General features: G+C 67.0%; 195 protein-coding genes, 8 tRNA genes and 1 pseudogene. 126 read left to right on the top strand and 78 right to left on the bottom strand.

What is annotated here, in order from left to right:
* From ACF8ME_RS01020 to ACF8ME_RS00995, 6 genes are all read left to right on the top strand, one after another.
* On the top strand, positions 1-1,754 hold a 1,754-nt coding region (locus tag ACF8ME_RS01020; protein ID WP_392414936.1), incomplete at its 5' end, for a hypothetical protein.
* Positions 1,751-1,981, top strand: coding sequence for a hypothetical protein (locus ACF8ME_RS01015; RefSeq protein WP_046238496.1), 231 nt, complete (start codon positions 1,751-1,753; stop codon positions 1,979-1,981). The genes ACF8ME_RS01020 and ACF8ME_RS01015, both read left to right, overlap by 4 nt.
* A 78-nt stretch (positions 1,982-2,059) precedes the next feature.
* Entirely contained in the window at positions 2,060-3,055 is a 996-nt protein-coding gene (locus ACF8ME_RS01010; protein ID WP_052947231.1) for a hypothetical protein, read from the top strand.
* Positions 3,056-3,057: 2 nt separating this feature from the next.
* Entirely contained in the window at positions 3,058-3,576 is a 519-nt protein-coding gene (locus ACF8ME_RS01005) for a hypothetical protein (protein ID WP_046238495.1), read from the top strand.
* A 137-nt stretch (positions 3,577-3,713) separates the two neighbouring features.
* Positions 3,714-4,508 (top strand): DNA adenine methylase, encoded by a 795-nt coding sequence (locus tag ACF8ME_RS01000; RefSeq protein WP_046238494.1) that lies wholly within the window; start codon positions 3,714-3,716, stop codon positions 4,506-4,508.
* 153 nt (positions 4,509-4,661) lie between these two features.
* Entirely contained in the window at positions 4,662-5,174 is a 513-nt protein-coding gene (locus ACF8ME_RS00995) for a hypothetical protein (RefSeq protein ID WP_128422632.1), read from the top strand.
* A gap of 23 nt (positions 5,175-5,197) precedes the next feature.
* On the opposite strand, the gene ACF8ME_RS00990 is transcribed toward ACF8ME_RS00995, so the two are convergent.
* From ACF8ME_RS00990 to ACF8ME_RS00980, 3 genes are read right to left on the bottom strand one after another with little or no spacing between them, the layout of a single operon-like run.
* Complete coding sequence (locus ACF8ME_RS00990; protein WP_046238492.1) at positions 5,198-5,407, bottom strand: hypothetical protein; 210 nt, start codon at positions 5,405-5,407, stop codon at positions 5,198-5,200.
* Complete coding sequence (locus ACF8ME_RS00985; protein WP_128422631.1) at positions 5,400-5,594, bottom strand: hypothetical protein; 195 nt, start codon at positions 5,592-5,594, stop codon at positions 5,400-5,402. Before ACF8ME_RS00985 ends, ACF8ME_RS00990 begins: the two co-directional genes overlap by 8 nt.
* Complete coding sequence (locus ACF8ME_RS00980; RefSeq protein WP_235434626.1) at positions 5,587-5,823, bottom strand: hypothetical protein; 237 nt, start codon at positions 5,821-5,823, stop codon at positions 5,587-5,589. Before ACF8ME_RS00980 ends, ACF8ME_RS00985 begins: the two co-directional genes overlap by 8 nt.
* A gap of 142 nt (positions 5,824-5,965) precedes the next feature.
* Here ACF8ME_RS00980 and ACF8ME_RS00975 point away from each other — a divergent pair, with 142 nt between their 5' ends.
* The 7 genes from ACF8ME_RS00975 to ACF8ME_RS00945 all read left to right on the top strand — a co-directional run bounded on the left by ACF8ME_RS00975 (position 5,966) and on the right by ACF8ME_RS00945 (position 9,967).
* Positions 5,966-6,691 carry an SOS response-associated peptidase family protein gene (locus tag ACF8ME_RS00975; RefSeq protein ID WP_335582861.1) on the top strand — a complete coding sequence of 242 codons (726 nt, stop codon included), beginning with the start codon at positions 5,966-5,968 and terminating at the stop codon, positions 6,689-6,691.
* A 3-nt stretch (positions 6,692-6,694) separates the two neighbouring features.
* A tRNA-Ser gene (locus ACF8ME_RS00970) sits at positions 6,695-6,805 on the top strand.
* 383 nt (positions 6,806-7,188) lie between these two features.
* On the top strand, positions 7,189-7,953 hold the full coding sequence (locus ACF8ME_RS00965) for a M48 family metalloprotease (RefSeq protein ID WP_392414933.1): 765 nt from the start codon (positions 7,189-7,191) through the stop codon (positions 7,951-7,953).
* Positions 7,954-8,102: 149 nt separating this feature from the next.
* A tRNA-Gly gene (locus ACF8ME_RS00960) sits at positions 8,103-8,178 on the top strand.
* Positions 8,179-8,276: 98 nt separating this feature from the next.
* Positions 8,277-8,367: transfer RNA gene (locus tag ACF8ME_RS00955), tRNA-Leu, on the top strand.
* 329 nt (positions 8,368-8,696) lie between these two features.
* Positions 8,697-9,323, top strand: a complete 627-nt coding sequence (locus tag ACF8ME_RS00950) for a DUF6806 family protein (protein ID WP_013803265.1) — start codon at positions 8,697-8,699, stop codon at positions 9,321-9,323.
* A gap of 32 nt (positions 9,324-9,355) precedes the next feature.
* Positions 9,356-9,967 (top strand): M48 family metallopeptidase, encoded by a 612-nt coding sequence (locus tag ACF8ME_RS00945; RefSeq protein ID WP_016445160.1) that lies wholly within the window; start codon positions 9,356-9,358, stop codon positions 9,965-9,967.
* A gap of 1 nt (position 9,968) precedes the next feature.
* Here the strand turns inward: ACF8ME_RS00945 and murI are convergent, their stop codons facing one another.
* From murI to ACF8ME_RS00925, 4 genes are all read right to left on the bottom strand, one after another.
* The gene (murI, locus tag ACF8ME_RS00940) at positions 9,969-10,859 is read right to left on the bottom strand and encodes a glutamate racemase (RefSeq protein ID WP_160855539.1); all 891 of its coding nucleotides are present in this window, start codon (positions 10,857-10,859) and stop codon (positions 9,969-9,971) included.
* 58 nt (positions 10,860-10,917) lie between these two features.
* Positions 10,918-11,505, bottom strand: a complete 588-nt coding sequence (locus tag ACF8ME_RS00935; RefSeq protein WP_392414931.1) for a GNAT family N-acetyltransferase — start codon at positions 11,503-11,505, stop codon at positions 10,918-10,920.
* Positions 11,502-12,134, bottom strand: a complete 633-nt coding sequence (locus tag ACF8ME_RS00930; RefSeq protein WP_017407256.1) for a class I SAM-dependent methyltransferase — start codon at positions 12,132-12,134, stop codon at positions 11,502-11,504. The genes ACF8ME_RS00935 and ACF8ME_RS00930 overlap by 4 nt, the downstream gene beginning before the upstream one ends.
* Positions 12,135-12,234: 100 nt before the next feature.
* Entirely contained in the window at positions 12,235-13,788 is a 1,554-nt protein-coding gene (locus ACF8ME_RS00925) for a fumarate hydratase (RefSeq protein WP_013803260.1), read from the bottom strand.
* Between the two features lie 313 nt (positions 13,789-14,101).
* Here ACF8ME_RS00925 and fumC point away from each other — a divergent pair, with 313 nt between their 5' ends.
* Positions 14,102-15,493 carry a class II fumarate hydratase gene (gene fumC, locus ACF8ME_RS00920; RefSeq protein WP_016445164.1) on the top strand — a complete coding sequence of 464 codons (1,392 nt, stop codon included), beginning with the start codon at positions 14,102-14,104 and terminating at the stop codon, positions 15,491-15,493.
* Positions 15,494-15,558: 65 nt separating this feature from the next.
* Here the strand turns inward: fumC and ACF8ME_RS00915 are convergent, their stop codons facing one another.
* The 4 genes from ACF8ME_RS00915 to ACF8ME_RS00900 all read right to left on the bottom strand — a co-directional run bounded on the left by ACF8ME_RS00915 (position 15,559) and on the right by ACF8ME_RS00900 (position 19,208).
* On the bottom strand, positions 15,559-16,458 hold the full coding sequence (locus ACF8ME_RS00915) for an alpha/beta hydrolase (RefSeq protein WP_392414929.1): 900 nt from the start codon (positions 16,456-16,458) through the stop codon (positions 15,559-15,561).
* Between the two features lie 162 nt (positions 16,459-16,620).
* Positions 16,621-17,847 carry a multidrug effflux MFS transporter gene (locus tag ACF8ME_RS00910; protein WP_392414928.1) on the bottom strand — a complete coding sequence of 409 codons (1,227 nt, stop codon included), beginning with the start codon at positions 17,845-17,847 and terminating at the stop codon, positions 16,621-16,623.
* 1 nt (position 17,848) lies between these two features.
* A complete protein-coding gene (locus tag ACF8ME_RS00905) occupies positions 17,849-18,358 on the bottom strand; it encodes a MarR family winged helix-turn-helix transcriptional regulator (RefSeq protein ID WP_392414926.1) in 510 nt (169 codons plus the stop codon).
* Positions 18,359-18,521: 163 nt separating this feature from the next.
* Complete coding sequence (locus ACF8ME_RS00900) at positions 18,522-19,208, bottom strand: DUF3334 family protein (protein ID WP_012204543.1); 687 nt, start codon at positions 19,206-19,208, stop codon at positions 18,522-18,524.
* 139 nt (positions 19,209-19,347) lie between these two features.
* Between ACF8ME_RS00900 and ACF8ME_RS00895 the strand changes: the two genes are divergently transcribed.
* Together ACF8ME_RS00895 and ACF8ME_RS00890 are read left to right on the top strand one after the other, a co-directional pair.
* Positions 19,348-19,986: a ParB-like protein gene (locus tag ACF8ME_RS00895; RefSeq protein ID WP_065347984.1), complete on the top strand. Its 639-nt coding sequence runs from the start codon at positions 19,348-19,350 to the stop codon at positions 19,984-19,986.
* Positions 19,987-20,009: 23 nt separating this feature from the next.
* The gene (locus ACF8ME_RS00890) at positions 20,010-21,611 is read left to right on the top strand and encodes a SulP family inorganic anion transporter (RefSeq protein ID WP_392414925.1); all 1,602 of its coding nucleotides are present in this window, start codon (positions 20,010-20,012) and stop codon (positions 21,609-21,611) included.
* 21 nt (positions 21,612-21,632) lie between these two features.
* Here ACF8ME_RS00890 and ACF8ME_RS00885 read toward each other — a convergent pair whose 3' ends face one another.
* Positions 21,633-22,619, bottom strand: a complete 987-nt coding sequence (locus ACF8ME_RS00885; protein WP_071954943.1) for a LacI family DNA-binding transcriptional regulator — start codon at positions 22,617-22,619, stop codon at positions 21,633-21,635.
* A 135-nt stretch (positions 22,620-22,754) separates the two neighbouring features.
* On the opposite strand from ACF8ME_RS00885, the gene ptsP reads away from it, so the two are divergent.
* The 3 genes from ptsP to ACF8ME_RS00870 are packed head-to-tail and all read left to right on the top strand — an operon-like array spanning position 22,755 to position 28,058.
* Positions 22,755-25,298: a phosphoenolpyruvate--protein phosphotransferase gene (ptsP, locus tag ACF8ME_RS00880; protein ID WP_392414923.1), complete on the top strand. Its 2,544-nt coding sequence runs from the start codon at positions 22,755-22,757 to the stop codon at positions 25,296-25,298.
* The gene (locus ACF8ME_RS00875; protein ID WP_392414921.1) at positions 25,295-26,260 is read left to right on the top strand and encodes a 1-phosphofructokinase family hexose kinase; all 966 of its coding nucleotides are present in this window, start codon (positions 25,295-25,297) and stop codon (positions 26,258-26,260) included. The genes ptsP and ACF8ME_RS00875 overlap by 4 nt, the downstream gene beginning before the upstream one ends.
* Before the next feature lie 31 nt (positions 26,261-26,291).
* Positions 26,292-28,058 (top strand): PTS fructose transporter subunit IIC, encoded by a 1,767-nt coding sequence (locus ACF8ME_RS00870; protein WP_392414920.1) that lies wholly within the window; start codon positions 26,292-26,294, stop codon positions 28,056-28,058.
* Between the two features lie 43 nt (positions 28,059-28,101).
* Here the strand turns inward: ACF8ME_RS00870 and proX are convergent, their stop codons facing one another.
* The 4 genes from proX to ACF8ME_RS00850 form a co-directional block, all read right to left on the bottom strand.
* Entirely contained in the window at positions 28,102-29,148 is a 1,047-nt protein-coding gene (gene proX, locus ACF8ME_RS00865; RefSeq protein WP_392414918.1) for a glycine betaine/L-proline ABC transporter substrate-binding protein ProX, read from the bottom strand.
* A gap of 110 nt (positions 29,149-29,258) precedes the next feature.
* A complete protein-coding gene (gene proW / locus ACF8ME_RS00860; RefSeq protein WP_392414917.1) occupies positions 29,259-30,461 on the bottom strand; it encodes a glycine betaine/L-proline ABC transporter permease ProW in 1,203 nt (400 codons plus the stop codon).
* Complete coding sequence (gene proV / locus ACF8ME_RS00855) at positions 30,458-31,792, bottom strand: glycine betaine/L-proline ABC transporter ATP-binding protein ProV (protein ID WP_016453088.1); 1,335 nt, start codon at positions 31,790-31,792, stop codon at positions 30,458-30,460. Before proV ends, proW begins: the two co-directional genes overlap by 4 nt.
* A gap of 696 nt (positions 31,793-32,488) precedes the next feature.
* Positions 32,489-33,097, bottom strand: coding sequence for a TIGR00645 family protein (locus ACF8ME_RS00850; protein ID WP_016445176.1), 609 nt, complete (start codon positions 33,095-33,097; stop codon positions 32,489-32,491).
* Positions 33,098-33,328: 231 nt separating this feature from the next.
* Between ACF8ME_RS00850 and acs the strand changes: the two genes are divergently transcribed.
* Both acs and ACF8ME_RS00840 read left to right on the top strand, forming a co-directional pair.
* Positions 33,329-35,329 carry an acetate--CoA ligase gene (gene acs, locus ACF8ME_RS00845; RefSeq protein WP_047327117.1) on the top strand — a complete coding sequence of 667 codons (2,001 nt, stop codon included), beginning with the start codon at positions 33,329-33,331 and terminating at the stop codon, positions 35,327-35,329.
* Positions 35,330-35,504: 175 nt separating this feature from the next.
* On the top strand, positions 35,505-35,987 hold the full coding sequence (locus tag ACF8ME_RS00840; protein ID WP_016445178.1) for a hypothetical protein: 483 nt from the start codon (positions 35,505-35,507) through the stop codon (positions 35,985-35,987).
* Between the two features lie 106 nt (positions 35,988-36,093).
* Here ACF8ME_RS00840 and ACF8ME_RS00835 read toward each other — a convergent pair whose 3' ends face one another.
* Positions 36,094-36,399, bottom strand: coding sequence for a c-type cytochrome (locus ACF8ME_RS00835; RefSeq protein ID WP_016445179.1), 306 nt, complete (start codon positions 36,397-36,399; stop codon positions 36,094-36,096).
* A 107-nt stretch (positions 36,400-36,506) separates the two neighbouring features.
* On the opposite strand from ACF8ME_RS00835, the gene ACF8ME_RS00830 reads away from it, so the two are divergent.
* On the top strand, positions 36,507-36,749 hold the full coding sequence (locus tag ACF8ME_RS00830; RefSeq protein ID WP_016445180.1) for a TIGR04438 family Trp-rich protein: 243 nt from the start codon (positions 36,507-36,509) through the stop codon (positions 36,747-36,749).
* Between the two features lie 189 nt (positions 36,750-36,938).
* Positions 36,939-38,798, top strand: coding sequence for a dihydroxy-acid dehydratase (gene ilvD, locus ACF8ME_RS00825; protein WP_016445181.1), 1,860 nt, complete (start codon positions 36,939-36,941; stop codon positions 38,796-38,798).
* Positions 38,799-39,136: 338 nt separating this feature from the next.
* On the opposite strand, the gene bfr is transcribed toward ilvD, so the two are convergent.
* A complete protein-coding gene (bfr, locus tag ACF8ME_RS00820) occupies positions 39,137-39,613 on the bottom strand; it encodes a bacterioferritin (RefSeq protein WP_016445182.1) in 477 nt (158 codons plus the stop codon).
* A 265-nt stretch (positions 39,614-39,878) separates the two neighbouring features.
* Between bfr and ACF8ME_RS00815 the strand changes: the two genes are divergently transcribed.
* From ACF8ME_RS00815 to ACF8ME_RS00775, 9 genes are all read left to right on the top strand, one after another.
* On the top strand, positions 39,879-40,721 hold the full coding sequence (locus ACF8ME_RS00815) for a p-hydroxycinnamoyl CoA hydratase/lyase (RefSeq protein WP_016445183.1): 843 nt from the start codon (positions 39,879-39,881) through the stop codon (positions 40,719-40,721).
* Positions 40,722-40,885: 164 nt separating this feature from the next.
* Complete coding sequence (locus tag ACF8ME_RS00810; protein WP_392414915.1) at positions 40,886-43,057, top strand: acetate--CoA ligase family protein; 2,172 nt, start codon at positions 40,886-40,888, stop codon at positions 43,055-43,057.
* 106 nt (positions 43,058-43,163) lie between these two features.
* Positions 43,164-44,534: an MFS transporter gene (locus ACF8ME_RS00805; RefSeq protein ID WP_016453086.1), complete on the top strand. Its 1,371-nt coding sequence runs from the start codon at positions 43,164-43,166 to the stop codon at positions 44,532-44,534.
* The gene (locus ACF8ME_RS00800) at positions 44,531-46,321 is read left to right on the top strand and encodes an acyl-CoA dehydrogenase (protein WP_392414913.1); all 1,791 of its coding nucleotides are present in this window, start codon (positions 44,531-44,533) and stop codon (positions 46,319-46,321) included. The genes ACF8ME_RS00805 and ACF8ME_RS00800 overlap by 4 nt, the downstream gene beginning before the upstream one ends.
* A gap of 109 nt (positions 46,322-46,430) precedes the next feature.
* Complete coding sequence (locus tag ACF8ME_RS00795) at positions 46,431-46,895, top strand: MarR family winged helix-turn-helix transcriptional regulator (RefSeq protein ID WP_016445187.1); 465 nt, start codon at positions 46,431-46,433, stop codon at positions 46,893-46,895.
* 61 nt (positions 46,896-46,956) lie between these two features.
* Positions 46,957-47,802, top strand: a complete 846-nt coding sequence (lgt, locus tag ACF8ME_RS00790; RefSeq protein ID WP_223275185.1) for a prolipoprotein diacylglyceryl transferase — start codon at positions 46,957-46,959, stop codon at positions 47,800-47,802.
* A gap of 209 nt (positions 47,803-48,011) precedes the next feature.
* Positions 48,012-49,457: a malonyl-CoA decarboxylase gene (locus ACF8ME_RS00785; RefSeq protein ID WP_016445189.1), complete on the top strand. Its 1,446-nt coding sequence runs from the start codon at positions 48,012-48,014 to the stop codon at positions 49,455-49,457.
* Between the two features lie 96 nt (positions 49,458-49,553).
* Positions 49,554-50,552, top strand: a complete 999-nt coding sequence (locus ACF8ME_RS00780) for a tripartite tricarboxylate transporter substrate binding protein (RefSeq protein ID WP_026062480.1) — start codon at positions 49,554-49,556, stop codon at positions 50,550-50,552.
* 116 nt (positions 50,553-50,668) lie between these two features.
* Positions 50,669-51,823, top strand: a complete 1,155-nt coding sequence (locus ACF8ME_RS00775) for an esterase-like activity of phytase family protein (RefSeq protein WP_043789635.1) — start codon at positions 50,669-50,671, stop codon at positions 51,821-51,823.
* Between the two features lie 12 nt (positions 51,824-51,835).
* Here the strand turns inward: ACF8ME_RS00775 and ACF8ME_RS00770 are convergent, their stop codons facing one another.
* On the bottom strand, positions 51,836-52,552 hold the full coding sequence (locus ACF8ME_RS00770) for a GntR family transcriptional regulator (protein ID WP_209802920.1): 717 nt from the start codon (positions 52,550-52,552) through the stop codon (positions 51,836-51,838).
* A gap of 39 nt (positions 52,553-52,591) precedes the next feature.
* Here ACF8ME_RS00770 and ACF8ME_RS00765 point away from each other — a divergent pair, with 39 nt between their 5' ends.
* From ACF8ME_RS00765 to ACF8ME_RS00750, 4 genes are all read left to right on the top strand, one after another.
* Complete coding sequence (locus tag ACF8ME_RS00765) at positions 52,592-53,341, top strand: enoyl-CoA hydratase/isomerase family protein (protein ID WP_017405751.1); 750 nt, start codon at positions 52,592-52,594, stop codon at positions 53,339-53,341.
* Between the two features lie 182 nt (positions 53,342-53,523).
* A complete protein-coding gene (locus ACF8ME_RS00760; protein WP_016453082.1) occupies positions 53,524-54,492 on the top strand; it encodes a tripartite tricarboxylate transporter substrate binding protein in 969 nt (322 codons plus the stop codon).
* Positions 54,493-54,655: 163 nt separating this feature from the next.
* Positions 54,656-55,843: a CaiB/BaiF CoA-transferase family protein gene (locus tag ACF8ME_RS00755; RefSeq protein ID WP_047327122.1), complete on the top strand. Its 1,188-nt coding sequence runs from the start codon at positions 54,656-54,658 to the stop codon at positions 55,841-55,843.
* 43 nt (positions 55,844-55,886) lie between these two features.
* Positions 55,887-57,440: a malonyl-CoA synthase gene (locus ACF8ME_RS00750; protein ID WP_034363058.1), complete on the top strand. Its 1,554-nt coding sequence runs from the start codon at positions 55,887-55,889 to the stop codon at positions 57,438-57,440.
* 108 nt (positions 57,441-57,548) lie between these two features.
* On the opposite strand, the gene ACF8ME_RS00745 is transcribed toward ACF8ME_RS00750, so the two are convergent.
* On the bottom strand, positions 57,549-57,992 hold the full coding sequence (locus ACF8ME_RS00745; protein WP_016445196.1) for a universal stress protein: 444 nt from the start codon (positions 57,990-57,992) through the stop codon (positions 57,549-57,551).
* A gap of 116 nt (positions 57,993-58,108) precedes the next feature.
* On the opposite strand from ACF8ME_RS00745, the gene ACF8ME_RS00740 reads away from it, so the two are divergent.
* From ACF8ME_RS00740 to ACF8ME_RS00700, 9 genes are all read left to right on the top strand, one after another.
* Positions 58,109-60,544 (top strand): cation-translocating P-type ATPase, encoded by a 2,436-nt coding sequence (locus ACF8ME_RS00740; RefSeq protein WP_047327124.1) that lies wholly within the window; start codon positions 58,109-58,111, stop codon positions 60,542-60,544.
* Positions 60,545-60,546: 2 nt separating this feature from the next.
* Positions 60,547-60,684 (top strand): cbb3-type cytochrome oxidase assembly protein CcoS, encoded by a 138-nt coding sequence (ccoS, locus tag ACF8ME_RS00735; RefSeq protein WP_013803228.1) that lies wholly within the window; start codon positions 60,547-60,549, stop codon positions 60,682-60,684.
* 63 nt (positions 60,685-60,747) lie between these two features.
* The gene (gene ccoN, locus ACF8ME_RS00730; RefSeq protein ID WP_016445198.1) at positions 60,748-62,184 is read left to right on the top strand and encodes a cytochrome-c oxidase, cbb3-type subunit I; all 1,437 of its coding nucleotides are present in this window, start codon (positions 60,748-60,750) and stop codon (positions 62,182-62,184) included.
* 19 nt (positions 62,185-62,203) lie between these two features.
* On the top strand, positions 62,204-62,836 hold the full coding sequence (gene ccoO / locus ACF8ME_RS00725; RefSeq protein WP_016445199.1) for a cytochrome-c oxidase, cbb3-type subunit II: 633 nt from the start codon (positions 62,204-62,206) through the stop codon (positions 62,834-62,836).
* A gap of 11 nt (positions 62,837-62,847) precedes the next feature.
* On the top strand, positions 62,848-62,985 hold the full coding sequence (locus tag ACF8ME_RS00720; protein WP_016445200.1) for a cbb3-type cytochrome c oxidase subunit 3: 138 nt from the start codon (positions 62,848-62,850) through the stop codon (positions 62,983-62,985).
* Between the two features lie 27 nt (positions 62,986-63,012).
* Positions 63,013-63,930: a cytochrome-c oxidase, cbb3-type subunit III gene (ccoP, locus tag ACF8ME_RS00715; protein WP_016445201.1), complete on the top strand. Its 918-nt coding sequence runs from the start codon at positions 63,013-63,015 to the stop codon at positions 63,928-63,930.
* Positions 63,931-64,007: 77 nt separating this feature from the next.
* Positions 64,008-65,462 (top strand): cytochrome c oxidase accessory protein CcoG, encoded by a 1,455-nt coding sequence (ccoG, locus tag ACF8ME_RS00710; RefSeq protein ID WP_046239793.1) that lies wholly within the window; start codon positions 64,008-64,010, stop codon positions 65,460-65,462.
* Positions 65,463-65,519: 57 nt separating this feature from the next.
* Positions 65,520-65,834: a FixH family protein gene (locus tag ACF8ME_RS00705; protein WP_016445203.1), complete on the top strand. Its 315-nt coding sequence runs from the start codon at positions 65,520-65,522 to the stop codon at positions 65,832-65,834.
* Positions 65,835-66,016: 182 nt separating this feature from the next.
* Complete coding sequence (locus ACF8ME_RS00700; protein ID WP_016445204.1) at positions 66,017-66,304, top strand: hypothetical protein; 288 nt, start codon at positions 66,017-66,019, stop codon at positions 66,302-66,304.
* 81 nt (positions 66,305-66,385) lie between these two features.
* Here ACF8ME_RS00700 and fnr read toward each other — a convergent pair whose 3' ends face one another.
* The gene (gene fnr / locus ACF8ME_RS00695; protein WP_016445205.1) at positions 66,386-67,105 is read right to left on the bottom strand and encodes a fumarate/nitrate reduction transcriptional regulator Fnr; all 720 of its coding nucleotides are present in this window, start codon (positions 67,103-67,105) and stop codon (positions 66,386-66,388) included.
* Between the two features lie 161 nt (positions 67,106-67,266).
* On the opposite strand from fnr, the gene hemN reads away from it, so the two are divergent.
* The 4 genes from hemN to ACF8ME_RS00675 all read left to right on the top strand — a co-directional run bounded on the left by hemN (position 67,267) and on the right by ACF8ME_RS00675 (position 73,281).
* On the top strand, positions 67,267-68,649 hold the full coding sequence (gene hemN / locus ACF8ME_RS00690; protein WP_026062632.1) for an oxygen-independent coproporphyrinogen III oxidase: 1,383 nt from the start codon (positions 67,267-67,269) through the stop codon (positions 68,647-68,649).
* A gap of 5 nt (positions 68,650-68,654) precedes the next feature.
* Positions 68,655-69,380, top strand: a complete 726-nt coding sequence (locus tag ACF8ME_RS00685; protein WP_392414910.1) for a sulfite exporter TauE/SafE family protein — start codon at positions 68,655-68,657, stop codon at positions 69,378-69,380.
* 173 nt (positions 69,381-69,553) lie between these two features.
* Entirely contained in the window at positions 69,554-70,798 is a 1,245-nt protein-coding gene (locus ACF8ME_RS00680) for an HD-GYP domain-containing protein (protein ID WP_016445208.1), read from the top strand.
* The gene (locus ACF8ME_RS00675) at positions 70,795-73,281 is read left to right on the top strand and encodes a bifunctional diguanylate cyclase/phosphodiesterase (RefSeq protein ID WP_034363067.1); all 2,487 of its coding nucleotides are present in this window, start codon (positions 70,795-70,797) and stop codon (positions 73,279-73,281) included. Before ACF8ME_RS00680 ends, ACF8ME_RS00675 begins: the two co-directional genes overlap by 4 nt.
* Here the strand turns inward: ACF8ME_RS00675 and ACF8ME_RS00670 are convergent.
* From ACF8ME_RS00670 to ACF8ME_RS00660, 3 genes are all read right to left on the bottom strand, one after another.
* Entirely contained in the window at positions 73,245-74,063 is an 819-nt protein-coding gene (locus ACF8ME_RS00670; RefSeq protein WP_016445210.1) for a sulfite exporter TauE/SafE family protein, read from the bottom strand. The two genes, ACF8ME_RS00675 and ACF8ME_RS00670, sit on opposite strands and share 37 nt — an antisense overlap.
* Positions 74,064-74,454: 391 nt before the next feature.
* Positions 74,455-74,856 carry a cell division protein ZapA gene (locus tag ACF8ME_RS00665; RefSeq protein ID WP_016445211.1) on the bottom strand — a complete coding sequence of 134 codons (402 nt, stop codon included), beginning with the start codon at positions 74,854-74,856 and terminating at the stop codon, positions 74,455-74,457.
* Positions 74,857-74,888: 32 nt separating this feature from the next.
* Positions 74,889-75,098: a hypothetical protein gene (locus ACF8ME_RS00660; RefSeq protein ID WP_012204637.1), complete on the bottom strand. Its 210-nt coding sequence runs from the start codon at positions 75,096-75,098 to the stop codon at positions 74,889-74,891.
* A 255-nt stretch (positions 75,099-75,353) separates the two neighbouring features.
* Between ACF8ME_RS00660 and ACF8ME_RS00655 the strand changes: the two genes are divergently transcribed.
* The 17 genes from ACF8ME_RS00655 to ACF8ME_RS00575 all read left to right on the top strand — a co-directional run bounded on the left by ACF8ME_RS00655 (position 75,354) and on the right by ACF8ME_RS00575 (position 89,562).
* Positions 75,354-76,751 carry a cobyrinate a,c-diamide synthase gene (locus ACF8ME_RS00655; protein WP_392414908.1) on the top strand — a complete coding sequence of 466 codons (1,398 nt, stop codon included), beginning with the start codon at positions 75,354-75,356 and terminating at the stop codon, positions 76,749-76,751.
* Positions 76,751-77,344 carry a bifunctional adenosylcobinamide kinase/adenosylcobinamide-phosphate guanylyltransferase gene (locus ACF8ME_RS00650; RefSeq protein WP_017407402.1) on the top strand — a complete coding sequence of 198 codons (594 nt, stop codon included), beginning with the start codon at positions 76,751-76,753 and terminating at the stop codon, positions 77,342-77,344. Before ACF8ME_RS00655 ends, ACF8ME_RS00650 begins: the two co-directional genes overlap by 1 nt.
* The gene (locus tag ACF8ME_RS00645) at positions 77,341-78,231 is read left to right on the top strand and encodes an ABC transporter substrate-binding protein (protein ID WP_392414906.1); all 891 of its coding nucleotides are present in this window, start codon (positions 77,341-77,343) and stop codon (positions 78,229-78,231) included. The genes ACF8ME_RS00650 and ACF8ME_RS00645 overlap by 4 nt, the downstream gene beginning before the upstream one ends.
* A 41-nt stretch (positions 78,232-78,272) precedes the next feature.
* The gene (locus ACF8ME_RS00640) at positions 78,273-79,256 is read left to right on the top strand and encodes an iron ABC transporter permease (RefSeq protein WP_016453071.1); all 984 of its coding nucleotides are present in this window, start codon (positions 78,273-78,275) and stop codon (positions 79,254-79,256) included.
* On the top strand, positions 79,253-80,056 hold the full coding sequence (locus ACF8ME_RS00635; protein ID WP_392414904.1) for an ABC transporter ATP-binding protein: 804 nt from the start codon (positions 79,253-79,255) through the stop codon (positions 80,054-80,056). The genes ACF8ME_RS00640 and ACF8ME_RS00635 overlap by 4 nt, the downstream gene beginning before the upstream one ends.
* Positions 80,057-80,072: 16 nt before the next feature.
* The gene (locus ACF8ME_RS00630; protein WP_392414902.1) at positions 80,073-80,873 is read left to right on the top strand and encodes an aminoglycoside phosphotransferase family protein; all 801 of its coding nucleotides are present in this window, start codon (positions 80,073-80,075) and stop codon (positions 80,871-80,873) included.
* Between the two features lie 84 nt (positions 80,874-80,957).
* Entirely contained in the window at positions 80,958-81,749 is a 792-nt protein-coding gene (locus tag ACF8ME_RS00625; RefSeq protein WP_016445218.1) for a phytanoyl-CoA dioxygenase family protein, read from the top strand.
* Between the two features lie 225 nt (positions 81,750-81,974).
* Positions 81,975-82,220 (top strand): DUF6364 family protein, encoded by a 246-nt coding sequence (locus ACF8ME_RS00620; protein ID WP_016453068.1) that lies wholly within the window; start codon positions 81,975-81,977, stop codon positions 82,218-82,220.
* Entirely contained in the window at positions 82,217-82,654 is a 438-nt protein-coding gene (locus tag ACF8ME_RS00615) for a TA system VapC family ribonuclease toxin (protein ID WP_133072894.1), read from the top strand. The genes ACF8ME_RS00620 and ACF8ME_RS00615 overlap by 4 nt, the downstream gene beginning before the upstream one ends.
* A gap of 29 nt (positions 82,655-82,683) precedes the next feature.
* Positions 82,684-83,340, top strand: coding sequence for an aspartate/glutamate racemase family protein (locus tag ACF8ME_RS00610; RefSeq protein WP_013803211.1), 657 nt, complete (start codon positions 82,684-82,686; stop codon positions 83,338-83,340).
* A gap of 63 nt (positions 83,341-83,403) precedes the next feature.
* Entirely contained in the window at positions 83,404-83,973 is a 570-nt protein-coding gene (gene cobO / locus ACF8ME_RS00605) for a cob(I)yrinic acid a,c-diamide adenosyltransferase (protein ID WP_013803210.1), read from the top strand.
* A 39-nt stretch (positions 83,974-84,012) separates the two neighbouring features.
* A complete protein-coding gene (gene bluB, locus ACF8ME_RS00600) occupies positions 84,013-84,720 on the top strand; it encodes a 5,6-dimethylbenzimidazole synthase (protein ID WP_392414900.1) in 708 nt (235 codons plus the stop codon).
* Positions 84,717-85,799: an adenosylcobinamide-phosphate synthase CbiB gene (cbiB, locus tag ACF8ME_RS00595; protein ID WP_392414898.1), complete on the top strand. Its 1,083-nt coding sequence runs from the start codon at positions 84,717-84,719 to the stop codon at positions 85,797-85,799. Before bluB ends, cbiB begins: the two co-directional genes overlap by 4 nt.
* Positions 85,796-86,839 (top strand): aminotransferase class I/II-fold pyridoxal phosphate-dependent enzyme, encoded by a 1,044-nt coding sequence (locus tag ACF8ME_RS00590; RefSeq protein WP_392414896.1) that lies wholly within the window; start codon positions 85,796-85,798, stop codon positions 86,837-86,839. Before cbiB ends, ACF8ME_RS00590 begins: the two co-directional genes overlap by 4 nt.
* Positions 86,826-88,331 carry a cobyric acid synthase gene (locus ACF8ME_RS00585; protein ID WP_392414894.1) on the top strand — a complete coding sequence of 502 codons (1,506 nt, stop codon included), beginning with the start codon at positions 86,826-86,828 and terminating at the stop codon, positions 88,329-88,331. Before ACF8ME_RS00590 ends, ACF8ME_RS00585 begins: the two co-directional genes overlap by 14 nt.
* Before the next feature lie 142 nt (positions 88,332-88,473).
* On the top strand, positions 88,474-88,905 hold the full coding sequence (locus ACF8ME_RS00580; RefSeq protein ID WP_016445226.1) for a hypothetical protein: 432 nt from the start codon (positions 88,474-88,476) through the stop codon (positions 88,903-88,905).
* 285 nt (positions 88,906-89,190) lie between these two features.
* Positions 89,191-89,562 (top strand): oxidoreductase, encoded by a 372-nt coding sequence (locus ACF8ME_RS00575; RefSeq protein WP_392414892.1) that lies wholly within the window; start codon positions 89,191-89,193, stop codon positions 89,560-89,562.
* Positions 89,563-89,580: 18 nt separating this feature from the next.
* Here the strand turns inward: ACF8ME_RS00575 and ACF8ME_RS00570 are convergent, their stop codons facing one another.
* The 7 genes and pseudogenes from ACF8ME_RS00570 to ACF8ME_RS00540 all read right to left on the bottom strand — a co-directional run bounded on the left by ACF8ME_RS00570 (position 89,581) and on the right by ACF8ME_RS00540 (position 97,216).
* A complete protein-coding gene (locus ACF8ME_RS00570) occupies positions 89,581-91,458 on the bottom strand; it encodes a TRAP transporter large permease subunit (protein ID WP_017406561.1) in 1,878 nt (625 codons plus the stop codon).
* Positions 91,455-92,471, bottom strand: coding sequence for a TRAP transporter substrate-binding protein (locus ACF8ME_RS00565; protein WP_392414890.1), 1,017 nt, complete (start codon positions 92,469-92,471; stop codon positions 91,455-91,457). Before ACF8ME_RS00565 ends, ACF8ME_RS00570 begins: the two co-directional genes overlap by 4 nt.
* Positions 92,472-92,532: 61 nt before the next feature.
* Positions 92,533-94,207: pseudogene (locus ACF8ME_RS00560) on the bottom strand (acyl-CoA synthetase).
* Complete coding sequence (locus tag ACF8ME_RS00555) at positions 94,204-95,370, bottom strand: acetyl-CoA acetyltransferase (RefSeq protein ID WP_392414888.1); 1,167 nt, start codon at positions 95,368-95,370, stop codon at positions 94,204-94,206. Before ACF8ME_RS00555 ends, ACF8ME_RS00560 begins: the two are co-directional and overlap by 4 nt.
* 28 nt (positions 95,371-95,398) lie before the next feature.
* Positions 95,399-96,244: an SDR family NAD(P)-dependent oxidoreductase gene (locus ACF8ME_RS00550; protein WP_016453057.1), complete on the bottom strand. Its 846-nt coding sequence runs from the start codon at positions 96,242-96,244 to the stop codon at positions 95,399-95,401.
* Positions 96,241-96,669 (bottom strand): PPC domain-containing DNA-binding protein, encoded by a 429-nt coding sequence (locus tag ACF8ME_RS00545; RefSeq protein WP_017406556.1) that lies wholly within the window; start codon positions 96,667-96,669, stop codon positions 96,241-96,243. Before ACF8ME_RS00545 ends, ACF8ME_RS00550 begins: the two co-directional genes overlap by 4 nt.
* Positions 96,662-97,216 carry a PCC domain-containing protein gene (locus tag ACF8ME_RS00540; protein ID WP_392414886.1) on the bottom strand — a complete coding sequence of 185 codons (555 nt, stop codon included), beginning with the start codon at positions 97,214-97,216 and terminating at the stop codon, positions 96,662-96,664. Before ACF8ME_RS00540 ends, ACF8ME_RS00545 begins: the two co-directional genes overlap by 8 nt.
* Positions 97,217-97,359: 143 nt before the next feature.
* On the opposite strand from ACF8ME_RS00540, the gene ACF8ME_RS00535 reads away from it, so the two are divergent.
* Positions 97,360-98,271, top strand: a complete 912-nt coding sequence (locus tag ACF8ME_RS00535) for a LysR family transcriptional regulator (protein WP_047327144.1) — start codon at positions 97,360-97,362, stop codon at positions 98,269-98,271.
* Here the strand turns inward: ACF8ME_RS00535 and otnI are convergent.
* The 7 genes from otnI to ACF8ME_RS00500 all read right to left on the bottom strand — a co-directional run bounded on the left by otnI (position 98,231) and on the right by ACF8ME_RS00500 (position 105,286).
* Positions 98,231-99,028 (bottom strand): 2-oxo-tetronate isomerase, encoded by a 798-nt coding sequence (gene otnI, locus ACF8ME_RS00530; protein WP_392414884.1) that lies wholly within the window; start codon positions 99,026-99,028, stop codon positions 98,231-98,233. The genes ACF8ME_RS00535 and otnI overlap by 41 nt on opposite strands.
* 35 nt (positions 99,029-99,063) lie before the next feature.
* Positions 99,064-100,347 carry a 3-oxo-tetronate kinase gene (otnK, locus tag ACF8ME_RS00525; RefSeq protein WP_392414882.1) on the bottom strand — a complete coding sequence of 428 codons (1,284 nt, stop codon included), beginning with the start codon at positions 100,345-100,347 and terminating at the stop codon, positions 99,064-99,066.
* Positions 100,344-101,264 (bottom strand): L-threonate dehydrogenase, encoded by a 921-nt coding sequence (ltnD, locus tag ACF8ME_RS00520; RefSeq protein ID WP_392414880.1) that lies wholly within the window; start codon positions 101,262-101,264, stop codon positions 100,344-100,346. Before ltnD ends, otnK begins: the two co-directional genes overlap by 4 nt.
* Positions 101,261-102,244 carry a D-erythronate dehydrogenase gene (gene denD, locus ACF8ME_RS00515; protein ID WP_392414878.1) on the bottom strand — a complete coding sequence of 328 codons (984 nt, stop codon included), beginning with the start codon at positions 102,242-102,244 and terminating at the stop codon, positions 101,261-101,263. The genes ltnD and denD overlap by 4 nt, the downstream gene beginning before the upstream one ends.
* Positions 102,245-102,287: 43 nt before the next feature.
* The gene (locus ACF8ME_RS00510) at positions 102,288-103,619 is read right to left on the bottom strand and encodes an MFS transporter (RefSeq protein WP_272206313.1); all 1,332 of its coding nucleotides are present in this window, start codon (positions 103,617-103,619) and stop codon (positions 102,288-102,290) included.
* Positions 103,620-103,733: 114 nt separating this feature from the next.
* Entirely contained in the window at positions 103,734-104,372 is a 639-nt protein-coding gene (locus ACF8ME_RS00505) for an aldolase (RefSeq protein WP_016445233.1), read from the bottom strand.
* Between the two features lie 146 nt (positions 104,373-104,518).
* Positions 104,519-105,286 (bottom strand): FadR/GntR family transcriptional regulator, encoded by a 768-nt coding sequence (locus ACF8ME_RS00500; protein WP_016445234.1) that lies wholly within the window; start codon positions 105,284-105,286, stop codon positions 104,519-104,521.
* Positions 105,287-105,558: 272 nt separating this feature from the next.
* Between ACF8ME_RS00500 and cobT the strand changes: the two genes are divergently transcribed.
* A complete protein-coding gene (cobT, locus tag ACF8ME_RS00495; protein WP_392414942.1) occupies positions 105,559-106,641 on the top strand; it encodes a nicotinate-nucleotide--dimethylbenzimidazole phosphoribosyltransferase in 1,083 nt (360 codons plus the stop codon).
* A 20-nt stretch (positions 106,642-106,661) separates the two neighbouring features.
* Here cobT and ACF8ME_RS00490 read toward each other — a convergent pair whose 3' ends face one another.
* Positions 106,662-108,125 carry a PLP-dependent aminotransferase family protein gene (locus ACF8ME_RS00490; RefSeq protein ID WP_392414876.1) on the bottom strand — a complete coding sequence of 488 codons (1,464 nt, stop codon included), beginning with the start codon at positions 108,123-108,125 and terminating at the stop codon, positions 106,662-106,664.
* A gap of 105 nt (positions 108,126-108,230) precedes the next feature.
* Between ACF8ME_RS00490 and ACF8ME_RS00485 the strand changes: the two genes are divergently transcribed.
* Entirely contained in the window at positions 108,231-108,977 is a 747-nt protein-coding gene (locus ACF8ME_RS00485; RefSeq protein ID WP_046239419.1) for a GNAT family N-acetyltransferase, read from the top strand.
* Here ACF8ME_RS00485 and ACF8ME_RS00480 read toward each other — a convergent pair.
* Entirely contained in the window at positions 108,953-109,858 is a 906-nt protein-coding gene (locus ACF8ME_RS00480) for a LysR family transcriptional regulator (protein WP_197065189.1), read from the bottom strand. The two genes, ACF8ME_RS00485 and ACF8ME_RS00480, sit on opposite strands and share 25 nt — an antisense overlap.
* A gap of 143 nt (positions 109,859-110,001) precedes the next feature.
* On the opposite strand from ACF8ME_RS00480, the gene ACF8ME_RS00475 reads away from it, so the two are divergent.
* The gene (locus ACF8ME_RS00475) at positions 110,002-111,009 is read left to right on the top strand and encodes a tripartite tricarboxylate transporter substrate binding protein (protein ID WP_046988005.1); all 1,008 of its coding nucleotides are present in this window, start codon (positions 110,002-110,004) and stop codon (positions 111,007-111,009) included.
* A gap of 12 nt (positions 111,010-111,021) precedes the next feature.
* On the opposite strand, the gene ACF8ME_RS00470 is transcribed toward ACF8ME_RS00475, so the two are convergent.
* Complete coding sequence (locus ACF8ME_RS00470; protein WP_392414940.1) at positions 111,022-111,792, bottom strand: LuxR C-terminal-related transcriptional regulator; 771 nt, start codon at positions 111,790-111,792, stop codon at positions 111,022-111,024.
* A gap of 189 nt (positions 111,793-111,981) precedes the next feature.
* On the opposite strand from ACF8ME_RS00470, the gene ACF8ME_RS00465 reads away from it, so the two are divergent.
* Together ACF8ME_RS00465 and ACF8ME_RS00460 are read left to right on the top strand one after the other, a co-directional pair.
* A complete protein-coding gene (locus ACF8ME_RS00465) occupies positions 111,982-112,470 on the top strand; it encodes a DUF3237 domain-containing protein (RefSeq protein ID WP_043819387.1) in 489 nt (162 codons plus the stop codon).
* 46 nt (positions 112,471-112,516) lie between these two features.
* Entirely contained in the window at positions 112,517-113,524 is a 1,008-nt protein-coding gene (locus ACF8ME_RS00460; RefSeq protein WP_392414873.1) for a Bug family tripartite tricarboxylate transporter substrate binding protein, read from the top strand.
* Between the two features lie 3 nt (positions 113,525-113,527).
* On the opposite strand, the gene nth is transcribed toward ACF8ME_RS00460, so the two are convergent.
* The gene (gene nth / locus ACF8ME_RS00455) at positions 113,528-114,181 is read right to left on the bottom strand and encodes an endonuclease III (protein ID WP_016445245.1); all 654 of its coding nucleotides are present in this window, start codon (positions 114,179-114,181) and stop codon (positions 113,528-113,530) included.
* A 210-nt stretch (positions 114,182-114,391) separates the two neighbouring features.
* Here nth and ACF8ME_RS00450 point away from each other — a divergent pair, with 210 nt between their 5' ends.
* Positions 114,392-115,462, top strand: coding sequence for a YhcG family protein (locus ACF8ME_RS00450; protein ID WP_074922995.1), 1,071 nt, complete (start codon positions 114,392-114,394; stop codon positions 115,460-115,462).
* Between the two features lie 62 nt (positions 115,463-115,524).
* On the opposite strand, the gene ACF8ME_RS00445 is transcribed toward ACF8ME_RS00450, so the two are convergent.
* Complete coding sequence (locus ACF8ME_RS00445; protein WP_016445247.1) at positions 115,525-116,433, bottom strand: LysR family transcriptional regulator; 909 nt, start codon at positions 116,431-116,433, stop codon at positions 115,525-115,527.
* Positions 116,434-116,549: 116 nt separating this feature from the next.
* On the opposite strand from ACF8ME_RS00445, the gene ACF8ME_RS00440 reads away from it, so the two are divergent.
* The 4 genes from ACF8ME_RS00440 (at position 116,550) to ACF8ME_RS00425 (ending at position 120,727) form a co-directional block, all read left to right on the top strand.
* A complete protein-coding gene (locus ACF8ME_RS00440) occupies positions 116,550-118,037 on the top strand; it encodes an amidase (protein ID WP_392414872.1) in 1,488 nt (495 codons plus the stop codon).
* A gap of 73 nt (positions 118,038-118,110) precedes the next feature.
* Positions 118,111-119,097 carry a Bug family tripartite tricarboxylate transporter substrate binding protein gene (locus ACF8ME_RS00435; RefSeq protein WP_392414870.1) on the top strand — a complete coding sequence of 329 codons (987 nt, stop codon included), beginning with the start codon at positions 118,111-118,113 and terminating at the stop codon, positions 119,095-119,097.
* Positions 119,098-119,276: 179 nt separating this feature from the next.
* Positions 119,277-120,473 (top strand): PLP-dependent aminotransferase family protein, encoded by a 1,197-nt coding sequence (locus tag ACF8ME_RS00430; protein WP_016445250.1) that lies wholly within the window; start codon positions 119,277-119,279, stop codon positions 120,471-120,473.
* Entirely contained in the window at positions 120,470-120,727 is a 258-nt protein-coding gene (locus tag ACF8ME_RS00425) for a SlyX family protein (RefSeq protein ID WP_034363106.1), read from the top strand. The genes ACF8ME_RS00430 and ACF8ME_RS00425 overlap by 4 nt, the downstream gene beginning before the upstream one ends.
* A gap of 52 nt (positions 120,728-120,779) precedes the next feature.
* On the opposite strand, the gene ACF8ME_RS00420 is transcribed toward ACF8ME_RS00425, so the two are convergent.
* The 3 genes from ACF8ME_RS00420 to ACF8ME_RS00410 all read right to left on the bottom strand — a co-directional run bounded on the left by ACF8ME_RS00420 (position 120,780) and on the right by ACF8ME_RS00410 (position 123,575).
* A complete protein-coding gene (locus ACF8ME_RS00420) occupies positions 120,780-120,914 on the bottom strand; it encodes a DUF3149 domain-containing protein (protein ID WP_016445252.1) in 135 nt (44 codons plus the stop codon).
* A 208-nt stretch (positions 120,915-121,122) separates the two neighbouring features.
* A complete protein-coding gene (locus ACF8ME_RS00415; protein WP_016453036.1) occupies positions 121,123-122,550 on the bottom strand; it encodes a M20 family metallopeptidase in 1,428 nt (475 codons plus the stop codon).
* Positions 122,547-123,575 (bottom strand): tripartite tricarboxylate transporter substrate binding protein BugE, encoded by a 1,029-nt coding sequence (locus ACF8ME_RS00410; RefSeq protein ID WP_017404435.1) that lies wholly within the window; start codon positions 123,573-123,575, stop codon positions 122,547-122,549. Before ACF8ME_RS00410 ends, ACF8ME_RS00415 begins: the two co-directional genes overlap by 4 nt.
* A gap of 189 nt (positions 123,576-123,764) precedes the next feature.
* On the opposite strand from ACF8ME_RS00410, the gene ACF8ME_RS00405 reads away from it, so the two are divergent.
* Complete coding sequence (locus tag ACF8ME_RS00405; RefSeq protein ID WP_070081001.1) at positions 123,765-124,754, top strand: LysR family transcriptional regulator; 990 nt, start codon at positions 123,765-123,767, stop codon at positions 124,752-124,754.
* A 109-nt stretch (positions 124,755-124,863) separates the two neighbouring features.
* Entirely contained in the window at positions 124,864-125,403 is a 540-nt protein-coding gene (locus ACF8ME_RS00400) for a DUF2721 domain-containing protein (protein WP_074923001.1), read from the top strand.
* A gap of 30 nt (positions 125,404-125,433) precedes the next feature.
* Here the strand turns inward: ACF8ME_RS00400 and ACF8ME_RS00395 are convergent, their stop codons facing one another.
* The 7 genes from ACF8ME_RS00395 to ACF8ME_RS00365 all read right to left on the bottom strand — a co-directional run bounded on the left by ACF8ME_RS00395 (position 125,434) and on the right by ACF8ME_RS00365 (position 133,576).
* Positions 125,434-125,883, bottom strand: coding sequence for a type IV pilin protein (locus ACF8ME_RS00395; RefSeq protein ID WP_279627039.1), 450 nt, complete (start codon positions 125,881-125,883; stop codon positions 125,434-125,436).
* Positions 125,884-125,885: 2 nt separating this feature from the next.
* Positions 125,886-129,206, bottom strand: coding sequence for a PilC/PilY family type IV pilus protein (locus tag ACF8ME_RS00390; protein ID WP_392414869.1), 3,321 nt, complete (start codon positions 129,204-129,206; stop codon positions 125,886-125,888).
* Positions 129,207-129,216: 10 nt separating this feature from the next.
* The gene (locus ACF8ME_RS00385) at positions 129,217-129,774 is read right to left on the bottom strand and encodes a PilX N-terminal domain-containing pilus assembly protein (RefSeq protein WP_209669756.1); all 558 of its coding nucleotides are present in this window, start codon (positions 129,772-129,774) and stop codon (positions 129,217-129,219) included.
* A 2-nt stretch (positions 129,775-129,776) separates the two neighbouring features.
* Positions 129,777-130,871 carry a PilW family protein gene (locus tag ACF8ME_RS00380; protein ID WP_392414868.1) on the bottom strand — a complete coding sequence of 365 codons (1,095 nt, stop codon included), beginning with the start codon at positions 130,869-130,871 and terminating at the stop codon, positions 129,777-129,779.
* A complete protein-coding gene (gene pilV, locus ACF8ME_RS00375) occupies positions 130,868-131,356 on the bottom strand; it encodes a type IV pilus modification protein PilV (RefSeq protein WP_051940613.1) in 489 nt (162 codons plus the stop codon). Before pilV (ACF8ME_RS00375) ends, ACF8ME_RS00380 begins: the two co-directional genes overlap by 4 nt.
* A gap of 19 nt (positions 131,357-131,375) precedes the next feature.
* On the bottom strand, positions 131,376-132,218 hold the full coding sequence (locus ACF8ME_RS00370) for a GspH/FimT family pseudopilin (RefSeq protein WP_392414866.1): 843 nt from the start codon (positions 132,216-132,218) through the stop codon (positions 131,376-131,378).
* Positions 132,219-132,670: 452 nt separating this feature from the next.
* The gene (locus ACF8ME_RS00365; protein WP_017404434.1) at positions 132,671-133,576 is read right to left on the bottom strand and encodes an HTH-type transcriptional regulator ArgP; all 906 of its coding nucleotides are present in this window, start codon (positions 133,574-133,576) and stop codon (positions 132,671-132,673) included.
* Between the two features lie 71 nt (positions 133,577-133,647).
* On the opposite strand from ACF8ME_RS00365, the gene ACF8ME_RS00360 reads away from it, so the two are divergent.
* Positions 133,648-134,298: a LysE/ArgO family amino acid transporter gene (locus ACF8ME_RS00360; RefSeq protein ID WP_016445258.1), complete on the top strand. Its 651-nt coding sequence runs from the start codon at positions 133,648-133,650 to the stop codon at positions 134,296-134,298.
* A gap of 40 nt (positions 134,299-134,338) precedes the next feature.
* Here ACF8ME_RS00360 and ACF8ME_RS00355 read toward each other — a convergent pair whose 3' ends face one another.
* Together ACF8ME_RS00355 and ACF8ME_RS00350 are read right to left on the bottom strand one after the other, a co-directional pair.
* Positions 134,339-134,653, bottom strand: coding sequence for a hypothetical protein (locus ACF8ME_RS00355; protein WP_070080506.1), 315 nt, complete (start codon positions 134,651-134,653; stop codon positions 134,339-134,341).
* Positions 134,654-134,709: 56 nt separating this feature from the next.
* Complete coding sequence (locus ACF8ME_RS00350; RefSeq protein WP_016445260.1) at positions 134,710-135,198, bottom strand: Lrp/AsnC family transcriptional regulator; 489 nt, start codon at positions 135,196-135,198, stop codon at positions 134,710-134,712.
* A gap of 97 nt (positions 135,199-135,295) precedes the next feature.
* On the opposite strand from ACF8ME_RS00350, the gene ACF8ME_RS00345 reads away from it, so the two are divergent.
* Positions 135,296-136,198 carry an EamA family transporter gene (locus ACF8ME_RS00345; protein WP_016445261.1) on the top strand — a complete coding sequence of 301 codons (903 nt, stop codon included), beginning with the start codon at positions 135,296-135,298 and terminating at the stop codon, positions 136,196-136,198.
* Between the two features lie 92 nt (positions 136,199-136,290).
* On the opposite strand, the gene ACF8ME_RS00340 is transcribed toward ACF8ME_RS00345, so the two are convergent.
* Positions 136,291-137,076 (bottom strand): MetQ/NlpA family ABC transporter substrate-binding protein, encoded by a 786-nt coding sequence (locus ACF8ME_RS00340; RefSeq protein WP_017404430.1) that lies wholly within the window; start codon positions 137,074-137,076, stop codon positions 136,291-136,293.
* A 198-nt stretch (positions 137,077-137,274) separates the two neighbouring features.
* Here ACF8ME_RS00340 and ACF8ME_RS00335 point away from each other — a divergent pair, with 198 nt between their 5' ends.
* The gene (locus tag ACF8ME_RS00335) at positions 137,275-137,493 is read left to right on the top strand and encodes a DUF3820 family protein (protein WP_017404429.1); all 219 of its coding nucleotides are present in this window, start codon (positions 137,275-137,277) and stop codon (positions 137,491-137,493) included.
* A 40-nt stretch (positions 137,494-137,533) separates the two neighbouring features.
* Here the strand turns inward: ACF8ME_RS00335 and ACF8ME_RS00330 are convergent, their stop codons facing one another.
* Positions 137,534-138,874: a PLP-dependent aminotransferase family protein gene (locus ACF8ME_RS00330; RefSeq protein WP_016453031.1), complete on the bottom strand. Its 1,341-nt coding sequence runs from the start codon at positions 138,872-138,874 to the stop codon at positions 137,534-137,536.
* Positions 138,875-138,976: 102 nt separating this feature from the next.
* Here ACF8ME_RS00330 and ACF8ME_RS00325 point away from each other — a divergent pair, with 102 nt between their 5' ends.
* A complete protein-coding gene (locus ACF8ME_RS00325; protein ID WP_016453030.1) occupies positions 138,977-139,462 on the top strand; it encodes a PaaI family thioesterase in 486 nt (161 codons plus the stop codon).
* Between the two features lie 64 nt (positions 139,463-139,526).
* Here ACF8ME_RS00325 and ACF8ME_RS00320 read toward each other — a convergent pair whose 3' ends face one another.
* The 3 genes from ACF8ME_RS00320 to ACF8ME_RS00310 form a co-directional block, all read right to left on the bottom strand.
* On the bottom strand, positions 139,527-140,057 hold the full coding sequence (locus ACF8ME_RS00320; RefSeq protein WP_016453029.1) for a hypothetical protein: 531 nt from the start codon (positions 140,055-140,057) through the stop codon (positions 139,527-139,529).
* A gap of 254 nt (positions 140,058-140,311) precedes the next feature.
* Positions 140,312-140,572: a hypothetical protein gene (locus ACF8ME_RS00315; RefSeq protein ID WP_128422609.1), complete on the bottom strand. Its 261-nt coding sequence runs from the start codon at positions 140,570-140,572 to the stop codon at positions 140,312-140,314.
* Positions 140,573-140,905: 333 nt separating this feature from the next.
* Positions 140,906-141,052 carry a hypothetical protein gene (locus tag ACF8ME_RS00310; protein ID WP_392414863.1) on the bottom strand — a complete coding sequence of 49 codons (147 nt, stop codon included), beginning with the start codon at positions 141,050-141,052 and terminating at the stop codon, positions 140,906-140,908.
* Between the two features lie 129 nt (positions 141,053-141,181).
* On the opposite strand from ACF8ME_RS00310, the gene ACF8ME_RS00305 reads away from it, so the two are divergent.
* The 11 genes from ACF8ME_RS00305 (at position 141,182) to ACF8ME_RS00255 (ending at position 148,841) form a co-directional block, all read left to right on the top strand.
* A complete protein-coding gene (locus ACF8ME_RS00305) occupies positions 141,182-141,382 on the top strand; it encodes a hypothetical protein (RefSeq protein ID WP_046238323.1) in 201 nt (66 codons plus the stop codon).
* 319 nt (positions 141,383-141,701) lie between these two features.
* A complete protein-coding gene (locus ACF8ME_RS00300) occupies positions 141,702-142,910 on the top strand; it encodes a phage/plasmid replication protein, II/X family (RefSeq protein ID WP_236884664.1) in 1,209 nt (402 codons plus the stop codon).
* A gap of 10 nt (positions 142,911-142,920) precedes the next feature.
* Positions 142,921-143,304, top strand: coding sequence for a hypothetical protein (locus tag ACF8ME_RS00295; protein WP_046238324.1), 384 nt, complete (start codon positions 142,921-142,923; stop codon positions 143,302-143,304).
* A 2-nt stretch (positions 143,305-143,306) separates the two neighbouring features.
* Complete coding sequence (locus ACF8ME_RS00290) at positions 143,307-143,516, top strand: hypothetical protein (RefSeq protein ID WP_046238325.1); 210 nt, start codon at positions 143,307-143,309, stop codon at positions 143,514-143,516.
* A complete protein-coding gene (locus tag ACF8ME_RS00285; RefSeq protein WP_156815049.1) occupies positions 143,513-143,653 on the top strand; it encodes a hypothetical protein in 141 nt (46 codons plus the stop codon). Before ACF8ME_RS00290 ends, ACF8ME_RS00285 begins: the two co-directional genes overlap by 4 nt.
* On the top strand, positions 143,653-143,868 hold the full coding sequence (locus ACF8ME_RS00280; RefSeq protein ID WP_013803167.1) for a hypothetical protein: 216 nt from the start codon (positions 143,653-143,655) through the stop codon (positions 143,866-143,868). Before ACF8ME_RS00285 ends, ACF8ME_RS00280 begins: the two co-directional genes overlap by 1 nt.
* Positions 143,869-143,941: 73 nt before the next feature.
* Positions 143,942-144,175 carry a hypothetical protein gene (locus ACF8ME_RS00275; RefSeq protein ID WP_046238326.1) on the top strand — a complete coding sequence of 78 codons (234 nt, stop codon included), beginning with the start codon at positions 143,942-143,944 and terminating at the stop codon, positions 144,173-144,175.
* A 109-nt stretch (positions 144,176-144,284) separates the two neighbouring features.
* On the top strand, positions 144,285-145,688 hold the full coding sequence (locus ACF8ME_RS00270) for a hypothetical protein (RefSeq protein ID WP_392414862.1): 1,404 nt from the start codon (positions 144,285-144,287) through the stop codon (positions 145,686-145,688).
* 1 nt (position 145,689) lies between these two features.
* Positions 145,690-146,079 (top strand): DUF2523 family protein, encoded by a 390-nt coding sequence (locus ACF8ME_RS00265; RefSeq protein WP_392414860.1) that lies wholly within the window; start codon positions 145,690-145,692, stop codon positions 146,077-146,079.
* On the top strand, positions 146,076-147,440 hold the full coding sequence (locus ACF8ME_RS00260) for a zonular occludens toxin domain-containing protein (RefSeq protein ID WP_392414858.1): 1,365 nt from the start codon (positions 146,076-146,078) through the stop codon (positions 147,438-147,440). The genes ACF8ME_RS00265 and ACF8ME_RS00260 overlap by 4 nt, the downstream gene beginning before the upstream one ends.
* A 741-nt stretch (positions 147,441-148,181) precedes the next feature.
* Positions 148,182-148,841 carry a recombinase family protein gene (locus ACF8ME_RS00255; protein WP_236884663.1) on the top strand — a complete coding sequence of 220 codons (660 nt, stop codon included), beginning with the start codon at positions 148,182-148,184 and terminating at the stop codon, positions 148,839-148,841.
* Between the two features lie 108 nt (positions 148,842-148,949).
* On the opposite strand, the gene serB is transcribed toward ACF8ME_RS00255, so the two are convergent.
* From serB to mfd, 3 genes are all read right to left on the bottom strand, one after another.
* Positions 148,950-149,663: a phosphoserine phosphatase SerB gene (gene serB / locus ACF8ME_RS00250; RefSeq protein ID WP_016445267.1), complete on the bottom strand. Its 714-nt coding sequence runs from the start codon at positions 149,661-149,663 to the stop codon at positions 148,950-148,952.
* Positions 149,664-149,798: 135 nt separating this feature from the next.
* Positions 149,799-150,464 (bottom strand): hypothetical protein, encoded by a 666-nt coding sequence (locus ACF8ME_RS00245; RefSeq protein ID WP_392414856.1) that lies wholly within the window; start codon positions 150,462-150,464, stop codon positions 149,799-149,801.
* Between the two features lie 16 nt (positions 150,465-150,480).
* Entirely contained in the window at positions 150,481-153,975 is a 3,495-nt protein-coding gene (mfd, locus tag ACF8ME_RS00240) for a transcription-repair coupling factor (RefSeq protein WP_392414854.1), read from the bottom strand.
* 161 nt (positions 153,976-154,136) lie between these two features.
* Here mfd and ispD point away from each other — a divergent pair, with 161 nt between their 5' ends.
* Both ispD and ispF read left to right on the top strand, forming a co-directional pair.
* Positions 154,137-154,967, top strand: a complete 831-nt coding sequence (gene ispD / locus ACF8ME_RS00235; protein ID WP_046238331.1) for a 2-C-methyl-D-erythritol 4-phosphate cytidylyltransferase — start codon at positions 154,137-154,139, stop codon at positions 154,965-154,967.
* A gap of 16 nt (positions 154,968-154,983) precedes the next feature.
* Positions 154,984-155,463: a 2-C-methyl-D-erythritol 2,4-cyclodiphosphate synthase gene (gene ispF / locus ACF8ME_RS00230; RefSeq protein ID WP_013803157.1), complete on the top strand. Its 480-nt coding sequence runs from the start codon at positions 154,984-154,986 to the stop codon at positions 155,461-155,463.
* Positions 155,464-155,564: 101 nt separating this feature from the next.
* Here ispF and ACF8ME_RS00225 read toward each other — a convergent pair whose 3' ends face one another.
* A complete protein-coding gene (locus ACF8ME_RS00225) occupies positions 155,565-157,067 on the bottom strand; it encodes an ATP-binding protein (RefSeq protein ID WP_012204699.1) in 1,503 nt (500 codons plus the stop codon).
* A gap of 242 nt (positions 157,068-157,309) precedes the next feature.
* Positions 157,310-158,047 (bottom strand): two-component system response regulator OmpR, encoded by a 738-nt coding sequence (gene ompR, locus ACF8ME_RS00220; protein WP_017404718.1) that lies wholly within the window; start codon positions 158,045-158,047, stop codon positions 157,310-157,312.
* A gap of 305 nt (positions 158,048-158,352) precedes the next feature.
* Here ompR and ACF8ME_RS00215 point away from each other — a divergent pair, with 305 nt between their 5' ends.
* Complete coding sequence (locus tag ACF8ME_RS00215) at positions 158,353-159,099, top strand: SIMPL domain-containing protein (protein WP_034363125.1); 747 nt, start codon at positions 158,353-158,355, stop codon at positions 159,097-159,099.
* 72 nt (positions 159,100-159,171) lie between these two features.
* On the opposite strand, the gene ACF8ME_RS00210 is transcribed toward ACF8ME_RS00215, so the two are convergent.
* Entirely contained in the window at positions 159,172-159,966 is a 795-nt protein-coding gene (locus tag ACF8ME_RS00210; protein WP_016445272.1) for a 3-hydroxybutyrate dehydrogenase, read from the bottom strand.
* A gap of 69 nt (positions 159,967-160,035) precedes the next feature.
* On the opposite strand from ACF8ME_RS00210, the gene ACF8ME_RS00205 reads away from it, so the two are divergent.
* The 3 genes from ACF8ME_RS00205 to ACF8ME_RS00195 all read left to right on the top strand — a co-directional run bounded on the left by ACF8ME_RS00205 (position 160,036) and on the right by ACF8ME_RS00195 (position 163,433).
* Positions 160,036-161,043 (top strand): alpha/beta fold hydrolase, encoded by a 1,008-nt coding sequence (locus ACF8ME_RS00205; RefSeq protein ID WP_392414938.1) that lies wholly within the window; start codon positions 160,036-160,038, stop codon positions 161,041-161,043.
* A complete protein-coding gene (locus tag ACF8ME_RS00200; protein ID WP_016445274.1) occupies positions 161,040-163,289 on the top strand; it encodes a bifunctional (p)ppGpp synthetase/guanosine-3',5'-bis(diphosphate) 3'-pyrophosphohydrolase in 2,250 nt (749 codons plus the stop codon). The genes ACF8ME_RS00205 and ACF8ME_RS00200 overlap by 4 nt, the downstream gene beginning before the upstream one ends.
* A 67-nt stretch (positions 163,290-163,356) precedes the next feature.
* Positions 163,357-163,433, top strand: a tRNA-Val gene (locus ACF8ME_RS00195).
* Between the two features lie 146 nt (positions 163,434-163,579).
* On the opposite strand, the gene speG is transcribed toward ACF8ME_RS00195, so the two are convergent.
* Entirely contained in the window at positions 163,580-164,110 is a 531-nt protein-coding gene (gene speG / locus ACF8ME_RS00190; RefSeq protein ID WP_016445275.1) for a spermidine N1-acetyltransferase, read from the bottom strand.
* A gap of 4 nt (positions 164,111-164,114) precedes the next feature.
* The gene (locus tag ACF8ME_RS00185; protein ID WP_016445276.1) at positions 164,115-164,795 is read right to left on the bottom strand and encodes a TetR/AcrR family transcriptional regulator; all 681 of its coding nucleotides are present in this window, start codon (positions 164,793-164,795) and stop codon (positions 164,115-164,117) included.
* A 324-nt stretch (positions 164,796-165,119) separates the two neighbouring features.
* On the opposite strand from ACF8ME_RS00185, the gene ACF8ME_RS00180 reads away from it, so the two are divergent.
* From ACF8ME_RS00180 to adhP, 9 genes are all read left to right on the top strand, one after another.
* A complete protein-coding gene (locus ACF8ME_RS00180; protein WP_392414851.1) occupies positions 165,120-166,487 on the top strand; it encodes an NAD(P)-dependent oxidoreductase in 1,368 nt (455 codons plus the stop codon).
* A gap of 34 nt (positions 166,488-166,521) precedes the next feature.
* The gene (gene preA / locus ACF8ME_RS00175) at positions 166,522-167,841 is read left to right on the top strand and encodes an NAD-dependent dihydropyrimidine dehydrogenase subunit PreA (RefSeq protein WP_013803150.1); all 1,320 of its coding nucleotides are present in this window, start codon (positions 166,522-166,524) and stop codon (positions 167,839-167,841) included.
* Between the two features lie 132 nt (positions 167,842-167,973).
* Positions 167,974-169,467: an NCS1 family nucleobase:cation symporter-1 gene (locus tag ACF8ME_RS00170; RefSeq protein WP_279492824.1), complete on the top strand. Its 1,494-nt coding sequence runs from the start codon at positions 167,974-167,976 to the stop codon at positions 169,465-169,467.
* 30 nt (positions 169,468-169,497) lie between these two features.
* Positions 169,498-170,958, top strand: coding sequence for a dihydropyrimidinase (hydA, locus tag ACF8ME_RS00165; protein ID WP_126312383.1), 1,461 nt, complete (start codon positions 169,498-169,500; stop codon positions 170,956-170,958).
* Positions 170,959-170,982: 24 nt separating this feature from the next.
* Positions 170,983-172,251: a Zn-dependent hydrolase gene (locus ACF8ME_RS00160; protein ID WP_392414848.1), complete on the top strand. Its 1,269-nt coding sequence runs from the start codon at positions 170,983-170,985 to the stop codon at positions 172,249-172,251.
* Positions 172,252-172,321: 70 nt separating this feature from the next.
* Positions 172,322-172,398, top strand: a tRNA-Val gene (locus tag ACF8ME_RS00155).
* A 245-nt stretch (positions 172,399-172,643) separates the two neighbouring features.
* Complete coding sequence (gene phaR / locus ACF8ME_RS00150) at positions 172,644-173,183, top strand: polyhydroxyalkanoate synthesis repressor PhaR (protein WP_016445296.1); 540 nt, start codon at positions 172,644-172,646, stop codon at positions 173,181-173,183.
* Positions 173,184-173,275: 92 nt separating this feature from the next.
* Positions 173,276-174,664, top strand: a complete 1,389-nt coding sequence (gene rimO / locus ACF8ME_RS00145) for a 30S ribosomal protein S12 methylthiotransferase RimO (RefSeq protein WP_047468807.1) — start codon at positions 173,276-173,278, stop codon at positions 174,662-174,664.
* 151 nt (positions 174,665-174,815) lie between these two features.
* A complete protein-coding gene (adhP, locus tag ACF8ME_RS00140) occupies positions 174,816-175,844 on the top strand; it encodes an alcohol dehydrogenase AdhP (RefSeq protein ID WP_244386361.1) in 1,029 nt (342 codons plus the stop codon).
* A 63-nt stretch (positions 175,845-175,907) separates the two neighbouring features.
* Here the strand turns inward: adhP and ACF8ME_RS00135 are convergent, their stop codons facing one another.
* The 5 genes from ACF8ME_RS00135 to ACF8ME_RS00115 form a co-directional block, all read right to left on the bottom strand.
* The gene (locus ACF8ME_RS00135; RefSeq protein ID WP_392414844.1) at positions 175,908-177,329 is read right to left on the bottom strand and encodes an MATE family efflux transporter; all 1,422 of its coding nucleotides are present in this window, start codon (positions 177,327-177,329) and stop codon (positions 175,908-175,910) included.
* A 47-nt stretch (positions 177,330-177,376) separates the two neighbouring features.
* Positions 177,377-177,976, bottom strand: a complete 600-nt coding sequence (locus tag ACF8ME_RS00130) for a DUF2239 family protein (protein WP_047327162.1) — start codon at positions 177,974-177,976, stop codon at positions 177,377-177,379.
* A gap of 153 nt (positions 177,977-178,129) precedes the next feature.
* Positions 178,130-178,684, bottom strand: a complete 555-nt coding sequence (gene efp / locus ACF8ME_RS00125) for an elongation factor P (RefSeq protein ID WP_016445346.1) — start codon at positions 178,682-178,684, stop codon at positions 178,130-178,132.
* Between the two features lie 163 nt (positions 178,685-178,847).
* Positions 178,848-179,981: an elongation factor P maturation arginine rhamnosyltransferase EarP gene (gene earP, locus ACF8ME_RS00120; protein ID WP_392414842.1), complete on the bottom strand. Its 1,134-nt coding sequence runs from the start codon at positions 179,979-179,981 to the stop codon at positions 178,848-178,850.
* Positions 179,982-179,986: 5 nt separating this feature from the next.
* Positions 179,987-180,871: a LysR family transcriptional regulator gene (locus tag ACF8ME_RS00115; RefSeq protein WP_017406152.1), complete on the bottom strand. Its 885-nt coding sequence runs from the start codon at positions 180,869-180,871 to the stop codon at positions 179,987-179,989.
* A 168-nt stretch (positions 180,872-181,039) separates the two neighbouring features.
* On the opposite strand from ACF8ME_RS00115, the gene ACF8ME_RS00110 reads away from it, so the two are divergent.
* The 16 genes from ACF8ME_RS00110 to ACF8ME_RS00035 all read left to right on the top strand — a co-directional run bounded on the left by ACF8ME_RS00110 (position 181,040) and on the right by ACF8ME_RS00035 (position 198,149).
* Complete coding sequence (locus tag ACF8ME_RS00110; protein WP_392414840.1) at positions 181,040-182,257, top strand: CaiB/BaiF CoA transferase family protein; 1,218 nt, start codon at positions 181,040-181,042, stop codon at positions 182,255-182,257.
* Positions 182,254-183,246, top strand: a complete 993-nt coding sequence (locus ACF8ME_RS00105; RefSeq protein WP_046237911.1) for a hydroxymethylglutaryl-CoA lyase — start codon at positions 182,254-182,256, stop codon at positions 183,244-183,246. The genes ACF8ME_RS00110 and ACF8ME_RS00105 overlap by 4 nt, the downstream gene beginning before the upstream one ends.
* Before the next feature lie 51 nt (positions 183,247-183,297).
* The gene (locus ACF8ME_RS00100) at positions 183,298-184,284 is read left to right on the top strand and encodes a tripartite tricarboxylate transporter substrate binding protein (protein ID WP_016445351.1); all 987 of its coding nucleotides are present in this window, start codon (positions 183,298-183,300) and stop codon (positions 184,282-184,284) included.
* 58 nt (positions 184,285-184,342) lie between these two features.
* Positions 184,343-186,295, top strand: coding sequence for an excinuclease ABC subunit UvrC (gene uvrC, locus ACF8ME_RS00095; RefSeq protein WP_392414839.1), 1,953 nt, complete (start codon positions 184,343-184,345; stop codon positions 186,293-186,295).
* Positions 186,296-186,372: 77 nt separating this feature from the next.
* Positions 186,373-186,942: a CDP-diacylglycerol--glycerol-3-phosphate 3-phosphatidyltransferase gene (gene pgsA / locus ACF8ME_RS00090; protein ID WP_026062576.1), complete on the top strand. Its 570-nt coding sequence runs from the start codon at positions 186,373-186,375 to the stop codon at positions 186,940-186,942.
* A gap of 452 nt (positions 186,943-187,394) precedes the next feature.
* Positions 187,395-187,667: an HU family DNA-binding protein gene (locus ACF8ME_RS00085; RefSeq protein ID WP_012204727.1), complete on the top strand. Its 273-nt coding sequence runs from the start codon at positions 187,395-187,397 to the stop codon at positions 187,665-187,667.
* Between the two features lie 14 nt (positions 187,668-187,681).
* Positions 187,682-187,757: transfer RNA gene (locus tag ACF8ME_RS00080), tRNA-Val, on the top strand.
* Between the two features lie 57 nt (positions 187,758-187,814).
* Entirely contained in the window at positions 187,815-189,710 is a 1,896-nt protein-coding gene (locus tag ACF8ME_RS00075; RefSeq protein WP_016445403.1) for a SurA N-terminal domain-containing protein, read from the top strand.
* Between the two features lie 74 nt (positions 189,711-189,784).
* Positions 189,785-189,860, top strand: a tRNA-His gene (locus ACF8ME_RS00070).
* Between the two features lie 269 nt (positions 189,861-190,129).
* Positions 190,130-190,205: transfer RNA gene (locus ACF8ME_RS00065), tRNA-His, on the top strand.
* Positions 190,206-190,659: 454 nt separating this feature from the next.
* Complete coding sequence (locus tag ACF8ME_RS00060; RefSeq protein ID WP_392414836.1) at positions 190,660-191,172, top strand: GspH/FimT family pseudopilin; 513 nt, start codon at positions 190,660-190,662, stop codon at positions 191,170-191,172.
* A gap of 23 nt (positions 191,173-191,195) precedes the next feature.
* Positions 191,196-191,717, top strand: a complete 522-nt coding sequence (gene pilV / locus ACF8ME_RS00055; protein WP_392414834.1) for a type IV pilus modification protein PilV — start codon at positions 191,196-191,198, stop codon at positions 191,715-191,717.
* 28 nt (positions 191,718-191,745) lie between these two features.
* On the top strand, positions 191,746-192,540 hold the full coding sequence (locus ACF8ME_RS00050) for a prepilin-type N-terminal cleavage/methylation domain-containing protein (protein WP_209669929.1): 795 nt from the start codon (positions 191,746-191,748) through the stop codon (positions 192,538-192,540).
* Positions 192,537-193,130, top strand: a complete 594-nt coding sequence (locus ACF8ME_RS00045) for a PilX N-terminal domain-containing pilus assembly protein (RefSeq protein ID WP_392414832.1) — start codon at positions 192,537-192,539, stop codon at positions 193,128-193,130. Before ACF8ME_RS00050 ends, ACF8ME_RS00045 begins: the two co-directional genes overlap by 4 nt.
* Positions 193,131-193,176: 46 nt before the next feature.
* Positions 193,177-197,655, top strand: coding sequence for a pilus assembly protein (locus tag ACF8ME_RS00040; protein ID WP_392414830.1), 4,479 nt, complete (start codon positions 193,177-193,179; stop codon positions 197,653-197,655).
* A gap of 80 nt (positions 197,656-197,735) precedes the next feature.
* On the top strand, positions 197,736-198,149 hold the full coding sequence (locus tag ACF8ME_RS00035; RefSeq protein WP_174538912.1) for a type IV pilin protein: 414 nt from the start codon (positions 197,736-197,738) through the stop codon (positions 198,147-198,149).
* A gap of 20 nt (positions 198,150-198,169) precedes the next feature.
* On the opposite strand, the gene ACF8ME_RS00030 is transcribed toward ACF8ME_RS00035, so the two are convergent.
* The 4 genes from ACF8ME_RS00030 to ACF8ME_RS00015 form a co-directional block, all read right to left on the bottom strand.
* The gene (locus ACF8ME_RS00030) at positions 198,170-198,508 is read right to left on the bottom strand and encodes a hypothetical protein (protein WP_392414829.1); all 339 of its coding nucleotides are present in this window, start codon (positions 198,506-198,508) and stop codon (positions 198,170-198,172) included.
* 486 nt (positions 198,509-198,994) lie between these two features.
* Complete coding sequence (locus ACF8ME_RS00025) at positions 198,995-199,684, bottom strand: hydrolase (protein ID WP_016445410.1); 690 nt, start codon at positions 199,682-199,684, stop codon at positions 198,995-198,997.
* Between the two features lie 10 nt (positions 199,685-199,694).
* Positions 199,695-200,321: an isochorismate family cysteine hydrolase YcaC gene (ycaC, locus tag ACF8ME_RS00020; RefSeq protein ID WP_016445411.1), complete on the bottom strand. Its 627-nt coding sequence runs from the start codon at positions 200,319-200,321 to the stop codon at positions 199,695-199,697.
* Between the two features lie 139 nt (positions 200,322-200,460).
* Positions 200,461-201,324 (bottom strand): pirin family protein, encoded by an 864-nt coding sequence (locus ACF8ME_RS00015; protein WP_392414827.1) that lies wholly within the window; start codon positions 201,322-201,324, stop codon positions 200,461-200,463.
* Between the two features lie 131 nt (positions 201,325-201,455).
* On the opposite strand from ACF8ME_RS00015, the gene ACF8ME_RS00010 reads away from it, so the two are divergent.
* The gene (locus ACF8ME_RS00010; protein WP_392414826.1) at positions 201,456-202,358 is read left to right on the top strand and encodes a LysR family transcriptional regulator; all 903 of its coding nucleotides are present in this window, start codon (positions 201,456-201,458) and stop codon (positions 202,356-202,358) included.
* Positions 202,359-202,443: 85 nt separating this feature from the next.
* On the opposite strand, the gene ACF8ME_RS00005 is transcribed toward ACF8ME_RS00010, so the two are convergent.
* A partial coding sequence (locus ACF8ME_RS00005) for a copper chaperone PCu(A)C (RefSeq protein ID WP_392414824.1) occupies positions 202,444-202,742 on the bottom strand: 299 nt, incomplete at its 5' end.

The raw sequence follows: 202,742 nt of genomic DNA, 5'->3' as shown, positions 1-202,742 counted from the left end.
GTGGTGTGGCCGTCGTGCGCACGCTGGTGCCCGCTACAGCGCAGGGCCGAATCACGGGTCTGCGCGGCACAGTGCCCTTCGGCATAGACATCAACGTGGCCCGGCCCACCGTGGGGCAGGTGCCCGGCGCCTGGCAGGAGGCGACAGCGGCGCGGGCTGTCCTGCGCAGTACCTATGAGCATGCCGCACCCGTGCTGGCCGCCGTGCAGGAGCGTGGCGAGGCCGGCGTGCCCATCTCGACCCTGCTGTGGCAGACCTGGCAGCAGGCCCAGCGCGTGGTGCACGCCACGCAGGCGGCCTGGCAGGACGGCCAGCGTGTGGCCCGCACGCTTCGTCAGGCCTACGAAGAGGCCACGCGCACGCGCGCTGCATCCCGCCAGGCCTGGCAGGAGGCCGAGCGCGTCAGCATGGTGTCGCAGCAGCAGTTCGAGGAGGCACTGCGGCGCCGGCATGCAGTCACCCAGGCCTTCAGCACGGGCGTGCTCCTGGGTGCTGCTGTCCGCACGGACATGCAGGACGGCAGGGCGGTGCGTATCGCGGTGCTGGGTCGGTACGAGGAGGCATGGCACCCGCGCCCAGGTGTCACGCCGCCCGGCCCGAAGCCGCCGATAGAGCCGCCGTGCTATGTGCCTGTCGTCGGTGGGTCGGTGGACCTGGTGTTTGTGGAGCCCTGGACCAGCAGCACGCAGCTGGTCTTTGTGTGCTGCAAGGTCGGCCCGCACCCCGAACCGCCGCGCTACGTCATTCCATTGTTGAGGGTTTACATGACAGTCCATACCATCGATGCAGTCCTGCTGCCGAGCCTTGAGCGTGTGCCGCTGCAGAGCCTCAGTATCACGACCAACGACGACGACTACGGCTGGACCATGTCCGCCTCGGGCAAGCTGTCGCTGCTGGATCAGCTCGCGCCTCGGCAGGGTGTGCCCCAGCAGATCCGCGTCACGGTCGACGGCATCCAGTGGGTGTTTGCGGTGGACCCCCCGGCACGCACGCGCAAGTTCCCGGAACATGCGGTGCAGGTCACGGGGCGCAGCGTCACTTCGCTGCTGGCTGCGCCTTACTTCGCGTCTACCGATTGGGCCAACACCATGCCGCGCACCGCGCAACAGCTGGTCCTTGAGGCGCTGGACCTGACTGGCGTAACTCTCGACTGGCAGCTCGACGACTGGCTGGTGCCGGCCAATATCTGGAGCCACGGCGGCACGCCCTTATCAGTCGCGCAGCGCATCGCCGAGGCCGCCGGCGGCGTGGTGCGCAGCCATCGCTTTGAGCCTCAGCTGCAGATCGCGCCCCGCTTCCCGCACATGCCGTGGGCCTGGAGCGATGCCGTGGCGGACGTCCGCATGCCTGCCCAGATCATCACCAGCGACAGCCTGCAGGCAACCCGCGTTGCGCGCTACAACGCCGTGTATGTGGCCGGCACTGGTCAGGGCCTGCCTCTGGGCCACGTCGTGCGTACTGGCACTGCCGGCGACCGCCTGGCGCCCCAGGTCACCGATGCCCTGATCACCGACACCGTCGCGGCTCGGTTGCGCGGTCAGTCGGTGCTGGCCGCATCGGTCATCACGCACCAGCAGCCCATCACCGTGCCGCTGCTGACGGGTGGCACGAACCCCGGCCTCATCCTGCCGGGCTATCTGATCGAAGTTCAGGAGCCTGCCGAGACATGGCGCGGACTGGTGCGCGGCATCACGGTCTCGGTCGACGCGCCCACCGTACGCCAGACCTTGGACGTGGAAAGGTCCATCGCATGACCATCAACCTCTTCCGCCGCCTGCAGAACCTGCAGCCCGAGGCCCCGGTCCTCTATGCCACCGTGGTGGTGCGCCTGGGCGCCACGGCCCGCGTGGAATTCCCGGGTGGTGGCACGTCCATCGTCAACAACCCCCTCGAGATCGAGGCAGGCACGGCGGTGTTCGTGCGCGGCGGCGCCGTGACGGGGCCGGCCCCGGACCTCGTCTACACCCGGATCGACGTCTAGATCCGTATCCGCTTTTCAGCGCCCGCCGCGTGGCAACACCGGCGGGCTTTTTTGTGTCCCGAAGAAATGGAGTCCCCTGTGAATCCCCTCAAGCGTTGGCGGTGGTGGGCCGTGCTGGCCTTGCCCCTGGCTGTGATCGTCATCAACTCCCTCGGTCCCAACGGCTGGCGCGAGCCTGTCGTGCGACTGCTGTGGCTGTCGTGGACCGCTGTGGCCGTGGCCGTGGCGCTGAGTGCGTCCAAGGCCATGGCCGACTATGCCCACGGCCGCGATGCATGGATCAAGGCCCTTGAGCATCCCATCGGTGCCGGGCTGGCCTTTCTTGCGCTGTGCGTGCTGCGTGGCGCCATGGTCGTGGCCATCGTCTGGGCATCGATGACGCAGTTTGCCCAGGCAGGCGAACTGCAGGCGCGCCAGCCCGCCGGCCTGGCCAGGGCCGAGGCCATGGCGCCGATGATCGTCGACGAGATCAACGCCCATTGGCCCAAGATCCCCCGCCGCAGCTACCTGGGCGCACTGTTCGAGCAGGAGTCCTGCCGATCGCTCACGCACTCCATGTGCTGGTCCTCGACCGCGCGCCTCAAGACCTCGCGGGAAGAGGGTGGCGGCCTGGCCCAGCTCACGCGCGCATGGACCAAGAGCGGCGCCCTGCGCTTTGACAGCCTGGATGAAGTGCGGCGCATGGCCCCATCCGCCCTCGAGGATCTGGATTGGCAGTCGGTCTACGAGCGGCCCGAGCTGAGCGTGCGCGCGGCGATCATCAAGCTGCGCGGCTGCGATGCACGCCTGCAGGCGCTGTCGCCAGATCTCGATGCACTGGTGCGCGTGGCCTTCTGCGACGCAGCCTACAACGGCGGCTGGAGCCACCTCCAGCAGGACCGCCAGCTGTGCACGTTGCGGGCAGGCTGCGACGCCGACCAGTGGTTCGGCCACGTCGAGCTGCACAGCGTCAAGAGCCGCGAGAAGTGGCAGGGCTATGGCCAAAGCGCCTATGACATCAACCGGGAGCACGTGCGCAACACCGTGCCGCTGCTGTCTAGGCGACTGAAGTACTTGCCGTGGCTGGGGGTGTAGCCATGCTCGAAGCCATCAAGTCCAAGGCCTGGCAGGCCGGCGCACTGGTGCTGGCCGCACTGCTGGCCCTGCAGACCTGGCGCCTGCACGGCGAGCAGCTCGCCCACCAGCGCCTGATCGCGGCCCAGGCCCAGCAAGTGGCCGGGCAGGCTGTCGCAGGCCTGGCCCTGGAGCGAAAGCTCTCCATGTCCGAATCCACCCACGCAACAAAAACCCAAGAGGCATCCGATGCATTCACCCAGGCTCGCCCTGCGCGCGACGCTGTTGTGCGCGCTGATCTTGACCGTGTTGAGCGGCTGCGCCTCGCCGCCGAACGCAGCGCAGCCACTGCCCGGGCGCAAGCCCAGGCCAACGCCGCTGCCGGCCGCGATCTTGCAGATCGATACGGCGCCCTCGCTCAGCACGTTGCAAGCGGGGCAGCAGTGGTTGCAGGACTCCGAGCGGATCTTGCACGTCGAGACGATGAGGTAGTGCTGTTGCGCACCCAGATCGACGTCGACCGGGGCCTGCTGGCCCCCTGAAAAAAAGAACGAGGCGACCGGGTCGGTGCTGTAACACCGACCAAGCCGCCGAACCCACAGAACGCGCCTGTGAGCCCAGCCGAGGCCCCGTCCACCTGTACAGGCGGGGGCAATATATCAAAACTCTGGAGCCCACCATGGCAAACCCCATCGTTCCCTGGCTTGGCGGCAAGCGCCGTCTGGCCGATTTCATCGTGCCCCGGTTCCCGGCACACAAGTGCTACGTCGAGGTCTTCGCGGGCGGCGCGGCCCTGTACTTCCTGCGCCCGCCGGCCGAGGTCGAGGTCGTTAACGACATCAACGGCGAGCTTGTCAACCTGTACCGGGTCGTGCAGCGGCACCTCGAGGAGTTCGTGCGCCAGTTCAAGTGGGCGCTGTCATCGCGCGAGGTCTTCAAGTGGCTGCAGATCACGCGGCCGGAAACCCTGACCGATATCGAGCGCGCTGCCCGCTTTTACTACCTCCAGCACCAGGCCTTCGGGGGCAAGGTTTCGGGCCAGACCTGGGGCACGGCCACCACCGCTCCGGCGCCCACAGTCAACCTGCTGCGCCTCGAGGAAGACCTGAGCGCTGCCCACATGCGGCTGCATGGCGCCTACATCGAGCGCCTTGATTGGCAAGACTGCATGAAGCGCTACGACCGGCCGCACACGCTGTTTTACTTGGACCCTCCATATTGGGAAACCGAGGGGTACGGCGTGCCTTTCCCCTGGGCGGAATACGAGGCGATGGCCGACCGCATGCGCAACCTGCAGGGCAAGGCAGTGCTGAGCATCAACGATCACCCAGCGATCCGCGAGTGCTTCGCCGGCCTGCACGTCGAGGTCGTGCCGATCACCTACATCGTGGCTGGCGGCGGTAGTGGCGTGCAGCGCACCGAGCTGGTCTACAGCAGCTGGGATCGCTCTGCGGAGCCCGTGGGGCTGTTCTAAATTGGGTGGGAGAGCTGGCGCGCATTGCTGAGGGTGCAAGGGGCAGGGGCGCCTGCGAGCGTGCCTACGTTGTCGGTCGTGCGATGATGGAGGCCGCGCAGTAGGGGAATAGGGTAGAGCGGACAACGCCATGATTGCGAGGGAGACGAATCATTGACACTCAATTCAAAGTTTGGGCCAGTGGAGACGGCCGGACAGTTATGGGAGCGTCAAGAGGCGATGCAGGCGGAAGCTGCGTCGCTGCTCGGGCAGATGCTGTTCGCGTTCTCGTACATTGACGTGTGTTTGGGGCTATGCCTTGCGTGGGTTGATGCTGGGGTGAAACTTGAAGCCTTGTCAAAGTCTGTCGAAGCTCAAAGTGTGCACCTGAAGCTGCAAACACTTTCGAGGCATGTGGTAGAAAAGCTCCCCCCTCATTCAGATGGCCGCATGGCTTATGAGCGCTGGATCAGCCGTGTGGATTTTGCTCGGACGAAGCGAAATCAGATGGTGCATGGGCGATGGGGCATCGAAGCGCGCGATTGCAAGGTTGTCAATGTCGTTGGTCTGCCCTCAGGGACGCAGCAATGTGTTGAATACACTCTTGAGGAACTTGACGCGTTCAATGAAGAGCTGCGCTCATTAGGGCGGGAGCTAGCAAGGCTGAGAAAAAACTGGCCTTTGTAGAGTGCGTGGCTGCAGTCGCGCCTTCAGTCCTCTGGACAGCGCTCCACAGCCCAGTCCAGCGCGGCCTCGGTCGTGTCGTGCGGGCCGTCAAAGGCCATGATGCCGCGCTCATTGTCCCAGAGTGCACCGTCCCAGAGTCGGGCCGCAGGGAAGGGCAGGCGGCCATAGTCCACGACCACGGCATACCAGCCCGGCTCAGTAGGGTGGCCACCCCAGATTAGGCTGTCAGCCATGGCGGGCGGGCAGCACCTGCACCGGGCCGAGTCCGCTGTACACCAGGTCGTCGCCGGGTCCGCGCACCTCGAACCATCCAGGCTGGGCCTCCACGATTTTGTATGCGTCAGGAGGCGCTGGCAGCGGCTCAATCTCAGGCACGCCGAACCATTCGGGCATGCGGAGCAGGGTCATCAACTCAGGCATCGATATCTCCTGTGGGTTGCCCATCGGGCACGATCCACCAGGCTTGGCGGATGTGCTGCCAGCTATGGTTGTAGTCTTGGCCATTGAGTCGTATGCCACCGCCCTTGATGAGCTGCAGATCGCAATGGTCAAGGGGCGGTATCAACTCATTGAGCATGTGGGCATCGGGTGCGGGGAGGAGGTGGGCGCGACAGTGCGGCGTCCCAATCACAGGGATCTTGGAATACATGGTCAGCCATCCGCGCATGCCAGTGGCTCGGGCTTGCTCGGGGGTGAGGCGGGCGCCGTTGAGGTAGAGGCTATATACAGTGCACCACATGACTGTATGAATATACAGTTAAATTAAGGTTGTTGGAAGTTAGCATGTACTCCTGACCATCCCAGATGGTCATCAGGAGGTCATCATCTGCAACCGATACAACACTCCTCGGGAGACCGAGATCGAGCGTGCTTTTCGTGTCGGCCGCCAGGCGCCAAACAGGTGGTGGAAGCCGCACGTTACGCCGCTGGCCCTGGGTCCGTACGTCAAGCCCGGCGGCGAGTTGGAGGTGGGGCAGTGGGGCATGATCCCGCGCAGCTCTCCCACGCGCAGGCCGACTACCCGCGACGGGACGCCCATGAGCACGAACAACGCGCGGCGCGAGACGTTGGCCAAGTCCTGGACGTTTGCGCCGGCATGGCGCGCCGGTCAGCGGTGCCTCATCCCCGTGACGTCGTGGGTGGAGCCGTATTGGGGGCTCGGCTCACGCAATGTCTGGTGGTCGTTCCGGCGCGCCGACGGCCAAATGGCCGCCCTGGCCGGCCTGTACAGCGAGTGGACGGACCCCGAGACAGGCGAGGTCGTGCCGAACTACACGATGATCACGCAGCCGGCTGATGGCCACCCAGTTCTCTCGATGATGCACCGGCCAGGCAAAGAAAAGCGTGGGGTCGTGGTGCTGGAGCCAAGTGACTGGGATGCCTGGTTGCATGGGACACCAGACCAAGCCGACGCGCTAATCCAGTTGCCTCCTCCAGGTGTCTTGTCTTCTGCTGCAGAGAAGCCCGAGGAGGAGGATCTGTTGCCTTCGGACCAGCTGGCTCTGCTGAGGCGATGACTAGACGCGGTTGTTTCCTAATTTTGGGAGGTTGTCTTGTAAGTTGTTGATATAAAATGATGAAAATGGATTGCAAATCCGGTTAGACCAGTTCGACTCTGGTTCGCGCCTCCAAAAATTCATTGCGAAAACAGTTCAAAAGGCCCTTCGGGGCCTTTTTCTTTTTCTGCGTCAGGATCATGGCTTGTCCTTGCTGTCTGGTTCGAGCCGGCCCCGTGCCCGGTCAAGCTCCATCTCTCCCTCTCTCTAAAGTTTCGGCACTCTGCGAGTGGTTCAGGGCTTGTTCTTCTGTGACATGAAGAGAATTCCATTCTGTAATTCATTGCCAGTTCGGTGAATTATTTTGTTTCCAATTGTTCTGCCTGGATCCTCGCCGCGAGCGTGCTTATTGGAAGTTGATTGGAAAATTGCAAAAAAGTGCAAATGGCTTGCCATTGGCGGTGGATTCAATTGGCCGGTCGTGGATATGATGCGCGCTTCATTCATCGGGAGGGATTATGAAGATCAAGCTATTGACGGCGATTGTTGCCAGCGGCGTGGTGCTGGCGGGTTGTAAAACCATGGAGTCCGCTGATGTGGGCGGGCTGCTGGATTCAGGCTCCACGGCCATGAAGGCCATGACGCTCACGGATGACGATGTGGTCACGCTGTCCAACGACTCCTGCGCGGCCATGGATGCGCAGAACAAAGTGGCCGATGCCAAGAGCAAGTACACGGTGCGGCTGAACAAGGTCATTGCCAGCATGCCGCAGGCCGTCAATGGGAAAAAAGCCGTCTACAAGGTCTATATGACGCAGGACGTGAATGCCTGGGCCATGGCCAATGGCTGCATTCGCGTCTACAGCGGCCTGATGGATCTGATGAACGACGATGAATTGCGTGGCGTGATTGGCCATGAGATCGGGCATGTGGCGTTGGGCCATAGCAAGAAGCGCATGCAAACGGCCTATGCGGCATCGGCTGCGCGCTCGATTGCAGCCAATAGCGGCAATTCGGCGCTGGCCTCGCTGTCGCGCTCGCAGGCCGGAGATCTGGGTGAGAAGTTCATCAATGCCCAGTTCTCGCAGTCGCAGGAGTCGGCGGCCGATGACTACTCCTTCGATCTGCTCACGGAAAAGAAGATGAGCCGCCAGGGGCTGGTCACATCGTTCCAGAAGCTGGCCAAGCTCAGCGCTGGCAGCGGCGGCAGCTCCATCCTGAGCTCCCATCCGCCGTCCGAACAGCGGGCCAAGCGCATGCAGGATCGCATCGATGGCAAGTAGGCGTCGACGGTGAAGCAGCCTGCCGCCGCAAGGTGCAAGGCGGGCTGCGATCTGCCTTGGTGCAGATTTTTTCCGGGCTTCTTCCGAAGCACCAAAAATCTGCGCTAGAATTCAAGTCTGCTCTGTGAAGCGCGCAGCTTTATAGATACGCGGGAATAGCTCAGTTGGTAGAGCGCAACCTTGCCAAGGTTGAGGTCGACGGTTCGAACCCGTTTTCCCGCTCCAATTCAGAAAAAAGGGAAGCGGTAACGCTTCCCTTTTTCGTTGGTGCTGCAGTTGCAGGCGTGAGCAGTTCGCGCTGACCTGTGACGCTGCGGTGCAGGGCCCCGATGGTGAAATTGGTAGACACTGCGGACTTAAAATCCGCCGCTTCCGAACAGGGGCGTGCCGGTTCGATCCCGGCTCGGGGCACCACAACCCAATACGTACTAGGCATTGTTGCTATCTATACGGTAGCGGATTGAAGCAGCTAAGGCGCCTGCTGTTCCGCAAATTCAGGCGTCGTGCCGCAACGTGCATCGACGGGCCTGCCCGCTTGCTGCGCTGCACGGTGTCCATGCGTTGCCAAGACCTTGCCCGTTGGCATAACGTGCGAGAATCCATTCATCAGGCCCCGGGCTGCTTGCCTGGATGGCGCGGCTCGGGCAGACAGTGATGGCGATGCCTGCATGCGTTCCGTTGACGTTGATCGTGGCACATGGTGCGGCGTGACAGGTGTGGCCAAACTCATCCCAGACGAGAACATGTCGAATTACAACGCTCCATTTGAAATCCACGTGCACGGCCAAGTGCTGCTGCGCCCCGACACGACCTACGAGCAGTTGCAGGAAGCGCTGGGCCCGCTGTGGAAGTATGCGGGTGCCCGCTCCCTGGCCGATGGCGCTGGCAGCGTCTATGAGGAAGAGCCAGGCATCCAGTTCGATACCAAGGAGCGCCTGCTCCAGGTGTGCTGGACCGTGCGTGGTGACGAGGATTTCCGCCAGTCGCTGGACGACATGTGCATGGGCATCAACGAGCTGGCCGAGCAGGGCGCGGCCATCGAGGTGACCTTCTACGACACCGAGTTCGACGAGGAAGAGGAGTCCGAAGAGGCCGAGTCGCGCGACGACTTCGTCATGCTCTTCGTGGGCCCGACGCCCGCGGCCATCATGCAGGTGCAGCGCGATCTGCTGGTGCAGGACGTGGTCAACCTGATGGAGCGCCATTTCGACGGCTCCGAGCTGGGTGGCGTGGTGCAGGAGATCGACAAGCTGTTCTCCCAGCGCTTCGACGCCCTGGTCAGCTCGCTGGAGATCGGCAAGCCGCCGCGCGGCATGGGTGGATCGGGTTCGGGCCACGGCGGCAACCGCCGCCCCCGCCACCTGCATTGAGCGCAAGGCGCTGCCCCGCGCAGCGTACAGCCATGGCGGCACAGGCCAGCACGCCGAAGTATTCCGGAGCAGTCACCGAGACCGTGCGCCGCCAGCGCGAGCAGCGGCGCGAGGTGGCCGGTGGCGCGCTGCCGCTTCCCTACCTGTCCGCCTACCCGGCCGCGCTGCAGTCACAGGTGCGTGGCTGGCTGGCCGATGACAAGGCCGAGGCCTGGCTGCTGCGCAAGCATCCCGAGGCCCATGCCGTGCGCACGGACAAGAGCCTCTATGACTACGTGGATGCCCTCAAGGGCCGGCACCTGCGCAATGCCGGCACGCTGAACAAAGTGGCCTACGACGGCCGCATCCATGTGGTCCACAACGCCCTGGGCCTGCACACGCGCCGCGCCGTGGTGCAGGGAAGTCGCCTCAATGCACGGCATGAGATCCGCATCGGTGCACTGTTCAAGCAAGCGCCCGAGGCTTTTTTGCGCATGATCGTCGTCCACGAGCTGGCCCACCTGCGCGAGCCCGATCACGACAAGGCCTTCTACCAGCTGTGCACCCACATGGAGCCCGAATACCACCAGTTGGAGTTCGAGTTGCGGCTGTACCTGAGCTGGATGGACCACTCGGGCCGGCGCCTGTGGCAGGCGCAGCCGTGATTCAAGCGGCCGTGGGGATGGCGCTGGATTCGCCGACCTGAACGGACGAGCAGCATTGCGCGGGCAGATCCAGCCAGCGCGATGCCGCAGCCTGCAGGGCCTGCAGCGATCCCGTGGTCATCAACCGGACCTGGCCCTCCGCCGCGGGCAAGGGTCCTGTTTCGCTGGCCAGGGTGCCCAGGCGGTCCAGCACGCGCCGCGTCTGGCGGGCTACCGGGGCACCTGTGTCGATGAACTGGATGTCCGGCCCCAGCAGCGTGCGCAACTGCTCGCGGGCGAATATGTAGTGGGTGCAGCCCAGCACCAGGGAATCCATCTCACCCGTCTTCTGTCCGAAGCTGCCCAGGGCATTCACATACCTGGCGCACAGGCGCGCGACCTCGGTGGCCATGGGGTCGGCGGGAACGGGCTGCTCCGTGCTTTCCTCGATGGCCTTGGCCAGTCCGTCGCAGGGCTGGACATGGAATTGCACGCGCTGGCCATGGTCGGCCACCAACCGGGCAAAGCGCGCACTGCTCACCGTGCCGCGCGTGGCCATCACGCCCACGTGGCCGGTCTGGCTCGATAGCGAAGCGGGCTTGATGGCGGGCTCCACACCGATCAGGGGCAGTTCGGGCATTTCAGCGCGCAGCATGTCCACGGCAGCGGCCGTGGCCGTATTGCAGGCGATCACCAGTACCTTGATCTGGTGCTGCTCGCACAGGTGGCGCGCAATGGTGCGCGTGCGCTGCTGCACGAAGGCGTCGCCGCGTGCATCGCCATACGGAGCATAGCCGCTGTCGGCCAGGTAGATGAAGCGCTCATGCGGCAGCTCATGGCGCAGCGCCTGCAGCACGCTGAGGCCGCCGATGCCGCTGTCGAAGACGCCGATGGGAGAGGCCGGGGAGGTCATGTGGAGATGCGGATAAAGGCTTTTGGAGGCGGCGCCCAGTATGCCCGCTCGGGCGCGTTCATGCTGCGGCCATGGCTTGCCGCTGCAGCCATTGGGCATGTGTCAGGCGATACAGGCAATGCCTGCGCAGCGCATGGCCTGCCGGCACCTCCGGATGGTCGAAGTCATGGGCGTCGCGCTCCATGCCCAGGCGCTGCATCACGGCCTGCGAACGCATGTTGGACAGCGCGGTGAACGAGACGATGGACTCCAGATGCAACGCGCCGAAGCCGTGCTCCAGCGCCGCCCGCGCGCCTTCGCTGGCCAGGCCCTGGCCCCAGAAAGGCCGGGCGAGCCGCCAGCCGATTTCCACGCAGGGCGAGAACGGCAAAGACGCGGCGGGAGTGTGCAGCCCGATGAAGCCCATGAACTCGCCACTGGCAAGGTGCTCTGCCGCCCAGAAGCCCCAGCCGCGTTCCTCGATCAGTGCCTGGATCCTGTCTGCCATGGCATCGCTTTGTTCACTGCTGAGCAGTGCCGGAAAGTGCTCCATGACCTGTGGGTCGGCATTCAGCGCGGCAAAGGGCTGCCGGTCGCCGGCCTGCCACTGGCGCAGTATCAGGCGCGGTGTCCGCAGGGTCGCTACAGGAGAATGTGTGGTGGTCATGGTTGGAGAGGGCGCTGCAGCACCAACAGATAGGCGGCCGCATGGCCGTGGAAGGAGTGGGGGATGAAGCCTGCCTTGCCTGCCAGCTTTTCCACGCTGGTGCGGCGCTGGAAATGCGGGTCGAAGACCAGCTCGGCCACGGCCAGCAGGCCGCCGGGGCGCAGGCTCTGGAACACGTCGGCCAGCGCGGCCTGGCGGTCCGGGATCTCTCCCAGCACGGCGGCCATCACGGCGCGGTCGTGCTGCTCGGCTGCCAGTTGTCCCTGGCCCAGCGCCGCCGCCTGGGTGCGCACATTCTCCAGCCCCTGCGCGCGCGCCTTGGCCGCCACCTGTTCGAGCATGGCCGGCTGCAGGTCCACGGCCAGCACCTGTCCCTGCGCACCGACGGCACGTGCCAACGGCAGGGTGACGCGGCCCGGGCCGCAGCCCGCATCCAGCACCTTCATGCCCGGCTGGATCTGCAGTTGCCCGACGATGAAGGCGGCCTTGTTGCTGGCCGCGAAGGGGTTGTCAAGCTCGACCATCCAGCGCAGCCAGGACGGGCAGGGCAGGACATGGCGGCGGGAGGACAGGCGCCACGCCAGGCTGGTCACGGCCAGCAGGGCGATGAGGACGAGCGCGATGGTCATGTTGAATGGGCAGTGTTGCAGGCAGCGGGCAGTCTGTCACAAATGCCCGCGCCAATGAAAAGACCGCCCGAAGGCGGCCTCTTTGCGCTTGGTGCCGGCGTCAGGCCGATGCAATCTCAATGGTCTTGAACTCGCCGGATGCGATGCGCTTTTGCCATTCGGCAGGGCCGGTGATGTGGGCGCTTGTGCCGCCGGCATCCACGGCCACGGTCACGGGCATGTCCACCACGTCGAATTCGTAGATGGCTTCCATGCCCAGGTCCTCGAAGCCCACGACCTTGGCGTTCTTGATGGCCTTGGACACCAGGTAGGCGGCGCCGCCCACGGCCATCAGGTAGGCCGACTTGTGGTTCTTGATGGACTCGATGGCCACCGGGCCGCGCTCGGCCTTGCCGATCATGGCGATCAGGCCGGTCTGCTCCAGCATCATGTCGGTGAACTTGTCCATGCGGGTGGCCGTGGTCGGGCCTGCGGGGCCCACGGCTTCGTCCTTGACCGGGTCCACCGGGCCGACGTAGTAGATCACGCGGTTGGTGAAGTCCACGGGCAGCTTCTCGCCCTTGGCCAGCATGTCCTGGATGCGCTTGTGGGCGGCATCGCGGCCCGTGAGCATCTTGCCGTTGAGCAGCAGTGTGTCGCCGGGCTTCCAGCTGGCCACTTCTTCCTTGGTCAGGGCGTTGAGGTCCACGCGGCGCGACTTGTTGTAGTCTGGCTCCCAGTCGATCTTGGGCCACAGGTCCAGCGAGGGGGCGTCCATGTAGACCGCGCCGGAGCCGTCCATCACGAAGTGCGCGTGGCGCGTGGCCGCGCAGTTGGGGATCATGGCCACGGGCTTGGAGGCCGCATGCGTGGGGTACATCTTGATCTTGATGTCCAGCACGGTGGCCAGGCCGCCCAGGCCTTGCGCGCCAATGCCCAGGGCGTTGACCTTCTCGTACAGCTCCAGGCGCAGTTCCTCGACCTGGTCGAGCTTCTCGCCGCGCGCGGCCTTGGCCTGCAGCTCGTACATGTCCAGGTCTTCCATCAGGCTTTCCTTGGCCAGCAGCACGGCCTTCTCGGCGGTGCCGCCGATGCCGATGCCCAGCATGCCCGGCGGGCACCAGCCCGCGCCCATGGTCGGAACGGTCTTGAGAACCCAGTCCACCAGGTTGTCGCTGGGGTTCATCATGATCATCTTGGACTTGTTCTCCGAGCCGCCGCCCTTGGCCGCCACGGTCACGTCCAGCTTGTCGCCGGGCACGATCTGCACGTTGATGACGGCAGGCGTGTTGTCCTTGGTGTTCTTGCGCGCGAACAGCGGATCGGCCACGACGGAGGCGCGCAGCGTGTTGTCGGGGTGGTTGTAGCCGCGGCGCACGCCTTCGTTGATGGCGTCTTCCAGGCCGCCCGTGAAGCCTTCCCAGCGCACGTCCATGCCCACCTTCAGGAACACGTTGACGATGCCGGTGTCCTGGCAGATCGGGCGGTGGCCGGTGGCCGACATCTTGGAGTTGGTCAGGATCTGGGCCATCGCGTCCTTGGCCGCCGGGCTCTGCTCGCGCTCGTAGGCGCGGGCCAGGTGGGCGATGTAGTCGGCGGGGTGGTAGTAGCTGATGTACTGCAGGGCGCCTGCGATCGAATCGATCAGGTCCTGCTGGCGGATCGTGGTGGTCATCGGTGGGGTGTCTTTTTGATCGGGGGAACAGGGGAGGGGAATCCCGGGGGCGATTATCGGCGCTGCAGGGGGAAAAGTGCACGCAATGGGCGCAGTCTTGTACAAGAGTCGAGGGGTTTGCCTGGACAAGCCCGCCTCGGCGACACCTCAGTGGGGGACGGATGCGAGAGGTTCCCATTTGCGGAGTTACCATGAGCGGGTTTTTGCCATTGCGGCCCTGCCAGCCAGATATCCCCGAGCCACGTCCTGCGCGGCCCGCCGACCTGCCTCCAGCCAACTGCGCCGCGTTGTTTTCACCAAGGAGTCCACACCAATGACCGCGACCCGCCAGGAAAAAGACACTTTCGGACCCATAGCCGTCCCCGCAGACAAGCTTTGGGGCGCGCAGACGCAGCGTTCGCTGCAGAACTTCGACATCAGCGGCGAGCAGCAGCCGCGCGAGATCATCCACGCGCTGGCCCAGGTCAAGAAGGCCTCGGCCACCGTCAACCACAAGCTGGGCCTGCTGGACGAGAAGAAGACCCGGGCCATCCTGGCCGCCGCCGACGAGGTGATCGCCGGCAAGCACCCGGACGAGTTCCCGCTGGTGGTCTGGCAGACCGGCTCGGGCACGCAGACCAACATGAACGTCAACGAGGTGCTGGCCAACCGCGCCAGCGAAATCCTCGGTGGCGAGCGAGGCGAGTCGCGCCTGGTCCACCCCAATGACGACGTGAACAAGAGCCAGTCGAGCAACGACGTGTTCCCGACCGCCATGCACGTGGCTGCCGTCACGGCCATCGAGCAAAAGCTGCTGCCCGCCATTGCCCTGCTGCGCAATACGCTGCAGGCCAAGAGCGAGGCCTATGCCGACATCGTCAAGATCGGCCGCACCCATCTGCAGGACGCCACGCCGCTGACGCTGGGCCAGGAAATCTCGGGCTGGGTGGCCCAGCTGGCCCATGGCGAAAAGCATGTGCGCGCCGCGCTGCCGCACCTGTACGAGCTGGCGCTGGGCGGCACGGCCGTGGGCACGGGCCTGAATGCGCCCAAGGGCTATGCCGAGGGCGTGGCGGCCGAGCTGTCCCAGCTCACCGGCTACCCGTTCGTGACGGCGCCCAGCAAGTTCGAGGCCCTGGCCTCGTGCGACGGCCTGGTCCACGCCCACGGCGCGCTCAAGACGCTGGCCGCCAGCATGATGAAGATCGCCAACGACGTGCGCTGGCTGGCCTCCGGCCCGCGCAGCGGCCTGGGCGAGATCTCCATCCCCGAGAACGAGCCCGGCTCGTCCATCATGCCCGGCAAGGTCAACCCCACGCAGAGCGAGGCGGTGACCATGCTGGCGGCCCAGGTCTTCGGCAACGACGTGGCCATCAACTTCGGCGGTGCCTCGGGCAACTTCGAGCTGAACGTGTTCCGCCCCATGGTTTCGCACAACTTCCTGCAGAGCGTGCGCCTGCTGGCCGATGGCATGAAGAGCTTCAACGACCACTGCGCCGTGGGCATCGAGCCCAACCGCGAGCGCATCACCGAGCTGGTGCAGCGCTCGCTGATGCTGGTGACGGCGCTGAACCCGCACATCGGCTACGACAAGGCGGCCTACATCGCCAAGAAGGCGCACAAGGAAGGCTCCAGCCTGCGCGAAGCGGCCGTGGCCTCCGGCCACCTGACCGGCGAGCAGTTCGACGCCTGGGTGATCCCTGCCAAGATGGTCGGCAACCTGTAGGACCTGCTGATGCCATCAAAAAGGGGAGCCGGCCGGCTCCCCCTTTTTTTGCTTCATGGCCTGGCTCAGTTGTCCGCCTGCGGGCGGCGCACGGTGCGGAACACGTACTTGAGCGCGTCGCCGATGGTGCTTTCCCAGACCGGCCATTCATGCTTGCCGTTGACGATGCGCAGCTCGGCAGGCTGCTTGTTCCTGCGCAACTGGGCGTAGAGCTGGGCGGCGTCGGACTCGATCATGAATTCATCGTCGTCGCCCGAATTGATGTACATGGGCACGCTGATCTTGCGGGCGAGAAAGCTGTCCCACAGCGCGGGGTAGTTGTAGCTCTTCCAGACCGTGGTGCTGTACTGGCCGCCGGTATTGGGTTCGGCAAAGACCTTGACCGAGCGTGCCGAGGAATCGGCGGGCGGCTCGGGGTTGTAGATGGCGGGGCTCAGCAGGGCGGCGGCCTGGAATTTCTCCGGGTACTTGAGCACGTAGCGCAGCGCGCCGTAGCCGCCCATGGACAGGCCGCCGATGACGCGGCCATCGCGGCTGGTGAGGGTGCGGTACTTCTTCTCGACATGGGGGACGAGGTCCTGGAAGAAGGCCGTCTCCATGGGCTCCTTGAGGTCCACGTACCAGGTCGTTCCCGCGTCGGGCATGACGATGATGGCGGGCGGGATCTCGCCGTTCTGGATCAGCTGGTCCACCGTGCGCAGCAGGTTGCCCTTGACGGGCCAGTCGTTGCGCTGGCCGTCGTTGCCGTGCAGCAGGTACATGACGGGGTAGCGCAGCCTGGACTGGGCGTCGTAGCCCGTGGGCAGGTAGACGTTGTAGGTCCAGCTGCGCTGCAGCGTGGCGCTCTTGAACTCGGCGGCCTCGATGGAGCCGGCCTGGGCGGCTGTGCCGGCCAGCAGCGCGGCGGCTGCCAGCGTGCCGGTGGCGGCCTGGCGCAGAACGATGGAAAAGGAAAGTTGGCGCATGGTTTTTTGTCTCCTGTGGGCCGTGGCGGCTGGCCACGGCTGCGCCAATGTAATCGAGGGCCTGTGCGCCTCGGGCCCGCATGCGGGCGGAGCGTCGCCTGGGGGACTGTGGCCCTCAGCCGGGGCGGCCCTCGCCGGGGCGGCCCTCAGCCGGGGCGGCCCTCAGCCGGGCGCCCGCTGCGCGTGGCGCAGCGCGCTGCGAAAGCCCAGTTGCCCCAGCACGCAGGCCACCACCAGGGCCAGCGCCGCCGACAGCGCCGGGTTGCTGCCCAGGCTGGCGCCCAGCGTGCACAGGCCGCCCACGGCCATCTGGGTGCTGCCGTAGACCCCGGCGGCCGAGCCCGTGAGGCGCGGATGCACGCTCAGCGCGCTGGCCAGCGCCGCAGGGCTGGTCAGGCCCGAACCCAGCGCGAACAGCACCATGAGCCCCACCACGATGGCCGGCGTGAGCTGGTTGAGCAGGGCCAGCAACAGCAGCATGGCCGCGCTGGCCAGGCTCAGCAGATTGCCGTTGAGCATCAGCCGCTCCAGGGGCCAGTGGCGTATCAACTGGCGGGCCAGCGCATTGCCCACGGCCATGCCGCCCATGAGCAGGCCCAGGTAGATGGCCACCTCATGCTTGGTGGAATGCAGCTGCTCGATGAAGACGAAGGGCGCTGCCGCCAGGAATGCATAGATGGACGTGGTGGCGCAGCCGCCGCCCACGGCAAAGCCCACGAAGGCCGGCGAGCGCAGCAGGCTGCGGTAGTCGTCGCGGATGGTGCCCAGGTGCAGGCGGCCCGTGGGCTGGCCGGTTTCGGGCAGCAGCTTCCAGATGGCGAAGGCCGTCACGCCGCCGACCACGGCCAGCGTGCCGAAGATGGCACGCCAGCCCAGGGCGTCGTCGATGGCCGAGCCGATGGCCGGCGCGATGCCGGGGCCGATCATCATCATCAGGTTGAGCAGCGCCAGGCTGCCCACGGCGTTCTCGGGCGTGCTTGAATCGCGCGCAATGGCGCGGCCCAGGGCCAGGCCCGCGCAGCCGCCCAGCGCCTGGAGCAGCCGCGCGCCGATCAGCCAGGGGGCGGACGGGGCAAGAAAGGCCGCCAGGCTGGCCAGCGCGTAGAGGATGAGCCCGGCCAGCAGCATGGGGCGGCGCCCCAGGCTGTCCGACAGCGGGCCATAGATCAGCTGGCCCACGCCCAGGCCCAGGATGTAGACCGTGATGGTCAGCTGCATCTGGCTGGCGCCGGCCTGGAGCTGGCGTGCCGCATCGGGCAGGGCGGGCAGGAACATGTGCATGGCCAGCGTGCCGACGATGGTCACGATCACCAGCAGCCACAGCGGCGCCTTGCGGCTGGCCGCTGCATGGTCCTGGGCGGGTGGCAGCGAAGAGTGCTCTGCCACCATCTCAGGCAGCCTGCTCGTCGGGCAGGTCCGTGTCGCAGGCGGGCTCGGCGGCCATGGCCTCCAGCAGGCGCTGCAGCGTGGCGTAGGCCGCACCCAGTTCCTCGGGCGGCACGGCGCCCAGCACCTGGGCACGCGCCTGCTGCAGCAGGCCCTGCACGGCTTCTACCTGGGCATGGCCGGCTGGCGTGAGCTGGATTTTCCTGACGCGGCGGTCGCTGTCGTCCACGCGCTCTATCCAGCCCTGGGCGGCCAGGCCGTCCACCAGCCGCACGACGGAGGAGCTGTCCAGCGCCAGGGAGTGGGCCAGATCCTTCTGGCGCATGGCCTCGGGCGAGCGCGCCAGGTGCATCAGCGGCATCCACAGTGCCTGGGTCAATCCCATGGGTGCCAGCAGCCGGTCCAGCGTGCGGCGCCACTGCTTGTTCACCTGCCCCAGCGTGAACATGAAATGCCTTTGCACGGCGGCGGGGTCGGCCTGCGTGGGCGGGAAGGGGGCGAAAGGGGACGACATCGGGTGATATTCAAATAGTTGGCATCCCAATTATCTGTATATCAACGATGTCGTTTGCGGGGCTGCCCTGATACATCCGCATGCATCAGGGTCTTGCCCGCGGTGCCGGGGCCGTATGCGGGGCTGTGTGGCGGGGCTGTGTGCCGGAGCCGTGTCCCGGCAGTTACATGCCCAGCGACTTGAGCAGTTCGTCGGTGTCGGTGCTGGCGGCCGGCGCGGGCGCTGCGGCCGGGGCGCTGGCGGCGGTCTGGGCCATGAGCGCATCGGGATCGGGGCGCTCCTGGGGCTCGAAGTCCACGACCTTGATGAACTCGGTGCGGTCCATGGCCAGTTCGAGATAGAAGATGTTGTTGTTGCCCGTGTAGAAGGTCACGCGGCGCGCCTCGGGGGAGTCGAGGTTGGCGTCCACGCTGAGGTTGACCTGCTTGTTCAGGCGGATCATCTTGGGCTGGCTCTGGGTGATGTAGGTCTGAAGCTCGCGCTGGACCTTGCTGGTGAAGTCGCCCACCACCTGGTTCATCAGCTCGCCCATGACGTTGCTGACATCGTCCGAGGTATAGGAGGTGGCCAGGTCGTCCTCGCCCATGCCCATGCTCAGCATGTAGCTGCGGTACAGCTCCATGGCGGCAGCGGCCGAGAAGTTGATGATCACCAGGCCCGAGAAGCCGCCGTCCACCAGGACAAAGCAGCCGATGTCGGGCTTGAGGCTGGTCTTGGTGATGCGTTGCACCATGCCCGAATACTGGATCTGGCACTGCGTGGCCACCTGGAGCACGCGCGAGACGGAGTTGCAGAGGCTGATCAGCACGTCTTCCGTGCCATGGACGATGGGATGTTGGGGCTGGTTCATGAGGTCAACGGGACAAAATTGTGAGCGATTATGGGTGCAAGTCCGTTGTTGCGACCATTTGTAACTCCGAAGGCGTATTCTGGATGTCGGACCGGGCAGCCCGCCGGGTCCGCACCTTTGATGCAACGGAGGTTGGACGATGAGAGCACAGCAGCATCTGACCCGGGTTCCGCTGGACGCACTGCGTCCCACGCAGATGACGATAGGCGCGGCCGAAGTGCAGACCAAGCGCGCCCAGTGGAGCCGCCTCAGGCGCAAGGAGCGCGAAGGCCTTCTGGCCTCACACTGGTTTCCGGCCGTGCTGGGGCCGCGTGGCCTGCACTACATCGTTGACCACCACCACCTGGGGCTGGCGCTGACGCAGGAGTCCGTGGAGCAGGTCTGGGTCATGCAGTTGGCCGATTTCAGCGAGGCCGATCCGCTGATGTTCTGGCGCCTGATGGAGTTCCACCAATGGGCCCATCCATATGACGAGCGCGGCCGCCGATGCGACTGGGCCAAGATGCCCGAGCAGCTGGACCGCCTGCGCGACGACCCCTACCGCAGCCTGGCCGGCGCCGTGCGCAAGGCCGGTGGCTATGCCAAGGACACGGCGCCTTTCGTCGAATTCCTCTGGGCCGATTTTTTCCGCACGCGCTTTGCACCCAAGGATCTGCGCAGTGGCAAGAGCGATGTCGCCTTGCCCGATCAGGCCCTGCATGAGGCCCTGGGCCTGGCGCACGGCGCCGAGGCGCGCTATCTGCCGGGCTGGTCCGGCGTCGTTGCCCCGCAATCCTGATGCGTGCGCCTGGCCTGCCTGCCTTGGCTGATTGGGGCGCCGGCCTGTCCATCGCCGGCCTGCTGCTGCCCGAGGCCGTGGCCTATTCCGGCATCGCCGGCCTGCCGCCGCAGGCCGGGGTGATTGCGCTGTTCGCCGGGCTGCTGGCCTATGGCCTGCTGGGGACCAGCCGCTTCGCCATCGTCTCGGCCACATCCTCCTCTGCCGCCGTGCTGCTGGCGGCCACGGCGTCCATGGCCGGCACCTCGCCGCAGCAGCGCATGCTGCTGGGCGTGGGCATCGTGCTGCTGACGGGCCTGTTCTTCGTGGTGGCGGGGCTGGCGCGGCTGGGCGCGGTCTCCAATTTCATTGCCAAACCCGTGCTGCGCGGTTTTGCACTGGGGCTGGCGCTGACCATCGTGGTCAAGCAGATCCCGCATGCCGTCGCCTTCCAGCCCGTGCATGGCGATCTGCCGCGCTTTGTCTGGGAGCTGCTGGCCGGCTGGCGGCACTGGAATGGAGCGGGCCTGGCCATGGCCGTTGCGGCGTTGCTGCTGATGCGTGCGCTGGCCCGCTGGCGTGCCCTGCCTGCGGCCTTGCTGGTGCTTGCGGCCGGCATTGCGCTGGATGCGGGCGGTTGGTGCGCACGCTGGGGCATTGCTGCCGTGGGGCCGATACGGCTGGATTTCTCCAACCCCGGCATTCCCTCGCTGTCGCGCGCCGAATGGCTGCGCCTGGGCGAGCTGGCCTTTGCGATGGCGCTCATCCTCTATGCCGAGTCCTATGGCTCCATCCGTACTTTTGCGCTGCGCCACGGCGACCGCGTCGATGCCAACCGCGACCTGATGGCGCTGGGCGCGGCCAACCTGCTGTCGGGCGTGTTCCATGGCATGCCCGTGGGCGCGGGCTACTCCGCCACCTCGGCCAACGAGGTGGCGGGCGCGCAAAGCCGCGCTGCAGGCCTGGTGGCCTGCGCCGTGGTGGGCCTGGCCGTCTGGCTGCTGCTGCCCTGGATAGAGCGTACGCCCGAGCCGCTGCTGGCCGCCATCGTCATCCATGCCGTGGGCCATACGCTGAACCCTGCCGCGCTGCGCCCTTACTTCGCCTGGCGGCGGGATCGCTTGATCGTGGTGCTGGCCTTCTTTGCCGTGCTGGCGCTGGGCGTGCTCGACGGGTTGCTGCTGGCCATTGCGGCCAGCCTGCTCATGCTGCTGCAAACGCTGTCGCGCTCGCATGTGAGCTGGCTGGGCAGGCTGGGGGACACGCATGACTTTGTCGATGCCGCACGCCACCCCGACGCGGTGGTGCCGGCCGGCCTGCTGATCGCGCGGCCCGAGGCGCCGCTGTTCTTCGGCAATGCCGACCCGGTGTTTGCGGCCATCCGGGAGCGGCTGCAATCCCTGCCTTCGCCCCGCGGCGTGGTGCTGAGCCTGGAAGATTCGGCCGATCTCGATGCCACCAGTGTCGAGGCGCTGTGCGACTTCGCGGCCCAGTTGCGGCAACTGGGCGTGCCGCTGGCCCTGGCCCGCGTCAAGGACCCCGTGCGCGACCTGCTGGCGCGCGTGGGCAATCCGGCCTTGCCGCGCGCCAGCTATGCGGGCTGGAGCGTGGACGACGCCGTGCGCCAGTTGCAGATCCCTGCGTGATCCCCGCCCCGGCGCAGCGCCTCAGCCCGCCGCCTGGGTGGACTCGCGCACGATGCAGCGCCCCTGCATGATCACCTTGCGCAGCGGCAGGTCGGGCGTGTGCAGCCGCTCCATGAGCAGGCCGAATGCGGCGCGGCCCATGGCCTCCACCGGCTGCTCGATCACGGTGATGGCGGGGGCCACCAGTTCTGTCCAGCGCTCGTTGTCGAAACCGGCAAGCGCCACATCGCCCGGGATGCGCAGGCCTGCGGCGCGTATCGCGCGCAGGCAGCCTTCCAGCAGCAGGCTGTTGCTGGCCACGAAGGCATCGGGCCGCTGCGGCTGGCGCAGCCATTGCGCGACCTCGGCCTCGGCGGCATCGCTGGTCGGGGGCAACTGGCGCAAGTCGGGCGCCAGGCCCGCATCGCGCATGGCGGCCAGATAGCCGTCGCAGCGCTCGCGCGCCGTGCTGCTGGTGCTGCCGAAGACGCCTGCAATGCGGCGGCGGCCCTGGTCCACCAGATGCCTGACCAGGGTGGCGCAGGCCTGGGCGTTGTCCAGCACCACGCTGTCATGGAAGGCCGGGGCGCCCGCCCGGTCCACCAGGACAACGGGAAACTCCAGCTGCATGCGCTCGAGCTTGTGCAGGCTGGCCTGGGTGGGCGCAAAGATCAGTCCCGCGATGCGCTCTTCCTGCATGAGCTGCAGGTACATGGCTTCGCGCTGCGGGTCTTCGTCGGTATTGCACAACAGCACGCGCCGGCCCTGGCGATAGGCCTCGGCCTCGACCGCGCGGATCAGGGCCGTGAAAAACGGGTTGCGTATGTCGGCCACCAGCACGCCCATGGGCCCTGCGTCGCGCGCGCGCAGCCGGCGCGCCATCAGATTGGGCCGGTAGCCCGTGGCCTGCACGGCGGCCGCGACCCGCGCCCGGACTTCTTCGCTGACCGAGCCGCCCGCCAGCGCGCGCGATACCGTTGATTTGGAAACCCCGGCCGCACGGGCCACATCGTTGATGCTGATGCTCAATGCAATCGTTCCCGTTGGTTGTGGTGTGCCGCAGAGGATAACTCCAAAGAAATGCCGGGGTATGGCCGGATTGTGGCCAGGTTATGTTGCAGTGCAGATTGACTGATGGTTGGGAACGTTCCCACAATCCGCGCCATGATCAATGCCCATTCATCCCTCCCGGCGGTTGCACCCACCGCTCCTGCGGGCCTGCAGATCGCCGTGCGGCTGGACGCCCGGGTGCGCGACAAGGCCGACGCCATCGCCCAGGCGGCCCGGCTGCTCCGGGACAGCGGCTGCGTGGCCCCTGGCTATGCCGCCGGCATGCAGGCGCGCGAGGCCCAGGCCGAAACCTTTCTGGGCCACGGCGTGGCCATTCCCCACGGCCGCGCCGAAGACCGGGCCCTGGTGCTGCGCGACGCGGTGGCCGTGCTCCAGGTGCGCGAGGGCCTGGATTGGAATGCCGGCCAGAACGTGCATCTGGTGGTGGCGGTGGCGGCACGCTCCGATGCCCACATCACCTTGCTGCGCCGCCTGGCCGGCCTGCTGCAGACACCCCGGCTGCAGGCGCTGTTCACCACCGGCGATGCGCAGCAGGTCATCGATGCACTCCAGGGGCAGGCGGACCCGGCACCGCCTGCCGCCGGCCCGGCGGCAGTGGACCTGGCCGAGGCGTGCGAATGGACCATTGCCTATCCCAACGGCCTGCATGCGCGGCCTGCCACGCGCTGGGCGGAGGCGGCGCGCGGCTTTGCCTCGCGCATGCAGGTGCGCCATGGCGGCGAGGTGGCCGATGCGCGGCAGATGGCCAGCCTGCTGCAGCTGGGACTGCGCGAAGGCGACAAGGTCACCGTCTCGGCAGAGGGGCCCGACGCCAGTGCTGCGGTCCAGCGCCTGTGCGCCGTGGCCCAGGCCCTGGTGGCCCAGGAACGTGCCGATGCCGACGCCGCTGCGCGCAAGGCGGCCGAATCGCCCGCCACGGGCTGGCTGCCGCCGCTGGCGCGGCCTGCCTTTGTGGGCCTGGGCGCCAGCCCGGGGCTGGCCGTGGCCCGCATCCACCAGTGGCGTGTGGAGGCCGCCGAGATCCCCGACCTGCCCGAGCCGCTCAGCGTGGGCGGTGCGCGGCTGCATGCGGCGCTGGCCGAGACACAGGGCCAGCTGCGCGCCCTGCATGACGACACCCGCCGCCGCCTGGGCGACGGCGATGCGGCCATCTTCAGCGCGCAGGCCGAGTGGCTGGGCGACACCGGACTCCTCACGCGCGCCTGCCAGTTCATGGTCCAGGGCCACGGCGTGGCCTGGGCCTGGGACCAGGCCGTGGAGGAGGGCGCTGCCCGTCTCCAGGCGCTGGACAACCCCGCGCTGGCCGCGCGTGCCGCCGACCTGCGCGACGTGGGCCGGCGCGTGCTCGTGCAACTGCAGCCCTCGCTGGCAGCTGTGGGGCCGGATGGCCTGCCGGAAGGCGGCTGCATCCTGGTCGCGGCCGATCTTTCTCCCTCGGAAACCGCCCAGCTGGACACGGCGCGCGTGGCCGCGCTGGTCACGGCGCAGGGCAGCCCCACCTCGCACACGGCCATACTCGCGCGCACGCTGGGGCTGCCGGCCGCCGTGGCGGCAGGCGGCGGCGTGCTGGGCATGGCCGATGGGGCCCTGGCCATCGTCGATGGCGCCAATGGCCGCATCTACCTTGATCCCTCGGAGCAGGACCTGGCTTCGGCGCGTGCCCACATGGCCGAGCAGCGGGCGTTGCAGGAACGCGTGTCCGCGCAGCGCAGCCTGCCGGCCATCACCACCGATGGCGTGCGCATCGAAGTCTGCGCCAACGTCAACCTGCCCGAGCAGGTGCCGCTGGCCCTGTCCCAGGGCGCCGAGGGCGTGGGCCTGATGCGCACGGAATTCCTGTTCCTGGAGCGCGGCAGCACGCCCGGCGAGGACGAGCAGTACGAAACCTACCGCGCCATGGCGCAGGCGCTGGAGGGGCGGCCGCTGATCGTTCGCGCGCTGGACATCGGCGGCGACAAGCAGGTCGCCCACCTGGAGCTGCCGCGCGAGGACAACCCCTTCCTGGGCGTGCGCGGCGCGCGGCTGCTGCTGCGCCGCCCCGACCTGCTGGAGCCCCAGATGCGCGCCCTGTACCGGGCGGCCCGCGATGGCGCAAGGCTGTCCGTGATGTTTCCCATGGTCACCAGCGTGCAGGAACTGCTGGCGCTGCGCGCGGCCTGCGAGCGGCTGCGCGCCGAACTGGACGCCCCGGTCCTGCCGCTGGGCATCATGATCGAGGTGCCCGCCGCCGCCGTGCAGGCCGACGCACTGGCCCGCCATGCCGATTTCTTCTCCATAGGCACCAACGACCTGACCCAGTACGTGCTGGCCATGGACCGCCAGAACCCGCAACTGGCGGCCGAGGCCGACAGCCTGCATCCGGCCGTGCTGCGGATGGTGCGCGCCACCGTGCAGGGCGCTGCCACCTGCGCGCGCCCCGTGGGCGTCTGTGGCGGACTGGCCGGCGACCCGTTCGGCGCGCTGCTGCTGGCCGGGCTGGGGGTGGGCGAGCTGTCGATGACGCCCAACGACATCGCCGGTGTCAAGGCCGGCCTGCGCGCGGCCAGCCTGCGGCAGCTGCAGGCGCTCGCAGGCAGGGCGCTGGACTGCGAGGATGCCGCGCAGGTGCGGGCACTGGCCAAGGAGGTGACGGCATGAACGCCCCGCAAGCCATCACCGTGACCCTGAACCCGGCCATAGACCAGCTTGTGACCCTGGATGTGCTGCTGCCCGGCCAGGTGCAGCGCGCGCTGGGCAGCGTGCAGGCGCCGGGCGGCAAGGGCATCAATGTTGCCGCCGCCTTGGCGGGCCTGGGCGTTTCCACGGCCGCGCTGGGCGTGCTGGGCAGCGACAACGCCGGCATGTTCGAGGCCTTGTTCGCCCAGCGCGGCATTGCCGACGCCTGCCTGCGCGTGCCGGGCCAGACGCGCACCAACATCAAGCTGGTGGCCGACGGCGGACGCCAGACCACGGACATCAACCTGCCGGGCCTGGTGTTGGCCGAGGTGCATCTGGACGCCGTCATGTCCACGCTGGCCCGGTATCTGCGGCCCGGCCTGGCCGTGGTGCTGTCGGGCAGCCTCCCGACCGGCCTGCCTGCGGACAGCTGGGCCCGGCTCCAGGCCCAGGCCGTGGCCGCCGGTGCCGACGTGCTGCTGGACACCAGCGAGGCCCCCCTGGCCGCCGCCCTGGCGACGGCCCCCCATGCGGCCATGCCCTGGGCCATCAAGCCCAACCGGGAGGAGTTGCAGTCCGCCACAGGCCAGCGCCTGGACGGCCGCGACGCGCTGCTGACCGCCGCGCGCCGCCTGCTGGACAGGGGGCTGGGACTGGCCGTCGTGTCCATGGGCGAGGAGGGCGCGCTGTTCGCCACCACGCAAGGCGCGGTGATCGCGCGGCCGCCGCAGCGGGCACGCGGCAGCTCCGTGGGCGCGGGCGATGCCATGGTCGCGGGCATGGTGGCCGCGCGGCTGCGCGGACTGGATCTGGCGGACACCGCACGCCTGTCCACGGCCAGCGCGCTGGCCTGGCTGCAGGCCGCGCCCGCGCGCGAAGTCGATGCCAACCGCGTCCAGGCCCTGGCTGCCAGCGTGCTGCTGGAGCCATGCCAGTGGCCGTGATCCCCCATTCTTCAGGACTTCAGGAGCTCTCATGAACCGTCTTTTTGTGGTGATCGCAGCCGCCGGGCACGACGCCGAAGCGCTGCTGGCCGCCGAAGCCCTGCGCCATGCGGCCGGACAGCGTCCCTTGGCTGTGGAAGTGCGCGCCAGCGGCGGCGTGATCGGGCCGCATGCGGCCGATGCGGCCGCACAGGCCGGGCAATTGCTGATCGTGGCGGATGCCGGCACCCATGACGATGCAGATACCGCCGCCGATGCCTCCCGCTTCGTGCACGCCGCCGTCGAGCGCTGCAGCCTGCGCGAGGCGCTCGACGATCCGGCCGGCGTGCTTGCACGCTGCGCTGCCGCCAGTCCCGCAGAAGAGCGCATGGGCGAGAACATGGGCAAGCGCACGGGCAAGCGCACGGGCAAGCGGATCGTGGCCGTCACCTCCTGCCCCACGGGCATCGCCCATACCTTCATGGCGGCCGAGGGGCTGCAGCGCGGCGCGGCTGCGCTGGGCCACGCCATCCGCGTGGAGACACAAGGCTCGGTGGGCGCGCTTGATGCGCTGACGCCGCAGGAGATTGCCGAGGCCGACCTGGTCATCATCGCCGCCGACCGGGAGGTGGATCTCTCGCGCTTCGCGGGCAAGCCGCTGCTGCGCAGCGGCACCAAGCCGGCCATACGCGACGGCTCGGGGCTGATCGCCAAGGCGCTGGCCGAAGCCACCGTGCATGGTGCCGCCGTGGGCGCTGCTGCTGCAGGCAGCGCCGCGCCCACGCCGGCCCGGACCCAGGGCGGTGCCTATCGCCACCTGATGACCGGCGTGTCCTTCATGCTGCCCTTCGTCACGGCCGGCGGCATTCTGATCGCCATGGCCTTTGCGCTGGGCGGCATCTATGTCCATGACGATGCCCACCAGGGCACGCTGGGATGGACGCTGTTCCAGATCGGCGCCAAGGGCGGCTTTGCGCTGATGGTGCCGGCGCTGGCCGGCTATATCGCCTATTCCATTGCCGACCGGCCCGGCATTGCGCCGGGCATGATCGGCGGGATGATCGCGTCCAGCATGGGGGCGGGATTCATCGGCGGCATTGCGGCCGGCTTCATTGCAGGCTACGGCGTGGCCTTCATGGCGGCGCACATCCGGCTGCCGCAGGCGCTCAAGGGCCTGCTGCCCATGCTCATCCTGCCCGTGCTGGGCAGCCTGTTCACGGGGCTGCTGATGTTCTATCTGGTCGGTGCGCCCGTGGCCGAGCTGCTGCAGTGGCTGAGCGCCTGGCTGCGCGGCATGCAGGGCGCCAGTGCCTTGCTGCTGGGCCTGTTGCTGGGCGCGATGATGGCCTTTGACATGGGCGGGCCGGTGAACAAGGCCGCCTATGCGTTTTCCACGGGAATGATCGCCAGCCAGGTCTACACGCCCATGGCTGCGGCCATGATTGCCGGCATGACGCCGCCGCTGGGGCTGGCCCTGGCCACGCGCCTGTTTGCCGACCGCTTCACGCGCGAGGAGCGCGGCAGCGCCGCCTCGGCCGGCGTGCTGGGCCTGGCCTTTGTCACCGAGGGGGCCATTCCCTATGCGGCGCGCGATCCGCTGCGTACGATTCCGGCCCTGGTACTGGGCTCGGCCGTGGCCGGTGCCGTGTCCATGCTGGCGGGGGTGGAGCTGAAGGTGCCGCATGGCGGCATCTTCGTCGCGCCCATTCCCAATGCCGTGACCCACGTGGCCATGTATGCGGTGGCGCTGGTGGCGGGCGTGGTGGTCACGGCCATCGCCCTGCGCATGTTCAAAAGGCCCGCCGAAGCGGGCCTTTGAAGCAGGAAGCCGGGGGAACGCCTGTAGCGCCCTCCCGCAGCGTTCAGCGGGCTGCGGCGCGGGCCTGTTCCAGCCAGCCGTCGAAGGTCTTCTGGTGGGCCTTGATCCAGCCGTCCACATGGCGGGTGATGTCCGAAGGCTTGCTCTGGCCCTGGCTCATCATGTGGTTCTGTGCGCTGATGTCACCCACGGGGACCTGCATCAGCTCGAACAACTTGGCGGCATCGGGATGCTTGTCGGTGAAGGCCTTGTTGGCGATGATCTGCTGCTTGTTCACCACGAAGCCGTAGTTCTTGCCGTTGGGCAGCTTGGTGTCCAGCTTGGCCTGCTCGCCGGGCAGCGAGGAGAACGGCACCTCCAGCCACACCACGTCCTTGCCGGGCTTGAGCACGTTGCTCACCCAGTAGGGCGTCCAGGTGTAGTAGAGGATAGGCTTGCCGGCCTTGTAGCGCGAGATGGTGTCGGCGATCAGCGCCGAGTAGGTGCCCTGCTTGTGGGTCACGGTGTCGCGCAGCTTGTAGGCCGTCAGGTGGTGCTCGATCACGGCCTCGCAGCCCCAGCCCGGCGTGCAGCCGGTGAGGTCGGCCTTGCCGTCACCGTCCGAGTCGAACAGCTTGGCGATCTTGGGGTCCTTGAGCTGGCCGAGGTTGGTGATCTTGTATTGGTCGGCCGTCTTCTTGTCCATCAGGTAGCCCTGGGCGGCGTTGTCCGAGTACACGCCCTTGCGGAACAGCTTGGCGTCGCCGCCCGCGTTCTTGTAGTAGTCGGCGTGCAGCGGGTTCCAATGCGTGGCCAGGAAAGTGGCATCGCCATTGGCAATCGCCACGTGGGCCGTGGGGTACTCGACTTCCTGGAAGGGCTGCACGTCGTAGCCCAGCTTCTCCAGGGCCTTCATGACGATGAGGGTCTGGAAGCTCTCTTCGGCGATGGAGCTCTTCAGTGGCAACACCTTCACGCCCTTTCCGGGCTGTTCGTCGGCCGACCATGCGCTGGCGCTGGCCAGCGCAATGCCTGTGGCGATGGCGCCGGCGCGCAGCCAGTGGCGCAGTGCGTTGGCCTGCAGTCGGTTGGGGTTCAGGGCTTGGATCATCCTCGGGTTCCTCCGTTGTGTGATGAAAGGGGAGCGGGCGGCCAGCGGGGCTGGCCGTTTTTCGGGAAGGCGGCGCGGCAGAAGGCCCGTCCGCGCCGCAGGCAAGGCGTTCAGCTGGTGCTGCCGCGATGAACCGGCTTGCTGCCGGCGCCCAGCAGGCGGGCAATGCAGCCGGCGGGGCCGCTGTGCCACCAGCGCGCGCCGCCACGGGTGGTCTGTCCCATGGCCTGGGTGATACGGTCCAGCACGATGGCCAGCAGCACGATGCCCAGGCCGCCCACGGTGGCCAGGCCCATGTCCAGGCGGCCGATGCCGCGCAGCACCATCTGGCCCAGGCCGCCCACGGCGATCATGGAGGCGATCACCACCATCGACAGCGACAGCATCAGCGCCTGGTTCACGCCGGCCATGATGGACGGCATGGCCAGCGGCAGCTGCACCTTCCACAGCAGCTGCCAGGGCGAGGCGCCGTACGCGCGGCTGGCCTCGATCAGGTCGGGGCGCACCTGGCGGATACCCAGGTTGGTCAGGCGGATCAGCGGCGGCAGCGCGAAGATGATGGTCACGATCACGCCGGGCACGTTGCCGATGCCGAACAGCATCACCACGGGCACCAGGTAGACGAAGGCCGGCGTGGTCTGCATGGCGTCGAGCAGCGGCCGCGTCCAGCGCTGGGCACGGTCGCTGGAGGCCAGCAGGATGCCCACGGGCAGCCCGATGACCATGCAGAACACCAGCGAGGTCAGCACCAGCGACAGCGTCACCATGGCCTCGGGCCAGATGCCCAGCATGGCGACCACCACCAGCGAAACGGCGGCGCCAATGGCCATGGCGCGGCCCGCGAACTGCCAGGCCACCAGGGTCAGGACCAGTGTCAGCAGCGGCCAGGGCAGGGCCAGCATGGCGTCGGTGATGCCCGACAGCGTGCCGTCGATGGGCGTGCGCACGGCCTGGAAGAAGGGGCGGAAATGGTGGACCACCCATTCCAGGCCGCTGTTGATCCAGCCCTGCACGGGCAGGCCGTCGGTGGTCAATTGGTGCCAGAGGCTGGCATGGGCGTCGTCGGGAACGCCCGAGCCGGCCGAGGCGCCCAGCCAGTCACCGCCTGCGGCATCACCGCCGCTGGCGGCGCCCCAGGGATCGGCCGAGGCATCGGGCGCCTGCGTGGAGGCGGCTGCCCAGGGATCGGCGCTTGCGGGGGCCGCGGCATCGGCGGCAGCAGGGGCTGCGTTTGCATTGGCGCCTGCTTCGGCCCAGGGATCGGTGGCGGCAGCGGCGGTGTTCGGGTTCAGGTTGTTGTTGGCATCGCTCATGCGGCATCTCCTTGTCGTTGTTCGATCGGCTCCACGGTCGGCGCGACGGTGGGGGCGACGGTTGGGGCGTTGGAGGCCGGGAAATGCGGGTTGAGCGTGACGGGCGGCACGATCTCCTGCGGCGGCGGCACGGGCGGCGTGTCGCGGTCCAGGAAGCGCAGCATGGTGGTGCGGCTGACCACGCCCATGAACTGGCCGTCGTCGCTGGTCACCGGCAGCGCGCAGGGCGCAGCGGCCACGGGGCCGAACAGCTCGGCCACCGGCGTGCCTGCGGACAGCGGCTCCACGTTGGGCAGGAAGGCGTGGCTCAGGCCCAGCATGCCGGGGCGGCCATGCAGTGCGTCGCGCAGCGACTGCGAGGACACCACGCCCAGGAAGCGGCGGCGCGCGTTGACCACATAGGCGTAGTCGCGGTCGGAGTCTTCCAGCAGGCGCTGGGCGGCACGGCAGCCGCGGTCGCTGTGCTCGGACACCACGGTCAGGGCCTGGCGCGCAATGTCCCCAGCCTTGAAGACCGAGGCCGCGTCCACGCCACGCACGAAGCTGCGCACATAGTCGTCGGCGGGGCTGCGCAGGATCTCGTCGGGCGTGCCGACCTGGATCACCTGGCCGTCCTTCATGATGGCGATGCGGTCGCCGATGCGCATGGCCTCGTCCAGGTCATGCGAGATGAAGACGATGGTGCGGCGCTGGATCTGCTGCAGGCGCAGCAGCTCGGACTGCATCTCCGTGCGGATGATGGGGTCCAGGGCCGAGAAGGCCTCGTCCATCAGCAGGATGGACGGATCGGACGCCAGCGCCCGGGCCAGGCCCACGCGCTGCTGCATGCCGCCCGACAGCTCGTCGGGATAGCTGGCGCCCCAGGCGCCCAGGCCCACCTGCTCCAGCGCGGCCTGGGCCTGCTTCTGGCGCTCGGCCTTGTCGGCGCCGGCCAGCTCCAGGCCGAAGGCCGTGTTGTCCAGCACCGTCATGTGCGGCATCAGCGCAAAGGACTGGAACACCATGGAGATGTCCTTGCGGCGCAGCGCGCGCAGATCGCGCTCGCTCAGGGCATTGATGTCCTGGCCATCGACCACGATGCGCCCGGCCGTGGGCTCGATCAGGCGGTTGAGCATGCGCACCAGGGTGGACTTGCCCGAGCCCGACAGGCCCATGACGACGAAGATCTCGCCGGCCTCGATGGTGAAGTCGGCGTCGAACACGCCGATGGACTGGCCCGTGCGCTCCAGGATCTCCTGTTTGCTCAGGCCTTGTTGGACGAGCTCGAGTGCGGTCCTGGGGTCGTCCCCGAAAACCTTGAACACATGATCGATGATGATCTGCTTGGCCACTGTGGCGTTCTCCTTTTGGGTGAGATGGAACACAGTCCAGCGTCCTCGACGGGCGAAGACGCTGGCGCGCAAGCCAAAAATGAAGCCCTGATGCCGTTCGCTGCAGGGGACGGCCGTCCCCCGTTGCTGGAATTCAAACAGGTGCGAAAGCACCCGAGACGGCTCGGATGGCACGCGAAGCGGTGCGCAAGAGCCAGAGGTCGAGAGCAGCCGGCGGCAAGCGCGCGCGGTGTCTCAGGCGGGCATCGTGGCTGAAGATCAGCCAGCGCGATGCCCCACAACATCAGGACCGAGTTTCGGCCCGGTTGACGGGGCTGTGCCGGGAGCACAACGATCCGCCGGAGGGATCGGCAGGCCGTGAAGACGGTGCCGATGACCTGCTTGGCAGGTTGTAAAGAAGCCGAAATTATATAAAACAGGTTTTACTGCGTCAAAACGCATGAGCCGGAAAAGGCCTGTTTCGGGCTGTCTCAAGCCCTTGAGGGCTGCAATCCGGTCAGTATTTGCTCACTTAATGAGAGCATAGAGATCATGATTCACAAGGCATATGCTGTCATCGATGAATAAAATCGGTCAAGCGTCAGCTTGAGGAAAGCTTCAGGCCCGATCTGCGGCAAAAAGCGTGCCTGCGCCCGCCCATGAAAAAAGCCCCGCAGCGGCTGGCGCTGCGGGGCTTCGGTGTGGGATGCCGCCGGCTCAGTGGTTGCCGGCCGTGCTGTTGATCAGCTTGTCGGTGTAGGCGATGGCCAGGGCGCTGGCCAGGAAGGTGACGTGGATGATGGTCTGCCACATCAGCACTTTCACGTCGTAGCTGCCTGCGTTGATGAAGGTCTTGAGCAGGTGGATGGAGCTGATGCCGATGATGGACAGGGCCAGCTTCACCTTGAGGATGGAGGCGTTCACATGGCCCAGCCACTCGGGCTGGTCCGGGTGGCTGTCCAGGCCCAGGCGGCTGACGAAGGTTTCGTAGCCGCCCACGATGACCATGATCAGCAGGTTGGAGATCATCACCACGTCGATCAGCGCCAGCACCACCAGCATGATGATGGTTTCGTTGAGCGCGCCGATGGGCGCATCGTGCTTGTAGCCGATGCTGGTGATCAGCGCCTGCAGCGCTTCCTGGTTGCCGAAGGCGGCCTCGATCAGGTGCCACAGCTCCAGCAGGAAGTGCCAGACATAGACGCCCTGGGCGGCGATCAGGCCCAGGTACAGCGGCAGCTGCAGCCAGCGGCTGGCGAAGATCAGGGAGGGCAGGGGACGCAGGGGGGAGCCGGGGGCTCGGTTGGAGTTTTGCTGGCGGGCCATGGTGGTCGGTCGCGCTTGTCTTGCGTGGGGGCGTGGATGGGAGGGGACAATGGCCGTGGAAAACGGGCGCGCGATTTTAGCGGCGAAACAGGCCATTGCCGGTGACAGCCAGGAACTGCGGGGAATCCCCAGGTAGACGCGCCCAAGGGTGTTTCAGTCAGTGGCATGTAAGACCGGCCCCCGACAGTCACACCACAATTTTTATTTGGCCAGCCCAGGAGACAAGCAAGCATGAGCACCGCAACAGCATCCCCCATTGAATCGGTACTGGTGGAGAACCGGGTCTTCCCGCCGCCGGCAGACTTTGCCGCCAAGGCCCGTATCTCCGGCATGGAGCAGTACAAGGCGCTGTGCGCCGAGGCAGAGAACGACTACCAGGGCTTCTGGGCCCGCCTGGCGCGCGAGAACGTGGTCTGGTCCAAGCCCTTCACCCAGGTGCTGGACGACAGCAATCCCCCCTTCTTCCGCTGGTTCGCCGACGGCGAACTCAACGCCAGCGCTAATTGCCTGGACAAGCACATGGGCACGGACGTCGAGCACAAGACGGCCATCATCTTCGAGGCCGATGGCGGCGAGGTCACCAAGGTCAGCTACCGCGAGCTGCTGGAGCGCGTCTCGCAGTTCGCCAACGCGCTCAAGGCCCAGGGCGTGCAAAAGGGTGACCGTGTCCTGATCTACATGCCCATGACCATCGAGGGCGTGGTGGCCATGCAGGCCTGCGCGCGCATCGGCGCCACGCACAGCGTGGTGTTCGGCGGCTTCTCGGCCAAGGCGGTGCAGGAACGCATCGTCGACGTGGGCGCCGTGGCCGTGATCACCGCCAACTACCAGATGCGCGGCGGCAAGGAACTGCCGCTCAAGGCCATCGTGGACGACGCGCTGGCGCTGGGCGGCTGCGAGGCCGTGCGCCATGTCTTCGTCTACGAGCGCACGGCCACGGCCTGTGCCATGACGGCGGGCCGCGACAAGACCTTCGGCGAGATCCTGGCCGGCCAGAGCACGGAGTGCGCGCCCGTGGCCGTGGATTCCGAGCACCCGCTGTTCATCCTCTACACCAGCGGCTCCACCGGCAAGCCCAAGGGCGTGCAGCACTGCACGGGCGGCTACGTGCTGTGGGCCAAGCAGACCATGGAGTGGACCTTCGACCTCAAGCCCAGCGACGTGTTCTGGTGCACGGCCGACATCGGCTGGATCACGGGCCACACCTACGTGGCCTACGGCCCGCTGGCCGCTGGCGCCACGCAGATCGTGTTCGAGGGCGTGCCCACCTTCCCCAATGCGGGCCGCTTCTGGCAGATGATCGAGCGCCACGGCTGCACCATCTTCTACACGGCTCCCACGGCCATCCGCTCGCTGATCAAGGCCGCCGACAGCGATGCCGCCGTGCATCCGAAGAACTGGAACCTGTCCAGCCTGCGCCTGCTGGGCAGCGTGGGCGAGCCCATCAATCCCGAGGCCTGGATGTGGTACCACAAGCATGTGGGCGGCGAGCGCTGCCCCATCGTGGACACCTTCTGGCAGACCGAAAACGGGGGCCACGTGATCGCCCCCATGCCGGGTGCCACGCCGCTGGTGCCGGGTTCGTGCACGCTGCCGCTGCCGGGCATCATGGCCGCCATCGTCGACGAGACCGGCCACGAACTGCCCAACGGCGCAGGCGGCCTGCTGGTGGTCACCAAGCCCTGGCCCAGCATGATCCGCACCATCTGGGGCGACCCCGAGCGCTTCAAGAAGAGCTATTTCCCGGCCGAACTCGGCGGGCAGACCTATCTGGCAGGCGACGGCGCCGTGCGCAGCGAGGACCGGGGCTACTTCCGCATCACCGGCCGCATCGACGACGTGCTCAATGTCTCGGGCCACCGCATGGGCACGATGGAGATCGAATCGGCCTTGGTCGCCAAGACGGATCTGGTGGCCGAGGCCGCCGTCGTGGGCCGCCCCGACGACCTGACCGGCGAGGCCATCTGCGCCTTCGTGGTACTGAAGCGGGCACGCCCCACGGGCGAGGAAGCCAAGCAGATCGCCAAGGAGCTGCGCGACTGGGTGGCCAAGGAAATCGGCCCCATCGCCAAGCCCAAGGACATCCGCTTTGGCGACAACCTGCCCAAGACGCGCAGCGGCAAGATCATGCGCCGCCTGCTGCGCTCGATTGCCAAGGGCGAGGCCATCACCCAGGACACGAGCACGCTGGAGAACCCGGCCATCCTCGACCAGCTGGCCGAGACGAACTGAGGTCCGACACGACCGCCATGAAGAACCGGAGCCCTGGCTCCGGTTTTTTCTTGGCCGGACTGCGGGCGGCGCCCTGTCTTGCAGTCCTATTTTGTGTGGGCCGACAGCTCAGGCATGATGGTTGCGGTACAACCGAAGCTGTTGCTTTCACCACTGCCGAGGGAGGCCTTTCACCATGAATCTGAGAACCCTGTCGTTGCTGATCACCGTGGCCCTGATTGCGTTGCTGGCGGCATTCAACTGGAACACGCTGGCCGCGCCATCCGTCGTGTCGCTGGGCGTCACCGATGTCCAGGCGCCGCTGGGCGTGCTGATGCTGGCGCTGACCTGCCTGCTGGGCGTGTTCTTCGTCGCCTATGTGCTGTGGCTACAGGGCTCGGTGCTGATGGAGGCGCGCCGACACGCCAAGGAAATGCAGGCCCAGCGCGACCTGGCCGACAAGGCCGAGGCCTCGCGCTTCACCGAGCTGCGCACCGTGCTGGAAGACCTGCATGCGCGTGACAAGGAGGTGCTGATGGCGCGGCTGGATGCGCTGGAGGCCCATCTGGTGCAGCGCGCCCAGGAGTCGGACAACAGCACGGCCGCCTATGTGGGGCAGCTGGAGCAGCAGGTACGCCTGCACCAGCAGCCCGGCACGGGCGCTGCGGACTACAGGTAAGGGGGCCGGGCCCGGATTCACCGGCGGACCATGAAAAAACCGCGCGACTTGCGTTGCGCGGTTTTTTTGCGGGCCCTGAGGCGGGGCCCCGAAGGAAAGGCGGAGCCTACTTCAGCGACATCACCCAGGCGGCCAGCTTCTTGGCATCGGCTTCGTTGACCTGGGGGTTGGCGGGCATGGGAACCGGGCCCCAGACGCCGCTGCCGCCCTTCATGATCTTGCCTGCCAGCTTGTCCACGGCGTCCTTCTGGCCGGCGTACTTGGCGGCCACATCCTTGTAGGAGGGGCCCACCAGCTTCTTGTCCACTGCGTGGCATGCCATGCAGTTCTTGGAGGTGGCAAGTGCCTGATCGGCCATGGCGGGGGCCACGGCGGCGACGGTCAGGGCAAATGCGATCAATGTCTGCTTCATCATGAGTTCCTGGGGTGTTGTCGGGAATAATTATGCGAACCATTGTAGTGGGCGCGCATGCGTGATGCGTTACCTCGTGTGAAGCGCTTTGTGGCGAAGGAGAAGTGATGTATCTGTTGGGAATTGCGGTCCTGCTCACCCTGCTCAAGCTGGCCGATATCGAACCTGTCGCCACCTGGTCGTGGTACGTCATCCTGGGCGCCTATGGCTTGACGGCGGCCTGGTGGGCCTGGGCGGACATGTCGGGCTACACCAAGCGGCGCGCGGCCGACAAGATCGAGCAGCGGCGCCTGAAGCGCATCGAAAAGAACAAGGAAGCCATGGGCACGGGCACGCGTTCGCGCCGCTGATCGGATCTGAATTGCGCAGCAGGCTTCGCCGCAGGCGATGCCTGGGGTCTGCAAAGGGGCGGTCCACGCCGGCCGGGGCATTCCTGCGCCCCAGCGGTGCGGCGGGTGCTGCGCCATAATCTTCGCCCAGACCCTGGCCTTCCCCACAGGACCAGGGACGGACCGAGACGACAGACAACTGGATTGCCCATGCCCGCATACCGTTCCAAGACTTCCACCGGCGGCCGCAACATGGCTGGTGCGCGCGCCCTGTGGCGTGCCACCGGCATGAAGGATGGCGACTTCGACAAGCCCATCATCGCCATCGCCAATTCCTTCACGCAGTTCGTGCCCGGCCACGTCCACCTCAAGGACCTGGGCCAGCTGGTGGCGCGCGAGATCGAGGCCGCAGGCGGCGTGGCCAAGGAATTCAACACCATCGCCGTGGACGACGGCATTGCCATGGGCCACGACGGCATGCTGTATTCGCTGCCCAGCCGCGACATCATCGCGGACTCGGTGGAGTACATGGTCAACGCCCACTGCGCCGACGCGCTGGTGTGCATCTCCAACTGCGACAAGATCACCCCCGGCATGCTGATGGCCGCCATGCGGCTGAACATTCCCGTGATCTTCGTCTCGGGCGGCCCCATGGAAGCGGGCAAGACCAAGCTGGCCAATCCCACCACGCACACGCTGGAGTTCAAGAAGCTGGACCTGGTCGATGCCATGGTGATCGCGGCCGACTCCAACTACACCGACGAGCAGGTCGCCCAGGTCGAGCGCTCGGCCTGCCCCACCTGCGGTTCGTGCTCGGGCATGTTCACCGCCAACTCCATGAACTGCCTGACCGAGGCCCTGGGCCTGTCCCTGCCCGGCAACGGCACGGTGCTGGCCACGCATGCCGACCGCGAGGAACTGTTCAAGCGCGCCGGCCGCCGCATCGTCGAGCTGGCCCGCGAGTACTACGAGCAGGAAGACGCATCCGTGCTGCCGCGCTCGGTGGGCTTCAAGGCCTTCGAGAACGCGATGACGCTGGACATCGCCATGGGCGGCTCCACCAACACCATCCTGCACCTGCTGGCCATTGCCCGTGAAGCCGAGATCGACTTCACCATGGCCGACATCGATCGCCTCTCGCGCCAGGTGCCCCAGCTGTGCAAGGTCGCGCCCAACACGCAGAAGTACCACATCGAGGATGTGCACCGCGCCGGCGGCATCTTCGCCATCCTGGGCGAGCTGGCTCGCGCCGGAAAGCTGCACACCGACGTGCCCACCGTGCACGCCAAGACCCTGGGCGAAGGCCTGGCGCAGTGGGACATCACCACCACCCAGGACGAAGCCGTGCGGCACTTCTACCTGGCAGGACCGGCCGGCATCCCCACCCAGGTGGCCTTCAGCCAGAACACGCGCTGGCCCAGCCTGGACCTGGACCGTGCCGAAGGCTGCATCCGGTCCTACGAGCACGCCTTCTCCAAGGAGGGCGGCCTGGCCGTGCTGACGGGCAACATCGCCCTGGACGGCTGCGTGGTCAAGTCGGCCGGCGTGGACGAAAGCATCCATGTGTTCGAGGGCACGGCCCACGTGACCGAGTCGCAGGACGAGGCCGTGCAGAACATCCTGGACGACAAGGTCAAGGCCGGTGACATCGTCATCGTGCGCTACGAAGGCCCCAAGGGCGGCCCCGGCATGCAGGAAATGCTGTACCCGACCAGCTACATCAAGTCCAAGGGCCTGGGCAAGGCCTGCGCGCTGCTGACGGACGGGCGCTTCTCGGGCGGCACCTCGGGCCTGTCCATCGGCCACTGCTCTCCCGAAGCTGCCGCTGGCGGCGCCATCGGTCTGGTGAAGAACGGCGACCGCATCCGCATCGACATTCCCAACCGCAGCATCAACGTGCTGGTCTCCGACGAGGAACTGGCCCGCCGCCGCGCCGAGCAGGATGCCAAGGGCTGGAAGCCCGCCCAGCCGCGCCCGCGCAAGGTCTCGGCCGCGCTCAAGGCCTATGCCAAGCTGGTGATGTCGGCCGACAAGGGCGCCGTGCGCGACCTGTCGCTGCTGGACGACTGACACCGGGCTGCACCGCCGCCCGGCGGTGCGCACCCGATGGAAATGAAAAGGGATGGAAAGCCTTGCGGCTTTCCATCCCTTTTTCTTTTCTCTTCTCTCAGGCCCTCGAGGGCTCTTGTTTCATCGTGGGGCGACCGGCTTGCCGTTTCATCGTGGCTGCCGGTTCGGGCTTTCATCGTGGAGCAAACAGCCCACTCTCATTTATGGGAAGTGCCTGAAAAACTGGCGCGGCCAAAACAAGGGACAGCGAGCAAGGGCCGCCCCGCCGCGAGGCTGTCGTCCCCCTCCCGCGAAGCGAGAGAGGGGGAAGGCGCGAAGCGCCTCAGGGGGAGCTTCATTCAGGCCGGCTCGCCCATCTTGCTTTGCAGGTAGTTGGGCAGGCCGATCTTCTCGATCAGGCCCAGTTGCTTCTCCAGCCAGTAGGCGTGGTCTTCCTCGGTGTCGCGCAGCTGGGCCAGCAGCAGGTCGCGGCTGTTGTAGTCGCCGTGGCGCTCGCACAGGGCCATGGCCGAGCGCAGGCTGTCACGCACGCGGTATTCGGTGGCCAGGTCCTTGCGCAGCATCTCTTCGACGGTCTCGCCGGGCGTGAACTCGTGCGGGCGCATGTCGGGGCGGCCGCCCAGGAACAGGATGCGGCGCAGGATGGCGTCGGCGTGCTGGGTTTCCTCTTCCATCTCATGGCCGATGCGCTCGAACAGGCGCAGCAGGCCCTGGTCCTCGTACTGGCGCGAGTGGATGAAGTACTGGTCGCGTGCGGAAAGTTCGCCGCGCAGCAGCTCTATGAGGCATTCGATGACTTCTGGCTGGCCTTGCATGTTCTTCTTCTCCTGACTGTGTTGAACACCGCAAGTATCGCGTGAACCCCCGGATCGGCCAAAACGCCTGCCGCAATTCCCCGCAGGCCGCGCATTGCATGCATGCGCGACGCAGAAGCATTCGCATCGCCGCCGGTCTGGGTGGTGACGGGGCCTAGGGTAAACGCTGTATTGCTATGTCGAATAATAGTTATTTATCATAACGATTATGGATCCGAAGCATCGGTGTCCAACCCCCCATTTCCCTTTTGCACAAGGAAGCGCAATGAGCACCGAACGTACCGAAGAACAGACCGTGTCCTGCACCGTCGAAGGCCGCGTGGCCTGGGTGAAATTCAACCGCCCCGAAAAGCGCAACGCCATGAGCCCCCAGCTCAACCGCCAGATGATGCGCGTGCTCGACGACCTGGAGTTCCGTGACGACGTGGGCGTGGTCGTTCTGGCCGGTGAGGGCACGGCCTGGACTGCCGGCATGGACCTGAAGGAATACTTCCGCGAGACCGAGGCCACGGGCCTGGCCGGCACCCGCAAGGCCCAGCGCGAGAGCTATGGCTGGTGGCGCCGCCTGCGCTGGTTCCAGAAGCCGACCATCGCCATGGTCAACGGCTGGTGCTTCGGCGGCGGCTACGGCCCGCTGTTCGCCTGCGACCTGGCCTTTGCCTCGGATGACGCCAAGTTCGGCCTGTCCGAAATCAACTGGGGCATCCTGCCCGGCGGCGGCGCCTCCAAGGTGGCGGTGGAGCTGCTGTCCTTTCGCCGCGCCATGTACCACGCCATGCTCGGCGAGAACATCGACGGCCGCACGGCGGCCGAGTGGGGCCTGGTCAACGAATCCCTGCCGGCCGACCGCCTGCAGGCCCGCGTCACCGAAGTGGCCGAGGCCCTGCTGCAGAAGAACCCCATCGCCCTGAAGGCCACCAAGGACGCCATCCGCCGCGTGCGCGACATGAGCTACGACAACGCCGAGGACTATCTGGTGCGTGCCCAGGAAGCCGCCAACAGCTTCGACAACGAAGGCCGCAAGGAAGGCATGCGCCAGTTCCTGGACGACAAGACCTACAAGCCAGGTCTCGGAACCTACGACTTGAGCAAGCAAGTCACCCCCTGAGGCGCTTCGCGCCTTCCCCCTCTCTAACTCGCTTCGCGAGGGAGGGGGACGACACCCTCAGTGCGGGGCGGCGCGGCCGGCTTAGGCCCTTCCTCGGTGTCCCTCGCTTGGGCAGCGTCCACCACGCGCGGTAGGCCTCCCAGCTTTAATCATTGGAGACAAGAATGACAACGACAGAGATGGCGGCCGCCGTGCGGCCCGACATCGGCAGGCTGCTGAGGCCGCGTTCCATCGCCATCGTCGGCGCCTCGGCCACGCCGGGTGCGCTGGGCGCATCGGTGCTGGGCAATCTGGAGCGCAACGGCTTCGCTGGCGACATCCACCTGATCAATCCCAAGCGCAGCGAGATCGCCGGCCGGGCCTGCCTGGCTTCGGTGGACCAGCTGCCCGAGGGCGTTGACGTGGCCGTGCTGGCCATCCCCCAGCCCTTTGTGCTGGACACGGTGCGCGCGCTGGCGGCGCGGCGCGTGGGCGCGGTGGTGATTTTCTCGGCCGGCTTTGCCGAGGCAGGCGAGCGCGGCATGGCCGAGCAGCGCGAGATCGCACGCATCGCCGCCGAGGCCGGCATGGTGGTGGAGGGCCCCAACTGCCTGGGCTGCATCAACTACCTGCAGCGCGTGCCGCTGACCTTTGTCGAGGTGAATATCGACGCGCAGCAGGTCGATGCCGCGCGGCCCGCCATTGGCGTGGTCTCGCAAAGCGGCGCCATGATGACCGTGCTGTGCACCACGCTGGCCAGCCGCGCGCTGCCGCTGTCGCACGCCATCTCCACGGGCAACGAGGCCGCCAGCCATGCCGAGGACTATGTGGACTTCCTGCTGGAGCAGCCTTCCACGCGCGTGGTCGCCATGATCGTCGAGCAGTTCCGCCAGCCCGGGCGCATTCTGGCCGCCGTGGCCCGTGCGCGCAGCCTGGGCAAGTCGGTGGTGCTGCTGCATCCGGGCAAGAGCAGCGCGGCGCGCGCCTCGGCCGCCACGCACACCGGCGCCATGGCCGGCGACTATGCGCTGATGCGCACCAAGCTGGAACGCGCAGGCGCTGTGTTTGCCGAGACGCTGGAGGAGCTGGGCGACATTGCCGAGATCGCCATCCGCTGCCCGGTGCTGCCATTGGCTGGTGCAGCCGGTGCAGCAGCTGCAGCGGGAGTTGCCGTGCTGGGCGAGTCCGGCGCCTTCAAGGCGCTGACGCTGGACTGGGCCGAGGAGCTGGGCCTGGCACTGCCCGCCATCGGCGACGACGACTCGCCCGCGCTGCGGGCTGCGCTGCCCGAGTTCGTGGGCGTGAGCAACCCGCTGGACCTCACGGCCCAGGGCCTGGTCGAGCCGGACCTGTATTTCCGCACGCTGGATGCGCTGTTTGGCGATGCGCGCTTTTCCACCATCATCGTCGGCCTGATCCAGGGCGACCCGGTGACCTGCGGCATCAAGATGCCGCCCGTGCTGCGCGCCGTGCGCGAGCTGCGGCCGGCCAAGCCCGTCATCGTGGCGGGCCTGGACGAGGGCGCGGCCGTGCCTGCCGAGTTCATCGCCGAGATGCGTGCGCTGGGCGTGCCGTATTTCCCCAGCACCGAGCGTGCCCTGCGCGCCGTGCAGCGCCTGACCGCCTTCAGCCAGCGCAGTTTCGAGCGCACCGATGCCCAGCCCGTCGCGCTGGCCCTGCCCGCAGGCCGCACGGTGGTGCCCGAGTACGAATCCAAGGCCGTGCTGGCCCAGGCCGGCGTGCCGTTTGCGAAGGGCCGCCTGGCCACCTCGGCCGAGCAGGCCGTGGCGATTGCGGCGGAGATCGGCTGGCCCGTGGCGCTCAAGGCGCAGTCGGCCGACCTCAGCCACAAGAGCGATGCAGGCGGCGTGATCCTGAACATTGCCGATGCGCAGGCCATGGGCGAGGCCTGGAGCCGGCTGCATGCGAATGTGGCCGCCTATGACAGCGCCATTGCGCTGGACGGCGTGCTGATCGAGGCCATGGGCCAACGTGGCCTGGAGATGATCATCGGCGCGCGCAACGATCCGCAGTGGGGCCCGGTGATCCTGGCCGGCCTGGGCGGCGTGACGGCCGAGATCATGCGCGATGCGCGCCTGCTGGACGCCGACCTGTCCACCGGCGAGGTGCTGCGCGAGCTGGACCGGCTGCAGGGCGCGCCGCTGCTGCACGGCTACCGTGGCGCCCCGGCGCTGGACCGCCAGGCGCTGGCCGAACTCATCGTGCGCCTGGGCCAGGTGCTGCGCGGCACGCCGGCCATCCGCGAGATCGACCTCAACCCGGTCATCGTGCTGCCCGAAGGGCAGGGCGTGGTCGCGCTCGATGCGCTGATGCTGGTGGAGCACAGCGCGGGCTGATGCCCGCGCAAGGGCTGGCGCGGCGCGCCGGCCCTTTTCATGCGCAGCCCTGTCTCGCTTTCCCGCTTTCTTTTTTCCGCTTTCCCTTCCTCCACAGGAGGTCTCCATGAGCCTGCCTTACCCGCCGGGCCGCGTGTCCACGCCCGCGCCGGCCGAGTCGAACGGACTCGGCTATGCCTACTACGTCACCATCATCCTGCTGCTGGCCTACACCCTGTCCTTCGTGGACCGGCAGATCCTGGGCCTGCTGGTGCAGCCCATCAAGAAGGATCTGCAGCTGTCGGACTGGGTGTTCAGCATCGTCCACGGCTTTGCCTTCGCCATCTTCTACACCTTCGTCGGCATCTTCCTGGGGCGCCTGGCCGACCGCTGGAACCGCCGCAACCTCATCGTCATCGGCATGGCGATCTGGGTGGTGGCCACGGCGGCCGGTGGCTATGTCACGGGCTTTGTCTCGCTGTTCGTGGCGCGCATGTTCGTGGGCGTGGGTGAGGCGGCACTGTCGCCGGCGGCCTATTCCATGCTGGCCGACTACTTCCCGCCCGAGCGCCGCGCACGCGCCATGAGCATCTACACCTCGGGCGTGTACATCGGCTCGGCCACGGCCTTCATCGTGGGCGGCCTGGTCATCCAGGCCACCAGCCAGGCCGGCGAGGTGGTGTTCCCGCTGCTGGGCAGCTTCAAGCCCTGGCAGGCGGCCTTCATCTTCGTGGCCCTGCCCGGCATTCCGCTGGTGGCGCTGATGTACACCGTGCGCGAGCCGGTGCGCCGTGGCCTGCAGGCCCGGGCCGCGTCCGCCAAAGTGGCCGCGCCCGCGGGACCGGCGCCCGACCTGTCCCATGTGTTGCGCAACAAGCGCGCCTTCCTTCCGCTGCTGCTGGCGCCGGGCATCACGGCCATGATCACCTTCGGCGTCACGGCCTGGCTGCCGGCCACCTTCATCCGCCAGTGGGGCTGGACGCCCGGCGAGATCGGCCCGGCCTACGGCGTCATCATCCTGACCTTCGGCATTGGCGGCATGCTGCTCAGCGGCTTCCTGGCCGACTACCTCACGGCGCGCGGCAAGCAGGTGGGGTCGATCGTCATCTCGCTGGTGGCCACCGGCGTGCTCGTCATCACCGGCCTGGTGCTGGCCTTTGCGCCCACGCCCACGGTGGCCCTGGTGGCCGTGGCGGCCACCACCTTCTTCCTGGGCATGCCGGTGGCGCTGGCGCCGCCGATCCTGCAGGCGGTCACGCCCAACCAGCTGCGCGGCCAGGTGACTTCCATCTACCTGCTGCTGATCAACCTGATCGGGCTGGGCCTCGGTCCCTTCCTCGTGGCCTTTTTCACGGACTTCGTCTTCCATGACGAAAAGCTCGTGGGCCTGTCGCTGGGCCTGGTGTCCGCACTGGCCGCGCTGCTGTCCGTGCTGTGCCTGGCCAGCGCCATCGGTCCCTACCGCCGCCTGGTCGCGGCCACGGAGGGCCGGGCATGAGCGCGCAGGCATCACATTGCTCCCACTACCAGCCGCCGCTGCAGGACATCCGCTTCGTCCAGCAGCACTGGCTGGGCGCCGAGGGCGACTGGCGCCGCATGCCGGCCCACGAAGCCCTGGACCAGGAGACGGCCGACATGGTGGTCGAGGCGGCCGGGCGCTTTTGCGCCGACGTGCTGGCCCCGCTCAACGGCCCGGCCGACCTGCAGGGCTGCCGCTTGCAAGAGGGCAGGGTGCGCACGCCCGACGGCTTTCCCGCCGCCTATGCAGCCTTCGTGGAGGCAGGCTGGCCCGCACTGGCCTGCGCCCCCGACGCTGGCGGCCAGGGCCTGCCCCAGCTGCTGGACGCCGCGCTGCACGAAATGCTGGCCTCGGCCAACCATGGCTGGACCATGTATCCGGGCATCCTGCACGGCGCCTATGCCTGCCTGCACGCGCATGGCGACGAGCACCTGCGCGCCACCTACCTGCCCCACATCGTCAGCGGCCGCTGGCTGGCCACCATGTGCCTGACCGAGCCCCAGGCCGGCTCCGACCTGGGCCTGCTGCGCAGCCAGGCCAGGCCCCGGAGCGATGGCAGCTACAGCCTGGACGGCAGCAAGATCTTCATCTCGGGCGGCGACCAGGACATGAGCGAGAACATCGTCCACCTGGTGCTGGCGCGCCTGCCCGATGCGCCTGAGGGAACGCGCGGCCTGTCGCTGTTCCTGGCGCCGCGCGGCATTCCCCGGGACGACGGCAGCTTTCTGCCCAACGCCATCTACTGCGACGGCATCGAAAAGAAGATGGGCATCAAGGGCAGCGCCACCTGCGCCATGCGCTTCGAGGGCGCGCAGGCCTGGCTGGTGGGCCAGCCCCACCAGGGCCTGGCTGCCATGTTCGTGATGATGAACTCGGCCCGCCTGCACGTGGGCCTGCAGGGCCTGGGCCATGCCGAGATGGCCTGGCAGCTGGCGCGCGCCTATGCGGCCGAGCGACGCCAGATGCGCGCCCAGCCCCGGCCTGCCGATGCGCAGGGCCCCGCCGACCCCATCGCCCTGCAGCCGGCCGTGCAGCGCATGCTGGCCGACCTGCGCGTCTGGACCGAAGGCATGCGCGCCATTGCAGGCTGGGTGGCGCACCAGCTGGACCTGGCCGAACAGGCGCCGGATGCCGAGGAGCGCGCCCAGGCCCATGCGCTGGCCTCGCTGCTCACGCCCGTGGTCAAGTCCTTCTTCACCGAGCGGGGCTTTGCGCTGGCCAGCGAGGCGCTGCAGGTCTTCGGCGGCTACGGCTATGTGCACGAGTACCGTATCGAGCAGACGCTGCGCGATGCCCGCATCGCCATGATCTACGAAGGCACGAACCAGATCCAGGCGCTGGACCTGCTGCAGCGCAAGGTGGCCTCCAGCGGCGGTGCCGCGCTGGCGCCGCTGCTGAAGGTGCTGCGTGAAGAGGCCGATGCCTGCGACGCCGCGGGCATGGAGACCGGCTTTGCAGGCGCGCTGCGCAGCTGGGCCGAGCGCATGCAAGCGCTGACGGGCGAGCTGTGTACCGGCGCTGCCGGCGACAGGCAATTGCTGGCGCGTTGTGCCGAGGACTACTTGCGACTGGTCGGCACGCTGTGCATGGCCTTTGCCTGGGCACGCGCGGCGCGCGTCAGCCTGCCGCTGGCCGATCCGGCGCTGCGCCGCTCCAAGGCGGACAGCGCGGCCTGGTTCCTTGCGCATGGCCTGCTGGATGCGGAGCACTGGCTGCGCCGTACCGAGGCCGCTGCCCGTACGCCGCTGCCAGCCGCCGTGGCTTGAGCGGGCTGCCGGGGCTTTTATGATGGAACGCCGCACCGGCCCTGCAGAACCGCGGGCGCCGGTGCGGCCTTGCCTCGTTGCGCCTTCTTCCTCTTCCGGATCCGTGTCCATGGACAGCTCCTTCGAACCCGCCGTCGACCAGTCGCGCCTGCAGCGCTTTCTGGGCTACCGCCTCACGCGCGCGGAAATCCACATCCACAAGCTGTTTGCGCGGCGCGTGGCCGAACTGGACCTCAAGCCCAGCGAGTTCTCCATCCTGGTGCTCATCCACGCCAACCCGGGCATCTACCTGCGCCAGCTGGGCGAGGCGCTGGACATCTCGCCCTCCAACCTGGTGCCCGTGGTCGAGCGCCTGGTGCAGCGCGGCCTCATCGGGCGCCAGCCCGATCCGCGCGACCGCCGGCTGCAGCAGCTGCACCTGACGGACGACGGCAGCGCACTGCAGGCGCGGGCCGAAGGCGTGGTGGTGCAGCTGGAAGACGAACTGGAGCAATTGCTCACCGCCACCGAGCAGCGCCATCTGCTGTCTGCCCTGGACAAGCTCACGGCCATCCAGGAAGGCCCGCAAGGCTGAGCGGGCGGGACGCCATCTTTCCAACCCCTGGCCGGCGCCGGCCATGCGGCGCTGCGGCACAATGCCGACCATGCTGATGTACCCGCAGATCGATCCCGTGGCCCTGCAGATCGGGCCCCTCGCCGTGCACTGGTACGGCCTGACCTATCTGGCCGCCTTCGGCCTCTTCCTCTGGCTGGGAACGCGCAGGCTGCGCCACCCGCCCTTCGTGCGCATGCAGGGCGACCGCGCCTGGACGCGCAAGGACGTGGAAGACATTCTTTTCCTGGGCGTGCTCGGCGTGGTCGTCGGCGGGCGGCTCGGCTATTGCCTGTTCTACAAGCCCGGCTACTACCTCAGCCATCCGCTGGAAATCTTCTACGTCTGGCAGGGCGGCATGAGCTTTCATGGCGGGCTGATCGGCGTCATCGGCTCCATGGTCTGGTTCGCGCGCTCGCGCGCACGCTCGTGGCTGGAGGTGGCCGACTTCGTCGCGCCCTGCGTGCCCACGGGCCTGGCGGCGGGCCGTGTCGGCAACTTCATCAATGGCGAACTGTGGGGCCGCTTTGCCAGTCCCGAGCTGCCCTGGGCCATGGTCTTCCCGCAAAGCGGCTCCATGCTGCCGCGCCATCCTTCGCAGGTCTACCAGTTCCTGCTCGAGGGCCTGCTGCTGTTCGTGCTGCTGTGGCTGTATGCACGCAAGGAGCACAAGCCGGGCCAGGTGGCGGCGGTCTTCCTGACCGGCTATGGTGCCTTCCGCTTCATTGCCGAGTACTTCCGCGAGCCTGACGACTTCCTGGGCCTGCTGTCGCTGGGAATGAGCATGGGCCAGTGGCTGTGCGTGCCCATGGTGATCGGCGGCATTGCCATGTGGCTCTGGGCGGCGGGGCGTCCGGCCTATCCGGCCCATGCGGGCAAGCCGGCCTGAACCTGGCTGGACACAATGCGAAGCGGGCCCTGGGCCCGCTTTCTTTTTGGCGTGGCGCGCGCGTGCTGGGGATTGCCCGAAGACAAGAACGCGACATCGGCGTACACGCGCTGGCGTACAGACTCCCATAATGTGAGCAGCAAGGGATTGTCATTGGCCCGTTGGCGGCATGACAGTCCCGTGACCGCTTGATATGGAGGAGTGTCTGAATGGGTCTGGCTACCGACTGGATTGCCCGCAATGTGTCCCGCTTTCGCAGCACCGAGGCCGCTGCGCCTGCAAAAAAGGCCGAAGGCGATGCAGCCAAGGCTCCCGCGCCGCGCGGCACGGCCCAGCGCCTGCAGGCCACCCTGCGCCGAGGCCAGGAAGTGCTGTCCCCGCGCGAGTTGCGCAAGCTCATGGAAGACCTGCAGGCTGCCGCCGACGCAGCGCTCAGCGATGTCGAGGGCGGCCGCCACGCGCAGCAGCTGATGGACTGGTATGCCCAGGCCGAACTGCCGGCGCGCCAGGATTTCTGGGCGCTGATCGTCGAGCAGTTCGGCCCCGACACCGACGCCTTGATGACCGCACGCAAGCGCTATGACACGGCCACCAGCGACGCCGAGCGCGGCCATGCCGAGATGGATCTGCGCCGCGCGCTGATGTCGCCGCGCACGCGGCTGCTGCAGCGGTTTGCCCAGCCCCAGGGCGGCATGGGCTTTCTGGTGGACCTGCGTGCCGAACTGCTGGCACTGCCCAAGGCGGAGCAGCAGCGCTTTTCCGCGCTGGATGCCGAGCTGGAGCATCTGTTTTCCACCTGGTTCGACGTGGCCCTGCTGGAGCTGCGCCGCCTGAGCTGGGACTCGCCGGCCTCGCTGATCGAAAAGCTCATCCAGTACGAGGCCGTGCACGACATCCGCAGCTGGGCCGATCTCAAGAACCGCCTCGACAGCGACCGCCGCTGCTACGGCTTCTTTCACCCCCGCATGCCCACCGTGCCGCTGATCTTCGTGGAGGTGGCGCTGGTGGACAAGATGTCCGACAGCATTGCCCCACTGCTGGACGAGACCGCCGCAGCCTCCGACCTGGGCCGCGCCACCACGGCCATCTTCTACTCCATCAGCAACACCCAGACCGGCCTGCGTGGCGTGAGCTTCGGCGACTCGCTGATCAAGCATGTGGTGGAGACGCTGACGGGCGAATTCCCCCGGCTGCGCCATTTCGCCACGCTGTCGCCCATTCCGGGCCTGCGCGCCTGGATCGCCAAGCACGGCGACGCCATCCTGGAGAAGATGGACGAGCGCCAGCGCAAGGCCTTCGAGCTCAAGGCCGGCGGCATGGGGGCCGAGCACCTGCTGGCGGCGCTGGATGCGCCGCAGGATCTCAAGCCCGACGCGCCCGTGCGCCGCGCCCTGCTGTTCTGCGCTGCCCACTATCTTGGGCGCGAGACGGCCAAGGGCCGGCCGCTGGACCCGGTGGCGCGCTTTCACCTGGGCAACGGCGCGCGCGTGGAGCGGCTCAACTGGGCGGCCGACCTGTCGGCCAAGGGGCTCAAGCAGTCGCTGGGCCTGATGGTCAACTATCTCTACGACCTCAAGCGCCTGGACAAGCATCGCGGCCTGCTGGCGCAGGGCCGCATACCGGTGTCCTCGGACATCGAAGCCCTGTGCAAATGAAAAGGGGCGCGGCGCAGGCCGTGCCCCTTTTCTTGCACAGGGATTGCTGCGCCTGACAACGAAGACAGCCTCAAAGAGGCGACAAGGAGACAAGTCATGCAAGCTTCCCACCCCACGGGGCGGCGCGCGGTGTTGCGCGCGGCCGGGGCCTCGATGGCCGCGCTGGCCCTGCCCATGGCAGCCCGCGCCGCGACGGACTGGCCGTCCAAACCCGTGAACCTGGTCGTGCCGTTTCCGGCCGGCGGCGGCACCGATGCCTTTGCCCGCCCGTTCTCGGCCCAGTTCGCCAAGAGCGCGGGCAAGACCCTGGTGATCGACAACCGCGGCGGCGCAGGCGGCACCCTGGGCGCCAGCTACGCGGCCAAGCTGGCGCCGGACGGCTACAACTTCTTCATGGGCGGCACCCACCATGTGATTGCGCCGTCCATGTACCCCCGCCTGGACTATGACCTGGAGCGCGACTTCGTCGCGCTGGCCCTGCTGGCCAGCGTGCCCCAGGTGCTGGTGGTCAACCCGCGCAACGTGCCGGGCAAGACCGTGCAGGAGCTGCTGGCCGACCTGCGCAAGCGGCCGGGCAAGCTCAACTACGCCTCGGCGGGCGCGGGCACATCGCACCATCTGGCCGGAGAGCTGTTCAAGCTGCAGACCAATACCTTCATCACCCACATTCCCTATCGGGGCGCAGGCCCGGCGCTGCAGGACCTGATCGCCGGCAATGTGGACATGATGTTCGACGGCCTGGGCTCCTCGGCCCAGCACATCAAGAGCGGACGCATCCGTGCGCTGATGGTCTCGGGCGACAAGCGCAACCCCGCCTTCCCCGACGTGCCCTGCGCGGCCGAGTCCGGCCTGCCCGACTACACGGTCACCACCTGGTACGGCCTGTGGGCGCCCAAGGGCACGCCGCAGGCGGTGCAGGCCCAGGTCATCGACCAGGTGCAGCGCATAGGCTCGGCCGAAGAGATCAAGTCCATCTGGGCGCGCAACGGCGCCGACTACGGCGGCATGAACCAGCAGCAGTTCGCGGCCATGGTGCATGGCGAGATCGCGCGCTGGGCCCAGGTGGTCAAGGCCTCGGGCGCCAAGCTGGAGTAGCGGACGAGGGGCCGGTCAGGGCGGGGGCAGGGCGGCGGCATGCGCGTGCATGTCACCACCCTGTCACGGGCCTTGGCTACGGTCCATCCCTTCTGAGATCCATCCTGGGAGGGAATATGAACAAGGCAGACAAGGTCCGCTCGCCCGCATCCGTGCTGCTCGCGCTGGTCCTGGCTTTCGGCACGGCCACGGGCCTGGCAGGCTGCGGCGGCAGCGACGACGGCCCCGAGACCATCGGCTCGCTGCGGCTGATCGGCGACTACAGCATCAAGACCAAGACACTGTTCGACGGCGTGGAGTTCGGCGGCATCTCCGGCCTGGACCGCGCGCCCGATGGCAGCTACTGGGCCATCTCCGATGAGCGCGGCGGCGAGCGCGGCACGCCGCGCTTCTACAACCTGGGCATTCAGTTCGATGACAAGGCCATCCAGGCCGTGACCATCCGCAAGATGGTCACGCTCAAGGGCCGCGACGGCCAGCCCCTGCCCGGCACGCGCCGCACCGTGGACCCCGAAGGCATCCGCGTGGCGCCCAACGGCAACCTCTACGTGTCCAGCGAGGGCAACTTCAGCACCGACCCCGCCAGCCTGTTCCAGCCCTTCGTGCGCGAGATCAGGGTGGACGGCAGCTTCGTGCGCGACTTCGAGACGCCTGCGGCCTTCAACTACGTGGACAACACCACCAGCGGAGGGCGCAACAACAAGCTGTTCGAGGCCCTGGCCGTCACGCCCGACGGCAGCGTGTTCACGGCCAACGAGGATGCGCTGGTGGAAGACGGCCCCCTCACCACGCTGGCGGCGGGCAGCGTGGTCCGCGTCCTCAAGCTCGATCCGGCCACGGGCAAGTCCGGCGCGCAGTACGTCTACCAGCTGCCGAAGATTCCGCTGGACAAGGCCGCCAGCGGCAGCTTTCCGCCGGACAACGGCCTGCCCGAGCTGCTGGCGGTCTCCAACCACGAGTTCATCGCCATCGAGCGCGCCTTTGCCGACGGCGTAGGCAACACCATCCGCCTGACGCGCGCCACCATCGAGCCGGACACCACCGATGTGCGCAGCTTCAAGAGCCTGGTGGGCGCCAGCTACAAGCCCATGAAGCGCGAGCTGCTGCTGGAGATGCCCGTGACCTACCAGGGCGTCAAGCTGGACAACATCGAAGGCATCTCCTGGGGCCCGCGCCTGGCCAACGGCAACCGCACCCTGGTGCTGGTGGCCGACAACAACTTCGCGGACAACCAGGTCACGCAGTTCCTGGCCTTCGAAGTGCGGCCCTGAGCCCTCTTCGGGCTACCTTGACTTGCGCGGGCGCTCGTACCCCACCTGCGCGGGCGCGCCCAGCACCATGTCGGTGAAGGCGCTGCCGCCTGCGCAGATGTGCTGGCGCATGGCCTCGGCGGCCACCTCCGCCTGGCCCGCGCAGATCGCAGACACCACGGCCACGTGCTCCTGCTGCGAGCGCGCCAGGCGGCCCGGCTTCTCGAACATCCGGCCCCGGTAGGGCGTGATGCGCAGCCGCAGCAGCCGGGTCTGTTCCACGATGAAGTCGTTGCCGCTGGCCTCGTATATCAGTTCGTGCAACTGCATGTTGGCCTGCACATAGCCTTGGGCATCCTGCGCCTGGGCGCAGGCGGCGGTGTGCGCCAGCGCCGCCTGCAGCCGCTCGCGCAGCTGCGCATGGATGCGCGTGGCGGCCAGCCGGGCCAGCACGCCTTCCAGCTCGGCCAGGCCTTCCATCATGGCCACCAGCTCGCGCGCATCCAGGCGCCGCACATAGATGCCCGAGCGCGGAACGATCTCCACCAGCCCCTTGGCCACCAGCAGCAGCAGCGCCTCGCGCACGGGCGTGCGCGAGGCGCCGAAGCGCTCGCACAGGGCCGGCTCGTCGATGGCATCGCCGGGCTGCATGGCGCCTGAGCGCAGCTCGTCTTCCAGCGATTGCCGTATACGCTCCTGCAGGCTGGACGTGGCCGGGGTTTTCTCCAATGGCTGCTTGGCTGGAAGCATTTTCTAATTCAAATATATCTGATTGACTGACTGATACATATGACACCCAGACTCGACATCCAGGATCACCTGGCCACCATCACGCTGCAGCGCCCCGAAGCGGCCAACAAGCTGGCCCCCGAAGACCTGGGCACGCTGGTCGCGCATGTGGAGCTTATCAACCGCCGCGACGATGTGCGCGTGGTGGTGCTGCGCAGCGAGGGCAAGTACTTTTGCAGTGGATATGATATATCAGAGATCCAAGGCAGCCAGACCGAGGGCAGCAGCTTCGGCGAGATGGTGGACGCCATCGAGCAATGCCGCGCCGTGACCGTGGCCGCCATCCACGGCGGCGTCTACGGCGGTGCCACCGACATGGCCCTGGCCTGCGACTTTCGCGTGGGCAGCACGGCGGCCGAAATGTTCATGCCGGCCGCGCGCCTGGGCCTGCATTTCTACGCGGGCGGGCTGGAGCGCTATGTCTCGCGCCTGGGCCTGGACACGGCCAAGCGGCTGTTCCTGACCTGCGAGCGCATCCAGGCCCCGGAGATGAAGGCCTGCGGATTCCTCACCCATCTGGCCGAACCCGCCGCCTTCGACGCGGCCGTGGCCCAGCTCACCGGCACGCTGGCCGCCATGGCGCCCATCCCTTTGTTCGGCATGAAAAAGCACCTGAACCTGATCGCGCGCGGCCGCCATGACGTGGCCGAGATCACGCGCGAGGTGCAGCGCAGCATCGCCTCCGAAGACCTGCAGGAAGGCGGCCGGGCCTGGCGCGAGAAACGCAGCCCGGAGTTCAAGGGGCGCTGAACCGCATCCTCCCGCATACACGCAGATTGCCCGTGGTGCTGCCTACCGCCCACAGCCCACGGAACCGGCGCGGCCCAACTCGGGGACACCGAGGAAGGACCGCTCCCGCACCGAGGGTGTCGTCCCCCTTTGGGGGAAGGCGCGCAGCGACTCAGGGGGTATCAATAAAGAGGAGACAAGCCATGTTCAAGCGTTTTGCACTGTCGTTGCTGCTGGCCGGATTGGCCGGTGGCGCGATGGCCCAGTCCTATCCCGCCCGGCCCGTCACGCTGGTCGTGGGATTTCCTCCCGGCGGCGGCGCCGACGCGGTGGCGCGCATCGTGGCCGACAAGGTCGGCAAGATCCTGGGCCAGCCCCTGCTGGTGGACAACCGCCCGGGCGCCGGCACCACGCTGGCCTCCGAGCATGTGGCGCGTGCAGCGCCCGACGGCTACACGCTGCTGCTGGGCAGCGCCAACATCTATGGCTCAGACCAGCTGCTCTACAAGAGCGCTCGCTATGAGGGCGCGCGCAATTTCACGGGCATCACGCGCTGGAGTTCGGCCCCCATGCTGCTGGCCGTGCGCAAGGATTTTCCGGGCCAGAGCGTGGGCGATCTGGTGGCGCTGGCGCGCAGCCAGCCCGACAAGCTCAGCTATTCCTCCTCGGGCGCAGGCGTGATCACGCACCTGGCCACGCTGTCGTTCGCGGGCGCCAGCGGCGGCCTGCGCATGCTGCATGTGCCGTTCAAGGGCGGGGCGCCATCGATACAGGCCGTGGCCGCTGGCGATGTGGACCTGACCTTCGGCACGCCGCCCTCCGTGCTGCCGCTGGCCCAGGCGGGCAAGCTGCGCATGCTGGCCGTGAGCACGGCCGAACGCTCGCCGCTGTTCCCCGATCTGCCGGGCATGAAGGAGTCCGGCGTGCCGGGCTTTGACTACACGTTCTGGTTCGGCCTGTTCGCCCCGGCGGGTCTGCCCGAGGACGTGGCGAAGAAGCTGTTCGATGCCAGCACCAAGGCGCTGGAAGACCCCGATGTGAAGGCCAGGCTGGCCAAGCAGGGCAATCTGGCCGCGCCCTCGGCATCCCTAGAGGAATTCCGTGCCTGGGCCCTGAAGGAAGGGCAGGAGTCCAAGGCCCTGACCCAGCGTTCCGGCGCCGGGCTGCAGTGAGACCCCCCCTGAGGCGCCACGTGCCTTCCCCCTCTCGCTTCGCGGGGGCGACGACACCCTCGGTGCGGGAGCGGCCCTTCCTCGGTGTCCTGGTCTTGGGCCCCGCCGGTCCCACGGGTTGTGGGTGTCGCATCAAGCAATAGATAACGATATGGAAATCCCTATGAATGAACAAGCCACGGGCCTGCCGCTGCAAGGCCTTACCGTCATCGACCTCACGCGCGTGCTGGCCGGTCCCATGTGCACGCAGATGCTGGCCGACCTGGGCGCGCGCGTGATCAAGGTGGAGCAGCCCGGCACGGGCGACGATGCGCGCGGCATCGGACCGTTCGTGGACGGGGGCTCGGCCTATTTCCTCTCGGTCAATCGCAACAAGGAGTCGATTGCGCTGGACCTCAAGCAGCCTCAGGACCGCGAGGTCTTCGAGCGCCTGCTGCAAGGCGCCGATGTGCTGGTCGAGAACTTTCGCCCCGGCACCATGGACAAGCTCGGCTATGGCTGGGAGACCCTGCATGCACGCCATCCCCGGCTGGTGATGACCTCGGTCTCGGGCTTTGGCCAGACGGGGCCCTACAGCGGCTTTCCCGCCTACGACATGGTGGTGCAGGCCATGAGCGGCATGATGAGCGTGACCGGCCACCCGGACGCCGGGCCCTGCCGCGTGGGCGTGTCCATCGGCGACCTGGGCGCGGGCCTGTACGCGGTCATCGGCACACAGGCGGCCTTGATGCGCCGCTCGCGCACGGGGCAGGGCGAGCGCGTCGATGTCTCCATGCTCGACTGCCAGGTGGCCTTGCTGGAGAACCCCGTGGCCCGCCTGGGCGCGCTGGGCAGCGTGCCGGGGCCTATCGGCACGCGGCATCCCTCCATGGCGCCCTTCGATGTGTTCGCGGCGCAGGACGGCTGGTTCGTCATCGCCGTGGGCAGCGATGCGCTGTTTCGCAAGCTCTGCGGCCTGCTGCAATTGCCCGAACTGGCACAGGACGCGCGCTTTGCCGGCAATGCCCTGCGCTGCGAGCACCAGGCCGAGCTCAAGGCCGCGCTGCAGGCGCGCCTGCGGGACAGTCCCAGGGCGCATTGGCTGGGGTTGCTCACTGATAATGGCATCCCGGCGGGGGAGTACAACAGCGTGGCCGACATCGTCGAGCACCCCCAGGTGCGCGAGCGCGGCATGCTGGCCCAGGTGCAGACCCCCAGCGGCCAGACGCTGCGCGTGGCGGGCAATCCCTTGCAGGCCTCGCTCGGCCAGCCCCTGGTGCGCAGGCAGCCGCCCGCGCTGGACGCGGACCGCGAGCGCATCCTGCGCGAGCTGTCCGTGGCGCCGCCTTCGCCAATCCATGAACGTGCCTGAGATTTCCCGGTCCCCAGCGGATTCTTCCTTCTTCTTCACAGCCATGACCAACCGCAATCTGTTCGCTGCCTTGCGCGCCGCCTTTCCCCAGGATCTGCAAAAGTGGGCCGTAGAGGCCATAGGCGCTGACGGCGCCAGCCTGTTCTACAGCTGGGCCGACCTGGACCGTGGCAGCGCGCGCATGGCCAACCTGCTGCAGTCGCTGCAGCTGCCGCCCGCCAGCCGCATCGCCGTGCAGGTGGACAAATCGGTGGAAGCGCTGATGCTCTACCTGGCCACGCTGCGCAGCGGCCATGTCTTTCTGCCGCTGAACACCGCCTACCAGGCCGCCGAGATCGAGTACTTCGTGGGCAATGCCGAGCCCGCCGTCGTGGTCTGCACTCCGGCCAATTTCGGCTGGGTGTCCAAGATCGCCTTCACCTCGGGCGTGGCCCATGTCTACACCCTGGGCGACGACCGCAGCGGCACGCTGCTGGAGCGCGCCGCCCACCATGGCGACGAGCATGAGGTGGTGGAGCGCGGCGAGGACGACCTGGCCGCCATCCTCTACACCAGCGGCACCACGGGCCGCAGCAAGGGGGCGATGCTCACGCACGGCAACATGCTGTCCAACGCCGAGACGCTCAAGGACTACTGGGGCTGGCAGGACGGCGACGTGCTCATCCACGCGCTGCCCATCTTCCATGTGCATGGCCTGTTCGTGGCCATCCATGGCGCGCTGCTCAACGGCAGTCCCATGATCTGGCTGGCCAGGTTCGAACCCGGCACGGTGATCTCGCGCATGCGTGATGCCACCGTCTTCATGGGCGTGCCCACGCTCTACGTGCGCATGCTGGCCGATGCGCGGCTCACGCGCGAGGCGGCGGCCCACATGCGGCTGTTCATCTCGGGCTCGGCACCCATGCTGGTGGAGACGCACCGCGACTGGCAGGAGCGCACCGGCCACGTCATCCTGGAGCGCTACGGCATGAGCGAGACCATCATGCTGACCTCCAACCCCTACCGTGCCGATGGCCGCAACGGCGGCCAGTCCGAGCGCCGCGCCGGCACCGTGGGCTTTGCGCTGCCCGGTGTGGGCGTGCGCATCGTGGACGACGCAGGCCAGCCCGTGGCCGTGGGCGAGATCGGCAACATCCAGGTGCGCGGCCCCAATGTGTTCAAGGGCTACTGGCGCATGCCCGAGAAGACGGCCGAGGAGTTCACGGCCGATGGCTGGTTCCGCACGGGCGACGTGGGCAAGCTCGACGAGCGGGGCTATGTCAGCATCGTGGGCCGCAGCAAGGACCTGATCATCTCGGGCGGCTACAACGTCTATCCGGCCGAGATCGAAGGCTTCATCAACGAGCTGCCCGGCGTGGCCGAAAGCGCCCTGGTCGGCGTGCCGCACCCCGACTTCGGCGAGGTGGGCGTGGTGGTGGTGGTGCCGCGTCCCGGCGCTTCGCTCGAGCCCCAGGCGGTGGTCGATGCGCTCAAGGGCCAACTGGCCAATTTCAAGATTCCCAAGCGCTGCTTCGTGGTGCAGGAGCTGCCGCGCAACACCATGGGCAAGGTGCAGAAGAATCTCCTGCGCGACCAGCACAAGCAGTTGTTCGCCTGAGTGGTCGCCAAGGCGCGGGTCGCGCCCTGGCCTGATTGAAAAAGCAAAAGGCATCGGCGCCGCCGATGCCTTTTTTTGTGCAGCGAAAGCCGAAGCTGCCGCTACCCTTCAGCGCAGTACCAGCACGGGAATGTGGGTGTGCGTGAGCACGTGCTGCGTCTCGCTGCCCAGCAGCAGGCGCTGCAGGCCCTTGCGGCCGTGCGAGGCCATGACGATGAGGTCGCAGTCGCGGCGCTTGGCCACGTCGATCACGCTTTCGGCCACCAGGTCGGACTTGACGATCTCCGTGGTCACGTGGACCTTGAGCGCCTGGCCCTTGGCGTGGATGGCATCCAGCACGGTCTGCGCGTTGGCCGTCCACTGGCCTTCGATGCGTTCGATCTGCTTGAGATCCACGGTTTCGCCGCCTTCGAAGTAGCTGCGCGGATAGTGCTGGACCACCTTGACGACGATCACGCTGGCGCCGCACAAGGCGGCAAGGCCCAGGCCGCTGTCCACGGCCTTGTCGGAAAGCTCGGAACCGTCGGTGGCGATCAGGATGCGGTTGTACATGCGTGCTCCTTTCGTGTGTGCTGATGGGTGGGACGAAGTCAGCATAGACCCAACCATGAGTTAACGGTTGATTAATGTCAATACGCTTATCATGCCCCCCGATTACGCTAAGAACCATGCCCCACACCATTGCAGCCCCATCCAGCGAGGCGGCGGTGGCGGCGCCTGATTCAGGTCTCTCGCCCTCGCAGCAGGCCACGGCCCGGCTGCTGGATGATCCGCAGGAGTGGAGTTCGTTCGGACGGCCCGCAGGCCCCGCAACTCCCGCCGACCCTTCCAAAGAACCCACCGATTTCCCTGCCTGGGATTCGCACGTCGTTCTGGAGGGCATGCACTGTGCCGCATGCGCGCTGACCATCGAGGATGCGCTGCGGGCCGTGCCCGGGGTGGAGAAGGCCGAAGTCAGCGCAGCCACGCGCCGCGCGCGAGTCACCTGGCGCCACGAGCAGGTGCTTCCATCCCAGTGGATGGAGGCCGTGCGGCGCGCCGGCTACCAGGCGCTTCCTGCGCGCGATGCCTTTGCGCGCGAGCGCCGCCAGGCCGAAAGCCGCCGTGCGCTGTGGCGCTGGCTGGTGGCCGGCTTTTGCATGATGCAGGTGATGATGTATGCGTGGCCCGCCTACGTGGCCCGCCCCGGCGACCTGTCGCAGGAGATGGAGACGTTGCTGCGCTGGGCCTCCTGGGTCATCTCGCTGCCCGTGGTGCTGTTTTGCTGCGGCCCCTTCTTCTCCAGCGCGCTGCGCGACATACGCCAGCGCCGCGTGAGCATGGACCTGCCCGTGGCGCTGGGCATGCTGATCACCTTCGTGATCAGCTCGCTGGGCACCTTCGATCCTTCGGGGCCCTTCGGCGAGGAAGTCTTCTACGACTCGCTGACCATGTTCGTCTTCTTCCTGCTGTCCGGCCGCTGGCTGGAACTGCGGCTGCGCGACCGCACGGCCGGCGCGCTGGAAGCCGTGATGAATCGCCTGCCCGATGCCGTGCTGCGCGAGAACGCGGCCGGCCACTTCGAGCGCGTGGCCACGCGCCGCCTGCGTGCCGGCGACCTGGTGCGCGTGCTCAGCGGCGAGGCCTTCCCGGCCGACGGCACCATCGTGCGCGGCCGCACCCATGCCGACGAGGCCCTGCTCACGGGCGAGTCCACGCCCGTGCTGCGTGCCGAGGGCGACAGCGTCACGGCCGGCAGCTACAACCTGGACGCCGTGGTCGATGTGCGCGTGGACGGCGTGGGGGCCGACACGCGCTTTGCCCAGATCGTGGGTCTCATGGAAAGCGCCTCGCTGCAAAAGCCGCGCCTGGCCCAGCTGGCCGACAAGGTGGCGCGGCCCTTCCTGGTCGTGGTGCTGCTGGCCGCGCTGGGCGCTGCCATCTGGTGGTGGCCCACCGATCCCGGCAAGGCCATGATGGTGGCCGTGGCCGTGCTCATCGTCACCTGCCCCTGCGCGCTGTCGCTGGCCACGCCCGTGGCCATGCTCACGGCCGCCGGCACGCTGGCGCGCAGCGGCGTCCTGGTGCGCAACCTGCAGGGCCTGGAAGCGCTGGCCGCCGTGGACACCCTGGTGTTCGACAAGACCGGCACGCTCACACGCGACGGCCTGGCGCTGTCCTCGTTCGAGCCTGCGCGCGGCGAGGATGCCGACGAGGTGCTGGCGCTGGCGGCGCTGCTGGCGCGCCAGTCCATGCACCCGGCCTCGCGCGCCATCGCGCAGGCCGGCGCCCATGCCGCGACGCACTGGAAGCTGGACACCATGCAGGAAGTGGCAGGCCTGGGCCTGGACGCCTGGGTGCAGGGCCCGGGCGGACGCCGCCATCTGCGCCTGGGATCGGCCCTGCATGCGGGCGTGGCGGGCGAGCAGCCCGTGCAGGGCGTGTTGCTGGCCGAGCAGACCGAACAGGGCTGGCATACGCTGGCGCGCTTTGTACTCAGCGAGGACGTGCGGCCCGAAGCCGCCGCCGTCGTGCAGGCGCTCGGGAAGCAGGGCATCGCCGTGATGCTGCTGTCCGGCGACCGCGAGGACGCCGCACGCGCCATGGCGGCGCGCGTGGGCATCACCCAGGCCCACGGCGGCTGCAGCCCGCAGGACAAGCTGGAGCGGCTGCAGCAGGCGCAGGCAGCCGGCCACCATGTGGCCATGGTGGGCGACGGCCTCAACGACGGCCCAGTTTTAGCTGGAGCGCATGTCTCTTTTGCTTTTGGTAGAGCAGTGCCGCTGGCACAATCGCGCGCAGATTTCGTTGTTCTGGGCGACAGCCTGGAACTGGTGCTCCAGGCATGTCTGTTGTCGCGCCGCACACTGCAGGTGGTGCGCCAGAACATGGCCTGGGCTGCCGCTTACAACGCGGTGTCGATTCCACTGGCCCTGGCGGGCTTCATGCCTGCCTGGGTGGCCGGCCTGGGAATGGCACTGAGTTCGCTGCTGGTGGTGCTCAACGCCGCGCGCCTTGCGCGCAGCCTTCCACTGGCCTTGACGAATCACACGGGCACGCCTGCTGCGCCCGCAGCGTCCGTCACCATGCCGACGGGCTCCACCGCAACGGTGGGGAGGTTCTGACTATGGACATTCTCTATTTACTGATCCCGCTGTCGGTGGTGCTTGTGCTCGCCATCCTCGCGGCCCTGTGGTGGGCCGTCTATCGCGGGCAATTCGAGAGCGTGGAACAAGAGGGCGAACGCATTCTTCGGGACGATTGACGTGGGTCAACACGCCCGACAGCGAAGAAAGTAACACTTTGATAGCAATCTAAGGGGTGCACGATGGATAGTTCAAATAACAACGCTGTCTATTACGACGATACCGTCGTAAGGCAGTTCTCTATCATGGCCGTCGTCTGGGGAGTGGTGGGCATGGCTGTCGGGGTGTTGATCGCCTCGCAGCTGGCCTGGCCGGAACTCAACTTCGGCATTCCATGGCTGAGCTACGGACGCCTGCGTCCGCTGCACACGAACGCCGTGATCTTTGCCTTTGGCGGATCGGCGCTGTTCGCAACCAGCTACTACGTGGTGCAGCGCACCTGCCAGACGCGGCTGTTCATGCCCAAGCTGGCCAGCCTGACCTTCTGGGGCTGGCAGATCGTCATTCTCGCCGCCGCGATCAGCCTGCCGCTGGGCTACACCCAGGGCAAGGAGTACGCCGAGCTGGAGTGGCCGATCGACCTGCTGATCGCCGTGACCTGGGTCTCGTATGCCATCGTGTTCTTCGGAACCATCGGCATCCGCAAGGTCCGTCACATCTATGTGGCCAACTGGTTCTTCGGCGCCTTCATCATTGCCGTGGCGCTGCTGCACATCGTCAACAGCGCGGCCATTCCGGCCGGCTGGATGAAGAGCTACTCGGCCTACGCCGGCGTGCAGGACGCCATGGTGCAGTGGTGGTACGGCCATAACGCCGTGGGTTTCTTCCTGACCGCAGGCTTCCTGGGCATGATGTATTACTTCATTCCCAAGCAGGCTGGCCGTCCGGTCTACAGCTACCGCCTGTCCATCGTCCACTTCTGGGCGCTGATCTTCACCTACATGTGGGCGGGTCCTCACCACCTGCACTACACCGCGCTGCCCGACTGGACGCAGTCCGTGGGCATGGTGTTCTCGCTGATCCTGCTGGCTCCCAGCTGGGGCGGCATGATCAACGGCGTGATGACGCTGTCGGGCGCATGGCACAAGCTGCGCGACGACCCCATCCTGCGCTTCCTGATCGTGTCGCTGTCGTTCTACGGCATGTCCACGTTCGAGGGTCCGATGATGTCCATCAAGACCGTCAACGCGCTGTCGCACTACACGGACTGGACCGTGGGCCACGTTCACTCGGGCGCCCTCGGCTGGGTGGGCCTGATCACCATGGGCTCGCTGTACTACCTGATCCCGCGCCTGTTCGGCAAGACCAAGATGCACTCGGTGGGCGCCATCGAACTGCACTTCTGGATGGCCACCATCGGCATCGTGCTGTACATCGCCGCGATGTGGATCGCCGGTGTGATGCAGGGCCTGATGTGGCGCGCCGTCAATCCCGATGGCACGCTGACCTACACCTTCGTCGAAAGCGTCAAGGCCAGCTATCCGTTCTACGTGATCCGCGTGGCCGGTGGCCTGCTGTACCTGGGCGGCATGCTGGTCATGCTGTGGAACACCTGGAAGACCGCGATCTCCGGCCGTTCCGTGAAGGTGGCCGTGCCTGCCGTCGTGGCCCACGCCTGAGCGTCTAGGAGCATTACTCATGTCCGATCACAACCATAGCGCTCCCAAGAGCTTTTCCCACGAGAAGGTGGAAACCAACAATTTCCTGCTGATCGTGCTGACCCTGCTGGTGGTCGCCGTCGGCGGCCTGGTGGAAATCGTTCCGCTGTTCTTCCAGAAGTCGACCACGGAAGCGGTGGCGGGCCTCAAGCCCTACACGCCGCTGCAGCTGATGGGCCGCGACGTCTATCTGCGCGAGGGCTGCTACAACTGCCACTCGCAGATGATCCGCCCCTTCCGCGCCGAGACCATGCGCTACGGCCACTACTCGGTGGCTGGCGAGTTCGTCTACGACCACCCCTTCCAGTGGGGTTCCAAGCGCACGGGTCCCGACCTGCACCGCGTGGGCGGCAAGTACAGCGACGAATGGCACCGCATCCACCTGAACAACCCGCGCGACGTGGTGCCCGAGTCCAACATGCCTGCCTACTCCTGGCTGGAGAAGAACAAGGTGGATGACACCGTGGTCGCCCAGCACATGAGCGCGCTGCGCAAGGTGGGCGTGCCCTACAGCGACGAGGAAATCAGCGGCGCCGCCGAGCAGGTCAAGGGCAAGACGGAAATGGACGCCGTCATCGCCTACCTGCAGGTGCTGGGCCGTTCGGTCAAGTAAAGGAGAGCGACATGGACATCACCACCATGCGCATCGTGGCCACGCTGGCCTCTCTGGCCTGCTTCATCGGTATCTGGTGGTGGGCGTTCGCCCGCCGCAACCAGGCCCGTTTCGAAGAGGCCGCCCAGCTGCCGTTCGAGCAAGACTGAGTCCCTCCACCAGAACGAGAACTTCCCATGAGCGATTTCGTAAACAACTTCTGGTCGATCTATGTCACGGCGATCACGCTGGGCGGCATCATCGGCTGCCTGCTGCTGCTGTATCTCACCGCACGCAAGAAGGTGGTCCCCTCGGCCGACAACACCACGGGCCACGTCTGGGACGAGGACCTGCGCGAGCTGAACAACCCCATGCCCAAGTGGTGGATGTGGCTGTTCATCATCACCTCGGTGTTCGGCTTCGCCTACCTGGCGGCCTATCCGGGCCTGGGCTCGTTCGCGGGCAAGCTGGGCTGGACGCAGCTGGGTGCCTATGAAAACGAGATGGCCAAGGCCCGCGCGGACCTGGAGCCGCTGTACGCCAAGTTCACGAGCATGAGCACCGAAGACATGGCCAAGGACCCCCAGGCCATGGCCATCGGCGAGCGCCTGTTCATGAACAACTGCGCGCAGTGCCACGGCTCGGATGCACGCGGCGGCAAGAGCTTCCCCAACCTGACCGATGGCGACTGGCTGCATGGCGGCACGCCCGACAAGATCAGGGAAACCATCACGGCGGGCCGCATCGGCATCATGCCGCCTATGGCCGCTGCCGTCGGCACGCCCGATGATGTGCGCAACCTCTCGCACTATGTGCTGAGCCTGTCGGGCAGCCCGCACGACTCGCTCAAGGCTTCGCTGGGCAAGTCCAAGTTCACGGCCTGCGCCGCCTGCCATGGCATGGACGGCAAGGGCAACCAGGCCCTGGGCGCGCCCAACCTGACCGATGACATCTGGCTGCACGGCTGGGGCGAGGCCGCCATCACGGCCATGATCAACAACGGCAAGCACAACGAGATGCCTGCCCAGAAGGACAAGCTGACCGAGGCGCAGATCGCGGTGCTTGCCTCCTATGTCTGGGGCATGTCGCACAAAGACGGCGCAGTCCGTCAATAAGGACAGGGGGCGGCGCTGCGGCGCCGCCTTTTTGCCTTTTGAGTTTTCAGATATTCCAAAAAATCAAGGAACCCACCATGAAGCCCGAGAACGGGGATGATGCCGGGAAGCCTCCCCGCAAAGTCATTCCGATCACGCCTGCCGACCCGGACCCGGGCCAGCTGGTGTCGATGTTCGAGTCCGAGAAGAAGGTCTACCCGCGCTCCATCAGCGGTGTCTTCGCACGCTGGCGATGGGCTCTGGTGTTTCTCACCCAACTGGTTTTCTATGGCCTGCCCTGGCTGGAATGGGGGCAGCGCCAGATGGTGCTGTTCGACCTGGGTGCGCGGCGCTTTTACCTGTTCGGGCTGGTGCTGTACCCGCAGGATTTCATCTACCTGGCGGGCCTGCTGATCATCTCGGCGCTGGCGCTGTTCCTGTTCACGGCCGTGGCCGGTCGCCTGTGGTGCGGCTTTTCCTGCCCGCAGACGGTCTACACCGAAATCTTCATGTGGGTGGAGCGCAAGGTCGAGGGCGACCGCAGCGCGCGCATGCGCCTGGACAAGAACGGCTGGACCTTTGAAAAGCTCTGGAAGAAGTCGCTCAAGCAGTTGCTGTGGATTGCCATTGCCCTGTGGACCGGCTTCACCTTCGTGGGCTACTTCGTGCCCATCCGCGAGCTGGGCGGCGAGCTGCTGGCGCTGCAGGGCAGCTGGCAGGTCTTCTGGGTGCTGTTCTACGGCTTCGCCACCTATGGCAACGCCGGCTACATGCGCGAGCAGGTCTGCAAGTACATGTGCCCCTATGCGCGCTTTCAGAGCGCCATGTTCGACCGCGACACCATGATCGTCAGCTACGACACGGGCCGGGGCGAGCCGCGCGCGCCGCGCACCAAGAAGGTGGACTACAAGGCCCAGGGCCTGGGCGACTGCATCGACTGCAAGATGTGCGTGCAGGTCTGCCCCGTGGGCATCGACATCCGCAACGGCCTGCAGTACGAATGCATAGGCTGCGGTCTGTGCATAGACGCCTGCAATTCCATCATGGACAAGATGGAGTATCCGCGCGGCCTCATCCGGCTGACCACGCAGAACGCCATGGCCGGCATGTGGCGGCGGGCCCAGGTGCTGCGCCGCATCTTCCGTCCGCGCGTACTGGTCTACTCGGCCGTGCTGATCGGCCTGAGCATGGCCATGATCGTGAGCCTGGCGCTGCGCCAGTCGGTCAAGGTCGACGTGATACGCGACCGGGCGTCGCTGTCGCGCATCGTCGCGGGCGGCAAGCTGGAAAATGTCTACCGCCTGCAGATCATGAATGCCACCGAGCAGGCCCAGCGCTACCGCATCAGCGCCCATGGCCTCGACGGGCTGGAGTTGGCGTCCGAGCAGGAGGTCGAGGTCGGCCCTGCCGAGACGCGCGGCATTGCGGCGCGGCTGCAGATTCCCTACGGTTCCGCCGAGCCGGGCTCGCACACCGTATTCTTCGATATCGATGCCGTGCATTCAGGCGCGGGACGCGCGTCCGAAAAGGCCGTCTTCCTGGTGCCCCGGTGATATGTCTGGCCGGCACCGCCCAGGCTGCGCCGGCTGTTTGAAAGAAAGAGGTTATCCATGTCTTCCAGTCCCGCAGTCTCCGCGCCCGCCACGGCCCCTTCGCATCCGGACGCCGGCAAGCCCTGGTGGAAGTTCGCCCATGTCTGGCTCGTGGTGGCCGGCCCGGCCGCCGTCGTGGTGGCCGGCGTGGTCACGGCCGTCATTGCGATCAATGGCGCCGATCCCGTGATCGATCCTGACTATTACCGCAATGGCATCACCATCAACGAGCGTGCCGATGGCGTGCGCGAAGTGCCCAAGAGCCTGGCGCCCGCGGTCACCGGCCGCAACCACGCGGCCACGCCCGCGCAGGACCATCCCACGGACCGCTGAACGCAGGAAAATGCCGTGCACAAGGCCGCAGTCGCGGCCTTTTTTGTATGGTGGATGGCATCTCCAGCATGCGCGAGGGCCAAGGGTTTCCTACAGGCAGTGCAGGGTGCGCAGGGCTTGGCACGGTGCGAGGGCGGCGCGCACAATGAAAGCCACCCCTCGACAGCTCAAGGAGATCGCTGATGTTGGCCCAACGCTGGATGTGGATTGCCTGGCCGGCCTTTCTGGCCGCCGCCGTGATGGAGATGCTGGTATTCGCCTTCGTGGACCCGCTGGAGCTGCACTGGCTCGGCGACCTGGGCTGGTCGCGGCAGGGAATCTACACGCTGGCCTTCTTCGCCTTCTGGGGCGTGACCATGCTGTCCAGCCTCATGACCACCATGCTGGGACGCTCCACGCACGATCTCAACGACGGCGTGGTCTCCGAGCCGGACCCAAATCTGGCCATGCAGGGCCTGGGGCGCGATTGAACCTGCGTGCACTGCAATGGCAATGAACAAGGCCCGCGACAGCGGGCCTTGTTCATTGCCGGGGGGCGGGGCCTTGCGGCCTCACTGGCACTGCTGGCTGTTGACGATGCGCTTGAGCGCGTCCGTGTCCAGGATGCGCAGATGGCGCTGGCGCACCTCGATGATGTTTTCCTCGGCAAACTTCGAGAAGGTGCGGCTCACCGTCTCCAGCTTCAGGCCCAGGTAGCTGCCGATTTCCTCGCGCGTCATGCGCAGCACCAGTTCCGACTTGGAAAAGCCCCGGGCGTGCAGGCGCTGCACCAGGTTGAGCACGAAGGCGGCCAGGCGCTCCTCGGCACGCATGCTGCCCAGCAGCAGCATCACGCCATGCTCGCGCACGATCTCGCGGCTCATGACCTTGTGCACATGGTTTTGCAGGGCCGTGACCTCGCGCGACAGGTCCTCCAGCTTGTCGAAGGGCATGACGCAGACCTCGGCGTCTTCCAGCGCGACCGCATCGCAGGTGTGGTGGTCGTTGACGATGCCATCCAGGCCGATGATCTCGCCGGCCATCTGAAAGCCCGTGACCTGGTCGCGCCCGTCCTCGGTGGCCACGCAGGTCTTGAAGAAGCCCGTGCGGATGGCGTACAGCGAGGTGAAGGACTCACCGTTGCGAAACAGCAGGCCGCCGCGCTTGACCTTGCGGCGCGTGGCCACGATGTCGTCGATGCGCTGCATCTGCTCGGCATCCAGGCCCATGGGCATGCACAGCTCGCGCAGGTTGCAATTGGAACAGGATGCTTTGATGGTCTGAAGGTTCATGGAGTAAACATCAGCGGCGCAGCAGTGCGCCGGCGGTGACCTCGTGGATGGCGATGAGTTGGATCAAATTGTCGCAGCACTGCCGCGAACAACTCTTGATATGAGTCAAGGACGCGGCCAATGGGCTGCGGCACAGTGGACGACATTAGAGGAAAAAACCCATGACCGCTGTCACCCCAGAGCTGCTGCGTCGCTTCGACGTACCGGGGCCCCGATACACCTCGTTCCCCACGGCCGATCGTTTCGTGGAGGCTTTCGGTGCTGAAGACTATATCCTGGCACTTGAGCACCGCAAATCGAGTACCGCAGCGCGAGCCATGCCTTTGTCGCTGTATGTGCATGTGCCGTTCTGCGAGTCGCTGTGCTACTACTGCGCCTGCAACAAGATCGTGACGCGCCACCACGATCGCGCGGCCGTCTACCTGGACTACCTGGCGCGCGAGATGGCCTTGCACACGGCCCATTGCGGCAAGGGCCAGGCCGTCAGCCAGCTGCACCTGGGCGGCGGCACGCCCACCTTCTTCTCGGACGATGAGCTGCGCACGCTGATGGCCCTGCTGCGCGAGCATTTCAAGCTGGAGCCGGGCGGCGAATACTCCATCGAGGTCGATCCGCGCACCGTCAGCGTCGAACGCCTGGCCGTGCTCAAGGAGCTGGGCTTCAACCGCCTGAGCTTCGGCGTGCAGGATTTCGACGAACAGGTGCAGATCGCCGTGCACCGCGTGCAGCCGGCCGAGCAGGTGTTCGCGCTGGTGGCAGCGGCACGGCAGCTGGGCTTTGCCTCCATCAACGTGGACCTGATCTACGGCCTGCCCAAGCAGACGCCCGAGTCCTTCGAGCGCACGCTGGCCCAGGTCAATGCGCTGCGGCCCGACCGCATCGCGCTCTATGCCTATGCCCACCTGCCCGAGCGCTTCAAGCCGCAGCGGCGCATCGCGGCCGAGGACCTGCCCCAGGGCGCCGACAAGCTGGCCATGCTCTCGCGCTCCATCGCGGCCTTCATGGAGGGCGGCTATGTCTACGTGGGCATGGACCACTTCGCCTTGCCCGAGGACGCGCTGGCCGTGGCCAAGCGCCAGGGCCGGCTGCATCGCAACTTCCAGGGCTACAGCACCCAGCCCGACTGCGACCTGATTGCGCTGGGCGTGTCGGCCATCGGCAAGGTGGGGGCCAGCTACAGCCAGAACGCCAAGACGCTGGAGGAGTACTACGACGCCATCGACGCCGGCCACCTGCCCGTGGTGCGCGGCCTGGCACTGTCGCGCGATGATCTGGTGCGGCGCGCCGTCATCATGGCCATCATGTGCCAGGGCGCCGTGCTGTTCGAGCCCATGGAGCAGGCCTGGCTGCTGGGCTTTCGCGAGTACTTCGCCCCCGAGCTGGCGGCGCTTCAGGACCTGCAGGCCAAGGGGCTGGTGCAGATCAGCGACGAGGGATTCCAGGTCACGCCCATGGGCTGGTACTTCGTGCGTGGCGTGGCCATGCTGTTTGACCGATATCTGCAGGCCGACAAGAACCGGGCGCGGTTTTCGAGGATCATCTAGGCCCCATGCTGTTGTCGCTGCTCTGGACCGCTTTGATCATGGGGCTCGTCGGCGGGCCCCATTGCCTTGCCATGTGCGCCGCGCCCTGCGGCGTGGTCACGGGCGGGGCGGGGCAGGGCACGGTACAGGGTGGTGGGCAGGTGGTCGCCGTCCATGGACTGCAAAGCCGGCTGTGGCTGCGCACGGCGCTGTTCCATAGCGGGCGGCTGGCCGGCTATGCCAGCCTGGGCGCTGCCTCGGCGCTGGCCATGGAAAGCCTGTCCTGGCTCACCAGCCAGACCACGGCGCTGCAGCCGTTCTGGACGCTGACCCATGTCGCCGTGATGGCCTGGGGCCTGGCCATGATGGTGCAGGCCCGCCAGCCCGCCTGGCTGGAGTCTGCGGGCCGCGCCGCCTGGCGGCGCGTGCAGCCCTGGGTGTCCGCCCCTGGCGGCACGCTGGCGGCGGGCTATGCCTGGGCGCTCATGCCCTGCGGACTGCTGTATTCGGCCGTGCTGGTCGCCGCGCTCAGCGGTGGCCCCTTGCAGGGCGCATCGGCCATGGTGGCCTTTGGCGTGGGCAGCGGGCTGTGGCTGGTGGCCGGCCCCTGGCTGTGGCGGCTGGGCCGCCAGCGCCTGAACGGTCTGCGTGCCGAATGGGGCACGCGGCTGGCCGGCCTGATGCTGGTGGGCGTGGCCGTGTGGGCGCTGTGGATGGACCTGATCTACAAGCCCAGTCTCTGGTGCCGATGAACAACAGCGGGGGACAGACTTGGTCCTGAGGGTCGCGGATTGCCTGCAAGGCCCTCAGAACTGGAGATAATGCCCGAATCATCGGCTTACATTTGCCGATTCCTTCAGCCTCGGGGCCGTTGCCGCGCGTGAACCATTCCGTCCTCATCGATATCCGAGACCTCCGTCCGGGCATGTTTGTCCAGCTCGATGTTGGATGGCTGAACCATCCTTTTCCGGTCAGCAGCTTCAAGATCACCTCCAGCGCACAGATCCAGACCCTGAAATCCCTGGGCCTGGAGGCGGTGCGCTGCGTTCCGCACAAAAGCGACGCCTGGCCGGCCGAGGTGCGCACTCCGCCGCCGCAGCCGCTGCCCGCTGTGGCGGCCGCCGCAGCCGAGCCCGCCGAGGAACCTGCACCCGCAGCGCCGCTGCTGCTGTCCGTGCCCAACTGGCGCGGCCGGCTGGAGGACTGCAATGCGCGCTTTCAGAAGGTGGAGCGTGGCTATGTGGCCATCGAAACCACCCTTGCCAGCGCGCCCGAGCAGGCGCGCATGCCCACCGAAGCCCTGGTCGACGGCTGCCTGGCCGAACTGGCCGGCCCGCAGGACGTGGCGATTCACCTCCTGTCCGATGGCGTGGGCAGCAACCAGAGCGTGCATGCCGTCAACGTGACCGTGCTCGGCCTGCTGCTGGGCCGGGCCCTGGGCCTGGAGGCTGCGCTGCTGCGCGACCTGGGCCTGGCGGCGCTGCTGCACGATGCCGGCAAGCCGGTGGCCGGCGCCGAGGGCATGCACGGCCTGGCCCTGGAGTCTTCCGTGCCCGACGCGCTGCGCGACCGCTACGAGCGCCATGTGGGTGAATCGGTGGCCATCGCCATGCGCATGGGCCTGTCGGCCCAGGTCACCACCGCCATCGCTCAGCACCATGAATGGGCCGACGGCACGGGATTCCCGCTGAGCCTGGTGGCCGAGGACATGGAGCTCACGGGCCAGATCCTGGCCCTGGTCAACACCTATGACCGCCTGTGCAATCCCGGCGATGCGCAGACGCCGCACACGCCGCACGAGGCGCTGTCCATGCTGTTCAGCCGGCTGCGCGACAAGTTCGCCGCGCCCGTGCTCAATGGCTTCATCCGGATGATGGGCGTGTTCCCGCCGGGCTCGGTGGTGGAGCTGACCGATGGGCGCCATGCCATGGTCATGTCCGTCAATGCATCACGGCCGCTCAAGCCTTCGGTGATGGTCCATGACGCCAGCGTGCCGGCCGCCCAGGCGCCCGTGCTGGCGCTGGAGCTGTTTCCCGCGCTGGGCATACGCCGGGGCGTGGCTCCTGCGCAGTTGCCGCGCGACGCGCTGGACTATCTGTCGCCGCGCCGGCGTGTCTGCTATTACTTTGAACGGGCGGTGGAATTGGATCCGCCGAAGGTGGCGTCTTGAACAAGCAAGCGCTCAACCGCGCCTGGCCCCGCCTGCTCGATGCCCTGCAGGAGGCGCTGTGGCTGATCGATGCCCGCAGCCTGAAGGTGCTGCGCGCCAACGCCGCCAGCGAATCCGTCACCGGCTATGAGACCGATGCCGCCGTGGGATTGCCCGTGCAGGTGCTGGCCGCCACGCCGCAGCAGCAGGCGTTCTGGAGCGACCCTTTCAACTGGCAGGCCGGCGCCCAGTTCATTTCCGAGGTGCGCCGTGCCGACGGCCAGCTGGCGCCCGTGGAGATGCGCGTGCGCGCGCTCGACGGCGAGGTGCTCCTGGTCAGCATGCTGGACCGGCGCGAGCAGGCGCTGCACGAGGCCGAATTCGAAAGCCTGCTGGGCGAGTTGCGCGCCACGCTGGAGTCGGCGGCCGACGCCATCCTGGTGTGCGATCCCGATGGCCGCATCCGCGCCTTCAACCACCGATTCGCCACGCTCTGGGGCATTCCCGAGGCGTTGCTGGTGCGCCGCAACGACGCGGCCATCCTCGATCACCTGGCCGGCCAGGTGCGCGATGCCGAGTCCTACGCGCAGCAGTTGAAGCTGCTGTCGGCCCAGCCCCTGATGGAAGCGTCCGACGTACTGGACCTGCGCGACGGCCGCATCCTGGAGCGCCGCGCCGTGCCCCAACTGCGCCGGGGCCTGCCCATGGGGCGCATTTTCTCCTTCCGCGACATCACGGCCGAGGCCCAGACCCAGGCGGGCCTGGAGCTGGCTGCGCGGGTCTTCGAGTCCAGCCTGGACGGCATCTTCATCGCCGATGGCCACATGGACGTGGCACGTACCAACCCGGCCTGCGAACGCTTGCTGGGCGGCATGCCCGTGCAGGGCCGCACGGTGGAATCGCTGTTCGAAGCCACCGAAGACCCATCCGACACGCTGGGCGACCTGGCCCGCATACAGTGGCATCAAGGCGGCTTCTGGGAGGGCGACCTGTGGCTGCGCCAGGCCGGCGGTGCGCGCTGCGCCGTGCGCCTGTCCTGGGTGCCGCTGCGCAATGCGCAGGGCGACGTGGTGCAGAGCATCGGCTTCATGCGCGACCTCACCCAGCAGCGCGTGGCACAGCAGCGCATCGAACAGCTGGCCTACAGCGACGCGCTCACCGGCCTGCCCAACCGGCTCAATCTCACGGAGCGCGTGGATGCGGCCATCGAGGCCGCACGCGCAGGCGGCACGGTGTTCAGCATCCTGTTCATCGACCTGGACCGCTTCAAGATCATCAACGACTCGCTGGGCCACCAGTTCGGCGACCGAGTGCTCAAGCTGGTCGCACAGCGCCTGAGCGACTGCATGCGGCCGGTAGACATCCTGTGCCGCCTGGGCGGCGACGAGTTCGTGCTCTACCTGCACGGCTGCAACGCCGAGCTGGCTGCAGCGGTGGCCAAGCGCATCCTGCAGGAGATGGAGCGGCCCTTCCTGCTCGACGGCCTGGGTTTTTCCGTGCAGTGCAGCATCGGCGTGGCCCAGTACCCGGCCGACGGCCTCACGCTGGACGAGCTGATCCGCCAGGCCGACACGGCCATGTACCGCGTCAAGGAGCGGGGCCGGGGCCATTTCAGCTTCTACCAGCCGCAAATGAGCGCGGGCCTGCTGTCGCGCATGAAGCTGGAGCATGCCATGCGCCAGGCGCTGGAGCATGGCCGCATGGCCGTGTACTTCCAGCCCCAGGTGCACATCGACAGCGACCGCATCGTCGCGGCCGAGGCGCTGCTGCGCTGGACCGACCCCGAATTCGGCGTGGTCTCGCCCGGTGTCTTCATCCCGCTGGCCGAGGAGTCGGGCTACATCGTCACGCTGGGCGCCTGGGTCATGGAGCAGGCGGTGCAGGAGGCTGCGCGCTGGCAGAAGCAGGGCATGCCGATCAAGGTGTCGGTCAACGTCTCGGCGCTGGAATTTCGCCAGTCGGGCTTTGTCGAGCGCGTGACCGAGCTGCTGCGCCGCTATGGCCTGGAGCCCCATCTGCTGGAGCTGGAGCTGACCGAAAGCATCCTGCTGCAGGATGCACAGGACATGGCGCTGCGCGTATGCCAGATCGCCGATCTGGGTGTGGGCATGGTGATTGACGACTTCGGCACCGGCTACTCCAACCTGGCCTACCTGAAGAAGCTGCCCATCTCCAAGATCAAGATCGACCAGAGCTTTGTGCGCGGCCTGCCCAGCGACGAGGGCGACCAGGCCATCGTCGGTGCCATCATCAGCCTGGGGCTGGCGCTGGGCGTGGAGATCGTGGCCGAGGGCGTGGAAACGCACGAGCAGCTGACGGCCATCCACCGCATGCAGGGCCACTACTTCCAGGGCTTTCTGTGCGCGCCGGGCCTGCCGCGCGAGCAATTCGGCGAATGCCTGCAGGCCCAGCGCGCCGGCATCGGCGCCATCGCCTACCGGCAGAGAATGGCCCAGGTGGCAAGCGCTCAGCTGCCCGCGCTCAAGCCCTTCCAGAGCATGTAGGCCGCCAGGCCGAACAGCAGCGTGGCGAAGATCCGCTTGAGCTGGGCCACGGGCAGCCGGTGCGCGGCCCGCGCGCCCAGCGGTGCGGTCAGCACGCTGCAGCAGGCCAGTGCCAGCAGGGCCGGCAGCCACAGGTAGCCCAGCGAGTATTCGGGGCGTCCCGCATCACCGGCGCCTGTGAAGATCAGGCCTGCCGCATTCACCACGGCAATCGGAAAGCCCAGCGCCGCGCTGGTGCCCACGGCCATGTGCATGGGCACCGAGCAGCGCATCATGAAGGGCACGCTGATGAAGGCCCCGCCCGCACCCACCAGCCCCGAGATGAAGCCCAGGCCCGTACCCGCACCGTACAGCCCCAGCGGCCCCGGCAGGGCGCGCGTGGCCGTGGGCTGGCTGTTGCTGCGCAGCATGCGCAGCGCCATGTAGCCGATGAACACGCCAAAGAACAGCGCCAGGTACTTGCCACGCAGCAGTGCGAAGACTCCCAGGCTGGCCAGCAGCCCGCCCGTGATGATGCCCGGCGCCAGGCTGCGCACGATGTCCCAGCGTACGGCGCCGCGACCGTGGTGGGCGCGCAGGCTGGAGATCGAGGTGAACACGATGGTGGCCATGGCCGTGGCGATCGCCATCTTCACGGACAGGTCCGGGCCGACCCCGCGCTTGTCGAGAAAGTAGGTCAGAAACGGCACAAGCACCATGCCGCCGCCCACTCCCAGCAGGCCGGCCAGGAAACCGGAGCACAGGCCCAGCAGGGCCAGTTCGAGAAACAGCAGATCAGGCATGCGGCGGCAGATCGGTAGTGGAGGGGCGGGCAACAAAAAACCCGGCGCACCGTGGAGGTGCGCCGGGTTGGAATCAGGTGTCTGCAAAGACCACCGGGCCGTCATCCTGAACCGGGGTTCAGGGGGGCAAGGGCAGCCAGACGTTGGGTTCATCTGACGCGAGACGATCACGCTCGAATGGCAATGTACCAAGCCCGGGCTCATAGAGCATTGGTCCAAGGAACTATAAAGCCCGGCGGGTTTGCAGACGCCTCCATTCTAAGGCCGTTGATCAGGCCCGCGATCAAGTTCTTTGAACGGCATGGGCTTTTCATTGACATGGGCGATGCAATGAAAACAGCCTCCGAAGAGGCTGTCGTGCGGGGCAAGGAAAGGCAGCGGCGGCCCAGGCTCAGATCAGCCGCGCATCGCCCTCCAGGGCCTGGTCCAGGCGCAGCACCAGTTGCTCGGCAAGGGCCTGCTGGCGCGCACGCTCGGCCAGCTCCTCGGGGCTGGGCTCGGGCGGCTGGGATGGGGCGTTGTGCTGGGAAGCGGCCTCGTCATGCAGGGACTGCATCTCGGCCTGGGCCGTGGCCATGGCGCTTTCCTGGGCTTCGCGGTCCAGCACGTCGAAGGCCATGTTCAGCGCGGACAGCACGGCCACGCGCTCGCGGGAGCGGACCTTGCCGCTGTCGCGGATGCGGGTCATGGCCGTGTCCACACGGCGCACGGCTTCGAGCAGACGCTCTTCCTGGCCATCGGGGCAGGTCAGCACATAGCTTTGCTGCAGGATTTGCACTTCGATCTGCTTCATGGGCGTTCGGGGCGTCGGCGGTTGCGAAGGGGTCAGGCCCCCTGGTTGGAGGGCAGGCGCTCGATCAGGGCATCGACGCGGGCCCGGGCGGCGTTGAGCCGCGAGCGCAGCGAATCACGCTCCTGGGTCAGGGCCGCCACCTGCTCGGCGAGCAGCGCATTGGTGCGTTGCAGTTCCTCGTGGCGAACCAGCAGGCGCTCCACGCGCTCTGCAATGTGGTCGAGGGAAGTCTGGGAGGTCATAGACGCTGAGATTGTAGGACGTGCGAACGAAGTGAGCACATTCCGTGGAAGTATCCGAGGAAACCTGGTAACAGGCAGGCGTACACGGCTTGACGTCAGCGCCTTGCTCGGGTATTGGAGAGCGAGCGCCAGACTGTCTCACAAAATCGTAGCGCCATCTGTAGGACTCGTCTGCTTCGGCGGGATGTATTGCGTAAGCATTGGTTGCGGCCGCGGTGCGGGCGCGCACTACAATGCGCCGCGCGGAGCGAACACATGAACATTGACCTTGGCCAGGGCGGGGCACGCTGCCCGGCGCTGCTGATCACTTCCACGGCTTCGGGCCAGGGCAAGACCACGCTGACGGCTGCGCTGGCGCGGCTGCATGCGCGCCGGGGCCGGCGCGTGCGCGTGTTCAAGTGCGGCCCCGACTTCCTGGATCCGCACTGGCATGAACTGGCCAGCGGCGCGCCCGTGCACAGCGTAGACCTGTGGATGACGGGCGAGTCCGACATGCGTGCACGCCTGCACGCAGCCGCCTGCGAGGCCGATCTCATCCTGGTGGAAGGCGTCATGGGGCTGTTCGACGGCACGCCCTGCGCGGCCGATGTGGCCGAGCGGCTGGGCCTGCCGGTACTGGCCGTCATCGACGCCTCGGGCATGGCCGGCACCTTTGGCGCGCTGGCCCATGGCCTGCAGCACTATCGGCCGGGCCTGCGCTGGGCCGGCCTGCTGGCCAACCGCGTGGGCAGCGCCCACCATGCCGATCTGCTGCGTGCCGGCCTGCGCGATCCCTCGCTGTGGCTGGGCGCGCTGGCGCGCGTGCAGGGCAAGGGCGCCGCCTCGCTGCTGCCCGAAAGACACCTGGGCCTGGTCGCCGCACATGAACTGGACGATGCGCTGGTGCGCCTGGACGTTGCCGCCGACGCGCTGCAGGCTACGCCGCTGGGCCAGTTGCCCTGGCAGGCCGGGCCGGGGCAGGGCGCCAGCTGGCAGGACTGGTCCGTGGATTTTGAGCTGCCTGCCGAACGCACCGAGCAGGTGCAGCCCTGGCTGGCGGGCCGCACCGTGGCCGTGGCGCGCGATGCGGCCTTCAGCTTCATCTATGCGGCCAACCTCGACTGCCTGCGTGCCATGGGCGCGCGGCTGGCGTTTTTCTCGCCGCTGGCCAGCGAGCGCCTGCCGGATTGCGATGCGCTGTGGCTGCCCGGCGGCTATCCCGAGCTGCACCTGGATGCTCTGGCCGCCAATGCCGCGCTGCGCGGCGACATCGCCGGCCACGTGGCTGCCGGCCGCCCGGTCTGGGCTGAGTGCGGCGGTATGCTGGCGCTGTGCGAGCGACTGACCGACACCGCGGGCCGGACCACGGACCTCTGGGGCCTGTTGCCCGGCCATGCCTGCATGCAGCCGCGCCTGGCCGGACTGGGCATGCTGCAGCTGCCCACGCCCTGGGGCCTGCTGCGCGGGCACACCTTTCACTACAGCCGGCTGGAGACTTCCATGACCGAGGCCGGGCGCAGCAGCCGTCCGGGACAGGACGCCCATCCCGACCGGGGCGAGGCGCTGTACCGCCACGGCAGCGTGCATGCCAGCTATTTCCATGCCTGGTTTGCCTCGCAGCCGCGTGCCGTGGCCGCGCTGCTGGGCGCCGACATTCATCCGGGGACCGCGTGATGACCGAGCCCATCTCCACCGTTTCGCTTCCCCGCAGCCAGCTCATTGTGGGCGGCCAGAAAAGCGGCAAGTCGCGCCGCGCCGAATTGCTGGCGCGCGCCTGGCTCGATGGCGCACCGGACCGCGAGGCTGCGCTGATCGCCACCGGCCAGCCCTGGGACGACGAAATGCGCGAGCGCATCGCCCGCCACCGGCGCGACCGCGCCGAGCGCGTGCCCGGCATGGCCACGCTTGAGGAGCCGCTGGACCTGGCCGCCATGCTTGCGCGGCACAGCACGCCGCAGCGCCTGCTGGTGGTGGACTGCCTGACGCTGTGGCTGACCAACTGGATGATGCCGGCCCAGCCTTCCGAGGAACTGGCGCGTGGATGGTCGGGCCAATGCGCGGCCTTTCTTGACGCCTTGGAGGGCGCGCCCGGCCCGGTGATCCTGGTCGGCAACGAGATCGGCCTGGGCGTGATCCCGCTGGGATCGCAGGTGAGGGCCTTCGTCGATGCGCTGGGCGTGCTCAACCAGCGCGCGGCGCAAAGCTGCGAAACCGTCACGCTGATGTGCGCCGGCCTGCCGCTGGCGCTCAAGGGCCCGCAGCCGTGAGGCCATGGCGTCTTGCCTTCGCGGGGCCGGGCCTGGCCCTGTGCCTGGCGCTGGCCCTGCCTGCGGCGCGGGCGGCCATCCAGGTCACCGACGGGCGGGGTGTCCAGGTGGAGCTGCCCGCGCCGCCGCAGCGCATCGTCAGCCTGCTGCCCTCGCTGACCGAAAGCGTGTGCGCGCTGGGCGGCTGCCAGCGCCTGGTCGGCGTGGACCGCTATTCGAACTGGCCGGCCCATGTGAAGACCCTGCCCGTGATGGGCGGCGGAATCGATCCCAACATCGAGGCCATCGTCGCGCTCAAGCCCGATCTGGTGCTGGTGTCCATGGCCTCGCGCTCGGTGGCGCGGCTGCAGGCATTGGGCCTCAAGGTCGTGGCGCTGGAGCCGCGCACCCATGCCGATGCGCAGGCCGTGCTGCGCACCGTGGGCCAGTTGCTGGACCTGCCGCCCGGGCAGGGGGCCGACCGTGTCTGGTCCGCCATCGAGGCGCGCATGCAGGAGGTGGAGCGCAGCATGGCCCCCGCGCTGCGCGGGCAGACCGTGTACTTCGAGGTCAACCGCGGCCCCTTTGCCGCAGGCGAGTCTTCGTTCATCGGCGAGACCCTGGCGCGCCTGGGCATGCGCAACATCGTGGGTGCGCAGCTGGGGCCGTTCCCGCGCATCAACCCTGAATTCGTGGTGCGCGCCGACCCGGACTTCATCCTGGGCGGCGACCGCAGCCTGGGCACTTCGGGCGAGCCCTATCCGGGCTGGGGCCGCATGCGCGCCATGCAGGCCGGGCGCGTCTGCCGCTTTGAACCGGCCGAGCTGGACGTGCTGGTGCGCGCCGGACCACGCATGGCCGAGGGCGCCGCGCTGATGGCGCGCTGCCTGAACGGGGCCGCACGGTGAGGCAGGCCCGCAGGCACCACAGCGGCTTGGCGGCGCCTTGGATGGCGCTGGCCCTGCTGGCCGTGAGTGCCCTGCTCATGCTGCTGGGTGCGGGCGTGGGCAGCACGGGCTGGGAAAGCGTGTGGGCCGCGCGCAGCGATCCGCTGTCCTGGCAGATCGTCACCGAGATCCGGCTGCCGCGCACGGCGGGCGCCTGGCTGGCCGGCGGCCTGCTGGGGCTGGCCGGGGCCATTGCCCAGGGCGTGTTCCGCAATCCGCTGGCCGATCCCTATCTGCTGGGCAGCGCCTCGGGCGCCTCGCTGGGCGTGGCGCTGAGCATGGCGGCGCTGGGCGCCTCGCCCTTTGCACTCGCGGGCCTGGCGCGCCTGGGTGTCACGGGCGCGGCCTTTGCGGGCGCAGCCCTGGCCGTGCTGCTGACCCTGGTGCTGGCCCAGGGCGTGCACAACACCATGCGCCTGCTGCTGGCCGGTGTGGTGGTGGGGGTGGTGCTGGGAGCGGCCGCATCGCTGGTGCTGCTGATGAACCCGGACATCATGCAGGCCATGCAGGCCTTCATGCTGGGCAGCACCTCCTTCATCGGCTGGGGCGCCTGCGCGCTGATGCTGGCCGTGCTGCTGGCCACCGCCATGGGCGCCTGGTGCCTGGGCCGCGTGCTCGACGGCCTGTCCCTGGGCGAGGCCACGGCCCACAGCCTGGGCCTGCCGCTGGCGCCGCTGCGCATGGTGCTCATCTTGCTGCTGGCGCTGGCCACGGGCACGGCCGTGGCGCAGACCGGGCTCATCGCCTTCGTCGGCCTGGCCGCGCCGCATCTGGTGCGCTCCATGGTGCGGTCCATGCACCGCTGGCTGCTGGTGCTCAGCGCGGGCATGGGCGCCGTGCTGCTGCTGGCCGCCGACCTGCTGGCGCGCTGGCTCATCGCCCCGCAGGAGCTGCCCGTGGGCGCGCTCACGGCCTTGCTGGGCGGCAGCTACCTGCTGTGGCTCATGCACCGCCGCCACGCCCTGCGCGGCGGGGAGGGCGCATGACGGCACTGGCCCCCGCCCTGCAAGCGCGCGCCCTGAAGGTTCGCCTGGGCGATCGACAGGTCCTGGGCGGCCTGAGCCTGGCCCTGCCCGCCGGCCGCTGGACCGCCATCGTCGGCCCCAATGGCGCAGGCAAATCCACGCTGCTGCGCGCCCTGGCAGGCATGGAATCCGGCGCTGGCGTGCAAGGCGAGGTGGAGCTCCTGGGTCGCCCGCTGCGGCAATGGAGTGCGCGCGAACGGGCCTGCTCGCTCGCCTGGCTGGGCCAGAACCAGCCCGTGGCCGGCGACATGCGGGTCCATGACGTGGTCATGCTGGGCCGCCTGCCGCACCAGGGCTGGCTGGCTGCGCCCAGCCAGGCAGACCATGCCGCCGTGGAGCAGGCCCTGCGCCAGACCCAGGGCTGGGACTGGCGCATGCGCAGCGTGGGCAGTCTCTCGGGCGGGGAGCGCCAGCGCGTGCTGCTGGCGCGCGCCCTGGCCGTGCAGGCCCGCGTGCTGCTGATGGACGAACCCCTGGCCAACCTCGACCCGCCGCACCAGGCCGACTGGCTCGAATGCGTGCAGGCCCTGGTCGCCCAGGGCTGCACCGTGGTCAGCGTGCTGCATGAGATATCGATGGCCGTGCAGGCCCAGGACCTGGTCATTCTCGACAAGGGGCAAGTGGTGCACCAGGGGGCCTGCGCCGACCTGGCCACGCATGCGGCGCTGGAGGCCGTGTTCGAGCACCGGCTGCGCATCCGCGCCATCGACGGGCAGTGGCTGGCCCTGCCACGGCTGCGGGGGCAAGCCGCAGCTCCCTGATTGCCTGTTGGAAAAAATGTCTCTCCATGCGCCGTATCTGAGCCGCTGGGCTCTGACCATCGATGGCCAGCCCCTGTCCACGCCGCGCGGTGTGTTGCTGCCCGTGCGGCAGGGCGGCACGCCCGCCATGCTCAAGATTGCGCTGGCGCCCGAAGAGGTGGCCGGCGCCCGCCTGATGGCCTGGTGGAATGGCGACGGCGCCGCGCCTGTGCTGGCCCAGGAAGGGCCGGCCTTGCTGATGCTGCGCGCCACAGGACCCGAATCGCTGGTGGACATGGCCCGTGGCGCGCGCGATGAGCAGGCCACGCGCATCCTGTGCACCGCTGCCAAGCGCCTGCACCTGCCGCGCGCCAAGGCGTTGCCACCCCTGGTGCCGCTGACGCAGTGGTTCCATGCATTGCTTGCACAAGGCCATGGAACCGCCAGCCTGCTCGGCCTGTGCGCCACCACGGCGCGCGAGCTGTTGGCCGCACCGCGCGACGTGACCGTGCTGCATGGCGACCTTCACCACGGCAATGTGCTGGACTTCGGCCCCCTGGGCTGGCTGGCCATCGACCCCAAGGGCCTGCACGGCGAGCGCGGCTTCGACTACGCCAACATCCTGAGCAATCCCGACCCCGCCAGCGCGCTGGCGCCGGGGCGCTTTGCGCACCGCATGGCCACCATTGCCGAAGTCTCGGGCATTGAGCACAGGCGCCTGTTGCAATGGGTGCTGGCCTGGTCGGGGCTGTCTGCCGTCTGGAGCATGGAAGATGGCGACGATCCTGGCGCTGCGATGGCTGTGGCTCAAATGGCGGCTTCGGCCTTGGCATGCTGATTTTCAGACTGCGATACATCTCTTTTTCTGCCCCAACAGGGTGAAATGGCGCTTCACAGAAAAAGAGGGTGGAGGAATTTTTCGATGCTTGCCGATGCACTGGGGATGTTTGAACAGCAGGGATTTGTCATCTGGCCAAGACCCATGGAGAAGGGCCTTCTCGACAGCTTGGTGGCATCTGTTGAAGCCATCCAGCGCCATGCGCAGGCCAGGACACTGGATCCGGCGCTGGACGAGCTGTTGGTGTACGAGAAAGATCTGCCGGCCAGCAAGCGCGCCGGCTTGGATGGTGCCCTTACCGGAAACTCGATCTTCATTGTTGGAGATCCCGCCCGCTTTGATGAAGTCTTCGCAGAGACACTTCACGATGCCGCGCTTGTCTCGGCGGCAACGACGCTTCTTGGCGTGGACGAGGCAGTGGTTCATTTCATGAACGTGACCATCAAGAATCCCGGATTCGGACGGTCGATCTCCTGGCACCGCGATTATCCCAATGGGTATTTCTGCACCAGGGATTCCAGCTTTGTCCGTCTGATGATCTGCCTGGATGGCATGTCGGTGGAGAGCGGTGCCACCTGCTTCGATGCGGGCACTCATCGCATCTCCGACCAGGAGGCGCAGCAGCAGAAGGTGAGTGGCACCTGGCCCACTCCCGATCCGGCCGACACCGTCACCGTGCAGTGTGACCCAGGCCAGATCGTGGCGATCCACCCGAAGGTGCTTCATGGCGGAGGCATGAATACCGGCTCTGGAATGCGGCGCAACGTCATCCTGCAGATTGGCACTCTGGGTGCAGAGCCCATGACACACGCCGAAGAATCTCTGACCGGCATCGTCATCGGCGCGAAAGGCTGCAGGGAACACCTGAATCGCTGAAGGCGTATCGGGGACGAGGCCAAGGCCATCGTGGACCGCGTGGTGAGGGGCATGATGCCTTCGCCCATCCTTCGCTCATCCCTCGTCCAAGGGCATCTGAAGGGCGCAGGCCGGCCTGATTGTCCTGCCAGCGGAATTTTTCTAACATACAGAAATCTGTACGAAAGATCTTTGCAAAGGATCTGTGCGAGAAATCTGTACGAAATTCCTGCTCTGGGGGCCGTCATGAAGACCACGCTTGACCTCAACGATGCATTGCTGACCGAAGCAAAGACCTATGCGGCACAGCAGCACACCAGCCTGACGCGCCTGATCGAGGAGGGCCTGCAATTGCGCTTGCGCAAGGCCCAGGCGCCTGCCCGGCGCGTGCGCCTTCCCGTCTACCACGGCAAGGGCGGACTGGCACCGGGGCTGGACGCACTGAGCAACCGCGCGCTGCTGGATGCCGCCGGTCAGCAGGATCAACCATGACGCCCGATGTCAACCTGCTGATTGCGGCATCGCGCAGCGACCACCCCCATCATTCGGTGGCCCGCGACTGGCTGGAGCAGGCCATGGCCGATGCCAGCCAGGGCGTGCTGCTGAAATTGCAGCCCATGGTGGTGGCGAACTTTCTGCGCCTGGTCACGCATCCGAAGATCTTCGTCAACCCGACTCCTATGGTCGAGGCTTTGCGCTTCGTTGACGCATTGCTGGCATCGCCCGGCGTCGAGCAGGCCGTGCTGGGTGCCGAATGGCCGGCGTTAAGGCAACTGTGCGCCGACAAGGCGCTTTCCGCCAATGACGTACCGGACGCTTGGCTGGCCGCTGCCGCCATCCACCAGGGCGAGCATGTGGTCAGCTTCGATGCCGATTTCAAGCGCCTGCTGCCGCGCTCCCAGTTCACCCGGCTGGCGCCCCAATAATTCCTTTCCTTTTCAGATTCCCCCAATCCATGACCCGCATCGCCCTCATCCACGCCCTCAGCCATTCCGTCGCTCCCATCAACGAAGCCTTTGCGCGCGACTGGCCCGAGGCGGTACGCATGAACCTGCTGGACGACAGCCTCTCGGCCGACCTGGCGCGCAACGGGCGCGGGCTGGACGCCGCCATGCACGAGCGTTTCCAGCGCCTGGCGCAGTACGCCGTGGACACGGGCGCGCAGGGGATCTTGTTCACCTGCTCGGCCTTCGGCCCCTGCATCGAGGCCGTGGCCGCGCGCCATGCGCCGCTGCCTGTGCTCAAGCCCAACGAGGCCATGATCGAAGAGGCCGTGCAGGGCCAGCAGGGGGCCTTGGGTTTGATCTCCAGCTTCGCGCCCACGCTGCAGTCCATGCCGCCGGAGTTTCCGGCCGGCATCGAACTCGTGCCCGCCCTGGCCGATGGCGCCATGGACGCGCTCAACCGGGGCGACACCGCCACGCATGACCGCCTGGTGGTCGAGCAGGCCAGGGCCCTGGCTGCGCGTGGCTGCACGCGCATTGCGCTGGCCCAGTTCAGCATGGCGCGTGCCCGCGCGGCCTGCGAGGCCGCCACGGGCCTGCCCGTGCTCACCACGGTGGACAGCGCCGTGCGTGCCCTGCAGCGCCGGCTGGGCGTGCGCCTCGGTTAAAGTGGCGCTCCGCTGCGGCGCATGCCCGCCGCAGCGTGTGCAACTTTTGAGGACGACAGACCCATGCAGATTGAACAGGCCCCGACGGAAAAGCCCTATGAAAAGCCCGAAGGCGAACGCCGTGGCCTGGTGCTGGTGAACACCGGCGACGGCAAGGGCAAGAGCACGGCGGCCTTCGGCCTGGCCCTGCGCGCGCATGGCCGGGGCAAGTCCGTCAAGATCTTCCAGTTCATGAAGGTGCCCACGGCGCGGTTTGGCGAGCACCGCATGTTCGAGCAGCTGGGCATGCCCATCGAGGGACTGGGCGACGGCTTCAGCTGGAAGAGCCAGGACCATGAGCGGTCGGCCCAGATCGCGCGCGAGGGCTGGGAGCGTGCGCGCACCGCCATCCTCTCGGGTGATCACTTCCTGGTCGTGCTCGACGAAATCACCTATCCGCTGATCTATGGCTGGCTGCCGCTGGAGCCTGTGCTGCAAGCCCTGGCCGACCGCCCGCGCCATGTGCACGTCATGCTCACGGGCCGCCGCTGCCCCGAGGAAATCATTGCCGTGGCCGATACCGTCACGCGCATGGAACTGGTCAAGCACGCCTTCCAGGCCGGCATTCCCGCCCAGCGTGGTATTGAGGACTGATGACGCCCGCAGGCCCGGCCTGCGGCGGACAATGGCGGCATGAGCAGCGAAACGCATTCCCGGGCGCCAGAGACCATTCCCGCCCAACCCTTTGCCGAGGCCGAGCGGACAGCCGTCTACCGAGCCATCCATGAGCGGCGCGACATGCGCCACTTCTGCGGCGGCGAGGTCGCGCCCGAGGTGCTGCTGCGCCTGCTGCGCGCCGCCCACCATGCGCCCAGCGTCGGCTTCATGCAGCCCTGGCGCTTCATCCGCGTGCGCGATGCGCAGTTGCGCCAGGAGATCCATGCCGTGATCGAGCAGGAACGCCTGCAGACCGCGCGTGCGCTGGGCGAGCGCGAGGAAGACTTCATGCAGCTCAAGGTCCAGGGCGTGCTGGATGCGGCCGAGGTGCTGGTCGTGGCCATGCCGCCCGGGCGCGATGCCCATGTCTTCGGTCGCCGCACCTTGCCCGAGATGGATGTGGCCTCGGCCGCCTGCGCCATCCAGAACCTGTGGCTGGCCGCGCGTGCGGAGGGGCTGGGGCTGGGCTGGGTCTCGCTGTTCGATCCCGAGGTGCTGGCCGCGCTGCTGCAAATGCCCGTGGGCAGCCGGCCGCTGGCCGTGCTGTGCCTGGGCCCCGTGTCGGCCTACTATGCCGAGCCCATGCTGCAGCAGCAAAAGTGGGCCAGCCGCGCACCGCTGCAGGACATGCTCTACGACGACTTCTGGGGCCAGCGCGCCGCCGGTCCGCAGCCGCAGGCATGAGCGACAGCCCTTCCTGGCAACTGCTGGGCGCCGCGCTCAGCCCGCTGTGGTGGTGCTGGCAGGCGCTGTCGCAGCCTGTGTCCGAACCCTGGGCGCGCCACGCCCTGGCCGCCGCGCTGGCCGTTCCCGTGGCCCTGCTGATCGACCGGCTCTGGGGTGAGCCGCCCGTGTGGATGCACCCCGTGGTCGCCATGGGCCGGCTGCTGGCTGCGGTTGGGCGAAGAATTGCCCCACGCGAACAACATGTGCGCGACTGGCCACGCTTTGCGCTGGGCGCCGTCGCCTGGTGCCTGCTGGCGCTGCTGTTCTTCGCCATCTACGCGTTCATCCAGTGGCTGCTGCCGCCCATGCCCTGGTGGCTGGGCGCCCTGGTGCTGGGCGTGCTGCTCAAGCCGCTTTTGTCCTGGCGCATGCTGCGCGACGAGGTGCTGGCCGTGGAAGCTGCACTGCAGCAATCCCTGCCCGCAGGCCGCGAGCGCCTGACCTGGCTGGTCAGCCGGGACACGGCGCAGCTCGACGCAGGCCAGGTGCGCGAAAGCGCCATCGAAACCCTGGCCGAGAACCTCAGCGACTCGGTGCTGGCGCCGCTGTTCTGGTTTGCCGTGGCCGGCCTGCCGGGCGCGGCCCTCTACCGCTTTGCCAATACGGCCGATGCCATGTGGGGCTACCCGGGCTGGCGCGGGCAGGGCGATGAGCGGCGCCACTGGCAATGGGCCGGCAAATGGACGGCGCGTGCCGATGACCTGCTCAACTGGATACCGGCGCGCCTGACCGCCTTGCTGCTGGCCTTGTCCGGCCTGGCCGCTGGCCGGCGGCCGGGCTGGGGTGCGCTGCGCCAGGACGCGCGCATCACCCCGTCGCCCAACGGCGGCTGGCCCATGGGCGCCATGGCAAGGCTGCTGGGCGTGCGCCTGGGCAAGCCCGGCGTCTACGTGCTCAACCCCGCAGGCCGCGTGCCGCAGGCGGCCGAGCTGCAGCAGGCCGTGGCGCATGCGGGCCGCGTGGTCGCCATGCTGGTGGCTGCAGGGCTGGCCGCCGCCCTGGTCATTGCATGGGCGATGGCAGGAAAGACACCATGAAACCGATCCCAGTCACCCACGGCGGCACGGATGCGCTGGGCGTGCCCGCGCACGATTTCTCCACCAACCGCAATGCCTGCGGACCTTGCCCGCAGGCGCTGGATGCGCTGTCCCAGGCCCACGCGGCCCAGTACCCCGACCCGCAGTACACGGCGCTGCGTGCGCGCCTGGCGGACTTTCATGGCGTTACGGCCGGGCGCATCGTCATCGCGGCCAGCGCCAGCGACTTCATCCACCGAATCACCATGCATGCGGTGCGCGAGGGCGCGGCCGTCGCCAGCCTGCCGGCACACCATTACGGCGACTACGCCCACGCGGCCCAGGTCTGGCGCCTGCGCCAGGCCGTGCGCGACGGTATCACCGAAGCTGGCCCAGGCCTGCATTGGGCCTGTGCACCATCGAGCCCCCTGGGGCGGCCCGAGGATGTCTGGCCCCTGTGGACCGAGCCCGCACCGCCCGGCACCTGGCGCGTGATCGACTGCGCCTATGCGCCCCTCAGACTGGAGCCGGGCATGGAACCCGCCGTGCCCTCCCTGGTGCGCGATGCCTGGCAGATGTGGACTCCCAACAAGGCCCTTGGCATGACCGGCGTGCGCGCGGCCTACGCCATTGCGCCCGAAGCCGTGCCGCACGACGAGATCGATGCCTTGCGTGCCCTGTCACCCTCCTGGCCCGTGGGCGCCCATGGCGAGGCCATGCTCACGGCCTGGACCGCACCGGCCACCCGGCAATGGCTGGCGCAAAGCCTGCAACGGCTGCGCGATTGGAAGGCGCAACAGATCGATCTGGTGCAGCGCCTGGGCTGGCAGGTGCTGCCCGGCTCGCAGGCCAATTACTTTGTGGCGCGCTGGCCGCAGGCACGGCAGGGCGACGCCATGCAGACGCGTCTGGCCCAACTGCGCGCGCAGGGCATCAAGCTGCGCGACTGCGACAGCTTTGGCCTGCCCGGCTGCGTGCGCATGGGCGTGCTGGCGCCCGCATCCCAGAACGCCTTGCTGGCTGCCTGGCAGCCAATGGAGAAACACCATGCAATCGAGTGAACCCGCCGCCGTGAACCTGCCCTTGCCCGAGCCCGGCCAGCGCCCCGCGCTGTGCGTGATGGTGCTGGGCACCAGCAGCGGTGCCGGCAAGAGCTGGGTGGCCACCGCGCTGTGCGCCTGGTACCGCGCCCAGGGCTACAAGGTGGCGCCCTTCAAGGCGCAGAACATGAGCAACAACGCGCGCGTGGTCTGCGCGCCGGGCGGTGCCTGGGGCGAGATCGGCACGGCACAGTACCTGCAGGCCCTGGCCGCAGGCTGCGCGCCCGATGTGCGCATGAACCCGCTGCTGCTCAAGCCCGAGGCCGACATGCGCAGCCAGGTCGTGCTGCTGGGCCGGGTCAGCGAGGAACTCTCGGCATTGCCCTGGCGCGGCCGCAGCGCCCGCGTGTGGCCGCAGATCGCCGAGGCGCTGGACAGCCTGCGTGCCGACAACGACGTGGTCGTCATCGAGGGCGCAGGCTCGCCGGCCGAGATCAACCTGCATGCCAGCGACGTCGTCAACATGCGCGTGGCGCGCCACTGCGGCGCGCATTGCCTGCTGGTGTCCGACATCGACCGGGGCGGCGCCTTTGCCCACCTCTACGGCACCTGGGCGCTGCTGCCGCCGGAAGAACAGGCGCTGATCCGCGGCTTCGTGCTCAACAAATTCCGGGGCGACGCCAGCCTGCTGGCGCCCGCCCCGCAGATGCTGCAGGAGCGCACCGGCGTGCCCACCGTGGCCACCATCCCCATGCAGTTCCAGCATGGCCTGCCGGAGGAGGATGGCGTCTTTGACGACCGTGGCTCTGGAGGAGGGGCGGGACGCGCCGTGCACACCACCATCGCCATCGTCGCCTACCCGCGCATCAGCAACCTCGACGAATTCCAGCCCCTGCTGCAGGTGTCGGGCCTGCGCGTGGTCTGGGCGCGCACGCCGGCCCAGCTGGCCGGCGCGGACTGGATCATCCTGCCGGGCTCCAAGGCCACGGCTGCCGATCTGGCCTGGATGAGAACCCAGGGCCTGGATGCTGCCGTCGCCGCCCATGCGGCGGCAGGCCGGCAGGTGCTGGGCATCTGCGGCGGCCTGCAAATGCTGGGCGAGGCGCTGATCGACCTGCACGGCGTGGACGGCAACGCAGCCGGCCTGGGCCTGCTGCCGCTGACGACCCTGTTCGCGCCCGACAAGACCGTGCTGCCCGCCAGCGTGCAGCTGCCGCCGCTGCCAGGGGCTTTGGCGGCGCTGTCCGGCGTGCAGGCCCGGGTCTATGAAATCCACCATGGCCAGACCAGCGTGCGCCCCGACATGGTGGCCGCTGGCAGTGCCGTGGCCGAGCCCGTGCCGGGCCTGCTGTGGCACAGCCCTGACGGCCGCATCGCCGGCTGCTATTGGCACGGCCTGTTCGAGAACGCGGACGTGCTGCGCGCCCTGTGGGGTGCCGAGGTTCCCACGCTGGACAGCGTCTTCGCGCGCATGGCCGACGGCGTTCAGCGCTGGTTTGCCACCCAGGCTTGACCCAGGTCGGCCACCGCTTGCGCGTTGCGCGGCAACATGTAGGCCATGGACTGCATGCGCAGCCGTGCTGTACCGATAAATGGGGAGTTGGAAAACACGCATGCTTGGGCCTTGACTTTTTCACGAGGAATGGAGTGAAGCTATGAAGAATCCATGGATCCGTCCCCTGCAGCTGTGTATTGGCGCTGCCGTCCTGGGCATGGCCGGCCTGGCCACCGCCCAGCCCGGCCCCGGGCCTGATGGCACGCCGCCTCCGCCCCCCGCCGCGGAAAAGGCCAAGCCCCATCACCACCACAAGAAGCACGCCGAGCACAAGGGGCCCGCCAAGCGCGGCTATGACCGCCGCGACCCTGCCCAGCACGAGGCCGCCGCCGTCCAGGAGCAATCGCGCCGAGGCGGTGTCCAGTCGGGCGACAACTTCCAGCGCAATGCCGTGGCCCGCTGCGATGTCTTCAAGAACGAAGGCGACCGCCGCTCCTGCGTGGAGCGCGTCAAGGACGGCCAGGTCAGCGGCTCCGTCGAAGGCGGCGGCGTGCTGCGCGAGTACACGGAACAGGTTCCTGTAAGGCAATAACAGCGTCTGCTGTTATTCACCTGAGAAAACCCGCCGGGCCACGAAGCCGGCGGGTTTTTTTGCGGGCGAATGCAGGCTCCCGCGTCAGCAGCCGGTGGTGTGGTCCGTGCTGCAGGCAGCCGGTATCGAACCTCGACCGCAGAGACCTGGCCCGCCACCACGCCTCTGTCCACCGGATTTGACCTGGGTCATACAAACCCATTCCACCCGCCCCGGACCGGCGCGCACCGGCAAGGCATTTCTATGATGGCGCCGTACTTCCCATATGGAAAAAGGATTCATCCCATGCAAGCCTTCCGGATCGTGGTCATTGGTGCGGGGCAGACCGGCACTCCCTTGCTGCAGCAGTTGCTGGACGCGCCCTTCGTGCAGTTGCTCGGGGTGGCCGACCTGGACCTGGACCAGCCCGGCATCGCACTGGCGCGCGCGCGTGGCGTGCCGGTCACCACACGGTTCATGGATCTGGTGGATGCAGCGGTCGACATCATCATCGACGTGACCGGCTCCCCCCAGGTGCGCGAGTCGTTGCGCAGCAAGATGGTGGAGACCGGCAACACGCACACGCTGATCATGCATGAGGCGATTGCGCTGCTGATGATGTCGCTGTCGGCCGGCCGGCTGGTGGTCGGCAAGCACAGCGATCTGGAATATTCCTGAACGCAGGCGGCCGCGCCTCTACAGAAATCCGATCGACAGCCAGGGCACTGCCGCCACCGCCACCGTACCCAGCAACAGCGCCAGCAGGTAGCCCACGATGGGCCGCAAGCCCTTGTCCGGGTGGATCTGGCCTATGGCGCAGGCTGCGTAGTAGCCCACGCCCAGTGGTGGGGCGAACAGGCCCAGGCCCATGGCGAGCACGACGACGATGGCGTAGTGCACTTCATGGATGCCCAGGTCGCGTGCGATGGGAAACAGCAGCGGGCCGAACAGCACGATGGCGGGTATGCCTTCCAACACCGATCCGAGGATGACGAAGATCAGTAGCGAGACCGCGAGAAACGCGGGTGCCCCGCCGGGCAGGGCGGCCATCGCCTCCGCCAGCGAGCGCGAGAAGCCCGATTGGGTCAGGCCCCAGGCCATGGCCGTGGCAGTGCCGATGATGAGCAGGATGGCGCCCGACAGCGATGCCGTGGCCACGAGCATGGGCCCCAGGCGGCGCCAGTCGAACTGGCGGTAGATCAGCAGACCCGCAATGGCCGCGTAGGCAATGCCCAGGGTCGAGACTTCGGTGGCCGTGGCCACGCCCTCGACCACGGCCGCGCGGATCACGAAGGGCAGCGCCAGTGCCGGCAGGGCGATGAAGCCTAGCCGCGCGATCTGCGACCAGGGCTGGCGCTGTGTCTGCGGCGGCTGGTCATGGCGCGAGCGCCACCAGACGACCACACACAGCGAAAGGCCCAGGGCCAGCGCCGGCAGCAGTCCGCCCGTGAACAGCGCTGCAATGGACACGCCCGTGACCGAGCCGATGGTGATCAGCACCAGGCTGGGCGGCACGGTTTCCGTCTGCGCGCCTGTGGCTGACAGCAGGGCCACCAGATCGCCTTCGTCCGCGCCGCGCTTGCGCATTTCGGGGAACAGTGCCGGAGCCACGGCCGCCATGTCGGCCGCCTTGGAGCCCGAGATGCCCGAGACCAGGTACATGGCCCCCACAAGCACATAGGACAGGCCGCCGCGCACATGGCCGAGCAGGCCCGCGAGAAAAGCCACCATGGCGCGCGCCATGCCCGTCATCTCGATCAGCAGCCCCAGGAAGACGAACAGCGGAACGGCCAGCAGGATGAGGTGGGACATGCCTTCGTCCATGCGCCCGACGATCACGGGCAGGGCGGTGTCCGTGGCCAGGGCCAGATAGCCGAGCGTGCCCAGGCCGAAGGCAAAGGCAATGGGCACGCCGCCGAACACGCAGGCAGCGACCACGCCGACGAAGAAGACCAGCAGGTTCAGGCGCCCCAGGTCCTCGAAGAGGCCGAAGATGCCGTTTGCCAGCACGAACGCCGCCATGATGGCGGCCACCACGGCCAGTGCCTTCCAGGCCGCCGCCTTTTCGCCGCTGCGCACCAGGCGCAGCACCGAGAAAACACCCATCAGCACGATGCCGGCGGGCAGTGCCGCAGCGCGCCAGATGTTGGAGATTTCCAGCGCGGGCGTGGTGATGAAGCGCTCGTCCGCTGCCCATTCCCAGGCGGGCCAGGCCACCAGGGCGAGAAAGGCCAGCGTGGCACAGGTGCCGATGGCATCGAACAGGGCCCGGCGCGCAGGCGACAGGCGTGAGAGCAGGGCCGTCATGCGCATGTGCTCGGCGCGCCGCAGTGCGATCACGGCACCCAGCATGGCCAGCCAGATGAAGAGCATGGAGGCCAGTTCATCCGCCCAGACCAGTGGCTGGTGGAAGACAAAGCGTGCCACCACTCCCGCAAACAGCACGCCGATATCGGCCAGCACCAGCAGGCCCGCCGCGCAAGCCACGGCCGCGCCCATCCAGCGGTCGATGCGGTCCCACGCGGTCCAGGCATCGTGCGGGGTATGGGCGGGCTTGTCCTGGGGCGCAGTCATGCCAGCGCCCCGACGCTGCGCTCGAGGATGGCCCAGGCCTGGTCACCGTGCTTGCGCTTCCATTCGGCGTAGAAGCCGACCTTGCGCAACCGCTCACGGAAGGCGGCGGTGTCGGCAGTGTTGAAGGCCAGGCCCTTGGCGGCCAGCTCCTTTTGCAGGCCGGCGTTGAGCTCGGCGACATCGTCGCGTTCGCGCAGGCCTGCGGCATTGATGTGTCGCGCCACGATGTCGCGCAGGTCTGGGGGCAGTCTTTCCCAGGCGCGGCGGTTGGCCAGGAACCAGAAACCGTCCCACATGTGGTTGGTGAGCGAGCAGTACTTCTGCACCTCGTAGAGCTTGGCCGTGGAGATGATGGCCAGCGGGTTCTCCTGCCCGTCCACGATCTTCGTCTGCAGCGAGGAATAGACCTCGGCAAAGTTGATGGACGCGGGCGCGCTGTCCAGCGCCTTGAACATCGAGGTCCACAGCGGAGAGACGGGCACGCGGATCTTGAAGCCCTGCAGGTCGGCGGGATCCGCGATGGGGCGCGTGGAGGAGGTGATCTGCCGGAAACCGTTGTCCCAGATGCGCTCCATGGCCACCAGGTTGGCCTGGGCGATGCGTGCGCGGATATGGGCGCCCAGCTCGCCGTCCATGGCCTTCCAGACACTGTCATAGCCGTCGAATGCAAAGCCCACGCCGCTGATGGAGGCTGCCGGCACCAGGGTGGACAGGATCAGGCCCGACAGCGTGAAGAACTCCACGCCGCCCGAGCGCAACTGGCCCAGCACATCGGTGTCCGAGCCGAGCTGCCCATTGGAGAAGACCTGGATGTCCACCCGTCCACCGGTCTCGGCCAGGATGGCCTGCGACATCTGCAGGGCCCGGATGTTCATGGGGTGCGTGGCGGGCAGGTTGTTGGCGTACTTGTAGCGGAATTCGGCCTTGCTGGCGAAGGCGCTGCGCTGTGAAAGGGCCAGTGGAAGGGCGCAGGCTGCGGCACCGTGCAGCACGTGGCGTCGGGAAAGGGTCATGGCTTGTCTCCTGAGTGTTGTCTTTGTGTCGTTCGGGCGCAAGCTGCGCGCGGGGGGCGCATCACGGGGTCGGGGCGGCCTGCTCCTTTCCCTGCGTCATGTTCTGCAGCAGGCGTTCGCGGATTTCCTTCTTGACCACCTTGCCGTAGCCCGAGCGGGGCAGGGCGTCCCAGAAGTGGAACTGGCGCGGCCAGCGGTAGCGCGCAGCGGCCCTCCAGGTGCGCCAGCAGCGCCTCGGCCGTGAGGTCTCCAGCGGTGGCATCGGCACCCTCCCGCGCGACCACCACGGCCACGCCGATCTCGCCCCAGGTGGCGTCGGGCATGCCGAGCACGGCGACCTCGGCCACGGCGGGATGGGTCAGCAGCGCCTCCTCGACTTCGCGCGGATAGACGTTGGAGCCGCCCGAGATGTACATGTCCGATTCCCGCCCCGTGATGTAGAGCAGGCCCCGCTCGTCCAGCCGCCCGAGATCGCCCGTGTGGAACCAGCCGCCCCGAAAGGCCTGGGCCGTGGCCTCGGGGTTGTCGTGGTAGCCCGCAAAGACGGCGGGGCCGCGGCAGCAGATCTCGCCGATGGCGCCCGTGGGAACGGGCTGCAACCGGTGGTCGAGGATGGCGACCTCCATGCCCGTGCGCGGGCGCCCGCAGGTTCCGATCAATGTGTCGGCGGTGCCGGTGCTGCCGTCGCTGTGCCCGTCGTCCAGTGCGTGCATGGAGGGCGTCAGCACGGTGATGCAGCCCGTCACCTCGCCCAGGCCGAAGTACTGCACCAGCACCGGGCCCAGCTTGTGCAATGCGCGCTGCTGGTCGGCGTGGTACATGGGCGCGCCCGCATAGACCACGTAGCGCAGCGATCCGTGGTCGAAGCGGTCCACCGCGGGGTCTTCCACCAGCAGCTTGACGATGGTGGGCACGGTGAAGAGATTGGTGACCCGGTGCCGCTGCACCAGCTCCCAGACCTCGGCAGGGTCCAGCCGATCGGCGGTGGGCAGCACTGTGGCCGCACCGCGCGCCACGTTGAGCAGGGCATGTATGCCTGCGCCGTGCGACAGCGGTGCCACGGCAATGGAGCAGTCGCGCTCGTCCGTGCCCGGGATAAGGTCGGCAAGGTGGTTGGTCACCACGAAGGCCATCTGTCCATGGGTGAGCATCGCGGCCTTGGGCCGGCCTGTGGTGCCGGAGGTGTAGAAGAACCACAGCGGCGTATCGGCATGCACATGGGCTGTAGATGCGGGAGCGCCTGCGTTGTCATGCAGCAATTGCTCGTAGTCCTGCTCGCCCTGGCTTTCGCGAGGCCGGCCGATGGTGATCACATGCCGCAGCCGTGGCGAGGCGGCGCGCACGGCGTCCACATGGCCGGCGAAGCCCTCTTCGGCCAGCATGGCGGTGGCGCCGCTGGCGTGGCCCAGCCAAGCCACTTCGGATGGTGTAAGCCGGAAGTTGACCGGCACCCAGACGGCGCCGAGCCGGAAGGCGGCCCAGCAGCTTTCAAACAGGGCAATGCCGTTGCGAGACTGCACCAGCAGGCGGTCACCGGCCTGCATGCCCAGCGCGCGCAGGCCTTGGACCAGCGCATTGACGCGCGCATCGATCTGCACCCAGGTCCAGCGGCGGTCGCCCTGGATCAGGCCGGGCCTGTCGGGAAACAGGGCGGCCGTCTGCGACAGCAGCAGCGACAGGTTGGCTGCCTGGGGCGCGGGGGCTGCAGCGATGTCCGCAGGTGCAAGCCTGTTCATGCGGCCTCCAGCACGCTCAGGTAGTTGGCCACGGCCGCACCACCCATGTTGAAGACGGCGCCCAGCCGGGGCGCGGGCAGTTGCATGGCCCCGGCCGAGCCTGACAGCTGCATGGCCGCCATCACATGCTGGGAAACGCCTGTCGCGCCTATGGGATGGCCGCGCGACTTGAGTCCTCCCGACGGGTTGACCGGCAGCCACCCGTCGCGGCATGTGCTGCCGTCGAGGATGGCGCGCGCGCCTTGGCCATGTGGCGCCAGGCCCATGGCCTCGTATTCCAGCAGTTCGGCCATGGTGAAGCAGTCATGTGTTTCCACGAAGCCCAGGTCGGCCAGCGTGGCGCCTGCGTCGGCCAGCCCGCGCTGCCACGCCAGGGCGGCGCCTTCGAAGCGCGTGGGGTCCCGCCGCGACAGGGGCAGGAGGTCGTTGACCTGGGTGCGCGAGCGCCAGCGCACGGGCGCCACGCTGGCATTGCCGCAGGCCTGGCGCGAGATGACCAGGGCGGCCGCGCCGTCGGAGACCAGCGAGCAGTCCGAGCGCTTGAGCGGGCCTGCGACGAAGGGGTTCCTGTCCGAGGCGTGGCGGCAGAAGTCCAGGCCCAGGTCACGCCGCATGTGGGCGAAGGGGTTGTGCACGCCGTTGGCATGGTTCTTGGCCGCGATGGCTGCCAGTGCATCGCTCTGGTCGCCGAAGCGTTCGAAATAGCGGGTGGCGATCTGCCCGAACAAGCCTGCGAAGCCCGCCGGTGTGGCAGCTTCCTCCTTCACGTAGGAGCAGCGCAGCAGGATCTCGGCAATTTTCTGCCCAGGCTGGGCGTTCATGATCTCGAAGCCCACCACCAGCGCGCAACGTATGCGGCCGGACTGCACGGCGTCGAGCGCAGCCCAGATGGCAGCTGAGCCGGTGGCGCAGGCGTTCTCGCTGCGCGTGGCGGGCACATGGCGCAGTTCAGGCACGGCCAGGGCCACCAGGCTGGCGCTGAAATCCTGTGGCAGAAGGCCGCCATTGAAGTGGCCGACGAAGATGCCGTCGATGTCCCGGGGCTCCAGGCCGGCGGTTTGCAGTGCCGGGTCGATGGCGTCACGCAGCAGTTGCTCGGCATCGGCTGCGGCATGCTTTCCGAAGGGCGTGTGGCCCCAGCCGATGATGCGGGGTGGGTTCATGGCGTGGCTCCTGTGGTGCGGGCGGTGTTCAGGACTGCGCGGACTGCACTGTTGCCGGTGCCTCGGCCAGCCGGCGGCGCAGCGTGGGCAGACCCACGCCTGCGGCATCGAAGCCGCCGTCGACGGCCAGCACCTGGCCGTTGATGAAGCTGGCCGTATCGCTGCAAAGAAAGCCCACGGCCTCTGCCATTTCCTGTGGTGTGCCGTAGCGGCCCAGCGGGATGGCGTCGTGGTAGTCGGAGCGTATGGCGACGCTGTGCACGAGCTTGGCCATCTCGGTCTCCACCGGCCCTGGCGCGATCACGTTGACGCGCACGCCCAGATTGCCCAGTTCCACCGCATGCTGGCGCGTCATGTGGATGAGGGCGGCCTTGCTCGTGCCATAGGCCACGCGCAGCGTGCTGGCCCGCAGGCCCGAGATGGAGGCGATGTTGACGATGGCTCCGCCGCTGCCGCCGTGGCCTTCGTTGCGAGCCATCCGGGCACCGAAGGCCTGCGTGCAGAGAAAGGCGCCGTCGAGGTTGGTGGCCATGACCGTGCGCCATTCCTCGAACGATGTCTCCAGCACGGGCTTGAAGACCGCCACGCCGGCGTTGTTGACCAGCGCATCCACGCGGCCCCAGCGCGCCATGACGGCGGTGGCGGCCTCGTCCACCCGCTGCGGGTCCGAGACATCGCAATGCTGGCACAGCAGCCGGGCCGGGCAGTCCATATCCTGCGCCGTGCGCTCCAGCGTTTCACTGTCGATGTCCAGCAGCGCTACGCGCCAGCCCCGCTGTAGAAACCATTCGCCGATGGACCGGCCTATGCCGCGCGCCCCTCCAGTGACCACGGCGACGCGTGCGGGGGATGGATGGGAATCTCGTTGGTTCATGGACAGGCTCCTGGATCCGGGGTCAAGGCAGAAGGGGTTTGGGGAAGCCACTCTTCGAGGGTCAGCTCGAAGGTGATGCAGACGGGGTTGGCTCCGGCCACGAAGGGGCCGCCATGCACCTGGCCGGTGGTGTCGGCGACCACGCCGCTCAGGCAGGCACGCAGCGAGCCGTCGTCCTGGCAGCGCACCTCGCCGGCGAGGCTGACCACCTCGATGGCCGGCCCGCGCAGCAACAGGCAACCGCCGTCGGCGCGCGCCAGGCAGGCATCGACCAGGCTGCCCAGGGCGCCGCGCACGAAGGCGTTGCGAAAGCCCTGCAGCGCGCAGAGCTTTTCCACGCTCAGCACCAGATCTTCGTTGGGGGCAATGCGTGCGTAGGCGACGCGGCCCATGCGGCCTGACTCGACCATGCGGGCCTCAGCCATGGCAGACCTGCGCGGCGGCCGGACGCATCAGGGACATGCGCGTTTCAGGGTCGTAGGCGATGCGCAGTCCGAACCCGTCCAGCGAGGTCGCCAGGGCGCTGACGGGCGCATTGACGATGCGGCAGCGCTGCGTGAGCACATGGCCGCCGAGCAGGTGGCCCTGTGCGCTGGAGAAGACGGCATGGCAGTGCACAGCCGGATGCCCTGTTTCGGCGCAGCCGAGCGTGGCATTGCCGAACAGCAGCCTGGCGGACTGCAGTGTCGCGGGCGGGCCGTAGGTGGCCACGACATGGCCGCTGCGATCGGGTGGCGCCACGCAGAAATCCAGGTCTTCGAGATCGCCTTCCAGCAAGGTCAGCGAGGCACTCTCGACGCTGGCCGATGACAGTGCGCTGACGATGGCGTCGAACAGCGTCAGCCCGGGCGCCAGGGCCAGCCGCATGTGGCGCGCAGCGGGCGCTTGCCGGTGATCCAGTCGCACGGCGCTGCAGGGGCCGGGATGTATGAGGGTGCGTGGCCTGGGCAGGCCCGCGAGGCGCTCTGGCATGTTTGTCTCCTGCTGCTGCTTTGTATTCAGCTTGTGTTGTCCTGGGCGCGGGATGGTGCGTACAGGCCTGCAGCGCAGTCTAGGGATCTGGTTCAATGCAAGGAAATTTGCAATTCATATGGATCGATTTGCGGAGGCTATGAATGGACATGCGACATCTGCGGTGCTTCGTGGCCGTGGTCGAGGAGATGCACTTCGGTCGTGCGGCCGAGCGCCTGCACCTGACCCAGCCCCCCGTGAGCCTGGCCATCAAGGAGCTGGAGGAGGAGCTGGGCGTGACGCTGCTGGAGCGCACGTCGCGGCGCATCGTGCTTACGAAAGCCGGGGAGGATGCGTTGCGCGACGCCCGTGCCGTGCTGGCCGCTGCCGACACCATGCGGCGCCGCGCACGCGAGACCTCGCAGGGGCTCATGGGCTCCATGTCCATCGGGTTCATCAGCCTGCCGGCCTACTCCTTCCTGCCGGAAACGCTGAGGCGCTTTGGCGAGGACTATCCGCAGGTCCGGCTATCGCTGCAGGAGGGCACGACCGACCAGATTGCACATGACATCGAGAGCGGGCGGCTGGATATCGGCCTGGTATTTCGCACGCCGGACCTGCCCGCGTCACTGGACTCTGTGCTGGTGCGCAGCGAGCCGCTGGTGGTGGCCTTGCCCGAGTCCCACCCGCTGGCCCGCAACCGGCGCATCGCGCTGGAGAAACTGGCCCAGGAGCGTTTCCTGGGCTTCGAGCGCCACCAGGGGCCGTTGATGTTCGATGCCATCGTCTCCACCTGCATGCGCCACGGCTTCAGCCCCCGGCTGTTCGCGGCGCGGCAGATGCACACCATCGTCAGCCTGGTCTCTGGCGGTTTGGGCGTGGCGCTGGTGCCCGCCTGTGTGCAGGCCCTGCACCGTGAAGGCGTGGTCTACCGGCCCTTGCTGGGGGAAAGGACGGCCGTGGAGACGGTCGCCGTCTGGCGGCGTGCCGATGATTCGCCGCTGGTGCGTGCGCTGCGGGGGTATCTGCCTGGATCTACAGCCACTCCTTCATCCACCCCAGCCCCTCGCTGGTAGCGTGCGCGGCCGCGCCGCGCGCGGGGCGATATTCGCAGCCTATCCAGCCGTCGTAGCCCAGCTGGTCCAGCAGGCGGAACAGGTAGGGGTAGTTGACCTCTCCCACATCGGGTTCGTGGCGTTCGGGCACGCCTGCGATCTGCAGGTGGCCCACGCGGCCCGTGGGCAGGTACTGGCGGATCTTCATGGCGAGGTCTCCCTCGACGATCTGGCAGTGGTAGAGGTCCATCTGGACCTGGACATTGGGCTCGGCAATGTCGGCCAGCAGCGCATGGGCCTGGTCCTGGCGGCTCAGGAAGAAGCCGGGCATGTCCCGGCCATTGATGGGCTCCAGCAGGATGGCGATGCCGTGGGGCGCGGCCAGCCGTGCGGCGTGGCGCACGTTGGCGATGTAGGTGGCGCGCAGGGCATCGTCGCTGGCGCCTTCCGGCTTGAGGCCGGCCATGACGTGGATGCGCGGGCAGCCCAGCGCGCGGGCATAGGCAATGGCGCGTTCCATGCCCTGGGCGAATTCCGCCTCGCGCCCGGGGATGCAGGCCAGGCCGCGCTCGCCCGCGTTCCAGTCGCCGGGCGGGGCGTTGAACAGTACCTGCCGCAGGCCGTGGTCCTGCAGGCGGCGGGCCAGTTGCTCGGGCGCGAAGTCGTACGGGAACAGGTATTCGACGGCCTGGAAGCCGTCGCGCGCGGCGGCCTCGAAGCGGTCAAGAAAATCCAGGTCGTTGTAGAGCATGGACAGGTTGGCGGCGAAACGGGGCATGAAGGCTTTCCTGAAAACGGAGGCTGAGTGTGGCATCAGGCGCGCTGCAACGCGGCGAAGGCCTTGGTGAAGAAGTCCGTGGTGCCGAAGTTGCCGGACTTGAGCGTGAGGTGCAACCCCTGCGGCGCCAGGGGCGAGGCGGCATGGCACCAGGGCACGCCAGGGTCGATCTGCGGCCCTATGCGCATTTGCTCGATGCCCAGCGCTTGCACGCAGGCGCCCGAGGTTTCTCCGCCGGCCACGACGAGCTGGCGCACGCCCATCTCGACCAGTCCCCGGGCGATGGCGGCGATGGTCTGTTCGACCAGTGCGCCGGCCTGCTCCACGCCCAGGCGGCCCTGCACGGCCTTGACGGCCGCGGATTCGGCGGTGGAGTAGATCAGCACCGGGCCGCTGGCGATGTGCTGGCGGGCCCAGGCCAGGGCCTTGCCGGCTTCGTCCTCGCCGGCGGCGATGCGCAGCGGCTCCAGCGCCAGGGCAGGGCGCCCCGAGGCGATGAAGTGCGCCACCTGTGCATTGGTGGCCACCGAGCAACTGCCCGAGACGACCGCCTGCAGGCCGGTGGCGGTTGGCAGGGCAGCGGCCTGGGCCGTGGGCTGTATGCCGAAGTTCGCGGGCAGGCCGATGGCCACGCCCGAGCCGGCCGTGACCAGGGGCATGCCGGCCAGCGCCGGGCCCAGGCGCAGCAGGTCGTCGTTGGAGACGGCATCGACCACGGCCATGCCCACGCCCTCGGCCTGGAGTGCGGCGATGCGCGCGCGGATGGCGGCTTCGCCCTGCGCGACGGCCACATGGTCGATCAGCCCCACCTTGCGCCGTGTCTGCGCCTGCAGCACGCGCACCAGGTTGGCATCGGTCATGGGCGTGAGAGGGTGGTTGCGCATGCCGCTTTCGCTGAGCAGCACATCGCCCACGAACAGGTGGCCCTTGAAGACGGTGCGCTGGTTGTCGGGGAAGGCCGGCGTGGCGATGGTGAAGCCACAGCCCAGCGCGTCCATCAGCGCATCGGTCACGGGGCCGATGTTGCCCTGCGGCGTGCTGTCGAAGGTGGAGCAGTACTTGAAGTAGATCTGCGGCGCGCGGCCATTGGCGCCCTGGGCCTGCAGCCATTGGAGGGCCTGCAGCGATTGCGCAATGGCGTCGGCCGGCGCGATGGTGCGCGATTTGAGCGCGACTACGACGGCGTCCACGCCCTCGTCCACCGGGCCGGCGGGCACGCCAATGCTTTGCACCACGCGCATGCCTGCGCGCACCAGGTTGTTCGCCAGATCGGTGGCGCCCGTGAAGTCGTCGGCTATGCAGCCCAGAAGAAGGGTCATGGGGATTCCGATGGAGCCTGGGGCAGGGTGATGCCCGGGAAGATCTTGATGACGGCGCTGTCGTCCTCGCGGCCATGGCCGGCGGTGGATGCCTGCATGAACATCTGGTGGGCTGTGGAGGCCAGGGGCAGCGGGAATTTGCTGTGGCGCGCGGTGTCCAGCACCAGGCCCAGGTCCTTGACGAAGATGTCCACGGCCGACAGCGGGGTGTAGTCGCCGGCCAGCACGTGGGCCATGCGGTTCTCGAACATCCAGCTGTTGCCGGCGCTGTGGGTGATGACCTCATAGAGCGCGGCGGCATCGACGCCTTCGCGCAGGCCCAGGGCCATGGCCTCGGCCGCTGCGGCAATGTGCACGCCGGCCAGCAGCTGGTTGATGATCTTGACCTTGCTGCCCGCGCCCGCGCTGTCGCCCAGGCGGTAGACCTTGGCGGCCATGGCGTCGAGCACGCCTTCGCAGGCGGCATAGGCCTCGGGGCGGCCTGCCGTCATCATGGTCATCTGCCCGGACGCTGCCTTGGCCGCGCCGCCCGAGATGGGCGCGTCGATGTAGTGCACGCCCTGCGCCTGCAGCCTGGCCTCCAGCGCCATGGACCAGTTGGGGTCCACGGTGGAGCACATGACGAAGACGGAGCCGGGCTGCAGCGCGGGGGCGATGCCGCCTTCGCCGAACAGCACGGCCTCGGTCTGCTGGGCATTGACGACCACGCTGACGATGATGCGGCAAGCGGCGGCCATGTCGGCCAGCGTGGCGCAGGCCGTGCCACCTTCGGCAGCGAAGGCGGCTGCGGCCTCGGGGCGGATGTCGTGGACATGCACGTGGTGGCCGGCGCGGCGCAGGCTTTGCGCCATGCCGGCGCCCATGGCGCCCAGGCCGATCACGCCGACGGCGCGGGGTATGGCGGTGTTGTGGTTCATGGTTGGCGTGGGGGTGTCAGGTCATCGGCGATGTAGGCGCGCACGATGGCCGCAAAGTTCTCGTCGCCGCGCAGGCCCAACCGGTCGGCGCGCGTGGTATCCCAGCGGCCGGGCCAGCTGCCGACGATGCGCTCGACCTTGTCGTCGGGCTGCCAGCTCACGCGGTTGGCTACTTCGTCGCCAGCCACTTCACGCAGCGCGCGCACCATGTCGCCCGCGCTGACGGACACGCCGGGCAGGTTGATGGGCCGGCGGTCGGCGACGGCACTGGCATCGAGTTCGCAGCCTGCGACCAGGGCCTCGACGGCGCGGCGCGGGGACAGCAGCCACAGGCGCGTGGTGGCACCCACGGGGCAGTTGGCCGCCTCGCCGTTGAGGGGCTCGCGGATGATGCCGCTGGCAAACGACGAGGCGGCCGCATTGGGCCGGCCCGGGCGCACGCTGATCGTGGGCAGGCGCAGCACGCGGCCGTCGACAAAGCCGCGCCGCGTGTAGTCGGCCAGCAGCAGCTCGGCAATGGCTTTTTGCGTGCCGTAGGAGGACTGCGGGTTCAGGGCCGTGCCGTCCAGCACGATGTCGGGCAGGTCGCCCCCGTAGACGGCCACCGAGCTGGTGAAGACCACGCGCGGCATGTGGCCCACGGCGCGGCAGGCCTCCAGCAGGGCGCGCGAGGCATCGAGGTTGATGCGCATGCCCAGGTCGAAGTCGGCCTCGGCCTGGCCGCTGACCACGGCGGCCAGATGGAAGATCACGGCCGTGTCCTGGCCTATGGCGCCGCGCAGCACCTGCGGGTCGGCAATGTCGCCCACCAGGGAGCGCACGCGCGTGTCGTCAATGGCCTGGGTGGCCACCACGTCGAGCAGGTCGATCTGGTGGATGGGCCAGCGGGTGCCGGCCAGCGTCAGCGCACCCTGTTCGAGCAGCTTGCGGGCCAGGCGCTGGCCCAGGAATCCGGCGCCGCCGGTGATCAGTACTTTCATGTGTCTTGGGGCTTGGAGCTTGAAGGATGGGAAGAAGGGCCGGTCAGCGGTTGACCATCTTTGCGGGGGTGAGCCAGACCGCGATGGCGCCCACCACGAGCACCCCCGCCAGCACGAACATGCCGGCCTGCGTGGACTGGGTCAGGTCCTTGAGGTAGCCGATCATGTAAGGGCTGGCGAAGCCCGCGAGGTTGCCGACCGAGTTGACGATGGCAATGCCCGCCGCCGCTGCCGTGCCCGACAGAAAGGCCGTGGGCAGCGACCAGAACAGCGGCGCGCAGGTCAGCACGCCGGCTGCGGCCAGCGACAGGAAGATCAGGGAAAGAACGGTGTTGTCGGCGAAGAAGGCCGTCATCGCAAAGCCCACGGCGCCCATCAGCGCGGGAACGATCAGGTGCCAGCGGCGCTCGCGGCGCCTGTCGGCGCTGTGGCCCATGAGGTTCATCACCACGATGGCGCACAGGAAGGGGATGGCACTGAGCAGGCCGATGTTCAGCGCGCCCGTGACGCCCGTGGACTTGATCAGCGTGGGCATCCAGAAGGTCAGCCCGTACTGGCCGGCGACGAAGGCGAAGTAGATCAGGCACATCCACCAGACGCGGCGGTCGGCGAAAACGGCCTTGAGCGAATGCTTCTGGGCACCTGAGTGCTGCTGGTCCAGCTCGATCTCGCGCGCCAGCAGCTGCTTTTCGGAGGCCGTCAGCCACTTGGCGCTGGAGATGCCGTTGTCCAGATAGAAGATGGTCACCACGCCGATCACCAGGGCGGGAATCGCCTCGATCAGGAACATCCACTGCCAGCCGTGCAGGCCATGGTCGCCGTGGAAGGCCTGCATGATCCAGCCCGACAACGGGTTGCCGAAGATGCCTGCCACGGGGATGGCCGACATGAACAGCGCCACGATCTTGGCGCGCCGGTGGGCCGGGTACCAGTAGGTCAGGTACAGGATCACGCCGGGGTAGAAGCCCGCCTCGGCCAGGCCCAGCAGAAAGCGCAGGATGTAGAAGCCCGTGGGCGTTTCCACATACATGAACATGGCCGACAGAATGCCCCAGGTGATCATGATGCGTGCGATCCAGACGCGCGCGCCCAGGCGATGCATGAGCAGGTTGCTGGGCACCTCGAAGAGGAAGTAGCCGATGAAGAACACGCCTGCGCCCAGGCCGAACACGGTCTCGCTGAAGCCCAGGTCCTGGGACATCTGCAGCTTGGCAAAGCCCACGTTCACGCGGTCCAGGTAGGCGATCACATAGCACAGCATCAGGAACGGCACGAGGCGCCAGAACACCTTGGCGTAGGCGCGTGCCGTCTCCGGAGAGTCGGCCTGGGCAGGGTGGGCCCCGGCCTGGCCGGATGCGATATCCGTTGTCGTCATTTCAAGTCTCCCTTGGGTTCGCCGCTTGATTCGCCGCTTGGTGCGCCGCCTGGCGGCTGCGCGGCTGTGGATGGGCTGGGTGGTGGAATGCGGCCGTGGGCGCCGCTGTGCAAATCAGTAGCGCGCCCCGAAGGTGGTGCGCAGCTCGTCGATGGCGGCCGCGTCCAGGGGCTGCGGCCGGGGATGGGTCATGAGCCAGAGCCTTGCGGTCTCCTCCAGCTCTTCCAGCACATGGCTGGCCTGCTCCACCGAGCGCTCCCAGACCACGGGGCCCAGGCGCTCGAACAGGGCGCCGCGCACCTGGCCGGCCAGCGCGGCCACCTCGGCGGCGGCCTGCGGGTCGCCGGGCCGGCGGTAGCGGATCAGCGGGATGCGGCCCACCTTCATGACCTGGTAGGGGGTGATGGGCGGCAGCACCTCGTCCTCGCGCCAGACGCCGGACAGCGTCAGCGCCACGAGATGGGTGGAATGCGTGTGGATGACGGCACACGCCTCGCCGTCATTGCCGTAGATGCCCCGATGCAGGACCAGGGTCTTGGAAGGCTTGGCGCCGCTGACCCAATGCCCGCCGGCATCGACCTTGGACAGCTCTGCCGGGTCGAGCCGGCCCAGGCAGGCGTCGGTGGGGGTGATCAGCCAGCCGTCATGCAGGCGCGCGCTGATGTTGCCGGCAGCGCCGACGGTGTAGCCCCGCTGGTAGAGGCTGGCGCCGGTGGCGCAGATCTGCTCGCGGATGCGGGATTCGTCGCTCATGGGTGAACGCCCAGGCAAAGGCCGGGTGTGCGGGGTGCAAAAAGAGATGTGACTGATATTGTCATCAGGTCATCATACAAATTTTGCGCAAAAACCCAAACAAGGTGAAAACCCTTGGCCATGCGCCAAGGGGTGGTTTCGGAGGTTCAGGGCTTGGCGGCCAGGATGTCGCGGGCCAGGCGTTCGCCGTCCTGCTCCCAGAAGCTGGCGTCGGCGCGGTGGATGCGGTCTATGGCGTTGCCCATGTGCGTGGCGGCGGCCTTGCGCGCGGCCTTGGGGTCGCCGGCCTCGATGGCCAGCACGATGCTGTGGTGCTCGCGTTCCACGGCCTTGCCGAAGTCCTCGCGCCGCGCCTCGTTGGCGCGCGTGATGCGCATGGCGCCGCGCAGGAACTGCGACAGGTAGTCCAGCGTGCTGATCAGGAACGGGTTGCCCGAGGCCTGGGCAATGGCGCGGTGAAACGCCATGTCTTCCTCCACGCCGTCACGGCCCAGCCGCACGGCCTCGGCCAGGGCGCTCTCCGCATCGTGGATGCGCTGCATATCCTCTTCGCTGCGCCGCCGCGCCGCGAGTTCGGCCACCTCGGTCTCCAGTGCGCGGCGCACCTCGGTGATCTGGATCAGCGCATTCCTGCCAGCCGCCGGCAGGCCTTCGAAGTCCAGTGGCTCTATGCCTGCCGCCTTCACGAACACGCCGCTGCCCTGGCGCGATTCCACCAAGTTGCGCGACTTGAGCTGGGACACCGCCTCGCGCACCACGGTGCGGCTGACCTCGAGCTGCTGCACGAGCTCGGCCTCGGTCGGCAGCTTCTGCCCCGGCTGCAGATTGCCGGCGCGGATGCGCGCCTCCAACTGCCGGGCAACCTGGTCCGCAAGCTTGAGACCGGGCTGAATGGCCGAGAAGGAAACCGTCATGGAGGGGGTGGGGGGCTGGGGAGACACGTGTGGCAGCGATTGTCTCAGAACGGTGCGGCCTGTACGGCCTGCTGCGGCAATCGACGCCCCGACCATCCATGGCGGCAGGAAAGAGACCGATGGTTCTGCCGGAGTTGCGCGGCGCGCCATACTTGCGCCTTTGCAATCCGCCTGCCACGCCCGCCCCGGGCCAAGGCCGCTTCGCCATGTCAACGCCCACCCCGCATTCCGCTGCACCCACAGAACACTCGCACGATGGCGCCATTGCCGCTATGGCCGTTATTCCCGCCATCGCCTCGCTGGCCGATGCCGCCTTCACCCAGAGCGTGCAGCACGCCATAGACCACAAGACCAAGCCGCTGGGCGCGCTGGGGCGGCTGGAGCAGCTGGCGCTGCGCATTGCCTGCATCCTGGGTCAGGACAGGCCGGTGCTGCAGCAGCCGCAGATGCTGGTGTTTGCGGCCGACCATGGGCTGGCTGCGCGCGGCGTGTCGGCCTATCCGGTGGATGTGACCTGGCAGATGGTCGAGAACTTCATGGCCGGCGGCGCCGCCGTCAGCGTGCTGGCACGCCAGCATGGGCTGGCGCTGAACGTGGTGGACTGCGGCGTGGCACGCGACTTTCCCGCGAGCGAGCAGGACCCCGACGACAAGCTTCCCCAGCCCGGCCAGCCGCGCCTGTGGCGCCGCAAGCTGGGCTACGGCACGCGCGACTGCAGCCAGGGCCCGGCCATGACGGCCACCGAATGCGCCATGGCCCTGCGCAACGGCGCGGCCCTGGTGCGCCAGTTGCCGGGCAATGCGCTGCTGCTGGGCGAGATGGGCATTGGCAATACCTCCAGCGCATCCTTGCTGCTGGCGCGGCTGTGCGGCGAACCGCTGGCCGAGGTCACGGGTGCGGGCACGGGCCTGGATGCGGCCGGGCTGGCGCGCAAGATCGGTGTGCTGCAGGAGGTGCTACAGCTGCACGCCCAGGCCACGGAACCGCTGGACGCGCTGGCGGCCATGGGCGGCTTCGAGGTTGCCACCATGGTGGGCGCCGTGCTGCAGGCCGCTGCCGAGCGGCGCGTCATCGTGGTCGATGGCTTCATCACCACGGCCGCCGTGCTGGTGGCCAGCCGCCTGCAGCCGGCCGTGCTGGAGCGCTGCGTTTTCTCGCACCGCTCGGGCGAGCCCGGCCATGTGCGCATGCTGGCCCACCTGGGTGCCGAGCCGCTTCTGGACTGGCAACTGCGCCTGGGCGAAGGCTCGGGCGCGGCCCTGGCCTGGCCGCTGCTGGTGTCGGCCTGCGCCATGCTGGGCGAGATGGCCAGCTTTGCGCAGGCCGGGGTGAGCACGCGCTCGGAGGAGGCATAGCCGCTGGAGCCGCGCCGCGGCTAGCGCGGTAACGCAGCTGCCGCCAGCTTGCCCAGCCGCCTGACCAGCGCGCCGAAGCGCGCGGCATCGGTGTTGCCATAGCCGATCACCAGGCCGTTGTCCTGGGGCAGCGGTGCCAGGGCGAAGGACGAGAGGGCGCCCGGGTTCATGCCGGCGCGCCGCGCCTGCTCCACGATGGCACTGTCGGACAGGTCCGGCGGCAGCCGCACGGTCAGATGCAGGCCGCCGTGGCCGCCCAGCACCTCATGCTCCACGCCCAGTTGCGTGGCCAGCGCCTCGCGCAGGGCCGCCTGGCGCTCGCGGTACAGGCGCCGCATGCGGCCCAGGTGGCGCGAGAACTGGCCGCTTTCCATGAAGTCCGCCATGGCCAGCTGCTCCAGGCGGTGGCCGCCGCGCAGCATCTCCTGCACGGCGGATGCCGCGCTGGTGGCCAGGGCCTGCGGCAGCACCACAAAGCCCAGGCGCAGTGCCGGGAACATGGTCTTGCTGAAGGTGCCCACGTAGAGCACGGGCGCATCCGGCACCTGGCCCTGCATGGCGGCGATGGGCGTGCCCTGGTGGCGGAATTCGCTGTCGTAGTCGTCCTCGATGATCCAGGCCCCCGCGCGGCGCGCGCGCTCCAGCAGGTCCAGCCGGCGCGCCACCGACAGCACGGCGCCCGTGGGATATTGGTGCGACGGCGTGATCTGGATCAGCCGTAGAGGATGGCTGTCCCACAGGCCGGGGGCAATGGCTGCGCCATCCGCATCCACGCGCAGTGTGCTGACGCACAGGTCTCCCCCCGCAAAGGCCGACTTGGCGCCCCGGTAGCCGGGCTCCTCCAGCCAGGCATGGTCGCCCGGGTTGGTGAGCAGTTGCACGCACAGGTCCAGCGCGCCCTGGGCGCCTTCGGTGACGATGATGCGCGAGGCATCGCAGCGCACGCCGCGCGAGATGCGCAGGTGCTGCGCAATGGCCTGGCGCAGTGCGGGCTCGCCCGCAGGATCGCCATAGTCCAGCGTGGCGCTGGCGGGAAGGCGCAATGCGCGGTCCTGCGAACGGCGCCAGGCGGGCAGGGGGAACCTGTCCAGCGCGGGCGTGCCCGGCGTCAGGGGCAGGCTGCGGTCAATGGCATGACGCGTGGGCACGATGCGGTCCAGGCGCCGTGCCGTGCGGGGTACGCAGGGGGGCGCGGCGGCGGCCTCGGCGGCTGCCGCGGAATGGGTGGACACAGCCGCCACGCGCGTGCCCTGCCGGTCGGCGACCACATAGCCTTCGGCCGCCAGTTGCTCGTAGGCGATGAGCACGGTGTTGCGCGAGACTCCCAGATCCTCCGCCAGCGAGCGCGAGGCCGGCAGGCGGTCACCGGCCGGCAGCCGGCCAGCCAGGATGGCCTGCTTCAGGCGCTGGATCAGCTGGCGCTGGCGGGGAGCCGCTCCAGGGCCGGATTGCAAGGGACTGGTCAGCAGGTCGGGGGCGTGCATGCGATGGACAGCGTGGCACCATGAAATAAGGAAGATATGGCGCTTTCAATGATGCCACGCGGGCGCTATCGTGGCCCTGCCAAATGACCTGACCAGGAATCTCCGATGCCCCCCGCACTCAACGCCCACTCCCAACCCGTAGGCCACGACCTTCCCAACTGGACCCCGCGCCAGCGCCCGCCGCGCACGCCCATGCAAGGCCGCTACTGCCGGCTGGAGCCGCTGTCCGCCGCGCGCCATGCAGCCGATCTGTTCGATGCCTTCAGCCAGGCGCCGGACGCCAGCGACTGGACATACATGTCGGTAGGCCCCTTCGCGGATGCCCAGGCCTATCTGCGCTTTGCCGAGGCCGCCCAGGCCAGCGATGACCCGCTGCACCACGCCGTCATCGACCTGGCCACGGGCCGTGCCATCGGCTCGCTGGCGCTGATGCGCGTGGACACGGCCAGCGGCGTGATGGAAGTGGGCTTTGTCTGCTACTCGCGCCAGCTCAAGCGCACGCGTGCGGCCACCGAGGCGCAGTTCCTGCTGATGCAGCGCGCCTTCGACGAGCTGGGCTACCGCCGCTACGAGTGGAAGTGCGACAGCCTAAATGCGCCGTCGCGTGCCGCAGCGGCGCGCCTGGGCTTCCGGTTCGAGGGGGTGTTCCGCCAGGCCGTGGTCTACAAGGGCCGCAGCCGCGACACGGCCTGGTTCTCCATCATCGACAGCGAATGGCCGGCGCTGCGCGCGGCCTACCAGCGCTGGCTGGAGCCGGGCAACTTCGATGCGGGCGGCGGGCAGGTCCTTTCGCTGTCCAGCCTGATGGAGCCGGGAGCGCAGCCGGCTCAGGAGCCTGCCGGCGTGGCGTAGTAGGCCTGCAGCACCTCGATCAGGGCCTGCGCATGGCGCGGCAGCCGGCCCTGATCGCGCACGAGGATGCGGCGCTCGCGCACGCTCCAGGCGTCGGTCAGATCGATCAGCGCCAGCCCCATGCTTTCGCGGTTGCGCCGCGCGGCGCTCTCGGGAACGATGCCTATGCCCACGCCGGCGCCGATCATGCGGCACATGGCGTCGAAGCTGGACAGCTGTATGCGCAGCTTCATGGGCTTGCCCAGGCGCTCGGTCACACCCGCCAGAAAGGTCTGCAGCGTGCTGCCCTGCTGCATGCCGATGGCGTCCTCGTCCAGCGTCTCGGCAAACGCAATGCGCTTGCGCCGCGCAAAGCGGTGGCCGCGCGGCGTGGCCAGCACCAGCCGGTCGGTGCTGAAGTGGATGGTCTGCAGGCCCAGCGTGTCCACCTGGCCGGCCACGATGCCCAGGTCGGCCCGGCCGTCGAGCACGCCGCGCGCGATCTCGGCGTTGGGCCGCTCCTGCAGGTCCACGTTCACGCGCGGGTGGTCGGCAAGAAAGGCCGGCAGTATCTCGGGCAGGAAATCGGTCACGGCCGTGGTGTTGGCAAACACCCGCACATGGCCGCGCAGGCCGGCGCCGTACTCCTGCAGGTCGTGGCGCAACTGCTCGGACTGCAGCAGCATGCCGCGCGCATGGTGCAGGAAGGCTTCGCCGGCCGGCGTGGGCCGCACGCCGCGCGCCTCGCGGTACAGCAGGGGCATGCCCGCCTGCTCCTCCAGCGCCTTGATACGCAGGCTGGCTGCGGCCAGGGACAGGTGCTGCCTTTGCGAGGCGCGCGTGAGGCTGCCCAGTTCGGCGGCATGCACGAACAGGCGCAGGTCCGTCAGGTCGAAGTGCATGAGGGGCATGAAGGGCGAAGAGGGCATGGGCGGGGTCAAGGCTTTGTCAATTCCGAAGGCCGGGTCAGGAAATGCGCGATTGTGCGCTGGCCCGGCACGGGCAACCATGCGGGCTTGCGACAAGAACAAATGGAGACATGACCATGCCGGATTCTTCCTTTCCCCTGCCGTCGAGCCTTTTGCGCCGCCGAAGCCTGCTGGCCGCTGCACTCGCCTTGCCCCTGCTGGGCCGTGCCCAGGCCTGGCCCGCGCGGCCCATCGTGATGATCGTCCCGCAGGCGCCGGGCGGCACCAATGACATCGTGGGCCGGCTGGTCAGCCAGAAGCTGGCCGAGGTGCTGGGCGCCAGCGTGGTGGTCGAGAACCGGCCCGGTGCGGGCGGCAACATCGGCACACAGGCCGTGGCCAAGGCGCCGCGCGACGGGCATACCCTGCTGATGACCATCAGCAGCAGCCAGGCCATCAACCCCGCGCTGTACCGCAAACCGGGCTTCGATCCGGTGAAGGACTTCCGGCCCATCGGCCTGATCGGCTCCGTGCCCAATGTGCTGCTGGCCCATCCCGGCTTTGCGGCCAAATCCGTGCCCGAGCTGATCTCCATGGCCCGGGGCCGGCCCGACGAGTTCCGCTATGCCTCGGCCGGCAACGGCACGCTCAACCATCTGCTGGGCGAGATGCTCAACAGCATGGCGGGCATCCAGCTGCAGCATGTGCCCTACAAGGGCGTGGCGCCCGCGCTCAACGATGTGCTGGGCGGGCAGGTACCGCTGCTGTTCGGCAGCCTGCCGTCAACGCTGCCCCATATCCAGGCCGGCCGGCTGCGCGCGCTGGCCGTGAGCGGCGCGGCGCGATCGCCGCTGCTGCCTGATGTACCCACCATTGGCGAAACGGTGCCCGGCTACAACGGCACGCTGTGGGTAGGGCTGTTTGCTCCTGAAGGCGTGCCCGCGCCGGTGCTGGCGCAGTTGCAGGACGGCATGGCCCGCGCGCTGGCGGCCGGCGATCTGCGCGGCAAGCTCGAAGCCTCGGGCGTGGAGCTGGCCGGCCCGGCCGACAAGCCCGTGTCACCGGACCGGATGGCGGCCCTGCTGCGCGAGGACATCGCCAAGTGGGCGCGCATTGTGAAGGACTCCGGCGCCTCGCTGGACTGAGCCCCGGCCCCTTCAGCCCTGCGGCTCCATGGCCAGCGCGAACAGCTCGCTGCGAAAGTGGATGCCCAGCCGTGCAAAGGCGCGGTTACGGTAGGTCTTGACGGTGGGCAGGCTCAGGCACAGGTCGCAGGCAATGCCCTCATGCGTCATGCCCTGCAGCAGCCGGGCGCAGACATCGAGTTCGCGCGGCGTCAGGCCGGGCTGTGCCTGCAGCAGGCGCATGCGCAGGGCGGGCAATGTCTGGCGCTGTCTGGGCTGGGGGGCTGGGGACGCCGATGCCGCAGCCACGGCGGGCTGCGCCTGCGTCAGCGCGATGTGCTTGTGCGCCAGGGCCAGCAGCACGGGGGCCATGCTCCCGAAGCGGTCGATCTGCGCATCGCCCAGTGCCCTCTGGTGCTGGTGGCGATAGAAATTGACGGCAAACACACCGCCGTCGTCCTGGTGCTCGACGATGGATACGCGCTCGGCCATGCCGTGCGCGTCGTAGACCAGGGCGCGGTGCTCGCCTTCCACCTCCTGGGCCGTGATGTGGCACAGCGCCGTGCTGCGTGCCGGCGCTGTGCCGCCGTGCTTCCACGTGCTGTCGCGCAGATGGGGGCCTGAGAGATAGGCGCGCCAGCACTCGCGCGTGGTGTCGCGCGCCTCGCTGCTGGCCGACAGGAACAGCTGCGGCCGGCTGCGCTGCCCCGTGCGGTAGACCGACCAGGAGGCGACAGGCAGCAGCGCGTTCATGGCCTGCAGCACCTGCAGGGCGAAGCCCGGCCCACCCAGGCTGGACACCATCTGGCCCAGCGCATGGCTGGACGCCTGGCCGGGCAAGGCGCTGGCGTCAAGGGCGGGGGAGGGGCAGGTCCAGTGTCTCAAGGGGGAAGGCAGGGGCGGGCAGGGCGCTGTCATCTTCCGGGATGACGGCCTGCACGGGCAATGGTGCTTATGCTAGGTCCCGATCCCATTCACCGGAGCCCCAGAACCATGCCAGATGACGTGCCGCAGCTTGCGGCCTTGCCCGATCCGCGCTTTCGCTTCTTCGCCGACCTGAGCGTGCAGGTGGGCCCGCCGCAGGAGGTCGGTGCCACGGCGCACGGCGGGCGCCGGCTGATCCCCATCCTGGGCGGCACGGCCCGGGGCGACGGCTGGAGCGCGCGCGTGCTGCCCGGAGGCGCGGACTTCCAGCGCATCGTGCACGGCGGGCTGGCCGAACTCGACGCGCGCTATGTGCTGGAGACCGATGCCGGCGACCTGATCTATGTCTGCAACCAAGCACTGCGCAGCGGCGACCCGGCGCTCATGGCAAAGCTGGCGCGCGGCGAGCCCGTGGACCCCGCGCACATCTATTTCCGCTGCGCGCCCCGCATGGAGACGGCCAGCCGGGCGCTGGCCTGGATCAACGAGCGCCTGTTCTTCGGCACCGGCGCGCGCCATCCCGACCGCGTGCAGATGCGCTTTCACGAGCTGCTCTGAGGGGGCCTTCCCCGCTTCGATACCTACAACACAGGAGACACAACACATGAACAACCCTGCATCCAAGGCGCGCCGCGCCGCCGTGGCCTGCACTCTTGCCGCCGTGCTGGCCACCGGCCTGGCTCCCTGGGCCGCGGCCAGCGCCCAGCCTGCTTTTCCGAGCAAGCCCGTGCGCCTGCTCGTCGGCTTTCCTGCGGGAACGGGGCCGGACATCGTGGCGCGCCTGCTCGCGCAGAAACTCTCCGAGCAATGGGGCAACCTGGGCGTGGTCGTGGACAACAAGCCGGGCGCTGGCGGCCTCATCGCCGCCAGCGAGGCGGCACGCGCCGTGCCTGACGGCTACACGCTGATGCTGGGCGAGACCGGCCAGCTCAGCATTGCGCCCAACACCTACCAGCGCCTGCCCTACGACCCGCAAAAGGACTTTGTGCCCGTCAGCCAGGTCGTCACCTCCGACTTCGTGCTGCTGGTCAATCCGCAGAAAGTGCCGGCCCGCAACGTGCCCGATTTCGTGGCCTGGGCGCGCCAGCGCAAGGAGCTGTTCATCGCCACCTTCGGTGCCGGCACGCCAGGCCACTTCGGCGCCTTCATGTTCGGCAATGCCGTGCAGCTCAGGCCCGAGCCCGTGCACTACAAGAACACCAACGATGCCCTGGGCGGCCTGTTCAGCGGCGACGTGCAGGCCGTCTTCGCCACGGCGGCCCTGGCCGCGCCCCAGGTCAAGGCCGGCAAGCTCACGGCCCTGGGCAGCACGGGCGCCACGCGCACCCCGTCCATGCCCGAGCTGCCCACCATCGGTGAGCAGGGCTATCCGTCGCTGGAGTTCAATTCCTGGTTCGGCGTGGTCGCGCCCGCCAAGACACCGCCCGAGATCGTGGCCAGGCTGCAGGCCGACATCGTGCGCGCCCTGCAGCAGCCCGACAGCCGCAGCCGGCTGGAAGAGGCCGGTTTCCGCGTGACGGGCACCACGGGCGACGAACTCGCCCGCATCATGCGCGCCGACACGGTCACCTGGGGCAAGGCCGTGGCGGCCACGGGCTTCAAGGCCGATTGAAGCTCAGCGCTTGCCCGCAGCCGGCGCAGGCGTCTTGGGCGAGTAGTCGCAGTACGGCGCCACCACGCACTCCCAGCAGCGTGGCTTGCGGGCCTGGCAGACGTAGCGGCCCAGCAGGATGAGCCAGTGGTGCGAGTCCACGGCATAGGCCGGCGGCACGCGCTTCATGAGCTGCATTTCCACCGCCAGCGGCGTCTTGCCCGGCGCCAGGCCCGTGCGGTTGCCCACGCGGAAGATGTGCGTGTCCACGGCCATGGTGGGCTGGCCAAAGGCCACGTTGAGCACCACGTTGGCGGTCTTGCGGCCCACGCCGGGCAGGGCTTCCAGTTCCTCGCGCGTGCGCGGCACCTGGCCGCCGTGGCGCTCGACCAGGATCTGGCAGGTCTGCATCAGGTGTTTGGCCTTGCTGCGGTACAGGCCGATGGTCTTGATGTAGCCCTCCAGCCCTTCAAGTCCCAGGTCCAGGATGGCCTGGGGCGTATTGGCCACGGGAAACAGCTTGCGCGTGGCCTTGTTGACGCCCACGTCCGTGGCCTGGGCCGAGAGCAGCACGGCAGACAGCAGCTCGAAGACGTTGGTGTATTCCAGCTCGGTCTGGGGCGAGGGGTTGGCGGCCTTGAGTGTGGCGAAGAAGGGTTCGATGCTGGTGGTTTTCATTGTGGGAAGCGCGTGTCCATCGATGTGGCGAGCATTGTCGTGCAAGTGTGATTTCTAGGACTGTTCTGGTTTTTGATGTCTGCGAGGGCCAGATCGTCTGGTTATGCCGTTGCGGCGTTGACGTGCTGGGGCCGCATGGCAATAGTGGGCCGGATCGATTCCGCCGACACCACACATACAGACAACACGCCACCAGGAGGGGGCGACCGCATGGCCACTCGCAAGATATCCGTTTCTCCCGCGATCGCGGCGGCGCAGACCCTGCTGGGTGATGTCCGCGACCTGATCGAGGCCGCGCGGCTTCGGGTGGCTTCCACCATCAACAGCGAAATGACCCTGCTGTACTGGCATATCGGCCAGCACATCCATGACTGCGAATCCGAGGTGCGGCAGGCCGGCTGCAGCGACAAGGTCCTGCCCTCCCTGGCCGGGCATCTGGTCCAGGGCTATGGCGGCAGTTTCTCGGAAAAGAACCTGTGGCGCATGGTGCAGTTCTCCACCACCTTTCCTGATGAGCCCCTGGTCATCTCGCCCACGCGGCAGTTGAGCTGGGCGCATTTCATCGCGCTGATTCCGCTCAAGGACGCCCTGCAGCGCGAGTACTACGCCAGCATGGCGAGCATTGAGCGCTGGAGCGCCCGCACGCTGCGCAGCCGCATCGATTCCCGGCTGTACGAGCGCACCGTGCTGTCCTTCGATACGGACACGCTGGTCGCGCAGGAGCCCACGCAGCGAGCCACCGAGCGCATGTCGCCAGCGCTGTTCATGCGAGACCCCTACATCCTCGACTTCCTGGGGCTGCACGATGCCTGGCAGGAGGGCGACCTGCAGGCGGCCGTCATCCGCGAGATGGAAGCCTTTTTCCTGAAGTCGGGCATGGGCTTCAGCCTGGTGGCGCGGCAAAGGCACATGCAGATGGATGACCAGGATTTCCAGCTTGACCTGCTGTTCTACCACCGCAGGCTGCGGCGGCTGGTGGCGGTGGAGCTGAAGGTGGGCGAATTCGCGGCCGAGGACAAGGATCGGATGGAGCACTACCTGCGCTGGCTGGATCGGCATGAGCATGAGCCGGGCGAGGATGCGCCGCTGGGCATCATGCTGTGCTCGGGCAACAGCTCGGAGCAGATCGAACTGCTGGAGCTGGGCCGCGGCGGCGTCCAGATGGCCGAGTATCTGCCCGGCCTGCCTGCTCGCCATGTGCTGGCCCAGCGGCTGCGGGAGGCCACGCGCCGGGCGCAGTGGCACTGGGCACAGTGCCACCTGGAAGTCGGGCAGGGCTGAGCACGGGCGCCGGCCTGCAGTCCATCCCTTCCGTCTTTCTCTGCTTCTTCTACTTCGTCTTCTTACCCGGGAGGCAGCAGCTCCCGCAGATGCTCCACGAAGGCCCGCACTCCCTTGGACAGCGTGCGGCCTGCCAGCGTCTGCAGCTCGATGGCGCGTGCATTCATGCCGCGTTCGCGTATGGGCACCGCATGCAGTTCGCCACGGCGCACACGCTCGCGCATGGTGACCTCACCACCCAATGACAGGCCGCCGCCATGCAGCACGAAGTGCACCAGGGTCTCGAACTGGCCGCTGACCAGGGCAGGCTCGAACACCAGGCGCCGGTGGCTGCAGGCAATGTCGAACAGCTGGCGCGCGGTGTTGGCGTCCTCGGGCAGGGCAATGGCATGGGGATGCATCTGGGCCAGGGTGATGCTGGCATGCCGGGCCAGTGCGTGGTCGGGCCGCATGATGGCGACCACGGGCGAGACCTGGCGGTGCCAGACCTCGATATCGCGTGCCGCCGCACGGCTGTAGGTCAGGCCGACATCGGCCTCGCCGCCCAGCACGGCCTGGGTCACGGCGGCAGGCGCTTCCACGCGCAGGTGGAACTGCATGCCCGGGTACTGTTCACGAAACAGCGCCATGGCGCGCGGCAGGAATTCGATGGCAAAGCCGCCCGAGCTGCACACGCGCACCACGCCCCGGCGCAGGCCCTGCAGGGCCTCGATGTCCGAGACCACGCGGTCGGCCTCCAGCGCACCGCGGCGCGCGTGGGCGGCCAGCAGCTCGCCTGCCGGGCTGGGCGCCATGCCGCGCGGGCGGCGCTCGAACAGCGGCACGCCCAGCATCTCTTCCAGACCGGCGACCTGGCGGCTCACGGCCGAGGGCGAGACGTTGAGCCGCGCGGCGGCATCGCTGACCGAGCCGCTGCGCACCACTTCGAGAAAGTAGCGCAGGGCCGTGTCCTGAAGGCGGTTGGAAAGCATGTGGCTCCCATTTATGGTTTGCGGAAAACGCAACGATAAGCCGAGAAAATGGCGATTGTCGAAATATTTGCGCCTGCTTATGCTGACTTCGTTCTGTCACAAAAACGAGGAAATCCATGGAGTCAAGCACAAGCGCCGCTGCGCTGCAGCCGGGTCTGGCCACCGGGGGCGGTGCCGTGGTGGAGATGTCGGCCGTCGCGCTGTCCAAGGCCATCCACGGCCGCGAGCTGTCCTGCGTGGAGGTGCTGGATGCCTATTGCGCGCAGATCGACCGCCTCAACCCCGTGGTCAACGCGCTGGTATCTCCGCTGGACCGGGACTGGCTGCGCGGCCGCTCCCGCGAGCTGGATACGCTGCTGGCGCGCGGCCAGAGCCTGGGGCCGCTGCACGGCTTTCCCCAGGCACCCAAGGACATCATGCCGGCGGCCGGCATGGTGACGACCAAGGGATCGCCGATCTTCGCGAACCAGCTGTCGCAGGCCGATTGCGTGGTGTTCGAGCGCATGCGCGCAGGCGGTGCGCTCTTCGTGGCACGCAGCAATTCGCCCGAGTTCGGCCTGGGCGGGCATACCTACAACCCGGTCTACGGGACCACGCGCAATGCCTTCGATCCTTCGCGATCGGCAGGCGGCAGCAGCGGCGGGGCGGGCGTGGCCGTGGCGCTGCGCATGCTGCCCGTGGCCGATGGCTCGGACATGATGGGCTCGCTGCGCACGCCGGCCGCCTTCAACCATGTCTACGGACTGCGCACCTCGGTGGGCTGCGTGCCGCATGGCCCTTCGGAGGAGGTGTTCTTCCAGCAGTTCAGCGTGGCCGGCCCCATGGCGCGGGACATTCCCGACCTGGCCCTGCTGCTGTCCGTGCAGGCAGGCTTTGATGCACGCCTGCCGCTGACCCGCCGCAGCGAGCCGCCCAAAGACTGGACCGCGCAGCTGCAGCGCGACTGCAAGGGCCTGCGCATCGGCTGGCTGGGGGACCTGGGCGGGCACCTGCCCACCGAGCCCGGCCTGCTGGAGACCTGCCGCGCGGCGCTGCAGCATTTCAATACCATCGGCTGCACGGTGGAAGAGGCCGTGCCGGCCTTCGACTTCGAGCGCCTGTGGCGCGCCTGGATCGACCTGCGCAGCTTCAGCGTGGCCGGGGTCAACGCCGCCTTGTACCGCGACCCGGTCACGCATGCCTTGCTCAAGCCCGAGGCCCTCTGGGAAATCGAGCGCGGCCTGGCGCTGCCGGCCATGGCCGTCTATGACGCGGCGCGCGTGCGCTCGGCCTGGTATGAAACATTGCGCCGCCTGTTCGACAGCTACGACTTTCTGGTGCTGCCCTCCGCCCAGGTCTTTCCCTTCGACGCAGCGCTGGACTGGCCTCACGCCGTGGACGGCCGCGAGATGGACACCTACCACCGCTGGATGCAGACCGTGGTGCCTGCCACCATGGCCGGCCTTCCGGCCCTGGCCGCGCCTGCGGGCTTCGGGCCGCAGGGCTTGCCTGCCGGGCTGCAGATCATCGGCCCGGCGCAGGCCGACCTGGCCGTGCTGCAGATCGGCCATGCCTATGACCAGGCCGGCGGCTTCTCGCGCGTGCGCAGCCCGCTGCTCGACTGAAGACTGACGACTGAATTGCCGCATTGAGCTGTTCCCAGGTTCCCGTTCCCTCGTTCCCCAGGAGATCCGTGCCATGGCCTTGTCCCGTTCCCGTTTTCTGTCGTGCCTGATGGCCGGCGCCGCTGCGCTTGCCTTGCCCTTGGCGCATGCCCAGGCCCAGTCCTACCCGGATCGCCCGATCAAGCTGGTCGTGCCCTTTGCGCCCGGCGGCGCCACCGACATCCTGGGCCGCCTGCTGGCCACATCGCTGGGAGAGCGCCTGGGCCAGCCCGTGGTGGTGGAAAACCGTCCCGGCGCGGGCACCGTGGTGGCGGGCGCGCTGGTGGCCAAGGCGCCGCCCGATGGCTACACGCTGCTGCTGGGCGCCAGCACCACGCTGACGCTGAACCCCGTGATCCGCAACCCGCTGCCCTACGATCCGCTGCGCAGCTTCACGCCGCTGGGCCTGGTAGCCGACATGGGGCTGGTGCTGGTGGCGCACAACGAAACGCCTGCACGCACCCTGCCTGAACTCGTGGCCCTGGCCAAGGCCGATCCGGACAAGCTGTCCTACGGCTCCTTCGGCACGGGGTCGTCGGTGCACTTCGGTGGCGAAATGCTCAAGACCGCCACGGGCATGCGCATGGTGCACGTGCCCTTCAACGGCAGCTCGCCCAGCCTCACCGCGCTGATGGGCGGCCAGGTGCAGGTGGCCGTGGACACGGTGGTGGCTACCACCCCGCTGATCAAGGCCGGCAAGATCCGCCCCATCGCGGCCCTGGGCCCGCAGCGCCTGCCCCTGCTGCCCCAGGTGCCCACCGTGGCCGAAAGCGGCTACCCCGGCTTTGCCATGGACACCTGGTTTGCCTTCCTCGCACCGGCCGGCCTGCCCGCTCCCATCCAGAGGAGGCTGGAAAAGGCGCTGGCTGACACCATGGCCGAGCCGGCCATGAAGAAGAAGCTGGTGGACATCGGCCTGTCGCCCGCATGGGGTCCGGGCAGCGCGCTGCAGGAGCGCATAGAGCGCGAACTGCCGCAGATGCGCGCCGTGGCCGCCAGGGCCGACATCAAGGTGGATTGAACGCAGCTGCCTTCCGGGAGAGAGGGGGCAGAGATGGCGTCGTCCCCCTTGGGGGGCGCCGTGCAACGGGAAGGCGCGAAGCGACTCAGGGGACTTCTAATCGTGCAGGAAAGCTGCGGCAGGATTGGCGACAATGCAGGCTTCGCCTTTTCATCGCATCGACAACGAGAATCCTGCCCATGCAATTCGCCGACCGTCTGAACAACGTAGAAACCTCCGCCATCCGCGAGCTGTTCAAGCTGCTGGGCAAGCCCGGCATCATCAGCTTCGCGGGTGGTTTCCCGGACAGCGCCATGTTCGACGTGGCCGGCATCAGCGCCGCCTCCCAGGCAGCGCTGCAGCAGGAGCCGGGCGCCGCGCTGCAGTACGGCGCCACCGAGGGCTACCAGCCGCTGCGCGAGCAGATCGCCGCCTTCATGGCGGGCAAGGGCGTGCGTGAGCTGGCCCCCGAGCAACTGGTGGTCACCACGGGCAGCCAGCAGGCGCTGGACCTGCTGGGCAAGACCATGATCAACCCCGGCGACAAGGTCATCGTGGAAGGCCCGACCTTCCTGGCCACCATCCAGTGCTTTCGCCTGTACGGCGCGCAAGTCATCAGCGCGCCCATCGATGCCGAAGGCGCCCAGGTCGATGCGCTGGAAAAGCTCATTGCCGAGCACCGCCCCAAGCTGGTCTACCTGATTCCCACCTTCGGCAATCCCAGCGGCGCCATGCTGAGCCTGGAGCGTCGCAAGAAGGTGCTGGAGCTGGCCGTCAAGTACCAGACCCTGGTGGTGGAAGACGATCCCTACGGCGACCTGTATTTTGGCGAGGCGCCACCTCCCAGCCTGCTGGCCCTGTCCAGCCAGGTGCCCGGCAGCCGCGATTGGCTGGCGCACTGCGGCTCGCTGAGCAAGGTGCTCAGCCCCGGCCTGCGCATCGGCTGGCTGGTGGCCCCGCCCGAGCTGCTGGCCCGCGCCGTGATGTGCAAGCAGTTCAGCGACGCCCACACCAGCACCTTTGCCCAGGCCACGGCCGCGCAGTACCTGAAGTCCGGCGCCATGCCCGCCACGCTGGCCCATGTGCGCGAGGTCTATGCGCGCCGCGCCAAGGCCATGGGCGATGCGCTGCGCGAGCACCTCGGCGATGCCGTGGAATTCCTGCAGCCCCAGGGCGGCCTGTTCCTGTGGGTGCGCCTGACCGGCAAGGGCGGCGCGCTGGCCGATGCCGGCGAGCTGGCCAAGCGGGCCATCGCCCAGGGCGTGGCCTTTGTGCCGGGCGCGCCGTTCTTCGCGCAAAACCCCGATGCCACCAGCTTCCGCCTTTCGTTCGCCACGGCCGACGAGGACAAGATCCGCGAAGGCATCGCCCGCCTGGCCCAGGCGCTCAAGGCGTGAGCGTGGCAGGGGACAACGAGCGCAGGGGCGAACGCGACGAGGCCCAGGCCCTGCAGGCGCGCGTGATGGAGCTGGAGATCAAGGCCAGCTACACCGACGACCTGCTGGAGCAACTGAACCTGACCATCTACCGCCAGCAGCAGCAGATCGACCGGCTCCTGGACGAACTGCGCGACCTGCGCCGACGGGTGCCGGAGGGCGGGCCCGCCGGCGGTGCGACCCATCTGCGCGACGAGCTGCCCCCGCACTATTGAGTGCGCAGGGCTGCATGCTAATGCCCAGGCCAGGCCCTGCCTGGGCATCTTTTCATTCAAGCGGCTTGTTGGCCACGTGCTTCATCTTGCCCAGGAACAGGCGCAGGAAAAAGCCCGCCATGATCAGGATGAAGACGATGACGCCCAGGCTCATCAGCCCGTAGTCGGTGGAAAAGAGATCGATCATCAGCTTCACAAGTCCTCCTGTGGTTTGTAGGTATCGGTGGGGTCCCGATCCGACTATCGCCGTGGCATGGCGTGGAAGGCTTGTGATGGGTCAACGCGGCGGCGGGGCGGGTTTGCGGCAGCGCAAAGGGGCAAGCCCCTGCAAGCCCGGGCAAGCCCGGGAACTGGGCATGGGGTAGGAGTCGATCATCCAGGGCGAGCCAAGCCCATCACCCCCGCATGAACGGCAGGGGCACCTCCGCAGGAATCGGGCACGCATAGGGCCGGCCGCCGCGGCGCTCGAGCAGCTCCGCCTTGGCCTCGGCCATGCGCTCGGGCCGCTGCAGCAGGGCGATGGCGGTGGCGGCCATCACCTGGGCGGCGCGCACCATGCCGGCGTGGGCCAGGCCGGACTGGCCCTGCGAGACCATCTGCCAGGAGTGCAGCGGCGTGCCGAAGGCGTAGCAGGCCACCCAGGCCTGGACGGTGGGCGTGATCCAGCTCACATCGGCCACGTCGGTGGAGCCGAACAGGGTGCCCTCCACAGCGGGATCGTAGGGCGCCAGGCCCTCGAACACGGCCGGCACCTTGCCGCGCAGCACGCTGGCCAGCGGGCGGCTGACCTGGTCTACGTCATTGCTGTCCAGCGTGGCCTGGAAGTCGCCGGCCAGGCTGTGCAGGCCGGGGTCCACGCGCAGCGGGCCCAGGGCCTGCATCTGTTCGTACATGACCTGGTTCAGCGTGCGGTTCTGCAGCAGGTTGGAGCAGGCCTTGTCGAAGACGATCTCCAGCCGGCAATCCGTCATCAGCGCGGCGCCGCGCGCCACGTTCTGCACGCGCTCGTACAGTGCGGCCGCCTCATGGTTGCGCGCGGCCCGCACCAGGTACAGCACCTCGGCGCGCGCCTGCACCACGTTGGGCGACAGGCCGCCCGAGTCGGTGATGGCGTAGTGCACGCGCGCATCGGTGGGCATGTGCTCGCGCAGGTAGTTCACGCCCACGTTCATCAGCTCCACGGCGTCGAGCGCGCTGCGGCCCAGGTGGGGGGAGTGCGCGGCATGCGAGGCCTTGCCGTGGAAGACGAACTTCGCCTGGATATTGGCCAGCGTGCTCTGGCTGAACACGCCGGAGAAGCTGGCCGGGTGCCAGGTCAGCGCCGTGTCCACATCGTCGAAGACCCCGGCGCGCGCCATGAAGGTCTTGCCCGATCCGCCTTCTTCTGCCGGGCAGCCGTAGTAGCGCACGCGCGCCTTGGCGCCGCTGCGGCGCAGGTGCTCCTGCAGCGCGATGGCCGCGAAATGCGCCGAGGTGCCCAGCAGGTGGTGGCCGCAGCCGTGGCCGGCCAGGCCCGGGCTGTCGGTGGACGGCGTGCAGACCAGGGCGCCGCTTTGCTGGTTCAGGCCCGACAGTGCGTCGTACTCGCCCAGGAACGCCAGCACCGGGCCCTCGTCGCCCCATTCGGCCAGAAAGGCGGTGGGAATGCCGGCCAGGGCGCGTGTGATGCGAAACCCGGCCTGCTCCAGCGCATCGATGTGCAGCTGGGCCGAAGCCGTCTCGGCATAGCGCAGCTCGGCCAGCGACCAGATGCTGTCGGCCAGGGCCGCCATGCGCGCGGACTGCTGCTGGAAAAAATCCTGGAGATGATCGACCGCGCTCATTCCGGCTTCACTCCTGCCTTGTCCAGCAGCGCCTTGTTGCGCTGCAGTTCGCTGGCGATCTGGGCAGGGAAGCGGCCCTGGTCCATCTCGGTGACCGATGCTCCCAGCAGCTTCAGGTGCTTTTGCACCTCGGGCAGGCGCACGGCCTTCGTGGACGCTTCCTGCAACTGCCGGACGATGGCGGGCGGCGTGCCGGCCGGCACGACCAGGCCGAACCAGCTGATGCCCAGCTCGTTGAGCTGCGCATAGCCCAGCTCCTTGAAGGTGGGTACATCGGGCAGATCGGGCGAGCGGCTGTCGCCCGACAGTGCCACGGGGATGAGCTTGCCACCCTTGATCTGGGGCATGGCCGAAGGCAACTGATCGGTCATCACCTGCACCATGCCCGCCAGGGCGTCGTTGAGGGCCGGGCCGTTGCCGCGATAGGGCACGATCTGGATCTGGGTCTTCATGGTCTCGTTGAAGGATGCCACCATCAGATGGCCCAGCGTGCCCAGGCCCGGCACGCCCGCACTGTAGGCGCCGGGCTGGGCGCGCAGCCTGGCCAGGAACCCCGCGAAATCCTTGACGCCCATCTTGGGATGGACCATGTAGACCGATGGCATGGTCACCAGGTTGGCCACGGGCAGGAGCCTGCCTTCCAGCCTGGCGGCGCGCGTATACAGCGAGGGGTTGATGGTGGCCGTGCTCACCGTGGCCATGCCTATGGTGTATCCGTCTGGCGCCGCCTGGGCAATGCTTTCGGTACCGATCAGGCCACCCGCGCCGGCCTTGTTGTCCACCACCACGGGCTGGCCCAGCGTGCTGCGCAGGCCTTCGGCGATCACGCGCGCGACGATGTCGGTGGAGCCGCCGGCCGCAAAGGGCACGATGAGCTTGACGGGCTTGCTCGGATAGGCGTCGGCCGCATGGGCCGTGCGGGCCAGGGTGAGGCCGCACAGCGCGGCGCAAAGGCCCGCGCCCAGGGAAAGCAGGGTGCGGCGCGGCAGGTGAGAGAGAGGCTGTAAGAGGGGCTTGGCTTGCATGGCATGGACTCCATCGACGGGGAGGGAGCCGCAGCCTGGGCCGTGCCGGCTCCCGATGCAGGCGACTATAGAAATCCTGCCGCCCGCGTGGGCCACGGTATTTGTGCCAAGCTATAAGCCGTTCCGATAGCTTGCCCTTCGCCGCCTGTGGCGCGCCAGGGCCTGCCTGGGGAAAACACCGAGATTCCCATGAGCCACGATTTTGACGACCGCGAAGGCCTGGACGATGCGGCCACGCCCCAGGGCCGGCTGCTGTTCTCGCGCCTGACCAAGCATGTGCGCCTGCGCCAGCTGCAGCTGCTGGTGGCGCTGCAGCAATGCGGCTCGGTGGTGCAGGCCGCCGCCACGCTGCACATGAGCCAGTCGGCAGCCACCCAGGCGCTGGCCGAGATGGAGCGCGTGCTGGACATCCGCCTGTTCGAGCGCCATGCGCGCGGCATACGCCCCACGCTGGCCGGCCAGACCCTGGTGGACACGGTGCGCGGCGTGCTGGCCGCGCTGGAGGAGGTGGCGGAATCGCTGGCCGCCATTCGCCGGGGCGCCGCGGCCGCGCTGCGCCTGGGCGCCATTCCGGCGGCAGCCCTGGCCATTCTTTCGCCCCTGCTGGCGCGGTTCTATGCCGAGCACCCCGAGGTGCATGTCGATGTGCACGAAGACGCCAGCACCCGGCTGCTGTCCCAGCTGCTGGGCGGCGGGCTGGACGCGGTGTTCTGCCGCGAGCCGGCGCTGCTGCCCGGCCCCTTCGTCTTCGAACCGCTGCTGGCCGACACGGCCGTGGTGGTGGCCGCACGCTCGCATGCACTGGCCGGGCGCCGTGGCGTGCCGCTGCAGGCCTTGACCGGCGCGCGCTGGGTGCTGCCCACGGCCAACATCGCCGTGCGCGGGATTTTCGAGGCCGAGGTGCTCCAGGCACTGCCCGATGCGCCCTGGTTTCCCGTCTCCACCGTTTCCCTGCCGATACTGGAAGGCCTGTTGAGCCAGCCCGGCGCCGTGGCCCTGGTGCCGTTGAGCATCGCGCCGGGCCTGCAGACCCATGCGCGCGTGTGCCGGCTCGACGTGCAGCTGACGGGCCGGCTGGCGCCGCTGGGCGTGGTCCGCCGCCGCGACCGGGCGCCCGCCCTGCTGGACCAGATGCTTTCGCTGTGCGCGCAGGTTCTGCCGTCACCCCCGGCGCGCTGAAAGCGGGCGGCATGGCTTCTTGCGGCCCCCGGTTGCGGCCACAATACTGTCCGCGCGAAAACACGGCAGCACGGCCGGACCAGACAACAGAAAGCACGCAGAGGACCGCATGATCAATTGGTCGCTAGACGCCGATACCGTCACCCACAGCATCCAGCTGGCGCTGGCGCCGGTGTTCTTCCTGACGGCCGTGGCCGGCATGATAGGCGCCGTGGCCGGGCGGCTGGCCCGCATCATCGACCGCGCGCGCAAGCTGGAGGAACTGCTGCGCACGCCGCAGGAGGAGGAATTCATCGCGCGCAGCCTGACCGAGCTGCACTTTCTGCGCAAGCGCGGCCGGCTGGCCAATGTCTGCATAGGGCTGCTGACCGTCTGCGGCTTTTGCATCGGCCTGACCATTGCCCTGCTGTTCCTGGGCGAGGCCTACGGCATCAACGGCCATGGCTATGCGGTGCTGGGCTTTCTGTTCGGCGTGCTGATGTTTCTCTCGGCCCTGGCCTGCTTTCTCTGGGAAACCATCATGGCCACCAGCCTGCTGGACTTCCACACCCTGACCCGCGTGCGCGCGGCCGTGCGCACCATACAGCGGCCGGAACCTGCCGGACCCGGGGCGCCGGCCCCCAGCCCTGGGCCGGGCAGCGAGCCCTGAGCGCGGCTGCCGGGCCACGCTGCGCAGCTGCTACCAGCAATCGCGTGCAGGCAGGGTGCCATTGCGGACCCCACCCACGCCCAGGTGGTCGTAGGTGAAGGTATGGCATTTGTCGCTGAGCTGGCTTCGCAGCGGTGAGGCAATGAGGGTGTAGCTCGATGCGGCGGGGTCAGGACTCAGCGACAGTTCGTAGAAACCGTCGGGAGATCGGCTGGCATAGACGCCGGTGCCCCCCAGCGTCGCACCCTCGTAGGTCAGGTTGGCGGAAAAGTACTTCTCCATGGCGCCTGCGGCCTCCAGCAAGGCGCGCCTGCCATCGGTGCGGCGGGACTTGCGCAGGTATTCGGCATAGCTGGGATAGGCGATGGCCGACAGGATGCCGATCACGGCCACCACCACCATCAGCTCGATCAGGGTGAAGCCGCGTGCCACCCGGCGGCGGCGACCAGGCGTCGGCAAGGGGTTGTTCTGCATGCCCATGGTCAGTCCAGGCCCAGCGGATGGATGTCGGCCGGGGTGTCCTCGCGCCAGGAAATGCGCCTGTTGCTCAGCGGCCCCTTGCTTTCTGCCAGCGACTGCAGGCCTGCGGTGCTGTTCATGACCTTGGTTTCCTGCTTGCCGTTGTTCAGGATGGCGGGCTGCGAGCTGATGCCCTCCAGCCGCGCGCCCCCGGTGGCGCGGTCGTTGTCGCCGTAGCGGTCGCTGCCGTCCACCGTACCGTCGCCGTTGATGTCGAACAGGCCGTCGGCATACTTCTCCGCGCCCTGGCCGTCCAGCGAGAGTTCCATCAGCCAGCTATGGCCGCCTGCCGTACACATCTGCGTGCTGGGCACGGCCGTGGTGAAGATGACGCGGTCGCGGCGCAGCATGGGATGGGTGATCAAGCGCTCGCCCGCGTCGGCCAGCAGCATGAGCCAGTTCCTGTTGCCGGGGCGGCCGTCGGAGATCAGCCGCAGGGACATCTGCGTGGTGCGGCCATCGCCGTTGGCGGCGCCGGCGTCGACACTGGTGACCTTCAGCACGCTGTGGCTTGCGGAGGAGCCCCCGGTGCCTTCGTCCAGCAGGCTGAAGAAGTACTGGGATGCGGAGGCCGGGGCCGCAGCGTCATGGTCGCCGACCTCGAAGCTCTTGCCCGTGCCGTACAGCAGCTGCACGTGGGATTGCAGCGTGCCGTGGCTGATCTTGGCCTCAGGCCGCGTGGTGATGGGCTGCCCGTGGAAGCTGCCGCCCCAGGGGGTGGTCATCGGTGCAGGAGTGCCGTTGACCGACGGCACGATCCCGCCCCCGTCCCCGCTCGCGGCCATGAGGTCGAAGCGCCACATGTTGCCCTGCAGGTCTCCCGCATAGACGCGGTCCACCAGCCCGTCGTCGTCCAGGTCCACGGCGGCCGGCGTGCTCAGGCCATTGGGCCACCTGCGCTGGCTGTCTTGCACGCCTCGGCGAGTGTCCCATTTACTGTGCAGCGCGCCGGTCTCCAGGTTGACGGCGTACAGCACGGCATTGCCGCTGGTGCTGGCCGCGCCGTCCGCCTCCACATTGTTGTAGCCGTTGCCGAACAGGGCCATCCAGCCTGCCCGGGTCCTGGCGATGGAAGGCTGCGCGAAGCTGAAGCCCATGTCCATATCGAAACCGGCGGGTCGGTTGCTGCCCGGTGCGCGCCGGTCGCGGTCGCCGAACTCCCACAGCACGACGTTCTTGGCGGCGGCTTCGGTGATCGCATCGGGATCGGTGATGTCCAGCGCGTACACGCCCTGGCCCCCTGCGCCCAGACCCCCCACGAGGATGGTCCGCCATCGGCCGCCAATGAAGGCATCGGACACCATGGGCGAGCCGTCCACGTAGAAGCGGTGGCGGTAGTTCGGATCGGACAGCTGGCGCAGGTGGGGGATCACGGTCGAGGGGACATAGGCAAAGAGCTCCTGCCCCGTGTCCGCGTCGAAAGCATGCAGCATGCCGTCGTTGGCTCCCACGTAGACCATCTTGCGGCGATCGGCCCGTGCCTTGCGGAATTCGCGGTAGGAGGCCTCGGTGTAGGGCATCTCGGGCGCGCCCACATACACCGGGGCCGAGTTCACGATGTCGCCCAGCAGGCTGGTGCGCCTGCGCAGGGGTCCACGGGGCGCTTCCCCTGCCTGGCTGCCCCGCAGGTAGGCCAGCACGTCGGGCGATCCGATCTGCCTTTGCTGCTCGGGGTTCAGTGCTTCCCAGGCAAAGGCCACGCCCTGGCGCGTGTCGGGCCGGTAGCTGAGGATGCGGCGTGTCGCAGGAATGCGCGCCTCCCACTGCGCCTGTTCGGCCACCGCAGTGCCTGTGATGCTGTGCGCTGACAGCGTGCCGCTCCAGTCGCGGGGATCGAAGCGGGCCTGGTAGATCCTGGTGCTGCTGGACACGTTGGTGGAGTTGGCCGCCACGGCGGCCACGCTGGAGGAGCGGGCGGCGATGTCGGCGAAGATCGCCTGCAGGGCGGTATCGAGGGTCGCGGGGTCGTTGGCCGCGAAGGCGCGCTCCGTGCCCCCGGCGGCGGCCACCTCGTTCAATTGCTCGGGATTGGTGCCGAAGGGCAGGGCGAATCCGATGACGAAGGTCTCCACGTTGGCCTCTTGCCTGAGGCGCCGCGCGGCCTCTGCCGTCTGGCGCAGGCCGGCCGCCATGTCCTGGATGATTTTGCCGTTGGGCCGGGTCGAGGGCAGGCCATCGGTGAGCAGCACCACAAAGTTGCGGCCGCAGGACTGGGGCAGCGGATAGCAGGCGGGCACATAGCCTTCTGCGGCATTGCGCCAAAGCTCTTCGCCCTGGAAGTAGTCCAGCGCCGTCAGCAGCGTCCCCTCAAGCGGTGTGTTGCCCGCGTTCTGCAGGGGCCAGGCGGGATCACGGGGCGCGTTAAGCAGAAACTGCGAGGTGGCGAGCTTGCGTTCCAGAGCGGCCCTGTGGGCGACGTCCAGCGGCCGGATGGGCTGGTGCAGGAAGCCGCGGCCCGGAAAGCTTTCGCTGAACCAGGCCTGTCCTATGGGAGTGTCGAACATCTGCCTGCCGAAGTCGTAGATGCCCTGGGCATAGTCGGAGTCGGTGGGGTTGAACATTGCCCGGCCCCGGAAGTTGTTGTATCCCGCATTGCCGGTGGTGTTGGTGGCGTTGGTAGTGCCTGTCTTGCCGCTGAAGCATGAATAGACGTCCCAGGGGCCATCGACGGTCTCGTTGGTGCGGAAGCCGTCGGGATTGGCGGGCGTGGGCCCGGCGTTGGCCGTGGCGGAAAAGCAGTGGCTGGAGGTGTTGCCGCCACCATAGAACGGCAAGGCCACGTTGTAGTAGATGAAACGCCCTTTGTCGCTGGGGTTGGGAAACCTGAAGCGCTTGCGGGTGGGGCTGGCGCGCGTGCCCCTCCATTGCGGGTCGAAGTGGTTGGGGTCGTAGCTGACGTCGTATAGCGAGTTGCTCAGGCTGCGCGGGACGACGTCTTCCTGCTGGTAGGCCATCAGGCCCAAGTTCATGCGCCCCTGGTAGCGTTCGATGATGGTGCGGGCAGCGGCGCGGGCGATCTCGGACTTGCTGTCAGTGCTGTCGCTGCCGACAGCGGAGCCGTTCGGGGCCTCGTCCATGCTGTTGGAGTTGTCCATGATGAGCAGCACGTTGGGCGTGGCGTTCTGCGTGGCCATCAGGGGCGCCTGTGAGATGTTCAGGGGCACGGGGCGCACCGGTGCCGTAGGCTGCTGCGCGCGGGGGGCGGCCATGCAGGCAAGCAGCAGCATCGCCACTGCCGCCGGAAAGAGGGGAGGGCAGGGCTTTTGCAGAGGGAGTTTGCGCATGGTCTTTCCTTCAATTGATGTACATGCTTTGCAGCACCACCCGCGAGGCCGGACTGCCATCGGCGCGCCGGGCCGCTCCCATGCCGATGGCCGTCACGCGAAAGACGGGAGGGCGGCCCTGGTCGGCGCCATAGCCCTGCACCACCACGCTTTGCGCAGGGGTCTCCAGCCGCTCGATGAGGTAGCGCGGTGTCGGTGCTCCCTGGGGGCCGGGGGAGGTCTGCCCGGTGCGCGTGCCCAGCGCCACGCCCAGCGTGTCCTGGGCAATGAGCGCCTCGGACCACGAGCTGCCGTCTTCCCTGGGCAGGCACAGGCCCGCTGTGCAGGCATCGTCAAAGGCCTCCAGGGCCGGGTTGCGGGTGGTGATGTCCTGCTCCCCGTCGCGCAGCGCGGCCTCGGCGGCCTGGAAGGCGATGTGCCAGTCGTTGCGGTTGCCCGTGGACCGGCCCTGCAGCAGGCCCATGTTCATGGCGGCCAGCGACAGCATCACCAGGGCCATCATGATGATCATGGTGGTGATGAGCGCCAGGCCGCCCTGTGTCCGTATTTGTTTCCGTGTCCTTGCCATGCTCATTCCACCCGGTTTCGCAGCGTGAAGACCGCGCTGAATTCACGGTACAGCCGCCGGTCGGCGGCGGTGGCGCGCCGGGGGGCGCCGTTGCTGTCGCGATAGAAGGTGTAGCTCTGGGGTGCGTGCAGCAGCGCACCCATGCCAGGCGCGGAGGCCATGAGAAGGCGCACTTCCACGGCGCGCACGGCAGGAGGCGGTGGTGGCGGAGTCGGACCCGGCGTCGTCGCTCTGCCGGCCAGGCCGGAGCCGGTGTTGTTCCATACGCTGTTGCCCGGCGCCTCTTGCTGCACGGCGGCCGAGGGCTGGCCGTGTATGGACTCGATCTTGAGATCCATGGCCCCTTCGGCCAGCATGCGGCAGCTCAGGTCGTTGGCTTTGCCTTGCCCGGGCATGGGATCGATCTGGCTGCTGGAGCAGTGGATGAGGCCGGTGGCGCTGCCGTTCTTGAGCCGCCCGATGAAGAACAGGTCATTGACTGCGGGCAGCACGCGTGCGTCGCGCTTGAGGAGCGTCAGGCCGCAGGCGCCCCGGTCCGGGGAGAAACCGGAAATTCCCGATCCGGGCTGGATGCAGGTATCCAGGAGCGCCCGGCGGGAAATGTAGGTCTGCGAGCAATCGGTCGCGACGACCACATCGTTGTCGCTCAGTTGCTGGCTGCTCTTGTGCGTGCCCGTGCCCGCTGTCCTGAGCACGTCCGACCGGGCGCTGGCCTGGGCGGGGACATCTTCCGCGAAACTGGTCCAGGCATCCTGTGCCTGTCCGCGCCGGATGCCTATGGGGTCCAGCAGGTTCCAGTGGGGCCCGAGCCTTTCGGGCTCGGCGATGAAGGGGGGAACCTTGGTCAGGGCCGTGCTGCAGCCCGTGAAGCCCGCATTGCGCACCGCCTGGCCCATCACGCCAAAGCTCAGGCGTGCATCGCTTTGCATGCGCGCCAGTGCATTTTCATGGCGCAGCAGGCCTCTTGCGTTCACATACAGTCCCGCCAAGGCGGCCAGGAGAAACAGGGCGATGACCACCGCCACCATGAGTTCCACCAGGGTCAGGCCCTGTTGCGGGCCTTGCTGCGGGCCACGGGATGCCAGCCGATCTCTCATGGGATGACCTCGATGCTGTGTTCTTCGGGGTTTCCATCCCCGCTGCGGGGATGGCTCCAGGTCACGGTGATGAGGGTCTTGCCTTCGGCAGTCTTGACGCTGCCCTGGCCCTGGGCCAGGGCGTTGCCCAGGTCCCTTTGCCACAGGCACAGCCGGTACTGGGCATGGGCCTTGTCGTCTCCGCCTTCGCCAGGGTCGCTGCAGGATCTGGGCGCGGTGCCGCCACCGCCGTCGAAGTCGCCTGCCAGTGCGCCCCGGCGGTTGGCGCGCAGGCGTTCCACCATCTCGGCGGCCTTTTGCACGGCCGCCGTGCGCTGGTAGGAGGCATTGAGGTCGCCCAGGTTCTGATAGAGCCCCTTGAGGGTGCCCAGCAGGCCGGCGGAAATGACCACCAGGGTGACCATGACCTCCACCAGCGTGAAGCCTGCCTGCGATGCCGCAGCTGCGGCGGGGGTGGGAGCGGGGTGTGGATCCTTCCTGTCCATGCGAAGTCCTCGCTTGTGTTCAGAGGCCGGAAGCGGCGCCGGCGCAGTCCACGGCTTGCGGCTTGCTGCTGCCAGAGGCGCGGGGCAGCGGGTCGCGCGGTGCCAGGTCCTGCAGGCCACCGGCATACATGGCGATATGGCGGGCGGGCAGGTGCCGGGCGCGACTCGGGCAGGCCGTGAAGGTCACGTCGGGGTTGCAGGGGTAGGCCACGCGGTGGACCTGCTCGGCGCCCGGTGCGCCCCGGCGGGCCGTGGGCCAGCAGATCTGCCCGTCCGGAAGCGCGTGTACGGCGTGGCCCGCCGATTTCATGCCCTGGCCGCCCGTCGGATACCAGGCGAAGAGATCCACGCTGCGCACGCTGGGAAACACCCTGAGGACCTGGTCGTCCTCGTCGATCACGCGGGGGGTGCTGCCGTCGCTGAAGGCGATCAGCTCGCCGGACCAATCCTGGAGCCCCTGATAGGGACCACTGCCGATGGCGGTGTCGCTGCAGGCCTTGCGGTCCGCGCTGGCAGGGCAGATGGTGATGCGCTGGTTGCGTCGTCCCGCCTCGTGCTGGGCCATGCGCAGGGCCGCGGACAGGCGCATCAGTGCGGACTCCTGCTGGCTGGTCTGCACCATGTCGTTCATGTTGGGGGCGGCAATGGCCAGCAGGATGACCACCACAGCCAGGGTCACCATGATCTCCACCAGGGTGAAGCCCTGGTGGCGCCCTGCGGGCGGCGCAGGCATGCCGCCGGCTTCGCGGCGCCGCTGGCATGCCGCATGCGCAATGGATGGAATGCGCAAATGAAAAGCGAAGGAGTACTCCTGCATTGCCTGTCCCGTGTATTCGTTCCTGTGTATTCCTGTGGTGGTCATAGGCGAATCCTGAATATCCGGCAATGGAGGCATTGCCGGAGATGCCGATTTCCTGGATATGGCGAGTATTTCGAGGCGCGTCTATTGCCTGCGTGATTTTCAAAAAGAGTGGCAGCTTTATGAAGTTGCCTTGAGGCCCGCGAATTCTCTAGGCTCACTGCAAATGATGTCAAGGCTTTTCAGAAAATCTGAGTCCTTCTTTTTGCCCCCCGGGACGCTTGTATCTGCCTTATGGGAATGCTCCTATTTGATTTCTAGGATTGTTCCTGTTTGCATTTTCCTGGCGTGCGCGGGATTATCTTCTGACGCCTGTATTTCAGCGGATTCAATGAATGGAAGACCTGTTTGTTTCCGGTATTGCGATGATCCCGGGCCGGCAAAAACGCATTGGCCGGGGATGTGGATTCGACGGAGTGGGCGAGGCGGGGAAAGAGGGGCCGTCAATGGCCCCCTCACTCCATCGGGTCAAGACAGGCGGCTGCCGCCTGGATCACGCAGTCCGTCAGCCGCTGCAGGCTGGCCTGCGCATTGCGCGCATGGGCCCAGTACATGGGAATGTCCAGATCGTTGCCGGGCAGCAGCTCCACCAAGCTGCCTTCGGCCAGTTGCGCGCCGATCATCAGCGGCGGGTGCATGCCCCAGCCCATGCCCAGCTCGCAGGCCCGCGTATAGCCCTGGTTGGACGGCAGAAAGTGGCGCGGCGTGCTGCGCCGGCCTTCCGCGCCCAGGCGCTGCAGCCACTGGTCCTGCAGGCTGTCCTTGCGGCCGTAGCTCATCATGGGCGTGCGTGCCATGGCCTCGGGCGTGATGCCGTCCTTGAGGTAGCGGCGGATGAAATCGGGACTGGCGGCCGCCACGTAGCGCATGCGTCCCAGCGGCCAGGTGTTGCAGCCCGGAATGGCCGAGGACGTGGCCGTGACGGCGGCCAGCACCTCGCCCTCGCGGATGCGCTTGGCCGTGTGGTCCTGGTCGTCGATGCTGATGTCCAGCAGCTCGTTGCCGTCGCGCGTGAAGGCGGACATGGCGTCCATGAACCAGGTGGACAGCGAGTCGGCATTGACGGCCAGCTTGAGCGTGGGCAGGGCCGTCTGGCCCTCGGGCACCAGTTCGGGGTTCTTGCGGCGCAGGTCGTTTTCCAGCAGGGCGACCTGCTCCACATGCAGGCACAGGCGGCGGCCTGCCTCCGTGCCTGAACAGGGCTGGCCGCGCAGCACCAGCACCTGGCCCACGCGCTCTTCCAGCAGCTTGATGCGCTGGGAGACGGCCGAGGGCGTGACGTGCAGCTTGCGCGCCGCGCGTTCGAAGCTGCCTTCGCGCACCACGGCTGCCAGGGCTTCGAGTCCGGCGTAGTCGAGCATTTAGATATTCTTCATTTGATTGAGTAAATGTAATTTTACTTAACCATTTGCGAGCCAGACAATCCCTGCCCATGTGGACTGCAAATGTTTCTTCTTCCTGGCTGGCGGGCTTCACGGTCTGCCTGTCGCTCATCGTCTCCATCGGAGCCCAGAACCTGTATGTGCTGCGCCAGGCCGTGCACGGCCAGCATGTACGCGCCTGCGTGGCATGGTGCGTGGTCAGCGACGTGGTGCTCATCGGCCTGGGCGTGGCGGGCATGGCCCGGCTGCTGGGCGACAACCCCGATCTGGCCCGCTACCTGACCCTGGGCGGCGCCCTGTTCCTGCTGGCCTACGGCCTGATGGCGCTGTGGCGCATGGCCATGGCGCCCGATGCGCAGCTGGCCGCCTCGGGCGGGCAGCTGGCGCCGCGCGGCCTGCTGGGCGTGGTCTCCACGCTGGCCGTTATCACCTTGTTCAACCCCCATGTCTATCTGGACACGGTGCTGCTGATGGGCTCCATCGGCGCGCGCCAGGAAGGCGCGCTCAAATGGGTGTATGTGATTGGCGCCGCTTCGGCCAGCCTGTCATGGTTCGTGCTGCTGGCCTTTGCAGGCCGCCGCCTCAGGCGCCTGTTCGAGAAGCCGCGTGCCTGGCGGATTCTCGATGGCCTGACGGGCGTGATGATGCTGGCGTTGGCCTGGTGGGTGGCCGGCAGCGTCTGGGCGCCGGCCGGGGCCTGAGCCGGCCTGGGCCGGCCTGGGCCGGCCAGAAGCGGCAGGCTCAGCCCGCCGCCTGCTCCGGCTCCGGCTCCGGTGCCCAGGTGCCCACGGCCTCGATGAGGTTCCAGCTGTTGCACTCGATGCAGTAGTGGCCGGTGGTGCCGGTCTTCTGGCTCTCGGCCTCGATCACCACGCGGTGACCATGGCGCTGGGCCGGCGACAGCGGACGGATCTTGTCGTACTTGAACTGCTCTGCCAGATCGCCGCGAAAGGCGATGGTGATGCGGTCGCGCTTGGGGAAATAGTCGTTCTCGTACTTGTCGAGGGTGCGGATGGCCACCAGATTGGCCATGCTGTCCGGATGCGGTGCGCTCATTGAAGTCTCCCTGCCTGTGATGGCGTTCTATGTTCAAAACGATCTGATGACGGTGGTCAGGCATCCGTGGCTTGCGGCTGCAGCGGTAGCTGCAGCCCGGTCTTGACGCGTTCCAGCGCTATCGAGGTGGTGTAGCGCCGGATGTTGTCGTCCCCCGCAAACAGCCGAGCCGCCAGCGCCTGGTACTCCTCCATATCGGCAGCCGTGACGATCAATGAATAGTCGGCTTCACCGGTCACGTAATAACACTGCTGTACCGCGTCCTCCCGGTCCACGCGTGCGCGAAAGGCCTGCGACAGATCGGGGCGCTCGTTGACCAGCTGCACGTTGATGAGCACGGTCAGCGGCCGGCCTATGCGCGCCGGATCGACCACGGCCACGTTGGCCGCGATCACGCCCAGCTCCTGCAGCCGCTTGATGCGCCGCTGCACGGCCGGCGCGGAAAGGTGCACACGCTCGGCGATGAGGCGCTGTGGCGTGAGGTTGTCGCGCTGCATCACGTCGAGAATGGCGCGGTCGAAGGAGTCCAGGGCGATGGCGGGCATGGGCGGCTGGCGGCGAGAAGAGGAAAAGAGCGAATATTGCGTGAAGCGGCTCAAAAACGAGCTGTTTGCGCGGTGCGCTTGCAATATCGTACGCGCCATGACAACAAACATCACATGGAACCGCGCCTGGCCGCTGCTGGCCGTGCTGGGCTCGGTGACGGCGCTGGGCGTGGGAACGTCACTGGCCAAGCAGCTTTTTCCGGTGCTGGGTGCCCAAGGCACCTCGGCATTGCGCGTGGGCTTTGCCGCGCTGATCCTGGTGGCCATCTGGCGGCCCTGGCGCTGGACGCTGGCGCGGCCTCAGGCCTGGGCGCTGCTGCGTTTCGGCGTGGCGCTGGGCGCCATGAACCTGCTGTTCTACATGGCGCTGCGCACCATTCCCTTCGGCCTGGCCGTGGCCATCGAGTTCTCGGGGCCGCTGGCCGTGGCCATCTACCACTCGCGCCGGCCCGTGGATTTTGTCTGGCTGGCGCTGGCGGTGGCGGGGCTGGCCCTGATCCTGCCCATAGGCGGTGCCAGCGCCGGCGCCCTGGTGCTGGAGCCCGTGGGCATTGCCTGCGCCGTGGGCGCGGCCATCTGCTGGGCGCTGTACATCCTGCTGGGCCAGCGGCTGGGCAGCATTCCCAGCGGCCAGGCCGTGTCGCTGGGCCTGGTGTTCGCCGCCATGGTGGTGGTGCCCTTCGGCGTGGCCGAGGCGGGGGCCAAGCTGCTGCAGCCATCCATACTTCTTTTCGGGTTGATGGTTGCGGCCATCTCCAGCGCCTTGCCCTACACGCTGGAGATGATGGCGCTGCGCCGCCTGCCGCCCGCCACCTTCGGCATCGCGCTGGCAACGGAGCCCGCGATAGCCGCCCTCATGGGCATGCTGCTGCTGCATGAGCAACTGGTGGGAACGCAGTGGCTGGCCATTGCCTGCATCATGGGCGCGGCCATGGGCAGCGCCATCACGCGGCCGGCTGCTGCGGCCAAGGCGCCGGCGGAGGTGGCCTCCGCAGGCTGAGGCAAGGAATGCCATCCACAAAAAAAGCGCTGCCGGGGCAGCGCTTTTTTTTCGCAGCGGTCGCAGCCGGCAAGGCTGCGGCCACCTCGCATTCAGAACGCGGGAACGACGGCGCCCTTGTACTTCTCGACGATGAACTTCTTCACATCAGGCGTGTGCAGTGCGTTCATCAGCTTGGCGATGTTGGGATCGTTGGCGCGGTCCTGGCGCGACACCACGATATTGGTGTAGGGCGAGTCGGCACCTTCGATGAACAGCGCATCCTTGGTAGGATTGAGCTTGGCCTCGATGGCGTAGTTGGTGTTGATCAGCGCCAGGTCCACATCGCCCAGTGCGCGCGGCAGCAGCGGGGCTTCGAGTTCCTTGAACTTGAGCTTCTTGGGGTTCTTGGCCACATCCAGCGGCGTGGGCGTCAGGCTCTTGGGGTCCTTGAGCTCGATCAGGCCCTGCTTGGCCAGCAGGATCAGGGCGCGGCCGCCGTTGGAGGGGTCGTTGGGGATGGCAATGGTGGCGCCGTCCTTCAGGTCCTTGACGTTCTTGATCTTCTGCGAGTAGCCGCCGAAGGGCTCCACATGGACCTTGCCATTGGGCACGGCCACCAGAGAGGTCTTGCGGTCCTTGTTGTAGCTGTCCAGATAGGGCTGGTGCTGGAAGAAGTTCACGTCCAGCTGCTTGTCCTCGACGGCCGCATTGGGCTGCACGTAGTCGCTGAATTCCTTGATCTGCAGATCGATGCCCTGGGCCTTCAGCGCGGGCTTGATGTGATTGAGGATTTCTGCATGCGGCACGGCCGTGGCACCGACCTTGAGCACGTCGGCGGCCTGGGCTGTCAGTGCCAGCGTGGCAATCGCGATTGCGGAGAGGGCTTTCTTCAACATGACCGGAGGACTTTCTTCAACGGGTTGCGATAAAACGCCGCCGGCCCGGGAGAACGGCTCCGCGTCGGGCTTGGCGGCAGGCAGGCGCATAGTCTAGTGCTGCGCCAGGGGCCGCGTTGAACATTTTTGATATTTGGTTATAAGGCTGTGGTTTTTTATGCGGATTCTTGCGATGGCGCAGCGCGTACCATCGCCGCCATGGACTCCGAAATGCTGCAAAAGCTGGTGCAGGTGCAAATGCCCTATGGCAAGTACAAGGGCCGGCTGATCGCCGATCTTCCCGGCAACTATCTGAACTGGTTCGCACGCGAGGGCTTTCCCAAGGGAGAGCTGGGCCAACTGCTGGCGCTGATGCAGGAGCTGGACCACAACGGCCTGTCGCACCTGCTGCAGCCGCTGCGCGACGGGCGGCGCTGAAGCGCAAGGCCCCTGAACCGGGCCCTGGCCCGGCACAGGCTCAGGGCGGAAAGCCTTCCACGGTATCCCGCAACTGAACGAGTACGGCCTCCAGTTGCGGCAGAGGCACTGAACCCAGTCCCAGGCGCAGCGCATGCGGGGCATGGGGAGTCGTTGCGTAGGCGTGGGCCTGCGATACGGCGATGCCGCACTGGGCCAGCGCCGTGGCCACCCGGTCCATCCGCAGCTCCCCGGGCAGGCGCAGCCAGAGGAAGAGCGAGCAGGGGTGGGCCAGCATCTGCATTCCTGCCAGCGCCTTGCGCGCAATCGCCTGCCGGCGCCGTGCCTCCTGCCGCATGCGTTGTTCCTGCTGCCGCACGGAGCCGCTGGCCATCCAGCGCGTGGCCATGGCCGTGACCAGGCCCGGCATGCTCCAGTGGCTGGCGCGCACCACGGCCTTGACGCGGCCTGCCCATGCCTGGGGCACCACCATGAAGCCGAAGCGCAACCCGCTGGCCACGCTTTTCGAGAGGCTGGAGACGTGAATGCAGCGCTCTGGCGCCAGCGTTGCGAGGGCTGCGGGCGCCTTGCCTGCCAGAAAGGCATAGGCAGCATCCTCGATCAGCAGGCAATCGTGGCGCCTTGCGATCTCCACCAGGCGCTGGCGCTGCGCCAGCGGCATCACCCATCCCAGGGGGTTGTGCAGCGTGGGCATGGCATGGATGGCGCGTATGCGCCGGCGTGCGCACAGCCGCTCCAATGCATCGAGGTCGGGACCCTCGTCAAGGGCAGGGACCGGCTGTAGGTCCAGGTCCTGGAGCTCGGCCAGCATCCTGAAGCCCGGGTAGGTCAGCGCGTCCACGGCCACCGCATCGCCGGGCCGCAGCAGCGCACGCACGGCAATGTCCAGTCCTTGCTGCGCGCCGTTGACCAGGAAGATGCGTTCCGGCTCGGCAGCCAGGCCGCGTTCGCGGGCAAGGAAGTCGGCCACGATGCGCCGCTCGTGCAGCCGGCCGCCGGGCGGCTGCTGGTGCATGAGCGCAGCCAGGTCGCCCGAAGCAGCCAGCTCGCGCAGCATGGAGCGCAACAGCCCGGCCTGCCCCGGCCAGGTGGGATGGTTGAAGGACAGGTCGGCCGTGTCCGAACTCAGGCGGGATTCGTCGCTGCCATCCCATTCGCGCTGCTGCGGCCGATCCCGCACAAAGGTGCCGCGCCCGGTTTCGCCGATGACCAGGCCGAGGGAGGCCAGCCGCGCATACACCTTGCTGGCGGATGCCACGGCCATGCCATGGCGGGCCGCGAGGTCGCGGTGCGTGGGCATCAGCGTGCCGGGGGCGAGCCGGCCGGCGCGGATGTCTTCGGCCAGCCGTTCAGTCAGCAGAGCAACGCGAGAGGCAGCCATGGAGTGTAGTTAGGACAATTTTTTGATTGTTCCAGTCTAGGTCATCACACTGGCGAGACGGGCATTCCCGGGCCTTGCCCTCCCGCTCCAGACAGGAAATCCATGCATCTTCCCCGCACTTATCTCCCCGTGCTCGACTATCTGCAGCGGCAGATCGAAGGGCGGCTTGCCGCAGACGAGGCCACGCACATGCGCTATCCGACCGCGATCTCGCAGATGCTGGGGTTTCGCATAGTGGCCGTCGGCGAAGCCATGGCCGTCGTGGAGTTCGACGCCGATGCGCAGCGCCATGGCAACCAGCAGGGCACGGTCCATGGCGGGATGCTGTGCGAACTGGCCGATGCTGCCATAGGCACGGCGCATTCCACTTTGATGGAGCCAGGCCAGAGTTTCACCAGCATCGACCTGAAGGCGGCCTTCCTGCGCCCGGTCTGGCGCTCCAGGCTGTGCGCGCGGGCGTGGGCCGAGCACCGTGGGCGCACGATCAGCCACTACCGCTGTGAAATCGAGCGTGATGATGGCAAGGCCGTTGCGAGCATCGCCAGCGCCGTGATGACGCTGCGTGGAGAGCATGCGCAAGGCCGTTGAAGCAGGCCGCTGGACAAAACAGAAAGGCCGCGACAGGCGCGGCCTTTTGCAAGAAGCAGGCGGTTTACTTGGCGGCGGCGCGGGCGGCTTCTGCCTTGGCCTTGGCTTCATCGGCCTTGCGCTGCAGCTCGGCTGCCTCGGTTTCGGCGGCCTTGGCCTTGGCTTCGGCCTCCTTGGCGGCAGCGTCCTTTTCAGGGGTCATGGCGCCGGCCAGCGCATTGCCGGCCATGGAGCCGGCAACGGCGCCCACGGCGGCGGCGCCCAGCGTGCCCATCATGCCCGGGCCTGCAGCACCTGCAGTGGCAGGTGCCGCTGCCGGAGCGGCGGCTGCGGCGGGCGCGGCCGGCGTTGCTGGCGTGGCAGGAGCTGCCGGGCTGGCAGGCGTTGCCGCCTTGCTGGCGGTGGGCGCCGCAGGCGCTGCGGGCTGGGCAGGGGCCTTGCCGATCGACGCCGGGCGCACGGACTTGCCGCCGCTGCCCATGCGCTTGGCCTGGGCCAGCGTGGGCACGGTCAGCGATGCAATGGCCAGGGCGATCACGGAGGCAGTGGTGCGGAACGAAGTCTTCACGAAGGTTTTTCCAATCATGGTGGTCATGTGCACGGTCGGCGCAGGCGGGCCTGCGCCGGTCGGAGCGCCACAGGCCGCCCGTCTGCGGGCAGGCCTGCGGCCTTGGGTGTCACATGGGGATGGGGCGGGAGATTCCAAGCACCGGCATGCGGATACGCCGGTGTGCAGCCTGCTGTTGTAGGAGAGCCACCGGCGCTGAGGCGGTGGCCTATGGGGCTGCATCAAGCATTGTAGAAAAGACCGGGGCCTGCCGGAAAAGCAAGCCCACAAAACATTCTCAGCTATTGATTGCGGAGCAGCAACCGCTCCCGCAGTCGGTCCCGGAGCGGGCTTTCTCGTTCTGCTTCAAGGGCCGCGACCGCCATCCATTTGCTGGCGTCTTCTCCTAAATCCATAGCAATGTTTCCAGCAAGCACGGGGCTCAGACGGCCGCGCATTTTTGCTTGAGCAAAAGCTGCGGAACTGATGTTCAGGTCTTTGCACCAGGTGGCAGCTCGCTTGGATTTCAGCGCTTTTTCTAGCAGCTCAATCGTAGAGGTCATGTTTGCTCCAGGTCGTCAAGTGCTTTTGATGATATGACGACTCGTTAGTCGATTGGGTAACGACTCGTTAGTATCTGCGTGCTAACGAGTCGTTAGTTTTGGAGCCGGCCCCGAGTCTGAACAAGGCGCTTTTAGGGGGACACGTTGCTCGGTCGCAGGCAGTGAACAACAGCCGGACCTACCGCCAGAAGCAGAGCAGGCGGCTCCTCATCACAACCCAGGAGCCGCCAGCATGCCTACACCTCGAACCCCGTTACGTCCTCCACCTGGTCAAACAAGTCCGGCCGCGCGCCTGGCGGCTCCCGACCAGGCCGACCATGTGGAGGGCACCTCCTACCGTCGTCGCTTGTTTTCGGTGTCAAGGCGTTTGAAGAGCTTGCGCAAATCGACCATGTACAGGACGGCAATGATCGCTACGACGATAGCGATAACGAGCAGCCAAATGAGTCCGGCGTTCGCGGCATCCAGCATCTGTTCCATTGAAGACTTCTCCTCCTTTAAAGCCAAGTTGTGGCTGACTTTGGGTCTTATCGCGGCGGTACATGTTGCCCTGTCGGTGTTGGCTCTTCAGATTGATCGGATTATTTGGGCCTGGTTGGAGCGTCGCTCATGAGCCGCCGCCTCCACCCACTCCGTTCTGAGCAGGCGCGCTACCTGCTCAAGTGCATTGACATGTACCGCGTCGTACTGCGCGCCTACGGCCACGACTCGGTAGCCGCGCGCAACTGGCGCAACCAATGCGCGAAGGAAGCGGGCTACATCATCTCCGGTGTGTACTGCACCGATGGCCGTTGGGATGTGCCGCGATGACTGGCCGTCCGTACACCCACGCGGAGCATGCCGCGCGCTGCCGTGCTGCAGCCCAGGTCGGTCACACCCTCCAGTCACAGCATGTCCAGATCATGCGGCGCGGCGTTCTGTACTGCGCGCAGATCTGCAACGCATGGACCACCCCTGACGGTCAGGATCTCTGGACCGTCGAAACCTCGTTCCCGGAAGCTGCGCGCTTCACGGTGCCTTGCCGTCAGGTGCGCCTGTGCGAGCCCTGCTCGTGCGCTGCGGAGGGCACCGGAGCGGAGGGGGCCCCGCTTGCGGGGGAGGGTCCGCGCCGGGGCCCGGAGGGCGTGACGTGCTTGTAACACGTCACTTTAGTCTCACCGATGAGACTTTTCCTGTTCTGGACGCTGCCGTACCGGGCAACGTTGTCGACCTGGCAGAGCGCCGGGCCGGACGCGCGGAGTGGTACCCCGCGCCCATTACAAAAGCCCAGCTCGTCGGCTTCTGCGACTGGCTTTCGATCTACCAGCGGCACGCATGCGGTGGCCTGCCGCAGATATCGGACGGTGCGTTCATGCGCATCGACAGCGACGGCCAGGTCGAATCGATCACGCTCAAGAAATCGCGTATCGAAGGCTCATTCGAAACTGCGGTGTTCGTGCGCTGCGACGGCGAAACCGTCTGGTTTGAGGGCAACGTTTCGAAGTGGGGCAGGACCGACAACGTGTTCGGTTACTCGTTCATGCAGTGCCTGCAGATCATCAACCGCTTGTTGCTCTCGCTGGGCCTGCCGCCGTTCACCGAAGGTGAAAAATTCATCACGAACTTCAAGGGCGAGCCTCGTACCTGCTGGACCGGCGCTGTGGTTACGCGCGTCGATGTGACCCAGAACTGGAGCGTGGGCGGCAAGGAAAACGCCTACCACTTCATGCGCTACCTGCAGAGCCAGCAGGCGAGCCGTCTGAAGACAGGGACCTACGGCGATGGCGAGACCGTGGACTTCGGTCGGGGCTCACGTCGCGTCTATTTCAAGGCCTATCTCAAGGGGCCGGAACTGCGCCGCCATGCGGGCCGCGTCGCTGATTCCTCCACGTTCGAAAAGGCCCCCGTCGATCCATATGTCCTGCAGCTTGCCGACTGGTGCGATGCCGTTGGCCTGGTGCGTGTGGAGATGACTTTCAAGGCAACCAAGCTGCACGACATGGGCTGCCACTTCCTCGGGGGATTCGACATGAAGCAAATCGAGATGGAGTTCGAGCAGCGCTGCGAAGTGCTCACGCGCGCCTGCGCTGACGTGGACGAGTTGTCCGAACTTCCCAAGGCTCTGTTGTCCACCTATCGCATGTGGCAGGCCGGCGACGACCTGACCACCAAGCTGAGCCGCGCCACCTTCTACAGGCATCGGCGCGAGCTCCTTCCGTACGGGGTCGATATCGCCATCAAAAGCAACGTCGTCCCTTTGAAAACGAGGACCCGGGTAATCAAGCTCGGCCCGGTGTCCATGCCTGACTGGTACGAGCTACCGCCACCCGAAAGGAATCGAAATGGCACTCATGGTTGAAGTTGTGGGAATGAAAGCCTTCAAGGGCTTTGTGAACGGAGAGGGCATCAACAGCGGCACCGTGTACGCACGCGTGAAGCTGGACGACCGCTACAACAAGCCGGGCGAGAACTTCAAGGGCGGCTATGCCGTCGAGGACTGGAAGATGCCCGACGCGGATGCTGTGTTTCGCATGCAGCACATCCCACTGCCCTTCGTTGCCGAGCTCGAAGTCGAGCGCGTCAGCAACGGCAAAGAGTCCCGTGAAGTCGTCATCGGTGTGCGGCCCGTGGAGACCCTCGCGCAGGCCCCTGCACGGCCTGCTGCAGCGGATGCAGTGGTACCGGCTGCCGCTCGCCCTGACGCCTCCGCACAGGCCCGCCAGCAGGCCCCAGCAATGAAGGCTGCAGCATAGCCATGGCCCTCTCTTACGACCAGTTTCAACAGCTCATTGCGAGTCTGTTTTTTATCGCGGTCGCGGGGGGCATCTGCGGTGCCGTGGTGCTCAGCGCCTTCGTCCATGTCGCTGCGCGCTGCGTCCTCTTGATTGGTCGCTATTTCGACCGCCGTGACCGCATCGCGTCCGCTCGCCAGCGTGCCGATTTTTCTTCAGGAGTAGAGCCATGAGTACCTATGTCTGCTATGGCTGCGGATCGTTTTTCGACACCGAGCAGGAGGAGGGCTCCGACGAAGTTGCTTGTACAGAGTGCGGCTCCATCGATACGGACTCCCAGGATGACTACGAAGACTTCGTGGGTAGCTGATGTCTGGCTACTTCGTCTGTCTCCAGCCTGAAATCCCCTGCCAGGCCGTGCACCAGGTCGCGGTAACCGAGGTCACTTTGCAGGACCTCGCCGCGCTTGGCATCACGCCCGGCAGTGTGTCTGCAGCCGTGGGTCTCGGCTTCGGTCTTGTCTTTGCGCTCGCAATGCTCGGCTTCGGCCTCGGCGTCGCCTTGCGCATGGTTCGCAGGTTCTGAGATTGCAGCCCAGAGCCCTGCGGCTCTGCGGTGCAAGTTCGCACCTTTTCAACCAACCTTTCAAGGAAAAATCATGTTCCAACAAACACGAGCAATTACTCGCAAATTCGGCGCCAAGGCTGTTGCTGCGACTGGCATGGCCATGGTCGTCACTGCCTCGCATGCCGCTGGTATGGATGACCTGTTCGATGCTGTGGACGTCTCCAGCGTTGCGACGAAGGTCACTGCTCTGGCTGTCGTCATCGTCGGCATCGCCCTTGTCATGAAGGGCCCATCGGTGGTCAAGCGCATCATCGCCAAAATCTAACAGGCGTTAGCCATGTTGGTCGTCGCCCTGGTCGTCGCTGTTCATGCCGCTTTTGCGCTGATCGGCGCGATCGGGGCGATTTGTTTTTTCATGCTTGCGAGGATTTAATGTGATTAATTTTCTTCGCATATCAATATTGATAATTGCTACTTTCTTTGCATCGATATCTTATGCAGCGCTCGCTTGCAATGCAAAGAATTTTCCATATACGAATGATGTAAATGACCCAAAAGTTATAAAAACTTGGTCATGCTATGGTTCCACTTGTGGCTGGCAGTACTCTGGCGGTTATTTGGGGGAACCAGGATATTTTCAAGGAATGTGTAGTTCCGAATGTCCTCCAAATGCATCTAGAAATGAAAAAGGTGAATGCACCTGCAATCATGGCTATTCAGACAAGGATGGACAATGCGTGCCAGATAATGGCGGCGGCGGTAATGGCGGAGATGGCAGTACTGATAAATGTAAGGGTCTTGAAGAGTTTTGCTCTGACCGAAAAAAACAGGGCTGGAATGCAATTTTTCGTGCCCCAGGTATGGGCGCTGAATTCGTTTGCCACGCAGCAGAGAATGCTAATTCTGGCGGCTGGAGTGAGCCTGCGTTCCCTGGCTGTACAAGGGGCTGCATGGTCAGCACTGGCACGACTGTTTCTGTGCAAGACGATGCCGGAAAATGGTACACGACGGGCACGGGTAGTTATGTTGGCTCATCATGCGATCCGAATGTTATTAATAAGCTCAATGAGGGCAAGCCCGATGAAAAGGAAGTAACCCCTCCCGACAGCAAAGACCCGGGCAAATGCAATGGGCAGGCTGGGACTGTCAATGGCAAGGATGTTTGCTTGCCTTGGTCCGGCGCGGAGGGTGATAACAAGAGTGAGACCAAGAAAAACGCGGACGGCTCCACCACGAAGACCGACACGAAAACCACCTGCACAGGCAATAGCTGCACCACGACCACGACCACCACGGGCAAGGACAGCAGCGGCAACACGACTGGGACAACCACGACCAGCACTACGACAACCAAAGAAGACTACTGCGCCAAAAATTCCGGTAGCTCTGTGTGCGGCGCATTGGACCCAACAAAGAAACCGGGTACCGGCACTGGCGGAGGTTCGGGCAGCGGCTCGGGTAGTGGCTCCTGTGAAGGCACCGACTGTGAAGACAACGATGGTCCAACGCTGCCCGGCAAGCCTGCCTTTGGCAAGTTCGGCGCCCCTGAACAGCCAAAGCTCTACACGACCAAATACCCCGACGGCATAGCAGGCGTCTGGAGCGCTAAGACCGCAGAAATCAAGAGCGCGCCGATCGCGAATCTTGTTGGAGACCTGATGCCCAAAGTAGCGGATGGCGGCACCCCTCCGACATGGATCATTGACCTTGACATGGGCGGCATCGGCAACTTCGGCCAGCGCGACATATCGCCGCCCAGCTGGCTATGGGGAGTACTCAAAGCCATCACGATTTTGTCCGCGCTGCTGCTCGCGCGTCGGCTCGTTTTTGGGGGCTGACATGCTCAACTGGCTCAAGAAAACCATTAGCGATTTTGTGGACTGGCTCAAGTCCACGTGGACCGATTTCGTTGACTGGATCAGGGACACGATCACCACGCTCGTCAAGTTCGTGTCTGACTTGGTCGTCAACATCTTCAAGGCCATTTGGGACATGGCGACGGACCTTGTGTGCTGGGTCCTGGACAAGCTGCTCGACCTGGTTGTGTCCGCCGTCAAGGCTCTCGACCTCAGTGGCCTGCAGGGCTTCGCGCCAGCTGGCGGCCTGCCCGCAGAAATCCTCAACGTCATGGCCTTATGCGGCGTCGGCTCTGCTGTTGCCATCATCACCACGGCCATCGGCATCCGCATCGCACTGCAACTTATCCCTTTCACGCGACTTGGATCATGATCAACGGACTCGAAGGCATCCCCGGCTCGGGTAAGAGCTATGAGGCTGTGGCCTATCACGTCCTGCCCGCTTTGCGGTCTGGGCGCAAGGTCATCACGAACCTGCCGCTCAACATCGACGCCTTTGCGGCCATCGACCCTGCCTGGCGCGATCTGATCGAGATTCGCACCAAGCCGGCGCCGCGGATCGGCGACTGGAACGCCGCCAACATTGCCGAGCATGAGGCATTCCGGCTGTGGACTGATCGCGAGCCCGAGCCACAGCCCGAAAACATCTTCACGTTTGGGAGCGTCTGGGACTACTACAGCACATGGCGCGGCGACAAGGATCAAGGCCCGCTGTACGTTATTGACGAATGCCACGTCGCGCTCCCCAAACTCGGCACGCCTGATGCTGTTGTCCAGTGGTTCAAGCTGCACCGGCACTACAACGCCGAAGTGCTGCTGATGACGCAATCATTCCGCGACATCAACCAGCCGATTGCCCAGCTCGTCGCGACCATGATCAAGTGCCGCAAGGCCGACATCCTGGGCAACGCAGATGAGTACATCCGCAAGGTCCACGCGGGCTATCGTGGCGCAGTGATTCAGACCGATCGACGCAAGTACGAATCCAAGTACTTCGGCCTCTACAAGAGCAACACGCAGTCCAGTGGCAGCGCGGAGTCCAAGGCTCAGGACGTGTCGCCTTTCATCGTCAAATTCCGCCGCTTCACCTGGTGTTTTTGGGTCCTGGCCATCGCGTACATGGCCTATGCTTTCTGGCCCCAGGATGACACCAGCGTATGGGGCCACAAGACCGCGCCTGCAGCCAAAAAATCCACTGCGGCCCAGCCTGTGCATGTCCAGCATGCCGCTGCCGCGCCACAGGCCCAGCAAGGCCCCGCCCAGGCCCCACAGCAGCCTGCAGGCACGTCGGCCACCCCAACTGCACCCGAGGTCAAAGACCCGCTGTTTGGCAAGCTGCTGCACATGACTGGCAACCTCAGTAAGCAGGGCAGGGACCAGATCACATTTGTTGTCAGTAGCGAGGGTCGCCGCGTGTTTGATCTGACGAGCGACGACCTGGTGCAAGCGGGCTACAAGGTCCACCGCCTGGCGCATTGCATGGCGACGGTCACCTATCAAAGCGTTGTGCGTCCAGTCACCTGCGATGCGCCGTACACAGCCAGCGGCCGCGGGGATAAGCCGGTGGTCATTGACACTGCTACCGGCGCCCGTAGTGATCGGCCGATACAAATTCCGGCGGCGCCGCTCCAGCAGGCCTCCCAGCTCGTCGCGCAGCAAGAGCCGCAGCATGAGGGCTACAGCGCAGCTCTGGCGCGTCGCAATGCTCAGGTGAGATCTGTGTTGACAGATTGATTCTGTTACAACCTTGTCTATGCAACTCAAAGCAGCGACAGTATTTCTATTTGTCCTTCTGATTAGCTCGGCAAATGCTCAGGTGTATCGATGTGGCAATACATATAGCAACCAACCGTGTATAGGCGCGAAGGAGGTCGATACATCGCCCGCCTTGGCAGATCCCAGAGGCGCGCAAACCAAAGAGATATTTTTGTGTCGGGCTGCACCGGGACGGCTGTATTGGAATCATGAACATTGCTCTGCACGAGGGTGGACTGTCGAACGGATCGCAAGGGTGCCTCTGGCTGCTTCGTGGGATGACCAGGTCGAGATGGCACGTAGCCAAAAACGCAATGCGGAATCGCTGGCCAGTGCGCCCTATTCATCCGGTTCTTCGAGTTCAGAAGCACCGTCGAATAGATCAGCCTGCCAGCAGCTCGATGAGCGCATCAAGTGGCTGGATGGCTTGGCGCGAGTTGACAGCAGACCCTGGATTACCGAAGAGCGTCGTCTTTCGAGAGACAAGCAATTCAGGCTACGCTGCTGAGGGGTATGGGGCATCGCCCCATGTCAACACTTGCCGCGCAACATGCCCGGCGCCATCGTCCATCAGGTCGAAACCGCGCCTGGCCCGCGCTTCCAGATTTCGACCAGGTCGAACACATCGTCCAGCCGCAGCCCTCGTAAGCCGAGGCGTTTCGCGCGTTGGCAAAACCCTCGCAAATTGACCAAGCCTGCTGCGTGCCCTGAGAAACGGTATTGCTGCAGGCATTTTCATTTCCACAAAATACGCTAGGAGAACGTATGCGTTATGGGTATGCGCGAGTCAGCACCCTGGATCAAGACACATCAATGCAGGCGAGTGCACTTGTCGCGGCACGGTGTCATGAGGTTATTCAGGAAAAACGATCAGCGGTGAAGCACAGGCCCGAGCTCGAAGCTCTATTGCTGCGTCTTCGTCGTGGTGATGAGCTCGTCGTTTACAAGCTGGATCGGCTCGCTCGTAGTCTGCGCGATTTGATCCGCATCATTGAGCATGTTCAGGGAGTAGGAGCCAGGCTTCGCAGTCTCACAGAGCCTGTCGACGTGGAGACTTCAATGGGGCGGATGATGCTGCAGGTCCTTGGCGCTGTTGCAGAGTTTGAGCGGAGCTTGATTAGAGAGCGGTGCATGGCCGGGCAGCTTGAGGCAATCAAGAAGGGCAAGACCCTTGGCCGGCCGCCGAGCATTCCTTTGCAGGATGCAAACGAGATCATCCAGCTTGCTGATTCCGGTATTCCGCAGCGTGCCATTGCGGAGGCATATGGTGTCAGCCCGTCCAGTGTCTTCCGCTTGCACGCAGAGGCTACCGGCCGTAGACCTCGCAGATATGGTCAGCTCAGGCAGTTGGTCTATAACAACGTAAAACCCACTCTTTGAGTGGGTTTTTGAGTGCTTTTAATGGCTTTTGCTATCAATTTTGATTGCTTCAAAAGCCATTGATTGCGGAGCAGTGCAGCGGCCTGCGCCAGCCCCCGCCGCCGGTTTTCAGCGCAGCACTTCCAGCAGGCGGTCCAGGCCGCCTTCGGTGATGGAGACCTTGGCCTCGTTGCGCACGCGCGGCTTGGCGTGGTAGGCCACGGACAGGCCTGCGACCTGCATCATGGGAATGTCGTTGCTGCCGTCGCCCACGGCGATGCACTGGTCGGGGCGAATGCCCAGCAGCGAGGCGACTTCCAGCAGCGTGCGGCGCTTTTCGGCGCCGTCGCAGATGTCGCCCCAGGGCTGCTCGATCAGGCCGCCGGTCAGCGCGCCATCGCGCATCTCCAGCACGTTGGCACGCACGAAGTCGATGCCCAGCATGCCGCGCACGTGCTCGGCAAAGTAGGTGAAGCCGCCCGAGACCAGCAGCACCTTCAGGCCCGCAGCCTGGGCTGCGCGCACCAGGGTTTCGGCGCCCGGGGAGAGCTTCAGGCGCTCGGCCAGCACGCGGGCCATGTCGGCCTCGGTCACGCCGACGAGCTTGCCCACGCGCTGGCGCAGGCTGTCCTTGAAGTCGGTGATCTCGCCGCGCATGGTGGCTTCGGTGATGGCCGCGACCTCGGCCTTCTTGCCGGTGGCGTCGGCGATCTCGTCGATGCATTCGATGGTGATCAGCGTCGAGTCCATGTCGAACGCGATGAGCTTGTAGTCGGCCAGCTTCAGTGGCGGCTGGATGCCGCGGATCAGCAGTCCGGGCGCGAATTCGGTGACATCGGTCATGGGTGGGGCAGCAAAAAGGGACGGGCCGCCGGGCTGGCGGGTATCAGGCGCGAATCATATCCAGAGCCAGGGCCGCGCGGCGCAGTCACTGGCCTTGGCACTGCGGCGCGCCACGGCTTGTGCCTGGATGCGCCCTCAGGGCGCGGGCGGGCGGCGCAGGTAGATGGCGTCCGACCAGGTGGCCAGCCATTGGGGACGGAACACCACGAAGATGGCCGTCACCATGCCGGTGACCACGGCATCGCCCCAGGCCATGAGCCAGCGCGCAATGCGCGACAGGTCCTCGTTGACACCGGGAAGCGAGTGGCCTGCGGCCTGGGCCAGCAGGGCCGAGATGAAGACGCACAGCACCGTGCCCGCAAAGCCGCGCGCGAGAATGAAGACAAAGATCTGGTGCGGCAGCCAGCGCCGCAGCGCCGCGCCCCAGAGCATGGCCAGCGTGGCGGGCACGATGCCCTGCCAGACCGAGATGCCCAGCGCATCTCCCCAGCCCAGGGCCGGCGACAGCAGGGCCGCCAGCCCGCCCACGACGAGCAGCAGCGGCACGGCCAGAGGCCAGCCCAGCATGAGCACCACCAGCGGCGCCGAGGACCACTGCAGTTGCAGCGGCATGCGGTGCAGCGCGGGCAGGGCCCAGATCCAGGGCAGCAGCACGAGCACGCCCAGCAGCGGCGTGACCAGGGGCGAGGCCATGCGGTCCAGCGGCCCGCCCGGGCCCGGGCGGCCGGCCAGCATGCGCCAGGGGCGCAGCCACAGCGCGGCGGCCAGGGCCAGCAGGGCGATGCTCGCTTCGAGGAACATGGCTAGGACAACCCTTCTATGCGGGCTGGGCCGCCTTCGCCTCCACCAGCGGCTGGCCCAGGCTGCGCAGCACGTCGCGCACCATCTGGGCGCGGTCCTTGGGGTTGTCCAGGGCGCGCTCTATGCGCAGCTTCTCGTTGCCGGCCAGCTTGATGTGCTTGTTCTTCTGGATGAGGTGGATGATGGCCATCGGGTCCACCGGCGGCTGGGGCTTGAAGGTGATGTTGATCACGCCGGGCGCCGCATCGACCTTGACCACGCCGTAGGGCTGGGACAGCACGCGCAGGCGGTGCACGTCGATCAGCGTCTGCGCCTGGGGCGGCAGCTTGCCGAAGCGGTCCACGATTTCTTCGAGCAGGGTGTCGATCTGGTCGCTGGTGCGGGCCGTGGCCAGTTTCTTGTAGAAGGACAGGCGCAGGTGCACATCTCCGCAGTAGTCGCCCGGCAGCAGGGCCGGCGCGTGCAGGTTGATGTCGGTGGAGGCCGACAGCGGGCTGAGCAGATCGGGCTCCTTGCCGGCCTTGAGGCTGCGCACGGCCTCGGACAGCATCTCGTTGTAGAGCTGGAAGCCCACCTCCATCATGTTGCCGCTCTGGTTCTCGCCCAGCACCTCGCCGGCGCCGCGGATCTCCAGGTCGTGCATGGCCAGGTAGAAGCCCGAGCCCAGTTCCTCCATCTGCTGGATGGCCTCCAGCCGCTGCTGGGCCTGCTTGGTCAGGCTGTCCAGGTCGGGCACCATCAGGTAGGCATAGGCTTGGTGGTGGCTGCGGCCCACGCGGCCGCGCAGCTGGTGCAGCTGGGCCAGGCCGAACTTGTCGGCGCGGCTGATGAGGATGGTGTTGGCGCTGGGCACGTCGATGCCGGTCTCGATGATGGTCGAGCACAGCAATATGTTGTAGCGCTGGGCCACGAAGTCGCGCATGACGCGCTCGAGCTCGCGCTCGGGCATCTGGCCGTGGGCCACGGCGATGCGGGCCTCGGGCAGGATTTCCTCGAGCTTTTGCTTGCGGTTCTCGATGGTCTCGACCTCGTTGTGCAGGAAGTAGCACTGGCCGCCGCGCTTGAGCTCGCGCAGCACGGCCTCGCGGATCACGCCCGTGCCCTCGTTGCGCACAAAGGTCTTGATGGCCAGGCGCCGCTGGGGCGCGGTGGCGATGACGGACAGGTCGCGCAGGCCTTCCAGCGCCATGCCCATGGTGCGCGGGATGGGCGTGGCCGTCAGCGTGAGCACGTCCACCTCGGCGCGCATGGCCTTCATGGCTTCCTTGTGGCGCACGCCGAAGCGGTGCTCCTCGTCGATGATCAGCAGGCCCAGGTTCTTGAACTGCGTGGACTCGGACAGCAGCTTGTGCGTGCCCACGACGATGTCCACCGAGCCGTCGGCAATGCCCTTGACGGCCGCCGTGATCTCCTTGCCCGAGCGAAAGCGCGAGACTTCGGCCACCTTGATCGGCCACTTGGAGAAGCGGTCCACCAGGGTCTGGTAATGCTGCTCGGCCAGCAGCGTGGTGGGCGCGAGAAAGGCCACCTGCTTGCCGCCCGTGATGGCCACGAAGGCCGCGCGAAGCGCCACCTCGGTCTTGCCGAAGCCCACGTCGCCGCAGACCAGGCGGTCCATGGGCTGGGGGCTGATCATGTCCTGGATCACGGCGTGGATGGCGGCGCGCTGGTCCGCCGTTTCCTCGAAGCCGAAGTCGTTGGCGAATTGCTCGTAGTCCTGGGGCGAGTAGCGGAAGGCATGGCCCTGGCGTGCGGCGCGGCGTGCGTAGATGTTCAGCAGCTCGGCCGCGGAGTCGCGCACCTGCTCGGCCGCCTTGCGCTTGGCCTTTTCCCACTGCGTGCCGCCGAGCTTGTGCAGCGGCGCGTCCTCGGGTGAGACGCCCGTGTAGCGGCTGATCAGCTGCAACTGGCTGACGGGCACGTAGAGCACGGCGTTGCCAGCGTACTCCAGGTGCAGGAATTCCTGCACGGCCGGCGTGCCGTCGGGGTTCTTCTGGCCCATGTCCATGTGGACCAGGCCCTGGTAGCGGCCGATGCCGTGGTCCGAGTGCACCACGGGGTCGCCCACCTTGAGTTCGGACAGGTCCTTGATCAGTGCCTCGACATCGCTGACCTGCTCCTGACGGCGGCGCCTGCGGCCCGTGGGGCTGGTGGCGAACAGCTCGGTCTCGGTGACGAAGTCCAGGCCTTCCTCCACCCAGGCGAAGCCGTTCATCAGCCCGGCCGTGGCAATGCCCACCTTCTCGCCCGCATCGCCCTGGAACTCGGCCAGCGAGTCGAAGACCGGCGGGTTCACGCCCGAGGCGCGGAAGAAGTCCAGCAGGCTTTCGCGCCGGCCATCGGACTCGGCCAGCAGCAGGACGCGGTGGGCGCTGGCGGCAATGTGCCTTTGCAGGCGCGCCAGAGGGTCTTCCGCGCCGCGCACCACGGACAGGTCCTCCAGCTTCTGGAAGATGGCGCTGTTGGCCACGTCCTCGGTGCCTGGGCGCAGCGCGAGCTGGGCGTGCTCCTTGGCGCGCGTGTAGAACTGGTCGGCGGACAGGAACAGCACCTCGGGCGGCAGGGCCGGGCGCTCGGGGTCGCCCTGCACCAGGCGGAAGCGCTCCTTGGTGTCCTGCCAAAAGCGCTGGAAGGCCGGCTCCAGGTCTCCATGCATGACCACGGTGGCATCGGCACCCAGGTAGTCGAACACGGTGGCCGTTTCGTCGAAGAACAGCGGCAGGTAGTACTCGATGCCGGCCGTGGCAATGCCCTGACCCATGTCCTTGTAGATGCGGCTGCGCGTGGGATCGCCCTCCAGCAGCTCGCGCCAGCGCTGGCGGAACTTGGCGCGCGCGTCCTCGTCCATGGGGAACTCGCGGCCGGGCAGCAGGCGCACCTCGGGCACGGGGTAGAGGCTGCGCTGGGTGTCGGGATCGAAGGTGCGGATGGAGTCGATCTCGTCGTCGAACAGGTCCACGCGGTAGGGCTGCAGCGAGCCCATCGGGAACAGGTCGATCAGGCCGCCGCGCACCGCGTACTCTCCATGGCTGACCACCTGGGAGACATGCTGGTAGCCGGCCAGGGTCAGCTGGGCCTTGAGTTTGGCCTCGTCCAGCTTCTGGCCGCTCTTGAACTCGAAGGTGTAGCCGGCCAGAAAGGAGGGTGGCGCCAGCCGGTACAGCGCCGTGGTGGCGGGCACCAGCACCACGTCGGCGCCATGCTCCTTGTCGCGCTGGTTGATGCGCCACAGCGTGGCCAGGCGCTCGCTGATCAGGTCCTGGTGGGGAGAGAAGCTGTCGTAGGGCAGGGTCTCCCAGTCTGGGAACAGCGCGCAGCGCAGGCCCGGGGCGAAGAAGGCCATCTCGTCGATCAGCCGCTGGGCATCCGAGGCGTCGGCCGTGACGATGGCTATCACCCGGCCTGCCGCCTTCTCGCGCTCGCCCAGGCGGGCCAGCAGCAGGGCGTCGGCGCTGCCCACGGGGCGGGGCAGGGTGAAGCGTTTTCCGGGAGTGAGCTTGGGCAGTTCCATGGTGCTTGGACGTGGGCGCCGCAGCGCCTGGGCGAAGTAACGACAAAACCCCTCGGCACGCGCAGAGGGGTATCGAAGCATTTTAGCCAGCACGCATGGCGGCCATGCAGGCATGCCCGCATGGCCATGGCGGCACATGGCCGTCACTACAATGCGCCACCATGACAGATCTGCTTGCGGCGGCTGCGCCCGCGTCCCTGGAGCCGGCCCGCCTGTGGGCCTTGATCCCCTGCGCGGGCACGGGCTCGCGCGCCATCGCACCCGATGCGCCTGCGCCTGAACTGCCCAAGCAATACCACCTGGTGGCCGGTGCGCCCATGGTGGCGCACACGCTGGCCGCCTTTGCGGGTGCAACGCGCGTACACCACACGCTGGTGGTGATCGCGCCCGGCGATGATTTCTGGCGCCAGGGCCTGCCGGGCCCGTCGCCCACGCGCTACTCCACGGCGGCATGCGGAGGCGCCACGCGGGCCGAATCCGTGACCAACGGCCTGAAGGAGCTGCTGGCGCGCGGTGCGGGCGCGCATGACTGGGTGCTGGTGCACGACGCCGCGCGCTGCCTGGTGACGCCCGCGCTCATCGATGCCCTGATCGACGCCTGCGAGCACGATGCCGTGGGCGGCCTGCTGGCGCACAAGCTGCCCGACACACTCAAGACGGCCGTGGCCGGGCCCAGCGGGGTGCGCGTGGCGGGCACGGTGGACCGCAGCGACAAATGGCTGGCGCAGACGCCGCAGATGTTCCGCATCGCGCCGCTGCTCGATGCGCTGCAGCACGCCGGCTCGGCCGTGACCGACGAGGCCAGTGCCATGGAGGCCGTGGGCCAGCGCCCGCGCCTGGTGCCCGGCGGCGCGCAGAACTTCAAGGTCACCTATCCGGACGATTTCGCGCTGGCCGCCGCCGTGCTGTCGCAGCGCGAGCGCAGCACCACGCTGGAGCGATACCGGGGCCAGCGCGACCATCCGCAGGCGTCGGGCAATCCATTTTTCTGAACCTGGAATGTTTCACATGAATTTTCGTATTGGCGAGGGCTGGGACGTGCATGCCCTGGTGCCCGGGCGCAAGCTGATCCTGGGCGGCATCGAGGTGCCGCACGAACTGGGGCTGCTGGGCCATTCCGATGCCGACGTGCTGCTGCACGCCATCACCGACGCGCTGCTGGGCGGCGCGGCGCTGGGCGACATCGGCCGGCATTTCCCCGACACCGACCCCGAATTCCGTGGCGCCGATTCGCTGGTGCTGCTGGTGGAAGCGGCGCGCCGCGTGCGCGCCACGGGGCTGGAGATCGGCAACATCGACAGCACCATCATTGCCCAGGCCCCCAAGCTGGCGCCGCACATTCCTGCCATGCGCGAGCGCATCGCCACGGCGCTGGGGCTGGCGCTGGACCAGGTCAACGTCAAGGCCAAGACGGCCGAAAAGCTCGGCCCCGTGGGCCAGCAGCAGGCCATGGAGGCGCGCGCCGCCGCCTTGCTGTTCCGCGCCTGACCGGAGGGGGCCATCCCCATGCAAAAGGCCCCGGCGATCGGTCAACGATCGCCGGGGCCTTTGTATCTGCCGAACGTATCTGCCGAACGCGCGCTGCGGGCTCAGTCCTCTCCGTCCAGGGCGCCGTCCTGCGCACGCGGGGGCAGCTGGCGCTTGATCTGCGGGCGCTGCAGACGCTGCTCGGGCTCGGCACCCTTGGCCACGCCCGAGGCACGCTGCAACTGAACATGGGCAACCAGTCCGCCCGTGGAGGAGTTGGACAGCGCAAACACGCCGCCCATGCGCTGCACCGTCTTGTCCACGATGGACAGGCCCAGGCCCGCCCCCGCTGCGGCCGTGCGCGCGGAGTCGCCACGGAAGAAGGGCTGGGTCAGGCTGGCCAGCTGCTCGGGCGGCACGCCACGGCCATGGTCGCGGATGCGGATCACCACCCAGCTTTCGCGTTCCGATGCCGTCACATCCACGTGGGTGGTTTCGGTCTCTGGCGTCTTGCCGTAGCGGCGTGCGTTCTCGAACAGGTTGGAGATCACGCGCGCCAGTTCCACCTCGTCGGCCAGCACATAGACGCCTTCGGGCACGGCCATGCTGATCTGCAGCTCGCGGTGGTCCTGCACCGCATAGACGCAGGAGGACACCACGGCATGCAGGTTCACCGGGTTGAGGGTCACATGGTCGGGGCGGGCGTAGTCCAGGAATTTGTCGATGGTGGCGTCCAGCTGCACGATGTCGGCCACCATGTGCTCGCGCGCCACGTCGTCCACCACGCTCATCTCGGTCTCCAGCCGCAGGCGGGCCAGCGGCGTGCGCAGGTCGTGGGAGATGCCGGCCAGCATCACCGCACGGTCCTGCTCCAGCTGGGCCAGTTTCTGCGCCATGCGGTTGAAGCCGATGTTGACCTCGCGGATCTCGCTGGTGACGGCTTCCTCGTCCAGCTGGCTGGCGTCGAAGTCGCCATCTCGCACGCGGTTGGCCGCATAGCTCAACTGCTTGAGTGGCCGGTTGATCAGGCGCGCGATGGCTGCCGCCCCCGCCAGGGACAGCAGGCCGGCCGTGATCAGCCAGATCAGCCAGGTGCGCCCGCTGGCCGGCGTGAAGCGCGAGCGGTCCATCAGCAGCCAGGTGCGGTCGCCATTGATGGTGAAGCCCACCCACAGCCCCGGCTCGCCATTGACGCTGCGCGCCACGATGGTGCCGTAGCCCAGGCGGCGCGTGAGCTCCTCGGTCAGGCGCTTGCCCAGCGTGCTCTGGTCCAGCAGCTCGAAGCTGTCGCCAGGCTCGCGCGGCAGAATGCGCACGCCTTCCTGGTCGGCCATGGTCTTGATCAGCGAGACGCGGTTGATGGCATCCGAATGCACCAGGGCCGCGCGGCTGAGGTTGACCAGCGAGGCGATCTGCTGGGCGGTGTGCAGCGTGCGCGGCTCGAACTCGAAGGCGCGCAGCGTCTGCAGCCACGCCAGGATGCTGCCCACCAACAGCAGGGCCAGCAGGCAGAAGGTACGCCAAAAAAGGTTGAGTCCCAGCGGAGAGCGCGCAGTCATGCGCCGCTCGTAGTCGAGCGGCGCAGGGCTGGTGGCGTCATGGGGCGGGACGGTGAAGGAACTCATGGAAGCGGTTCGTCATTCTAGGGGCCGGCTGCGAGATTACGCCTGTGCCGGCCAGCCTGCGTTACCGGTTGTCTCGGTCGACAGGGTGAGGTTTTGGCGCTGCGCATTGTCAACGGCACATAAAACGTTACGGCCCCAACCCAGGGACGCCGAGCAAGAGCCGCCTCGCGGCGAGGGCGTCGTCCCCCTCCCGCGGAGCGAGAGAGGGGGAAGGCGCGCAGCGCCTCAGGGGGTGATGCATTTCAGTTCGCGCCGTCCGGTACGAACACATAGCCGACGCCCCAGACCGTCTGGATATAGCGCGGTGCGGCGGCATCTTCCTCGATCAGCTTGCGCAGGCGCGAGACCTGCACGTCCAGGCTGCGGTCGAAGGGCTCGAACTCGCGGCCGCGCGCCAGCAGGGCCAGCTTCTCGCGCGACAGCGGCTGGCGCGGGTGGCGCACCAGGGCCTTGAGCATGGCGAATTCGCCCGTGGTCAGCGGCAGTTCCTCGCCGTTCTTTTGCAGCACGCGCGTGCCCAGGTCGAAGGTGAAGGGGCCGAAGCTCACCACCTCGTTGTCGCCGGAAGGCGCGCCCGGCGCTTCCTGCGGCGGGCGGCGGCGCAGCACGGCATGGATGCGGGCCAGCAGTTCGCGCGGGTTGAAGGGCTTGCCCAGGTAGTCGTCGGCGCCCACTTCCAGGCCCACGATGCGGTCCACATCCTCGCCCTTGGCGGTCAGCATGATGATGGGCGTGCGGTCGTTGGCCGAGCGCAGGCGGCGGCAGATGGACAGGCCATCTTCGCCGGGCATCATCAGGTCAAGCACGATCAGGTCCACCGTTTCGCGCAGCAGGATGCGGTTCAGCGCCTTGCCATCTTCGGCAATCATGATCTCGAAGCCTTCCTGCGTCAGGTAGCGGCGCAGCAGGTCGCGGATGCGCGCATCGTCATCCACCACCAGGATCTTGTCGGTGCGGTTGGTCGTAGTGGCCATGTTCATCCTCGGTCGGTCATTTGTAACAGCCGCCATTGTTACCAGCTTGCGCCGAAAAGTCTGGACAAACCCCCGAAATATTGCCGTGTGTTACAGATGTTGCGTTTAAATTTAGAACGGAAAATGTGTCTTTAGAATATTTAACTATGGGTTTTCCATGCTGATGCATTTATCGTTGCAATAATGTTGTCAATGGAGGAGCCGGCAGGCCTGCTTGGCTCCACACCTGTCACCATCTGGCGGCATGCCGTAGCGAAAGGGCGGCATGCAGTTGTATCCCTGAACTACCTTTCATTTCAAAGGGTGAACGCATGAGCAAGCTTTCCAAACAGCTGTCCCGCCCCTGGGTCAAGTCCGTGGTCGCGGCCACTGCGCTGGCCTGTGCCAGCGGTGCCTGGGCGCAGAACGCCGCCACGGCGCCGGCACAGCCTGCCAACGTGGTGCAGTTGTCTGCAGAAGGCTCGGTGGACGTGGTGCAGGACCTGCTGACCGCCACCTTGTCGGCCACGCGCGAAGGGCGCGATGCCGCCACGGTCCAGTCCCAGCTGCAGAAGGTGGTCGAGGCCGCCATGGCCGTGACCAAGCGCAGCGCCCAGCCGGGCCAGATGGATGTGAGCACCGGCAGCTTCGGCATCTATCCGCGCTATGGCAAGGACAACAAGGTGGAAGGCTGGCAGGGCCGCGCCGAGATTCTTCTGCAGGGCCGCGACTTCGCGCGCATCACGCAGACGGCGGCCCAGGTGCAGGACATGACGCTGTCGCAAGTGGGCTTCGGCCTGTCGCGCGAGGCCCGTGAAAAGGTCGAAGGCGAGGCCCAGGCCAAGGCCATCGAGCAGTTCAAACAGCGTGCCACCACGCTGTCCAAGAGCTTCGGCTTTGCCAACTACAGCCTGCGCGAGGTCAATGTCAGCAGCAGCGACACCTCCGTGCCCATGCCGCGTCCGCGCATGATGGCCATGTCCGCCAAGGCCGCCGGCGCGGAAATGGATGCCGTGTCCGTGGAAGCGGGCAAGGCGCAGGTGATGGTCCACGTGTCGGGCTCTGTGCAGATGTACTGAGCAGGCGTGGGCCGCCCATGAAAAAGGAGCGCCGTGGCGCTCCTTTTTTGACGTGAACCGGTGCTGGCGCGCTTACTGCGCCGCCCAGCCGCCATCCATGTTCCAGGCCACGCCGCGCACATTGGCTGCGGCGGGCGAGCAGAAGAACACCGCCAGTTCGCCCAGTTCCTCGGGCGTGGTGAACTGCATGGAGGGCTCTTTCTCGCCCAGCAGCAGCTTCTTGGCTTCTTCGTTGCTGATGCCGTGCTGCTCGGCCTTGGCGTCCACCTGCTTTTGCACCAGTGGCGTCAGCACCCAGCCGGGGCAGATGGCGTTGCAGGTGATGCCGGAGGTGGCGTTCTCCAGCGCCGTGACCTTGGTCAGCCCGACAATGCCGTGCTTGGCCGCCACGTAGGCAGACTTCTGCGCCGAACCCACCAGGCCGTGCACCGAGGCCACGTTGATGATGCGGCCCCAGCCCTTGCCGCCATCGGCCGCCTGCATCATGGGCAGGACCAGGCGCGAGGTGTGGAAGGCGCTGGACAGGTTGATGGCGATGATGGCGTCCCAGCGCTCGGGAGGGAAGTCTTCCACGCGCGCCACGTGCTGGATGCCGGCATTGTTCACGAGGATGTCGATCTGGCCGAAATTGCGCACGCTGTACTGGACCATGTCCTCGATGTCCGCCACGCGGCTCATGTCGGCGCCGTGATAGGCGACCTGGGCGCCAGCGGCCTGGCCTGCGGCCAGTACTTCGGCACGCGGGCCATCCACATCGCCGAAACCATTGAGCACGATATTGGCGCCCTGGCGGGCCAGCGCCTTCGCGATCCCGAGGCCGATGCCGCTGGTCGAGCCGGTCACGAGGGCGGTCTTGCCTTTCAACATAGAGAGTCTCCGAATGAATGTACGATGCAACACAGCCATTATCGGCGCCGGCTCCGCGAATGCGTTTCCATGAATCATCCTACGCTGAACTACGTATCCTGCCCGGGGGTTGCCGGGCGTGCCTCACCCTGGAGCCGTACTGCCAGCCCGGCTGCTCAAGAGAATGCTTCGCACCGCATGGCTTATTGGGAATGGAATCGCACCGGCGATCCGCACCATCCCCATGTCGTGGTCTGCGTGCACGGCCTTTCGCGCCAGGGGCGTGACTTCGACGCGTTGGCCGAGCGGCTCAGCGAACGTGCCCGCGTGATCTGCCCCGACGTGGTCGGGCGTGGCGAAAGCGACTGGCTGCAGGATCCGGCCGCCTACCAGGTGCCTCTTTACGCAGCCGACATGCTGGCCTTGCTGGCCCAGGTGCATGCGCAGGCGCCTGTCGTGCAACTGGACTGGGTGGGCACCAGCATGGGCGGGCTGATCGGCATGGCGCTTGCGGGCCAGCCGGGGCTGCCGCTGCCGGCGCCCATTCGCAGGCTGGTGCTCAACGATGTGGGGCCTGTCATCGAGTGGTCTGCCCTGGAGCGCATAGGGCAGTACCTGGGCAAGGGCGCGCATTTTGAAAATCTTGAGCAGGCAGCCCATGCGCTGCTCTTGATTTCCGAAGGCTTCGGCCCACATAGCGAAGGGCAATGGTTGCGATTGACGCGACCTATGATGCGGCCGGCCGCCGATGGCGGCCTTGTCCTGCACTATGACCCTCAGATTGCGGTGCCCCTGCAGCACATGACGCGCGAGATGGCCCAAGCCGGCGAAGCGCTGCTGTGGCAGCTGTATGACCAGATCAAGGCACGCGTCTTGCTAGTTCGTGGTGCGCAGTCCGATCTGCTGACGGCGGCCACGGCACAGGCCATGGCGCAGCGCGGCCCGAAGGCGCATTGCGTGGAATTTGAAGGGGTGGGGCATGCGCCCACCTTCGTCGCGGCAGGGCAGGTGGCCTTGCTGTGCCGGTTCTTATGGGGAGAAGAGCGCTTGCCAAGCACCATGAATCTTGCCGAGCAGGCCAGGGAGAGTGACGAATGAAGACTGCCAGCAGCGAGGCCGCCGTGCAGGCGCCTTCGCCCGGCGCAGCCGCGCCGGGCCAGGTGCCGTCGGTGCTGCCGCACCTGATCACGGCCACGTCGCAGACCCTGCCCGAACAGGTCAACGCGCTGGCGCGCGCGCGCAGCTTTGCCGAGCCGCTGATCGCCACCGAGACCATGGAGTCCGGTGAGAACACCATGGCCCATGCCGATGCGGTGGCTGCCATCCTCAAGACCATCGGCGGCTCCGAAACCATGCAGGCGGCGATCTATCTGGTGCATGCCAGCGTGCACCTCAATCGCCCGCAGGAAGTGATCGCCAAGGCCTTTGGCGAGAATTTCGCCACCCTGGCCGTGGAAACCAACAAGCTCATGCGCGTGCAGGAGCAGGCGCGCGGTGCAGAGCTGGGCGGCCAGTACCTGGACGATGAGGCCACGCAGACCGAGAACGTGCGCAAGATGCTGCTGGGTTTCTCGCGCGACCTGCGCGTGGTGCTGCTGCGGCTGGCGTCGCGCCTGCAGACGCTGCGCTACTACGCGGCCAGCAAGCGCCCGGTCTCGCCCGGCATTGCGCGCGAGGCGCTGACGGTGTTTGCGCCGCTGGCCAACCGGCTGGGCATCTGGCAGATCAAGTGGGAGCTGGAGGATCTGTCCCTGCGCTTCCTGGAGCCCGAGACCTACCGCGAAGTGGCCCGCCTGCTCGATGAAAAGCGCGTGGAGCGTGAAGCCTATATGGAGCAGATGCGCGCACGGCTGGAGGCCGACCTGCGCGCGCACAGCATCAGCGCCACCGTGCAAGGCAGGCCCAAGCACATCTACAGCATCGTCAAGAAGATGCGAGGCAAGTCGCTGAACTTCGACCAGGTCTTCGACATCCGCGCCATGCGTGTCGTCGTGCCCACGATCAAGGACTGCTACGCCACCCTGTCCTGGGTGCACGAGCAGTTCACGCCCATCGAGGCGGAATTCGACGACTACATCGCCAAGCCCAAGCCCAACGGCTACCAGTCGCTGCACACCGTGGTGCGCGACGAGACGGGCCGCGCCATCGAGATCCAGATCCGCACCCAGGCCATGCACGACCATGCCGAGCACGGCGTGGCCGCCCACTGGGCCTACAAGGAGGCGGGCACCAAGGGATACGCGGGCGTCACCGCCAGCAGCGAGTACGACGCCAAGATCGCCGTGCTGCGCCAGTTGCTGGCCTGGGGCAGCGACCTGGCGGGCGCCCACCATCGGGGCCTGTTCGAGGACCGCATCTACGTGCTCACCCCTGACGCGGCCGTCATCGAGCTGCCGCAGGGCGCAACGCCCGTGGACTTTGCCTACTCGGTGCACACCAGCCTGGGCCACCGCTGCCGCGGCGCGCGCGTGGACGGCGCCATGGTGCCGCTGAACACGCCGCTGCAAAACGGCCAGACCGTGGAGATCACCACGGTCAAGGAGGGGCGCCCCTCGCGCGACTGGCTCAACGCTGACCTCGGCTACCTGACCAGCAACCGGGCCAAGGCCAAGGTGCGTGCCTGGTTCAATGCCCAGGCCACGCACGAGACCGTGGCGCGCGGCCGCGAGGCGGTCGAGAAACTGCTGCAGCGCGAGGGCAAGACGGCCGTCAAGCTGGAGGAGCTGGCCGTTCAGCTCGGCTTCAAATCGGCCGATGCCTTGTTCGAAGTCGTCGGCAAGGATGAATACTCGCTGCGCAACATCGAGACCGTGCTGCGACCGGCCGAGGCGGAGGAGGAAGTCGAGGAATTCTCCCCGGTGCGCAAGGCACGCGGCACAGACTCGCCCAAGGGCGGCGTGCTGGTCGTGGGCGTGGATTCGCTGATGACGCAGCTGGCCAAGTGCTGCAAGCCTGCGCCGCCGGACGACATCCGGGGCTTTGTCACGCGCGGCAAGGGCGTGAGCGTGCACCGCTGCGACTGCTCCAACTTCCGTGAAATGGCAGCGCGCAATTCCGAGCGCGTGATCGACGTGGCCTGGGGCCAGCCCAAGGCGGCGGCCGTGGCCTCGGCCGTCTACCCGGTCGATGTGTCCGTGGAAGCGGCCGACCGGCAGGGCCTGCTGCGCGATATCTCCGAAGTCTTTGCGCGGGAGAAGACGAATGTCATCGGCGTGCAGACCCAATCCGTCAAGGGAACGGCCTGGATGACCTTCACCGTGGAAGTGGCCGATTCCGGTCGCCTCAACAAGGTGCTGGGCATTGTGGCAGCCGTGGCGGGCGTGCGTTCGGCACGGCGGCGCTGAGCCTGTTCGGGTATTTTTGCTGGAGCCCTGGAAAACCCGTGCTAGAATCGCTTTCTCGAACAAACACAGGCGCGTAGCTCAGCTGGTTAGAGCACCACCTTGACATGGTGGGGGTCGTTGGTTCGAGTCCAATCGCGCCTACCAATTTTCCATTGCCAGATGGAATGCAAGAAGCCTTCTGATCACTCAGAAGGCTTTTTTGTTTGGTTTTTTTGTTTGTGCGCCCGCCAACGATGGGGCGACTTGCCGGTCAAGGAGGCGGGCAGGGCCCGCGCTCCTCTGTCAGGAGGTCAGGTGCCGACTCCGGCCTGTGCCTGCAGGTAGTCGTTTTGCAGCAGGTACATGCGGATGGCGTTGCGGTACTGGCCGTTGGCGAAGAACTCGTCGATCAGCACGCCTTCCTGCACGAAGCCTATGCGCGCGTAGATGTGGATGGCCTTCTCGTTCTCCTGGTCCACATGGAGAAAGATCTTGTGCAGGTTGAGCGTCTTGAAGCCATAGTCCAGCGCCAGCCGCGTTGCCTGGGCTGCGATGCCCTGGCCCTGCTGCTCGGGGGCGATGATGATCTGGAACTCGGCGCGCCGGTGGATCAGGTCGATCTCCACCAGCTCGACGAGACCGGCGCGATCGCCCTGGTGCTCGACGATGAAGCGGCGCTCGGTCTGGTCGTGCACGTGCGCGTCGTAGAGCGCGGAAAGCTCGTCGAAGGTCTCGTAAGGCTCCTCGAACCAGTAGCGCATGATGGCGGCATTGTTGTTGAGCAGATGCACGGAGCGCAGATCTTCGCGCTCCAGGGGTCTCAGGCGGATGCTGTGATTCATGCGCTCATTGTGCGAGAGCCGCGGTATCCGGCTGCAGGCCACGGATTACCAGCCGGTAGATCAGATCGGCCGCCGTGTCGTAGTCGTCGGCGGTCAGTTCCGGCCGGCCCAGCAGCAGCGCGAACTGGGCCTGCTGGTCGGCGTAGGCCTGGGTCACGGACCAGAGGATGAACATCAGGTGGGTGAAATCCACGCGGGCAATCTTGCCCTGCGCCACCCAGCGCTCGAAGGCCTGCACGTCGGCTGCCAGCGCCGGGCCTACCTGGCTCGATATGGCCTGTCCGAAGCGGGGCGCGCCGGCCATCACCTCGCGCGTGAAGACACGGGAGCCATGGGGCCGCTCGCGCGAGGACTGCAGCTTGGCCCGGATGTAGATGCGCAAGGCCTCCGCCGGGTCGTCGCCGCGCAGCAGGTCGGACATGCCGGCCAGCCACTGCGTCAGCACATCGCCCAGCACGCGCAGGTACAGCTCCTCCTTGCTGGCGAAGTAGTACAGCAGGTTGTGGCGGCTGAGGCCGGCGTCGTGCGCGATCAGTTCCAGCGATGCGCCTTCGAAGCCGTATTGCGCAAAGTGCAGTTCGGCCGTCTGCAGGATGTTCAGCTCCTTGCGCAGCCGTGCAGCGGTGGGCTTGCGCGTGGCCGATCGGGCCTGGGGGGAGGGCGCATTGTCAGAAAGGGTTGCCATTGCGCAGATGGTAAGTGGAGATAAGTGGCGCCATTTTGGTGCGATTGTCTGGCATCTTTCTTGCTGACGACTTTCTGGGTGATTTTACTGATTGGTAAATTTTTTCACCCGCGTAAATTCCGTTCCACCCCCAGTGCGCCCGACAAGAGGCGTCACTTGCACATGCGAGGACCACGATGAAACCTCCGAAGACTGTGTTGCTGGATCCGGGGCCTTGCAGGAGTTCCTCCTGCGGGCCGCCTTGCGTTGTCCGAGATGGCCCGGCATGGCCCTGCATGCCGTATCCCCCTTCACGCCCTCAATCCTGACTCTGGAGGATGCACCATGGATAGCCCCGCGCAACGCGCCTGCGGCATTGCCGCCGGCCGCCTGAACCTGGCCGACTACGCGGCCAATTTCTCCGACGCCCACCCTCCGCTGAACCGCGCCCAGGCCCTGATCGAGGCCGAGCGCTGCTACTACTGCTATGACGCGCCGTGCACTACGGCCTGCCCCACCAGCATCGATGTGCCGGCCTTCATCGCCCGCATCGCCCAGGACAACGTCCGTGGCGCGGCGCGCGAGATCCTCACTGCCAACCCGCTGGGCGGCATGTGCTCCCGTGTCTGCCCCACGGAGCAACTGTGCGAGCAGGCCTGCGTGCGCAACACCCAGGAAGACAAGCCGGTCGAAATTGGTGCACTGCAACGCTATGCGACCGATGCCTTCATGGCCTCCGGTGGTGCACCGCTGTTCCAGCGTGCCGCCGCCACGGGCCGCAAGGTGGCCGTGGTCGGCGCTGGCCCTGCCGGCCTGACCTGCGCGCACCAACTGGCGCTGCAGGGCCACGACGTGGTGCTGTTCGATGCCCGGCCCAAGCTGGGCGGGCTCAATGAATACGGCCTGGCCAGCTACAAGACCCCCGGTGATTTTGCGCAAAAGGAAATCGACTGGCTGCTGTCCGTGGGCGGGATCACGCCGCGCAACAACCAGCGGCTGGGGCGAGATTTCACGCTGGATTCGCTGCTGGCAGAGCATGACGCCGTATTCCTCGGCCTGGGCCTGGCGGGCGTCAATGCGTTGGGCGCGGCCGAGCCGCAGGCCGAAGGCTTGCGCAATGCGGTGGACTTCATTGCCGACATCCGCCAGGCGGCCGACAAATCCACGGTGCCGGTGGGCCGGCGCGTGGTGGTGATCGGCGGCGGCATGACGGCGGTGGATGCGTCCGTGCAGGCCCGGCTGCTGGGGGCCGACGAGGTCACCATGTTCTACCGCCGGGGCAAGGATGCGCTGTCCGCCTCCTGGGTGGAGCAGGAATGGGCGCAGACCCATGGCGTCAACCTGCGGCTGTGGGCCGCGCCCCAGGAGATCCTGGTGCAGGACGGCAAGGTCTGCGGCGTGCGCATGGCTTGCACCCGCATGGAGGGCGACAGGCTGCAGGTGACGCAGGAGGTGTTCGACGTGCCGGCCGACATGGTGCTCAAGGCCATTGGCCAGACCTATGTCGCCACGCCGGCGGGCGCGGCCATTGCCTTGCGTGACGGCCGCATCGACACCGACGACGAAGGCCGCACCAGCGTGCCGCGCGTGTGGGCCGGCGGCGACTGCCGCGCCGGTGGCCAGGACCTGACCGTGCAGGCGGTGGAGCACGGCAAGGTCGCCGCGCGAGCCATGCACCAGGCGCTGACCAGCGCCGTGGCGGCCGGGGTTTGAGCGGCTGTGCCCGCGCTTTTCAAGGAGCATCGACATGGCAGACATCAGCAGCCGCTTTCTGGGCATTTCCAGCCCCAATCCGTTCTGGCTGGCCTCGGCACCGCCCACGGACAAGGAGATCAACGTCACCCGCGCCTTCGAGGCCGGCTGGGGCGGCGTGGTGTGGAAGACGCTGGGCGAGGACCCGCATGTGGTCAACGTGAACGGGCCGCGCTACTCCACCCTCATGGCGCAGGACCGGCGCGTGATGGGCCTGAACAACATCGAGCTGATCACCGACCGGCCGCTGCGCACCAACCTGGAGGAGATGACCCGCGTGAAGAAGGCCTGGCCTGACCGCGCGCTGATCGCCTCGCTGATGGTGCCCTGCGTGGAGGAAAGCTGGAAGCGCATCCTGCCCATGGTGGAGGACACCGGCGCCGACGGGCTGGAGCTGAACTTCGGCTGCCCGCACGGCATGAGCGAGCGCGGCATGGGCGCGGCCGTGGGCCAGGTGCCCGAGTACATCCAGATGGTCACGCAGTGGTGCAAGCAGTACAGCCGGCTGCCGGTGATCGTGAAGCTCACGCCCAACATCACCGACGTGCGCTTTCCCGCGCGGGCAGCCAAGGCCGGCGGGGCGGATGCGGTGTCCCTGATCAACACCATCAACTCGCTGATGGGCGTGAACCTGGACACCCTGGTCATGCACCCCAGCACCGACGGCCAGGGCTCGCACGGCGGCTACTGCGGCCCGGCCGTGAAGCCCATCGCCCAGAACATGGTGGCCGAGATCGCGCGCGATCCGCAGACGGCGGGCCTGCCCATCTCGGGGATCGGCGGCATCACCACCTGGAAGGACGCGGCCGAATACATCGCGCTGGGATGCGGCAATGTCCAGGTGTGCACGGCGGCCATGGTCTACGGCTTTCGCATCGTGCAGGACATGTGCGACGGGCTGTCCAACTACATGGACGCGCACGGCTTTGCGCGCATCGAGGACTTCCAGGGCCGGGCCGTGCCCACGGTCAGGGACTGGAAGGACCTCAACCTCAACCACATCGACAAGGCCGTCATCAACCAGGACAGCTGCATCCAGTGCGGGCGCTGCCACGTGGCCTGCGAGGACACCTCCCACCAGGCCATCACTTTCAGCAAGGAGGGCGGTGTGCGCCGCTTCGAGGTGGATGACACCGAATGCGTGGGCTGCAACCTGTGCGTGTCCATCTGCCCCGTGCCCGAGTGCATCACCATGCGCAGCCTGCAGCCGGGCGAGGTGGACCCCCGCACCGGCCAGACGGTCACCGGGGAGTATGCGAACTGGACCACGCACCCGAACAACCCCATGCGCCAGGCCGTGACGGCGCAGGGCTAGAGGTGGCATTGCGGCAGGTCGGCGCACGGCCCGCATCCGGGCCGACCTGGCACGAAATGCGCTTGATGGAAACGGTCAGACCCTGGATCAGCAATGGATTGGTGATTTCTCTCTTCGAGAAGGAGCTTCGCAATGTCGCATGCCCCGCATTCCGGTGAGTCCGCAGGCAGCCTGTGGAACCACGACCTCGCACCCACGCTGCCTAGCCAGCGCACCTGGACCTGGTACCACTTCGCCGCCCTGTGGATAGGCATGGTGATGTGCATCCCGGCATACACGCTGGCCGCCAGCATGATCACGAACGGCATGTCGTGGTCGCAGGCGGTGATGACGGTGTTCCTGGGCAATCTCATCGTGCTGATTCCCATGCTGCTCATCGGCCATGCCGGGGCCAGGTACGGCATTCCTTTCGCTGTGCTGGCCCGTGCCTCGTTCGGCACCCACGGCGCCAAGCTGCCGGCCATGCTGCGGGCCCTGGTGGCCTGTGGCTGGTACGGCATCCAGACCTGGTTCGGCGGCATGATGATCTACACCCTGCTGGGCGTGCTGCTGGGCCATCCGCTGGAAGGCGAGAAGATCGCTGGCCTGGGCATCAATGTGGGGCAGCTGGTGTGCTTTCTGGTGTTCTGGGCGATCCAGTTCTACTTCGTGGTGCATGGCATCGAGTCCATCCGCAAGCTCGAGACCTGGACAGCGCCGCTCAAGATCCTGATCTGCTTCGTGCTGCTGGGATGGGTCTACCAGAAGGCCGGCGGCTTCGGCCCCATCATGGAGCAGCCTTCGCAGTACGCGCCGGGCGGCCCCAAGGCGGGCCAGTTCATGTCGGTGTTCTGGCCGTCGCTGACGGCCATGGTGGGCTTCTGGGCCACGCTGGCCTTGAACATTCCGGACTTCACGCGCTTTGCCAAGTCGCAGAAGGACCAGGTGGTGGGCCAGGCCATCGGCCTGCCCGTGCCCATGGGGCTGCTGGCCATGCTGGCGGTGGTGGTGACATCGGGCACCGTGGTGATCTACGGCAAGGCCCTGTGGGATCCCGTGGATGTCGCCAGCCGCATGACGGGCGCGGCCGTTCTGATCGCGCTGATCGTGCTGCTGATCGACACCGTGAGCGTGAACCTGGCGGCCAACCTGGTCGGGCCGGCCTATGACTTCTCCGCCCTGGCGCCCAGGAAGATCAGCTACCGCGTGGGCGGCTACATGACGGTGGCCATTGCCATCGTGATGATGCCCTGGAAGATCCTGGAATCGACCGAGGGCTACATCTTCACCTGGCTGATCGGCTACTCGGCACTGCTGGGGCCGATCGCGGGCATTCTGATGGTGGACTACTTCCTGGTGCGCAAAAAGCAGCTGGTGGTGGAAGACCTGTACAGGGAAGAGGGCGTCTACAGCTACTCCAACGGCTGGAACTGGGTCGCCGTGGCCGCCTTCGCCCTGGGCGTGGCGCCCAACCTGCCCGGCTTCCTGCACGCAGCGTTCCCCGCTGCATTCCCGAACGTGGGTGATTTCTTCAAGCATGCCTATGACTACGCATGGTTCATCGGCCTGTTCATTGCCGGCGTGGTGTACCGCATCGGCATGGCAGGCCAGGTGACCAAGGGCGCTCCCGCGCTGAGCAAGGCATAGGCCGGACCAACCAACAGGAGGCATGACGCTATGGGTCAATCACAGGGTTCGGTATGGGTGCGTGGCGGCACGGTGGTGAATGCAGACCGGCAAGAGAAGGCCGACGTGCTGTGTGTGGATGGGGCGATCGCGGCCGTGGGGCCGGATGTGGCGGCCCTGGTGCCGGCCGGGGCACAGGTGATCGATGCCTCGGGGCAGTTCGTCATGCCCGGCGGCATCGATCCGCACACCCACATGCAACTGCCCTTCATGGGCACGGTCACGGCCGATGACTTCTACACCGGCACGGCGGCGGCGCTGGCCGGCGGCACGACCAGCATCATCGACTTCGTCATTCCCGATCCGCAGGAGCCGCTGCTGGACGCCTACCGCAAATGGCGCGGCTGGGCCGAGAAGGCTGCGGCGGACTACTCCTTCCACGTGGCCGTCACCTGGTGGAGCGACAGCGTCCATGCCGACATGGGCACGCTGGTGCGCGAGGAGGGCATCAACAGCTTCAAGCACTTCATGGCCTACAAGAACGCCATCATGTGCGACGACGAAACCCTGGTGAACAGCTTCAAGCGCGCGCTGGAGCTGGGCGCCATGCCCACGGTGCATGCCGAAAACGGCGAGCTGGTCTACCTGCTGCAGCAGGAAGTGGCCAAGATGGGCATCACCGGGCCCGAAGGCCACCCGCTGGCCCGCCCGCCCATGGTGGAGGCCGAGGCGGCCAACCGCGCCATCGCCATCGCCGGCGTGCTGGGCGTGCCCATCTACGTGGTGCATGTCAGCTGCACCGAGGCGGCGCAGGCCATTGCCGCGGCCCGTGCACGCGGCCAGCGCGTGTATGGCGAAGTGCTGGCCGGCCATCTGGTGATCGACGAAAGCGTGTACCGCGACCCCGACTTCGCCAAGGCGGCCGCCCACGTGATGAGCCCGCCCTTCCGGGCCAAGGGCCACCAGGAGGCCTTGTGGCAGGGCCTGCAGTCGGGCCAGCTGCACACCACGGCCACCGACCATTGCACCTTCTGCGCCGCGCAGAAAGCCATGGGCCGGGACAACTTCGCCAAGATCCCCAACGGCACCGGCGGCGTGGAGGAGCGCCTGGCCGTGATCTGGGATGCGGGCGTGAACACCGGCCGGCTGACGCCCAGCGAATTCGTGGCCATCACCTCGGCCAACACGGCCAAGCTTTTCAACATCTATCCGCGCAAGGGCCTGGTCGGCGTGGGCGCCGATGCCGATCTGGTCGTATGGGACCCTGCCGCCACGCACACCCTGTCGGTCAAGACCCAGCATTCCAAGGGCGACTACAACATCTTCGAGGGACGCACCGTGCAAGGCATGCCCAGCCACACCATCAGCCAGGGCGTGGTGGCCTATGCGCAGGGCGATCTGCGTGCCGAGAAAGGCAAGGGGCGCTATATCAAGCGCCCTGCCTTCGGCCCCAACTTCGACGCGGTGCAGCGCCGCGCCGCCACGCTGCAGCCCACGGCCGTGGCGCGCTGAAGCCCGCATGACAAGGAGACCGCAATGGATACAGATACCCAAGTGAAGCAGGGCATCGCGCAGCTGCGCGTCAACGGAAGCCGGCTGTGGGATTCACTCATGGAGCTGGCCCGGATCGGCGCCACGCCCAAGGGCGGCGTCTGCCGCCTGACGCTGACCGACCTGGACCGCCAGGGCCGTGATCTGGTGACCCGCTGGGCGCGCGAGGCGGGCATGACGGTGACCATCGACAAGATCGGCAACGGCTTCATGCGCCGGCCCGGGCGCGACAACAGCCTGCCGCCCATCATGACGGGCAGCCACATCGACACCCAGCCCACGGGCGGCAAGTTCGACGGCAACTACGGCGTGCTGGCGGGGCTGGAGGTGGTGCGCACGCTCAACGACCACGGCATCGAGACCGAAGCGCCCATCGAGGTGGCCTTCTGGACGAACGAGGAAGGCTCGCGCTTCGTGCCGGTAATGATGGGCTCGGGCGTGTTCGCCAAGGCCTTCACGCTGGAGCATGCCTATGCGGCCACCGACTCCGAAGGCAAGACCGTCAAGGGCGAGCTCGAGCGCATCGGCTATGTGGGCAGCCAGGAACCGGGAGACCACCCGATCGGCGCCTACTTCGAATCCCATATCGAGCAGGGCCCGGTGCTGGAGGACAACGCCAGGACCATTGGCGTGGTCACCGGCGTGCTGGGCATCCGCTGGTATGACTGCGTGGTCACGGGCATGGAGGCCCATGCCGGCCCCACGCCCATGGCCCTGCGCAAGGACGCGCTGCAGGTGGCCGCGCAGCTGATGCAGGAAGTGGTGGCCTGCGCCCACCGCCATCCGCCCCACGGGCGCGGCACGGTGGGCATGGTGCAGGTCCATCCCAACAGCCGCAACGTGATCCCGGGGCAGGTCAAATTCAGCATCGACCTGCGCAACGCCACCGATGCCGACTGCGAAGCCATGGACGCCGACATCCGCGCCGTGGCCGACCGCATCAGCCGGGAGACGGGCCTGCCCATAGCGATCAACCTGGTGTCCAGCTACCCCGCCCAACCCTTCCATGCCGACTGCGTGGATGCGGTGGCGCGCGCCGCCAAGGCCCTGGGCTACTCGCACATGCCCGTCGTCTCGGGCGCCGGGCATGACGCGGTCTACATGGCGCGGCTGGCGCCGGCCGGCATGGTCTTCATCCCCTGCAAGGACGGCATCAGCCACAACGAGATCGAGGACGCCACGCCCGCGGACATCACCGCAGGCTGCAATGTGCTGATGCACGCCATGCTGGAACGCGCCAGGGTGGCGGGTTGATCCAAAAATCTGCGCAACTTGCCCGGAAGCCCTGTTTTGCACTGCTATACTTGCGGCTTCAACAAACGACAGGCGCGTAGCTCAGCTGGTTAGAGCACCACCTTGACATGGTGGGGGTCGTTGGTTCGAGTCCAATCGCGCCTACCAAACAAAGCAGTCTCACCAGGGGCTGCAAAAAAGAAATCCCGCTTCAAGCGGGATTTTTTTTGCCCCAACGGTTGCATGGCGGCCATTTGCCGTGTCGCATGCGTTGATCCCCATCAGGGTTACTGCTGCGCCGGGTGCTGCAGGTGCTGCCTAGAATCTGTTGCAGTGCAATAGCCGATTGCCCGCACGAGCCGGTGCAAGCAGGCGCAAACAGGTACAGCAGGTACAAGAGGAGAAGCATTGCAATGCAAGAGACGACAACAGCCGCCGCCCCCAGCGCACAGCGCGTGATCAAGAAATACCCCAACCGCCGTCTCTACGACACCAACACGTCCTCCTACATCACGCTGACGGAAGTCAAGCAGCTCGTGATGGGCAACGAGCCCGTGGTGGTCAAGGACGCCAAGACGGGCGAAGACCTCACGCGCAGCATCCTGCTGCAGATCATTCTGGAAGAAGAGGCGGGCGGCGCCCCCATGTTCTCCGAGACCGTGCTGGCCAACATCATCCGTTTCTACGGCCACGCCATGCAGGGCTACATGGGCTCCTACCTGGAAAAGAACGTGCAGATGTTCACCGACTTCCAGAACAAGCTGGCCGAGCAGGCCCAGGGCACCTCGCCCGAGGCCTGGAGCCAGTTCATGCGCATGCAGCCGCCCGCCATGCAGAACATGATGAGCAGCTACATGGAGCAGTCGCAGAACATGTTCGCCCAGATGCAGGAGCAGATGCAAAAGCAGACCGAGCAGATGCTGGGCGCGCTCGGGATCAAGCGCAATAGCTGAGCTTGCAGGGATAAGTTCGGGGGCGGTTTACCAAGTTCGCGCAGAACTGGGACAATATCGCCCCTATGACCCCCACGAGCGACGCAACAACCATGACAACCCCTGCCGGCGCGGCCGCTCCGCGCGTGGGATTCGTCTCCCTCGGGTGCCCCAAGGCACTCACGGACTCCGAACTCATCCTTACCCAGCTCAGCGCCGAGGGCTACCAGACCTCCAAGACCTTCGAGGGCGCTGACCTGGTGATCGTCAACACCTGCGGCTTCATCGATGACGCCGTGCGCGAGAGCCTGGACACCATTGGCGAGGCGCTGGCCGAGAACGGCAAGGTCATCGTCACCGGCTGCCTGGGCGCCAAGGCGGGCAAGGATGGCGGCAACCTGATCCAGGAAGTGCACCCCAGCGTGCTGGCCGTGACCGGTCCGCACGCCACGCAGGAGGTGATGAATGCCGTCCACACCCATCTGCCCAAGCCGCACGATCCCTTCATCGACCTGGTGCCGGGCGCCTTTGGCGAGGCGGGCATCAAGCTCACGCCCAGGCACTACGCCTACCTGAAGATTTCCGAGGGCTGCAATCACCGCTGCACCTTCTGCATCATTCCCTCCATGCGCGGCGACCTGGTCTCGCGTCCGGTGGGCGACGTGCTCAAGGAGGCGCGTGCGCTGTTCGAGGGCGGCGTCAAGGAGCTGCTGGTGATCAGCCAGGACACCTCGGCCTATGGCGTGGACGTGAAGTACCGCACAGGCTTCTGGGACGGCAAGCCGGTGAAGACACGCATGCTCGAACTGGTGCAGACGCTGGCCGAGATCGCCGAGCCCTATGGCGCCTGGGTGCGCCTGCACTATGTCTACCCGTACCCCAGCGTGGACGAGATCATTCCGTTCATGGCCACGGGCCGCGTGCTGCCCTATCTGGACGTGCCCTTCCAGCACAGCCATCCCGATGTCTTGAAGCGCATGAAGCGCCCCGCCAACGGTGAAAAGAACCTGGAGCGCCTGCAGCGCTGGCGCGAGATCTGTCCCGACCTGGTGATCCGCTCCACCTTCATCGCCGGCTTCCCCGGCGAGACGGAGCAGGAGTTCGAGCACCTGCTGCAGTTCCTGCGCGAGGCGCAGATCGACCGTGCGGGCTGCTTTGCCTACAGCCCGGTCGAAGGCGCTGCCGCCAACGAGATTCCCGGCATGCTGCCCCTGGAAGTGCGTGAGGAGCGCCGCGCGCGCTTCATGGCCGTGGCCGAGGAGGTTTCCACTGCGCGCCTGCAAAAGCGCGTCGGCCAGACCATGCAGGTGCTGGTGGACAAGTCCGTGGGCCTGGGCAAGAAGGGTGGCGTGGGCCGCAGCTATGCCGATGCCCCCGAGATCGACGGCCTGGTGCACCTGCTGCCGCCCGAGAAGGCCAGCAAGACCTACAAGGTGGGCGACTTCGTCAAGGCGCGCATCGTGGGCACGCAAGGCCATGACCTGGTGGGCCAGCCCGTGTAAGCCTGCCGCTCTGCCATCTCCCGAAAACGGGCAAGGTTCTCCTTGCCCGTTTTTTTGTCTTTTCCGGACCAGTGCCTGATATCGATCAAGGCGGCCGGACCTCTTCGCTGAAATGCTGTACCTACTTTGACGCAAAGAAAGGATGGCGCGAATGAACAGGACCATGAAGGCCGCCGTGGTGCGGGAGTTTGGCAAGCCGCTCACCATCGAGGAAGTCCAGGTGCCCAGGCCCGATCCCGGCCATGTGCTGGTGAAGATCGAGGCCTGCGGCGTCTGCCATACCGACCTGCACGCGGCGAAGGGCGACTGGCCCGTCAAGCCCAATCCGCCTTTCATTCCCGGCCACGAAGGCGTGGGCTACGTGGCCGCCGTGGGCGCGGGCGTCACCCATGTGAAGGAGGGCGACCGCGTGGGCATTCCGTGGCTGTACACGGCCTGCGGCCATTGCGAGCATTGCCTGGGCGGCTGGGAGACGCTGTGCGAGCAGCAAAAGAACACCGGCTACTCCGTCAACGGCGGCTTTGCGCAGTACGCGCTGGCCGATGCCAATTTCGTGGGCCTGCTGCCCGGCAGCGTGGACCTGATCGAGATCGCGCCCGTGCTGTGCGCGGGCGTCACGGTCTACAAGGGCCTGAAGGTCACCGACACCAGGCCCGGCAACTGGGTGGTGATCTCGGGCATCGGCGGCCTGGGCCACATGGCCGTGCAATATGCCAAGGCCATGGGCCTGAACGTGGCGGCGGTGGACGTGGATGACGACAAGCTGGCGCTGGCCCGGCGCCTGGGCGCACAGGTCACGGTCAATGCCATGACCACGGACCCGGCGGCCTATCTGAAAAAAGAGATCGGCGGCGCGCACGGCGCCCTGGTCACGGCGGTCTCGCCCAAGGCCTTCGAGCAGGCGCTGGGCATGGTGCGGCGCGGCGGCACGGTATCGCTCAACGGCCTGCCGCCCGGCAGCTTCCCGCTGCCCATCTTCAACATGGTGCTCAGCGGCGTGACGGTGCGCGGCTCGATCGTGGGCACGCGGCTGGACCTGCAGGAGTCGCTGGATTTCGCGGCCATGGGCAAGGTCAAGGCTACCGTGTCCACCGACCGGCTGGAGAACATCAACGACATCTTCGCGCGCATGCATGAAGGCAAGATCGAAGGGCGCGTGGTGCTGGACCTGAACGCCTGACGCTTTGCCCACCCCCAAAAAAACAGGCTTCCCTCGGGAAGCCTGTTTTGCATGGCGCACGCCTTACACCATGCGGCGGATCGGGCGCTTCTTCCAGACCAGCTTGTAGTAGGCGGTCTGCAGGCACAGCGTCAGGGTGTAGGACAGCGGAAAGGCCATCCAGATTCCCATCAGCCCGAAGCTGCGGCTCAGCCACCATGCCATGGGCAGCTCCAGCACGGCGAGCACCGTGATGGTGATGGCCGTGGGAATGACCACATCGCCGCTGGCACGCATGATGGACGACAGGGCAATGAAGCAGCCCAGCAGCAGGCCGCTCCACAGCACGATGTACAGCAGCTCGATGGCCAGCACCAGCACCTGCTCGTCGGTGATGAACATGCCCAGCAGCGGCCGCGCGAACAGGCTGCCGATCAGGGCCAGGGCGGCGCCCAATGCCAGGTTCATGCGGATGGCCGTGGCCGTGATGGCGCCCAGGCGCTCGCTGCGTCCCGCGCCAATGGCCTGGGCTCCGAGGATGGAGGCCGTGATGGCCACCGAAATGACCGGGAACTGCGCAAACGAGTTGATCTGGTTGACCGCACCGTAGGCTGCCGTGGCGCTGGAGCCGAAGCCGTTGACCAGCGACACGACGACCAGCCCGGCCATGGACGAGGCGATCATCTGCACGCCCGTGGGAATGCCCACGCGCAGGATGCTCTTGAGCAGGGTCCGGTCAATGCGCATGGCCTTCCACAGCGCGGCATTGGGTGCCAGCGGGCTGGCTATGCGGCGCAGCCGCCAGCCCAGCCAGGCCAGGGCCAGGGTGAAGCCCAGGATCATGGACACGCCCGCGCTGGCCACGCCCAGGCGCGGCAGGCCGGCCCAGCCCGCGATCAGCGCCGGCGTGCAGGCCAGGCCCGTGCCGGTGGAGATCAGCAGGGCCAGCATGGGCGAGACCGTGTCGCCCACGCCGCGCAGCAGCGAGGTGGCCAGCAGGAACACGAACAGCCCCGGCATGCCCAGCAGCACGATGCGCGAATACAGCGTGGCCTGTTCCATGATGTCGGGCGGCGTGCCCAGCAGACGCATCAGCGGCTCGGTGAACAGTCCGCCGAACAGGGCCACGACGGCGCCGAACAGCAGCCCTATGCACATGGCCGTGCCTGCGATGGCGCGCAGCTTGTCATGCATGCGCGCACCGTAGGCCTGGCCTATCAGCACCGAGGAGCCTGCGCCCAGGCCGATCACGAAGGCGATGAAGAGAAACATCACCGGAAAAAAGGCCGCGACGGCCGCCAGGGCCTGCACGCCCAGCATCTGGCCGATGAAGACGCTGTTGATGGTGCCCGACAGCGACTGCAGGATATTGGCCAGGACCATGGGGCCCAGGAACACCAGGAAGGTGCGCCACAGCGGCTGGGTGCCGTGGGCGATGGGCGGCCCGGCGGGGCTGGATGCGGCAGGCGCAGCAGCCTGGGGCAGAGGTTCGTTAGGTTTCGTCATGTTGTGTCTGTTAATGCGACGAGAAAATGCAATGGAAGGCGGGGGCTTCAGTCCTGCGCTGGCGATGGCGGCGAGGACCAGGCAGCGCTGCTCAGTTGCTGCAGATAGCTTCGCACATCCTCGGGCCAGGTGGCGGTGTGCCTTGCAAAGGCGTCGGCCTGGTGTGCAAAGAGGGCGCGGCTGGCGTCCTCGAAATGGGGCAGGTCGCCCGCCATCTCGCTCATGAATCGGTAGGCGGCCTCGGTGGCGGCGCGCACGGCATCCTGTGCGGCATGCTTGCCACGCGCCTCGTCCACCAGTCTGCGCAGTGCGCCGGAGGCGCCGCCGGGCTGGCGGTTCAGCCATTCCCAGTGCCGTGGCAGCAAGGTGACTTCGCGTGCCACCACGCCCAGCTTGGGGCGGCCCACGCTGCGCGGTGCGGCGGCTTGTCCGGGTGCGGGCGATGCGGCCAGTTCGCTGCGCCAGTCCAGGTCCAGCCGCATGCCGCTGTGGTCGTCGAAAACCCACAGCGGCGGCGCCGATCCGCTGCCTTGCGGCTGCTGTTCATGGCTTTGCAGGAACTGCAGGACGGCAGGCCTGTCCCCCTGCAGCACGCGGCCATGGCCCTGGAATATGGTGTAGCTGGGTGCGGGCTCGGCGCCCGCCATGCAAGAGTCGGTAGTCATGAGCCGGATATTAGCCGGGTAAAATATGCAAGTCAATTAAACCCGGGTAAATATCTGCATGGATGCCGCGCGCCCAAAGAAAAAGCCCCTGGCAGAGACTGCCAGGGGCTTCGCAGAGGGAACTGCAAGCGTTGTTTAGACGCGCTTGCGGTACTCGCCCGTGCGGGTATCGATTTCGATCTTGTCGCCCTGGCTCACGAACAGGGGCACGGGCACTTCAAAGCCGGTGGCGATCTTGGCGGGCTTGAGCACCTTGCCCGATGTATCGCCCTTGACGGCGGGTTCGGTCCAGGTGATTTCGCGTTCCACGGACGTGGGCAGTTCGCAGGAGATGGCCTTGCCGTCGTAGAACACGACTTCGGCCTGCATGCCGTCTTCCAGGTAGTTGATGGCGTCGCCCATGTTGGCGGCTTCCACTTCGTACTGGTTGTATTCGGCATCCATCCAGACGTACATCGGATCGGCGAAGTAGGAGTAGGTGCACTCCTTCTTGTCCAGGATCACGTTGTCGATCTTGTCGTCGGCCTTGAACACGACTTCGGTGCCCATGTTCGACAGCAGGGCCTTGAGCTTCATGCGCACGGTGGCGGCGCCGCGGCCACCGCGAGCGTATTCGGTCTTCAGGACGATCATCGGGTCCTTGCCGTGCATGATCACGTTGCCGGCGCGGATTTCTTGAGCGATTTTCATAGCTTGCTTGGCTGAGGTTGAAGCCGCTCAACAGGGCAGGCAAGCGAAGTCGCTGGGACGGTGCGCCTGCCGCAGTTCCGCGGCGGGTGCAACCCTGGTTGGTCGATGGCGGCCGGCTGGCGGTCGCCCGCAACGGCGCCTCCAGGGAGGCAAAACGTGCATTCTAGCTTTTTTCGGTCACGAAAGCTTGCAGCTGCTCAATCAATGGGGTCTGTTGCAGCAGCCGCAGGCGCGCCGCCTGCACGCATTCCTGCCATTGCTGCAGCAGCGCAGGCGTGATTGCGGGCAGGGTGCTTGCCGGTGCCATGCCGTTCCAGGCATGGTGGAAGGCGCGCAGGCTGGCCGGCGCCTGCAGCCAGTCCAGGAAGGCGTCTAGCTTGTCGTGGTGGGCGTCGTCGTGCTGGGGATAGATGTGCCAGACCAGGGGCTGGCCGGCCCACAGCGCGCGTACCAGCGAATCCTCGCCGCGCACCAGGTTCAGGTCGCAGGCCCAGAGCATCTCGTCGAACTGCGGCTGGGGGCAGGGCTGCAGCGCATGCCGGGTCACCGCACCTTGGTCTACGGCGGTCACGCCGGCCATGGCCTGCTGCACCGCGGCTGCCGCGCGCCCGGGCGTCACCAGCAGATGCGTGGCCTGTGGTGCGGGCGGCGCAGCATGCAGCTGGCACAGCCAGTGCGGCAGGGCAGGGGGCTCGTAGCAGAACAGCGAGATGGCGCAATCACCGGTGCCTATGCCGTGGCGTGTGCGCCAGGCCTGCCGGCCCTCGGAAGCAAAAGCCGCCTGGCGCGCGGCCAGGTCCGGCTCGCGCAGCAGGCCGCCCGTGGCGGCCGTGAAGCCCGGGTAGAAGAACCAGCGCGTCAACCCCGCAGCCGGCCCCGACATCACCGGCGAGGGCAGGCGGTGGCAGCGCTCCACATAGTCCTCTGCCGACAGGTACTCCAGGTTGATCCACAGCGGCGCGCGGCGCGCGATGGCCGCCAGAAAGGGCGGCGGAATCTCGCAGCCGAAGGCCTCGATGACCACATCACCCACGGCCTGCGGAATGTCCTGCGCCTGCGTGGGCCAGCCGTGCACGCTGAGTCCGGCCGGGTGCGGCCGGGGCGCCATCCAGGCCAGGGCGCTGGCGTCGTCCATCCACAGCCGCACGCGCTGGCCGCGTGAGGCCAGGTCGGCCGCCGCGCGCCAGCACACGCCGATGTCGCCGAAGTTGTCTATGACCTGGCAGAAGATGTCCCAGGTCCGTGCGGCGGCCTGTTCTGGCAGAGGGGCCGGGGGGATGGGGTTGAAGGCAAGCATCGGAATCAGGGTTCGCACAGGTGTTCGACCAGCAACTGCGCCACGGGCGGCAGGGCCTCCTGCGAGCGCACGCACAGCATCAGCTGGCGCTCGGCCCAGGGCTCGTCCAGCGCAATGCAGCGCAGCGGCAGGGCGCCCAGGTACAGGCGTGCGCTGCCTTCGGGCAGGATGCCGACGCCCAGGCCCGAGGCCACCATCAGGCACAGCGCGTCATAGCCCGTGACCTTCATGCGCAGCCGGGGCTGCAGGCCCAGGTCGGCCGCGGCGCGCGTGATCTGGTGGTTGAGCGCGCTGCCGGCGTGCATGCCCACCAGGTCATGGTCCAGCACCTGGGCCAGCCGCAGCGAGCGCCGGCGCGCCAGCGCATGGCCCTGGGGGACGATGACGATGAGGCGGTCGCGCCGGTACGGGCGCAGGCGGATCTTCTCGCCGTAGCTGCCCTGGTTGAGGATGCCGATGTCGGCCTCGTTGTCGGCCACGGCGCGCGCGATGTCGCTGCTCACCCGCTCCTGCAGGCGCACGTCCACATGCGGGTGCTGGTCCAGGAAACGCTGCAGCTGGGAGGGCAGGAACTGCGTGATGGCCGAGATGTTGGCCATCACGCGCACATGGCCGCGCAGGCCGCTGCCGTACTCGCGCATCTGCTCGCCGATGCCGTCCAGGTCATTGAGCACGCCGCGCGCCATGTTCAGCAGTGCATAGGCGGCGGCCGTGGGTACGCTGCCGCGGTTGCTGCGGGTGAACAGCTCCACCTGCAGCTGGCTCTCCAGCTCGGCCAGCCGCCGGCTGGCGGCCGAGGGGGCGATGTGTTCACGTGCGGCGGCGCGGGCGATGGCGCTTTCCTCCATCACGGCCACGAACAGGCGCAGCGAAATCGGGTCGAGTTTCATGGGGTGGCGATTATCTCCCGGCCCCGCCCGGCTGGGTTCTGCCATGCCGGTTTGCGATGGCAGCGTCGCACTTGAGCGTTTTGCGGCCGGCGCGGACGGCGGCAAGATCGGCGCCGCGGCAATGCCACCGGAGGCTGGCCGCAGGAGACAAAGAGGAAGCGCTAACCCATGACACAACAGACAAGGCTGGTTCCCACCCCCGGCGCACTCAACGGCGTGCGCGTGGTCGAGATGGGGCAATTGATCGCAGGGCCGTTCTGCGGCAAGACGCTGGGCGAGTTCGGCGCCGACGTGGTCAAGATCGAGGCGCCGGGCGCGGGCGATCCGCTGCGCAACTGGCGCCTGATCAAGAACGGCACCTCGGTCTGGTGGCAGGTGCAGTCGCGCAACAAGCGCTCGGTGGCGCTGGACCTGCGCCAGCAGGAGGGCCAGGACATCGCGCGGCGCCTGATCGCCGAGGCCGATGTGCTGGTCGAGAACTTCCGCCCCGGCACGCTGGAAGGCTGGGGCATGTCGCCCGAAGAGCTGCATGCGCTCAACCACGGGCTGGTCATCCTGCGCATCTCGGGCTACGGCCAGACCGGCCCCTACCGCGACCTGCCGGGCTTTGGCGTGATCGGCGAGGCCATGGGCGGCCTGCGCCACCTGACGGCCGAGCCAGGCCGCGTGCCGGTGCGCGTGGGCGTCTCGATTGGCGACACGCTGGCCGCGCTGCATGGCGTGATCGGCGTGATGATGGCCCTGTACCACCGCAAGGTGAACGGCGGTGCCGGCCAGGTCATCGACGTGGCGCTGCATGAGGCCGTGTTCAACGTCATGGAAAGCCTGCTGCCCGAATACAGCGCCTTCGGCGCCGTGCGCGAGGCGGCGGGCAGTGCGCTGCCGGGCATTGCGCCGTCCAACGCCTATCCCTGCCAGGACGGCTGGGTGCTGGTGGCCGGCAATGGCGACTCCATCTTCAAGCGCCTGATGGCCACCATCGGCCGCCAGGACCTGGCCGACGATCCGCAACTGGCCGACAACGCGGGCCGCGTGGCGCGCATTGCCGAGATCGATGCCGTCATCGGCGGCTGGACGCGCACGCAGAGCGTGCAGGCCGTGATGGACCAGCTGGCCGCCGCACGCGTGCCGGCCGGCAAGGTCTACACCGCCAAGGACATTGCCGAGGACCCGCACTACCGCGCCCGCGACATGATCCTCAGCCAGCACACGCGCGACGGCGACGACATCGAGGTGCCGGGCATCGTGCCCAAGCTCTCGCTCACGCCGGGCACGGTGCGCACCAGCGCCCCCCATGTGGGCGACGACACCGACGCGGTGCTGGCCGAGGCCGGCCTCACGGCCGAACAGATTGCGCTGCTGCGCAGCAAGGGAGTGATCCAATGAACGCCGTCCTCCACACCACGGATGTCTGGCAGGGCGCGGGCCGCCGCGTTTTCTTCAACGAGGTCGGCACGCGCGACGGGCTGCAGATGGAGCAGGCCTTCGTCCCCACCGAGGACAAGATCGCCCTGGTCAATGCACTGTCGCAGGCCGGCCTGTCCAAGATCGAGGTCACGGCCTTTGTCTCGCCCACCGCCATTCCCGCGCTGCGCGACGGCGAAATCGTCATGCGTGAGATAGAGCGCCGCCCCGGCACCGTCTACACCGCCCTGGTGCCCAATGCGCGGGGCGCCGAGCGCGCCATCGAGGCGCGCACGGACGAACTCAACCTCGTCATGTCGGTCAGCGAGACCCACAACCTGTGCAACCTGCGCATGCAGCGCAGCCAGTCGTTCGCGGCGCTGGCCCAGGTCGTGGCCACGGCGCAGCAGGCGGGCGTGCCCGTCAATGTCTCGCTGTCGTGCTGCTTTGGCTGCCCCATGGAGGGCGATGTGCCGCAGCAGGAAGTCTTCGGCTGGGTGCAGCGCTTTGCCGATCTGGGCGTGCAGGGCATCACGCTGTGCGACACCACGGGCATGGCCTTCCCGACCCAGGTGCGCGCCATGGTGGCCGCCTTCCGGCAGCGCTGGCCGCAGCTGGGCATGACCCTGCATTTCCACAACACGCGCGGCATGGCGCTGGCCAATGTGCTGGCCTCCATCGAGGCGGGCGGCGACCGCTTCGATGCCTCCATCGGCGGCCTGGGCGGCTGCCCCTATGCGCCGGGCGCCTCGGGCAATGCCTGCACGGAGGACATCGTCCACGCGCTGCAGCTCATGGGCTACGACACCGGCGTGGACCTGGCGCAGATCGTTGCGGCCGCGCGCAGCCTGCCCGCGCTGATCGGTCATGACACGGCCAGCCAGATCGCCAAGGCCGGCGCGCGGCTGGACCTGCACCAGCCACCGGCCGACTTTGCAGCCATCCGCGAACGGGCTTTGGCCAAGGGCTGAGGCCGGCGCGCATTCTCATTCACAAGAACCGAGCAAACCAAGGAGACAAAGATGAAGAAGATTCAACGCAGACAGATCGCAGCCGTGGCCATGGCCATCGCAGGACTGGGCCTGGGCGGCACGGCCGCGCTGGCCCAGGGCGGCTACCCCGCCAAGACCATCACCATGATCGTGCCGGCCGCAGCCGGCGGCACCACCGACCTGGCCGCGCGCATGGCGGCCCAGGCGCTGGCGCCGGTGATCGGCCAGTCGGTGGTGGTGGACAACAAGGGCGGTGGCAACGGCTCCATCGCGGCCAGCCTGGTCAAGCGTGCCGAGGCCGATGGCTACACCCTGCTCATGCAGTACTCGGGCTACCACGTGATCTCGCCCCACCTGACCAAGGCCCGCACCTGGGAGCAGGGCGACTTCCAGCCCGTGGCCAATGTGCTGTCGGCGCCGCAGATCATCGTGGTGCGGTCCGAGCTGCCCGTGAAGACGCTGGCCGAACTCGTGGCCTATGCCAAGGCCAACCCGGGCAAGCTGAACTACGCCTCTTCCGGCAACGGATCGCTGCAGCACGTGACCGGCGCCATGCTGGAGCAGCAGGCCGGCATCAAGATGGTCCACGTCCCCTACAAGGGCACGGGCCCCGCGCTGCAGGACCTGCTGGGTGGCCAGGTGGACCTGACCTTCGGCACGGCGCCGCCCTTCATGCCCCATGTGCAAAGCGGCAAGCTGCGCGTGCTGGCCGTCACCGGCACGCAGCGCCTGCCCAGCCTGCCTGATGCGCCCACCACGGCCGAGGCCGGCTACGCAGGCGTCAACGCCACCTCCTGGTTTGCCGTGTTCGCGCCCGCCGCCACGCCCAGGCCCGTGATCGACAAGCTCACGGCAGACCTCAAGAAGGTCGTGGAGAACCCGGCCTTCAAGCAAAAGGCGCAGGAGCAGGGCGCCACGGCCGACTACATGAACCCGCAGCAGCTCGGCGCCATGGTCAAGACCGACTGGGCCAACTGGGCCCAGGTGGTCAAGTCCTCGAAGATCGAGGCCGAGTAAGAGCCCGAGGGCCCGCAGGCCCGCTGCGGCGGGCCCGGGCAGCGGCCACAATAGGCGCATGTCCGAACCCCATTCCGATGAACTGCTGGCCCAGGTGGCAGCGCTGCCGGGCCTGCCCGGCGTCTACCGCTATTTCGACGCGGCAGGCACGCTGCTGTACGTGGGCAAGGCCATCAACCTCAAGCGCCGCGTCTCCAGCTACTTCACCAAGAACCATGGCGGCACGCGCATAGGCCACATGGTGGGCAAGATCGCCCGCATGGAGACCACGGTGGTGCGCTCCGAGGCCGAGGCCCTGCTGCTCGAAAACAATCTGATCAAGACGCAGCAACCCAAGTACAACATCCTGTTCAGGGACGACAAGAGCTATCCCTATCTGAAGATCACCGGCGTGGCCGCGCGCGACGGCCGGGATGGCGAGCCGGCCCACCAGCTCTTCGCCCGCATGGCCTACTACCGCGGCGCCGTGGACAAGCGCCACCGCTACTTCGGCCCCTATCCCAATGCCTGGGCCGTCAAGGAAAGCATCCAGCTGCTGCAAAAGGTCTTCAGGCTGCGCACCTGCGAGGACACGGTCTTCGCCAACCGCTCGCGGCCCTGCCTGCTCTACCAGATCAAGCGCTGCTCCGGCCCCTGCGTGGACCTGATCTCGCCCGAAGCCTATGCGCTGGATGTGCGCAATGCCGAGGCCATGCTGCGCGGCGAGACCCAGGAACTGCTGCGCCAGCTGGAGGCCCGCATGATGGAGCACGCCGGGCGCATGGAATACGAGCAGGCCGCCGAGGTGCGCAACCAAATGACGGCACTGTCGCGCGTGCTGCACCAGCAGGTCATAGAAACCGCCGACGACCGCGACGTGGACATCCTCGCCGTGAAGGTGCAGGGCGGCCGCGCCTGCGTGAACCTGGCCATGGTGCGCGGCGGCCGCCACCTGGGCGACCGGCCGTACTTTCCCGCCAACCTGGGCGATGCCGCCTCGGTCTACGCCGGCGAGGAAGAGGCCCGTCTTGCCGAGTCCGCGCGGCCGGTCGAGGAGATCGTGCTGGAGGCCTTCATCGCCCAGCACTACACCGGCGTGGCCGTGCCGCCCGTGCTCATCGTCAGCCACCCGGTGGACAAGAAACTGCTGGCGCTGCTGAGCGAGCAAGGCGGCGTGCGCATCACCGCCGTGCAGCAGCCGCGCGAGCAGCGGCGCATCTGGCTGGAGATGGCGCAAAAAAACGCCGACATCCAGATGGCCCGCCTGCTGGCCGAAGAAGGCTCGCAGCAGGCGCGCACGCGCGCGCTGGTCGAGGCGCTGGACCTGGCCTGCGAGAACCTGGACGAGCTCACCATCGAATGCTTCGACATCTCGCACACGGCAGGCGAGGCCACGCAGGCCTCCTGCGTGGTCTTCCATCACCACAAGATGCAAAGCAGCGAATACCGGCGCTTCAACATCGAAGGCATCACGGGCGGCGACGACTATGCCGCCATGCGCCAGGTGCTGACGCGCCGCTACAGCCGCGTGGCCGAGGCGCAAAGAGAGGCGGACGGTGCCGAGCTCACCGGCAAGCAGCCGCAACTGCCGGACCTGGTGCTGGTCGACGGTGGCAAGGGCCAGGTCAGCATGGCGCGCGAAGTCTTCGAGCAGCTGGGGCTCGATGTCTCGCGCATCGTGGGCGTGGAAAAGGGCGAGGGGCGCAAGGTCGGCCTGGAGGAGCTGGTCTTTGCCGACGGGCGCGAGAAGATCTACCTGGGCTACGACTCGGCCGCGCTGATGCTGGTGGCCCAGATCCGCGACGAGGCCCACCGCTTCGCCATCACCGGCATGCGCGCGGCGCGCGCCAAGGTGCGCGTAGGCGGCGGCAAGCTCGAGGAGATTCCGGGCGTGGGCCCCAAGAAGCGCGCGCGCCTGCTGCAGCGCTTCGGCGGCGTGCGCGGCGTATCGGAAGCCACGGTGGAAGACCTGTGCAGCGTGGACGGCATCTCGGCCGCGCTGGCTGAAGATATCTACCGTGCATTGCATTGAAACGACTGTCCCGCGGGCTGCACCGCAGGCCCGCAAACAGAACCTCAAACACCAAGGTACGTGACACAATGGCGGCCATGTTTCTCACAATCCCCACCTTGATGACCTGTACGCGGATCGTCGCGATTCCGCTGATCGTCGGGGTGTTCTATGCGCCTTTCGACGTGGCGACCCGCAACCTGGTCGCCACGGTCATGTTCATCGTCTTCGCGGCCACCGACTGGCTCGACGGCTACCTGGCGCGCAAGCTCAACCAGACATCGGCCTTCGGCGCCTTCCTCGATCCCGTGGCCGACAAGTTCCTGGTCTGCGCCTCGCTGCTGGTGCTGGTGCATCTGCAGCGCACCGATGTGTTCGTGGCCCTGATCATCATCGGCCGCGAGATCGCCATCTCGGCCCTGCGCGAATGGATGGCCCACCTGGGCGCGGGCAAGAGCGTGGCCGTGCACATGCTGGGCAAGCTCAAGACCACGGCGCAGATGGTGGCCATCCCCTTCCTGCTGTACGACGGCCGTGTGTTCGGCATGATCGACACCGGCGTCTGGGGCCAGGTGCTGATCTGGGTGGCCGCCGTGCTCACCGTCTGGTCCATGGTGTACTACCTGCAAAAAGCCCTGCCCGAGATCCGCGCGCGGGTCACGCACTGAGGGCGTTGCGGATCGCTCCCCCAGCCCATGCGCCTGACATGCGGGGCGGTCTGGGGTGCTCTTCTTTTGGAAGCATATGAGTGAGGCAGGGCAGCTGCTGCAGCCTTGCCGGCGCGCAGCGCCAAGGCGCATTGCAGCACTGGCAAGGCCTGCGGCGGGCAAGTCCATTGTCAACCCTTGTCAATTCGTGAAGCCGCTAGCACCCGCTGCGCGCAAAAAACCGGCCGCAAAGCCAAAGCTGGCGCCAAAACCGCATAGAATCGTGCCCTGTCGTTGCGATGCACAGCGTGCATTGACACCTGGAAGGTCGATGGCTTTAATTCACCGATGCCTGCCCCGAGGCAAGCGTCGAACGGCAAGCCAGATTCCGTATCCGTCGCGCCGGGTTTCTGGTCGCGCCAAGTTGGTGGCCGCAGAGACATTCCATTCACTTATTTCTCCAGAGGCATCTTGTGAATAAAACCGAACTGATTGAGCACATCGCTAACAACGCCGACATCTCCAAGGCTGCGGCTGCTCGCGCACTGGATTCCACGATTGAGGCTGTGAAGAAAACCCTCAAAAAGGGTGGTACAGTGTCGCTCGTTGGTTTTGGTACATTCGCCGTTGGCAAGCGCGCCGCCCGCACGGGCCGCAACCCCCGCACCGGCGAGACCATCAAGATCAAGGCCGCCAAGGTTCCCAAGTTCCGTCCGGGCAAGGCATTGAAGGATGCCCTGAACTGACACCAGTCAAGGTGGGGTGCTTAGCTCAGTTGGTAGAGCGGCGCCCTTACAAGGCGTAGGTCGGCGGTTCGACCCCGTCAGCACCCACCAAGAACAAAAGGCGAACGAAAGTTCGCCTTTTCTATTTCTGCCACTGAAAGACAGACCATGTTCGAATCCATCCGCAAGCATTCCAAGTTCGTGATGATCTTGTTGTTCTTGCTGATCATTCCCTCGTTCATCTTCGTGGGGGTCAACCAGAACTACTTCACCGAATCCAGCGTGATCGTCGCGCGTGTGGATGGACATGAGATCAAACAGGCCGACTGGGAGAACGCGCACCGCATGGAAAGCGACCGCCTGCGCGCCGAGAACCCCAACGTCGACCCCAAGCTGCTGGATTCGCCGCAGGCGCGCTACGCCACGCTGGAGAAGATGGTGCGTGACCAGGTGCTGGCCGCTGCCGTGCAGAAGATGCACCTGGCCGCATCCGATGCACAGCTGGTGCGCACGCTGCAGGAGATTCCCGCGATTGCCGCGCTCAAGAAGCCGGATGGCTCCATGGATGCCGAAGCCTACCGCGCCCTGGTCGGATCGCAGGGCCTGACGCCTGAGGGCTTCGAGGCCAATCTGCGCCGCGAACTGTCCATGAACCAGGTGATGGGTGGCGTCACGGGCACGGCCTTTGCGACCGACGCCCAGGTCAAGCAGGCCATCGATGCGCTGTACCAGCGCCGCGAAGTGCAGGTGGCACGCTTCGAAGCCAGCGCCTACGCCAGCAAGGTCCAGCCCACCGAGGCCGACCTCAAGGCCTACTACGACGCCCACACCAGCCAGTTCCAGCAACTGGAGCAGGCCAAGGTGGAATACCTGCTGCTGGATGTGCCCAGCATCGAGGCCGGCATCACGCTGAGCGAAGACGATGTGCGTTCCTACTACAACCAGAACGCCGAGCGCCTGGCCGGTCCCGAGGAGCGCCGCGCCAGCCACATCCTGATCAACGCATCCAAGGATGCCCCCGCGGCAGAGCAGGAGAAAGCCAAGGCCAAGGCCGAGGAACTGCTGGCCGAGCTGCGCAAGGACCCCAAGCGCTTCGCCGAGCTGGCCAAGGCCAACTCGCAGGACGGCGGCTCCGCTGCATCGGGTGGCGACCTGGGCTACTTCGGTCGTGGCGCCATGGTCAAGCCGTTCGAGGACGCAGCCTTCGGAATGAAGGTCGGCGACATCAGCGACGTGGTGCACAGCGACTTCGGCTACCACATCATCTCGCTGGTGGACATCAAGAAGCCCAAGGCGCCGAGCTTCGAGCAAATGCGTCCCAAGCTGGAAGCAGAACTCAAGCAGCAGCAGGCGCAGCGCAAGTTCGCCGAACTGGCGGAAGGCTTCTCCAACGCGGTCTACGAGCAGTCGGACAGCCTGCAGCCCGTGGCCGAGAAGTTCAAGCTCACCGTGCAAAAGGCAGACCATGTGACGCGCCAGCCCGGCCCCAACGTCAAGGGCCCCCTGGCCAATCCCCGTTTCCTGGAGGCGCTGTTCTCCAGCGATTCGCTCAACAACAAGCGCAACACCGATGCGGTGGAGCTGGGTTCCAACCAGTTGGTGGCCGGCCGCGTGGTGGAGTACACGCCTGCCCGCACGCTGCCCATGGCCGAGGTCGGCGACAAGCTGCGCACCCTGTATGTGGCGCAAAAATCCGCCGAACTGGCCAAGGCCGATGGCGAAGCCAAGCTCGCCGCATGGAAGGCCAAGCCTGACGCGGCGCAATTGCCCGCAGCCAAGGTGATCAGCCGTGACCAGCCCGAAGGCCAGTCGCGCGAAGTGGTGGACGCTGCCCTGCGTGCGCCCACGGCCCAGCTGCCTGCGTGGACGGGTGTTGACCTGGGCGCGCAAGGCTATGCCGTGGTCAAGATCAACCGCATCGTCGAGCGTCCGGCCGATGATGCGCAGGCGGCTGCCGCGCAGAAGCAGGACTTCCTGCGAAGCTCGGCCGTGGCGGAAGCTATGGCATACTACGAGCTTCTCAAGAAACAGCTCAAGGTGCAGATCAAGGTCCCGCGCCCCTGATGAGGGAAATTTCTAGAAAAACAGAAATTTCAGAAATCAAGCAGTTTTTTGGAATAGAATAGCGTTCTTCTACGGTGGCTGTAGCTCAGTTGGTAGAGTCCAGGATTGTGATTCCTGTTGTCGTGGGTTCGAGCCCCATCAGCCACCCCAAATAAAAAAATCCCCAGAGCAGAAATGCTCTGGGGATTTTTGCTTTGGGCGGCAGGGGGACTGCTTGTGCCCGGCAGCTTGTCCCCGGCAGCTTCAGGTGCGCCGGACAAGGTCCCTGCCGGCTGCGGCTGCATGGAGGATGGCGCCATCCTGCCCTTTGCCCGCGTCCCCCGATGCGCCGTTGTTCCTGCTGCACCCGATCCGTCACGCAACGCCTGTTCCAAAGCATTTGTCTGCTGGTTTTTGGCATATAATCGAATGCTTCAACGGTGGCTGTAGCTCAGTTGGTAGAGTCCAGGATTGTGATTCCTGTTGTCGTGGGTTCGAGCCCCATCAGCCACCCCAAACAAGAAAATCCCCAGTGCAGAAATGCACTGGGGATTTTTGCTTTGGGCGCAAACTTTATCTTCCTCGGGCTGGAAGCTGACGGGATATTCGCATCGCCAATTGCGCTGCGGCTGGATTGCGGCCGCGCATGCTGCGGTGGATTTTCAGGCGCTTGGTGCGAGGCCTGCCTCCTGACTTCGGGACCTGCCGTATCGCCACCGTGGCCATGCCATGCCCGTTGCGCGGGCCGTCCCGCCGAGCTTGCGTGCACGGACGGCGGGCCGGGCTTGCTGGATGGGGTGTTGCGCTTTGCGCAGGTTTTTATAAGACAAGTCCTATATTTGTCCCATAACCTGTGTCAATAGGTGTTCTAAATTGCCTTTGCATTACGATTGCAAACATCAATCAAGAGCAATGGCGTAGGGCTTGCAGGCCTGTCGCATGGTTCCCCGGCAACGAGAAGCACGCTTGCATGAAAAACCCCGGTCACACGCGCAACGGCTGTCCAGGCGGCACATGGCAATGGCCCCGTGGCTTCACCCTCATCGAGATGATGGTGGTGGTGGCGCTGGTCGCGATTCTGGCGGCTCTGGCCGCTCCTTCCTTCATCGCTCAAATAGCCAACCAGCGCGTCAGCTCGGCTGCGCTCGAGTTGCAGTCGTTGCTGCAGCTGGCTCGCTCCGAAGCGGTCTACAAACGGGTGGAAAGCAGCTTCGTGGGCGCGGGACAGACATGGTCCGCCAAGTCGGGAGGGCAGCTGGTGCGCGAGGCCCGGGTGCCTGATGCCGTGACCGTGTCGCCCTCCGGTGATTCTTCGCAGGGCGTCCTGTTCGAAACCACGGGGACCGCCAGGCAGTTCTCCGGCGCCAGCACGCTGTACACGCTGACCGTCACGGCTCGCCATGCCACGCGCGTGCACTGCCTGAGAGTGACTCGCGCCGGGCTTGTGCGCCAGCAGCGGCTGCCTGCCGGCGGCAGTTGCTGATGCGCGTGCAACGGGTCTGCCACATGTCCATTCCTTTTCCTTCTCGCAGTCAAAGCGGCGCAGGCCTTATCGAGGTACTCGTCGCCGTGCTGCTGGTGGCCGTGGGGCTGCTGGGCGCCGTGCGCATCCATGTGCGTGCCATTGAATACACCGTGGATACCGAGCGTCGCCAGATGGCATCCATGCTGGCTTCCGAACTGCTGGAGACCCTGCGGGGGGACACGGCCACGGTCCTGGACGCGAAGGGCGCGCCCGTGGCTGAACTGGGCGGCTACCAGAAGCTGGAGGGTGCCGCGATGCCCGCGGCACCTGTGGCCTGCCAGCCTTTGCCGCAGCCGCGGGCGCAGCGCCTGGCCTGCTGGGGCGAGCGGGCCCGCAAGCTGGTGCCCGATCTCACCGCGGACCGCATCGACAGCTCCTTCGCCGTGAGCGCCGATGCCGATGGCCTGGTGTCCGTGACGGTGGCCTGGCCGGTCAAGAAAGGCCAATGTCTGGATGGAAGCGACAATGAATTTTGCACATTCACGCTGCGGTCGCGGCTTTGAGCGCGGGCCGGGCGCACGGGCGTGCCGCATGCGCATGCCGTCCCAGGCGGGCCTGTCCCTGGTGGAGATTCTGGTGGCGCTGGCCATCGGCCTGTTCCTCGTGCTGATTGCCACCACCATCTACATGCAGGGGCTGTCGAGCTTCGGTTTTCGCGTGGGGCAGAGCGAGAACCTCGGCAACAGCCGGCTGGCGCTGGCCGTGCTGGACTCCGAGTTCTCCAAGGCAGGCTACAGGAGAGATCCTTCGCAGGCGATGTTCGACGCATTTCCTGCCGATTCCTCGCCCCATCCCAACGGCTGCCAGTTCGCTCAGGGACAGGCGCTCTACGCGGCTGACGCGCAGACCGTCTGCCTTCGCTTCCAGCCCCGGGACGCTGCGGAAACCGACTGTGCGGGCACGCCGGCGAACCTGGGGGCCGCGGGCCCCTATGACGCTCCGGCGCCGGCGACCGGCATGTTCGCGGAGAAATACACCGTCGAAAGTGGTGTGCTGGTCTGCCGGGCCGCGCAGGAGGTTGTGCCGCTCGCCGATGGCGTGCGGGCGGTGCATTTCGAGTTCGGCATCGATCGGCAGACAGCGCCCGGCGCGATACGCAGGGTCGATGCCTTCACGGCCACGTTGCCCGGGAAGCAGGAAGCCATCCGTTCCCTGCGCCTTGCCCTCTTGCTGGAAAGCTCCGGCAAGGTGACGCAGGGCATGACCTCCACCGTCTGCGAGCGTTGGGCGCAACTGGGCGGCGCCCGGGCCCGATGCGATGCGAATGCCGGCTCCCTGCTGCAACTGGCCACCGGCACGCTCACCCTGAGGAATCTGATGCCATGACCGCGCTGATCGGAGCCCGGAGCCGCCGCTGCATGTCCTGTGTCCTGCACGGGCGCCAGCGCGGCAATGCCTTGCTGGTGTCCATGATCATGCTGCTGCTGGTGTTGCTGCTGGCGGTGGTCGGCATGCGCGTGGCCACGCTGGAGGCACGCATCGCCGCCAACATGGTGGATAGCCAGCGGCTGTATGAAACCGCGGATGGCACGCTGCGAGAAGGTGAGCGCAAGCTGCTGGAGCATGCCGTCGCACTCAAGCCTTGCAATGGCGCCAGCACTCCGGTGGCCGAGGGCAGCGGCATTCCCTGCTCGGTATCCGATGTGCGTACGGACTCCATCGGGCTCGGTACGGATTTCCGGACGACCAAGGCCAAGGCGGCCGGGTTTCAGCAGCCCGATGGGTACTGGTATCCCCGATACATCACGACCGCCTGTCCCAAGTCGGGTAGTGCGACGTCCGCGCTGGATGCACCCGCCACCGGCTGCACGGACTTCTATGAGGTCAATGCCCAGGCCACGGAAAAGGAGCAGGCCCAGGCCTGCGGAGCGCATGCGCTGTGCCTGCGGTCCAGCGTCAACATGTTCATAAAGTAAGCAGGGGGAGGGAGCTTCAATGGCTCGCATTGCAAGTTGGAAAACCATGCATGGTCCGAGGGGGCGCCAGGGCCTGGCACGCGCGTGGCCGGCCCTGGCGCTGTGGACGTGCGCATTGGCACTGGCCAGTACGCCGGCGCATGCCCAGGGGCGCGCGGACACCGTGCTGTCCCAGATGCCGCTGTTCGTGAACCAGGCGCTGGCGCCCTTGAACATGCTGGTGATGGGGCGTGACCACAAGCTGTACTACGAGGCCTACAACGATGCCTCCGACCTCAACGGCGACGGTGTGATCGATGTCGGGTACAAGCCGGACCAGATCGACTACTACGGCTACTTCAACAACAACGTCTGCTACAGCTATTCCAAGGGTGTTTTCGTGCCCTCGCAGGCAGCGACCGGAAGCAACAGGAAAAAGTGCTCGAACCACTGGAGCGGCGACTTCCTGAACTATCTGGGCACATCGCGCATGGACGCCATACGCCGCGTGCTCTATGGCGGCATGCGTGCGGAGGACACGGCTTCGCGCACCGTTTTGCAGACCGCCTACATTCCCAGGGATGCGCACAGCTGGGGCAAGGCCTATGACCCTGCGCGGGATGCCAAGGTCTACAGCATTTCGGACTATGCGCCGCTGCGCCCGCCGGCGGTCGGCACGCGCCATCTGTTTGCCGTCACCACGCTGGGGGAGGCCGCTGGCGTCATCACCCAGTTGCGCGTGCTCAATGACTCCTCGTTCCAGATCTGGGACTGGGTGTCCCAGGAGGGCTTTGCAGGGCAGAGCAACTGTGCAGGCGGCAATTCGTGCGCGCGGGCCAGCAGCAGGATCACCGACTACAACCTGCTTGTGGAGGCCTGCTCCAGCAGCAATGTCCAGTTGCTCGAGGCCAGCTGCAAGGCCTATCCCAACGGTGGCAAGACCATCTACAAGCCCACGGGGCTGCTGCACGACTTCGGGGAGAACGGGAAGATGTACTTCGGCCTGCTCACAGGCTCGTACGAGAAAAACATCGCCGGCGGCGTGCTGCGTCGCAATATCGGCAATTTCGCAGAGGAAGTCGACCCTCAGACGGGCCAGTTCAAGACGGGTGTCAATGGCGTGGTCGCCAACATAGACCGCCAGCGGCTGATCGGCTACACCGGCGGCAAATACGTGGAATGCGGCTGGATCACGTCCGGCCCCATCAGTTCGCTGGACAAGCCTTCGAAGTGCGCCATGTGGGGCAATCCCATCAGCGAGATGATGTTCGAGACCATGCGCTACTTCGGCGGCGCGTCCCAGGCCCTCGGCATCTATGACTACGCTGGCGGCTCTTCCAAGGATGCGTCCCTGGGCCTGTCCAAGCCCGCCTGGGAAACGCCCTACAGGGCCAAGGCCGAAGGCGGGGGCGGCTACCAGTACTGCTCCCGTCCCGTCATGACGGTGCTCAGCGACATCAATCCCTCCTACGACGGCAAGCTGCCCGGCAGCCGCTACGCGAGCGTCGGCGCCAGCGCCCTCAATGGCTTCAATGTCTCTGACGAGGTGGCGGCCATCGGCTCGGCCGAGCGCATAGACGGGAAGAACTTCTTCATCGGCCAGTCAACGTCGGCCAATGCCGACCAGGCTCCTTCGGTCAAGACCATTGCAGACCTGTCATGGGCGCGCGGCCTGTCTCCCGAGGAGCCCAGCAAGGAAGGCACCTACTATGCCGCAGGCGTGGCCCGTTTCGGCGCCAGGAATGCCATCTTCGGCAACAGCCAGGGCAAGAATGCGCTGAGGACCTACTCCGTGGCCATTGCGTCACCGCTGCCGGAAATACGCTTTCCGATCGGCGGCAAGCGCTTTGTGACCATTGCACCGTTTGCCAAGACCGTCTCCGGCAGTGCCGGTGGCAGCACCGTGAACAATGCGGTCTTCACGCCGACCAACCAGATCGTCGACTACTACGTGGTCAACATTGCCAACACGGGCAAGGCGGACATCGATGCCTCGGTCAATGGCGGGCGGCCCTATGCGGAGTTCCGCATCAACTACGAGGACGTGGAGCAGGGCGCCGACCATGACATGGACGCCATCGCGCGCTACACGATCGCGCTGCAGGCCGATGGCAAGGTGAAGATCGACATGGTGTCCGAGTACGCCGCTGGCGGCCTGGGGCAGCACATGGGCTATGTGATCTCGGGCACCACCAAGGACGGCATGTACCTGGAGGTGCGTGACAAGGACACCGCCTCGGCCTACTACGCCTACAACACGCCCCCCAATCGCGATCCGGGCTACTGCCGGGGCAGCATCTCGGCCCAGCAGCGCACGGAATGCTCGAACCTGGGGCTCACGGCCACCCGCAGCTTCACTCCCGGCAATGCGACCGACGCGGGCAGCTTCCTGAAGGGACCGCTGTGGTATGCCGCCAAGTACGGCGTGCCGGACCGCGACCCCTCCAAGATCACGGGAGATCCGGACAACTATTTTCTGGTGACCAATGCCGGCACGCTCAAGGACCAATTGACCAAGGCGTTCAACGACATCCTGCAGAACATCAGTTCCGTGACGGCGGTCAGCGTGGACATGCCCACGGCGACACTGGGCGAAGGCGCCGACCTGTATCGGACCACGTTCGAGGTCCAGTACTGGAGCGGCGATGTCATCCGCGAGAAGCTCACCACCAGCGACAGAACGCTGGTGTGGAGCGCGGCGGAACTCCTGTCGGAGCGGTCCGCCGATGACCGCAAGATCTACTACCCCAGCAGGACCGGCAGTGCCGTGTCGCTGAGCCCTTTCACGTACTCCAGTCTCAGCGGGCAGCGTTCCGATGCGTCCTGGCTGGCCGTGCTCAACACGGACCCGGCCACGAACTCCGCCGATGGCCAGGCAAAAAAGCGCATCGAGTTCCTGCGTGGCGAGGTGCGCGATGACTTGCGCGTGCGCAAGCCCCTGGCCAGCGGAAAGCCCAATGTGCTGGGCGACATCGTCAATTCCTCGCTGGTGCGGGTCAAGGGCGGCCTGTACCGCGCCTCCGCCGCGGACAAGCTGGAGGGCAGTGCCACCTATGCCGCCTTTGCCGCGAAACAGGCTGCCAAGGAGATGCTGTATGTGGGCGCCAACGACGGCATGCTGCACGCCTTCGACGCGGCATCTGGCAAGGAGGAGTTCGCCTTCATTCCATCGGGGGTGAAGAATTCGCTCAATGTCCTGGCGTCCCGGTATGGCGCGGGCGGCGCTCCCCACCGCTACTTCGTGGACGGGACGCCCGTGGTCTCCGATGTCTACTTCGGCAACGCCTGGCACAGGGTGCTGGTCGGCAGCCTGGGCGCGGGCGGGCGGCAGGTCTTCGCGCTGGACGTCACGGACCCCACCTCCCCCCGGTTGCTGTGGGAGTTCGGCGTTGAACAGGACGAACGCATGGGTTACTCGATGCCCACGCCCGTCGTGGCGCGGCTCAACGACGCCGGCCGGTCCAAGGGCAGGTGGGTGGTATTCCTGTCCAATGGCTACCAGGCGTCGAACAGCGCCTCCGGCGAGTCCAGCCTGTTTGTGCTGGATGTCTCCAGTGGCGAGGTCATCCGGCGCTTTGATTTCGCGGCAGGCATGACGGCCGCAGAGCTGAGCGCGCTGCCTGCGCCGAAGAACGGCCTGTCGCGCGCCGCCGTGGTGGACAACAACGGCGATGGCAAGGTGGACGTGGCCTATGCCGGTGATCTTGCGGGCAATGTATGGCGCGTGGACCTGGCCAGCGGTGCCAGCGGCTCATGGAATGCGCAACTGTTCTTTGTGGCACGCGAGTCCGAACGCAGCGGCGGCAAGCGGCTGTCCATCACCACCGCACCCTACGTGGTGCGGCACTCCAGCGGCAAGGGCGATGTGGTGGCCTTCGGCACGGGCCGCTTCATGACGGATGACGACAAGCTGGACATGCGCCGGCAATCGGTGTTCGGTATCTGGGATCGCTACGGCACACCCGCCACGACTGCGCCGCAGCCGCTGCCTACCGCCGGCAAGGGGCGCGGGGATCTGCAGGCCCAGCAGTTCACCCAGGTGAGCGGCTTTCCGGGCAAGTTCGCCCTGTCGGCCAACCCGGTCACCTGGTACAAGGACGCCACCAGCACCGCCGACTCCAATGTGCACAGCTGGGGCTGGTACGTCGATCTGCCGCGCGACGGCGAAAGACTGGTCTACGACATGAGCCTGTACGGGCGGGGACTGGTGTTCACCTCCATCCGGCCGCCGCTGGGCGACCCCTGCTCCGCAGGCCTGGCCAGCACGATCTACGCCATCGATCCCGACACCGGGGGCAAGACCGACTATGTCGCCTTCGATGTGAACGGCGACGGCATCTTCAACGCCTCCGACAACCTGGCAGGCCAGCAGGTCAACGGCCGCGAGGTGGGGCCGGGCAGGCCCACCATCAGCGGCGCGAAGATCTTCGACTCCAGCGGAAAGCCAAGCGGGGCGGGAGACCCAGTCAAGACCGGGGGCGACGATATCAACAGCGGAGTGGACCGGGGGCGACAGAGCTGGCGCCGCCAGCCCGCGAACCCGTGACCGCCATGCCATCCACAACACACAGGGGCCTGCCGGCCCCGGCCGTCTGGCTGGCCCTGCGGGCCCCCGAGGAGAAATGCGTGCGCAGCAAGCTACATGGATTCACGCTGATCGAGCTGATGATCACGGTGGCGGTGGTCGCCATTCTTTCGGCGATCGCCTACCCCTCCTACCAGGAATACGTGCTGCGATCGCGGCGCGTGGAAGCGCAAAGCCTGCTGGGCGAGGCCGCCGCCCGGCAGGAGCGCTGGCGGGCGCAGAACGGCGGCTACACAAGCTCCGTCGCCAACCTCAGGCTGCCCTGGGGGGACAAGTCCGAGAACGGCCACTACACCCTGACGATGGCCACGGCCGCCAATGACGGCGGCTACACGCTCAAGGCCACGCGCACCGGCCGCCAGGCATCGGACAGGCGCTGCGGCGACTACACCCTGAACGCCCTGGGCGTGAAAGGCATCTCGCCCCTGGGAACGGTGGAGGACTGCTGGCGCTGAGCGCCACCGGGGCCGGGGTCTCAGTCCTGCGCCTCATCCACAAATTCCACCATGGCCGCCGACACCTCGAACTGCTGCTGCACAAAGCCCAGCATGCGGTAGTAGGTGCTGTCGGTGCGGCCGTAGGCAAGCGTCCCCAGTCGGATGGCGGCCGCAGCCATGCTCCAGTGTTGGGCGAAGGCCTCGCGCTCCATGGGCCCCGCTGCGCGCAGGCGCCTGATGTGCTCCAGCGCCAGTTCCACGGCCAGCTCCACATCGGCATCGGTGCCGTCGTCGTCGTAGTTGGCGTTGTCGTGTTCGCCTGCCACGCGCACCAGGAATTCCAGGGAACGCTGCATGAAGGCCAGCGCGGTCCGCATGGTGCAGTGGGTCCTGCGATGCCTGCGGCAAGCCTTGGCTTTTCCCGCTTGGCGGGTGGTGAGGGAAGGGGGTGGTCGGGAAGCGGGTGAAGATGCGGTCATGGTTCTTGCTCCGGGCTCATTGAGCACCACACGCTGCCTTACGAAGGGCGACGGGTGGACGAGATGTTCGTAACACGTCCGGAGCCGTGCGGCCATCCTCGCGGGTAGGCCCATCTCGCCCGAAACCATGCAGGCTGGCGCGCACGGGCGCACCAGCCTCTTAAATTTGGGCATGACAAAACCCCGCTTGAAGGTGGGGGCTGCAACCTCTCCAGATAGGTGTTACGACACACCGGGCCTTTCGGCTTGGCGACAAGTGTAATGACTTCTGCCCCTGGCCTGGAAGACGCCGCAAGCCTGCAGTCCGGCTGACAAACTTGCGGGGTGCCGGCGCGCCATCCGGCCCTGGGCAAGCGGCCTCGTACCCGTGCCATGCTACCGCAGTCAGGTGCGTTGCGAATCCAGCTGCTCACCGTTCCTGGCCACTTCCTGCGCCTTGGAGTAGCTTTCGATCAGCAACTGGTACGGCGGGAAGACTGCGCTGTAGGCCTGCGCCCACTGCAACGCGTCCTCGCGGTTCCAGGTCTTTTGCACCTCCGAGCACACCGCCGCCGTGTCCATCGGCACGACACCAGCCTGCACGATGCGCGCCAGCGTGATTTCCTGCGCCATTTTCGAGTAGGTCCCCGAGGCGTCGATCACCGCGAAGACCTGGTAGCCCTCGTGCACCGCGGCGATGCTGGGAAAGGCCATGCAGACGCTGGTGATCGTCCCCGCGATGATGAGCTGCCTGCGCCCGGTGGCCTTGACGGCAGCGACGAACTCCGGGTTGTCCCAGGCGTTGATCTCGCCCTTGCGCGCAACGTACCGGGCATGCGGGGCGTACTGGTGGATCTCGGGGATCAAGGGGCCGTTCGGACCCTGCGGCACCGATGCGGTGGTGATGACCGGGATCTTCGCCAGTGTCGCTACCTTGGCGAGTGTGGTGGCATTGGCACGTACTTCGGTGAAGGGCATGTCCTTGATGGTCTGGAACAGGCCGCTTTGATGGTCGATCAGCAGCATCGCCGCATTGTCGGGATCGATGACCGGGCGGGCGCCGTTGAAGTTGGCGATGGTTTGAGGTGTGCTCACGGTCTTCTCCTCAATTGCCCTGGGTGAACGTGGTGTGGCTCGTGATCAGGTTGCGGTAGTCGGGGATGTGGTTGGAAAACAGAGTGCCCAGCCCCTGCACATCGTTGCGCCAGTCGCGGTGCAGTTCGCAGGCAGCGCCGAACCAGCTCATCAGTTGCACGCCGGCCTGCGACATGCGATTCCACGCCGCATCGCGGGTGATGGAGTTGAAGGTGCCGGAGGCGTCAGTGATCACGAAGACGTCGAAGCCTTCCTCGATGGCCGACAGTGCCGGGAAGGCCACGCACACCTCGGTCACCACGCCGGCGATGATGAGTTGCTTCTTGCCCGTGGCCTTCACGGCCTTGACGAAGTCCTCGTTGTCCCAGGCGTTGATGTTGCCGGGCCGGGCGATGTAGGGCGCCTGGGGAAACTGGCTCTTGAGCTCCGGCACCAGCGGTCCGTTGGGGCCGTTCTCGAAGCTGGTCGTCAGGATGGTGGGCAGCTTGAAATAGCTGGCGATGTCGGCCAGCGCCAGCACGTTGTTCTTGAACTTGTCCGGGTCGATGTCGCGTACAAGGGAGAGCAGGCCGGTCTGGTGGTCTACCAGCAGCACGGCGGCGTTGTCCTTGTCCAGGCGGACGTAGGGCTTGGTCATGGTGAATCTCCTTGGGGTTGCAAAGTGCCCGGGATGGGCGGTTCAGGCGCAGCCGTGCACGACCGGGGCAGCAGGCCCCGGCTGAACAAAGCCGCGTCGGGGGAAACATGCAGGACTCCCGGCGGGAGCCCTGCGGCGCTCAGTGCGCCATCTGGCCGAAGCGTCCGCTGTTGAAGTCGGTCATGGCCTGACGGATCTCGGCCTCGCTGTTCATCACGAACGGGCCATAGCCCACCACCGGCTCATCGATGGGCTCGCCGGACAGCCACAGCACGGTGGCGTCGCTGCTGCCCTCGATCTCCACGCCGCTGCCGGCGCGCTCCAGGTGCACCAGTTGTCCTTCCCGCGCGATGGCGTCGTTGACCAGCACCGAGCCGTGGAGCACCACCAGGGCCAGCGTGTGGCCGTCCTTCGCGTCGAACCGGCCCACGCCGCCATGGCGGATGCGGATGTCCCACACGTCCATCGCCGTGAAGGTCTGCGCCGGGCCGCGGTGGCCGCCGAACTCGCCGGCAATCACCCGCACACGGCCCGCGCCTCCCGCCAGGTCCGCCCATGGAATCTGCGCATCCAGCAGCGTCTGGTAGCCCGGCGCGGTCATTTTGTCCTTGGCGGGCAAGTTGACCCAAAGCTGCACCATCTCGATGGTTCCGCCGCGTTCGGTGAAGGCGCGCGAGTGGAATTCCTCGTGCAGGATGCCGCCGCCAGCGGTCATCCACTGCACGTCGCCGGGGCCGATCAGGCCGCCGGCGCCGGTGGAGTCGCGGTGCTCCAGCTCGCCCTGGTAGACGATGGTCACGGTCTCGAAACCACGATGCGGGTGCTGGCCGACGCCGCGCGGCCGGTCGGTCGGCCCAAAGGGCGTCGGCGCCGCGTGGTCAAGCAGCAGGAACGGGCTCAGGTGCTTGCCCAGCCCGTCGTAGCCGAACAGCGAGCGCACCGGAAAACCGTCGCCTACCCAGTGCATGCGGGGGGCGCTGTAGACACCGAGGATTTTCTTCATGCTGATCTCCTTGTGTCGCCGAGACAAAGGTCTTGGCTGACGGATAGAGAATAGGATTTGAACGATGAACGCGGTAGTCGTTAATATTTGCCATCAGAGTCCTATCTGAGGAACGATGAAGGCGGTGTGCAATGAAAGACCTGAACGACCTCTACTACTACGTGCAGGTGGTGGACCACGGCGGCTTTGCGCCCGCGGGCCGCGCGCTGGGGATGCCCAAATCCAAGCTGAGCCGGCGCATCGCGCAGCTTGAGGAGCGTCTCGGCACGCGCCTGATCCAGCGCTCCACTCGGCGATTTGCCGTCACCGAGACCGGCCAGACCTACTACGGCCACTGCAAGGCGATGCTGGTGGAGGCCGACGCCGCCGACGAGGCCATCGCGCTGACCCACGCCGAGCCGCGCGGCATAGTGCGCATGACCTGCCCGGTGGCGCTGCTCGATGCGCGCATCGCCGACATGCTGGCGGCCTTCATGGCCGCGTATCCGCGCGTGGAGATCCACCTCGAGGAAACCAACCGCCGCGTGGACGTGGTGGGCGAGGGAATCGACGTTGCCATCCGCGTGCGCCCGCCGCCGCTGGAGGACAGCGACCTGGTGATGCGCATGCTCGCCGAGCGCGGTCAATGCCTGGTGGCCTGCCCGCAGCTGCTGACAAGCGGCATCCCCCAGGTGCCCGCCGACCTGGCAGGCCTGCCGAGCATGGACCTGGGCCTGCCGCAGCACGAGCATGTGTGGCACCTGATCGGCCCGGACGGCACGCAGGCGGCCATCCGCCACCGGCCGCGCCTGGTCACGCGCGGCATGCTGGCGCTGCGCGCGGCGGCCTTGGCGGGGGTGGGCGTGGTGCAACTGCCCTCGATGATGGTGCGCGAGCAGATCGCGCGCGGTGAACTGGTCCACGTCATCCCGGGCTGGGCGCCACGGCGCGAGATCATCCACGCGGTGTTCGCCTCGCGGCGCGGGCTGCTGCCGGCCGTGCGGGCGCTGCTGGATTTCCTGGCCGAGCGGTTTGAGGCGCTGGACGAAGACTGAGCTGCCGGCAAGCCCCATGGTGGCGGTTGCAGCAGCTCATGGCTGCATCTCGCCTTGTGGGGCGCGGCTCCTGCCGCATGTCCGTTCAATGCGGGTGTTGGTGTCCGGATGGCATGCGCTTGGGTTGCTGCACCCAGACCTTGACCTTGTACTCGCCAGCCTTTTCGAACTGCAGCGTCAGATCGAAGCGATCACCCTCGCGCAGGGGCTGCGTGAGTCCGATCAGCATGAGGTGGTGTGACTGGCCATGGCGCAACTGCACCTCCTGGCCTGCGGGCAGTTCGATGAAGGGCACTTCGCGCATGCGCATGATGTCGCCCTCCATCTTCATCTCATGCAGCTCCACGCGTGCGGCCGCTGGCGTGCTGGCCCCGATGAGCCGGT

The organism is Delftia sp. WSY_7 (assembly GCF_043104845.1).
In the GTDB taxonomy this organism is placed as follows: Bacteria; Pseudomonadota; Gammaproteobacteria; order Burkholderiales; family Burkholderiaceae_C; genus Comamonas; species Comamonas tsuruhatensis.
Note: the sequence above shows the minus strand (reverse complement) of the source record. Positions and strands in the feature narration are given on the sequence as shown.

Coding starts and splice junctions, on each gene's coding strand:
- ACF8ME_RS00480 (WP_197065189.1), bottom strand. CDS start 109,858: ATGCACTTCGACCTGACGGACCTGCGCCTGTTCGTGCATGCCGCCGAA.
- ACF8ME_RS00980 (WP_235434626.1), bottom strand. CDS start 5,823: ATGTATTCCAAGATCCCTGTGATTGGGACGCCGCACTGTCGCGCCCAC.
- ACF8ME_RS00310 (WP_392414863.1), bottom strand. CDS start 141,052: ATGGAACAGATGCTGGATGCCGCGAACGCCGGACTCATTTGGCTGCTC.
- ccoP (WP_016445201.1), top strand. CDS start 63,013: ATGAGCGATTTCGTAAACAACTTCTGGTCGATCTATGTCACGGCGATC.
- ACF8ME_RS00590 (WP_392414896.1), top strand. CDS start 85,796: ATGAAACCGATCCCAGTCACCCACGGCGGCACGGATGCGCTGGGCGTG.
- ccoS (WP_013803228.1), top strand. CDS start 60,547: ATGGACATTCTCTATTTACTGATCCCGCTGTCGGTGGTGCTTGTGCTC.
- ACF8ME_RS00550 (WP_016453057.1), bottom strand. CDS start 96,244: ATGAACCAACGAGATTCCCATCCATCCCCCGCACGCGTCGCCGTGGTC.
- ACF8ME_RS00160 (WP_392414848.1), top strand. CDS start 170,983: ATGGATACAGATACCCAAGTGAAGCAGGGCATCGCGCAGCTGCGCGTC.
- ACF8ME_RS00635 (WP_392414904.1), top strand. CDS start 79,253: ATGACGGCACTGGCCCCCGCCCTGCAAGCGCGCGCCCTGAAGGTTCGC.
- ACF8ME_RS00110 (WP_392414840.1), top strand. CDS start 181,040: ATGACACAACAGACAAGGCTGGTTCCCACCCCCGGCGCACTCAACGGC.
- cobT (WP_392414942.1), top strand. CDS start 105,559: ATGGCCGTTATTCCCGCCATCGCCTCGCTGGCCGATGCCGCCTTCACC.
- ACF8ME_RS00100 (WP_016445351.1), top strand. CDS start 183,298: ATGAAGAAGATTCAACGCAGACAGATCGCAGCCGTGGCCATGGCCATC.
- ACF8ME_RS00555 (WP_392414888.1), bottom strand. CDS start 95,370: ATGAACCCACCCCGCATCATCGGCTGGGGCCACACGCCCTTCGGAAAG.
- ACF8ME_RS00405 (WP_070081001.1), top strand. CDS start 123,765: ATGAGCCACGATTTTGACGACCGCGAAGGCCTGGACGATGCGGCCACG.
- ACF8ME_RS00985 (WP_128422631.1), bottom strand. CDS start 5,594: ATGCCTGAGTTGATGACCCTGCTCCGCATGCCCGAATGGTTCGGCGTG.
- ACF8ME_RS00705 (WP_016445203.1), top strand. CDS start 65,520: ATGTCTTCCAGTCCCGCAGTCTCCGCGCCCGCCACGGCCCCTTCGCAT.
- ACF8ME_RS00830 (WP_016445180.1), top strand. CDS start 36,507: ATGTATCTGTTGGGAATTGCGGTCCTGCTCACCCTGCTCAAGCTGGCC.
- ACF8ME_RS00910 (WP_392414928.1), bottom strand. CDS start 17,847: ATGGTGGCAGAGCACTCTTCGCTGCCACCCGCCCAGGACCATGCAGCG.
- ACF8ME_RS00435 (WP_392414870.1), top strand. CDS start 118,111: ATGGCCTTGTCCCGTTCCCGTTTTCTGTCGTGCCTGATGGCCGGCGCC.
- preA (WP_013803150.1), top strand. CDS start 166,522: ATGGCAGACATCAGCAGCCGCTTTCTGGGCATTTCCAGCCCCAATCCG.
- ACF8ME_RS00345 (WP_016445261.1), top strand. CDS start 135,296: ATGACAACAAACATCACATGGAACCGCGCCTGGCCGCTGCTGGCCGTG.
- ACF8ME_RS00320 (WP_016453029.1), bottom strand. CDS start 140,057: ATGACCACCATGATTGGAAAAACCTTCGTGAAGACTTCGTTCCGCACC.
- ACF8ME_RS00040 (WP_392414830.1), top strand. CDS start 193,177: ATGCATGGTCCGAGGGGGCGCCAGGGCCTGGCACGCGCGTGGCCGGCC.
- fnr (WP_016445205.1), bottom strand. CDS start 67,105: ATGAACCTTCAGACCATCAAAGCATCCTGTTCCAATTGCAACCTGCGC.
- ACF8ME_RS00510 (WP_272206313.1), bottom strand. CDS start 103,619: ATGACGACAACGGATATCGCATCCGGCCAGGCCGGGGCCCACCCTGCC.
- ACF8ME_RS00815 (WP_016445183.1), top strand. CDS start 39,879: ATGAGCACCGAACGTACCGAAGAACAGACCGTGTCCTGCACCGTCGAA.
- ilvD (WP_016445181.1), top strand. CDS start 36,939: ATGCCCGCATACCGTTCCAAGACTTCCACCGGCGGCCGCAACATGGCT.
- ACF8ME_RS00180 (WP_392414851.1), top strand. CDS start 165,120: ATGGATAGCCCCGCGCAACGCGCCTGCGGCATTGCCGCCGGCCGCCTG.
- bluB (WP_392414900.1), top strand. CDS start 84,013: ATGAGCAGCGAAACGCATTCCCGGGCGCCAGAGACCATTCCCGCCCAA.
- ACF8ME_RS00390 (WP_392414869.1), bottom strand. CDS start 129,206: ATGCGCAAACTCCCTCTGCAAAAGCCCTGCCCTCCCCTCTTTCCGGCG.
- ACF8ME_RS00625 (WP_016445218.1), top strand. CDS start 80,958: ATGCTTGCCGATGCACTGGGGATGTTTGAACAGCAGGGATTTGTCATC.
- efp (WP_016445346.1), bottom strand. CDS start 178,684: ATGAAAATCGCTCAAGAAATCCGCGCCGGCAACGTGATCATGCACGGC.
- ACF8ME_RS00640 (WP_016453071.1), top strand. CDS start 78,273: ATGGCGCTGGCCCTGCTGGCCGTGAGTGCCCTGCTCATGCTGCTGGGT.
- ACF8ME_RS00370 (WP_392414866.1), bottom strand. CDS start 132,218: ATGACCACCACAGGAATACACAGGAACGAATACACGGGACAGGCAATG.
- ACF8ME_RS00315 (WP_128422609.1), bottom strand. CDS start 140,572: ATGACCTCTACGATTGAGCTGCTAGAAAAAGCGCTGAAATCCAAGCGA.
- ACF8ME_RS00570 (WP_017406561.1), bottom strand. CDS start 91,458: ATGACTGCGCCCCAGGACAAGCCCGCCCATACCCCGCACGATGCCTGG.
- ACF8ME_RS00840 (WP_016445178.1), top strand. CDS start 35,505: ATGAATCTGAGAACCCTGTCGTTGCTGATCACCGTGGCCCTGATTGCG.
- ACF8ME_RS00950 (WP_013803265.1), top strand. CDS start 8,697: ATGTCGAATTACAACGCTCCATTTGAAATCCACGTGCACGGCCAAGTG.
- ACF8ME_RS00350 (WP_016445260.1), bottom strand. CDS start 135,198: ATGCCCGCCATCGCCCTGGACTCCTTCGACCGCGCCATTCTCGACGTG.
- ACF8ME_RS00330 (WP_016453031.1), bottom strand. CDS start 138,874: ATGGCTGCCTCTCGCGTTGCTCTGCTGACTGAACGGCTGGCCGAAGAC.
- ACF8ME_RS00275 (WP_046238326.1), top strand. CDS start 143,942: ATGTTCCAACAAACACGAGCAATTACTCGCAAATTCGGCGCCAAGGCT.
- ACF8ME_RS00105 (WP_046237911.1), top strand. CDS start 182,254: ATGAACGCCGTCCTCCACACCACGGATGTCTGGCAGGGCGCGGGCCGC.
- ACF8ME_RS00500 (WP_016445234.1), bottom strand. CDS start 105,286: ATGACGGTTTCCTTCTCGGCCATTCAGCCCGGTCTCAAGCTTGCGGAC.
- ACF8ME_RS01000 (WP_046238494.1), top strand. CDS start 3,714: ATGGCAAACCCCATCGTTCCCTGGCTTGGCGGCAAGCGCCGTCTGGCC.
- ACF8ME_RS00260 (WP_392414858.1), top strand. CDS start 146,076: ATGATCAACGGACTCGAAGGCATCCCCGGCTCGGGTAAGAGCTATGAG.
- ACF8ME_RS00385 (WP_209669756.1), bottom strand. CDS start 129,774: ATGGCAAGGACACGGAAACAAATACGGACACAGGGCGGCCTGGCGCTC.
- rimO (WP_047468807.1), top strand. CDS start 173,276: ATGACAACCCCTGCCGGCGCGGCCGCTCCGCGCGTGGGATTCGTCTCC.
- hemN (WP_026062632.1), top strand. CDS start 67,267: ATGACCGCTGTCACCCCAGAGCTGCTGCGTCGCTTCGACGTACCGGGG.
- ACF8ME_RS00870 (WP_392414920.1), top strand. CDS start 26,292: ATGAACCGTCTTTTTGTGGTGATCGCAGCCGCCGGGCACGACGCCGAA.
- ACF8ME_RS00015 (WP_392414827.1), bottom strand. CDS start 201,324: ATGAAGAAAATCCTCGGTGTCTACAGCGCCCCCCGCATGCACTGGGTA.
- ACF8ME_RS00185 (WP_016445276.1), bottom strand. CDS start 164,795: ATGGCAACCCTTTCTGACAATGCGCCCTCCCCCCAGGCCCGATCGGCC.
- ACF8ME_RS00325 (WP_016453030.1), top strand. CDS start 138,977: ATGCATCTTCCCCGCACTTATCTCCCCGTGCTCGACTATCTGCAGCGG.
- denD (WP_392414878.1), bottom strand. CDS start 102,244: ATGAAAGTACTGATCACCGGCGGCGCCGGATTCCTGGGCCAGCGCCTG.
- ACF8ME_RS00170 (WP_279492824.1), top strand. CDS start 167,974: ATGTCGCATGCCCCGCATTCCGGTGAGTCCGCAGGCAGCCTGTGGAAC.
- ACF8ME_RS00280 (WP_013803167.1), top strand. CDS start 143,653: ATGTCTGGCTACTTCGTCTGTCTCCAGCCTGAAATCCCCTGCCAGGCC.
- ACF8ME_RS00245 (WP_392414856.1), bottom strand. CDS start 150,464: ATGTTCCTCGAAGCGAGCATCGCCCTGCTGGCCCTGGCCGCCGCGCTG.
- ccoG (WP_046239793.1), top strand. CDS start 64,008: ATGAAGCCCGAGAACGGGGATGATGCCGGGAAGCCTCCCCGCAAAGTC.
- pilV (WP_392414834.1), top strand. CDS start 191,196: ATGTCCATTCCTTTTCCTTCTCGCAGTCAAAGCGGCGCAGGCCTTATC.
- ACF8ME_RS00545 (WP_017406556.1), bottom strand. CDS start 96,669: ATGGCTGAGGCCCGCATGGTCGAGTCAGGCCGCATGGGCCGCGTCGCC.
- uvrC (WP_392414839.1), top strand. CDS start 184,343: ATGTCCGAACCCCATTCCGATGAACTGCTGGCCCAGGTGGCAGCGCTG.
- ACF8ME_RS00465 (WP_043819387.1), top strand. CDS start 111,982: ATGCCAGATGACGTGCCGCAGCTTGCGGCCTTGCCCGATCCGCGCTTT.
- cobO (WP_013803210.1), top strand. CDS start 83,404: ATGCAGATTGAACAGGCCCCGACGGAAAAGCCCTATGAAAAGCCCGAA.
- ACF8ME_RS00205 (WP_392414938.1), top strand. CDS start 160,036: ATGAATCATCCTACGCTGAACTACGTATCCTGCCCGGGGGTTGCCGGG.
- ACF8ME_RS00290 (WP_046238325.1), top strand. CDS start 143,307: ATGGCCCTCTCTTACGACCAGTTTCAACAGCTCATTGCGAGTCTGTTT.
- proX (WP_392414918.1), bottom strand. CDS start 29,148: ATGATCCAAGCCCTGAACCCCAACCGACTGCAGGCCAACGCACTGCGC.
- ACF8ME_RS00305 (WP_046238323.1), top strand. CDS start 141,182: ATGAGCCGCCGCCTCCACCCACTCCGTTCTGAGCAGGCGCGCTACCTG.
- otnK (WP_392414882.1), bottom strand. CDS start 100,347: ATGACCCTTCTTCTGGGCTGCATAGCCGACGACTTCACGGGCGCCACC.
- hydA (WP_126312383.1), top strand. CDS start 169,498: ATGGGTCAATCACAGGGTTCGGTATGGGTGCGTGGCGGCACGGTGGTG.
- ispD (WP_046238331.1), top strand. CDS start 154,137: ATGACAGATCTGCTTGCGGCGGCTGCGCCCGCGTCCCTGGAGCCGGCC.
- otnI (WP_392414884.1), bottom strand. CDS start 99,028: ATGCCCCGTTTCGCCGCCAACCTGTCCATGCTCTACAACGACCTGGAT.
- bfr (WP_016445182.1), bottom strand. CDS start 39,613: ATGCAAGGCCAGCCAGAAGTCATCGAATGCCTCATAGAGCTGCTGCGC.
- ACF8ME_RS00780 (WP_026062480.1), top strand. CDS start 49,554: ATGCAAGCTTCCCACCCCACGGGGCGGCGCGCGGTGTTGCGCGCGGCC.
- ACF8ME_RS00135 (WP_392414844.1), bottom strand. CDS start 177,329: ATGACGAAACCTAACGAACCTCTGCCCCAGGCTGCTGCGCCTGCCGCA.
- ACF8ME_RS00115 (WP_017406152.1), bottom strand. CDS start 180,871: ATGAAACTCGACCCGATTTCGCTGCGCCTGTTCGTGGCCGTGATGGAG.
- ACF8ME_RS00450 (WP_074922995.1), top strand. CDS start 114,392: ATGGCCACTCGCAAGATATCCGTTTCTCCCGCGATCGCGGCGGCGCAG.
- phaR (WP_016445296.1), top strand. CDS start 172,644: ATGCAAGAGACGACAACAGCCGCCGCCCCCAGCGCACAGCGCGTGATC.
- speG (WP_016445275.1), bottom strand. CDS start 164,110: ATGAATCACAGCATCCGCCTGAGACCCCTGGAGCGCGAAGATCTGCGC.
- ACF8ME_RS00760 (WP_016453082.1), top strand. CDS start 53,524: ATGTTCAAGCGTTTTGCACTGTCGTTGCTGCTGGCCGGATTGGCCGGT.
- ACF8ME_RS00720 (WP_016445200.1), top strand. CDS start 62,848: ATGGACATCACCACCATGCGCATCGTGGCCACGCTGGCCTCTCTGGCC.
- ACF8ME_RS00445 (WP_016445247.1), bottom strand. CDS start 116,433: ATGCTTTCCAACCGCCTTCAGGACACGGCCCTGCGCTACTTTCTCGAA.
- ACF8ME_RS00540 (WP_392414886.1), bottom strand. CDS start 97,216: ATGCCAGAGCGCCTCGCGGGCCTGCCCAGGCCACGCACCCTCATACAT.
- adhP (WP_244386361.1), top strand. CDS start 174,816: ATGAACAGGACCATGAAGGCCGCCGTGGTGCGGGAGTTTGGCAAGCCG.
- mfd (WP_392414854.1), bottom strand. CDS start 153,975: ATGGAACTGCCCAAGCTCACTCCCGGAAAACGCTTCACCCTGCCCCGC.
- ACF8ME_RS00900 (WP_012204543.1), bottom strand. CDS start 19,208: ATGAACCAGCCCCAACATCCCATCGTCCATGGCACGGAAGACGTGCTG.
- ACF8ME_RS00655 (WP_392414908.1), top strand. CDS start 75,354: ATGAACATTGACCTTGGCCAGGGCGGGGCACGCTGCCCGGCGCTGCTG.
- acs (WP_047327117.1), top strand. CDS start 33,329: ATGAGCACCGCAACAGCATCCCCCATTGAATCGGTACTGGTGGAGAAC.
- cbiB (WP_392414898.1), top strand. CDS start 84,717: ATGAGCGACAGCCCTTCCTGGCAACTGCTGGGCGCCGCGCTCAGCCCG.
- ACF8ME_RS00620 (WP_016453068.1), top strand. CDS start 81,975: ATGAAGACCACGCTTGACCTCAACGATGCATTGCTGACCGAAGCAAAG.
- ACF8ME_RS00670 (WP_016445210.1), bottom strand. CDS start 74,063: ATGCCTGATCTGCTGTTTCTCGAACTGGCCCTGCTGGGCCTGTGCTCC.
- ACF8ME_RS00490 (WP_392414876.1), bottom strand. CDS start 108,125: ATGCACGCCCCCGACCTGCTGACCAGTCCCTTGCAATCCGGCCCTGGA.
- ACF8ME_RS00285 (WP_156815049.1), top strand. CDS start 143,513: ATGAGTACCTATGTCTGCTATGGCTGCGGATCGTTTTTCGACACCGAG.
- ACF8ME_RS00665 (WP_016445211.1), bottom strand. CDS start 74,856: ATGAAGCAGATCGAAGTGCAAATCCTGCAGCAAAGCTATGTGCTGACC.
- ACF8ME_RS00680 (WP_016445208.1), top strand. CDS start 69,554: ATGTTTGTCCAGCTCGATGTTGGATGGCTGAACCATCCTTTTCCGGTC.
- ACF8ME_RS00925 (WP_013803260.1), bottom strand. CDS start 13,788: ATGACCACCACGATCCGCCAGCAGGACCTGATCGATTCGATCGCAGGC.
- ACF8ME_RS00505 (WP_016445233.1), bottom strand. CDS start 104,372: ATGAGCGACGAATCCCGCATCCGCGAGCAGATCTGCGCCACCGGCGCC.
- ACF8ME_RS00750 (WP_034363058.1), top strand. CDS start 55,887: ATGACCAACCGCAATCTGTTCGCTGCCTTGCGCGCCGCCTTTCCCCAG.
- ACF8ME_RS00050 (WP_209669929.1), top strand. CDS start 191,746: ATGCGCATGCCGTCCCAGGCGGGCCTGTCCCTGGTGGAGATTCTGGTG.
- nth (WP_016445245.1), bottom strand. CDS start 114,181: ATGAAAACCACCAGCATCGAACCCTTCTTCGCCACACTCAAGGCCGCC.
- ACF8ME_RS00990 (WP_046238492.1), bottom strand. CDS start 5,407: ATGGCTGACAGCCTAATCTGGGGTGGCCACCCTACTGAGCCGGGCTGG.
- ccoO (WP_016445199.1), top strand. CDS start 62,204: ATGTCCGATCACAACCATAGCGCTCCCAAGAGCTTTTCCCACGAGAAG.
- ACF8ME_RS00430 (WP_016445250.1), top strand. CDS start 119,277: ATGCAATTCGCCGACCGTCTGAACAACGTAGAAACCTCCGCCATCCGC.
- ACF8ME_RS00215 (WP_034363125.1), top strand. CDS start 158,353: ATGAGCAAGCTTTCCAAACAGCTGTCCCGCCCCTGGGTCAAGTCCGTG.
- ACF8ME_RS00585 (WP_392414894.1), top strand. CDS start 86,826: ATGCAATCGAGTGAACCCGCCGCCGTGAACCTGCCCTTGCCCGAGCCC.
- ACF8ME_RS00200 (WP_016445274.1), top strand. CDS start 161,040: ATGAAGACTGCCAGCAGCGAGGCCGCCGTGCAGGCGCCTTCGCCCGGC.
- ACF8ME_RS00755 (WP_047327122.1), top strand. CDS start 54,656: ATGAATGAACAAGCCACGGGCCTGCCGCTGCAAGGCCTTACCGTCATC.
- ptsP (WP_392414923.1), top strand. CDS start 22,755: ATGATCAATGCCCATTCATCCCTCCCGGCGGTTGCACCCACCGCTCCT.
- ACF8ME_RS00440 (WP_392414872.1), top strand. CDS start 116,550: ATGGAGTCAAGCACAAGCGCCGCTGCGCTGCAGCCGGGTCTGGCCACC.
- ccoN (WP_016445198.1), top strand. CDS start 60,748: ATGGATAGTTCAAATAACAACGCTGTCTATTACGACGATACCGTCGTA.
- ACF8ME_RS00565 (WP_392414890.1), bottom strand. CDS start 92,471: ATGACCCTTTCCCGACGCCACGTGCTGCACGGTGCCGCAGCCTGCGCC.
- ACF8ME_RS00965 (WP_392414933.1), top strand. CDS start 7,189: ATGAAGATCAAGCTATTGACGGCGATTGTTGCCAGCGGCGTGGTGCTG.
- earP (WP_392414842.1), bottom strand. CDS start 179,981: ATGCTTGCCTTCAACCCCATCCCCCCGGCCCCTCTGCCAGAACAGGCC.
- ACF8ME_RS00935 (WP_392414931.1), bottom strand. CDS start 11,505: ATGACCACCACACATTCTCCTGTAGCGACCCTGCGGACACCGCGCCTG.
- ACF8ME_RS00805 (WP_016453086.1), top strand. CDS start 43,164: ATGAGCCTGCCTTACCCGCCGGGCCGCGTGTCCACGCCCGCGCCGGCC.
- ACF8ME_RS00660 (WP_012204637.1), bottom strand. CDS start 75,098: ATGACCTCCCAGACTTCCCTCGACCACATTGCAGAGCGCGTGGAGCGC.
- ACF8ME_RS00795 (WP_016445187.1), top strand. CDS start 46,431: ATGGACAGCTCCTTCGAACCCGCCGTCGACCAGTCGCGCCTGCAGCGC.
- ACF8ME_RS00380 (WP_392414868.1), bottom strand. CDS start 130,871: ATGAGAGATCGGCTGGCATCCCGTGGCCCGCAGCAAGGCCCGCAACAG.
- ACF8ME_RS00580 (WP_016445226.1), top strand. CDS start 88,474: ATGAAGAATCCATGGATCCGTCCCCTGCAGCTGTGTATTGGCGCTGCC.
- ACF8ME_RS00835 (WP_016445179.1), bottom strand. CDS start 36,399: ATGAAGCAGACATTGATCGCATTTGCCCTGACCGTCGCCGCCGTGGCC.
- ACF8ME_RS00905 (WP_392414926.1), bottom strand. CDS start 18,358: ATGTCGTCCCCTTTCGCCCCCTTCCCGCCCACGCAGGCCGACCCCGCC.
- ACF8ME_RS00295 (WP_046238324.1), top strand. CDS start 142,921: ATGAAAGCCTTCAAGGGCTTTGTGAACGGAGAGGGCATCAACAGCGGC.
- ACF8ME_RS00765 (WP_017405751.1), top strand. CDS start 52,592: ATGACACCCAGACTCGACATCCAGGATCACCTGGCCACCATCACGCTG.
- ACF8ME_RS00010 (WP_392414826.1), top strand. CDS start 201,456: ATGAAAGACCTGAACGACCTCTACTACTACGTGCAGGTGGTGGACCAC.
- ACF8ME_RS00410 (WP_017404435.1), bottom strand. CDS start 123,575: ATGCAAGCCAAGCCCCTCTTACAGCCTCTCTCTCACCTGCCGCGCCGC.
- ACF8ME_RS00400 (WP_074923001.1), top strand. CDS start 124,864: ATGATCAATTGGTCGCTAGACGCCGATACCGTCACCCACAGCATCCAG.
- ACF8ME_RS00265 (WP_392414860.1), top strand. CDS start 145,690: ATGCTCAACTGGCTCAAGAAAACCATTAGCGATTTTGTGGACTGGCTC.
- ACF8ME_RS00340 (WP_017404430.1), bottom strand. CDS start 137,076: ATGTTGAAGAAAGCCCTCTCCGCAATCGCGATTGCCACGCTGGCACTG.
- ACF8ME_RS00485 (WP_046239419.1), top strand. CDS start 108,231: ATGCCCCCCGCACTCAACGCCCACTCCCAACCCGTAGGCCACGACCTT.
- ACF8ME_RS00075 (WP_016445403.1), top strand. CDS start 187,815: ATGTTCGAATCCATCCGCAAGCATTCCAAGTTCGTGATGATCTTGTTG.
- ACF8ME_RS00875 (WP_392414921.1), top strand. CDS start 25,295: ATGAACGCCCCGCAAGCCATCACCGTGACCCTGAACCCGGCCATAGAC.
- ACF8ME_RS00365 (WP_017404434.1), bottom strand. CDS start 133,576: ATGCTCGACTACGCCGGACTCGAAGCCCTGGCAGCCGTGGTGCGCGAA.
- ACF8ME_RS00030 (WP_392414829.1), bottom strand. CDS start 198,508: ATGCGGACCGCGCTGGCCTTCATGCAGCGTTCCCTGGAATTCCTGGTG.
- pgsA (WP_026062576.1), top strand. CDS start 186,373: ATGTTTCTCACAATCCCCACCTTGATGACCTGTACGCGGATCGTCGCG.
- pilV (WP_051940613.1), bottom strand. CDS start 131,356: ATGGACAGGAAGGATCCACACCCCGCTCCCACCCCCGCCGCAGCTGCG.
- ACF8ME_RS00685 (WP_392414910.1), top strand. CDS start 68,655: ATGCTGTTGTCGCTGCTCTGGACCGCTTTGATCATGGGGCTCGTCGGC.
- ACF8ME_RS00415 (WP_016453036.1), bottom strand. CDS start 122,550: ATGAGCGCGGTCGATCATCTCCAGGATTTTTTCCAGCAGCAGTCCGCG.
- ycaC (WP_016445411.1), bottom strand. CDS start 200,321: ATGACCAAGCCCTACGTCCGCCTGGACAAGGACAACGCCGCCGTGCTG.
- ACF8ME_RS00650 (WP_017407402.1), top strand. CDS start 76,751: ATGACCGAGCCCATCTCCACCGTTTCGCTTCCCCGCAGCCAGCTCATT.
- murI (WP_160855539.1), bottom strand. CDS start 10,859: ATGACCTCCCCGGCCTCTCCCATCGGCGTCTTCGACAGCGGCATCGGC.
- ACF8ME_RS00535 (WP_047327144.1), top strand. CDS start 97,360: ATGGACATGCGACATCTGCGGTGCTTCGTGGCCGTGGTCGAGGAGATG.
- ACF8ME_RS00045 (WP_392414832.1), top strand. CDS start 192,537: ATGACCGCGCTGATCGGAGCCCGGAGCCGCCGCTGCATGTCCTGTGTC.
- ACF8ME_RS00335 (WP_017404429.1), top strand. CDS start 137,275: ATGGACTCCGAAATGCTGCAAAAGCTGGTGCAGGTGCAAATGCCCTAT.
- ACF8ME_RS00475 (WP_046988005.1), top strand. CDS start 110,002: ATGCCGGATTCTTCCTTTCCCCTGCCGTCGAGCCTTTTGCGCCGCCGA.
- ACF8ME_RS01005 (WP_046238495.1), top strand. CDS start 3,058: ATGCTCGAAGCCATCAAGTCCAAGGCCTGGCAGGCCGGCGCACTGGTG.
- ompR (WP_017404718.1), bottom strand. CDS start 158,047: ATGAACATGGCCACTACGACCAACCGCACCGACAAGATCCTGGTGGTG.
- ACF8ME_RS00740 (WP_047327124.1), top strand. CDS start 58,109: ATGCCCCACACCATTGCAGCCCCATCCAGCGAGGCGGCGGTGGCGGCG.
- proW (WP_392414917.1), bottom strand. CDS start 30,461: ATGAGCGATGCCAACAACAACCTGAACCCGAACACCGCCGCTGCCGCC.
- ACF8ME_RS00610 (WP_013803211.1), top strand. CDS start 82,684: ATGACCCGCATCGCCCTCATCCACGCCCTCAGCCATTCCGTCGCTCCC.
- ACF8ME_RS00810 (WP_392414915.1), top strand. CDS start 40,886: ATGACAACGACAGAGATGGCGGCCGCCGTGCGGCCCGACATCGGCAGG.
- ACF8ME_RS00930 (WP_017407256.1), bottom strand. CDS start 12,134: ATGACCATCGCGCTCGTCCTCATCGCCCTGCTGGCCGTGACCAGCCTG.
- ACF8ME_RS00775 (WP_043789635.1), top strand. CDS start 50,669: ATGAACAAGGCAGACAAGGTCCGCTCGCCCGCATCCGTGCTGCTCGCG.
- ACF8ME_RS00225 (WP_012204699.1), bottom strand. CDS start 157,067: ATGAGTTCCTTCACCGTCCCGCCCCATGACGCCACCAGCCCTGCGCCG.
- ACF8ME_RS00130 (WP_047327162.1), bottom strand. CDS start 177,976: ATGGCGGGCGCCGAGCCCGCACCCAGCTACACCATATTCCAGGGCCAT.
- ACF8ME_RS00460 (WP_392414873.1), top strand. CDS start 112,517: ATGAACAACCCTGCATCCAAGGCGCGCCGCGCCGCCGTGGCCTGCACT.
- ACF8ME_RS00210 (WP_016445272.1), bottom strand. CDS start 159,966: ATGTTGAAAGGCAAGACCGCCCTCGTGACCGGCTCGACCAGCGGCATC.
- ACF8ME_RS00355 (WP_070080506.1), bottom strand. CDS start 134,653: ATGAGCGCACCGCATCCGGACAGCATGGCCAATCTGGTGGCCATCCGC.
- ACF8ME_RS00945 (WP_016445160.1), top strand. CDS start 9,356: ATGGCGGCACAGGCCAGCACGCCGAAGTATTCCGGAGCAGTCACCGAG.
- fumC (WP_016445164.1), top strand. CDS start 14,102: ATGACCGCGACCCGCCAGGAAAAAGACACTTTCGGACCCATAGCCGTC.
- ACF8ME_RS00395 (WP_279627039.1), bottom strand. CDS start 125,883: ATGGGCATGCAGAACAACCCCTTGCCGACGCCTGGTCGCCGCCGCCGG.
- ispF (WP_013803157.1), top strand. CDS start 154,984: ATGAATTTTCGTATTGGCGAGGGCTGGGACGTGCATGCCCTGGTGCCC.
- serB (WP_016445267.1), bottom strand. CDS start 149,663: ATGACCGATGTCACCGAATTCGCGCCCGGACTGCTGATCCGCGGCATC.
- ACF8ME_RS00470 (WP_392414940.1), bottom strand. CDS start 111,792: ATGGTGTCCAGCCTGGGTGGGCCGGGCTTCGCCCTGCAGGTGCTGCAG.
- ACF8ME_RS00060 (WP_392414836.1), top strand. CDS start 190,660: ATGAAAAACCCCGGTCACACGCGCAACGGCTGTCCAGGCGGCACATGG.
- ACF8ME_RS00785 (WP_016445189.1), top strand. CDS start 48,012: ATGGGTCTGGCTACCGACTGGATTGCCCGCAATGTGTCCCGCTTTCGC.
- ACF8ME_RS00630 (WP_392414902.1), top strand. CDS start 80,073: ATGTCTCTCCATGCGCCGTATCTGAGCCGCTGGGCTCTGACCATCGAT.
- ACF8ME_RS00575 (WP_392414892.1), top strand. CDS start 89,191: ATGCAAGCCTTCCGGATCGTGGTCATTGGTGCGGGGCAGACCGGCACT.
- ACF8ME_RS00745 (WP_016445196.1), bottom strand. CDS start 57,992: ATGTACAACCGCATCCTGATCGCCACCGACGGTTCCGAGCTTTCCGAC.
- ACF8ME_RS00360 (WP_016445258.1), top strand. CDS start 133,648: ATGTGGACTGCAAATGTTTCTTCTTCCTGGCTGGCGGGCTTCACGGTC.
- ACF8ME_RS00850 (WP_016445176.1), bottom strand. CDS start 33,097: ATGGCCCGCCAGCAAAACTCCAACCGAGCCCCCGGCTCCCCCCTGCGT.
- ACF8ME_RS00800 (WP_392414913.1), top strand. CDS start 44,531: ATGAGCGCGCAGGCATCACATTGCTCCCACTACCAGCCGCCGCTGCAG.
- ACF8ME_RS00915 (WP_392414929.1), bottom strand. CDS start 16,458: ATGCGCCAACTTTCCTTTTCCATCGTTCTGCGCCAGGCCGCCACCGGC.
- lgt (WP_223275185.1), top strand. CDS start 46,957: ATGCCGACCATGCTGATGTACCCGCAGATCGATCCCGTGGCCCTGCAG.
- ACF8ME_RS01015 (WP_046238496.1), top strand. CDS start 1,751: ATGACCATCAACCTCTTCCGCCGCCTGCAGAACCTGCAGCCCGAGGCC.
- ACF8ME_RS00615 (WP_133072894.1), top strand. CDS start 82,217: ATGACGCCCGATGTCAACCTGCTGATTGCGGCATCGCGCAGCGACCAC.
- ACF8ME_RS00895 (WP_065347984.1), top strand. CDS start 19,348: ATGAGAGCACAGCAGCATCTGACCCGGGTTCCGCTGGACGCACTGCGT.
- ACF8ME_RS00420 (WP_016445252.1), bottom strand. CDS start 120,914: ATGATCGATCTCTTTTCCACCGACTACGGGCTGATGAGCCTGGGCGTC.
- ACF8ME_RS00770 (WP_209802920.1), bottom strand. CDS start 52,552: ATGCTTCCAGCCAAGCAGCCATTGGAGAAAACCCCGGCCACGTCCAGC.
- ltnD (WP_392414880.1), bottom strand. CDS start 101,264: ATGAACCACAACACCGCCATACCCCGCGCCGTCGGCGTGATCGGCCTG.
- ACF8ME_RS00700 (WP_016445204.1), top strand. CDS start 66,017: ATGTTGGCCCAACGCTGGATGTGGATTGCCTGGCCGGCCTTTCTGGCC.